The sequence below is a fragment of the Shewanella japonica genome, assembly GCF_002075795.1.
Lineage (GTDB): Bacteria > Pseudomonadota > Gammaproteobacteria > Enterobacterales > Shewanellaceae > Shewanella > Shewanella japonica.
Genome location: NZ_CP020472.1, coordinates 4,423,872 through 4,654,557 on the forward strand (window position 1 = coordinate 4,423,872; position 230,686 = coordinate 4,654,557).

Annotated in this window: 155 protein-coding genes, 4 tRNA genes and 5 pseudogenes (2 of these 164 only partly in view); 79 read left to right on the forward strand and 85 right to left on the reverse strand. The window is 42.2% G+C overall.

Features of this window, described 5'->3' with window-relative positions:
- The 7 genes from SJ2017_RS18975 to SJ2017_RS19000 form a co-directional block, all read left to right on the forward strand.
- Positions 1–3,355, forward strand: partial view of a T1SS-143 repeat domain-containing protein gene (locus tag SJ2017_RS18975; protein WP_167692945.1) — the 3' portion only. The gene continues 9,224 nt to the left of window position 1, outside the view; only the last 3,355 of its 12,579 coding nucleotides appear in the window; the start codon falls outside the window, past its left edge; it ends in the stop codon at positions 3,353–3,355.
- Between the two features lie 40 nt (positions 3,356–3,395).
- The gene (locus tag SJ2017_RS21775) at positions 3,396–4,346 is read left to right on the forward strand and encodes a type I secretion system permease/ATPase (RefSeq protein ID WP_244899729.1); all 951 of its coding nucleotides are present in this window, start codon (positions 3,396–3,398) and stop codon (positions 4,344–4,346) included.
- A 12-nt stretch (positions 4,347–4,358) separates the two neighbouring features.
- On the forward strand, positions 4,359–5,558 hold the full coding sequence (locus tag SJ2017_RS21780) for an ATP-binding cassette domain-containing protein (RefSeq protein ID WP_244899730.1): 1,200 nt from the start codon (positions 4,359–4,361) through the stop codon (positions 5,556–5,558).
- Positions 5,555–6,868 (forward strand): HlyD family type I secretion periplasmic adaptor subunit, encoded by a 1,314-nt coding sequence (locus tag SJ2017_RS18985; RefSeq protein WP_080916950.1) that lies wholly within the window; start codon positions 5,555–5,557, stop codon positions 6,866–6,868. Before SJ2017_RS21780 ends, SJ2017_RS18985 begins: the two co-directional genes overlap by 4 nt.
- A gap of 23 nt (positions 6,869–6,891) precedes the next feature.
- Positions 6,892–8,187, forward strand: a complete 1,296-nt coding sequence (locus tag SJ2017_RS18990) for a TolC family outer membrane protein (RefSeq protein ID WP_055023572.1) — start codon at positions 6,892–6,894, stop codon at positions 8,185–8,187.
- Position 8,188: 1 nt separating this feature from the next.
- The gene (locus SJ2017_RS18995; protein WP_167692946.1) at positions 8,189–8,809 is read left to right on the forward strand and encodes an OmpA family protein; all 621 of its coding nucleotides are present in this window, start codon (positions 8,189–8,191) and stop codon (positions 8,807–8,809) included.
- 177 nt (positions 8,810–8,986) lie between these two features.
- The gene (locus tag SJ2017_RS19000; protein WP_055023574.1) at positions 8,987–9,538 is read left to right on the forward strand and encodes a thioredoxin family protein; all 552 of its coding nucleotides are present in this window, start codon (positions 8,987–8,989) and stop codon (positions 9,536–9,538) included.
- A gap of 75 nt (positions 9,539–9,613) precedes the next feature.
- Here the strand turns inward: SJ2017_RS19000 and SJ2017_RS19005 are convergent, their stop codons facing one another.
- Together SJ2017_RS19005 and rhlB are read right to left on the reverse strand one after the other, a co-directional pair.
- Positions 9,614–10,546, reverse strand: coding sequence for a Ppx/GppA phosphatase family protein (locus tag SJ2017_RS19005; protein ID WP_080916953.1), 933 nt, complete (start codon positions 10,544–10,546; stop codon positions 9,614–9,616).
- Entirely contained in the window at positions 10,547–11,845 is a 1,299-nt protein-coding gene (gene rhlB / locus SJ2017_RS19010) for an ATP-dependent RNA helicase RhlB (RefSeq protein WP_055023576.1), read from the reverse strand. It abuts the gene before it with no gap.
- Between the two features lie 144 nt (positions 11,846–11,989).
- Between rhlB and trxA the strand changes: the two genes are divergently transcribed.
- Complete coding sequence (trxA, locus tag SJ2017_RS19015) at positions 11,990–12,316, forward strand: thioredoxin TrxA (RefSeq protein ID WP_080916954.1); 327 nt, start codon at positions 11,990–11,992, stop codon at positions 12,314–12,316.
- A 357-nt stretch (positions 12,317–12,673) separates the two neighbouring features.
- Positions 12,674–13,939, forward strand: a complete 1,266-nt coding sequence (gene rho, locus SJ2017_RS19020; RefSeq protein WP_080916957.1) for a transcription termination factor Rho — start codon at positions 12,674–12,676, stop codon at positions 13,937–13,939.
- A gap of 149 nt (positions 13,940–14,088) precedes the next feature.
- On the opposite strand, the gene rhlP is transcribed toward rho, so the two are convergent.
- From rhlP to SJ2017_RS19045, 5 genes are all read right to left on the reverse strand, one after another.
- Entirely contained in the window at positions 14,089–14,967 is an 879-nt protein-coding gene (gene rhlP / locus SJ2017_RS19025) for a rhombotarget lipoprotein (protein WP_080916958.1), read from the reverse strand.
- A gap of 390 nt (positions 14,968–15,357) precedes the next feature.
- A complete protein-coding gene (gene nrfD / locus SJ2017_RS19030; protein ID WP_055023580.1) occupies positions 15,358–16,305 on the reverse strand; it encodes an NrfD/PsrC family molybdoenzyme membrane anchor subunit in 948 nt (315 codons plus the stop codon).
- Entirely contained in the window at positions 16,302–16,874 is a 573-nt protein-coding gene (locus tag SJ2017_RS19035; RefSeq protein WP_080916960.1) for a 4Fe-4S dicluster domain-containing protein, read from the reverse strand. The genes nrfD and SJ2017_RS19035 overlap by 4 nt, the downstream gene beginning before the upstream one ends.
- Positions 16,875–16,886: 12 nt before the next feature.
- Positions 16,887–19,163: a thiosulfate reductase PhsA gene (gene phsA, locus SJ2017_RS19040; protein ID WP_080916961.1), complete on the reverse strand. Its 2,277-nt coding sequence runs from the start codon at positions 19,161–19,163 to the stop codon at positions 16,887–16,889.
- Between the two features lie 339 nt (positions 19,164–19,502).
- Positions 19,503–21,305: a sensor histidine kinase gene (locus tag SJ2017_RS19045; RefSeq protein ID WP_244899731.1), complete on the reverse strand. Its 1,803-nt coding sequence runs from the start codon at positions 21,303–21,305 to the stop codon at positions 19,503–19,505.
- 139 nt (positions 21,306–21,444) lie between these two features.
- On the opposite strand from SJ2017_RS19045, the gene SJ2017_RS19050 reads away from it, so the two are divergent.
- Positions 21,445–22,041 carry a response regulator transcription factor gene (locus tag SJ2017_RS19050; RefSeq protein ID WP_080916963.1) on the forward strand — a complete coding sequence of 199 codons (597 nt, stop codon included), beginning with the start codon at positions 21,445–21,447 and terminating at the stop codon, positions 22,039–22,041.
- A gap of 56 nt (positions 22,042–22,097) precedes the next feature.
- On the opposite strand, the gene SJ2017_RS19055 is transcribed toward SJ2017_RS19050, so the two are convergent.
- Together SJ2017_RS19055 and SJ2017_RS19060 are read right to left on the reverse strand one after the other, a co-directional pair.
- Entirely contained in the window at positions 22,098–22,595 is a 498-nt protein-coding gene (locus tag SJ2017_RS19055) for a hypothetical protein (RefSeq protein WP_080916964.1), read from the reverse strand.
- On the reverse strand, positions 22,592–22,999 hold the full coding sequence (locus SJ2017_RS19060; protein ID WP_080916966.1) for a hypothetical protein: 408 nt from the start codon (positions 22,997–22,999) through the stop codon (positions 22,592–22,594). The genes SJ2017_RS19055 and SJ2017_RS19060 overlap by 4 nt, the downstream gene beginning before the upstream one ends.
- Positions 23,000–23,566: 567 nt before the next feature.
- On the opposite strand from SJ2017_RS19060, the gene SJ2017_RS21785 reads away from it, so the two are divergent.
- Positions 23,567–23,770 (forward strand): response regulator transcription factor, encoded by a 204-nt coding sequence (locus SJ2017_RS21785; protein WP_244899732.1) that lies wholly within the window; start codon positions 23,567–23,569, stop codon positions 23,768–23,770.
- Positions 23,771–23,907: 137 nt separating this feature from the next.
- On the opposite strand, the gene SJ2017_RS19070 is transcribed toward SJ2017_RS21785, so the two are convergent.
- The 4 genes from SJ2017_RS19070 to SJ2017_RS19085 form a co-directional block, all read right to left on the reverse strand.
- On the reverse strand, positions 23,908–24,444 hold the full coding sequence (locus tag SJ2017_RS19070; RefSeq protein ID WP_080916967.1) for a hypothetical protein: 537 nt from the start codon (positions 24,442–24,444) through the stop codon (positions 23,908–23,910).
- 957 nt (positions 24,445–25,401) lie between these two features.
- Positions 25,402–26,139 (reverse strand): fumarate reductase iron-sulfur subunit, encoded by a 738-nt coding sequence (locus SJ2017_RS19075; RefSeq protein ID WP_080916969.1) that lies wholly within the window; start codon positions 26,137–26,139, stop codon positions 25,402–25,404.
- A complete protein-coding gene (locus SJ2017_RS19080) occupies positions 26,139–28,127 on the reverse strand; it encodes a fumarate reductase flavoprotein subunit (protein ID WP_080916971.1) in 1,989 nt (662 codons plus the stop codon). Before SJ2017_RS19080 ends, SJ2017_RS19075 begins: the two co-directional genes overlap by 1 nt.
- Positions 28,128–28,195: 68 nt before the next feature.
- The gene (locus SJ2017_RS19085; protein WP_055023588.1) at positions 28,196–28,936 is read right to left on the reverse strand and encodes a fumarate reductase cytochrome b subunit; all 741 of its coding nucleotides are present in this window, start codon (positions 28,934–28,936) and stop codon (positions 28,196–28,198) included.
- A 381-nt stretch (positions 28,937–29,317) separates the two neighbouring features.
- Here SJ2017_RS19085 and prmA point away from each other — a divergent pair, with 381 nt between their 5' ends.
- From prmA to fis, 3 genes are all read left to right on the forward strand, one after another.
- Positions 29,318–30,199: a 50S ribosomal protein L11 methyltransferase gene (gene prmA, locus SJ2017_RS19090; protein WP_080916972.1), complete on the forward strand. Its 882-nt coding sequence runs from the start codon at positions 29,318–29,320 to the stop codon at positions 30,197–30,199.
- A 173-nt stretch (positions 30,200–30,372) separates the two neighbouring features.
- Positions 30,373–31,341, forward strand: coding sequence for a tRNA dihydrouridine synthase DusB (gene dusB / locus SJ2017_RS19095; RefSeq protein WP_055023590.1), 969 nt, complete (start codon positions 30,373–30,375; stop codon positions 31,339–31,341).
- 18 nt (positions 31,342–31,359) lie between these two features.
- Entirely contained in the window at positions 31,360–31,668 is a 309-nt protein-coding gene (gene fis / locus SJ2017_RS19100; RefSeq protein WP_055023591.1) for a DNA-binding transcriptional regulator Fis, read from the forward strand.
- Positions 31,669–31,759: 91 nt separating this feature from the next.
- Here the strand turns inward: fis and SJ2017_RS19105 are convergent, their stop codons facing one another.
- Positions 31,760–32,503 (reverse strand): PepSY domain-containing protein, encoded by a 744-nt coding sequence (locus SJ2017_RS19105; RefSeq protein WP_080916974.1) that lies wholly within the window; start codon positions 32,501–32,503, stop codon positions 31,760–31,762.
- Positions 32,503–33,198, reverse strand: a complete 696-nt coding sequence (locus SJ2017_RS19110) for a peptidase (RefSeq protein WP_244899733.1) — start codon at positions 33,196–33,198, stop codon at positions 32,503–32,505. The genes SJ2017_RS19105 and SJ2017_RS19110 overlap by 1 nt, the downstream gene beginning before the upstream one ends.
- Positions 33,199–33,541: 343 nt before the next feature.
- Here SJ2017_RS19110 and SJ2017_RS19115 point away from each other — a divergent pair, with 343 nt between their 5' ends.
- The 3 genes and pseudogenes from SJ2017_RS19115 (at position 33,542) to SJ2017_RS19125 (ending at position 36,753) form a co-directional block, all read left to right on the forward strand.
- On the forward strand, positions 33,542–34,630 hold the full coding sequence (locus SJ2017_RS19115) for a Kelch repeat-containing protein (RefSeq protein ID WP_420876309.1): 1,089 nt from the start codon (positions 33,542–33,544) through the stop codon (positions 34,628–34,630).
- Positions 34,631–34,741: 111 nt separating this feature from the next.
- Positions 34,742–35,257: pseudogene (locus SJ2017_RS19120) on the forward strand (hemerythrin domain-containing protein); the annotation flags it as partial.
- Positions 35,258–35,565: 308 nt separating this feature from the next.
- The gene (locus SJ2017_RS19125) at positions 35,566–36,753 is read left to right on the forward strand and encodes an alkane 1-monooxygenase (RefSeq protein WP_080916977.1); all 1,188 of its coding nucleotides are present in this window, start codon (positions 35,566–35,568) and stop codon (positions 36,751–36,753) included.
- 121 nt (positions 36,754–36,874) lie between these two features.
- Here SJ2017_RS19125 and SJ2017_RS19130 read toward each other — a convergent pair whose 3' ends face one another.
- From SJ2017_RS19130 to lptM, 10 genes are all read right to left on the reverse strand, one after another.
- Positions 36,875–39,988: an efflux RND transporter permease subunit gene (locus SJ2017_RS19130; RefSeq protein ID WP_080916978.1), complete on the reverse strand. Its 3,114-nt coding sequence runs from the start codon at positions 39,986–39,988 to the stop codon at positions 36,875–36,877.
- Positions 39,989–40,000: 12 nt separating this feature from the next.
- A complete protein-coding gene (locus tag SJ2017_RS19135) occupies positions 40,001–41,068 on the reverse strand; it encodes an efflux RND transporter periplasmic adaptor subunit (protein WP_080916980.1) in 1,068 nt (355 codons plus the stop codon).
- Between the two features lie 2 nt (positions 41,069–41,070).
- Positions 41,071–42,402 carry a TolC family protein gene (locus tag SJ2017_RS19140; protein WP_080916981.1) on the reverse strand — a complete coding sequence of 444 codons (1,332 nt, stop codon included), beginning with the start codon at positions 42,400–42,402 and terminating at the stop codon, positions 41,071–41,073.
- Positions 42,403–42,533: 131 nt separating this feature from the next.
- The gene (locus SJ2017_RS19145; protein ID WP_244899734.1) at positions 42,534–42,935 is read right to left on the reverse strand and encodes a hypothetical protein; all 402 of its coding nucleotides are present in this window, start codon (positions 42,933–42,935) and stop codon (positions 42,534–42,536) included.
- A 284-nt stretch (positions 42,936–43,219) separates the two neighbouring features.
- Positions 43,220–43,930: an HAD-IA family hydrolase gene (locus SJ2017_RS19150; protein WP_065109277.1), complete on the reverse strand. Its 711-nt coding sequence runs from the start codon at positions 43,928–43,930 to the stop codon at positions 43,220–43,222.
- Positions 43,930–44,865, reverse strand: coding sequence for a tyrosine recombinase XerC (gene xerC / locus SJ2017_RS19155; protein ID WP_372037252.1), 936 nt, complete (start codon positions 44,863–44,865; stop codon positions 43,930–43,932). The genes SJ2017_RS19150 and xerC overlap by 1 nt, the downstream gene beginning before the upstream one ends.
- Positions 44,866–44,937: 72 nt before the next feature.
- On the reverse strand, positions 44,938–45,546 hold the full coding sequence (locus SJ2017_RS19160) for a DUF484 family protein (protein WP_080917531.1): 609 nt from the start codon (positions 45,544–45,546) through the stop codon (positions 44,938–44,940).
- Positions 45,547–45,629: 83 nt separating this feature from the next.
- Entirely contained in the window at positions 45,630–46,457 is an 828-nt protein-coding gene (gene dapF / locus SJ2017_RS19165; protein ID WP_080916984.1) for a diaminopimelate epimerase, read from the reverse strand.
- Between the two features lie 45 nt (positions 46,458–46,502).
- A complete protein-coding gene (gene lysA / locus SJ2017_RS19170; protein WP_080916986.1) occupies positions 46,503–47,747 on the reverse strand; it encodes a diaminopimelate decarboxylase in 1,245 nt (414 codons plus the stop codon).
- Positions 47,748–47,767: 20 nt separating this feature from the next.
- Complete coding sequence (lptM, locus tag SJ2017_RS19175; RefSeq protein WP_055023603.1) at positions 47,768–47,965, reverse strand: LPS translocon maturation chaperone LptM; 198 nt, start codon at positions 47,963–47,965, stop codon at positions 47,768–47,770.
- 68 nt (positions 47,966–48,033) lie between these two features.
- Between lptM and cyaY the strand changes: the two genes are divergently transcribed.
- Positions 48,034–48,363 carry an iron donor protein CyaY gene (cyaY, locus tag SJ2017_RS19180; protein ID WP_055023604.1) on the forward strand — a complete coding sequence of 110 codons (330 nt, stop codon included), beginning with the start codon at positions 48,034–48,036 and terminating at the stop codon, positions 48,361–48,363.
- Positions 48,364–48,393: 30 nt separating this feature from the next.
- On the opposite strand, the gene SJ2017_RS19185 is transcribed toward cyaY, so the two are convergent.
- The gene (locus SJ2017_RS19185; RefSeq protein WP_244899735.1) at positions 48,394–50,889 is read right to left on the reverse strand and encodes a class I adenylate cyclase; all 2,496 of its coding nucleotides are present in this window, start codon (positions 50,887–50,889) and stop codon (positions 48,394–48,396) included.
- Between the two features lie 188 nt (positions 50,890–51,077).
- Between SJ2017_RS19185 and hemC the strand changes: the two genes are divergently transcribed.
- The 21 genes and pseudogenes from hemC to SJ2017_RS19265 all read left to right on the forward strand — a co-directional run bounded on the left by hemC (position 51,078) and on the right by SJ2017_RS19265 (position 88,695).
- Positions 51,078–52,007: a hydroxymethylbilane synthase gene (gene hemC, locus SJ2017_RS19190; protein WP_055023625.1), complete on the forward strand. Its 930-nt coding sequence runs from the start codon at positions 51,078–51,080 to the stop codon at positions 52,005–52,007.
- A gap of 16 nt (positions 52,008–52,023) precedes the next feature.
- The gene (locus tag SJ2017_RS19195; RefSeq protein ID WP_080916987.1) at positions 52,024–52,740 is read left to right on the forward strand and encodes a uroporphyrinogen-III synthase; all 717 of its coding nucleotides are present in this window, start codon (positions 52,024–52,026) and stop codon (positions 52,738–52,740) included.
- Between the two features lie 133 nt (positions 52,741–52,873).
- Positions 52,874–54,097 carry a uroporphyrinogen-III C-methyltransferase gene (locus tag SJ2017_RS19200; RefSeq protein ID WP_055023607.1) on the forward strand — a complete coding sequence of 408 codons (1,224 nt, stop codon included), beginning with the start codon at positions 52,874–52,876 and terminating at the stop codon, positions 54,095–54,097.
- Positions 54,094–55,266, forward strand: a complete 1,173-nt coding sequence (locus tag SJ2017_RS19205; protein ID WP_080916989.1) for a heme biosynthesis HemY N-terminal domain-containing protein — start codon at positions 54,094–54,096, stop codon at positions 55,264–55,266. The genes SJ2017_RS19200 and SJ2017_RS19205 overlap by 4 nt, the downstream gene beginning before the upstream one ends.
- Before the next feature lie 391 nt (positions 55,267–55,657).
- Positions 55,658–69,457 carry an Ig-like domain-containing protein gene (locus tag SJ2017_RS19210; RefSeq protein WP_080916990.1) on the forward strand — a complete coding sequence of 4,600 codons (13,800 nt, stop codon included), beginning with the start codon at positions 55,658–55,660 and terminating at the stop codon, positions 69,455–69,457.
- 116 nt (positions 69,458–69,573) lie between these two features.
- A complete protein-coding gene (locus SJ2017_RS19215) occupies positions 69,574–70,032 on the forward strand; it encodes a hypothetical protein (RefSeq protein ID WP_080916992.1) in 459 nt (152 codons plus the stop codon).
- Positions 69,939–70,271, forward strand: a complete 333-nt coding sequence (locus SJ2017_RS21530) for a hypothetical protein (RefSeq protein WP_156003363.1) — start codon at positions 69,939–69,941, stop codon at positions 70,269–70,271. The genes SJ2017_RS19215 and SJ2017_RS21530 overlap by 94 nt, the downstream gene beginning before the upstream one ends.
- Before the next feature lie 161 nt (positions 70,272–70,432).
- Entirely contained in the window at positions 70,433–70,603 is a 171-nt protein-coding gene (locus SJ2017_RS21535; RefSeq protein WP_156003366.1) for a hypothetical protein, read from the forward strand.
- Positions 70,604–70,677: 74 nt separating this feature from the next.
- Complete coding sequence (locus SJ2017_RS19220) at positions 70,678–70,905, forward strand: hypothetical protein (RefSeq protein ID WP_080916993.1); 228 nt, start codon at positions 70,678–70,680, stop codon at positions 70,903–70,905.
- A gap of 100 nt (positions 70,906–71,005) precedes the next feature.
- On the forward strand, positions 71,006–71,188 hold the full coding sequence (locus tag SJ2017_RS21540; RefSeq protein ID WP_156003369.1) for a hypothetical protein: 183 nt from the start codon (positions 71,006–71,008) through the stop codon (positions 71,186–71,188).
- A gap of 340 nt (positions 71,189–71,528) precedes the next feature.
- Entirely contained in the window at positions 71,529–71,723 is a 195-nt protein-coding gene (locus tag SJ2017_RS19225; protein WP_080916995.1) for a hypothetical protein, read from the forward strand.
- 203 nt (positions 71,724–71,926) lie between these two features.
- Entirely contained in the window at positions 71,927–72,130 is a 204-nt protein-coding gene (locus tag SJ2017_RS21545) for a hypothetical protein (protein WP_156003372.1), read from the forward strand.
- Positions 72,123–72,257, forward strand: coding sequence for a hypothetical protein (locus SJ2017_RS21890; protein ID WP_276328884.1), 135 nt, complete (start codon positions 72,123–72,125; stop codon positions 72,255–72,257). The genes SJ2017_RS21545 and SJ2017_RS21890 overlap by 8 nt, the downstream gene beginning before the upstream one ends.
- A gap of 144 nt (positions 72,258–72,401) precedes the next feature.
- Positions 72,402–73,130 carry a hypothetical protein gene (locus SJ2017_RS21790; RefSeq protein ID WP_080916996.1) on the forward strand — a complete coding sequence of 243 codons (729 nt, stop codon included), beginning with the start codon at positions 72,402–72,404 and terminating at the stop codon, positions 73,128–73,130.
- Positions 73,131–75,268: 2,138 nt separating this feature from the next.
- Positions 75,269–80,341 (forward strand): Ig-like domain-containing protein, encoded by a 5,073-nt coding sequence (locus tag SJ2017_RS19235; protein WP_244899816.1) that lies wholly within the window; start codon positions 75,269–75,271, stop codon positions 80,339–80,341.
- 89 nt (positions 80,342–80,430) lie between these two features.
- Positions 80,431–82,607 (forward strand): annotated as a pseudogene (locus SJ2017_RS19240) (type I secretion system permease/ATPase).
- Positions 82,604–83,986 carry an HlyD family type I secretion periplasmic adaptor subunit gene (locus SJ2017_RS19245; RefSeq protein ID WP_055026137.1) on the forward strand — a complete coding sequence of 461 codons (1,383 nt, stop codon included), beginning with the start codon at positions 82,604–82,606 and terminating at the stop codon, positions 83,984–83,986. Before SJ2017_RS19240 ends, SJ2017_RS19245 begins: the two are co-directional and overlap by 4 nt.
- Before the next feature lie 25 nt (positions 83,987–84,011).
- Positions 84,012–85,433, forward strand: a complete 1,422-nt coding sequence (locus tag SJ2017_RS19250) for a TolC family outer membrane protein (protein WP_080916999.1) — start codon at positions 84,012–84,014, stop codon at positions 85,431–85,433.
- Positions 85,433–86,029, forward strand: a complete 597-nt coding sequence (locus SJ2017_RS19255; RefSeq protein WP_055026139.1) for an OmpA family protein — start codon at positions 85,433–85,435, stop codon at positions 86,027–86,029. Before SJ2017_RS19250 ends, SJ2017_RS19255 begins: the two co-directional genes overlap by 1 nt.
- Before the next feature lie 135 nt (positions 86,030–86,164).
- A complete protein-coding gene (locus SJ2017_RS19260) occupies positions 86,165–86,764 on the forward strand; it encodes a transglutaminase-like cysteine peptidase (protein WP_080917533.1) in 600 nt (199 codons plus the stop codon).
- 8 nt (positions 86,765–86,772) lie between these two features.
- Positions 86,773–88,695 (forward strand): bifunctional diguanylate cyclase/phosphodiesterase, encoded by a 1,923-nt coding sequence (locus SJ2017_RS19265; protein ID WP_055026141.1) that lies wholly within the window; start codon positions 86,773–86,775, stop codon positions 88,693–88,695.
- A 124-nt stretch (positions 88,696–88,819) separates the two neighbouring features.
- On the opposite strand, the gene SJ2017_RS19270 is transcribed toward SJ2017_RS19265, so the two are convergent.
- From SJ2017_RS19270 to SJ2017_RS19285, 4 genes are all read right to left on the reverse strand, one after another.
- A tRNA-Pro gene (locus SJ2017_RS19270) sits at positions 88,820–88,896 on the reverse strand.
- Positions 88,897–89,058: 162 nt separating this feature from the next.
- A tRNA-Pro gene (locus SJ2017_RS19275) sits at positions 89,059–89,135 on the reverse strand.
- A gap of 30 nt (positions 89,136–89,165) precedes the next feature.
- Positions 89,166–89,241 (reverse strand) — tRNA-His (locus tag SJ2017_RS19280).
- A gap of 38 nt (positions 89,242–89,279) precedes the next feature.
- Positions 89,280–89,356: transfer RNA gene (locus SJ2017_RS19285), tRNA-Arg, on the reverse strand.
- A gap of 261 nt (positions 89,357–89,617) precedes the next feature.
- Between SJ2017_RS19285 and SJ2017_RS19290 the strand changes: the two genes are divergently transcribed.
- Positions 89,618–92,251, forward strand: a complete 2,634-nt coding sequence (locus SJ2017_RS19290) for a sensor domain-containing diguanylate cyclase (protein WP_080917001.1) — start codon at positions 89,618–89,620, stop codon at positions 92,249–92,251.
- Positions 92,252–92,278: 27 nt separating this feature from the next.
- Here the strand turns inward: SJ2017_RS19290 and rep are convergent, their stop codons facing one another.
- On the reverse strand, positions 92,279–94,291 hold the full coding sequence (rep, locus tag SJ2017_RS19295; RefSeq protein WP_055026165.1) for a DNA helicase Rep: 2,013 nt from the start codon (positions 94,289–94,291) through the stop codon (positions 92,279–92,281).
- A gap of 229 nt (positions 94,292–94,520) precedes the next feature.
- Here rep and ubiK point away from each other — a divergent pair, with 229 nt between their 5' ends.
- On the forward strand, positions 94,521–94,775 hold the full coding sequence (ubiK, locus tag SJ2017_RS19300; RefSeq protein WP_055026143.1) for a ubiquinone biosynthesis accessory factor UbiK: 255 nt from the start codon (positions 94,521–94,523) through the stop codon (positions 94,773–94,775).
- A gap of 81 nt (positions 94,776–94,856) precedes the next feature.
- Here ubiK and SJ2017_RS19305 read toward each other — a convergent pair whose 3' ends face one another.
- From SJ2017_RS19305 to ilvC, 7 genes are all read right to left on the reverse strand, one after another.
- Positions 94,857–96,011: a pyridoxal-phosphate-dependent aminotransferase family protein gene (locus SJ2017_RS19305; RefSeq protein WP_080917002.1), complete on the reverse strand. Its 1,155-nt coding sequence runs from the start codon at positions 96,009–96,011 to the stop codon at positions 94,857–94,859.
- 232 nt (positions 96,012–96,243) lie between these two features.
- On the reverse strand, positions 96,244–97,779 hold the full coding sequence (gene ilvA, locus SJ2017_RS19310) for a threonine ammonia-lyase, biosynthetic (protein ID WP_244899736.1): 1,536 nt from the start codon (positions 97,777–97,779) through the stop codon (positions 96,244–96,246).
- A 42-nt stretch (positions 97,780–97,821) separates the two neighbouring features.
- Positions 97,822–99,678 carry a dihydroxy-acid dehydratase gene (gene ilvD, locus SJ2017_RS19315; protein ID WP_080917005.1) on the reverse strand — a complete coding sequence of 619 codons (1,857 nt, stop codon included), beginning with the start codon at positions 99,676–99,678 and terminating at the stop codon, positions 97,822–97,824.
- Between the two features lie 124 nt (positions 99,679–99,802).
- A complete protein-coding gene (locus SJ2017_RS19320; protein WP_055026147.1) occupies positions 99,803–100,738 on the reverse strand; it encodes a branched-chain amino acid transaminase in 936 nt (311 codons plus the stop codon).
- 35 nt (positions 100,739–100,773) lie between these two features.
- On the reverse strand, positions 100,774–101,040 hold the full coding sequence (gene ilvM / locus SJ2017_RS19325; protein ID WP_080917007.1) for an acetolactate synthase 2 small subunit: 267 nt from the start codon (positions 101,038–101,040) through the stop codon (positions 100,774–100,776).
- Complete coding sequence (gene ilvG, locus SJ2017_RS19330) at positions 101,037–102,725, reverse strand: acetolactate synthase 2 catalytic subunit (RefSeq protein ID WP_080917008.1); 1,689 nt, start codon at positions 102,723–102,725, stop codon at positions 101,037–101,039. The genes ilvM and ilvG overlap by 4 nt, the downstream gene beginning before the upstream one ends.
- A gap of 593 nt (positions 102,726–103,318) precedes the next feature.
- Positions 103,319–104,800, reverse strand: coding sequence for a ketol-acid reductoisomerase (gene ilvC / locus SJ2017_RS19335; RefSeq protein WP_055026150.1), 1,482 nt, complete (start codon positions 104,798–104,800; stop codon positions 103,319–103,321).
- Positions 104,801–105,001: 201 nt separating this feature from the next.
- On the opposite strand from ilvC, the pseudogene ilvY reads away from it, so the two are divergent.
- Positions 105,002–105,874: pseudogene (gene ilvY / locus SJ2017_RS19340) on the forward strand (HTH-type transcriptional activator IlvY).
- 37 nt (positions 105,875–105,911) lie between these two features.
- Here ilvY and SJ2017_RS19345 read toward each other — a convergent pair.
- Complete coding sequence (locus SJ2017_RS19345; RefSeq protein WP_080917010.1) at positions 105,912–106,922, reverse strand: substrate-binding domain-containing protein; 1,011 nt, start codon at positions 106,920–106,922, stop codon at positions 105,912–105,914.
- Positions 106,923–107,290: 368 nt separating this feature from the next.
- Between SJ2017_RS19345 and SJ2017_RS19350 the strand changes: the two genes are divergently transcribed.
- From SJ2017_RS19350 to SJ2017_RS19375, 6 genes are all read left to right on the forward strand, one after another.
- The gene (locus tag SJ2017_RS19350; protein ID WP_080917011.1) at positions 107,291–108,538 is read left to right on the forward strand and encodes a YjgN family protein; all 1,248 of its coding nucleotides are present in this window, start codon (positions 107,291–107,293) and stop codon (positions 108,536–108,538) included.
- Between the two features lie 28 nt (positions 108,539–108,566).
- Positions 108,567–109,592, forward strand: coding sequence for a M48 family metallopeptidase (locus SJ2017_RS19355; RefSeq protein ID WP_080917013.1), 1,026 nt, complete (start codon positions 108,567–108,569; stop codon positions 109,590–109,592).
- A gap of 139 nt (positions 109,593–109,731) precedes the next feature.
- Entirely contained in the window at positions 109,732–111,252 is a 1,521-nt protein-coding gene (locus tag SJ2017_RS19360) for a YifB family Mg chelatase-like AAA ATPase (RefSeq protein WP_080917014.1), read from the forward strand.
- Positions 111,253–111,394: 142 nt separating this feature from the next.
- A complete protein-coding gene (locus SJ2017_RS19365) occupies positions 111,395–112,291 on the forward strand; it encodes an acyltransferase (protein WP_055026156.1) in 897 nt (298 codons plus the stop codon).
- A gap of 4 nt (positions 112,292–112,295) precedes the next feature.
- Positions 112,296–113,228 carry an acyltransferase gene (locus SJ2017_RS19370; protein WP_055026157.1) on the forward strand — a complete coding sequence of 311 codons (933 nt, stop codon included), beginning with the start codon at positions 112,296–112,298 and terminating at the stop codon, positions 113,226–113,228.
- A gap of 319 nt (positions 113,229–113,547) precedes the next feature.
- Positions 113,548–118,065 (forward strand): EAL domain-containing protein, encoded by a 4,518-nt coding sequence (locus SJ2017_RS19375; protein WP_244899737.1) that lies wholly within the window; start codon positions 113,548–113,550, stop codon positions 118,063–118,065.
- 83 nt (positions 118,066–118,148) lie between these two features.
- On the opposite strand, the gene SJ2017_RS19380 is transcribed toward SJ2017_RS19375, so the two are convergent.
- Positions 118,149–119,234 carry a branched-chain amino acid aminotransferase gene (locus SJ2017_RS19380; RefSeq protein ID WP_080917016.1) on the reverse strand — a complete coding sequence of 362 codons (1,086 nt, stop codon included), beginning with the start codon at positions 119,232–119,234 and terminating at the stop codon, positions 118,149–118,151.
- A gap of 360 nt (positions 119,235–119,594) precedes the next feature.
- Here SJ2017_RS19380 and zapB point away from each other — a divergent pair, with 360 nt between their 5' ends.
- Positions 119,595–119,795 carry a cell division protein ZapB gene (gene zapB / locus SJ2017_RS19385; RefSeq protein ID WP_055026159.1) on the forward strand — a complete coding sequence of 67 codons (201 nt, stop codon included), beginning with the start codon at positions 119,595–119,597 and terminating at the stop codon, positions 119,793–119,795.
- On the opposite strand, the gene SJ2017_RS19390 is transcribed toward zapB, so the two are convergent.
- The 7 genes from SJ2017_RS19390 to SJ2017_RS21555 form a co-directional block, all read right to left on the reverse strand.
- Positions 119,792–120,004 carry a DUF1107 domain-containing protein gene (locus tag SJ2017_RS19390; RefSeq protein WP_055026160.1) on the reverse strand — a complete coding sequence of 71 codons (213 nt, stop codon included), beginning with the start codon at positions 120,002–120,004 and terminating at the stop codon, positions 119,792–119,794. The two genes, zapB and SJ2017_RS19390, sit on opposite strands and share 4 nt — an antisense overlap.
- Before the next feature lie 399 nt (positions 120,005–120,403).
- Positions 120,404–121,018 (reverse strand): thiol:disulfide interchange protein DsbA/DsbL, encoded by a 615-nt coding sequence (locus SJ2017_RS19395; RefSeq protein ID WP_055026161.1) that lies wholly within the window; start codon positions 121,016–121,018, stop codon positions 120,404–120,406.
- Positions 121,019–121,193: 175 nt separating this feature from the next.
- Positions 121,194–122,237, reverse strand: a complete 1,044-nt coding sequence (locus SJ2017_RS19400) for a serine/threonine protein kinase (protein ID WP_080917017.1) — start codon at positions 122,235–122,237, stop codon at positions 121,194–121,196.
- The gene (locus SJ2017_RS19405; RefSeq protein WP_055026162.1) at positions 122,230–122,565 is read right to left on the reverse strand and encodes a DUF3630 family protein; all 336 of its coding nucleotides are present in this window, start codon (positions 122,563–122,565) and stop codon (positions 122,230–122,232) included. The genes SJ2017_RS19400 and SJ2017_RS19405 overlap by 8 nt, the downstream gene beginning before the upstream one ends.
- 74 nt (positions 122,566–122,639) lie before the next feature.
- Positions 122,640–124,112, reverse strand: a complete 1,473-nt coding sequence (locus SJ2017_RS19410; protein ID WP_080917019.1) for a protein adenylyltransferase SelO — start codon at positions 124,110–124,112, stop codon at positions 122,640–122,642.
- A gap of 19 nt (positions 124,113–124,131) precedes the next feature.
- On the reverse strand, positions 124,132–124,470 hold the full coding sequence (locus SJ2017_RS19415) for a hypothetical protein (RefSeq protein WP_065108869.1): 339 nt from the start codon (positions 124,468–124,470) through the stop codon (positions 124,132–124,134).
- 219 nt (positions 124,471–124,689) lie between these two features.
- Positions 124,690–125,409 carry a hypothetical protein gene (locus tag SJ2017_RS21555; protein WP_156003378.1) on the reverse strand — a complete coding sequence of 240 codons (720 nt, stop codon included), beginning with the start codon at positions 125,407–125,409 and terminating at the stop codon, positions 124,690–124,692.
- Positions 125,410–125,718: 309 nt separating this feature from the next.
- Here SJ2017_RS21555 and SJ2017_RS19430 point away from each other — a divergent pair, with 309 nt between their 5' ends.
- From SJ2017_RS19430 to SJ2017_RS19455, 6 genes are all read left to right on the forward strand, one after another.
- Positions 125,719–126,111, forward strand: coding sequence for a nitrous oxide-stimulated promoter family protein (locus SJ2017_RS19430; protein ID WP_055025515.1), 393 nt, complete (start codon positions 125,719–125,721; stop codon positions 126,109–126,111).
- A 318-nt stretch (positions 126,112–126,429) separates the two neighbouring features.
- Positions 126,430–127,089 carry a hypothetical protein gene (locus SJ2017_RS19435; RefSeq protein WP_080917023.1) on the forward strand — a complete coding sequence of 220 codons (660 nt, stop codon included), beginning with the start codon at positions 126,430–126,432 and terminating at the stop codon, positions 127,087–127,089.
- A 29-nt stretch (positions 127,090–127,118) separates the two neighbouring features.
- Positions 127,119–129,182: an alpha/beta hydrolase family protein gene (locus tag SJ2017_RS19440; RefSeq protein WP_080917026.1), complete on the forward strand. Its 2,064-nt coding sequence runs from the start codon at positions 127,119–127,121 to the stop codon at positions 129,180–129,182.
- A 244-nt stretch (positions 129,183–129,426) separates the two neighbouring features.
- Positions 129,427–130,011 carry a lipid-binding SYLF domain-containing protein gene (locus SJ2017_RS19445; protein WP_080917028.1) on the forward strand — a complete coding sequence of 195 codons (585 nt, stop codon included), beginning with the start codon at positions 129,427–129,429 and terminating at the stop codon, positions 130,009–130,011.
- Between the two features lie 780 nt (positions 130,012–130,791).
- Positions 130,792–132,303: a catalase KatE1 gene (katE1, locus tag SJ2017_RS19450; RefSeq protein ID WP_080917030.1), complete on the forward strand. Its 1,512-nt coding sequence runs from the start codon at positions 130,792–130,794 to the stop codon at positions 132,301–132,303.
- A gap of 148 nt (positions 132,304–132,451) precedes the next feature.
- Positions 132,452–133,030 (forward strand): ankyrin repeat domain-containing protein, encoded by a 579-nt coding sequence (locus SJ2017_RS19455; RefSeq protein ID WP_225442120.1) that lies wholly within the window; start codon positions 132,452–132,454, stop codon positions 133,028–133,030.
- Between the two features lie 360 nt (positions 133,031–133,390).
- Here the strand turns inward: SJ2017_RS19455 and SJ2017_RS19460 are convergent, their stop codons facing one another.
- The 11 genes and pseudogenes from SJ2017_RS19460 to SJ2017_RS19515 all read right to left on the reverse strand — a co-directional run bounded on the left by SJ2017_RS19460 (position 133,391) and on the right by SJ2017_RS19515 (position 158,892).
- Positions 133,391–134,584, reverse strand: coding sequence for an IS4 family transposase (locus tag SJ2017_RS19460; RefSeq protein WP_080917359.1), 1,194 nt, complete (start codon positions 134,582–134,584; stop codon positions 133,391–133,393).
- A 638-nt stretch (positions 134,585–135,222) separates the two neighbouring features.
- A complete protein-coding gene (locus SJ2017_RS19465; protein ID WP_080917032.1) occupies positions 135,223–138,816 on the reverse strand; it encodes a VCBS domain-containing protein in 3,594 nt (1,197 codons plus the stop codon).
- A gap of 63 nt (positions 138,817–138,879) precedes the next feature.
- On the reverse strand, positions 138,880–141,918 hold the full coding sequence (locus tag SJ2017_RS19470; RefSeq protein ID WP_080917034.1) for a TonB-dependent receptor: 3,039 nt from the start codon (positions 141,916–141,918) through the stop codon (positions 138,880–138,882).
- Positions 141,919–142,300: 382 nt separating this feature from the next.
- Positions 142,301–143,290 carry a polysaccharide lyase family 7 protein gene (locus SJ2017_RS19475; RefSeq protein WP_080917036.1) on the reverse strand — a complete coding sequence of 330 codons (990 nt, stop codon included), beginning with the start codon at positions 143,288–143,290 and terminating at the stop codon, positions 142,301–142,303.
- Between the two features lie 1,095 nt (positions 143,291–144,385).
- Positions 144,386–144,580: pseudogene (locus SJ2017_RS19485) on the reverse strand (transposase); the annotation flags it as partial.
- Positions 144,581–144,863: 283 nt separating this feature from the next.
- Positions 144,864–145,385 (reverse strand): imm11 family protein, encoded by a 522-nt coding sequence (locus SJ2017_RS19490; protein ID WP_080917039.1) that lies wholly within the window; start codon positions 145,383–145,385, stop codon positions 144,864–144,866.
- A gap of 3 nt (positions 145,386–145,388) precedes the next feature.
- Positions 145,389–145,970, reverse strand: a complete 582-nt coding sequence (locus SJ2017_RS19495) for an AHH domain-containing protein (RefSeq protein ID WP_080917041.1) — start codon at positions 145,968–145,970, stop codon at positions 145,389–145,391.
- Positions 145,943–154,963: an RHS repeat-associated core domain-containing protein gene (locus tag SJ2017_RS19500; RefSeq protein ID WP_080917043.1), complete on the reverse strand. Its 9,021-nt coding sequence runs from the start codon at positions 154,961–154,963 to the stop codon at positions 145,943–145,945. The genes SJ2017_RS19495 and SJ2017_RS19500 overlap by 28 nt, the downstream gene beginning before the upstream one ends.
- Positions 154,964–155,213: 250 nt before the next feature.
- Positions 155,214–155,744 carry a hypothetical protein gene (locus tag SJ2017_RS19505; protein ID WP_420820593.1) on the reverse strand — a complete coding sequence of 177 codons (531 nt, stop codon included), beginning with the start codon at positions 155,742–155,744 and terminating at the stop codon, positions 155,214–155,216.
- A 197-nt stretch (positions 155,745–155,941) separates the two neighbouring features.
- A complete protein-coding gene (locus tag SJ2017_RS19510; RefSeq protein ID WP_080917048.1) occupies positions 155,942–158,281 on the reverse strand; it encodes a YgiQ family radical SAM protein in 2,340 nt (779 codons plus the stop codon).
- 215 nt (positions 158,282–158,496) lie between these two features.
- Positions 158,497–158,892 carry an MAPEG family protein gene (locus SJ2017_RS19515; protein WP_080917050.1) on the reverse strand — a complete coding sequence of 132 codons (396 nt, stop codon included), beginning with the start codon at positions 158,890–158,892 and terminating at the stop codon, positions 158,497–158,499.
- 207 nt (positions 158,893–159,099) lie between these two features.
- Between SJ2017_RS19515 and SJ2017_RS19520 the strand changes: the two genes are divergently transcribed.
- The 3 genes from SJ2017_RS19520 (at position 159,100) to SJ2017_RS19530 (ending at position 163,361) form a co-directional block, all read left to right on the forward strand.
- Entirely contained in the window at positions 159,100–160,323 is a 1,224-nt protein-coding gene (locus SJ2017_RS19520; protein ID WP_055025525.1) for a threonine/serine exporter family protein, read from the forward strand.
- A gap of 333 nt (positions 160,324–160,656) precedes the next feature.
- Positions 160,657–161,409, forward strand: a complete 753-nt coding sequence (locus tag SJ2017_RS19525; protein ID WP_080917052.1) for a putative porin — start codon at positions 160,657–160,659, stop codon at positions 161,407–161,409.
- A gap of 323 nt (positions 161,410–161,732) precedes the next feature.
- Positions 161,733–163,361 (forward strand): ShlB/FhaC/HecB family hemolysin secretion/activation protein, encoded by a 1,629-nt coding sequence (locus SJ2017_RS19530; protein ID WP_080917055.1) that lies wholly within the window; start codon positions 161,733–161,735, stop codon positions 163,359–163,361.
- Positions 163,362–163,439: 78 nt separating this feature from the next.
- On the opposite strand, the gene SJ2017_RS19535 is transcribed toward SJ2017_RS19530, so the two are convergent.
- The 4 genes from SJ2017_RS19535 to SJ2017_RS19550 all read right to left on the reverse strand — a co-directional run bounded on the left by SJ2017_RS19535 (position 163,440) and on the right by SJ2017_RS19550 (position 170,844).
- Positions 163,440–163,856: a DUF6491 family protein gene (locus tag SJ2017_RS19535; RefSeq protein WP_065110367.1), complete on the reverse strand. Its 417-nt coding sequence runs from the start codon at positions 163,854–163,856 to the stop codon at positions 163,440–163,442.
- A gap of 82 nt (positions 163,857–163,938) precedes the next feature.
- Positions 163,939–164,676 carry a substrate-binding periplasmic protein gene (locus tag SJ2017_RS19540; RefSeq protein ID WP_080917057.1) on the reverse strand — a complete coding sequence of 246 codons (738 nt, stop codon included), beginning with the start codon at positions 164,674–164,676 and terminating at the stop codon, positions 163,939–163,941.
- A gap of 144 nt (positions 164,677–164,820) precedes the next feature.
- A complete protein-coding gene (locus SJ2017_RS19545; RefSeq protein WP_080917058.1) occupies positions 164,821–166,794 on the reverse strand; it encodes a methyl-accepting chemotaxis protein in 1,974 nt (657 codons plus the stop codon).
- A gap of 216 nt (positions 166,795–167,010) precedes the next feature.
- A complete protein-coding gene (locus SJ2017_RS19550; RefSeq protein WP_080917060.1) occupies positions 167,011–170,844 on the reverse strand; it encodes a S8 family serine peptidase in 3,834 nt (1,277 codons plus the stop codon).
- A 563-nt stretch (positions 170,845–171,407) separates the two neighbouring features.
- Here SJ2017_RS19550 and SJ2017_RS19555 point away from each other — a divergent pair.
- From SJ2017_RS19555 to SJ2017_RS19565, 3 genes are all read left to right on the forward strand, one after another.
- Positions 171,408–175,055 (forward strand): S8 family serine peptidase, encoded by a 3,648-nt coding sequence (locus SJ2017_RS19555; protein ID WP_080917061.1) that lies wholly within the window; start codon positions 171,408–171,410, stop codon positions 175,053–175,055.
- A 342-nt stretch (positions 175,056–175,397) separates the two neighbouring features.
- Positions 175,398–177,512, forward strand: coding sequence for a winged helix-turn-helix domain-containing protein (locus SJ2017_RS19560; RefSeq protein WP_080917062.1), 2,115 nt, complete (start codon positions 175,398–175,400; stop codon positions 177,510–177,512).
- Between the two features lie 154 nt (positions 177,513–177,666).
- On the forward strand, positions 177,667–180,126 hold the full coding sequence (locus SJ2017_RS19565; RefSeq protein ID WP_080917064.1) for an alpha/beta hydrolase family protein: 2,460 nt from the start codon (positions 177,667–177,669) through the stop codon (positions 180,124–180,126).
- Between the two features lie 76 nt (positions 180,127–180,202).
- On the opposite strand, the gene SJ2017_RS19570 is transcribed toward SJ2017_RS19565, so the two are convergent.
- Complete coding sequence (locus tag SJ2017_RS19570; RefSeq protein WP_055025534.1) at positions 180,203–181,150, reverse strand: LysR family transcriptional regulator; 948 nt, start codon at positions 181,148–181,150, stop codon at positions 180,203–180,205.
- Positions 181,151–181,347: 197 nt separating this feature from the next.
- On the opposite strand from SJ2017_RS19570, the gene SJ2017_RS19575 reads away from it, so the two are divergent.
- The gene (locus SJ2017_RS19575) at positions 181,348–181,770 is read left to right on the forward strand and encodes a hypothetical protein (RefSeq protein ID WP_080917065.1); all 423 of its coding nucleotides are present in this window, start codon (positions 181,348–181,350) and stop codon (positions 181,768–181,770) included.
- 6 nt (positions 181,771–181,776) lie between these two features.
- Here SJ2017_RS19575 and SJ2017_RS19580 read toward each other — a convergent pair whose 3' ends face one another.
- Positions 181,777–182,136: an HMA2 domain-containing protein gene (locus tag SJ2017_RS19580; RefSeq protein ID WP_065110374.1), complete on the reverse strand. Its 360-nt coding sequence runs from the start codon at positions 182,134–182,136 to the stop codon at positions 181,777–181,779.
- A 357-nt stretch (positions 182,137–182,493) separates the two neighbouring features.
- Here SJ2017_RS19580 and SJ2017_RS19585 point away from each other — a divergent pair, with 357 nt between their 5' ends.
- From SJ2017_RS19585 to SJ2017_RS19605, 5 genes are read left to right on the forward strand one after another with little or no spacing between them, the layout of a single operon-like run.
- The gene (locus SJ2017_RS19585) at positions 182,494–182,826 is read left to right on the forward strand and encodes an HMA2 domain-containing protein (protein WP_055025537.1); all 333 of its coding nucleotides are present in this window, start codon (positions 182,494–182,496) and stop codon (positions 182,824–182,826) included.
- Positions 182,823–183,737 (forward strand): YtxH domain-containing protein, encoded by a 915-nt coding sequence (locus SJ2017_RS21640; RefSeq protein ID WP_218919238.1) that lies wholly within the window; start codon positions 182,823–182,825, stop codon positions 183,735–183,737. The genes SJ2017_RS19585 and SJ2017_RS21640 overlap by 4 nt, the downstream gene beginning before the upstream one ends.
- Positions 183,734–184,039 (forward strand): magnetosome protein MamC family protein, encoded by a 306-nt coding sequence (locus SJ2017_RS19595; RefSeq protein ID WP_055025538.1) that lies wholly within the window; start codon positions 183,734–183,736, stop codon positions 184,037–184,039. The genes SJ2017_RS21640 and SJ2017_RS19595 overlap by 4 nt, the downstream gene beginning before the upstream one ends.
- The gene (locus SJ2017_RS19600) at positions 184,032–184,346 is read left to right on the forward strand and encodes a YtxH domain-containing protein (protein WP_055025539.1); all 315 of its coding nucleotides are present in this window, start codon (positions 184,032–184,034) and stop codon (positions 184,344–184,346) included. Before SJ2017_RS19595 ends, SJ2017_RS19600 begins: the two co-directional genes overlap by 8 nt.
- Complete coding sequence (locus SJ2017_RS19605; RefSeq protein ID WP_080917067.1) at positions 184,346–186,427, forward strand: heavy metal translocating P-type ATPase; 2,082 nt, start codon at positions 184,346–184,348, stop codon at positions 186,425–186,427. Before SJ2017_RS19600 ends, SJ2017_RS19605 begins: the two co-directional genes overlap by 1 nt.
- Before the next feature lie 117 nt (positions 186,428–186,544).
- Here SJ2017_RS19605 and fhuB read toward each other — a convergent pair whose 3' ends face one another.
- From fhuB to SJ2017_RS19635, 6 genes are all read right to left on the reverse strand, one after another.
- Positions 186,545–188,572: a Fe(3+)-hydroxamate ABC transporter permease FhuB gene (fhuB, locus tag SJ2017_RS19610; protein ID WP_080917068.1), complete on the reverse strand. Its 2,028-nt coding sequence runs from the start codon at positions 188,570–188,572 to the stop codon at positions 186,545–186,547.
- Positions 188,565–189,551 (reverse strand): ABC transporter substrate-binding protein, encoded by a 987-nt coding sequence (locus SJ2017_RS19615; protein WP_218919239.1) that lies wholly within the window; start codon positions 189,549–189,551, stop codon positions 188,565–188,567. Before SJ2017_RS19615 ends, fhuB begins: the two co-directional genes overlap by 8 nt.
- Positions 189,545–190,342 carry an ABC transporter ATP-binding protein gene (locus SJ2017_RS19620; protein ID WP_225442122.1) on the reverse strand — a complete coding sequence of 266 codons (798 nt, stop codon included), beginning with the start codon at positions 190,340–190,342 and terminating at the stop codon, positions 189,545–189,547. Before SJ2017_RS19620 ends, SJ2017_RS19615 begins: the two co-directional genes overlap by 7 nt.
- Entirely contained in the window at positions 190,312–191,034 is a 723-nt protein-coding gene (locus SJ2017_RS19625) for a siderophore ferric iron reductase (protein WP_080917070.1), read from the reverse strand. The genes SJ2017_RS19620 and SJ2017_RS19625 overlap by 31 nt, the downstream gene beginning before the upstream one ends.
- 72 nt (positions 191,035–191,106) lie before the next feature.
- Positions 191,107–193,281, reverse strand: a complete 2,175-nt coding sequence (locus SJ2017_RS19630) for a TonB-dependent siderophore receptor (protein WP_080917071.1) — start codon at positions 193,279–193,281, stop codon at positions 191,107–191,109.
- A gap of 184 nt (positions 193,282–193,465) precedes the next feature.
- On the reverse strand, positions 193,466–194,368 hold the full coding sequence (locus tag SJ2017_RS19635; protein ID WP_080917073.1) for a helix-turn-helix domain-containing protein: 903 nt from the start codon (positions 194,366–194,368) through the stop codon (positions 193,466–193,468).
- Positions 194,369–194,749: 381 nt separating this feature from the next.
- Between SJ2017_RS19635 and SJ2017_RS19640 the strand changes: the two genes are divergently transcribed.
- The 3 genes from SJ2017_RS19640 to SJ2017_RS19650 all read left to right on the forward strand — a co-directional run bounded on the left by SJ2017_RS19640 (position 194,750) and on the right by SJ2017_RS19650 (position 197,247).
- Entirely contained in the window at positions 194,750–195,304 is a 555-nt protein-coding gene (locus SJ2017_RS19640; protein WP_080917074.1) for a carboxymuconolactone decarboxylase family protein, read from the forward strand.
- 72 nt (positions 195,305–195,376) lie between these two features.
- Positions 195,377–196,030 carry a DsbA family oxidoreductase gene (locus tag SJ2017_RS19645; RefSeq protein ID WP_080917076.1) on the forward strand — a complete coding sequence of 218 codons (654 nt, stop codon included), beginning with the start codon at positions 195,377–195,379 and terminating at the stop codon, positions 196,028–196,030.
- A gap of 239 nt (positions 196,031–196,269) precedes the next feature.
- Positions 196,270–197,247 (forward strand): sensor domain-containing diguanylate cyclase, encoded by a 978-nt coding sequence (locus SJ2017_RS19650; protein WP_080917078.1) that lies wholly within the window; start codon positions 196,270–196,272, stop codon positions 197,245–197,247.
- A 163-nt stretch (positions 197,248–197,410) separates the two neighbouring features.
- Here SJ2017_RS19650 and SJ2017_RS19655 read toward each other — a convergent pair whose 3' ends face one another.
- The 4 genes and pseudogenes from SJ2017_RS19655 to SJ2017_RS19670 all read right to left on the reverse strand — a co-directional run bounded on the left by SJ2017_RS19655 (position 197,411) and on the right by SJ2017_RS19670 (position 203,158).
- Positions 197,411–198,112, reverse strand: coding sequence for a haloacid dehalogenase type II (locus SJ2017_RS19655; RefSeq protein ID WP_244899738.1), 702 nt, complete (start codon positions 198,110–198,112; stop codon positions 197,411–197,413).
- Between the two features lie 106 nt (positions 198,113–198,218).
- Complete coding sequence (locus tag SJ2017_RS19660; RefSeq protein WP_080917079.1) at positions 198,219–198,809, reverse strand: TetR/AcrR family transcriptional regulator; 591 nt, start codon at positions 198,807–198,809, stop codon at positions 198,219–198,221.
- Positions 198,810–198,986: 177 nt separating this feature from the next.
- Positions 198,987–202,073, reverse strand: coding sequence for an efflux RND transporter permease subunit (locus tag SJ2017_RS19665; protein WP_080917081.1), 3,087 nt, complete (start codon positions 202,071–202,073; stop codon positions 198,987–198,989).
- Positions 202,074–202,076: 3 nt separating this feature from the next.
- A pseudogene (locus tag SJ2017_RS19670) lies at positions 202,077–203,158 on the reverse strand (efflux RND transporter periplasmic adaptor subunit).
- A gap of 229 nt (positions 203,159–203,387) precedes the next feature.
- Between SJ2017_RS19670 and SJ2017_RS19675 the strand changes: the two are divergent.
- A complete protein-coding gene (locus tag SJ2017_RS19675; RefSeq protein WP_080917082.1) occupies positions 203,388–204,332 on the forward strand; it encodes a LysR family transcriptional regulator in 945 nt (314 codons plus the stop codon).
- A gap of 70 nt (positions 204,333–204,402) precedes the next feature.
- Here SJ2017_RS19675 and SJ2017_RS19680 read toward each other — a convergent pair whose 3' ends face one another.
- The 5 genes from SJ2017_RS19680 to SJ2017_RS19695 are packed head-to-tail and all read right to left on the reverse strand — an operon-like array spanning position 204,403 to position 208,616.
- Positions 204,403–204,708 carry a hypothetical protein gene (locus SJ2017_RS19680; protein WP_055025552.1) on the reverse strand — a complete coding sequence of 102 codons (306 nt, stop codon included), beginning with the start codon at positions 204,706–204,708 and terminating at the stop codon, positions 204,403–204,405.
- A gap of 4 nt (positions 204,709–204,712) precedes the next feature.
- Entirely contained in the window at positions 204,713–204,904 is a 192-nt protein-coding gene (locus SJ2017_RS19685; RefSeq protein WP_055025553.1) for a hypothetical protein, read from the reverse strand.
- A complete protein-coding gene (locus SJ2017_RS21895; RefSeq protein ID WP_276328885.1) occupies positions 204,897–205,025 on the reverse strand; it encodes a hypothetical protein in 129 nt (42 codons plus the stop codon). Before SJ2017_RS21895 ends, SJ2017_RS19685 begins: the two co-directional genes overlap by 8 nt.
- Entirely contained in the window at positions 205,022–207,583 is a 2,562-nt protein-coding gene (locus SJ2017_RS19690; protein WP_080917084.1) for a hypothetical protein, read from the reverse strand. Before SJ2017_RS19690 ends, SJ2017_RS21895 begins: the two co-directional genes overlap by 4 nt.
- The gene (locus tag SJ2017_RS19695) at positions 207,573–208,616 is read right to left on the reverse strand and encodes a hypothetical protein (RefSeq protein WP_080917085.1); all 1,044 of its coding nucleotides are present in this window, start codon (positions 208,614–208,616) and stop codon (positions 207,573–207,575) included. Before SJ2017_RS19695 ends, SJ2017_RS19690 begins: the two co-directional genes overlap by 11 nt.
- Before the next feature lie 685 nt (positions 208,617–209,301).
- Here SJ2017_RS19695 and SJ2017_RS19705 point away from each other — a divergent pair.
- The 3 genes from SJ2017_RS19705 to SJ2017_RS19715 all read left to right on the forward strand — a co-directional run bounded on the left by SJ2017_RS19705 (position 209,302) and on the right by SJ2017_RS19715 (position 215,354).
- A complete protein-coding gene (locus SJ2017_RS19705) occupies positions 209,302–210,525 on the forward strand; it encodes a family 16 glycosylhydrolase (RefSeq protein WP_055025557.1) in 1,224 nt (407 codons plus the stop codon).
- A gap of 156 nt (positions 210,526–210,681) precedes the next feature.
- Positions 210,682–211,815 carry a hypothetical protein gene (locus SJ2017_RS19710; protein WP_080917087.1) on the forward strand — a complete coding sequence of 378 codons (1,134 nt, stop codon included), beginning with the start codon at positions 210,682–210,684 and terminating at the stop codon, positions 211,813–211,815.
- A gap of 392 nt (positions 211,816–212,207) precedes the next feature.
- Positions 212,208–215,354, forward strand: a complete 3,147-nt coding sequence (locus SJ2017_RS19715; protein WP_080917088.1) for a DUF3857 domain-containing protein — start codon at positions 212,208–212,210, stop codon at positions 215,352–215,354.
- Between the two features lie 57 nt (positions 215,355–215,411).
- On the opposite strand, the gene SJ2017_RS19720 is transcribed toward SJ2017_RS19715, so the two are convergent.
- The 3 genes from SJ2017_RS19720 to SJ2017_RS19730 form a co-directional block, all read right to left on the reverse strand.
- Positions 215,412–215,711, reverse strand: a complete 300-nt coding sequence (locus SJ2017_RS19720) for a DUF3144 domain-containing protein (RefSeq protein ID WP_055025560.1) — start codon at positions 215,709–215,711, stop codon at positions 215,412–215,414.
- Positions 215,712–215,966: 255 nt separating this feature from the next.
- Positions 215,967–218,117, reverse strand: a complete 2,151-nt coding sequence (locus SJ2017_RS19725; RefSeq protein ID WP_080917090.1) for a bifunctional 2',3'-cyclic-nucleotide 2'-phosphodiesterase/3'-nucleotidase — start codon at positions 218,115–218,117, stop codon at positions 215,967–215,969.
- Positions 218,118–219,187: 1,070 nt separating this feature from the next.
- Positions 219,188–220,357 carry a BamA/TamA family outer membrane protein gene (locus SJ2017_RS19730; protein WP_080917091.1) on the reverse strand — a complete coding sequence of 390 codons (1,170 nt, stop codon included), beginning with the start codon at positions 220,355–220,357 and terminating at the stop codon, positions 219,188–219,190.
- A gap of 374 nt (positions 220,358–220,731) precedes the next feature.
- Here SJ2017_RS19730 and SJ2017_RS19735 point away from each other — a divergent pair, with 374 nt between their 5' ends.
- Complete coding sequence (locus tag SJ2017_RS19735) at positions 220,732–222,021, forward strand: hypothetical protein (protein ID WP_080917093.1); 1,290 nt, start codon at positions 220,732–220,734, stop codon at positions 222,019–222,021.
- A 228-nt stretch (positions 222,022–222,249) separates the two neighbouring features.
- On the opposite strand, the gene SJ2017_RS19740 is transcribed toward SJ2017_RS19735, so the two are convergent.
- The 3 genes from SJ2017_RS19740 to SJ2017_RS19750 all read right to left on the reverse strand — a co-directional run bounded on the left by SJ2017_RS19740 (position 222,250) and on the right by SJ2017_RS19750 (position 225,640).
- Positions 222,250–223,497: an OprD family outer membrane porin gene (locus tag SJ2017_RS19740; RefSeq protein ID WP_080917094.1), complete on the reverse strand. Its 1,248-nt coding sequence runs from the start codon at positions 223,495–223,497 to the stop codon at positions 222,250–222,252.
- A 52-nt stretch (positions 223,498–223,549) separates the two neighbouring features.
- Positions 223,550–223,900, reverse strand: coding sequence for a cytochrome c3 family protein (locus SJ2017_RS19745; RefSeq protein WP_080917096.1), 351 nt, complete (start codon positions 223,898–223,900; stop codon positions 223,550–223,552).
- A 78-nt stretch (positions 223,901–223,978) separates the two neighbouring features.
- Entirely contained in the window at positions 223,979–225,640 is a 1,662-nt protein-coding gene (locus SJ2017_RS19750; RefSeq protein WP_080917097.1) for an FAD-binding protein, read from the reverse strand.
- Positions 225,641–226,325: 685 nt separating this feature from the next.
- On the opposite strand from SJ2017_RS19750, the gene SJ2017_RS19755 reads away from it, so the two are divergent.
- The 4 genes from SJ2017_RS19755 to SJ2017_RS19770 all read left to right on the forward strand — a co-directional run.
- Positions 226,326–227,036, forward strand: a complete 711-nt coding sequence (locus tag SJ2017_RS19755; protein ID WP_055025566.1) for a FadR/GntR family transcriptional regulator — start codon at positions 226,326–226,328, stop codon at positions 227,034–227,036.
- Between the two features lie 282 nt (positions 227,037–227,318).
- Entirely contained in the window at positions 227,319–227,999 is a 681-nt protein-coding gene (locus SJ2017_RS19760) for a response regulator transcription factor (protein WP_055025567.1), read from the forward strand.
- On the forward strand, positions 227,996–229,387 hold the full coding sequence (locus tag SJ2017_RS19765) for a sensor histidine kinase (protein WP_080917099.1): 1,392 nt from the start codon (positions 227,996–227,998) through the stop codon (positions 229,385–229,387). Before SJ2017_RS19760 ends, SJ2017_RS19765 begins: the two co-directional genes overlap by 4 nt.
- Positions 229,388–229,507: 120 nt before the next feature.
- A protein-coding gene (locus SJ2017_RS19770; protein WP_167692947.1) for an Lcl domain-containing protein crosses the window boundary here: on the forward strand, positions 229,508–230,686 show its start. Its footprint extends 1,800 nt past the window's final position; 1,179 of the gene's 2,979 nt are visible here — the first part of the coding sequence; it begins with the start codon at positions 229,508–229,510; its stop codon lies off the right edge, out of view.

The window sequence follows — 230,686 nt, forward strand, 5'->3', positions numbered from 1 at the left end:
TGGCCAACCTATTACCATTGGCGATGATATTGTGTTTTTTGATGGTGACATTGATGGCTCTGAAGTACTCGACTATATCGTTATTACTATGCCAAGTGCTGACGGCTGGTATATCACCCATCCAAATGGCGCAATTAACGACGGTGATGGCAGATGGATAATTCCTAGCAATAATATGACCAGTGACTCAGTTCAAGAACAATCACTGGCGATTTTAGAAGGAATGACCATATCAAGTGACCACATCACACTCTTTCAAGCTATCCATGTAGAAGCCAGAGTGCTAGATAGAGATGACCCAGAAGTTATTTCAGCCAATATCTTTGTCACCTTTGATCAACCCACTTCAACCTCAACAGCTTCAACTGTGACGGCACTGCAATCGACGACCGTAGATGCCACCGAAGATAACGCCATCAGTTTTGCTGGCCACTTAAACCTATCCATCACGAGCGATAATAATGATGTGATTAGCTTTAGAGTACTTGCTAGCGATCTCCCACAAGGGGGCTATTTCAGTGGCAGTGATGTCATTGCACTTTATGATACCAGCGGTGAAAACGTGATTGAATATGTCTTTACTACAGCATCATTAAGTAACCTCACACTGCACAATGTTGCCGACGACTTTGCCGGAGACATGGTCATCCCTATTCGCATTATTGCAACGGACTCACTCAGTGGTGACACCCTAGTTGATGATAGCCAGAGTCTGGATATTAATATCTCCCCTATCGTTGATGGCCTGTCGCTAGATGTATTAGTTGATACTATGGATGAGGACGATCCGACACCACTTGGCTTGTTCCTTACTTATGAGGATCTAGATCCAACTGCTGATAATGGTGGTGTTGAAAAAGTGGTGCTTGATGATCCCGCCCAATCATTCACCATACAACTGCTCGACGGTGGTCAGCTAATTGATAACTCAGGATTATTCCAATTAAAGTCTGGCACCACAGATACATGGGAATTCACAGGTTCTAGCAATGCTGCATTAAATTCAGCACTGGCCTTATTACAATTTTCGCCTCCCGAGCATTTAAGTGGGGACTTTAGGTTACAGATATCTGGTGCAGTCAGTGACACCGCTGATATTGATTCAGCAGATGTCATCGATACTACAAATTTCAGTAACACAATTACGATTCATGTAAACCCTGTAACCGACGCTGCAGAGATCCCAGCAGGCCTAATCACTATCAACGGTTTAGAAGATACCGATATTTTGCTTAGTGGCATTAATAGCTCAGTTATCGGCTTGATTGACCGAGATGGTTCGGAGGTGCAATACATCACTCTTAATGGCGTGCCAGAAGGGGCGACTGTCTATTACCAAGATGCAGGTGGTGATTTACACATTCTGCCAAACAATGACGCAGATGGCGGTCAACTCAATGGTACTCCGACAACCTATTGGACAGTCACACCCGATCAACTAGATAGCATAGTCGTTAAGCCTCCACACAACTTTAACGGTGATATGCCACTGTCTTTATCCATCATCACCCAAGAGTTAGGCACAGATGATTTTGTGACTACCTCAATGGACTTTATTGTTGGCGTCAGCCCTATCGCAGATGGCGTACAAATCATTTCTGCTCCAGACGATTATACGGGTAATGAGGGCGATGACATCAAAGTAGAAATTGCCGCAGAACTACTTAATCTCGATGGGAGTGAATTCTTTGTTGTTGATTTTCTAATCTCCTCAAGTGACACCAGTGCCCTTGTCGACCTTGAAGGGGTAGAAATTGATGGGCAATTTGTCGCTTTAACCGCTAATGGTTCAGGTGGATATATCGCCAGCTTAATTGTTGAAGCAGTCAGCTTAGCAGAAGTCAAAATATTACCTGGTGAACTTGCCTTTGGTACGCTCAATGTTGAAATGGCAATTTCCAGTATTGATACTGCGGAAGTCCTCGGCTCGGAAGAGCTCGACAGAAGCCAAAGTCAAACCGTGTCTTTTGATATTGAATTAACCCCAGAGGTCGATCCGCCTATTTGGACTCAATTTGCCGACTTCACGACCAATCAAACAGACAATATCGCTTTAAACTTGGGCTTAGAGCTGCAAAACCCTGCACCAAATGAAACCGCAACATTAACGATTCTTGGCCTATCAGATGGCATGACGCTTTCGAAAGGTGAAAAACAAGGCAATAAATGGATTGTTAATATCGAAGATGTCGCAGGGCTTACATTAAGCGGTGCGACAGACGGGGAAACAATTACTTTATCACTCGATCCGATTGCGACATTAGGTTCTGATGTGGCCGATGGTGAGCTTGAAACCATCACAATTACCGTTGATAGCAACGCCGTTGTGGCTAATGCATTTGCAGCCAATACATTTGCAGCGAATGCCGCCTACGCTTCAGCTTTCAATATGGCAATGGCGATGACGGTTACCCAGCCAACGGAACTCGACAATCCGATAGTCCATCCATTTTATGATGAAGCAGCGCTAGAGATGATGCAGCTCGATATCATGCAAGAAATGCATGAAAGAGCACAATTTGAGCAAGTGCGGCATTATGAACATGGCTATCGAAACCTGACTCCAACTGCCACAGCTGTATTTGCTGAAATCGAGTTAATGGAACAAACCGTCGCTCGTTATCAACATGAGCAGTCGCGTAACCCATTATCAAGCCAACCTATAGACGCCATTTTACCTATTGATGAACCGGTCATATCAGATGACATACCGATTCATCAAGATACGATGCCCCCTGTTGCGTCTAATGACTACAGTAAATTGACCTTAGATTCAGAGCCCGACTTTGAACCAGGGACTGAACCAAACTTTGAACCAGAATCTGAACCAGAGTTTCAACCAGAGTTTCAACCAGAACCTGAACCATTGCTCAGCGGTAAACCTGAATACGGATATCAAGATCCGCAGCCTATTACCGACGCTGAAGCTCAAACTGTAGAGCCAATTTTTAGTCATCTCGATAATAACTTAGCCCTACTCAGTGAAATGAGCCCAGTAGCGCAAGAGTTGTTGGAACCAGCTCTGCCCAATGAAGGTTTATCAACAATAACGATTGAGCCAACCAGTCAATTATCAATCGATATGCAACAAACTCATTCATATGACAAGCTTATTCAGCAGCCAGGTTTTGATGAGATACAGCCAATTCCAGACGACACCCAAATGAATGCAACATCAGAGAATCAAACAGAGGCTGAAAACCTATTAGCGCTCACTGATGCGATAAAACAGTCCATAGCACATCAGCAAGATACTTCATTATTCGATGTGCAAACAGATGTCCATTTAAGCCAAACTGAATTGGATGAAATAAACCAATTAGCCGCCCATCAGGCCTTATTAAATCAAAGCTAGAATCAAAAACTAAAAACGCATAAGGATACGCAATATTACAATGTCAGTTACAGATAGCAGTCATGCCGATATAGCTCAACATGAAGCCTTAGTTAATATTCTAGTATTAGCCAAAGCTCACTTTGGCTTAAGCATTAGCACTGAACAAGTGCAGCAGGCACTGCCTGTACAAAAGGACATCGCCATCCAACTCACCACGGCGATGGCCAAAATAAGCTTGGACGCTGCTTCGCAAAAAATTGATAGCCAGCATTTAGCGCTACCTGCACTCCTGACCGATGCTAATCAACAGGTTTTTCTCATTACCCAAAAACAAGCTGCAGGTTTTACCTTACTCAATGCTGCTGGTGAACAATCAACAATCTCACCCAAACAATTAAGCCAACAGTTTCCTCAAAAAAACAGCCTGTGTTGGTATCTCAAGCCACTCGAACAACTCGACGAGCGAGGTACTGAGCACCACAAAGAGACCAAAAGACATTGGCTTTTAGCCGCATTTGATGAAGTAAAACCGTTTTACGGCAGCTTTCTGATTGGTTCTCTGGCCATTAATTTACTCGCCTTAGTCACACCATTATTTACCATGAATGTGTATGACCGCGTTGTGCCCAACCAAGCCATTGATACCTTATGGGTCCTCGCTAGCGGTGCATCCATTGCGATTGTTTTTGACTGGTTACTGCGCCAAGCTCGTACCCGTCTTGCAGACGTCGCTGGCAAGCAAGTTGATATTAAACTTTCAAGCACATTATTTGAAAAAGTCGTCGGAATGCGGCTTGAAAACCGCCCTGCATCATCAGGGGCTTTCGCTAAACAATTACAAGAATTTGATAGCATTCGTGACTTCATCACATCAGTTACCCTTGTCACGGCAGTGGATTTACCTTTTACCCTATTATTTTTACTCTTAATTGCATGGTTAGGTGGCGTCATGGTGTTTGTGCCATTAACCTGCATGCTCGTACTCATTTTACTGAGTGTTTTTATGTAAAAGCGCTTATCAGTGACCATAGAAGAATCATCAAAACTGTCTACTCAGCGCCAAGCACATCTAGTCGAAAGCCTAAATATGCTAGCCGAAATTAAACAAAATAACGGTCAAGCTAAAGCCTCACGTATTTGGCATGAAACCGTCAGTAGTCTTGCAGATTGGCAAAATGAGTCCCGTATTAGCTCAAATACCCTAAGCCATAGTGTGATGAATTGTCAGCAGCTAGTGTCCATTGGCCTAATTATTACTGGCGTTTATCAAATTCATCAGGGTAACTTGAGTATGGGCGGGCTTATCGCCATCGTCATGCTCAGCGGACGCGCCTCAAGTGCTATCAACCAAATAGCCATGCTATTACTAAAATACCAACAGACTCGCTCAGCAATTACTTCGGTTGAATCTATCTTGTCTTTACCCCAAGAAAACCAGCAGCAATCAATGAGTGTGTCGCAATTTCCATTTAATGGCAGCCTACATCTACGACACGCAAGTTTCAGTTACCCAGAGCAGCCACTAACTGCATTTAATGACATATCCCTTGATATTAAAGCAGGAGAAAAAGTCGGTTTTTATGGCCCTGCAGGTGCGGGGAAATCAACATTACTGGCACTCATTGCAGGGCAGTATCAATTAAATGAAGGTCAACTTTTTTACAATCAACTCGAAGCGCAACAATGGTCAGTTAATCGGCTTCGTGACCATATCGGTTATATGAGTCAGCAACCCTGTTTAGTTTATGGCACCGTCCTAGACAACTTACTTTACGGACTCCAGCACGTGGATGAAGCATTACTGGCTAAAACCATGATGAATACGGGTATCGATAAGTTAATGGATAGACTCGGCAGTGGTTTAAACAGCCAAGTGGGTGAATTTGGCCGCCAATTATCGGGCGGACAACGTCAAGCTATTGCCCTTTGCCGTACTTTACTCAGGCAACCAAAACTACTGATATTAGATGAGCCAACAAGTGCCATGGATGAGCGCAGTGAAACACAAATTATCAGTAGCCTGAAAATGAATACCGCTGATTGCACCCTGTTAATCTCATCCCATAACCCCAAAGTATTGAGTCTTTGTGATCGCATCATAGTAATGGATAAAGGGGCGATAATCGGCGAGAAATCTGCCAGTGAATTTATTGAGCCCAGTAAGCGCCGAATTAAAGCGGTCAATGTGCGCCAGCACACAAGCAATGAGGTGAAATCATGAGTGCCAACATGCACATCAAACACCTTGAAGGGGCAAAACGTGCCAACACTGTCATCATGCTGACTGTTGCCTTGCTTTTGGCCACGATTACTTGGGCTGCCTTCGCCACCTTAGAAGAGGTGGTGGTTGGCGAAGGCAAAGTGGTACCAGCCACAGCCGTTCAGCAAATAGAAAGTTTAGATGGCGGCAGCTTAAAAGAAATTTTAGTCAAAGAAGGCGATACCGTTAATGCGGGACAAACTTTATTAGTGATAGATGAGTTACGATTTGCCTCAGCATTCCATGAGGCAAGACTCAATAGCGTTGCCTTAAAAAACCAACTCACACGATTAGAAGCATTACTTGAAAGTGTGCAAATCAATGAAAATGAACCGTTATGGTTTTCACAAGTGCAAGTCAGTCCGCAACAGTTTGAGATTGCAGACCCTTCAGCCAATCGTCGTGCTCAAGCAATATACTCATCGCAACTCTCACAACTAATATCGCAATTAGATCAAACAGCGCAAATCGTCGAGCAAAAACGCCAAGCCAAAGAAGAAGTGAATATTAATATTGAGGCTCAACGCAGTGGTCTTAGCATGGCGAAACAAGAAATCCGTATGACCCGTGAAGCGGTTAGTGAAGGCGCCGTTGCCGAACTTGAGCTATTAAAACTTGAGCGAGACGCGGTTCGTTTACAGGGAGAATTATCTGCCTCGCAAGCCAGTGAAAGACAGCTTCAGGCCGCGATCAGTCAAGCAGTTGCAGAACGTCGCAATGTGGCACTCGATTTTATTAATCGCATGACCGATGAGCGCAATAAAACCAGTAACGAACTCTCAGCGTTAACCGAAAACATGAAAGCGCTAGCCGATAGGCTCGAACGCACCCAAATCACTACGCCAGTCACTGGTAGCGTGTCGAATATTCTGGTGCGCTCCGCTGGTCAAGTTGTTGAACCGGGGCAAGTTATCATGGAAATAGTGCCGCAAGATGATCAACTGATTATTGAAAGCCAAATAGCGCCCAAGGACATCGCATTTGTCCATACTGGACTGCAAGCCATGGTGAAATTTACCGCTTATGATTTTGTCATTTATGGTGGCATTAAAGGTGAGGTGATTTATGTCAGTCCAGATGCCCAGCAACTAGAAGATGGCACCACCTATTATGAGGCGCACATAAAAACAGATGAAACTCAGCTCAATGGCTGGCCAATTATCCCCGGAATGCAAGCTTCTACAGATGTTTTGACCGGTCAAAAAACAGTTTTAAATTACTGGCTTAAACCATTATTACGAGCCAAAGCAAATGCACTAAGAGAACCGTAAAGGTACCAGAAGGTAAGGATACTATGCAAAAACTGCTATTCATTTCTGCTTTAGTGATGTCCACTCAAGTTCAAGCAATGACGCTAGAACAATCGGTGGCTGAAGCGATAAATCATCACCCTAGGCTGCAGCAAAAATACGCTAGCTTTGAAGCTGCTGTTCGCTATAAGAAAGCCGCAGTAGGAGACTATTTACCCCAAGTGAAGTTGTATGGTGGTGTAGGCTATGAAGAGGTGCGCTATAACAGCGGCCAACGCGTCGATACTGATTTAAATCGCACCGAGTTAGGCGTGAAAGTGTCGCAGCTATTATTTGATGGTTTTAGAACCACTTCAGAAATTGACCGCCTCGAATTTGAACAAGAGGCTGAACGCTTTGGGCTGATTTCTGAAGCTGAAAACCTCAGCTTAGATGTCGCAACAGTGTATCTCAATTTAATGCTGTCTAACCGTGTAGTGGGGCTTGCTGAACGTAATATTGTCGAACACGAAGACATCTTAAAAGACATTATTTTGCGTCAAGCAAAAGGCCTGAGTAGTGAATCAGACGTCGCGCAAGTCAAAGCCCGTGTAGCAACAAGTCAATCGGGATACCTTGCTGCGCGCAATGAGCAAATGGATTTACAAGCTCGTTATTACGACCTAGTTGGCCAACTTCCCACAGAGCTGCATGATGCCAAACCCGATTTTAATTATGTACCTACATCACTCAAGCTGGCACTAGAGCAAGCCGTTAAGAACCATCCAGAAATTGATGCGGCCATAAACGATACTCAAGCTGCTTCGTCACAGTATGAGCGAGAAAAAAGTGACTACTGGCCTAAGTTATCAATCGAGTTACAAGCCAATAAAAATGACAACATTGGTGGGATTGAAGGGCCTGATGAAGATGCACGAGCCATGCTAATGCTCAGTTATGACCTCTATAATGGCGGTTCAACCAATGACCGAGCAGAAGCCGCGGCCTGGCAAGTACAACAAGCAAAATCAATTCGTCAGCAAACTGAAAAACAAGTAATTGAAGGCACTCGACTTGCTTGGAACGCCTATGAATTTGTTGGCCAGCAACGTAAGTTTTATCAAGTGAATGTGGACCAAGCCGTGCAAGCAGAGCAAGGCTATCAACGTCAATTTGAGCTAGGAAGACGTTCACTTCTTGATGTGTTAGATGCCAAAGTAGAAGTCTATTTAGCCAGAAAAAACTACCTTAGCGCCTATTACAATTATCATATTGCATCGTATCGATTAATTAATGCCACAGGTCAACTCATTGAATCATTTAGAGTCGACACCCCAACACAATGGCAAGAGGAGAAGTAATATGAAACACCTTAACATGCTTCCGCTTTGCCTCGTGGCATTGATGCTATCAGCCTGTATTGAAACACCTAAACCAGCCATGGTTGAACAGCAAAGTCGTGATTTAACCGATGTCGATGCCGATGGTGTTATCACAGCTCGAGATCTGTGCTTAACGACTCCTGACGGTTCAGTTATCAATAACGATGGCTGCGAGAATGCCGTCACCGTGGAGAAAAAAGCCAGCCGTGTGGTGATGTTTGAATTTGATAAACACACACTGACTGAGTATGAATCGAATCGTTTGGCTAAAATGGTAAACGCAGTCAAACACCACCCAGACGCGAAGATTTATTTGATTGGTGATACAAGCCCCGAGGGTAGCGATACCTATAACCATGAACTCGCTAAAAAGCGCACCGAAGAAATTACCCGCTTGATTGTGGCGCAAGGGATCAACAAGCAAAACATTACTTCGCAAGTGTATTTTGAAGATAATATGATCCCAGCAGCCATCAAGGGACGTGAACACAGATTAGTTGCTGTGGCTAAGTGGCAAGAATCAGGAATTGAAAAGTCTTGGCATATTTTCTCGACAGAAAAACAGCCCCAAAAGGACAAAAAACGCGCATCAGGAATATGATATGCAATAAGATTCTTATATCTGTAACAGTATTTATCGCACTTATGGGCAAGTTCAAAGTTCTCTTTGAATTATTGCCCTTGTGAGTGATCTAGCTAACAGGTCGCTCATATTCAACTTCCCTAACTTACGTCAAAATGATTGAATTATTGCATTCTTCTTTCATGAGACTTTATCATGCATAAAACTGTTAAAACATTATTAGCCACAACCGCCCTTTTCTTTAGCAGCCAATTGGTTGTAGGTTCAGCCTTAGCTAGCAGCGGCTGTGCGTTTGATGAAGAGCAATCAGGCTTCATGGCAACATGTAGCGAGGAGAAACAAGAAGTGATTATCACAGGTATTGTTGAAATTTCAGCATTAGAAAAAGATTTACCAGGCTATGCAGAAGAGTTTGAAAACTATCAAACAGATGCCGCGACTATCTCAGCATTAAAAGCCATTACCACGCCAACAAATGTGGTTGTGATTATTGGAACTTGGTGCCCTGATTGTCATCGTGAAACACCACGTTTCATGAAGCTAATCGAAGAAGTTGCTAACCCGAATATCACCGTTACCTACATTGGTGTTGATCGCAGCAAGCTTGATCCTGAAGGTTTAGCCGCTAACTATGACTTTACACGTATCCCAACCTTTATCGTTGAACAAGACAATAAAGAGATTGGCCGTATCGTAGAAAGCCCTGAAGTGACACTAGAGCAAGATTTATTGAATATCGTTAAATAAATCAAATACGCCACAATAAAAAAGGACCTATTTAGGTCCTTTTTTGATCGCTCATAACAAGCACTTTTTCAAATCTTAGCCCAGCTCAACTCTGTCAGCCAACATTTTCAGCACCCCTTCTCGAAGTGCGCCGCCAGATAAATTTAGCGACTCAATATCAAGCAATTCAAATAAGGCGATTAATATGGCGATGCCTGAAGCAAAAGTCGGTGCTTTTTCTTCAGATAAGCCTTGAATATGATGCAAAGATTCATTCTTTTGCGCCAACACTTCATCACGAAATCGATATAAGACTTTCAGTGTAATGATTTCAGATAGCTCACGATGATTCAGTACCGAAACCACGGACTGAACCGCGCCTGAGGCACCAACCACGCCTTGCCAACCTAGCTCTCTAAGTAATTCACTATGAGGAAGCAACGCATCAGACACCGCTGCTTTAGCTTGTTCAAAGTGCTGAAGTTGATGAGGGACTTGATTGAAAAACTGTTGATTAAAGCGCACACAACCAAAATCTAAGCTGGTTTTAAATAGCACTTCGTTGCCATTACCAATAATAAACTCGGTACTTGCGCCGCCAATATCAATCACTAAACGCTGGCCATCACCTTCTGTTGTCGCTGCCATGCCTTGATAAATAAGCTCAGCTTCACGTAAACCACTAATCACTTCGATAGGGTGACCTAATATCGGTAACGCACGTTGATGGAATTCAGCCGCATTAGAAATAACACGGAGTGTTGCTGTGGCAAAAACAGCAACATGTTGCTGAGCGACTTGATGTTTTTCAAGCATATCAGCAAACATTTGCAAGCAATCAAGACCACGCTGTAACACATGTTCAGCTAAGCGATTATCCTCGCCAATACCTTCAGCCAAGCGCACCTTTTGCTTATATTTAGCAATAATCGTTGGTTGGCCATCCAATGTTTGGGCAACCAACATATTAAAGCTATTTGAGCCAAGCGTTATCGCGGCGTAACAGGGTAATGTAGCTGAAACAGTCATTTACGAGTGTCTGCGATTCCTTTGAGGTGGACGACCACCACTGCGGTGAGCACCATTACGGTTAGCACCATCACGACCACGAGTCGTTGGGTGTTTACGATGAATACGCACTGGTGGCGGTAAATCATCAAGTAACGCTTCACGATCGTAATTTGTCACTGGAATTGAGTGCTTAATGTAAGTCTCAATTGCAGGTAAGTTTAATGCATATTCTTCACAGGCAAAACTCACTGACACGCCTTTTTGACCTGCACGGCCAGTACGGCCAATACGGTGAACATAATCTTCACAGTCATCCGGTAAGTCATAGTTATATACATGAGATACATCAGAAATATGTAAGCCACGCGCAGCAACATCAGTTGCCACTAACACATCAAGCGAACCATTAGTAAATTGCTCAAGAATACGAATTCGTTTCTTTTGCGGCACGTCACCTGTCAGTAATCCAACACGATGACCATCACCTTCTAACCATGACCATACTTTTTCGCAGCTGTGCTTGGTATTAGAAAATACAATGGCTTTTTCTGGCCAGTCTTCTTCTAATAATGTTAGCAACAAGCGCATTTTGTCATCTGTTGAAGGGTAAAAAATTTCTTCTTTGATGTTTTTTGACGTTTTTTGCTCAGGCGCAATTTCGACTTTCTCAGGATCATTCATATGATCATAAGCTAGCTCTTGTACCTTCATTGATAATGTCGCTGAATAAAGCATATTCAAGCGAGATTTCGCATCAGGCATACGTCTAAACAAGAAACGGATATCTTTAATAAAGCCTAAGTCGAACATACGGTCAGCTTCATCTAATACGACAGCTTGAATCGAGTTCAAACTAATCACACCTTGGCGAACGTAATCAATAATACGACCCGTTGTGCCAATAAGGATATCAACACCAGCATCAAGCACTTGGCGTTGAACATCATAGCTTTCACCGCCATAAACAATACCCACTTTTAAGCCGGTATGTTTTTCTAATAATTTGGCATCTTTTGCAATCTGAATCGCTAATTCGCGAGTCGGCGCCATGATAATTGAACGTGGCTGATTGACTTGTCGCCCTTCTGGCACGGCAACGGATAAAAGATGGTTAAAGGTTGCAACCAAAAAAGCCATTGTCTTGCCAGTACCTGTTTGTGCCTGACCTGCAATATCTTTTTGTTGTAATAAAATGGGGAGAGATAACGCCTGTATCGGCGTACAAAATTCAAAGCCATTTTCGTTTAAAGCCTGAACAACCTCTGGTTTCAGAGGGAAGTCGGCGAATCTTTGGGTAGATAAATGTGTTTCGCTCATAGCACAAGCATACTCGTTAGTGTTGCAAAAAAAGACTTAATCGTTTGAAATAGCCCACACGTTTACTTGAAAACTATTTAACCGCCCCAATATACATGGTAAGCCATTAATAAACTAGCAATGGTGCCAAATCTGGAGATTTACATGAGCGATAAAATTGTATACCTAAGCGATGACAGCTTCGAAAATGACGTTATTAACTCAGAATTACCTGTATTGGTAGACTTCTGGGCTGAGTGGTGTGGTCCTTGTAAAATGATTGCCCCAATCTTAGATGACGTAGCTGAAGAGTACGCAGGTAAGCTAACAGTAGCTAAACTTAACGTTGACCAAAATAATGTTTCACCTGCTAAGTACGGTGTACGTGGCATCCCGACATTATTAATGTTCAAAGGCAGCGAGTTAGTAGCGACTAAAGTTGGCGCACTATCTAAGACTCAATTAAAAGAGTTCATCGACGCACAAGCTTAATCAAGCCTCAAATCAGAATCACAGCCTATCTGATTGAATGTTGAATATTATTCATAACGAGTGCTGTTGTTAGACTCGTTATTGGCTTAGAGACTCTCATATATGAGAGTCAATAACGCTAATCAATCATGACGATGCTGCGCATTTTGAGCTTGAATAGTGATTATCGGCACAATATGTGAACAATTTGTGCCGATAATTAGCTAAAATTCTGGACGCACACTCCATATAGTGCTAATTTATTCAGCAGATTTTTTCAACTAAACTCCTACTCGCTTATCAATCACACTTTATTTACACCGTTATACCCTATGATTGATTGCGGTAAGCATCGTCGCGTAATACAAGACCCCCAACATGAATTTAACTGAATTAAAAGACACGTCTATATCGGACCTAGTTTCACTCGCTGAAAGCATGAAATTAGACAATATGGCCCGTGCTCGCAAGCAGGACATCATTTTCTCAATTCTGAAAGCCCACGCCAAAAGCGGTGAAGATATCTTTGGTGGCGGTGTATTAGAAATCCTTCAAGATGGTTTCGGATTTTTAAGAAGTTCAGATGGTTCTTACTTAGCAGGCCCTGATGACATTTATGTCTCTCCAAGCCAAATTCGACGCTTCAATATGCGTACCGGTGATACCATCTTTGGTAAAATCCGCCCACCAAAAGACGGTGAACGCTATTTTGCCCTGCTAAAAGTCAACGAAGTAAACTTCGACAAGCCTGAAAATTCTCGTTCTAAAATCTTATTCGAAAACTTAACCCCGCTACATGCAGAAGATCGCCTACGCATGGAACGCGGTAATGGTTCGACTGAAGATATTACCTCGCGTATTCTTGATTTATACTCTCCTATCGGTAAAGGTCAACGTGGCTTGATTGTCGCACCGCCAAAAGCGGGTAAAACCTTATTACTTCAAAACATGGCGCAAAGCATTACCTACAACAACCCAGAAGTGGTGTTAATGGTATTACTGATTGACGAACGTCCTGAAGAAGTAACCGAAATGCAACGCATGGCAAAAGGTGAAGTGATTGCTTCAACCTTTGATGAGCCAGCTTCACGTCACGTTCAAGTGGCAGAAATGGTTATCGAAAAAGCCAAACGTTTAGTTGAACACAAAAAAGACGTGGTGATTTTATTAGACTCAATCACGCGTCTAGCACGTGCATACAACACCGTGATTCCATCATCAGGTAAAGTTCTGACCGGTGGTGTTGACGCTAACGCCCTGCACCGTCCAAAGCGTTTCTTTGGTGCTGCACGTAACATCGAGCACGGTGGTAGCTTAACCATTATTGCAACAGCGCTTGTCGATACTGGTTCTAAGATGGATGAAGTCATTTACGAAGAATTTAAAGGTACTGGTAACCAAGAGTTACACCTTTCTCGTAAAGCAGCTGAAAAACGTGTTTTCCCAGCGATTGATTTCAACCGCTCAGGTACACGTCGTGAAGAAAAACTTACCACCCCAGATGAACTTCAGAAGATGTGGATTTTACGTAAAATCCTTAATCCAATGGATGAAGTTTCAGGCATGGAATTCCTTATCGATAAATTGGCCATGACCAAGACAAACGATGAGTTCTTCACTGCGATGAAACGCGCTAAAACCTAACGTTTATTCTGCATTAAAAAACCACCTATATTGGTGGTTTTTTTGTGCCTGTACTTTCAACAAGCGGACATGTCAGCATGCAATACTTCAGTAAAAGCACTGAGAAAAGCTAATTATTTAACACTTTAGGGTTTAGGTACTGTTTTTGATTATGTTCTACTTACTCGGTTTCTAAATCCAAATACCATCATTATGAAAAACAGTGTTATATCTAACAAACCTAGTGCGCCACCTTTAGAACTATAACCTTCACTATGCGTTATTTTTACTTGATCAGGGTTTTCTTTAACTCTCTTTTTAAAGCTATCCAATTGAGTGTTTAAATTCATAACCATACTATCCGCTGCTTGCTCAAAGCCTTGAATACTATCTGCTCTTAACTCTTCACTTAAATTAATAGGTGTTGAGCTGCCTGATATCTGACTGGTTCCTGGCGCCCTAAATAGCATCATTTTACTGTCGATATCGTAGACAACTGTATCCATCAAGGTATTCGTATCATTCTTCTCGCCTGATACCACGTAAGCACCGACAATTGTCCAATAGCTTAGCGATAATATGCCCTCATCGGTAAACTGTACTTGGTCATAAGAAACCAATGCGATCACATCAATACCATACATAGTTTGTATTTGAGACAAATTAGCAAAACTACCACCAGCAGTTAAATACGCAGAGGGGATCACTTCTATGCTGCTAACAAAATCCAACATCCGAAAGTTACTAGCAACACTTTCTAAAATTTCGGTTTTCTTAGATTCCGATAACCCTGCAGAATAACTATTTCCGGTCCAAGAGTTATGAGATGAGCTATCACTTTTACTTGCAGGAACAAACGCAACACCAACCCGTAACGGGAGAGTTAACTGAGGGATTGCAGGGGTAATAACTGCTTCGCTGGACTTTGGATAAAGGTAATCCATCACACTACTTTTGGTATTCACTTGCTGCGAAGCGCATCCAGATAACAACAGCATAGCCAGTATGCTGACCAACCTAATGTTCTTATTTAACGGCCAATAAATCATAAATCCCTCTATGTTATTTTGGTGCTTATCTATTGCGAGTCCTTGATCCGCAACTGCCACAAACACTCATGATCAATACTCTTCAAACATCTGAATCAAATGATTAAATAAAAATGACTATATCATTACTGCACATGATTGCATCGGATAAATTTAAACCTAAATAAACATGCTCGATTAACATGTGATGCTCTTGGAATGTAAAACTGATAGTAGTACTGGTAGTAGTATTGATATTAATAATGGAATAAGTGATTTTCGCCGGGAGTCAATTTCCACAGCTAATGTGAGAAATAATCTAACGCTATAAATATTGTGAGTACGATAAAGCCGCTAAACAGTATATGTTAAGCGGCTTTTTTGAGGGTTAAACTCCAAGTTTTAAACTGACTAACTGATATAACTTTGCCCTGCATACACCACGAAGTGACGTAAGGCTAATACCCCAAGAATGGTGCTACAAGAAACCGTGATTAAAAACCCTTTTGTATGACGCCATGACTTAGGTGCAATCGTGCTAGCAAGCACTGGCACAACTAAACCTAAACCAACAACCCCTAACCAGAATACACTCGCCCACGTTCCTGTAGTGATGGCTGACGTTGCCGCTTGCGCTGCAGGGCCTGAAAAGTTAAGCCCAACAAACAATAACACTAGACATAAGGCTTCGTTAAAGGCCACAGGATATTCGATACGATGCACTTGCTCGATACAGTCAGATTCTTTTTTGCTAAAGAATAAGGTCGCAACCAAAATGTTACCTGCCGAACCTACCGACAAAGCTGATGCTAAAAATAGTGCAGGTAACACAGCAGTATTTAATATCGGGTAGCTAATCAACGCTGATAATAAAAAGCCTGTGTAAACCCCAACCCCTATCGCCAATATAAAGATCAACTTGTTAAGGCTATTCTCAAGTTGGCGACATACTTTAGCCACGCCAGCTAACCAGGGTGCATATTTAAGTAGCTGCTTTTCAAACACTAAACCAGCAAATATAAACACCAGCGGGATATAAAATAATAATGCTAATACCCCCCAAGCCATCACCGAAGTAAAGTTGTAGTTAAGCAGAATATGGTAAAACTCAAATGGCTTGGTTAAATCAAGCACTAATAGCGCCATGCCTAGACAAATAGAGACAGGGCCAACTACCGCTGCGGCTTTGATCACCGGTAACCCTTCTGTCGGTAAACCTCGGCTTTGCTTGTACCATTTGAGCCCTATTGCCACCAGCATTGAACCTGCTGATAACCCTGCCATAAATAAATACACTGCGATTATCCAGTTCCAGACGACTGGATCGTATTGCTCCATTGAGCCCCAGATATTATTCATGCTTTGATCCCTCCTTTACGGCTAGGAATACGATAAACCCTTGGCTCGGTGCCTAGATTCACTTTTTGTTGGTAATGATTTTTGGTGTCTAGCAACTGACTCACTTCAGAAGTTAAATCATTGGCATCACCAAAGGTCAGCGCTTGGGTTGGACACACTGCCACACAAGCAGGATCTTCACCTCGAGCTAAACGGGTTTCTTTACAGAAGTCACACTTGTCCGGCACGCGGGTTTCAGGATTAATAAAGCGCACTTTGTAAGGACACGCCGCCACGCAATACAAGCAACCAACACACTTACCTTCATTGATGGATACAATGCCATCATCGTTGACATAAGCCGCTCCAGTTGGACAGACTTTCACGCAAGGTGCGTTTTCACATTGCTCACATGACACGCGGTTGTATTTAAAATGCAGGTGAGGGAAATTACCGTAAGGCCCCTCAACTCTTACCTGAATACGGGTCACCGACTCAGGGACATTATTTTCACTGCGACAAGCGACATTACACGCTTGGCAGCCAATGCACTTATTTTCATCGTGCACAAGGACATAACGTTTAGTCATAATGAACTCCGATTAAATCTTGGCTATTTTGACGCCGGTAGTATGTAGGTTCATACCTGTTACCGGAGCCGTGACATGAGGAAGTAAGTTACCGCAATGAATACCCTTGCCTGTGGCACGCGCAAGCTCTTTGTTTTTAGAGCCACAACCCATATAAGCAAATACGGTATCAGGACGAATACCTGGCGTGACTAAGGCATAACCCTCTTCGCTGCCTGTATCATTGAAGATACGAATTTTATCGCCGCTCGAAATCCCCATATGTCCCGCTGTTATCGGGTGGATCCACAAGGCATTATCAGACATCAAGTTAGCCAGCATAGGGACATTTTGCGTTGCGCCATTGGTATGTACGGCGACCTTACCTTGGATGAAAAATAGCTCATCAGCTTTTTTCATGGTGACTTCGCGGTATTTAATCACGCCGCGCCCAGGTGCCATTTTTTCCACTTTATCTGAGCTTAATTCAATCTTGCCTGACGGTGTTTTAAAGCTCAGATGGCTGGCATAAGTGCTATCTTCATCTGGCGCTTTTGCATTAGCGTATTCAGTTACAAACGCATTCACCATGCTCGGTTCACGTAACATTAATGGTTTGCCGTAGCTTACCCAGCCATCACGCTTAATTTTATCCAGCAAGCTAATATCTTTATTCACTTGGAACATCTGCAAGGTCTGCATATTTTCCCAAGGGAAGTACTCACCTAGGCCTAATTTATCTGCCACCTCTTTCCAAATCTGCCAGCTTGGCTTAGTGTCACCAATGGTATCGACCACCCGCTGGCGCACGTAATAAGCTGGGTTCTTGCCTGACTTATCCTTAATTTCTTCATCACGTTCAAGGTAGGTAGATTCAGGTAGGAACACATCGGCATAAGCTGCGCTTTCGGTGATGTATAAGTCGCATGCGACAACAAAGTCGAGCTTTTTCATCGACTCTACAATCCGTGCTCTGTCGGTCATGGTTTGCATTGGGTTGGTGCGGCTCATAACCCAGCCGTGTAATTGATAAGGCACTGCTTCAAGGGTGGCATCTAAAATGCTTTGATACACCCCGCCTGATGACCACAATAATGCGTATTGCTCATCGACCATATCAATACGTTTAGCATCAATTTTAGGAAGGTTTTTCACCCCTGGCTTTGACAAGGTTGGCGCTACGGTTTCGCCAGCATATTTATTGTAGCTAGACGCTTTTTTACCGAAATATAAGCCACCTTTACGCTCAATATTGCCCACTAACACGTTGGCGGCATATAGCGCACGGCGCATTTCAAACTCTTCAGTTGTAAATGAGGCTCGGTGACCAAAATCCACTAATGCATGAGGCGCTGCAGCAGCGTATTCATGGGTAATACGGCGAATATCTTCAGCGGGGACATCACTTATCGCTTCAGCCCATTCAGGTGTGTAGTTTTTAACTTCTTTGGCAAACTCATCAAAGCCTTCAACGTACTGTGCGACGAAGTCTTTATCGTATAAATCATCATTAATCAGGGTATGACAAATCGCCAAGGCAACCGCTACATCTGTACCTGGTTTAATGGCGTACCACTCATCAGCTTTATCAGCCACGATAGAAAAGCGTGGTTCAAATACCACTAGCTTGGCGCCCTTTTCCATTTGTGCATTCATCATCCCGCGCGTTTCAGACATATTAATGCCTTCATACAAGTTATGACCGAAGTTGATGATGTACTTGGAATTACTTAAATCACGTTTAATTTTGCCACCAAAGATGGCTTTAGCTGCAACCACATAACCAGCTGGACAAGTCGATGCGTGAGTAAAGGTATTTGGGCTGCCAAAGGTTTTGGCGAGATGAAAAAGGTGGCTTTCAAGCGAGCCAGACTTAGAAGAAAATGCAACAGACTCTGCGCCGTGTTTGGCTTTAATTTTATTGAGGTTTTCAGCTATCAGGCTGTAGGCTTCATCCCACTCGATTTCAGCCCATTTGCCTTCGCCACGTTCCCCCACTCGCTTAAGCGGCTTAACAATACGCTGCTTATCGTAAAGTAAACTATGACCAGCGCCACCACGGGCACACACAGCCCCGCCAAATGACTTCGCTTTTTTATTCCCTAAAATAGAAACGTTTTTGCCGTTTACTACTCGAGCAGAAATAGGACAACGTGTTGAACACATCTCGCAGCTACTTGCGACTAGCTCTTCACTCCCTTGCACAGTGACGCTACCCAACGCAGCAATCGAGCCTGGCAGCGCAGCGAGTGCACAACCTGCTGTGCCTGCTCCTGCGCCTTTGATAAAGGTTCGCCGATCTAGTTTCATGGTACTTCTCCCAATTGACAACGATGCCCAAGAACCTTAATCAGCTTGCTTTAATATCCAATCAACTGGATGGCATAACGGTTAAGTAGTTCTAAGGTTTTCATCATTCTCAAACAGAAGAAGCGAATTGAATATTGTGGTAAACCACATATCTTCGGCGGGTATTTCTGCTTTGTGACTGTGTTCACGGTTTAAAAAACCACCAACACATGTCTATTTTTTTCGCTATTGTGGTAAACCACATTTCGAACAGATAATAAAAAAGACTGCCTAAAAGGAAGTCTTTTTGTTATTAAATCAAACTACTAAATTTATATCTGCAGATAAAGTCAGCTTACTTTATCCAATCACTTTTTGCTCAGAGCCTCTTTTCTTCAAACTGATTTTGGCAATGCAACCAGATTGAATATCTTGTCGATTGTTAAGGCTAAAGGCGCCTTCATGCTCCTTGATGACTTCATTACAAATCGCAAGTCCAAGGCCTAAACCATTTTCTTTGGTGGTATAAAAGGTTGCCATTAACGCATCTGATGTTTCAGGTAAGCCTGGGCCATTATCGATTATAGAAACATCCACCTGATGCTCTTTAAAATCCATTGCGATGACAATTTTGGCTCGTTTTACAGCCTCAGCACTATCACTTATCGCATCAATACTGTTTTTAATTAGATTAATCAGCACCTGCAACAGGCCAACTCTATCGGCGGTAATAAAAAATGGCTCACCTTTGATATTGTTTTCAACACTGATATCGTGTCTAGCCAATTCAATTTTGAGTAATGACACACTCTCATCGACCAAACTCAAAATGTTGACATCCACCATGACCGCTTCTTTGCGCTTTAATAAGCCACGAATACGGTGCACCACTTCGCCAGCTCGGGTGGATTGTTGATGGATTTTAGTCAGCAATGCTTTGGCTGATTGTTCATCAAAAGGCTGATTATTTTCCAGCCTCATAATAGCGCCTTCACTGTAACTGGTAATCGCCGCAATGGGCTGATTAATCTCATGTGCGAGCCCTGCGCCAATCTCACCAATAATGGCAGCACTTTGCAGTTTTTCTAACGCCAATTCTTGTTGTTTTAATTGCCGCTCAGACTCAATTAACGATTCACTTTTTTGATGAAATCGATACTCAATCCATAAGTGGTAAACCGTCGCGACGATAAATAACAGCACTGCCAAACCACCCCAATGACGATTATCATTAAGCCATTTTAGTAAAGTGTCCCAGCGGTTTACTTCTGACGCTTCAACATGAAGCTCACTGAATAACTGAATCACTGCCAGCTGGCTAATAGGTGACGTCCACCCTTTTAGTTTTGCTTGTATTGCAGCAGGGTGATCTGAAGGTAAATCCATTAGCGCTTGAGTGATATGTTTACTGAGTTCAATATCCACGCTCTCATTCGCAGCAAACGACCAGTTAGGATAAAGATTAGTACTGCACTGACAGTCGAACCCTTTCGGGCGACTCGGGTTTAATATACGAAACTCATCCGCTTTAATCAGCCCTCGCTCGACCATATCTTCAAAGGTACATAATGGCGTTATCGCCGCATCCACGTTGCCGTCACGCACTTGATACAATAATGGATCGAGTGGGAACCCAAGAAACTTAATCTCTTTAAAGTAATTTTTAGTGTCCATGCCCAATTTATGCATCAGGCCAATGGTAGCTTGATAGCCTCCCAACGCATGAGGATCACTAGCCGCAATGGTTTTTTGCTTTAAGTCGTACAAGGTGCGGTAATCACTGTCAGCCCTAACAATAATGGCAGAGCCAATAGCAGAGGTAGCGCCGTTATGACGCCTTGAACGCATCGTGGCAAGCCAAGATAAAGGGAACTGATTGGATAAATAAAGATATTGCCCAGGGTTGGTAATAATAAACTGGATTTTTCCTGATTCCATTGCCGCATTCAAGGCTTCGAAATTACCTGGATAAACATGAAATCGGGTATCAGGTACCTGTTCATTCAAGTAATCCATCATCGGCGTCCAACGAGCAATCGCCTGTTGATCGCCCCAATTGGCAAGCACACCGACATAAAGCTCTTGCGGTTTAGCCCAAACTGGTGACAAAAAGCTAATAGCGATAAAACAAAGCAATATCCGCAGCACAATAAAACCTTTCATTAGAAAACTATAATAAGCTTACGATGAGCGGCAATCACGCAACGTGATGGATTTCATGGTTTGTATAAAATTAGTTCGCATATCGATTCAAACTGAGATATTTATCAATGATGCATTCAAAACGTTGCAAGGAATACACATGCAAACTGACATTCATTGCCCAGTCTATTTAGTCGATGATGATGAAGCCATTATCGATTCAATATGCTTTTTAATGGAAGGCTTCGGTTATCAGCTAACCTGCTTTAACTCTGGAGACGCCTTTCTCGCTCAGGTTGATTTGTCATTAGCAGGTTGCGTTATTTTAGATGCCAGAATGCCTGGACTTAGCGGCCCAGAAGTACAGCAATTATTGAATGAAGCGAAAAGCCCGTTGTCGATTATCTTCTTAACAGGACATGGCGATGTGCCCATGGCAGTGGATGCCTTCAAACAAGGCGCTTTTGATTTTTTCCAAAAACCAGTACAAGGCAAAGTGCTAGCGCAATCCATAGAAAAAGGGCTGCAATACAGCGTTAAGCAACATTGGAAAATGCACAATTTGGCTTTGATTGATGCCCTATCTGAGCGTGAACATCAAATATTCAAACTGGTCATTGCAGGCAACACCAACAAACAAATGTCTAACGAGTTATGTGTGGCTGTCAGAACTATCGAGGTTCATCGCTCAAAGTTAATGGAAAAACTCGGCGTGCAAAATATTGCCGAGTTAATGAAGCTAGCACCCTTAGTTTAATTAACTTGATATCAAGTTAATTAAACCAGACAGTCAACAAGAAATTGATTAATAGCTTATCGCGGCCAAGCTCGATCGTAGGCATCAAAAGCATTAAATGGTTCTGTTATAGCTGAAATACCTTGTAATTTTTTGATTATTGTATCTGGTAAGTCAGAAAAAGATTTCTCCATTTCAATACTATTCACACTGAATAACAAAGTTTTGTAAGTATTGATCTGATCTTCGACGGCTTGATGAGGATTTTTTCTATTTAAAAGCTCTAGGGATAATAACGTTGTTAGCAGTGCCATATACTCAACACGGGCACACTCTTCTATAGCTTTATAGCGATAAAACCCTAAACCAATACCAGCTTGAGGTGAGAGCATTTTCAACTCATCAATAACTTCATTTGAAAGATAATTATTGTCAGCCTCTTGCATACATGTGTCATGCATCTTTGTATAAGAATTAAATTTTTCTTGTAACGTTAAAGCCCCAAAAGCAACAGTATCATCAGCTAAAGAATGACAAGAAAATACCAACAGAATTATCGTTACATAGATTTTCATTTAACTTTACACCCATTATGAATTGCTCGCCAAAAAGACTGCTGCTTAGGATCATTCCAAGTTCGATAAGCTTCTATACCAGCAATTGTTTCTATTTGCCTTCTAGCATAAACTTCTAAACTTCCAAACGAGGCAAAAAAATATTCCCAATTAGTTTGGGTAATTGCCCACCCAGTTTGCGACGAATCTGATGATACCGTTTTCCAAACTAATGAATCTTCGATTAACCTAATACCGCTTCCACTCGTTCTCACGGTGTTCCCTGCAAAAATAGTTAATAGTTGACCAATTAAAATCGTAATTTTTCCCAGTTTTGTTACATCATGGATGTCATTGATATTATCTATAGCAGCTAGACTTTTTTCATCCAGCTGTAATCCAACTATGGCAGGGCAGTATTTCATTATTCAATCCTTGAATAGTGTGAGTCCAGTAAGGTGTCAATTATTAATCAACATTTTTTTTTTGCAAATATCTCATATAAAACAATAGAATAATTACCAAGATGCAATACTAAAGAGTCATCACCAGTAATCTTTAACTTTAAATAATTAGTTAGTATTAGTTTGAACTTATTAGTAATTAAATCTTTAGAGTTTAAGAACTGACAACATCAATTGATTTCGCCTACGAAAAAACCACTTCACTTTAGGTATGTGGCTTTTAATGTTTAGGTATTAATTAACAGCTAACCAGCTTTAACTCTGGAGACGCCTTTCTCACTCAGGTTGATTTGTCATTAGCAGGTTGCGTTATTTTAGATGCCAGAATGCCAGGCCTTAGCGGCCCAGAAGTACAGCAATTATTGAATGAAGCGAAAACCCGTTGTCGATTATCTTCTTACCAGGACATGGCGATGTGCCCATGGCAGTAGATGCCTTCAAACAAGGCGCTTTTGATTTTTTCCAGAAACCAGTACAAGGCAAAGTGCTAGCGCAATCCATAAATACAGCGTTAAGCAACATTGGAAAATGCACAATTTGGCTTTGATTGATGCCTTATCTGAGCGTGAACATCAAATATTCAAACTGGTCATTGCAGGCAAAACCAACAAACAGATGTCTAACGAGTTATGTGTGGCTGTCAGAACCATCGAAGTTCACCGCTCAAAGTTAATGGAAAAGCTGGGCGTGCAAAATATTGCCGAGTTAATGAAGCTTGCGCCTTTGGTTTAGCTTTATCTGCTAATGTCTTTAATGGGTAAAGTTTGAAACTTATTTTGGACATAGATGTGTTACAACTGACTTGCTTTTGGGAATCTGAAAATTAGCTAATTCTACATAATAAGCGAGGCGAAGCGCCTTACTTTTTATTACTTCCAACACTCAGGACCAAACTGACTGCTAAATGTTGTATCGAAAACACCGTTAAACATGGTTACTTTCTTTCCTTCTATAGTCGTTATCACCCTGATGGGCATTCCATTGAAAGCTGGCATATATTGAGCTGAAGCATCAAGAGGCGATACTGCATATTCCCTAAAACCAATTTTGTGCTGTATAACTTCACCAGCCTCCATTGGATACCAGTCACCTTGACCACCGACATATGCCTTACTAGTCATTTTCGGGTAACTATCAGAAATAGTGAGATTGACTAAATCAATTCCAAATCGATGAGCATCATATTTATCTACTTCCATAAAAGCTGGATCTACCAGCAACTTTTGACCGGAAACATTAGTAATTTGAAAAATCGTTTGTCCCTCACTTGTACATAAAGGCAGAAACTCTAATTTCAAATATTGTTCATCTGTAACTTTTTCATAAAGAGAAGCCGCAGAAAGCATACTTGATACAACACAAAATATTAAAATATTGATTAATATTATTTTTTTACTCATAAACATCCATGATGCCTTCTGGAATTAGTCGTGCCAAAATTAGTCTAGTCAGAGTAAACTTTATATGGGAGTTGTTTAATACATCATTATTAAATGAGCTTTCTTCCCTAGATGCTCCGCTTGGTGATTATCTTCGAGACTACTTAACTCTACCCTTAAGTGGTTTTACTTTAATACAGCCTATGTGCTTAATTCAATGTTTTTACTTCGTTTTTATTGGCTAGGTTATCTTAAATTATCACTTCAACTTAATCCATTGCCTACCGCAGGTGCTGTATAGGATATACGAATGTCGCGATCACATGGATGTGAAAGAGAGACCTTTTATGCAGATACATCCAAGACACGCCGTTAACACATCCATGTGGGCTCTACGAAAACAAATAACATCCATGTTAAGCGGCCAGTTCGGCATCCATGCCTCTCGCTCAGAGTGTTTCACACTGTGAAACTTCGCCTTGTTTTCGAAGGTCTTGAACGCATCTACACTGGAATTATTGTCTCTTCGATTTGACTGTATTCATGACAATTTAAAGAGCTAAAAGGCTCAATTTGAATTGAGGACGTTGAAGAAAATAGCGTGATGCTCACATGGATGTGAGCATAGCTTTCGCGGTGCATGGATGCACCATCGGAAGCGTTAGAATTTTCGAATAAGTCTGAAGTTAGCAACAAACGAATTTAAAATCTGGATCAATCCCCCCGTTGGAAATCTTTCGCTTCCCAGAAAATTTCGTCGGGCTGCTGGGGAGATGCAAGAGGGGTGAGCAGTTTCACCCTTCTTGCTCTGGTGTGGGCGAAGCGCCACGACGTTAACCCAAACGGAGTTTGGAAATAAAAGAAAGAAACCTGCAACCTGGATCTGGTGTGAACTAAGTTCCATGACCTTGATTTGTTCAAAATGGCAGACAAAAAAGCCGCTTACCTCTGCAGATATGCGGCTTTTAAATGTTTAGCGATTAATTAACAGCTCACAATCGTTTGCGCCATCTTACGTCTTAGGTAAGCGATTTGCTGCATATGCGGTAAATCTTTTGGACAAGCGTCTTGGCAACCCAATAAGGTCATACAACCAAATACACCATCTTGATTACCAATCACATGATAGAAATCTTCCGCAGTGCGGGTATCACGGCTGTCCATTTCAAAGCGAGCGATTTTCATCATACCCACAGCGCCAACAAAAGTGTCTTTCATTTGTTTGGTCGCACACGCAGAAACACACACACCACATTCAACGCAGCGCTCTAATTCATATAACTTAGCCGCTTCAGCTGGATCCATTGGGTTTTCTAAGCGGTGAATGTCGATGTCATTACTGTCTGGTTGCAGCCACAGCTGTAAACGCTCTGCCAGCTCACGCATAAACTTGCCCGTATTCACCGATAAATCGCCAATTAGCTCGAATCCTGGTAATGGCATAAGTTTAATTTTTCCATCAGGGAAATTCGCCGTCAGTGTGCGACACGCTAGTGTTGGTTTGCCATTAATCACCATGGCACAGCTGCCACAAATGCCTGCACGACAAACAAAGTCGAACTGCAATGAAGGATCTTGTTGTTCACGTAGCAAGTTTAATGCAATAAACACCGTCATTCCTGGCGCTTCGGTGATCTCGTATGTCACCATTTTTGGCTTATCGTTAGGATCTTGTGGATCATAACGAAAAATATCAAAACTGATAGTACGTGGGCTACTCATTACTTCTCTCCCGACACAAGGCTTGTGTCACTTAATCTTTCATTACGAGGACGTAATGTTTCGGGTAATTCAAAAGGCATGATGGCTGCTTGTTTGTCAAATCGGTCGGCATCATCACCTAATTTGGCAAGAATATCGGCAATTTGGGCTTCACGCGCTGCAGTATCAGGATGCGCCACGGCATTATCATTACCATAGCCACGATATCCTGGTGGCAACTCCATCTTCATCACATCAAGTTGCTCGTAATGTAGTTCTGGCTCAAGTGCATTTTCATCTGGCCACGTTGATAATGTGCGGTTTAGCCACTCTTTATCGTTACGTTGCGGGTAATCTTCACGGGCATGGGCACCACGGCTTTCTGTACGGGCATTAGCACCACATGCAACCGTTAGCGCAACTCGCAGCATACGCGGGACTCTTAATGCTTCGACAAGCTCTGGATTAGCGTGACGTTTTTTACATTTAAGGCCAATATTTTTACTGCGTTTAAGCAAGTCTTTTAACTCGCTGACGGCTTTTTCAAGCTCAGGGCCATTACGGAAAATACCCACGTAATCCATCATAATGCGCTGCATAGCGAGTTTGATATCAAATACGTTTTCAGTACCTTCACCGACTAATAACTCATCAATTTCGCCTTGTAATTTTGACATGGTGTCATCGATGACTTGTGTATTAATCTCTAGGGTATTCTTCTCACAAAAATCAGCCACATACTTACCGATAATCATGCCGCCAACCACGGTTTCTGCTAGTGAGTTACCGCCTAAACGGTTAAAGCCATGCATATCCCAACAGGCTGCCTCACCGACACTGAATAAACCTGCAAGCTGCGGACTTTCACCGGTAGCATTAATACGAATACCGCCCATTGAGTAATGCTGAGTCGGTCTGACTGGGATCCAATCTTTCGCAGGGTCGATACCAAGGAAGTTTTCACAAATCTCTTTGACTTCACGTAAGTTGGTTTCAACGTGTTTACGGCCAAGCAGAGTAATATCGAGCCATAAGTGTGGGCCATAAGGGCTATCAACCCCTTTACCTTTACGCATATGCTCGGTCATGCGCCGTGATACCACATCACGTGATGCGAGCTCTTTCTTTTCAGGCTCATAGTCAGGCATAAAGCGATGACCATCTTTATCACGTAATAAGCCGCCATCACCACGACACCCTTCTGTGGTTAAAATCCCTACTGGCACAATGGCTGTTGGGTGGAACTGCACCGCTTCCATGTTGCCTAAGGCGGCAACGCCCGTATCTAATGCCAATGCTTGGCCTATACCTTCACAGATGATTGCATTGGTAGACACTTCGTAAATACGACCATAGCCGCCAGTAGCAATAGTGGTTGCCTTGCCAATATAGGCACGTAATTCACCTGTAATTAAACAGCGTGCAATCACACCATGACAGCGTTTGCCATCATGGATAAGTGATAAAGCTTCAATACGTTCATGAACAGGAATGTCCATTTCAATGGCTTTATTATCTACTGCATATAACAATGAATGACCTGTACCGTCAGCGGTATAGCAAGTACGCCATTTTTTAGTCCCGCCAAAATCACGGGCATTAATTAAGCCATGGGCTTTTTCAGCTTCAGTAATCGTGACCTTTTCAGCATTCACTACCACTTGGCGATCGCCAGCAGTAATACGTGACCAAGGTACCCCCCAGTTAGCCAGTTCACGCACCGCTTTTGGCGCGCAATGGGCAAACATTCTTGCTACGTCTTGATCGCAGCCCCAATCAGACCCTTTTACAGTATCTTGGAAATGGACATCTTCATCATCACCCATTCCTTTTACAGTGTTACCAAGGCTCGCTTGCATGCCACCTTGAGCCGCTGCAGAGTGAGAGCGCTTAGCAGGGATAAGCGATAACACCACGGTATCTAAACCGCGTTCTTTTGAAGCAATAGCAACGCGCAAACCAGCAAGGCCTGCGCCAACGACTAATGAGTCTGTATAAATTATTTTCACGGGTATTCCTTAAATTCGATACGAGGTTAATGGCATATGTGACTCATTAACCTAAAACTCTTAAGCTTCTAGCTCGGCACAAAAGGAGTCACTGGTAACTCCAACGATTGACCAATCACGATGTAAGTCATCAAACTTGCGATACCAATAATCATCAAGTAAATCACCATAAACTTGGCAAGTTTTAACGCTGCCATACGTTTAGTGGTAATGCCCCACTTAACGGCAACACGGTATAAGCCGAACATGGCATGAATAACTACGGCAGGAAGCAGTAATACATACAGCATCCACACATCTTGGTGGTAAACACGTTCTGCTGATAAATGCGGACCAATTGCAGGGTTAGTGATCATATCGTAGAGATGAACTGGCGCGAGGAAGAATAATAAGAAGCCTGTGATCAGCTGCCAGAACCAAATTTTTGTATCTTGATGAGGCATGATTGTCATTTGACTGCGAAGCGCTCGCCATTGCTGAATCTGGGCAGGAAAACGGCGCAAGGCAAATGCAGCATGAATAATCACCACAATTAACATGAAGGCAGAGATAAATTTGGTTAGTACTGGGAAGCCATGTCCAGTTTCACTGAATATTCCCCCCTCTAAAAAGTGACCGACATGATAAAACGCCTCTTTACTGATTAGGATGCTCGACTCAAAATGCAAATGCATAATGATAAAGAAGCCCAATAGTAATCCAGTGGCACTTTGTAATTTATCCGCTCTGGCAGCCCAAATGGGGTTCAAGTACCCTTTTGACGATACGTCATGTATTTTTTGATTTTGTGTTTGTGATGAAGCTGTCATAGTTCTCATGCCTGTTAATGACATATTGCTGGTGATTTCAGCTTATCAGTTATCACTATTTCTCCTTGTGCTAGAAAATTAAATCGTGATCAAGCTCACCCTGCATTCACCGTCTTTTAGAAGTTGATCACAGTCACAGATTGTTCAAATTTAAGAACTCAAAATTTACCTTATGTTTCATAAATTTATCGTGACATTCAAACAAACGGATAAATATGATGATTTCATCATGGATATTAATAGCTTAAAGATTAACCAGTAGCAAAAGGTGTGAAAATGGCCCTTTCAATGCAATTGAGCAATATTTCACTATCAAATGCTGCTGTTTTACCCGCCAAGCAGGTACAATAGGCCATTAAATTATTCTCATAGGAAAACTCCATGCCTTGGATTCAACTTCGCATTAGTACTCACAGCAACCATGCCGACGCGCTTGGCGACCTCTTAATGGAGCAAGGTTCTGTATCAATTACCTATGAAGATGGTAAAGACACACCGATATTCGAACCCAAATTAGGTGAAACACCACTTTGGCAAGACACTATCGTGATTGCCCTGTTTGATGCTGGCACCGACTTAGCTCCGACAGTGAGCTTTTTAGAAACCCTGCCTTATCTAGGCAAAGGGTTTACACATAAAATCGAACAGATTGAAGATAAAGATTGGGTTCGTGAATGGATGGACAGCTTTCACCCGATTAAATTTGGTAACCGCTTATGGATCTGCCCAAGCTGGCGTGATATTCCTGAGCCTGATGCTGTTAACGTTATTCTTGATCCAGGTCTTGCCTTCGGAACAGGTACCCACCCAACCACAGCATTATGTTTAGAGTGGTTAGATAGCTTAGATTTATCTGATAAAGAAGTGATCGATTTTGGTTGTGGCTCAGGTATTTTAGCCATTGCAGCACTAAAACTTGGCGCTAAAACAGTTACTGGTGTCGATATTGATTATCAAGCGATTGATGCATCAACTGCCAATGCAGAACGTAACGGCGTTGCAGATAAATTAGCGCTATATTTACCAGAGAACCAACCTGACAATCTGCAAGCTGATATCTTGGTTGCTAACATTCTTGCGGGTCCTTTACGTGAATTAGCGCCTTTAATTGCAGAAAAGGTTAAAACAGGCGGTAAATTAGCCCTATCTGGCCTCCTACAAGAGCAAGCAGAAGAAATATCACAATTTTACAGTCAATGGTTCATCATGGATGAAGCGGCTCACAAAGAAGACTGGAGCCGCTTGACAGGTACACGTAAATAACGGTAAAGGCAGTACACCCCTTATGGCAGCTAGATCTCTGCCAAAAGGGGCTATTACGACTCCCCAACTAAAAGTCAAGAAAAAAAGTTACATTTAGTTCATTTATTGACCTTTTCAGCAGCGCAAAAAAGGGCTAATATAGCGCCCCTTTGACGAGCAAGGTGATTAACTCAATGCAAATTGGCCCTTATCAACTGAGCAATCAGCTGATCGTGGCACCAATGGCAGGTGTCACCGATCGCGCTTTTAGAAACCTCTGTTTACGCTATGGCGCAGGCCTAGCAGTATCAGAAATGCTTTCATCGAATCCTGATGTTTGGGATACAGATAAAAGCCGCCAGCGCATGATGCATTCTGGTGAAGAAGGTATTCGCTCAGTACAAATTGCAGGTGCAGATCCTGATTTAATGGCAAATGCCGCCCAGTTCAACGTTGAACAAGGTGCGCATATCATTGATATCAATATGGGCTGTCCGGCAAAAAAAGTGAATAAGAAGCTTGCAGGCTCGGCATTAATGCAAGATCCCCAGCTAGTGAAAGAGATTTTACAGGCTGTTGTTAGTGCAGTTGATGTCCCTGTAACACTTAAGATCCGCACAGGTTGGCAACCTGAACATCGTAATGGTGTTGAAATTGCCCACATTGCTGAAGATTGTGGTATTGCATCGCTCGCCGTTCACGGTAGAACGAGACAATGCATGTATAAAGGCTTTGCCGAGTACGACACGATTAAAGCAATAAAACAAAATGTCTCAATCCCTGTTGTTGCTAACGGAGATATCGACAGTCCTGAAAAGGCTAAGTTTGTCTTAGATTACACAGGCGCCGATGCTTTGATGGTAGGACGAGGAGCCCAAGGCAGACCGTGGATTTTTAGAGAAATTCACCACTACTTGGAAACAGGTAAAAAATTACCGCCAGTTGAGGCGAGCGAGCAACGAGAAATCATGCTCGAACACCTGAACAAATTGTACGAATTGTACGGCGAATACAAAGGTGTCCGATTTGCGAGAAAGCATATGGGATGGTACCTAAACCAAGAAGAACAGCGACAATTCCGTGCTGACTTCAATAGGCTTGAAACCGCTGAACAGCAATATTCCCTTGTGGAATGTTACTTTGATGAATTAGTAAATTTTTAATATAAAGAGCAGAATAGAATGTTTGATCAGACAACTACTAACACAGAAGTTCACCAGCTAACCGTAGGTAAGATTGAAACCGCTAACGGTACAATCAAGCCACAACTATTACGTGACGCAGTAAAGCGTGCAGTAACAAACTTCTTCTCTCAGTTAGACGGTCAAGAAGCGTCTGAAGTATATGAAATGGTTTTAAGCGAAGTTGAAGCACCATTACTAGACATCATCATGCAACACACTCGTGGTAACCAAACACGTGCTGCGAACATGTTAGGTATCAACCGTGGTACTTTACGTAAGAAATTAAAAAAATACGGCATGAACTAAGAAGCGATTCTTAAGTTTGCTGCATTTAAAAAGGCTAATCAGAGATGATTAGCCTTTTTTGTTTTCCATGTTTTACCTACTGCTCGACGAATTAAGTAATCTTAAATCGATACCGCTTCATCACCATATTTTCAATCACCCAATACAAACCTGTAAGCGATAAAGTCAGCATCATTAACCCAAATAGCCAACTAAAAGGATTATTAAAACTGCCTTGGTGCAAGTAGTCCATAAAGTGCAGTTTAAACATTAAGTCAGCGAGTTCAGTCTGATCATTTTTATGACCAACAACTCGGCCATTAATCGCGTTAACATAAATTCGTGTACTCACATCGTCATCAATACTGACTTGCCATAATGGATTACATTCTTTGGGCCATTCATCAAAAGGCGCAGTCATTTTTTGCGTTTGTATAACCTTACCGCGACCTGTGTAGGTATGCTTGGCTAACTGCTCAGCAAGATGCGCGTCAATCATCATTTTTTCGCCGCTCAACGCATCGATGAGAGTTTGCTGTTGGCAGTCATGTGGATAACGCTGCACTTGTTCATCTAACACATATACGGCTCGCTGATTCAAAGTAATCAGACTTACCTGCTCTACAGATTTTACTCTTGCCAATATTGAGGCTAACGGCAAGAGTTCGTTAACGCTAAATGACTGCTTTTCTAATTGTGGTGCCGTTTTAAAATACAACTTACCTTTAAGCGATTCATGGGGCGTGATGTTGAAATAAATACCTGTACCCAACCAAATGAGCAATTGCACACCGACGATCACCCCTAACCAATAATGACCGACTCGTAACCAACGTTTGAGCGCTTTCCCTTTCATTAGCAATACCTCTTTCGGCGTTGCCAAAGTAAAACACACCCTGCAAAAACGGCGATAAATGAGCCTATTGCACTGTAAAACAATAATGCATTATCAATCGCTTCCCCTTCGTCATAATCCATAATGTGCCATTTCCAAAACAGGTCAAACCAACGCCAATATTCATGACGTTTTGTCACCACATCGCCTGTCTGTGCTGATATATACAATGTCGTTTTGGCCATATCATCAAACACCACCTGCCAAACAGGCAAATGCCTTGAAGCTAACTCAGCTGGAGCTTGCTCTACTAATAACTTAGCCGCAACAATGCTGGCTGAAGGTGAAATAGCATTATTATGCTGAAAAGACTGAGCTATCTTTGTTGCCTGCTCATGGGTTATTGCATCGAGTTGCGTACCCGATTGGGCACTAACCAGTATGGTTTTTTCAGTTAGCGTCACGTGATAAACAGCTTGTTGAAGCAATGATTTCACGTTGATGCTTTTAGCGTCAGGGAAGTCTTGATAGAGCTTGGAAATAGGGTAAGACACTGATAGTGGGTTAATTTTATCTGATTTTTCCACGGCAATATGATCGCTTCGGATAAAGCCAATATCCATCAACACGAAATAGCTGCCCGTAAAACCCCAAATCACAATTGGGATAGCCAATATTAACATTAACCAGCGATGGATAAATTGAGCCGAGGTCACTTTACTTACGACACCTCGATAATTTTTTTTATGATTCAAAATAACAATTTGCCTGTGTTCTGCGGTGTTTTATATGATTTTTATATTGGCCGTAAACACTAGTTATATTTACATCGGCACTGATATTAGTAAAAACTAACTTACCGTAAAAACGTCACTATCGCAGCATTTAAATCGCTCAAGATAAACATAATAAATCATGTCATTAACGCTACATTTACTGCAGTTTGGTTACCCCATGAGTGAGCAAATATGATTAAATATCAACAATAAAAAATCAAAAGGATTGATAATGAGCCGATTAACTCAACTCGGTGCGATAGCAATGACGACAATTTCAGCCATGTGCGCTGCGCCATTTGCCTATGCGAGTTACCCACAATTACCTGAAGGCGTGTCTAATAATGCCGTGGCTAAGGTCTCCACCACTAAAGGGGATTACCTTATTAGCTTTACTGGGTTAGCAGCAGAAAAAGACTACCAAGCGGTTCATAATAAAGTGTGGGGCGTTAATCTTTCGACTTCAGACTCACAATGGCAAGCATTAAAACCTGTGCCATTTGTTGCGCCATTAGCAGGTCGCCTCGCATCAATTGCTGTCGGTATTGATGAAAAAGCTTATATATTTGGTGGCTACACAGTTGCTAAAAACCATGAAGAGATCAGCACTGTCGATAATTATCAGTTCGATATATTAACCAATCACTACCAGCGAATTGCTGACATGCCAGTAGCTGTTGATGACACTGCTGCCAGCGTTTATCAACAGCGTTATATCTACTTATTTGGTGGCTGGCATAACGACGGCAATGTTAATTTGGTCCAAGTTTACGACACTAAAACAGATACGTGGGAGCAAGCAAGCCCTATCCCTGCTCCTGCCGTATTTGGTCAAGCTGTCGCCATGAGTGGCAATAAAATCGTATTGTGTGATGGTGTAAAAGTGCAGGCAAATATCGGTAAACGCCGCAACTATCAGTCATCGCCAGTGTGCTTGTTTGGTAAAGTGAATCCCAAAAATCATTTAAGAATAAGCTGGCAATTATTGCCGCATTATTCGATCAGTGAACAGGCTGCCAAGCTTAATAAAGCACCAACAGCCACTGCACATTACCGTATGGCTGCCACAGGAGTCAGTGATTCATCTGAAGGGCAAGCAATCTTTATGGCTGGCAGTAACAACCCATACAATTACAGCGGCATCGGCTATAACGGCGACCCGAGCGCCCCTCATAATGTTCAATACACATTTGATTTTAAATCTATGCAATGGTTAACGCCTGTAACGCTTGATGTACCCAGCATGGATCATCGTGGCTTAATTTGTCACCATGATCAGTTGCTTCGCATCGGTGGCATGCTTGAGCAGCAACAAGTCAGTAAACAGGTGTTAGTGAGTCCACTAATAAATGGGCAAAAGTGTACTCAGTAAGAGATACTCGCCTTAAAATTATGTGATCCAACTAACAATTACTCATCAATATGATTGCTCAACCAAAAGATGCATTTAAAATACAGGTATTAACTTATTGCATCTTTTGGAGCAACCATGCCTTCCACTCGCTTTGAGCAATTACAAGCTTTGCCTATTCCTGCTTTAATTGACCATTTAGAAGCAACGCATCACCAATACGTGCGTGAAACAGCGCCGCTGCTAGTTGAATACTCGCAAAAAATGGTGCAAGCCCATGGCGAAGATTATGCAGAGATTAAACCATTAGCCATGCTAATTGGTGCGCTGATTGCTGATTTGATGCCGCATTTAATGAAAGAAGAACAGATTTTATTCCCTGCGATGAGAAGACTCGCTGCTGGCGAAGAAGTGAATGGTTGCTTTGGCCATATTGGTAATCCAATTAATGCCATGGAGCATGAACATGATCATGCTGGCAGTGTTTTACAACAGTTACGCGAACTCACCAATAACTACCAAGTTCCTGAAGGAGCATGTAGCACTTGGCAAAAATGCTACCAAACCTTGGCTGAATTTGATGCTGATTTACAAGTACATATTCATACTGAAAATGAATTACTGTTTCCAAAAGCACTCGCAATCTAAACCTTAACCCGATTGGTTAAGTAAAAAGTTTCATCAGGTCCTTGGCTCTCGCTCCCCCAGCAGAGCCATTTTTTTGCTTTTATACTAATGCCATTCAACAGCTCCAGCGTAATTTCATTTCTCAAGGCGTTATAACAGCTTTGACTAACGCGCTATAACCGCAAAATATGCCTGTCACCACTGCGAAATCCTCACGGTTTATCTTCAAAGCAATGTGTGCTTAACTAATAAGCAGTATGGTTAACAGTTAAACAGCTTGTTTAAGCGATAAGCCATGCTTATTGTAATAATGGTTCTGGAGAGTCAGCATGGAAAAAGCTGGGGTATTTATTGCCACAGACGGCACAACATACGTAGACAAAAAACGTCACTTTTGGTGGCTGTCATTATTGATCCCCACTATTGCTGTCGCAGGGCCTTTGCTATATCAAACCTATCAGCAAGAAATTTTTCTATGGTTGTTTTTTGCGGTGGTCTATATGTTGTTTCCCTTAATTGATTATGTCATGGGAGAAGACACCAGCAATCCACCTGAATCGGTTATTCCTGCACTCGAATCCGACCCATTTTACGCTCGAATTACACGGTTAAATGTGTTTGTCGTACTGGCAACATTCATCTATTGTGCTTGGTTTGTTGCCAATTATTCCCTTAGTTATTCCGGATACTTAGCCGTTGCCTTGTTGGCAGGCAGCATTGGTGGCCATGGGTTAAATATTGGCCATGAACTCGGACATAAACGTAAAAATATAGACAAATGGTTGGCCAAGATTGTATTGGCTCCTGCAGCTTACGGTCATTTTTTTATTGAGCATAATCGTGGTCATCATAAACATGTGGCCACACCAGAAGATCCCGCTTCAGCTCAAATGGGAGAAAACATCTATCGATTTGCACTGCGAGAGCTCCCTGGAGCCATCATGCGTGCTCACCAAATCGAAAAGTTACGGCTCAACAAGGCAGGAAAATCCTCATTGAGTTTACACAATGAATTTTGGCAGGCCATGCTATTAACATCTTCGCTATTTATTGGTTTGGTGATCTGGTTAGGTGTATCAGTCATTCCCTATCTGCTCATTTGCGCTTTTTGGTCTATGTGGCAGTTAACCTCGGCAAATTATATTGAGCATTATGGCCTATTAAGACGTACGCTACCCAATGGTCGTTATGAGCCTCCGCAGCCTTATCATAGTTGGAACAGTAATCATATTTTCTCCAACTGGGCACTGTTTCATTTACAACGTCATTCTGACCACCACGCCAATGCAACACGCAGTTACCAATCATTACGACATTTCGATGACTTACCGACACTGCCAAGCGGCTACTTTGGTATGTATGGTCTGGCTTATATTCCTTGGTTGTGGTTTAAAGTGATGGATATACGACTATTAGCAACCACTGGTGGCGATGCAAGTAAAATCAATATGCTTGCCAGTAAACGGCAACATCTCATTGAAAAATATAAGATGGTGATACAACATCCTACTGATTAACCGTCAACGCATTGAATTAAAGCAGCTGGCAATGTGGGCAAAGCTAAACCGTTAATATAAAGACTAATCGTAAAGCCCAGCAATCACTGGGCTTTGTCATGTGTAAATACACTTAATCACTTCACGCTTTAGCTCGGCCATGTATCCATTGATACAAAGCAGGTAAAACAAACAAGGTAAGAATAGTCGATGAAATAATACCGCCAATAACCACTGTCGCAAGCGGACGTTGCACTTCCGCACCGGTACCAATATTCAGCGCCATCGGCACAAAGCCCAGTCCGGCAACCAATGCTGTCATTAACACAGGCCTTAGTCTTATCAAAGCACCATCAACAATTGCATTTAATAGTTCGCCTTTTTCTTGGTGAAGTTGACGGATAAAACTCAGTAATACCAATCCATTAAGTACAGCCACACCCGATAAAGCAATAAAGCCTACACCAGCAGAAACAGACAATGGCATGTCTCTTATCCACAATGAAATGACCCCACCAGTTAATGCCAGCGGAATACCGGTAAAAATAATCAACGCATCTTTGACAGAGCTAAACGCCATAACTAATAAACCTAAGATAATAGCTAAGGTCAAAGGCACCACAATTGATAATCGTTGACTGGCTGATTCAAGCTGTTCAAACGTTCCACCATATTCAAGCCAATAACCTGCTGGAATATCCACTTGTGCGGCAATGTCTTTCTTGGCTTCAGCAACAAAAGATCCCAGATCGCGCCCACGTACATTTGCAGTAACCACAATGCGGCGTTTACCATTTTCGCGACTGATCTGATTTGGCGATGGCGCAATAGATAAACTTGCGACTTCCGATAAAGGAACATACTCACCAGAAGGCATCACTATTGGTAAATTGTGTAAGTGCTCGACATCTTTACGGATATTTTCAGGCAATCGAGTCACTATTTTGAAACGGCGATCGCCTTCAAAAATCAATCCGATCTCATCTCCGCCAATCGCTGTCGCCACAAAATTTTGCAATGCTTGTACTGATAAACCATATTGAGCAAGCGCCATTCGGTCAGGTTGAATCGACAACATTGGCAAGCCTGTCACTTGCTCGACTTGTAAATCCGTCACACCGTCTATCTTCTCTAACACTTCATGAATGTCATTAGCTGAAGTTAATAACTGCTGTAAGTCATCACCCACCACTTTAATCCCCAAATCGGCACGCACGCCTGATATGAGCTCATTAAATCGCATCTCAATGGGTTGAGTTAGCTCAAAATTATTACCTGGTTGCCCCGAAACAGACTCCACAATATCAGCCGCTAACATTTCATGGCTCATTTTAGGATCAGGCCATTCATTACGAGGTTTTAGCATGATGAAAGTGTCGGCAATATTGGGCGGCATAGGATCATTCGCCACCTCAGGCGTTCCTATTTTAGAGAACACGTTTAAGACTTCTGGAAAGTGCTTAATACGATCTTCCAATAGTAATTGCATCTCAACAGATTGCTCTAAACCAGTACCTGGAATACGAATAGCCTGCAGCAATATATCCTCTTCATTAAGCTGTGGAATAAACTCTGAGCCTAACGTCGTCGCCAGCCAAATAGAGAAGGCCACAAGGGTTAGTGCTGCACTTAATACCAACCAACGTAATTTCATCGCAAGCAAAAGGAGTGGCTTATAAACCGATTTACTTAATGCCATTACTCGGCTTTCTTTTTCGTTGATTTTACCCGTCATGAACAACGCAACAGCCGCTGGCACTAGGGTTAACGATAAAACCAATGCCGCCAATAACGCCATAACAACCGTAGCAGCCATAGGATGGAACATTTTTCCTTCCACGCCCGTTAAACTAAATAGCGGGATATACACCACAGTGATAATCAATACACCAAATAAGCTTGGACGAATCACTTCGTTAGTGGCTTCGTATACCAGTTGCAACCTTTGTTTACGTGCTAAAACCTGCCCGCCATTTTGCGCCTGAGCTTGACCTAAACGGCGTGTGGCATTTTCTACAATAATCACTGCACCATCGACAATAAGGCCAAAATCTAACGCCCCTAAACTCATTAAGTTTGCCGAAACACCTGCTTGTACCATGCCAGTCATCGTTGCCAGCATTGCCAATGGAATAACTGCAGCAGTGATTAATGCAGCCCTAGCGTTACCAAGTAGGATGAATAGCACCACAATGACCAGCAATGCGCCTTCAACGAGGTTTTTCTGCACTGTATGGACTGCTTTATCAACTAAGGTCGTGCGGTCATAGACCGCTTCTACTTTAATCCCTTCAGGTAATGACGCCTTGATATCCTCAAGCTTACTTGCCACCGCCAAAGACACTTGACGGGAGTTTTCCCCCACCAGCATCATGGCACTACCTAGTACTGTTTCTTTACCATCACGTGTTGCAGCGCCCGTTCTCAGCGCTTTACCGATACCAACATCGGCAACATCACTAATAAACACTGGCGCATTATCAATATGCTTAACAACAACTTGTTCAATATCATTAATCGAAGCAAGTTGCGCCGCTGAACGTACAGTCAGCTGCTGCCCTTCTCGCTCAATAAAACCTGCACCACGGTTACTGTTATTGGTTTCAATGGCTAATTTAATATCAGCAAAAGCGATGCCATAAGACAGCATCTTCATTGGATGCGGTGTAATATGATATTCCTTGTCAAAACCACCGATGGTATTAATTTCTGTCACACCAGAAACTTGGGCTAATTGCGGTTTGATGATCCAATCTTGGATCTCTCGTAGCGCAGTCGCATCATATTCACGGCCATTGGCTTGCTGTGCGTCAGGTAAGGCTTCAATGGTATACATGAAAATCTCGCCAAGGCCGGTAGAAATTGGCCCCATTTCTGGCTCGATATCACTAGGCAATTTTCCTTTAATTGCATTTAATCGTTCACTAATAAGGTTACGGGCAAAATATAGATCCGCGCCCTCATCAAATACCACTGTCACTTGTGATAAACCATATCTCGACAGTGAGCGGGTATAGGCAAGATTCGGTATGCCCATTAAGGCATTTTCAATCGGGTAAGTGATTCTTTGCTCGGTTTCTTGCGGTGAATAACCTTCTGCTCGGGTACTGATTTGCACCTGCACATTGGTAATATCAGGCACCGCGTCAATCGGCAATTTTTGATAACTCCAAAGCCCCACTGCAACTAGTAGCAGCGCTAAAAACATCATCATCCAGCGTCGGCTAATAGCAAGACGCAAAACAGATTCAATCATTTGCATCTCCTTTTAGTGAACGTGGCCAGCACTAGACTTTTCAAGATCGGCTTTTAATAAAAAACTTTTTTCGACCGCATACTCTTCACCTTCTGCTAGACCAGATAACAGCTCTGTCTTCTGACTGTCTTTTTTACCTAATGTTACGATGCGTTTTTCAAAGCCTTCTTCATTTCTGACAAAAACAACCTGCTGACCTTCCATAATTTGTATGGCGCGATTATCAATGGCTAACGCAACGTTGTGCTTACTCAGGGTCACTTCACCCGATAATAAGGCACCAACAGTCCAGTGCCCTTCAGTGTTATCGAGTGGCACACGCGCACGTAAATACGCCTCATTACCCATTGGGTTTAACAAGTATTGAATGGTTGAAGTCGTCAGTAATTGCTCAAAGTTCACGCTGAGTTTTTGTCCAACAGCAACTCGGTTTTTTTGACCATGAAAGACTTGGAACTCTCCCCATAGTTGGCTGCTATCGACAATGCTCACTAATGCTTTATCACTTACCATTTCGCCGACATTGCCGTGACGACTTACTACGACACCACTAATTGGCGCAGTAATCCCATAGCGTTTCAAACTCGCATTAGACTCAATTTCAGCAATCTTTTGCCCTGCTTGTACTTTATCGCCCACCTCGACAGTTAACTTGGTGATTAAGCCCGCAAATCGTGCACTGACATGACTCACATTTTGCTCTGGTAATACAGTGCTGCCATATAAAGTAAGTACTTTTTTGATTTCACCCGCCTGAGCTGAATCAGTCATAATCCCAGAAATGGCCATTTGCTCAGCACTTATGTGCACTTGCCCTTCTTCATGCTCATCATGGCCGTGCTCATCCTCGTGACCATGCTCATCCTCGTGACCATGTTCATCTTTGTGGCCATGGCTGTCTTTATGTCCTTCTTGATGATCATGTTCATCTTGATGTAACTCGTTATGGCCATGATTGGATTCTGAATGTTGTTCTTCATGCTGATGCTCAGTAGACGCCTGGACTGATACTGACAATACTAACGCCATCAATACCGCTAGACTGCGAGCGAATAAGTGTTTAGAAATACTGTGGTTCATGGTTAAAATCCTTGGAAATCACGGAAAAAGGAATGCTGAGATGCGGGTAAGGGTTCGGCAATTAATTGCTCAATATCAACACCAAACCGTAAAGCTGATGCCGCAGCGTCTATCATTGCTCGTCGTGAGAACAATAATTCCTCTCTTGCAGTTAAATAATCAAGGTAACTGTAGAGCCCCTGCTCGTAAGCGACTTGCGTATCTTCTAAGGCCAAAGTTAAGGTAGGGATAATACGGGTTTGTAAGCGGTTAACCGTCATAATAGCTTGCTTGCGGCTGGCATAAGCGCGATACAGCTGTGCATACAATTCTCGCAAAGCGATATCTCGATTAATCAGTACCTCATCTTTTGCGGCTTGCGCTACTATTACAGCTCCGGTATTTCGATCGCCACTGAATAAAGGCACACTAAACCCTGCTGATAGAGCCGTATCATTGGTTTGTTGCATTTGTTTAACGCCAACAGACCAACTGACATCCGTGCTAGATTGCGACTGAGCAAAACGCAACTCAGCTTGTTTCAATTGCGCCTGAGTTAAATACGCCTCAATCGCAGGGCTGTATTTCACTTTTTCAAATAACGGCGTTAATGCCACGTCATCGGTAAACTCAAATAAACTGCCTTCGAGGCTGGCATAATTCACCTGAGATTCACCCCACATCATACTGAGTGCTAACTTAGCGTACTCAAGTTGATGCAACTGTGTTTCAGCAACTAATTGGTTATTAAACACAGCGGCTTGCGCTCGTTTCACTTCAGCATCTGGCGTCAAACCTGTTTGAGCTCTAAGCTCAACAACGGTTAATGTTTCTTCTGCCAGTGCAAGTGCATCGTCAGCAAGTTGTAATCTTGATTGCGCAGCTAACACATCAATGTAGCGACGCGTTGCTTCAGCAAGAATACCTAAGCCTGCAATTTTCTGTTCGGCATCCAGTAAGGCACGTTTTTTAGTCACTATGCCTGAACGCGCATCCAGTTTATCGCCTAGCTCGATGACAGACGATAAGGACACTGTCATTTCAGCACTATCGACACCTTGGAATTCGCCTGTTCCAGCGACATTCTCAAGTTCGAAACCTAACTCGAACCCTGGTGCTAACGCCTGAGTTTGCGCTTCACCATCTAATGCTTGTTGTCTAAATTGAAAAACCTTCAGCGAAGGATGCTGTAATTGAACTCGCTCTATTACGGTTTGTAACGTCAACTTTTCAGGCGCTGCACTCGGTTCAGCATAGACTGTTACGGGTAATAACACCGACAAGCCAAGTAAGCTGCAACACAAAATAGGAAACAGCACAGCACGCTGTTTAAAGCTACTTGTATTATAAAACATCAAAGATAAGCCTCGATTTAATACAAAAAATAACCCTAACTGAGTGTTCCTAAGTCATAGGAAAACGCAGTTGGCTTGAGCAAATTTAAGGGTTACATTTGCTCACTAGAATAATATTTTTGATTAAAAGCTCAGGCTTGAGGAGGTCGTAAAAAGCTAAAGTATGGGGATTCAGCGGCAGTAGAAGTAAACGTAAATGCCACATAATCAGAATGGACTAGCTCATTTGCTATTGTGTTTGTAGGTTGCATCAAGGTCATGCAACAAGAGCAGCAATTATCAGTACACTCGGCACAATCATCATCAACATGAATAACAACAGTGCCATCATCACACAACTCTGTATCGCTGTAGCCAAGAGGATTATCTATATCAAGAGCATCATGATTAATAACTGCTAATTCAGTTACTTGACCCTTACTGTTATCGTCTGAACTATTGCCACAATCCTGATGCTCTAGCGCACAGTTGTCTGACATCGCTGCCACGGATTGCATCGCAAAAATCATGATCAACAAAACACGCGCCAGCATAGCTGGAGACCTAGTGATGATGGTTTTTAGCTTACGATAAAAACTTAACATGAGCGCTTAGGCGATAACCTGTATGAAGTTATTAACAATTAGGTGAATTGGTAACACCTGTAACGTGCAAGTGTAAGCGAAACAATGATAAAACACTATGAGGTTTACCCACACAATGTCAGATTTGGAATAAAAAGAGTCAGAAACCTCGTTGACCGCACAATATTGATTATGATTTATCCATAAACATATTAGTTAACTTAAGCGATAATATAGGTAACTAATTAAAATTATTAAATTAATTTTCTTATTTCTTGTAACTGCTCAATTTCAATATGAGGTAATATGTGTCGAGCCTGACCTTGCTCATTTGGATTCAGGTTTAACCACAAGCTTTGACAACCAGCTGCACGAGCGCCCAAAACATCGCTAATTGGATGATCGCCAATATGCAATAAATCCCCATGTAGTATCTCAAGATGTTGGCAACTCAAATCGAATAAATCACTGTATGGCTTCATCTTCACACCGTGTCCGGGATGCACAACAAACTTGAGCACGTCATCTAACCCAACGCGACTTGCATCGACATTACCATTGGTGATCCCAATCAGCGGATAATGGTTCCCTAACTCTGCCAGTAGAGTGATAACACTGTCGTCTACTTTAAAATCACTACGATGGAAACGAAAACATTCCAAACCTTGTTGCGCACCTTGGCTGGCTTCTAGCTCAGTGTAATCCCATTGAATGAGCGCCTGACGAAGCACTTCATACCTTGCAGCGGTCGTATCATGGGCTAGCTCTTCATGGCCAGCTATCACTTGCGATTTCAGTTCTCGCCACTGAGTAATCCCCCAACCTTCAGGGACGTTAAAGTGCTCTTGCATGAACAATGATAATGCGGATTCTGCTTTAATAATGTGGGGCGCGTTATGGTACAAGGTGTCATCTAAGTCAAAACTGATTGCCTTAAAAGGCCTAAGTCGCAAATATTGTTTCATTATTTCTCCTTAGCTTTTTTTGCCCTAGGGTGAGCTCCATCATAAACCTTCGCTAAATGCTGAAAATCAAGGCTGGTATAGATTTGGGTAGTGGATAAGTTAGCGTGCCCTAATAGTTCTTGCACGGCTCGTAAATCTGCACTTGATTCAAGCATATGCGTTGCAAAGGAATGTCGCAATTTATGAGGGTGAACTTTTGCCGATAAAGATTGTGTTTGGCCCCATTTTTTCATTCTGAGTTGGATGCTGCGATGGGACAATCGCTTGCCTTGCTGACTAACAAACAAAGCATCACCAGTATCAGCTTTGACCAAATCATGACGACACTCGCACCAAACATTGATTGCAGCTAGCGCCATTTTTCCTATCGGTACCACGCGCTGCTTACTGCCTTTACCCATCACTTTGACTTCGTTTTGGCTTAAATCGATATCTGCCACATTTAAACTTGCAAGTTCAGCTAAACGTAAGCCACTGGAATAAAACAATTCCATAATGGCTTTATCTCGTTTACTTAACGGGTCATCAGCATCAATATCCAATAAATGGCTGACGGCGTCTAAATCCATGTTCTTAGGTAAGGGCTTAGCCTGTTTAGGAGCATGCAATGTTTTAGCTGGATTGGTTTTTATCACTTGTTCACGAACAAGAAACTCAAAAAATTGTTTAAGTGATGATAAACACAATGATAGAGAGCGTGGGCTTAATCCTTTGCGATGCAAAGATGATATTACTCGTTGAAGCTCGTCTCTGGAGACAGTTAACCAGCCGTCATCAAATGCCTCTAATGACGTCCCTTGAGGCTGTTTAAAAAGAATCTCACCTGCTCGCACAAGTTCGTAACGGTAATTTCTAATGGTATGAGGAGACAACTGTCTTTCAGAATGAAGGTAACGTTCAAAACTGGCTAACCAACTCGGTTGTTGTGCCATTATGCTACCTCCATTCTTTTTATAGCGTTTATCCAAACAAACACGGGGGTGCCCCTATAATCATAAGGGACTGATTTAAAACTTTGGCAGCATATGATCAAGCAAATCTCTGATTTGTTTAAAAAACAAATGATCCATTTCAGGATGAAAATGAGCAGCATCAGCTGACGCTACGCCAAAAATCACCTGACCATTTTCATCAGACAGTTTAGTTAATGCAACGGAGCCCACTTCACTGCCAAACAAACGTTTTGATTCAGATTGAGTCAGCCGGCCAAAATAAAAACCTTGTTGGATACGTTGACGCCAAATATTTGCTAATTCACTGTCGATATCGTGAACCGTAATTAAACGAACATGAGTGAATCCAAACTGGCCTTTTAGCTGCTCAGACAATACTTGCCTTAACTCACCTAGATCTTCGCACTTTAAAATACTCAGCGATAACGCACTGTTGAACCTGAAAATCTTTTCGTTTTCAGTGGCGACTTTCATTAATGACGTAATTTCTTCTTCTAATTGCGTGACTCGAGAACGCAATAAATCTTGGCGCTTCTCGACTAAAGAAACCGTACCACGCTCGTGGTGAGAGACACGCATTGCCAGTAATAATTCTGGGTAACGATTGAAAAACTCTGGATTATCAAGCAAGTATTCGCGGATCATCAATTCATCAATTGGCATAGCTTCTAATGGTAATTCTGTGCCAAGTAATGCGGCAGATTCAGCATTGTCTTCGAGAAGTTTTTTAGTACGGGTTACATCGTTCATAACTGAATTTGTCCATCAAATACATGTTCAGCAGGTCCAGTCATCCACAATGGTTTCCCTTCTCCTTCCCAATTAATGGTAAGGCGACCTCCAGGCAGGTCAACTTTGACCTGTCTATCTAACTTATTCTGTAAAATACCGATAGCCACGGCAGCGCATGCGCCAGTGCCGCAAGCTAATGTTTCTGCTGCGCCACGTTCATAAACTCTTAATTTTATGTGGCCACGATCAACCACTTGCATAAAGCCAACATTCACGCCTTTCGGGAAACGTTCATGCTTTGTCAGCATTTGGCCAATCTCTTCTACATCGGCGGTGTCAACATTATCGACTTCGAGTACGCAATGAGGGTTGCCCATCGAGATTGCGCCACATAAAAATGTTTGCTTAGGGGTTTGCAGTAAATAGGTTTTCTCAGGACGTTTAGCTCTAAATGGGATTTTCCCTGGTTCAGTCACCGGAACACCCATATTAACCGTCACATTTCCATCACGTTCAAGCCGCAGTGTCATTTTACCAGAGCTGGTACTGACACGAATTTTATACTTATTAATTAGCCCTTTATTACGTACAAAGCGGGCAAAACAGCGTGCACCATTGCCACACTGTTCCACTTCACCGCCATCAGCGTTAAAGATTTGATAATGAAAATCTAAATCAGGATCATACGGAGGCTCAACTAATAAAAGTTGATCAAAGCCAATACCGAAATTTCGGTCGGCTAAACGGCGAATTTGATCAGGCGAAAAAAACACATTCTGTGTTACGCCATCAACCACCATAAAATCATTACCCAGCCCATGCATCTTGGTGAATTGGATCAAAAGAATTTCCTTTATCGAACTAAAAAATTAACTGATTTCACTAGTTTAAGGTAGTAAGTGCTCACCTTGCCACAATTGCTCTAATTTTTCACGCTCGCGTATGACTTGATGCAGGTCTTGGTCAACCATGACTTCAGCAACTCTAGGGCGAGAATTGTAATTTGATGCCATGACAAACCCATATGCACCACTTGAGCGAACGGCGAGTAAATCTCCAGCCTGAACATTAAGCTGGCGGTTTTTCCCCAAAAAGTCACCAGTTTCACATACAGGACCTACGACATCATACTCATAGCTTGGTGCAGAAGTGAGTTGAACAGGAATAATATTTTGCCAAGCGCTATAAAGTGATGGGCGAATAAGATCGTTCATCGCGCCATCAACAATGGCAAAGCGCTTATCGCTATTTTCTTTCAAAGAAAGTACTTCAGTGACAAATATACCTGCATTAGCCGCAATCGCACGCCCAGGTTCAAAAATTAATTTAAGTGGTCTATCACCTAGACGTTCAAGTAATGCGGCAGCATATACGTCAGGATGTGGCGGTGTTTCATCATCATAAGGCACGCCTAAGCCGCCGCCAACATCAAAATGTTTAATTTCGATGCCATTAACTGCAAGACGGTCAATTAACGCCAACATTCTATCCATCGCATCTAAGAATGGCTGCATTTCTGTAAGCTGAGAGCCAATATGACAATCGACCCCTTTGATCGCTAAATGAGGGAGTGCTTGCGCACGTGCGAACACTTGCTCAGCTTCATCCATTGCAATACCAAACTTGTTTTCTTTAAGCCCAGTCGAAATGTATGGATGAGTCCCGGCATCGACATCGGGATTAACTCGCAACGATATCGGCGCGACTTTACCTAATTTACCAGCCACGTCATTGAGCAACTCAAGCTCTGCGCTTGATTCTACATTGAAACAATAAATACCAATGTTTAAAGCTTGTTCCATTTCAGCAATGGTTTTACCCACACCCGAGAAAACAACTTTTTTCGGGTCGCCGCCAGCAGCGATAACACGAGCTAATTCACCACCAGAGACAATATCAAAACCACTGCCAAGCCTAGCAAGTACATTTAACACCGCCAGATTAGAGTTGGCTTTTACCGCATAACAAATAAGATGGGGATGATTAGCCACGGCATTGTTAAATGCATTCCAATGACGCTCTAACGTCGCTCTAGAGTAGATATATAGTGGTGTGCCGTGAGTTTTAGCAAGTTCAGCAACAGAACAACCTTCAGCAAATAAACTATCCTGTTGATATGTAAAATGGTCCAAAATGCGTTTCCTTGTAAATCTTATTTATTTTGTGTCGGCTCTTGAGTTTGCTCGAGAGACTGTTGTTGGGTTGATTCAGTAGTAGGCTCTTGCGGTTTTCGCTCTTGCTGATTCGTTTCCACTTCAGAAGATTTATATAAAGGGCCTTTTTGTCCGCAACCTATAGTGAATAGGCTAACAAGCATTACTAATAAAAACAGTCTCATTTTTCTCAACATCTATGCATCTGGGGAGTTATAGCCTTATAATCGCATTCATAACCTAGAAAGCACAAGGATTGAAATACATGGCTATGACAGATACTGAATTTCATCAGTTGGCAGATGAAATGTTTAGCAAGATAGAAAACGCCATAGAAACAGCAATTGATGAGCAAGATGCTGATGTGGATATCAATGCGAGTGGCAACGTGTTGCAACTAGAGTTTGAAGACGGTTCGCAAATTGTCATCAATAAACAAGAGCCTTTACATGAGTTATGGATTGCGACGCGATTTGGTGGCTACCACTTTGCGCTTGTTGATGGTAAATGGTTTGATGAACGTAACGATAATGTATTTATGCCATTTGTTATTGAGTCAATTAAAAAACAAAGCGGCATTGCTTTGTCAATTTAAGCGCTAATTTATCAATGAGGTGAACTGAGCTTAAATATCTGAGCTCAGTTCATTCATTTCTACGCCAAATGGCACCACACTCAACTCGCCATCAATTCGTTCTAATTTAAAAAACTGTGGCACATTGAAATAATGCAATGAAGAGGCATCTCGCTCAAAAGCAAAACTATGGCTTTCTTTCTCAACTAATTCTTTCATCGACACATCTTCATATTCACGCTTTGTGAGCCGATTGGTTTCATCAATAATAAACACATCAAGAACATCGGGTCGCTGCCTTAAAAAGTACTGTTTTGCCCCTTTTGAGATATACAGCTTAATAATGCTGGGAATACTGCGAAAAGGATCAGACTTAATAACAGCTACAGGGGCATTCAACTGCGCTTTTTTATAACGTTCAACTTTGACTGGAGCAACTTTAACCTCATCGCCCGTCAACACCTTATAGACGAGACCCATAGAGTTAAAATACAAACCGTAGCGCTTATTGGATAATTTTATTGGGTGCATCATTGCCGACGATGATCTTGCTTCATGGCAATATTTAACGCACTGATTAAAAATATTAAACAGTGCATCATGAATTTGCTTCTTTAATCGCTCGGCACACACCAACACTTCGATATCGACTTGTTCAGGCGTTGCTTTTAGCCCCAGCGCCACAAAAGACAGCGCTTCTAATAAGCCTTGCTCACCTTTAAAGCGATGACATTGCCACTCTCCCCAACTATTCAGTGAAATCACATCCAGAGTCGACAACATGTTTTGCTGCTTTTTCCCTAAAGAAAACACATTGCCATTCATGTAATCCACCATGATTTCCTGACCTTGCCATTTTAGCGTAGGGTCACCATCAACGTTAGCCACCACAATCAGTTTCTTATAGAAAAAAGGTTGGCATAATTCAGCTTTTGAGACTTTATTATTATGGTTTAGTAGTGGCACTAAATGAGCCGATAGTTGTGTTAGCAACGCTGAACGGTGTTTCTTGCGGCCATACTCTTGCCAACGAGTGGTGGTTCTGGACACATCATTCATCACCGCCCAAGCAATAAGGGCCGTTGGAGTATCCGCTTTAATGATTGAGGTTTCGCCTAACAGTTGACCCGACTTCAGTGGTTTACGGTAAAGGTAATAACGGGATTCTTTAATGCTGTGAATGATGGTCATGTTCGGCTCGAATACCGAGTGACTCCACAACTTATTTAATGGCAGCAGTTGATGTTCATCATCACTAAAATAGGTATGTAACTTACGAGCTAACATCCCTAACTCTTCAACTCTAAAGCGATCGCTTAACGCTTGCTTAGAGGCAAATTCAAGTAGTGTTTTATAACTTTTCAATAAGAGTTCATTTAATTGTTTATTGAACCACTTTAGCTGGCCTGAATGCCAGTTTTGACTATTATCTAGGGTTTCTAATAAGCTTGATGGCCAATGCCATTGCTCAACAAGTTGCTGCATCTTATCTCGGCGCCAATCTTGTCCTACACACGCATTGGTTAAATTAACCCCGCATTTTAGGTAAAAACAACGTCTAACAATCTCTAATCGACGAATGTCTTTTTGTTTTAATAAATAGCTTTCGATACGTTGATACAGAATCAAATAGGCGTCATTCGAATCAGAAAAATCATCACGTAGACACTGCTCCCAAATTTGTTCAGTTATAAAATAAGATTTGGGATAGTCCGCCGCATAAGTTTCAAGTAGCAGTACTTTAAGTAGCGCTTTGTGAGGTTTATTCAACCCCTTATACAGTTGCCACAATGAAGCGCCAAAGTACTCAGTCGCAGGCATTGACCTTACGTCACCTAAATGCAACACCGATGGTTCTTTTAAAGCTTCAGGCCACCACCCCACTGGTTTACCCGCTAGGCGAATGTGCGAACGATAAAACTCTTCTAGTAATAACCAGTGCTGCGTACTACCACTGTGCTCTTCACCGAGTGAACTAAAACAGTTATCAAATGCACTGCACTCTCGAAACTGCAACGGATGGACTAAGTAAAAATTCACTTCAAAATCAAATGAAGCAAACCACTCCGTTAATGCCGCCGTTTTGTCTGCGATAAGGGCTAAGTCAGCATTGCCAAGGCTCGACTTATAGACCAACCATACATCAACATCACTTTTGGGGTTCTGGCCAAAACTGGCAGTACTCCCCATAGAGTAAACACCTTCGAAGGCACTTGGTTGGTTATTGTTGGTTTCAATAAAGGGTAAATCAAATACTTCACACGCGAGCACGACTTCTGGAAGGGTTGCAAAGTCACTCACGCCAAATGGGGTTAATGCAGAGGTGCCACCGGGTAATTGGGGATGGTGATGGTGTATGAGGTAAGGAATCAAATCGAATAAGCGTTGCTGTTTTGGTGACAATAACGATTTGACTCGTTCGTAACGAACAAGGTTTAATCGATTAGCTATTTTGACTGGCCGACAACTGTTTTCAATCAAGGCTTCCATCCCTGTGCAACCATCTACTATCGTTTTGATACCAATTTGACAAGCAATTGCTTGCAATATTAGCGCTCAATTAATTAGCAACAACATGATCATATTATCACTTTTGGATAATTACGCCAGTAAATGAGATCTGCGTCACAAAAATTTTATGTGCATAGGTCAAACAATCACTATCAGTTTGTTACATAAGCTCGATGGCAATGTTAGCATTGACGCAATTAAGTCTATTGATGGAACTCTCTGGCATGTCTCAAAATGTTATTCGTATCGCTACTCGTAAAAGTCCACTGGCTATGTGGCAAGCTGAATTCGTAAAAGCAGAGCTTGAACGCATTCATTCTGATTTAACGGTTGAGTTATTACCAATGAGCACTAAAGGAGACGTTATTTTAGATACGCCTCTGGCTAAAGTGGGTGGTAAAGGGTTATTTGTAAAAGAGCTGGAAGTTGCCATGCTTGAAGACCGTGCAGACATCGCTGTTCATTCAATGAAAGATGTACCGGTAGATTTTCCTGAAGGCTTAGGTTTGCAAGTGATTTGTGAGCGTGAAGATCCTCGTGATGCATTTGTATCTAATACATACAAAACCATTGCTGAATTACCTCAAGGCGCTGTAGTGGGTACATCAAGCCTACGTCGTCAATGTCAGATCCGTGCAGCTCGTCCTGATCTAGTGATTAAAGACTTACGTGGTAATGTCGGAACACGTCTAGCTAAGTTAGATAGCGGTGATTACGATGCCATTATTCTTGCTGCTGCGGGCTTAATTCGCCTTAAACTGGATGAACGTATTGCAAGCTTTATCTCAGCAGAAGATTCACTTCCAGCAAATGGTCAAGGCGCTGTAGGAATTGAATGTCGTACTGATGATGAGCGTGTTAAAGCATTACTCGCTCCACTAGAACACCTTGAGACGCGTTACCGTGTATTTGCCGAGCGTGCTATGAATACCCGCCTTGAAGGTGGTTGTCAGGTACCTATTGGTGCTTACGCTGAAATCGAAGGTGATACATTAAGTTTACGTGGTTTAGTGGGTAACCCTGATGGCAGCCAAGTCATTGAAGGTGCTGTATCTGGTCCTAAAACGGATGCAGTCGCTTTAGGTGAAGCACTGGCTGATGACTTACTTAGCCGTGGCGCTAAAACTATTTTAGATGCTGTTTACAACAAGTAATTAGGCGAAAGCTTACATGAAAGTCTTGTTAACGCGCCCTGAGGGGCGCAATCAAGCAATGATAGAACAGCTCAATGCAAAAGGAGTGGACTATATTGTCACTCCTTTGTTAGCTGTTGCTCCAACTCAACACCCTTTCTCTCTTCAGCAACTTTCTGATGCTGATGCCATCATTTTTATCAGTACCAATGCGGTAAAGTACGCTGCAGAAATGCTTAATAACCATTTTCCTGCAAGTCGATATTACGCTGTTGGAAAAGCGACAGCTGCGGCACTGGCCGAGCTCGGTGTATTTGCAGAAACCGCACCAGAAGAAAGCCAAGATAGTGAAGGATTATTATCGCTAACCTCGTTAAGCGATATCGCTCAACAACAAGTCGTCATCATTAGAGGCGTTGGCGGTAGAGAAACCATCGCCGAACAACTTAGCTTAAGACAGGCAAGTGTCAGCTATTGGGAAGTTTACCAGCGAGTCACGCCACAACTCGATTCACAATACATTTGCAACTATTGGGCAAGCGCTCAAATAGACACTATCGTCGTGACCAGTGGCGAAGTCCTAGATAATCTAATTAAACTTGTTCCAAAAGAGTTATTTGCATGGTTGCAATCATGTCATATCATAGTACCTAGTCATCGAGTGGAACAAAGGGCTAAAACGGCAGGTATTCATCACGTCACCAATGCTAACGGCGCGAACACTGAAGCTGTTTTACGAGCGTTATCTATTTAAACAATAAAGTAAACTTGCTTATTTGCCATATTGTATAATGCTGCCAAACTTGTACCCTATCACTCTACATTTTTGTCGCGCAGTAAATGGTCGCACTAATTGTTAACCGCAATTAGTTACTCAAGGACAGCTCATGGAACACAAAAAGCAAGCTTCAACGTCTACTCCAGAAAGTAATGAAGCACCTTCAGAATCTGTAAATGAAGTCAATTCTGTTACTGAAAATCAAACTAGTTCTCACACTGATGCTGACTCAACAGACTTGCCTACGAACAAAGTGCCATCTTCAATACATTCTGATGCGCCAAGCGATAAACCTAAACACAATAAGAGTTCATGGTGGGTAAGATTAAGTATTTTACTCTGCCTGATTATCGCTCTTGCAGGCATTGGCATTAGCTATTTATTGTTAATTGAACTCGAAAGTCAAAAAATTGAGTTACAAACTCAGTATCAACAAACACAAGCTATCAGTAATGAAGTGACTGAAGCGTTAATTGAACCTAAGCGTCGTATTGCAGAATTAGAAGTACAGCAACAAAACGATACCTTGGCCTACCAACAACAAAATCAGTTGGCAAAATCACACCAACAACTTCAAGAGCGAGTTGCAACCTTAGCTCAACGAAATCCAAACCATTGGATGGCATCTGAAGCTGAATACTTGGTGAGAATGGCAGGACGTAAATTATGGTTAGAGAATGACCCTAAAACTGCAGCCGGATTGCTAAAGTCTGCCGATGATCGTATTGAAGCAATGAAAGACCCTGCTTTGTTACCTATTCGACGTGCATTAGCCCACGATTTAGCTCAAACGAATGCCATTAAAACAACAGATGTTGCCGGTACCATCTATACGATTGATGGTATTTTAAATCAGTTAGATAGCTTGCCGTTAAACCGTGCCAAAGCGCAATCAGCTGAAGACTTAGCAGAACAACACGTCATTACAGACTCGTTAGATGACTGGCAAAGTAATCTTGCTAAAACATGGCATTCAGTTACTGACGGCTTTATTACCATCCGTAAACGTACAACAGATATAGAGCCGTTATTAGCACCAGATCAACAATGGTATTTAATTGAAAATATTAGAAATAAATTACTACAGGCTCAGTTGGCTCTGTATCAACATGATGAAGTAAATTATCGTCAATCGATCGGCTTTGCTCGCACATGGATTCAACAGTATTTCGATTTAGATGAAGACTTAACTCAAGACACCATGACAGCACTTGATGCGTTAATTACAGTTAAAATTGACCAAGTGAAGCACACCAACTTTGAATCGACCCGGTTACTACAGCAATTAATCACTTATGGTTCATTGGTTCCAGCAGAGGAACCACAGCTATGATTAAAATTCTTGCTTATGTCATCATCATTTTAATCGGTTTCTGCATTAGCCCATTCATTATTGGCAATACTGGCTATATCTATATTGCGGCGGGCGAGTATCAAATAGAAACCAGCTTAGTCTTTGGTTTATTAGGGTTAGTGCTCTTTTATTGCGCGCTCCAATTAACTGAATGGCTCATCATATTTTTGCTTAATATTGTTATCAATAGCCGTTACTTACCAGAACGTTGGCGTAAAGAAGCTGCGAAGAAGCACACGCTTCAAGGCGCGTTAGCATTAGCAGAAGAAGATTGGCCTAGTGCAGAAAAAGCCATGGCAAAAGGTGCAGCTAAAGGGGAGCTGCCTGCGCTCAATTTATTTGCAGCGGCAAGAGCTGCGCATCATCAAAAAAACACTGATAGCCGAGATAAATACTTAGCAGAGGCTGCAAAAGACCCTTTGGCTAAAACCGCCGTTAAAACCTCAAAAACAAGGTATCTAATTCAGCAAGGAAAGCTGACTGAAGCAAGAGCTGAGCTTGATGCATTAAATCCAACCAGTAAAAGTAAATCACCTGTATTAAAACTAGCCCTTGACCTTTATCAACTTCAAGATGATTGGCAAGCACTTAAAATCTTATTACCTGCGATTAAAAAACGTCAGATTATTAGTGAAAAGCAGTATGCAGAGGTTGAACACACAACCAATACGGCATTATTAACGGCAGCGTCTCAACATGGCGAACAAGAGCTAGAAAAGTGCTGGCATTGGCTAAGTAAAACGGAACGTAATCAGCCACACCTTATTAGTATCTACGCTCGCGGCCTGTGCCAATATGATCGTAAAAAAGACGCCATAAAAATCATCAATAAAAGCTTAAAGACTGATCTTCATCCAGCACTTTTAGCTGACATCCCCAAAATAATCGATGCGGATGATGAAGATATTAGAAAATTATTAGCTCGATTTGAGCAAAGTCATGAACATGATGTTGATTATCAAATTTGTTTAGCAAAGTTAGCTCAACAAAAACGTGATATTAAAGTGGTTAAAAATCATTGGTATAGTGTTTGCCAGATATCACCTAAGCGTGAGTACTTTTTAGCATTAGCTCAAGCGCAGGAGCAATTAGGCGAAAATGCTGCTGCATTACAAAGCTACCGTAAAGCAGCTAATTGTTCTGACTAATATTCATTAAATCGAATAATTAACTATTTAAAAACCTGCCAATTGGCAGGTTTTTTTATCTATTTTGTAAACTAAACGCCAGTTTGAATCGTATAAAAAATGAACTACACTTGTAGATTCCAGTTTTTAGCACTTTGTTATTAAAAAATTCACATTTCCGCATAATGACTTAGTTGCATTGATTTACTAAGTAAATCTTAATTTTAAAACATTTTCATTATCTTAAAGGCATTTAAGGCCACGCCAAAAAATTGACCAAGCATACTTATAACGCTAAAATTGTTATATTGCGGTTAATCTTTCTCGCTAATTAAATAACGACAAATATAGCAATGTGATTTTTTATGCATCGAATGTAAATACATTGCTAAAATAGGGTTTGGAGCTAAATATGAGTTCTGTTGTAACGACTAAAAATGGTGTCTTAAGTTCAGCCAACGGCGAGATCACTCTCACGTTAAATGGGCAATCCAAAAATATTCTTCCAGGGGAACAAATTCCTGCTGGTGCAGAACTCCAATTTGCGAGCGATTTAGCATTTGTTGTTACTTTTGATGACGGCACAGTGCTAAACGGTGATGAGCTTATTGCTGAACAAGCTGACCCTAGCGTCACTGATGATGCAGTGGCTCAATTTTCAACAGATATGAGCCCAGAAGAATTAGCTGAGATTGAAGCGCTACAAGCATTAATTCTTTCGGGTGAAGACCCTACCGAAGAATTACCAGAGACCGCTGCGGGTGAAGCATCTGGTAACGAAGGTGGCAGTGACTTTGCTTCTCTTGCCCGTGATGGCGCCGAAACTATTGCCATTGCTGGTTTTGATACTTCTTTCGATGCTCCTGAAACATTAACAGCCAACCTGTCGTTAGGTGATGAAGGCGTTAACGCATTAAACAACAATAATTTCAATGTTGCTCAATTCACCGATAACTTTGTCAATGGTGTGTCATTTACTACCTCTTCTGGTTTATCGGGCTTTACGGGAGACTTCGGTGCTCCTGGCTCGTTTGCTTACTTGCCTGGTGATACCATCACCTTCATGGTGGGTGACGTAACAATTGCGACCTTTAGTGCAGATGTAATTCAGGGCGACATTCTATTCTTACAAGATATTGCTGGCACGTTATTGTCTGATACCAACATGGATTATGTTGAGAACATGGCTATTTTTCTTCAAGCCTTAGACAATGATTTATCCGATGGTGTTGATGATGGTGTGTTAAATACCAACAGCTTAGTTAATATTGAAGATAGCTATGCTACCAATATCAATATTCTTCTTTCTGTTCATGAAGCCTTAGCAAACTACATCGACCAAACAACAGGCCAGCCTTTAAATATCGCGACTGCTGGTAAAGAAATGATTTCTCAAGTTTTGGCTGAACTTGGCATCATCTTTACCCGTGATACCGAACGCCAAGAAAACGAACAAAACCTATTTGAAACCATCGCAATGGAGCATGTTGCAGGTACTATTGATGAGCTTGCAGGTGACAGAGCACCTGATGAGCATGATGCTCGTACTGTTGATGTGCTCGATGTGCCAGGTGGCTTAGTAACCTATAACTACAACGAGCTAGATGGCCAAATAACTTTTTCTGTCAATGATTTGCTTGAAGGTGCTGTTGGGCAACAAGTTGTCGATCAAAACTTACTCGTCACTAATGTTAGATTGAGCGCCGCTTTTGAAAATATCGGAACATTGCAGGATTTAGGTGATGGTAACTACGCGATTATCTTGAATGAAGGCATTGATCAATATGATCTTGAGGGACTCAGTATTGATTACCGCGTTGAAGATTGGACGGTATTTAAAGACGTTACCTCGTCTACGCAAGATCAGTACAAATCACACTTATCAGCTGATATTCCCGATGTATTAGAGGATGTAGGTTTTAACCAATTCACCTTAAACAGTGAATTGACCTTTGAAGATGATCAAGCCTTATCGATTACATTTACCAGTGAGCTATTAAGCGAACAGCTTGGTTATCCTATCGCTGAGTATGCTGATGATTATTTAGTCCCTCTGGAGTATTCCAATGATGGTGGCTTAACCTGGCAGACAATGACTGTAACAGGAATCGATACGAGTGGTGACTTAGCACGCCCTATCTTTGGGTTCACACTCGCAGCGGGTAGTGACAGTGTCATGATCCGCGTGCCGATTTTTGATGACGCAATAATCGAACCCACTGAGTATTTCAACGCCATTGTTAGTGGCGAGAATGTTTATGATGAAGAATTAGTATTTGCCATTATTGATAATGATGGAGAAGGCTCTGACTTACCTGTCGTCGATATTGATTACGCTGTAGTTGTTGAGGGCATGGAATTTGCCGTGTTCACATTAACGTTAAGTGAACCTAGCACTGAAACCATTACCTTGGATTATAGCTCTGAAGAACTGACAGCATTGTTCGGTGAAGATTTTACTAACGTAAGTGGAACTGTCACTTTCCTTCCTGGTGAAACGACTGCCTATATTACAGTACCTATTACCGATGATTTAATTGTTGAAGATAGTCCTGAATTTGCATTAATAAATCTATCTAATGTGACTAATGCCGTACTGGGTGATACCCAAGCCACCCTGCGTATTTATGATAACGATTCGCCTGATAATACAGCGATAACTTTGGATATCGATCCTGTTACTGGTGATAACGTATTAACGCCAGATGAATCTACAGGTACAGTGACAATTACTGGTACTGTTACAGCCGATGCATCGATCACAACGGGTATTATCATGCTGACCATTAATGGTCAGGAATACCAAGCCATTATGCAATCTGATGGCACCTTCTCTGTGGAAGTGGATGCCCAAGATTTATTAAACGATCCTGATACTGTTATTGACGGAATTGTATATGGCTATGGTGATAATGGCGCCAAAGGCACAGCAACATCAACCGAAGATTACGACATTCCAACTGAAGTGGTAAATGACAGTATCATTATCGCTGAAGACGCTGTTGCAGAAGGTAATGTTCTTGATAATGATAGTGACACCGATGATGTATTAACTGTCGTTAGTTTTGAAGTTAATGGCCAAACCTACTCTGCGGGCGATTCTGTCACGCTAGATGAAGGTGTATTAACGCTTAATGAAGATGGTAGTTATACCTTTACTCCTAATACTGATTGGAATGGTCAGGTTCCAGTTATCACCTATACGACTAACACTAACGTCACCGCAACTCTAACCATTGAGGTTACGCCTGTTGCAGATGGTGCACCTGGCGTCATTATCAACACTGATGCCAATAATGACGGTATTATCAGTGAAGATGAATTAGCAGGTAACACTGAAGTTTCGGTCACGATAGATTTAACAACTACTGGTGCTCAACCTGGTGACACCTTGGTTGTTAATGGTCAAGAGATCATCTTAACTCAAGAAGATATTGATAATGGATCAGTAGATTTAACATTACCAGCACCGCAAGAAGGCGGCACAATTGAAGTTGTGGCAACCGTTATCGACTCTGTTGGAAACATTAGCCCCGAAGGATCTGATAGTGCAACCCTAGATACTACAGCTCCTGTTATTTCAGTTGTTGCACCAGATAACAGTAACGATGACACACCACTTATTTCAGGCACTACGGATGCTGAACCTGGTAGCACTGTTACTTTGGTCGTTACAGACAGTGAAGGTAATGAGCAAATTTTAGAAGCCATTGTCAGTGAAGATGGTAGCTTTGAAGTTGAGGTCAATGATCCTTTAGCCGAAGGCGATTATACCGTTGTTGCTGAAGTCACAGATCCTGCTGGGAATACTGCTACAGACAATGATAATGGTTCTGTGGATACCACAGCTCCAACTATCACTGTTAGTGCACCCGATAGTAATCTTGATTCAACCCCTACAATTACCGGCACAACAGATGCTGCACCAGGCAGTACTGTGATCATTACAGTCGTCGATGCTGAAGGAAATGAGCAAACTCTCGAAGCTATAGTCAATCCTGATGGAAGTTATGAAGTTGATGTAGTTGAGCCATTAGTTGAAGGTGATTATACCGTCAATGCTGCTGTAACTGATCCTTCAGGTAATACAGCAACGGCAAATGATGAAGGTGCAATTGATACCGTAGCGCCTGAAATTACAGTTAACGCACCTGACAACTCATCTGATAGCACGCCAATTATCACTGGTACTACGGATGTAGAGCCTGGGACTACAGTGACAATTATAGTGACTGATAGTGAAGGTACCGAACAAATTATAGAAGCTGTTGTTTCTCCTGATGGAACCTATGAAGTTGAAGTACCAGAACCTTTAGCTGAGGGAGATTACACTGCAGTTGCTGGGGTATCTGATCCAGCAGGTAATGGCGCTATGGCTGAAGATACGGGTGACGTTGATACAACAGCACCAACCATCACAGTCGCAGCACCAGAAGGAACCGGTGATAATACCCCATTAATCATAGGCTCAACTGATGCAGCTCCTGGCAGCACTGTGACCCTTACCGTCACGGATAGTGAAGGTAATGAACAAATTCTAGAAGCTGAAGTAAACCCAGATGGTACATATCAACTAGAAGTCCCTTCTCCACTTTCTGAAGGCGATTATACCGTTACAGCTTCTGTTACTGACGCCGCTGGTAATACAGCGACAGCAAATGATAATGGTGAAATTGATGCTGTAGCAGGTCAATTGACCGTCGATTTAGTCATCGATGGCGATAATAACGGTGACATCACTGGTACTAGTCAGGATATTCCAGCTGGCGGTACGGTCACTCTGGTTATTACCGATATTGCGGGCACTGCAATTACCATCACAGATGTGACAGTAAATGCAGATGGCACTTACTCTGTCGATAATGTTGACCTCTCTACACTTGTGGATGGCGACATCACAGTTGTTGCAACCGCGACTGATTCAAACGGCAATGACCTGTCTGCCAACGACACTGAAAACCTCGATGCTGTTGATGCTGAGCTAACTGTAGACTTAGTGATTGATGCATCGAACCAAGGTGATATCACTGGTACTAGTCAGGATATTCCAGCAGGTGGCACGGTCACTCTGGTTATTACCGATATTGCGGGCACTGCAATTACCATCACAGATGTGGCAGTAAACGCGGACGGCACTTACTCTGTTGATAACGTTGACCTATCTACACTTGTGGATGGCGACATCACAGTGGTTGCAACCGCAACTGACAGCAACGGTAACGACCTGTCTGCCAATGACACTGAAAACCTCGATGCTGTTGATGCACAATTGACCGTAGATTTAGTTATCGATGGCGATAATAACGGTGACATCACTGGTACATCACAAGATATTCCAGCAGGTGGCACGGTCACTCTGGTTATTACCGATATTGCGGGCACAGCAATTACCATCACAGATGTGGCAGTCAATGCAGATGGCACTTACTCTGTTGATAACGTCGACCTATCAACGCTTGTGGATGGCGACATCACAGTTGTGGCGACCGCAACCGACAGCAACGGTAACGACCTGTCTGCCAACGACACTGAAAACCTCGATGCTGTTGATGCTGAGCTAACAGTAGACTTAGTGATTGATGCATCTAACCAAGGTGACATCACTGGTACTAGTCAGGATATTCCAGCAGGTGGCACGGTCACTCTGGTTATCACCGATATTGCGGGCACTGCAATTACCATCACCGATGTGGCAGTCAATGCAGATGGCACTTACTCTGTTGATAATGTTGACCTATCTACACTTGTGGATGGCGACATCACAGTTGTGGCGACCGCAACCGACAGCAACGGTAACGACCTGTCTGCCAACGACACTGAAAACCTCGATGCTGTTGATGCTGAGCTAACAGTAGACTTAGTGATTGATGCATCTAACCAAGGTGACATCACTGGTACTAGTCAGGATATTCCAGCAGGTGGCACGGTCACTCTGGTTATCACCGATATTGCGGGCACTGCAATTACCATCACAGATGTGGCAGTCAATGCAGATGGCACTTACTCTGTTGATAACGTCGACCTATCAACGCTTGTGGATGGCGACATCACAGTTGTGGCGACCGCAACCGACAGCAACGGTAACGACCTGTCTGCCAACGACACTGAAAACCTCGATGCTGTTGATGCTGAGCTAACAGTAGACTTAGTGATTGATGCATCTAACCAAGGTGACATCACTGGTACTAGTCAGGATATTCCAGCAGGTGGCACGGTCACTCTGGTTATCACCGATATTGCGGGCACTGCAATTACCATCACCGATGTGGCAGTCAATGCAGATGGCACTTACTCTGTTGATAATGTTGACCTATCTACACTTGTGGATGGCGACATCACAGTGGTGGCAACTGCAACCGACAGCAACGGCAATGACCTATCTGCCAATGACACTGAAAACCTTGATGCCCTTTCAAGTAACATCACCGTTGATTTAGTTATCGATGGCGATAATAACGGTGACATCACTGGTACTAGTCAGGATATTCAAGCAGGTGGCACGGTCACTCTGGTGATCACCGATATTGCGGGCACTGCAATTACCATCACAGATGTGGCTGTTAATGCAGATGGCACTTACTCTGTTGATAACGTCGACCTATCAACGCTTGTGGATGGCGACATCACAGTTGTTGCAACCGCGACTGATTCAAACGGCAATGACCTGTCTGCCAACGACACTGAAAACCTTGATGCCCTTTCAAGCAACATCACCGTTGATTTAGTTATCGATGGCGATAATAACGGTGACATCACTGGTACTAGTCAGGATATTCCAGCTGGCGGTACGGTCACTCTGGTTATTACTGATATTGCGGGCACTGCAATTACCATCACAGATGTGGCTGTTAATGCAGATGGCACTTATTCTGTTGATAACGTCGACCTATCAACGCTTGTGGATGGCGACATCACAGTTGTGGCGACCGCAACCGACAGCAACGGTAACGACCTGTCTGCCAACGACACTGAAAACCTCGATGCTGTTGATGCTGAGCTAACAGTAGACTTAGTGATTGATGCATCTAACCAAGGTGACATCACTGGTACTAGTCAGGATATTCCAGCAGGTGGCACGGTCACTCTGGTTATCACCGATATTGCGGGCACTGCAATTACCATCACAGATGTGGCTGTTAATGCAGATGGCACTTACTCTGTTGATAATGTTGACCTATCTACACTTGTGGATGGCGACATCACAGTGGTTGCAACCGCGACTGATTCAAACGGCAATGACCTGTCTGCCAACGACACTGAAAACCTTGATGCCCTTTCAAGTAACATCACTGTCGATTTAGTCATCGATGGCGATAATAACGGTGACATCACTGGTACATCACAAGATATTCCAGCAGATGGCACGGTCACTCTGGTTATTACTGATATTGCGGGCGCTGCAATTACCATCACAGATGTGGCTGTTAATGCAGATGGCACTTATTCCGTCGATAACGTCGACCTATCTACACTTGTGGATGGCGACATCACAGTGGTGGCAACCGCAACTGATTCAAACGGCAATGACCTGTCGGCCAACGACACTGAAAACCTTGATGCTGTTGATGCTCAATTGACCGTCGATTTAGTTATCGATGGCGATAATAACGGTGACATCACTGGTACATCACAAGACATTCCAGCAGGCGGCACGGTCACTCTGGTTATTACCGATATTGCGGGCACTGCAATTACCATCACCGATGTGGCAGTCAATGCAGATGGCACTTACTCTATTGATAATGTTGACCTATCTACACTTGTGGATGGCGACATCACAGTTGTGGCAACCGCAACTGACAGCAACGGTAACGATTTATCGGCCAACGACACTGAAAACCTTGATGCTGTTGATGCACAATTGACCGTTGATTTAGTCATCGATGGCGATAATAACGGTGACATCACTGGTACTAGCCAGGATATTCCAGCAGGTGGCACGGTCACTCTGGTTATCACCGATATTGCGGGCACTGCAATTACCATCGCAGATGTGGCTGTTAATGCAGATGGCACTTACTCTGTTGATAATGTTGACCTATCTACACTTGTGGATGGCGACATCACTGTTGTTGCAACCGCGACTGATTCAAACGGCAATGACCTGTCTGCCAACGACACTGAAAACCTTGATGCCCTTTCAAGCAACATCACCGTTGATTTAGTTATCGATGGCGATAATAACGGTGACATCACTGGTACTAGCCAGGATATTCCAGCAGGTGGCACGGTCACTCTGGTTATCACCGATATTGCGGGCACTGCAATTACCATCGCAGATGTGGCTGTTAATGCAGATGGCACTTACTCTGTTGATAATGTTGACCTATCTACACTTGTGGATGGCGACATCACTGTTGTTGCAACCGCGACTGATTCAAACGGCAATGACCTGTCTGCCAACGACACTGAAAACCTTGATGCCCTTTCAAGCAACATCACCGTTGATTTAGTTATCGATGGCGATAATAACGGTGACATCACTGGTACTAGTCAGGATATTCCAGCTGGCGGTACGGTCACTCTGGTTATTACTGATATTGCGGGCACTGCAATTACCATCACAGATGTGGCTGTTAATGCAGATGGCACTTATTCCGTCGATAACGTCGACCTATCTACACTTGTGGATGGCGACATCACAGTTGTGGCAACTGCAACCGACAGCAACGGTAACGATTTATCGGCCAACGACACTGAAAACCTTGATGCTGTTGATGCTGAGCTAACAGTAGACTTAGTGATTGATGCATCTAACCAAGGCGATATCACTGGTACATCACAAGATATTCCAGCAGGTGGCACGGTCACTCTGGTTATTACTGATATTGCGGGCACTGCAATTACCATCACTGATGTAGCAGTAAACGCGGACGGCACTTACTCTGTTGATAATGTTGACCTATCTACGCTTGTGGATGGCGACATCACAGTGGTGGCAACCGCAACTGACAGCAACGGTAACGACCTGTCTGCCAATGACACTGAAAACCTCGATGCTGTTGATGCTGAGCTAACAGTAGACTTAGTGATTGATGCATCAAACCAAGGCGATATCACTGGTACATCACAAGATATTCCAGCAGGTGGCACGGTCACTCTGGTGATCACCGATATTGCTGGCACTGCAATTACCATCACTGATGTGGCAGTAAACGCGGACGGTACTTACTCTGTCGATAATGTTGACCTATCTACACTTGTGGATGGCGACATCACAGTGGTGGCAACCGCGACTGATTCAAACGGCAATGACCTGTCTGCCAACGACACCGAAAGCCTTGATGCTGTTGATGCACAATTGACCGTCGATTTAGTCATCGATGGCGATAATAACGGTGACATCACTGGTACATCACAAGATATTCCAACTGGCGGCACGGTCACTCTGGTTATTACCGATATTGCGGGCACTGCAATTACCATCACCGATGTGGCTGTTAATGCAGATGGCACTTACTCTGTCGATAATGTTGACCTCTCTACACTTGTGGATGGCGACATCACAGTTGTTGCAACTGCGACTGATTCAAACGGTAACGACCTGTCTGCCAACGACACTGAAAACCTTGATGCTGTTGATGCTGAGCTAACAGTAGACTTAGTGATTGATGCATCTAACCAAGGCGACATCACTGGTACATCACAAGATATTCCAGCAGGCGGCACGGTCACTCTGGTTATTACCGATATTGCGGGCACTGCAATTACCATCACCGATGTGGCTGTTAATGCAGATGGCACTTACTCTGTCGATAATGTTGACCTCTCTACACTTGTGGATGGCGACATCACAGTTGTTGCAACTGCGACTGATTCAAACGGTAACGACCTGTCTGCCAATGACACTGAAAACCTCGATGCTGTTGATGCTGAGCTAACAGTAGACTTAGTGATTGATGCATCGAACCAAGGTGATATCACTGGTACTAGTCAGGACATTCCAGCAGGTGGCACGGTCACTCTGGTTTTCACCGATATTGCGGGTACAACAATTACCATTACCGATGTGGCTGTAAACGCTGACGGCACTTACTCTGTTGATAATGTTGACCTATCAACGCTTGTGGATGGCGACATCACAGTGGTGGCAACTGCGACTGATAGCAACGGTAACGATTTATCGGCCAATGACACTGAAAACCTCGATGCTGTTGATGCTGAGCTAACAGTAGACTTAGTGATTGATGCATCGAACCAAGGCGATATCACTGGTACATCACAAGATATTCCAGCAGGCGGTACGGTCACTCTGGTGATCACCGATATTGCGGGCACAACAATTACCATCACCGATGTGGCCGTTAATGCAGATGGCACTTACTCTGTCGATAATGTTGACCTATCAACACTTGTGGATGGCGACATCACAGTGGTGGCAACCGCGACTGATTCAAACGATAACGACCTGTCTGCCAATGACACTGAAAACCTCGATGCTGTTGATGCTGAGCTAACAGTAGACTTAGTGATTGATGCATCTAACCAAGGCGATATCACTGGTACATCACAAGATATTCCAGCAGGTGGTACGGTCACTCTGGTAATTACCGATATTGCGGGCACTGCAATTACCATCACAGATGTGGCTGTTAATGCAGATGGCACTTACTCTGTCGATAACGTTGACCTATCTACACTTGTGGATGGCGACATCACAGTGGTTGCAACCGCAACCGACAGCAACGGTAACGACCTGTCTGCCAACGACACTGAAAACCTTGATGCCCTTTCAAGCAACATCACCGTCGATTTAGTTATCGATGGCGATAATAACGGTGACATCACAGGTACTAGTCAGGATATTCCAGCAGGTGGCACAGTCACCTTGGTGATCACCGATATTGCGGGTACAACAATTACCATCACCGATGTAGCCGTTAATGCAGATGGCACTTACTCTGTTGATAATGTTGACCTATCAACGCTTGTGGATGGCGACATCACAGTTGTTGCAACCGCAACTGACAGCAACGGCAATGACCTGTCTGCCAATGACACTGAAAACCTTGATGCTGTTGATGCTGAGCTAACAGTAGACTTAGTGATTGATGCATCTAACCAAGGTGATATCACTGGTACATCACAAGATATTCCAGCAGGTGGCACGGTCACTCTGGTGATCACCGATATTGCGGGCACTGCAATTACCATCACAGATGTGGCTGTTAATGCAGATGGCACTTACTCTGTTGATAATGTTGACCTATCTACACTTGTGGATGGCGACATCACTGTTGTTGCAACCGCGACTGATTCAAACGGCAATGACCTGTCTGCCAACGACACTGAAAACCTTGATGCCCTTTCAAGCAACATCACCGTTGATTTAGTTATCGATGGCGATAATAACGGTGACATCACTGGTACTAGTCAGGATATTCCAGCTGGCGGTACGGTCACTCTGGTTATTACCGATATTGCGGGCACAGCAATTACCATCACAGATGTGGCAGTCAATGCAGATGGCACTTACTCTGTTGATAACGTCGACCTATCAACGCTTGTGGATGGCGACATCACAGTTGTGGCGACCGCAACCGACAGCAACGGTAACGACCTGTCTGCCAACGACACTGAAAACCTCGATGCTGTTGATGCTGAGCTAACAGTAGACTTAGTGATTGATGCATCTAACCAAGGCGATATCACTGGTACATCACAAGATATTCCAGCAGGTGGCACGGTCACTCTGGTTATTACTGATATTGCGGGCACTGCAATTACCATCACTGATGTAGCAGTAAACGCGGACGGCACTTACTCTGTTGATAATGTTGACCTATCTACGCTTGTGGATGGCGACATCACAGTGGTGGCAACCGCAACTGACAGCAACGGTAACGACCTGTCTGCCAATGACACTGAAAACCTCGATGCTGTTGATGCTGAGCTAACAGTAGACTTAGTGATTGATGCATCAAACCAAGGCGATATCACTGGTACATCACAAGATATTCCAGCAGGTGGCACGGTCACTCTGGTGATCACCGATATTGCTGGCACTGCAATTACCATCACTGATGTGGCAGTAAACGCGGACGGTACTTACTCTGTCGATAATGTTGACCTATCTACACTTGTGGATGGCGACATCACAGTGGTGGCAACCGCGACTGATTCAAACGGCAATGACCTGTCTGCCAACGACACCGAAAGCCTTGATGCTGTTGATGCACAATTGACCGTCGATTTAGTCATCGATGGCGATAATAACGGTGACATCACTGGTACATCACAAGATATTCCAACTGGCGGCACGGTCACTCTGGTTATTACCGATATTGCGGGCACTGCAATTACCATCACCGATGTGGCTGTTAATGCAGATGGCACTTACTCTGTCGATAATGTTGACCTCTCTACACTTGTGGATGGCGACATCACAGTTGTTGCAACTGCGACTGATTCAAACGGTAACGACCTGTCTGCCAACGACACTGAAAACCTTGATGCTGTTGATGCTGAGCTAACAGTAGACTTAGTGATTGATGCATCTAACCAAGGCGACATCACTGGTACATCACAAGATATTCCAGCAGGCGGCACGGTCACTCTGGTTATTACCGATATTGCGGGCACTGCAATTACCATCACCGATGTGGCTGTTAATGCAGATGGCACTTACTCTGTCGATAATGTTGACCTCTCTACACTTGTGGATGGCGACATCACAGTTGTTGCAACTGCGACTGATTCAAACGGTAACGACCTGTCTGCCAATGACACTGAAAACCTCGATGCTGTTGATGCTGAGCTAACAGTAGACTTAGTGATTGATGCATCGAACCAAGGTGATATCACTGGTACTAGTCAGGACATTCCAGCAGGTGGCACGGTCACTCTGGTTTTCACCGATATTGCGGGTACAACAATTACCATTACCGATGTGGCTGTAAACGCTGACGGCACTTACTCTGTTGATAATGTTGACCTATCTACACTTGTGGATGGCGACATCACTGTTGTTGCAACCGCGACTGATTCAAACGGCAATGACCTGTCTGCCAACGACACTGAAAACCTTGATGCCCTTTCAAGCAACATCACCGTTGATTTAGTTATCGATGGCGATAATAACGGTGACATCACTGGTACTAGTCAGGATATTCCAGCTGGCGGTACGGTCACTCTGGTTATTACCGATATTGCGGGCACAGCAATTACCATCACAGATGTGGCAGTCAATGCAGATGGCACTTACTCTGTTGATAACGTCGACCTATCAACGCTTGTGGATGGCGACATCACAGTTGTGGCGACCGCAACCGACAGCAACGGTAACGACCTGTCTGCCAACGACACTGAAAACCTCGATGCTGTTGATGCTGAGCTAACAGTAGACTTAGTGATTGATGCATCTAACCAAGGTGACATCACTGGTACTAGTCAGGATATTCCAGCAGGTGGCACGGTCACTCTGGTTATCACCGATATTGCTGGCACTGCAATTACCATCACCGATGTGGCAGTCAATGCAGATGGCACTTACTCTGTTGATAATGTTGACCTATCTACACTTGTGGATGGCGACATCACAGTTGTGGCAACCGCAACTGACAGCAACGGTAACGACCTGTCTGCCAATGACACTGAAAACCTCGATGCTGTTGATGCACAATTGACCGTAGATTTAGTTATCGATGGCGATAATAACGGTGACATCACTGGTACATCACAAGATATTCCAGCAGGTGGCACGGTCACTCTGGTTATTACCGATATTGCGGGCACAGCAATTACCATCACAGATGTGGCAGTCAATGCAGATGGCACTTACTCTGTTGATAACGTCGACCTATCAACGCTTGTGGATGGCGACATCACAGTTGTGGCGACCGCAACCGACAGCAACGGTAACGACCTGTCTGCCAACGACACTGAAAACCTCGATGCTGTTGATGCTGAGCTAACAGTAGACTTAGTGATTGATGCATCTAACCAAGGTGACATCACTGGTACTAGTCAGGATATTCCAGCAGGTGGCACGGTCACTCTGGTTATCACCGATATTGCGGGCACTGCAATTACCATCACCGATGTGGCAGTCAATGCAGATGGCACTTACTCTGTTGATAATGTTGACCTATCTACACTTGTGGATGGCGACATCACAGTTGTGGCAACCGCGACTGATTCAAACGGCAATGACCTGTCTGCCAACGACACTGAAAACCTTGATGCCTTTCAAGTAACATCACCGTCGATTTAGTCATCGATGGCGATAATAACGGTGACATCACTGGTACATCACAAGACATTCCAGCAGGCGGCACGGTCACTCTGGTTATTACCGATATTGCTGGCACTGCAATTACCATCACCGATGTGGCAGTCAATGCAGATGGCACTTACTCTGTTGATAATGTTGACCTATCTACACTTGTGGATGGCGACATCACAGTTGTGGCAACCGCAACTGACAGCAACGGTAACGATTTATCGGCCAACGACACTGAAAACCTTGATGCTGTTGATGCACAATTGACCGTTGATTTAGTCATCGATGGCGATAATAACGGTGACATCACTGGTACTAGCCAGGATATTCCAGCAGGTGGCACGGTCACTCTGGTTATTACCGATATTGCGGGCACTGCAATTACCATCACAGATGTGGCTGTTAATGCAGATGGCACTTACTCTGTTGATAATGTTGACCTATCACGCTTGTGGATGGCGACATCACAGTTGTGGCAACCGCAACTGACAGCAACGGCAATGACCTGTCTGCCAACGACACTGAAAACCTTGATGCCCTTTCAAGTAACATCACTGTCGATTTAGTCATCGATGGCGATAATAACGGTGACATCACTGGTACTAGTCAGGATATTCCAGCAGGTGGCACGGTCACTCTGGTTATCACCGATATTGCGGGCACATCAATTACCATCACAGATGTGGCTGTTAATGCAGATGGCACTTACTCTGTCGATAATGTTGACCTATCAACCTTGGTGATGGCGACATCACAGTGGTTGCAACCGCAACTGATAGCAACGGTAACGATTATCGGCCAATGACACTGAAAACCTTGATGCCTTTCAAGCAACATCACCGTCGATTTAGTTATCGATGGCGATAATAACGGTGACATCACAGGTACTAGTCAGGATATTCCAGCAGGTGGCACGGTCACTCTGGTTATTACGATATTGCGGGCACATCAATTACCATCACAGATGTGGCTGTTAATGCAGATGGCACTTACTCTGTTGATAATGTTGACCTCTCTACACTTGTGGATGGCGACATCACAGTCGTTGCAACCGCGACTGATTCAAACGGTAACGATTTATCGGCCAATGACACTGAAAACCTTGATGCCTTTCAAGCAACATCACCGTCGATTTAGTTATCGATGGCGATAATAACGGTGACATCACAGGTACATCACAAGACATTCCAGCTGGCGGCACGGTCACTCTGGTGATCACCGATATTGCGGGCACATCAATTACCATCGCAGATGTGGCTGTTAATGCAGATGGCACTTACTCTGTCGATAATGTTGACCTATCAACCTTGGTTGATGGCGACATCACAGTGGTTGCAACCGCAACTGATAGCAACGGTAACGATTTATCGCCAATGACACTGAAAACCTTGATGCCTTTCAAGCAACATCACCGTCGATTTAGTTATCGATGGCGATAATAACGGTGACATCACAGGTACTAGTCAGGATATTCCAGCAGGTGGCACGGTCACTCTGGTTATTACTGATATTGCGGGCACATCAATTACCATCACAGATGTGGCTGTTAATGCAGATGGCACTTACTCTGTTGATAATGTTGACCTCTCTACACTTGTGGATGGCGACATCACAGTCGTTGCAACCGCGACTGATCAAACGGTAACGATTTATCGGCCAATGACACTGAAAACCTTGATGCCTTTCAGCAACTACCGTCGATTTAGTTATCGATGGCGATAATAACGGTGACATCACAGGTACATCACAAGACATTCCACAGGCGGCACGGTCACTCTGGTGATCACCGATATTGCGGGCACTGCAATTACCATCACAGATGTGGCAGTAACGCAGAGGCACTTACTCTGTTGATAATGTTGACCTATCTACACTTGTGGATGGCGACATCACAGTGTTGCAACGCAACTGACAGCAACGGCAATGACCTGTCTGCCAACGACACTGAAAACCTTGATGCCCTTTCAAGTAACATCACCGTCGATTTAGTATCGATGGCGATAATAACGGTGACATCACTGGTACTAGTCAGGATATTCCAGCTGGCGGTACGGTCACTCTGGTGATCACCGATATTGCGGGCACTGCAATTACCATCACAGATGTGGCTGTTAATGCAGATGGCACTTACTCTGTTGATAATGTTGACCTATCAACGCTTGTGGATGGCGACATCACAGTGGTTGCAACTGCAACTGACAGCAACGGCAATGACCTGTCTGCCAACGACACTGAAAACCTTGATGCCTTTCAGTAACATACCGTGATTTAGTATCGATGGCGATAATAACGGTGACATCACAGGTACATCACAAGAATTCCAGCTGGCGGCACGGTCACTCTGGTTATCACCGATATTGCTGGCACCAATTACCATCACAGATGTAGCGTTAATGCAGATGGCACTTACTCTGTTGATAACGTTGACCTATCACACTTGTGGATGGCGACATCACAGTTGTGGCAACCGCGACTGACAAACGGAAGACCTGTCTGCCAACGACACTGAAAACCTCGATGCTTTCAGTACATCACCGTGATTTAGTATCGATGGCGATAATAACGGTGACATCACTGGTACATCAGGATATTCCAGCTGGCGGCACGGTCACTCTGGTTATCACCGATATTGCTGGCACACAATTACCATCACGATGTGCGTAATGCAGATGGCACTTACTCTGTTGATAATGTTGACCTATCAACGCTTGTGGATGGCGACATCACAGTTGTGGCACCGCAACTGACAGCAACGGCAATGACCTGTCTGCCAACGACACTGAAAACCTGATGCTGTTGATGCTGAGCTAACAGTAGACTTAGTGATTGATGCATCTAACCAAGGTGACATCACTGGTACATCAAGATATTCCAGCAGGTGGCACGGTCACTCTGGTATCACCGATATTGCGGGCACTGCAATTACCATCACGATGTGGCAGTCAATGCAGATGGCACTTACTCTGTTGATAATGTTGACCTATCTACACTTGTGGATGGCGACATCACAGTTGTGGCAACCGCGACTGATTCAAACGGAACGACCTGTCTGCCAACGACACTGAAAACCTTGATGCTGTTGATGCTAGCTAACAGTAGACTTAGTGATGATGCATCTAACAAGGTGACATCACTGGTACATCAAGATATTCCAGCAGGCGGCACGGTCACTCTGGTTATTACCGATATTGCGGGCACTGCAATTACCATCACCGATGTGGCAGTCAATGCAGATGGCACTTACTCTGTTGATAATGTTGACCTATCTACACTTGTGGATGGCGACATCACAGTTGTGGCAACCGCAACTGACAGCAACGGTAACGATTTATCGGCCAACGACACTGAAAACCTTGATGCTGTTGATGCACAATTGACCGTTGATTTAGTCATCGATGGCGATAATAACGGTGACATCACTGGTACTAGCCAGGATATTCCAGCAGGTGGCACGGTCACTCTGGTTATCACCGATATTGCGGGCACTGCAATTACCATCCAGATGTGGCTGTTAATGCAGATGGCACTTACTCTGTTGATAATGTTGACCTATCTACACTTGTGGATGGCGACATCACAGTGGTGGCAACTGCGACTGATAGCAACGGTAACGATTTATCGGCCAATGACACTGAAAACCTCGATGCTGTTGATGCTGAGCTAACAGTAGACTTAGTGATTGATGCATCGAACCAAGGCGATATCACTGGTACATCACAAGATATTCCAGCAGGCGGTACGGTCACTCTGGTGATCACCGATATTGCGGGCACAACAATTACCATCACCGATGTGGCCGTTAATGCAGATGGCACTTACTCTGTCGATAATGTTGACCTATCAACACTTGTGGATGGCGACATCACAGTGGTGGCAACCGCGACTGATTCAAACGATAACGACCTGTCTGCCAATGACACTGAAAACCTCGATGCTGTTGATGCTGAGCTAACAGTAGACTTAGTGATTGATGCATCTAACCAAGGCGATATCACTGGTACATCACAAGATATTCCAGCAGGTGGTACGGTCACTCTGGTAATTACCGATATTGCGGGCACTGCAATTACCATCACAGATGTGGCTGTTAATGCAGATGGCACTTACTCTGTCGATAACGTTGACCTATCTACACTTGTGGATGGCGACATCACAGTGGTTGCAACCGCAACCGACAGCAACGGTAACGACCTGTCTGCCAACGACACTGAAAACCTTGATGCCCTTTCAAGCAACATCACCGTCGATTTAGTTATCGATGGCGATAATAACGGTGACATCACAGGTACTAGTCAGGATATTCCAGCAGGTGGCACAGTCACCTTGGTGATCACCGATATTGCTGGCACAACAATTACCATCACCGATGTAGCCGTTAATGCAGATGGCACTTACTCTGTTGATAATGTTGACCTATCAACGCTTGTGGATGGCGACATCACAGTTGTTGCAACCGCAACTGACAGCAACGGCAATGACCTGTCTGCCAATGACACTGAAAACCTTGATGCTGTTGATGCTGAGCTAACAGTAGACTTAGTGATTGATGCATCTAACCAAGGTGATATCACTGGTACATCACAAGATATTCCAGCAGGTGGCACGGTCACTCTGGTGATCACCGATATTGCTGGCACTGCAATTACCATCGCAGATGTGGCAGTCAATGCAGATGGCACTTACTCTGTTGATAATGTTGACCTATCTACACTTGTGGATGGCGACATCACTGTTGTTGCAACCGCGACTGATTCAAACGGCAATGACCTGTCTGCCAACGACACTGAAAACCTTGATGCCCTTTCAAGCAACATCACCGTTGATTTAGTTATCGATGGCGATAATAACGGTGACATCACTGGTACTAGTCAGGATATTCCAGCTGGCGGTACGGTCACTCTGGTTATTACCGATATTGCGGGCACAGCAATTACCATCACAGATGTGGCAGTCAATGCAGATGGCACTTACTCTGTTGATAACGTCGACCTATCAACGCTTGTGGATGGCGACATCACAGTTGTGGCGACCGCAACCGACAGCAACGGTAACGACCTGTCTGCCAACGACACTGAAAACCTCGATGCTGTTGATGCTGAGCTAACAGTAGACTTAGTGATTGATGCATCTAACCAAGGTGACATCACTGGTACATCACAAGATATTCCAGCAGGTGGCACGGTCACTCTGGTGATCACCGATATTGCGGGCACTGCAATTACCATCACCGATGTGGCAGTCAATGCAGATGGCACTTACTCTGTTGATAATGTTGACCTATCTACACTTGTGGATGGCGACATCACAGTTGTGGCAACCGCAACTGACAGCAACGGTAACGATTTATCGGCCAACGACACTGAAAACCTCGATGCTGTTGATGCTGAGCTAACAGTAGACTTAGTGATTGATGCATCTAACCAATGTGACATCACTGGTACTAGTCAGGATATTCCAGCAGGTGGCACGGTCACTCTGGTTATCACCGATATTGCGGGCACTGCAATTACCATCACAGATGTGGCTGTTAATGCAGATGGCACTTACTCTGTTGATAATGTTGACCTATCTACACTTGTGGATGGCGACATCACAGTGGTTGCAACCGCAACCGACAGCAACGGCAATGACCTGTCTGCCAATGACACTGAAAACCTCGATGTCACTGACGGCTCTATCACTGTCGCCTTAACGGTTAATGATGGAACTGAAACAGCAAATATTTCTGGCAGCACTGTCGATGTTGCCCCTGGAAGCACTGTAACGCTGACTCTCACAGATATCACTGGCGCAGTGCAAGTAGTGACTGGTGTAACTGTTAACAATGACGGTAACTATACAATTTCAGGTGTAGATATCTCTGGTTTAGCAGATGGTGATATCACCGTCGATGCTTCTGCTGAAGATCGTAATGGCAATACTGTTAGTGCAGATGATACTGACGAATTAGATTCGACCGCACCAACATTAGACATCACTGTCGCAGACGCCACTCTTGAGTTTGGTGTTTCAACCCTGGTTACATTTACATTTAGTGAGGCAGTCACTAACTTTAACTTAGTTGATGATGTCGTTGTTTCGGGTGGTACACTTACTAATCTCGTTACAAATGATGGCGGTGAAACTTGGACAGCCACATTCACTCCAACTGATGGCTACAGCGGCCCTGCTAGCATCACAGTGAATGACGATACCTACACAGATTTATCAGGTAACTTAGGTTCCGGTGATAGTGAAAACCTCACCATTGCAGACAACACGGTTGATGCCGTTGATGATGCTGTTGGCACCATATTCATAACGTCAGCAGATTCAGACAATAACTGGGTAAGCCCAGTAAATGCAGATGGAGAAGCTGACTTTACTATCAGCGCAAGAAATGCTGATGGCAGCGTTGGCGCAATCTCAGTCAATGCCGCTGATAACCACATAGGCGTTGCTGGCTCGCCACGATCTGCTGGTCAAATTTCAGGACAAATTGAATATGACTCTGAAACAGGCACATCTGAAGCCATAATCATTGATTTCAATGGTCTTGTTAATCAAGCAGAATTTAGCGTTTCACGTATGTTCGCTGATGAAAATAGTGGTGAACAAGGCACATGGTACGCTTACTATAATGGCCAATTAGTGGCTTCTGAAACCTTCACAACCTCAACCGGTACAACAGGTAGTTTTACCATCAATACCGGTAACCTGGTATTTGACCAATTAGTCTTTGAGGCAGCGCCAACAATTAGCGAAGCCAACGGCGGCGCAGCACTCGCAGACTCATCTGATTACTACTTAGATTCTGTTACTGTTACAGGCCCTGCATTAGTCGATGCGTACGTTGTGCAAGAAGATTCAACCTTGGTCATTAGCGATGTTTCTGAAGGGTTATTTGCTAATGATAGTGATGCGCAAAACCATGACTTTGACATCAGTCATGTCAACGGTAACGCATACGTCTACGGGCAAGAGATTACGCTTACTAGCGGTGCTAAACTCATTATTAATGCTGACGGGACATACACCTATGATGTTAATGGTGCATTCGACAGTCTAACTGCAGGTGAATTAGATACTGATACATTTACATATACGCTAACTGATGAATATGGCGCTGTCGACACCGCCACAGTTACCATCAACATTGTTGGTGTTAACTTAGTGCCAGAAACAGTTGCAGATCAATTAGCAGTACTTGAAGGTGAATCGCTATTATTTAGTGCATCAGATCTACTCATCAATGACACAGATCCTGAAGGTGACAGCTTATCAGTAACTCGATTTGCTCCTGGCAACTCTGACGTCGATAGCATTGATGCGACACAAGCAGGACAAAGCTTCACCACCACACTGGGTGGCACCATCACAATTAATAGCGATGGAAGCTATACGTATGAAGCACCACAAAACCTCGACCATACAAGTAGCGATACACTAGTTGATAGTTTCTATTACCAAGCTACCGATGGAACTGGTGCCTCCTCTTGGACCCAAGTATCAATTGATGTAAATGATACAGCTCCTGTAGCTGAAGATGATACAGACCATGTTGGCTTTGGTGGTTTAGCATTTGGTGATGTCATAACGGCAGCAGGAACCGATGGCTCCGGAATTGATAACCTTGGCGCTGATAGTGCACAGATAACAAGTGTGACGTTTGGTGACGTGACTTATAACGGTTTTGATGCTGATGGAAACCTGACTATCACCACAGATAAAGGTGTACTCACCATCAACCAAGATGGTAGTTATCAATACCAGTCAACTCAAACTGATACGATTATTGATAGCTTATCATTCAATGACTTGGTCAATAATAATGGGGTTTCATTATATGGCTTTGGTAGTGGAGCATCGTTTAACTTCGATAGCTTAGGAGTGCCTGGTAATAACGTCGGAGATAATGGCTCTAGAATTGGGGTCAGCAACTCTACCATTAGCAATGGCGAACAACTTGTTATTGACCTTGGCTCTGAAGCTCCTTTCAATGCGTTAGACATTAGCTTAACCAATGTCGGTAACTCTGAAAGCGTCATTTGGACCGTTTATGATGCAGATGGCAATCTAGTAGAGACAGGTACAACGAATAGTAATAGCCTTAATATCTCTACCAGCTCGCCGTTCCAATATTTGGTACTTTCAGCAAATTCAGGTACAACATATGGCCTTAATGCAATCACAGCTTCTTCCATTGGTGATGGTGTAATTTCTAGTGAGGAGTTTACTTACCAGCTCACAGATATTGATGGTGATTCAAGTACAGCGATATTAACTGTAAACCAAGATTCGACCCCACTTGCTGAAAATAATGCCGCTATTGTATCCGAAGCAGGTTTGGCAGGCGGTACTGAAGAAGGAACCAATTCGCACATTGCAACCGGAAACTTACTTGATAATGACTCTGGTGTTAGTAGTAGCACAGTCATTACGAGTATTGAAGGTGTCGTACCTGTCAATGGCATTATCTCAATAACGACGGCAGATGGTGTATTAACCGTTTACACCGATGATAGCAACGGCTTTAGAGCGGGTGACTATCAGTATGAATTAACGTCTACAAATACAACCAGTAACGATGTTTTAGAGAACTTCAATTACGTCATCGAAAACGGTGTTGGTGACACGAGCAGTGCCACTTTAACGGTATCAATTACTGATGATAAGCCGATGGTGAATGATATTGAGCAGAACTTGCAAGCAAGTGCTGCACCTATCACAACAAACTTGACCTTAGTATTAGATGTGTCAGGCAGTATGGACAACAGTGCAGGTAATGGTAAAACTTACCTAGAAACAGCAATAGAATCATTAACAGCACTTATCAATGAAGTCGACTCAACGGGTAATGTGAATGTTCAAATTGTTGCTTACTCAGATTCTGTTAGTAATTCTAGCTGGCTAATTGATGATATCGATGGCGCCATTAATTACTTAAATGCATTACAAGCTGGCGGTGGTACATATTACGATAGCGCCTTGAATGAAGTGATGTCGAATGTTGTCTTACCACCAGCAGACCAAAGCTTTGTTTACTTTATCTCTGACGGTGTGCCTTCAAGTGGACACAATATTGATGGAACTTTACAGAGTAACTGGGAAAGCTACCTTGATACTTATTATGATATTTCATTCGGTATCGGTATTGGCAATGCAGATTTAGATGAAATTTACCCAATTTCTTACCCTCAAACGACTGAAATAACAGAAGAAGAGCATGCGATCAAAGTTAACGATGCTGACGATTTAACGAATACAATTCTTGATTATTTCGAGTCCAATGCCGTTAGTGGCAGTTTAGGTATTCTCGGTACTAGCTCTACGGGTGTATTAGTTGGTGCCGATGGCGGTTATGTTAACCAAATCGTTGTCGATAACACGACTTACTCGATTAATATGGCAGATCCGATCCAAGTTATCACCACTGCGCTTGGCGCGACATTCACCATTGATTTCTCAACTGGTGAATATAGTTACTTTATTGATTCGACAGAAAACATTCTTAATGAGCAAGAAAATATCGAAGTCACAATTATCGATAATGATGGTGACTCAGATACATTGAACCTAGCTATCAATATCGATTACTACGCTTCACTCGATGCCAATGTAAATAATGTCATTACTAACCAAGCTCAAGGCAGTAATATCACGATTGCAACTGAGTATTTAACCCATGGAGATGCAACGCCAAGCGATGCTCAGGTAACAAGTGTCAACGGAACCAATGCTTCATTAGCAAACGACGCTGTCACTGTTACTGCCGCAAATGATGAAGATTCTTTTGAATATACTTTAACAGGCAATGGTGCCAGTGACACAGCTGAAGTGTCCATTGATTATCAAAATTCCAATGTCCTCACAGGTACAGCAGAAAACGATATTATCATTGCGACGTCAACTGCTGTTAATCCGGCATCTTCTTTGATTAAAGCAACAGTGAAATCAGGAGATACCTATAATGCTTCCAACCAGTTCGGTTTTGAAGCAGCATTGCTCGCTGCAGGAATATCTATCACCCAAATAGAAATTAATCTCAGAGGTGGAGGTGATACCAATGCGATAGTAGACGTCAGTCAGTCTAATTTAGTAAAAGGAACTGACTCCGTTGGCATTAATGACAGTAATTCAAATATCTTTGCCAATATGACGCAAGATAGCGGAACACTGACCGCAGTATTTACGGCAGGAGACTTCACGAACGGAGATGAATTCTGGTTTGCGTTTGATACCGATAATTTAGGTAGTGACACTGGCGCAAGTTTAGTTGGTGCGACATTCACGATTACCTTAAGTGACGGAACCATCCAAACTGGTACGTATATTTCCGATGGAAACTCAGGAGCAACAGGCAGCTTGTACTTTGCTGACGCGATTCTTGAGGGCGGAGCCGGTGATGATGTACTCATTGGCGGTGAAGGTAACGATATGCTTATCGGTGGTTTAGGTGATGATTTACTTATCGGTGGCTTAGGTGATGATGTCTTAAGTGGCGGTGAAGGAAGTAACACCTTCGCATGGAATGCCAATGACACCGGCAGTGACACAATCACTGACTTCGACACCAGTAAAGATAGCTTAGATTTACGCGATTTATTGGTGAATGAAGATCTATCTAACTTAGAAGACATGCTGAGCTTCAGTTACGACGGTAACAATACCACTATTGATGTCGACGTTAATCTAGATGGCACTGCTGATCAAAAAATCGTGCTAAACGGTGTTGATTTAACTGACATCTACGGTAGTTCAGCTAATGGCGAAATCATTAACGGACTGCTAGATGACGGCGCTTTAATCGTCGATACATCAGATAACGCATCCGCACAAAATGCTGCAGCAATCGATCCATTGGAAAATAACCTGGATGGTAATATTATTCCTTAAATACAACAATTTGTTGACGCTACGTAGTAATATGTTAGCGTCTGCACATTGTGCTTAACAAAACTATAATTACAAAGGATAAGTTATAAGTGCCAGCAACTGCGTCTGACCAACAAGAACAGTGGACGATTTCGGCTTCACAGCGAACAACTGTCGATCCTCTGCTTGATTGTCTTGTGTTAATGACTGAACATTTTGGTTCGCCTTGCTCAAGTGATTCACTTGCGGCAGGCTTACCATTGACTAGTGCTGTCATTACTCCAGAGTTACTGCCACAAGCCGCTTCTCGTGGCGGTTTATCCGCAAAATTGACCCGTAAAGATTTAAATCAAATCTCGGATATTTTGCTACCTTGTATTTTATTATTGAAAGATAAAAAAGCCTGTATTTTACGAAAAATTGATATTGATGCGGATCAAGTCACTATTCAATTGCCAGAAACAGGCGGACAAGAAACCCTCACAGTAGAAGAACTCGAAACCCTTTATGTGGGTTATTTATTTCTTGTGAAGCAGGAGTTTCGTGGAGATAACAGCTTTGATGTTCATATCCATGACAATAGCACTCACTGGCTAATTCAAAGTATTAAAGACTCTGCTCCCATTTATCGAGACGCATTAATCGCTTCAGTATTAGTCAACCTGTTTGCACTGGTATCCCCTCTATTTATCATGAATGTCTATGATAAAGTGGTACCCAACCTAGCATTTGAGTCTTTATGGGTATTAGCGATTGGGGCAGGAATCGCCTATTTGTTTGATTTAATTCTACGTCAGCTTCGTAGTTACTTGATTGATATAGCTGGTAAAAAAGTCGACATTATTGTGTCTTCAAAGTTATTTGCCAAAGCCATTGGGATCCCACTATCAAAACGCTCTCCCAGTGTCGGCGGCATGGCTCGACAGCTCAGTGAGTTCGATAGTATTCGTGAAATTTTAACCTCAGCAACCATTACCACATTGGTTGATTTACCTTTTGCACTCTTGTTCGTGACCATTATATATATTGTGGCGGGAGACCTAGCCGTCATTCCAGTAATAGGCGGTATTATCATTATTGGTTTTACGCTCTTTATTCAGCCCAAACTCAAAGCTGCTATTGAAGAAAGTAACCGTTTCTCAAGCCTCAAACATGGTCATTTAATTGAAAGTCTTACAGCTCTTGAATCGATTAAAGCCAATGGTGCTGAAGGGCTTGTTCAAAAAAGCTGGCAGCAGATGATAGGCCATACAGCTAACTGGCAATTAAAATCAAAAAAACTAACAAACTCAGTCAGTAATGTTGCTAATTTTGTTGTACAGCTCACCGTAGTTTGCGTCGTTATATTAGGGGTTTACCGCGTCGCTGATAATGCAATTTCAATGGGGGCATCATTGCAGCGGTGATGCTTTCAAGCAGAGCGATTTCACCCATGGCACAGTTAGCAGGCCTGATTACGCGAGGCAATCAAACAGCCAGCTCATTGCGACAACTTGATGAAGTGATGAATCAAGAAGAAGAATTTGAAAACAAAGGCCATCTCGTTAGCAAACAGCGTTTACAAGGTAAAATTGACGCGGATAATGTCGCATTTACTTTCCCAGAAGCTGAAAAACCGGTTTTACATCCACTTTCTGTGCATATTAAGCCAGGTGAGAGAATTGCCATCATTGGCCGCAATGGTTCAGGTAAAAGTACCTTAGCAAAACTGCTGGTTGGTCTGTATAAACCAACACAGGGTAGCCTTCGATATGACGGATTAGATTCAGGTCAAATTCACCCAAGTGACTTACGCAGTAACTTTGGCTACTTACCGCAAGATGTCACCTTATTTCATGGTTCAATTAAAGACAATATCTTGTTTGGAACCCGTCAAGTCACCGAACATCAACTGATCCGAGCGGTGCAACTATCTGGGGTCAGTATGTTTACCAACCTTGAATCAGAAGGCTTAGATCAACAAGTTGGTGAAGGTGGCTTATCGCTCAGTCGTGGCCAACGACAAACTGTGGCTCTTGCTCGAGCGACACTCAATGACCCGCCAGTATTATTAATGGACGAACCTACTGCAAGCCTAGATGCACGAGCAGAAAAACAATTTATTCGTTCAATGGAACATGTCAGTAAAGACCGTACACTATTACTGATTACCCATAAAATGCATTTATTGCGTTTAGTGGATCGCATTATTGTCTTAGACAAAGGCCATGTAATAGCTGATGGGCCAAAAGACAGCATTTTAGAAAAGCTCAATAATGGATTACTTGCAGGAGGTCGTGCCTCATGAGTAATAAATTATCGAATCACGACTTAGAGATGGTTGATGATGTCTATGGCGCCATGATGACAGACTCCCCTCGTGGCCATAGTCTTATCATATGGTCACTGGCAGCCATGACCTTATGTTTCTTTATTTGGTCTTATTTTTCTGAGTTAGATCAAGTGACATCTGGAATGGGAAAAGTGATCCCCTCCTCTCAAATTCAACTTATTGATAGTCTCGATGGCGGTGTACTGCAAGAGATATATGTTCAAGAAGGAATGATCGTCACTAAAGGGCAACCGCTAGTTAAAATTGATGATATTCGTTTTCGTTCAGACTTTGCCCAACAAGAACAAGAAGTGTATAGCTTACAAACCAATGTTATACGTATGCGCACTGAACTTGATAGCATCGTTATTTCTGATATGTCGTCTAACTGGCGAGAACAAGTCAAAATCACCAAACAACCTTTAGTATTCTCTGATGAAATTATTGAACAAGAACCTGACTTAGTTAAAAACCAGCAAGCAGAATACTCAGGCCGTCTTGACAACCTTACCAATCAACTGGAAATTTTGGTGCGTCAAATACAACAGCGCCAACAAGAAACAGAAGAGCTGACGTCTAAAATCTCTACACTAACTAAAAGTTACCAGCTTATTTCTCGTGAGCTTGAATTAACGAAACCATTAGCCCAAAAAGGGATTGTACCCGAAGTTGAGTTACTTAAACTCGAACGCACGGTCAACGACATCCAAGGTGAATTAAAAACAATGCGCTTATTGCGCCCTAAGCTAAAAGCATCGATGGATGAGGCAATTTTAAAACGACGTGAAGCTGTATTCGTTTATGCTGCTGATTTACGTGCCAGTTTAAACGAGATGCAAACTAAGCTTTCTCGTATGAACCAAGCCCAAATTGGTGCTTTTGACAAAATTAATAAAGCTGTGATTACTTCGCCGGTAAACGGAACCATTAAAACATTACATATCAATACTCTAGGTGGCGTAGTTCAACCAGGAGAAGAGATTATTGAAATCGTACCTTCAGAAGATCAGCTATTAATCGAAACTAAAATTACACCACAAGATATTGCATTTTTGCACCCAGGCTTACCCGCTGTCGTCAAAGTCACTGCTTATGATTTTACCCGTTACGGCGGCCTTAAAGGCACTGTTGAACATATCAGTGCAGACACCAGTCAAGATGAAGAAGGCAATAGCTTCTATACTATACGTGTCAGAACTGAAGAATCGAATTTAACAAAAAGCGATGGCACAAAGATGCCAATTATTCCCGGCATGCTCACATCAGTGGACGTCATTACCGGGCAAAGAACTATCCTTGAGTACATTTTGAACCCGATATTACGGGCAAAAGAAACAGCACTTAGAGAGAATTAGCCAAAAAACCGGGAGGGTTTTTTACATGAAAATTAACATTAACCAATGCAGTAAATTGAGTATCTTCGCATTGGCAATGTCAGCAATTTTTGCAACGCCTTTGCTTAACGCACAATCGTTAGAGCAGGCTGTTGCACACACTCTGGATACCAATCCTGAGCTTCGTATTGCGTTTAACCGTTTTAAAGCACGCGAAGAACAAGTTAACCAAGCCATTGCTGGGTATATGCCAACTGTAGATTTAACAGGGGCCTATGGATGGGAACAAACTGACAGTCCTTCAACTCGTGGTAAAAGACAGCCAGGAAATGACAATCTGGATGAAGGCGTCATGGAACTTGAACGAGGTGAAGCAGGATTTAGTATCAAACAAATGCTGTTTGATGGTTTTTATACAAGTAGTGAAGTTGACCGTTTTTCTTTCGAAGCGAGTTCTGAGCAATGGGCGTTATTCGCCGCTGCAGAAGATATCGCACTCGAAGTTAGTAAAGTGTACATGAATTACATTAAAGCTGAGCAACTGTTGGTGCTTTCAGAGAAAAACTTAAATAGTCATAAAGAAATTTATGAGCAAATTAAGGAACGTACTGATTCAGGTTTAGGCTCGATTGCTGATTTATCGCAAATCTCTGGTCGACTGGCTCGTGCAAATGCCAACCTGATGTCAGCTAAAAACAACCTTTCTGATGCAAGAGCCCAATATATTCGCATCGTTGAAGTTGCACCTGAAAACCTAGTTGTTCCTGTGCCTGATATAGACTTACTCCCTGCTAACATCGCAGAGAGTGTCATCATGGCCCAAGACAACCACCCAATATTAAAATCGGCAAGTAGTGATATCAAAGCCGCCGATAGTGAGCGCAGTTCAGCACAATCTAATTACTATCCAAAATTCTCATTAGAATTAAACGGTAACTGGAATAATAACCTTGATGGTGAAGATGGTTATGGCACAGGAACCACACTTGACCCTTATGTGAATGGTTACAGTAATGATCTGGTTGGTATGGTTCGAGTGAAGTACAACTTATTCTCTGGCGGTAAAGATCTCGCACGAGAAAAGGAAGCCGCCTACAAAATTAACGAAGCGAAAGAAATCCGCCAACGTGCTCATCGTCAAGTCGTTGAAGGTGTGCACCTTTCATGGAATGCTTATGAAATGTTAGCGCCGCAAAAGCGATATATTCGTGATCATGTTATTGCCTCAAAAGATACTCAAGTTGCTTATGCTCAGCAATTTAACCTAGGGCAACGTAGCTTGTTAGATTTACTTGATACTGAAAACGAACTTTATCAAGCCCGTCAGGACTATCTACAAACAGAATATGATGAAACGATTGCAAAATATCGCTTATTGAATGCAACTGGACAGTTACTAGATTCATTACGTGTTACTCGACCAGATATTTGGCAAGGTGAACGTGACTACGAAGGAGGAGTAAAATAATGAAATACCTCATTTTACTACTCAGCATGACACTAACGGTGGGCTGTTCAATGCGTGATATCGTCACCGCAGACAGCCCAACTGAGCAGCAATTCGATTTAAACGATAACGATAAAGACGGCGTTATTGTGGCACGTGAGCGCTGTTTAGATACCGTCATTGGCGCAGGCATAGATAATTATGGCTGCCCGACAATTAGCGAAATCAACGAACGCCAAGAGTTAGAGATTTTATTTGAAAATGACTCAGATCATATCAACACACGCTTTTACCAACAAATAGAAGAAGTGGCTGACTTGATGAAGTTATACCCTAATACGGTTGTGACTATAGAGGGACATTGCAGTAAAACTGGAACATATGAGCACAATTTAACGCTTTCACAAGCACGTGCTGATAATGTTGTGAATGTCTTAGTTGATACCTTCAATATCGATAGATCACGTTTAACGGCAATTGGCTACAGCTATGATCAGCCAATTGATTTAAGTGGTACGCCTGAAGCAAATGAAGCAAACAGACGTGTTATTGCTGAAGTTACAGGCGATGATCAAAGAACAGATATGAAGTGGCACATATACACGGTTGATCAATAAGCTTTTAATGTAAGGAACTGATTTTTGCCAAAGCAGGGTTATTCGCAATTACAAAGTGTTACGCGAGCTTGCCGTTACCCATTATTGGCATCTATTTTCATTGTGTCGGGGCTTTACGCAGCAGCTCCGGCAACAATGGATGCACAGAAAACGATCAGCGCCTTATCAGATCAATACGGTGAACGCGCCGGAAAGCGTGCTAAAGCTTGGTTTAAAATCGTCAATGACGCGCAAAACCTTGACGATATAGCCAAGCTTGAAAAAGTGAATAGCTTTTTTAATTTATTTAAATTTGTCGATGATAATAAAGTCTGGGGGGAGTCGAATTATTGGGCCTCCCCTATGGAGTTTATCGGCGTCAATGCAGGCGACTGTGAAGACTTTTCCATCGCCAAATATTTTACGCTCCTTCAGGTCGGTATTGCTGAAGATAAGTTACGCATTACTATGGTTAAAGCAACATCTGTAAACCAATACCATATGGTCTTAGCTTATTATGAAACCCCTGGGGCAATCCCATTGGTGCTAGATAATTTAGACCCAGTGATTAAGCCTGCTACCAAAAGAAATGATTTGCTGCCTGTTTACAGCTTCAATGGTAAGCAACTATGGCTTAATAAAGAGAAAGGACGAGGTGTGCTTGCGGGCTCTTCCTCGCGTCTTGAAAAATGGAATGATTTAAAATTAAGGTTGGGCATAGACCGGTTACGGCAGCCTAAACAAAAAATGGAGTAGTGGCCAAGATGACCCTTTTTCGTCAAATCTATGCGTTACTGTTTGGTTTATTTTTATTGGTTATAACCAGTCTAGGTTATGTTCAATTTACAGAAACCCAAAGCTTTCTCGTTAAGCAAATGGATTCAGATCTCAACAATGCCAGTCACTCGCTTGGTATTATGCTGGTGCCTGCTTTAGAAAGTGGCGATGACGTTGCGGCTGAAACTTTAGTGAATGTCATTTTTGAAGGCGGTTATTATCAGCAAATCAAATTGACTTGGCTGGTTGACGGTAAACAACAAGTTTGGAATAACGCCATTCGTATCGAAGGCGTGCCTCAATGGTTTATCGACTTAGATTTGTTTACGACCATCACTAAAGAAAGTGTTATCACTTCTGGCTGGTTACAACTCGCTAAAATTGAAATTACCGCCCATCCAGGCTTTGGTTACCATGAGCTTTGGCGCATTATTTCTAATACAATTATCATTTTTTCAATTCTATTTTTACTTGCCATCGTTTGCGCACGTTTTGGCTTAAGCTACATTCTCAAGCCATTACACGCACTATCAGAACATGCTAAAAAGGTCGCAAACCGTCAGTTTGGCCCTGATATGCCAGCGCCAAAAACTAAAGAACTACAAGAGTTAGTCGGCGCATTTAATAGTATGTCTGCACAGCTAAAACAAGTCTTTAGCTCATTAGATGAAGAAGTATCAGCCCTACGTAAAAAGAATTTAGTTGACCAAGTTTCTGGCTTACCGAATCGACAATACATGGTCAGTCGAATAAATGGCTGGTTAGGTGAGCCGAGTAGTGGTGCCATATTTTTAGCTAAGTTTGATTGGCTAGAAGAAGTACACAGTAAGTATGGCTATCAAGTTCGTGATGAAACCATCAAGTTATTATCACAAAAACTTGAGCATCACTTAAACGAGGTATCCCCATCCGTCATTGCCCGAATTGCTGCGTATGAATTTGCTTTTCTAGTAACGGATGTAGAACACGATCAACTCACTAAGTACTTACAGACCTTACTAAGAACCTTGAATAAAGAAATTTCTAAAGCAGGCTGTAAGCCTAATGAAGGTTTCGCAATTGGTGTGGCTGAACGTACAGGGCACATGACGGTCAGTGATATTTTGGCTCAGGCTGATAATGCACTGCAAAAATCATTAAAAGACAACAAGGTATTCCATTGGTTTGAGACCAATGAGCATCAACTATTTAGCCGCGAACAATGGCGAGATAACCTCACTGATGCCATTAAAAACAAAAAATTCCAATTTAGATGGCAGCCCGTTTTACTAACTGAAAACGAAGAAGTCTGTCAGCGTGAGGTATATTGTCAGTTGATGGTTAACGATAAACTTCAACATGCCGGTCAATTTATGCCTTATGTGGAGTTACTGTCTTTAGGTACCTTAATGGATCAATGCCTCATTGAAACCGTGATCGATAACCGCCTGCTTGAGCGAAACTATGAGCCGTTAGCGATTAACCTCACATTCCAGAGTATCAGTGACCCGCATTTCCATTCATGGTTACAAGGTTTACTGCGTAATACCGCATTCCCTGAAAGGATCTGCTTTGAAATCCCTGAGGCCAGTGTGTATAGCGACTTAGATAATTGCGAAAATCTGTGTAACATTATCAGAGATAATGGCGCCAAGTTTGGTATTGACCATTTTGGTCGCCAGTTTGGCTCAATGAGCTACTTACAAAGCCTACGTCCAAGCTATGTAAAACTCGATCAATCTTTTGCTTACATGGAAGATGACCAACATAATACTGAGCTATGTCGCGCCTTAGCAAATGTCGCCAAAGGTTTAGATATCCAAGTTATCGTGACAGGTATACAACAGCAAGAGCAGCTCGAGCGATTTACTTCAATGCGCTTAGATGCTTACCAAGGGTTTATTGCTCCGCCTATCGCAATTACCTTTTAAGCTGTTTACTGCTATTAAAGCCACTCACTGAGTGGTTTTTTTATGACTTTAGCCCGCATGAGATTTAAGCTGACAGAATATCAGACACAAAAAAGCCACTCAAAGAGTGGCTTTTTTGTTTATTTGGTCGGTGATAGAGGATTCGAACCTCTGACCCTCTGCTCCCAAAGCAGATGCGCTACCGGGCTGCGCTAATCACCGGAAATCGTATTGATATGTTGAGTCTAACAAGGCAAGCCTTAGCTCCACTCTAATAGAGTGAGTGATACGTAATCAATAAACGCTAATCACTAAGTTGTAAATTAATACGGTAGGCCAATTTGAAAGGATCAAAAATAAATCACTAATTGGAATACAAAAATTTGGTCGGTGATAGAGGATTCGAACCTCTGACCCTCTGCTCCCAAAGCAGATGCGCTACCGGGCTGCGCTAATCACCGAGATATTCTATAAATAGAATGTAGATTGAATGGGGTGACTGATGGGGCTCGAACCCACGACAACCGGAATCACAATCCGGGGCTCTACCAACTGAGCTACAATCACCACTGATTTCAATCTTGCTAACAAACGACCTTACCGAATGGTGCGCCCAGAAGGATTCGAACCTTCGGCCTTACCCTCCGGAGGGGTACGCTCTATCCAGCTGAGCTATGGGCGCTCGTCTTGGTTAGCGACGCACATAATAGGGATAAATCACCTTCACGTCCACCTTTGTTTAAAACTTTTTTGTTCGTTTGCTCAAGTTTTGAGTAAATTGTGAGGTTTTTAAGCAATTTTCAAAATAAACGTCTAATACTTAGCTGCTAAAAAGAGATATTTTCATATTTCAGCCTAAAGGACTAACTAATAGTTCCCTTTGTTGCTCAAGCTTCATATACTCAAGTGTGGGTAGTTAGCATAAAAGGATTGAAGGAGTCATATGGAAAAGGGAGCCTTCCCTAATCACTCTAATAATATCGAACATCTACAAAGAAGGGTGTCGAGGCTTAGACGTTTAGCGACAAAATATAAGCGCGCAGAAATCATTCAAAATGCGCTATTAGAAATTTCCAATATTGCTACCCAAGCGATCTCACTTGACGCTTTCTATAAAGGTGTCCACAGTCATCTGCAAAGCTTGATCCATGCCGATAACTTTTTCATTGCCTTTTTCGATAATCAAACTGGCACCATATCCTTACCTTTTTTTGCTGATGAGAAAGATCCCCACCCATCAGAGCTATATCCAGATGAAGAAATATCATCATTATTAGAGCGTGGCATTACAGGTTATGTGCTAAAAACCGGTGAACCACTTTTTTGTAATGAGCGACGTTTTAATGAATTGGTCGAAGAAGGAAAAATTGATGGCTTAGGTTCACCTTGCCTTCAATGGCTCGGCGTTCCCATCAAACACAATAACCATGTCTCAGGAGTATTGGTCGTTCAAAGCTACAGCGACGATATTATCTATGGTGAGCTCGAACTCGAATTAATGGGCTTTATTTGCCACCATATTTCAGGTGTTATGGAGCGACTGCGTCACAATGAAGAGCTTGAAATAGCAATTATTGAACGTACTAAAGAACTCAGCGAAGCGTATGACAAAGTAAAACTTGAAGTTACTGAGCGTGTTAAAGCAGAGAAACTGCAAAAGTCATTATTTCAAATCGCTGATTTATCCGCATCTGATGTGACTCAAGCCGAGTTTTACCCACAAATCCATCAAGTCATCAGCCAATTACTGCCTGCTGACAACTGTTTTATCGCATTAGTACACAAGCCATCACAAACCTTATCTTTTCCTTTTTATGTCTCGCAGATGAACGCCGAAGCGCCTAAACCAAGGGCGTTAAAGGATGGCTTAACAGAGTATATTTTAAAGCACCAGCAACCACTATTGTTAAATCAGCAAGACATTAAAAGGATGATTACTGCGGGTGAGATTTATGGCAGTAATCCCGATTTAAACCACACTCAAACTATGAAGCAATGGATTGGTATTCCGTTATTCATTCACGGGGAAATAGCCGGTGGATTAACGATTTACAGTCTGACCGACAAAAACTCCTTTGCCACTAAAGATTTAGAGCTACTCACCTTTGTCTCGCAGCATATTGCCAATGCAATTGAGCGTAAACTTGCCGCTGAGCAGTTAAAGCGAAGCTATGAGCAACTTGAGGATAAGGTCGAAAAACGCACCAAAGCGATTGCTGAGATCAATGACAACTTACAACGTCAAATCATGCAACGTAAAAAAATCGAAGCTCAATTGGTTTACGATGCTAAACATGACAATTTAACCGGTTTACCTAACCGTAGCTTTTTCATGGAGCGCTTATCACAAGCCATTAAGCATGTTCGACGTCATCAAAACGAGCAGTTTTCTCTGTTATTTATTGATTTAGATGGCTTCAAGCAAATCAATGACACCTTAGGTCACCTTGAAGGTGATCGTTTTTTGATTGAAACATCAACTCGGCTAAAAATGTGTATTCGAGACAATGACACTTTAGCTCGCTTGGGCGGTGATGAATTTGTCATTTTACTCGACTCCATCCACCAGCACCGAGATGCCGAAGATGTATGTGAGCGCATCTTGCAAGCTATTGCAGAGCCATACACATTAGCTCAACAGCAAGTGATTTCTGGTGCCAGTATTGGCGTGGCTTACAGTTCTGTTAACACTTCAGATAACAGTGAGTCAGTATTGCGTAATGCCGATACTGCAATGTATCAAGCAAAGTCAAAAGGCAAAGGCTGTTATGTTGTTTTTGACCAGAAAACCGAATACAGCTTCAATCAACGTATCGCGCTGGAGCAAGACTTTTTACACGCCCTAGAGCGCAATGAAATCATAGTAGAGCTAACGCCCATCGTCACTTTCGATCAAAGCCATATTTTAGCCTATGAGCCAATTAGCTACTGGCACCATCCTAATGAAGGGAAGATTGATAACCATCAGTTAAAAGCGCTTGCCGAGCAAACGCAAAGCATGATGATGTTAGAAGATTATATTTTTCAATATATTGATCAACACTACCAAGCTTTAGCAAATGGATTAGGTGACAACATTCACTTTCATATTCCACTATCAAGTCAGCACATTAAGCATAAGTACGGCCTTCGCAGCTTAAAGAACACCATTAAGCGCAGTCGTATCTGTGCCACAAAGCTATGGGTATTCTTTCACGAGAAGTCATTTGTGCAAGACAGCACTAACCATATCAGTGCCTTTGAGTCTTTAACCGAAATGGGTGTCAATATTGGAATAAATGGTTATGGAACAGGTTATAGTTCACTGAGTAGCTTAAGCTTTTTACCGATTAAAGCGTTAAAACTCGATGCCGATGTTAGCCAACACTTACTCAATGAAAAACAACTGCAACTGGCTAAAGCCTATCAGCTTATCGCTCAAACATTGGGGTTTGATATGTATGCAGAAGGTATAAATACTTCAGAGCAGAAGCAAAGTTTATCAAAACTGGGCTATAGCCAAGGGCAAGGTAACGTTTTTTCTATCGTTAATATTGTCCTAACAGATCATAATGACGTTAAAGAAGCCGTAAGCTAACCTCGCACTCAACCTTGGCATTACCGTTTACTTTTTAAACATATCTCTTAGGTTAGCAATATTCGCTTTAGCAGATTGCACCTTCTCTTGTTCAGTTTGTTTAGGCTTGCGGTTTTCCCAAATCAAATCGTCTTGAGGTAACTCCATTAAGAAGCGACTCGGCTCACAACGCATAGTCTCACCAAACTGACGACGTTCACGGCACATAGTAAACCACAACTCTTTTTGCGCACGTGTAATTCCTACATAGGCGAGACGACGTTCTTCATCGACATTATCTTCATCAATACTCGATTGATGAGGCAAAATTCGTTCTTCAGTACCTACCATAAAGACATAGGGATATTCCAACCCCTTTGAAGCGTGTAACGTCATCAACTGAACTTGGTCACCGCCTTCATCTTCTTGGTTTCGTTCCATCATGTCTCGCAACGTAAGACGTGTTACCACCTCAGGTAGCGTCATCGGTTCATCAAGCTCATCACCTTCCAGCATTTCCGTCACCCAACGATAAAGCTCAGAAATATTCTTCATCCGCATTTCTGCAGCTTTGGCGCTGGTACTGGTTTCGTACAAGTAATCTTCGTAATTAATTTTACGAATTAACTGCTTGATCGCATCTACCGGCTCACCACGAGTTGCTATCTCTCCAGTATCGACAATAAATTTTCCGAATTGATACAAAGATGACATCGCCGCTGGCGCTAAATGGTGATTAAGCTCAGCTTGAAAAATCGCTTCAAACATCGAAATATGTTTTTGGTTCGCATAGTTGCCTAAGCGCTCTAAGGTAGCTGGGCCGATTCCACGCTTAGGCAAGTTCACTACACGTAAAAACGCATTATCATCATCTGGATTAACGACCAGACGCAAATATGCCATGATATCTTTAATTTCAGCCCGAGCGAAAAATGATGTGCCACCAGATAATTTATAAGGGATACGGTTGGTCATCAATGCCCGTTCGAGTAAACGAGACTGGTGATTTCCTCGATATAATATGGCGTAATCACCAAATTTAGTTTTGCCGACAAACTTATGACGAACAATTTCAGCAACGACTCGCTCAGCTTCTTGCTCTTCATTCGCGGCAAACAACACACGCAGTGGCTCACCATAAGCAAGTTCACTGAACAGCGTTTTATCGTACACATGGGGGTTGTTAGCAATGAGAATGTTGGCTGCTCTTAAAATCCGCTGACTTGAGCGGTAATTTTGCTCCAACTTAATCAGTTTAAGTTTAGGGAAATCTTTACCCAGTAAGACTAAGTTCTGCGGTTTTGCTCCCCGCCATGAATAGATGGATTGATCATCATCCCCTACCACGGTAAAGCGAGCACGTTCACCCACTAACAGCTTCACTAGCTCATATTGACTGGTATTTGTGTCTTGGTATTCATCGACTAGCAAGTATTGAATACGGGTTTGCCAGCGTGTTCTGACTTCTTCGTTATGACGCAATAAAAGCGTTGGCAATAAAATCAAATCATCAAAATCAAGCGCATTATAGGCTTTCATATGTTGGGCATAACGTTGATAAAGCTTGGCAAACAATTGTGTTTGCTCATCTCCACCTCGTTTAATTGCCACATCAGGCACGACTAAGTCGCCTTTCCAATTTGAAATAGCACCGGCTAGCGCTTTAATTAAATCTTTGTCTTCTTCAAGTTCATCTTCAGTCAGCTCTTTTAACAGCGCAAAGGTATCTTGATCATCAAATAATGAAAAGCCAGCCTTTAGACCAACCACTTTATGTTCACGCTTAATGATCTCAAGCCCTAATGTATGGAACGTCGAGATCCATAATCCTCTGGCTTCTTTGCGTCCCATGGACTGAGCCACACGCTCTTTCATCTCTCGTGCCGCTTTATTAGTAAAAGTCACCGCAGCAATATTGCGTGCTTTATAGCCGCACTTTTCAACTAAGTATGCAATTTTGTTAATAATTACCCGAGTTTTACCACTGCCTGCACCCGCTAATACTAAACAAGGTCCAGAAACATAGTGAACGGCATCATTTTGCCCAGGATTTAACTTCATGCTGACGACTTTACCAATAACCAAAATAAACGGAGTGCGATCATACCAGAAAGCCACGATCGACAATCAATAAATTTAAATGTCTGCTGTGATCAAAAAACCAATGACGATCGTATCACTCGACTAAGGTGAACCCACCCACAGGCTTAATCGATAACTTTGGACATGGCCGGTTGCTGAGGTACAATTACCCCATAGACTAGAAACCTAATTTAATATGGAATTGATGATGATTAATCCAAAAAAACTTGAAGAAGTGGCTAAGCAGTTAAGTGAAAACCTTCCTAGCGGCGTTAAGCAATTCGCTGGCGAATTTGAAGAGCGTTCTAAGCAGGTGCTTCAAAGCCAACTGATGAAGTTAGACGTGGTTTCTCGAGAAGAATTTGAAGTACAACAGCACGTGTTATTAAAAACTCGTGAAAAGCTCGAAGCACTGCAAGCACAAGTGGACGAATTAGAAAAAAAATTGTCTGCTGACGCTTAATACATAATGATCTAACAAAAATGGCATCCTTTGGGATGCCATTCTTTTAACCTTATTTTATCTCAACTGACTGCATTAAGATTAGTTAAGCACTTCATCTAGCGCTCGTAGACATAAGGCTACGTTTTCGCGGCGAGCCCCAAAACCCATCAAGCCGATACGCCATGCTTTACCAGCTAATGCACCGAGTCCAGCACCAATCTCTAAATTATAAGTATTGAGTAACTGCTGACGCACTGCAGCATCATCAACCCCTTCAGGAATATAAACCGCATTTAATTGCGGTAAACGGCACGTTTCATCCACGACGAAAGTCAGCCCTAACTGCTCAAGTCCATCACGTAATATTTGATGCATATCCTGATGACGTTTCCACGCATTTTCCAAGCCTTCATTAGCCAGTAAACGCAGTGATTCATGTAATGCATATAAGGCATTCACTGGTGCAGTATGATGATAACTGCGTTTAGCGCCGGTATCTTTATTACCCCAATAACCCATCACTAAGGTTTGATCTAAAAACCAGCTTTGGACAGGGGTCTTGCGACTTTTAATCTTTTCTACTGCTTTGGCTGAAAATGACACTGGAGAAATACCAGGAACACATGAAAGACATTTCTGACTGCCCGAATAAATCGCATCAATGCCCCATTCATCCACACGCAGCTCTACCCCACCTAGTGATGTCACAGCGTCAACAATGGAAATACAATCATGTTGTTGAGCCAAGGCACATAAGCTTTTGGCATCTGATAAAGCACCGGTTGAGGTTTCAGCATGAACAAAAGCTAAAAACTTAGCGTCAGGATTTGCATTTAACGCAGCTTCTACTGCTGAAACAGATACAGGTTCGCCCCATTCATTATCAACAACAACCGCTGTAGCACCTACACGCTCAACATTTTGGCGCATGCGCTCACCGAACACACCATTACGGCAAACAATGACTTTTTCACCCGGCTCGACCAAATTAACAAAACACGTTTCCATTCCCGCACTCCCTGGTGCAGAAACAGCTAAAGTCATTTCATTATTGGTTTGAAAAGCATATTGAATTAAGGATTTCAGCTCATCCATCATCGCAACAAACAATGGATCTAAGTGGCCTATTGTTGGCCTAGCTTGGGCGGCTAACACTTCAGGATACACATCCGAAGGGCCTGGTCCCATAAGGGTACGGCGAGGTGGCATAAAGGCATTTATGCCAGATACAGAATTAGTGGGTACAGATAACATCAAAGTCTCCTTGGCTCGAGGTCAGTTGTAATAGCTCAATGAAACCTACATTTTTTATTTTACTTAACGCCACCGAATATCATTTCGTTTGTGGCTATCTCGCCTCTTTGGGCAGAAATGACAATAACACAGACTATGTATTGAATCTGTATCCTATTGAAATTTATTAGCTTGAAATCGCCTTGTTATCTAAAAGGCTCCCTATGTAGGAAGCCTTTATTCGCGATTTAATTTAGTGACCAGAGTTCAAAAACAATTGATAAGCAGGGCTATCAGTTTCCTCTTGGTAAACAAAACCGAGCTCTGTTAAAAAACGAGCAAACGCCGCTTCGTCAGAAGATGGGACTTCAAACCCAGCTAGCACACGCCCAAATGCAGCGCCGTGGTTGCGATAATGGAATAAACTGATATTCCATTGGCTTTGTAAGGTGGTCAAAAACTTCAACAGTGCACCAGGGTGCTCAGGAAACTCAAAGCTAAATAGACGCTCATCTAATGGCTCTGGTGGTCTGCCACCAACCATATAACGCACATGCAGTTTGGCCGTTTCATCTTCTGATAAATCTTGCACCTGAAAGTCTTCCGACTCTAGGTTAGCAATAATCTCATCTAATTCAGCTTGACCTTGGCTTATACGAATGCCGGCAAATACCACCGCACTGTCACGACTGCTAAAGCGATAATTAAACTCGGTCATTGCACGTTTATTTAAAATTTGGCAAAAACGTAAAAAGCTCCCTGGTTTCTCAGGCACTTTAACCGCTAAAACAGCCTCTTTTTGCTCGCCTAATTCACAGCGTTCAGACACATAACGTAAGCTATGAAAGTTCACATTCGCACCACTTAAAATGGCGGCTACCCGCTCACCTTTACCAGCCTCTTTAGGGTGTAGTTGCAAGTATTTCTTTAATCCTGCAATAGACAATGCTCCAGCCGGTTCTGAAATTGCACGGGTATCTTCAAAAATATCTTTAACTGCGGCGCAGATTTCATCAGAGGTGACAGTAACAACATCATCAACATAATGTTTTGCGATTCTAAATGGCTCTTCACCGATACGTTTAACTGCAACTCCATCTGCAAATAGTCCAACTTGAGATAGAGACACTGGCTCGCCTGCATCTAACGCCGCTTTTAAGCAAGCGGCATCTTCTGGCTCAACACCAATAATCTTAACTTGTGGCATCACAGCTTTATAATAAGCAGCGATGCCAGCAATCAGTCCACCACCACCGACAGGAACAAACACGGTATCGATATCACGTTGCTGTTGTAGCATTTCTTGTGCAACAGTGCCTTGACCTGCAATGACATGTTCATCATCAAATGGGGCAATGTAAGTGCGCATTTCACGCTCAGCAAGTTGCTTTGCATGTTCGTTTGCTTGATCAAAACCTTCACCAAACAACACCACATTGCCACCAAGGCGCTTTACCGCATCAATTTTAATATCAGGCGTGGTACCTGGCATAACAATCACGGCATCAATACCACGGCTTGCCGCCGACATAGCCACACCTTGCGCATGATTACCAGCTGACGCACAAACCACCCCATTCTTACATTGCTCAGGAGTCAGTTGCGCCATACAGTTATACGCGCCACGTAGTTTAAAAGAGTGTACCGGCTGCATGCCTTCACGCTTTAAGTAAACTTGACACCCCAATCTGGCTGACAGTTTATTTAAGCTCGATAACGGCGTTACTTTGGCCACATCATAAACTGATGATAACAGCGTTTTTTGCAAATATTCTTGTGCTAAAGACATAGGCCTCATTCCATCAGTTTTAGGTTAACGCTCATGTTTACACTAGCCTTCTAGCTTACTGCGATCTCTTACCGCACCTTTATCAGCACTGGTTGCCAATAATGCATAAGCTTTGAGTGCTAATGACACATAACGCTCACGAGCTAGTGGTTTCCAAGCTTGTAGCCCTTTGGCTTCCATCGCTGCTTTACGCTGCGCTAATACATCATCAGATACCGCAAGTTTGATCGAGCGTGAAGGAATATCAATTTCTATTTGGTCGCCATTCTCAACCAAGGCAATGGTGCCACCCGCAGCAGCTTCAGGAGAAATATGACCAATAGACAATCCTGACGTCCCACCAGAGAATCGGCCATCAGTAATCAATGCACAGGCTTTACCTAAACCTCGAGATTTAAGGTATGTGGTTGGATACAGCATTTCTTGCATGCCTGGGCCACCTTTAGGACCTTCATAGCGGATAACAACCACATCACCAGCAACCACTTCGCCACCTAAAATGCCGTCAACAGCATCATCTTGGCTTTCATAAATACGTGCCGTCCCGACAAAAGTCAGGTTTTCTTCATCCACACCGGCCGTTTTAACAATACAGCCATTCTCAGCAACGTTGCCTGACAACACCGCTAAACCACCTTCTTGGCTAAAGGCATTTTCACGAGTACGAATACACCCTTCTTGACGGTCATCATCCACACTATCCCAATAACAGTCTTGGCTAAATGCAGTTTGTGTTGGAATGCCTGCTGGACCTGCACTATAAAAGCGGCGAATCGTTTCATCTTGAGTTTGGGCAATATCATACTTTGCTAGAACAGACTTTAAATCGCCATTATCAGCAGCAACATGTGGCACATCCGTATGCAGTAAGCCAGCTCTATCTAGCTCACCTAGAATGCCCATGACACCACCCGCACGATGCACATCTTCCATATGATATTTTGGTGTAGAAGGCGCAACCTTACATAAATGAGGCACAAGGCGTGACATTCTATCGATGTCGGCCATCGTAAAGTCCACTTCACCTTCTTGAGCCGCTGCAATCAAATGTAAAACGGTATTAGATGAACCGCCCATCGCAATATCGAGTGCCATAGCATTTTCAAATGATTTAAAAGACGCAATATTACGAGGTAATACGCTGTCATCATCGTCACGGTAATAACGTGTCGCAAGATCCATGATACGGCGACCCGCTTCTAAAAATAAATTACGACGAGCTGCATGCGTTGCTAAAAGAGAACCATTACCCGGTAAAGATAAGCCGAGGGCTTCGGTTAAACAATTCATCGAGTTAGCAGTAAACATACCTGAACATGAACCACATGTAGGACAAGCACTACGCTCAATTTGCTTACTGTCTTCATCACTGACATTGGTATCAGCACCTGCAACCATAGCATCAACTAAATCAAGCTTGATGATTTGATCTGAAAGCTTAGTTTTACCCGCTTCCATCGGGCCACCTGATACAAATATCACCGGGATATTCAATCTTAATGCCGCCATCAACATGCCAGGAGTGATTTTGTCACAGTTAGAAATACACACTAAGGCATCGGCGCAATGGGCATTCACCATGTATTCAACGCTGTCGGCAATCAACTCTCGGGACGGCAAACTATACAACATGCCGCCGTGACCCATTGCGATACCATCATCAACAGCAATAGTGTTAAATTCTTTAGCAATACCACCAGCCTCTTCAATCGCGCCAGCAACTAATTGCCCCATGTCTTTTAAATGCACATGACCTGGAACAAATTGGGTAAATGAATTCGAGATCGCAATAATCGGCTTACCGAAGTCTTTCTCTTTTACACCCGTCGCTCGCCAAAGTGCACGTGCGCCAGCCATGTTACGACCTTCGGTACTGGTTGCTGAACGTAGTTTAGGCATTGTCTTTTCCTTCCTGTGTCGCTTTACTGGGATGAAGCCATCAGTAAAACCTTAAAAATATTCATTATGAGTTATTGTTGTGTATATCAGTCTTATATTGACTGCTTAACGATGCTTAAATCGCTTAGTCTGATGCGACTAATGGCTCTAACCAGCCCCATTTATCTTCAGTTTCTCCGTTAAACAAACCAAAGAAAGACTGTTGAACTTGCTGGGTAACGGCACCACGCTTTCCTGAGCCAACTTCAATTCTATCGACACTTCTGACTGGAACAATTTCAGCCGCTGTTCCTGTCATGAAAATTTCATCTGCTACGTATAAAAACTCTCGTGCCATGGCTTCTTCAATAACCTCGTAGCCTAAGTCTCTTGCCAACACCATGATGGTGTCGCGGGTAATGCCTTTCAAAATAGCAGCGGTAGCCGGCGGGGTATAAATCTTATTATTTTTAACAACAAAAAGATTAGCCCCTGCACCTTCACTCACTAAGCCATTGGTATCGAGTGCGATACCTTCATCAAAGCCATTACGTTTAGCTTCTGTCGAAATTTGTAATGATGATAGGTAATTACCACCAGCTTTAGCGCCAGTCGGAATCGTATTTGGTGCTAAACGTTGCCATGAGGTAACGGCTACATCAACACCAGCATCCATACTATCAGCTCCTAGGTACGCTCCCCACTCAAATGCTGCTACCACTAATTCACATTGTGCATCGCTAGGCGGTGTTATCCCCATTCCGACATTTCCCATAAAGATAAGCGGACGAATGTAGGCACTTTGCAGATTATTCTTAAGGACTGAGTCACTGCACGCTTGCATGACTTGCTCAAAATCATATGGCACATTCATGCGATAAATTTTGGCTGAATCAAATAAACGCTGTACATGATCGGTTAACCGGAATCCTGCTGGGCCAAGGTGCGTATCGTAAATACGAATGCCTTCAAAGACAGACGTGCCGTAATGCATTGCGTGTGTCATCACGTGTACCGTAGCATTTTGCCAAGGCATGATTTCACCATTAAACCATATCAGTTCTGATTGAGTCGCAGCCATTTTCTTTCCCTTCTATCGAATATTGATGAAATGCATTAAGCAGTTGCGCAAGTAGAAGCCGTTTGAGGCTTAGATGGCATAACCACTTGGCAATTAATCACATCAAATAATTTACCTAATTGATGCGTTAATAATTCAATGACTCTGTCACTATTAACGGTAAAGTTAACCTTAAACTCACCCGATTCTGTGACTGTCATGTTCAGTTCACTGATTGTAAAACCACGATGACGAGTTACTCGTAATACTCGTTCTAACACTTCAGGTTGCGGCGATAGCAACAGCTCTATTGAATGCATCATGTTTGCTTCTCCATTTGGTCCATCATGTCACTATTGCACGCTCCTGGCGGCACTAAAGGCCAGACGTTAAATGCATCATCAATGGCTACGTGCAGCATAAAAGGTCCAGGTGCAGCAAGCATTTCATCGAGTGCAGCTTCTACTTCTTCTGCACGATGTATGGTGCGGCCCGGAATATCAAATGCCGATGCCATTAACACAAAATCAGGATTGTCAGATAAATCGGTTTCGCTGTATCGCTGTTCAAAAAACAATTGCTGCCATTGCTTCACCATGCCTAACTTTTGGTTATCGATAAGCAAAATTTTCACAGGTAACTTGCGGCGCTTAATGGTTGTCAGCTCTTGCACATTCATCATGAATGAGCCATCACCCGATACCGTCACGACTGTTGCATCTGGGCGAGCAACTTGTGCACCAATTGCTGCAGGCAAGCCAAATCCCATTGTGCCAAGACCAGCACTAGACAAGTGATCTTCTGGACGGCGGAACCACATATGCTGAGCTACCCACATTTGATGCTGACCGACATCACAGCTCACAACACTGTCTTCAGGTAATTTATTCGCTAAGCGGCGTAACATTGCTGGCGCATAGATTAAATCGCCAGGATGTTGATAATCCCATTGATGCTCACGATAAAGCTCTTCCACCTCTTGTTGCCACAGTGCTAACTCATGTGATTTAAGTTCAAGTGAGTTAGACAATGCGGGTAATACTTGACGAAAGTCAGCTGAAATAGCCACATCCGCTTGGCGTAATTTATTGATTTCAGCGATATCAATATCTAGATGCAACACCTTGGCGTTGCCTGCAAACGTAGCTAAACGTCCGGTAACACGGTCATCAAAGCGCGCACCGACCACTATCAATAAATCACAGTTTTGCACAGCGAGGTTAGCGGCTTTGCCGCCGTGCATACCTAACATACCCAAATAGCCTTTGGTGCCATGCTCAATCGCCCCCAAGCCCTTTAAGGTTGCAACCGAAGGTATGCCTGTTTCATTGATAAATTGACGCAAATGATCAACTGCGCCAGCCATACCTACACCACCACCAACATAAAGGATAGGTTTACTCGCTTGTTGTAATAGTGCTCGTGCTGCCTCGATATCGGTTAATGCCGGAGCTGGCTCTTCAACCACTGAAAGTAGAGGTGTTTTATATTCAAGCTCAGCGATTTGAATATCTTTTGGGATATCAACCAATACAGGGCCTGGACGACCAGATGCAGCGATTTCAAACGCTTTATAAAGTGTAGGAATTAATTCATTAATGTCTGTCACCATAAAGCTGTGTTTGGTGCATGACAGCGACATCCCGAGTACATCTATTTCTTGAAAAGCATCGGTACCAATTACAGCGGTAGAGACTTGCCCCGTTATCGCAACCACTGGGACCGAATCGAGTAAGGCGTCCGATAATGACGTTATCAAGTTCGTCGCACCAGGCCCTGATGTTGCAAAGCACACGCCTGTTTTGCCACTGGCTCTGGCATAGCCTACAGCCGCAAAGGCCGCGCCTTGTTCATGACGACTCAGTAAGTGCTCAACAGGATGACCATATAGCGCATCATAAATCGGCATGATTGCCCCACCAGGGTAACCAAAAATCGTCGTCACACCATGTGCCGCTAATACTTTGATAACGGCATCGGCGCCGCGCATTGTCTGTCCTGATTCCATATTGATAGTCTCGTATTTCATCTGCATTTACTGAGCTAAGGTCAGTGCGTCTGATAAATCGTTATTGCCACTTATTGGCTCTCATTTAACCTTGCTTATGTGAAACAAAATAAACCCTAGAAAACAAAAAACCCCCGGTCCTTTCGGAGCGGGGGTTTTGCAAATTCTGACGATTAACTCTGTCTCTTTGCCAAACGCCACCCCCGCGGTGACTTAATAATCACGACGGTAATAATCACAATAATGAGCTGGGCAGCTTGGTTAAACATGGTTAACTGATTCCTAAAAAATAATTGTTTATTTTTGTTGAGTCAGGCTCCATGCCGGACTTGTTTATAATTTATCCTCTATAGGAGTACCATAAAGTGATTTATAAACACAACAAAAAATCATGTGTTGTAAAAAAAATTCAGCTTCCCTGCCGAGACAATGCAAACAACAACAAAATCTAAAGCTATGATGATTAGGACATAATCCGTCTTTATCATCCTAATTTTCTATAGATTGTTTCTTCTACGCATTTAGCAAATGGTAGATAGATGCCTGCTCGATAGCTTAGCTGAACAGGTATTTCACAACACAATCAACAAATATTAGCTAGCTTCAACAATACCTTTCATGTCAGTCATGTAACCGCGTAACTCTGCACCAATGAACTCAACATCGGTATGACGAATCGCTTCATTTACTTCAATCAAACGCTTGTTATCAACACTGTTTGAGCCTTCTTTTAGACCAGCTCCTAACAATTCTGAAGACATGCCAGCTACATAGTCACGTAATAATGGCACTGCAGCATGGTTAAATAGGTAACAACCGTATTCAGCAGTATCAGAAATAACCACGTTCATTTCATATAAACGTTTACGTGCAATGGTGTTGGCAATAAGAGGCGTCTCATGGAGTGACTCATAGTAAGCCGACTCTTCGATAATGCCCGCAGCAACCATAGTATCGAACGCTAATTCAACACCTGCTTTGATCATAGCAACTAAGAAAATGCCTTTATCAAAGTAAGTTTGCTCGTCGATATACTCATCAGATGCCGGTGCATTTTCAAATGCTGTTTCGTTGGTTTCAGATCTCCAACGCAGTAAATTTGCATCGTCATTAGCCCAGTCTTCCATCATGGTGCGAGAAAACTCACCACTGATAATGTCATCCATGTGCTTTTCAAATAACGGCTTAAGAATCACTTTTAGTTCTTCGGCAACTTCAAACGCTTTCACTTTGGCAGGATTCGATAAACGATCCATCATGTTCGTGATGCCGCCATGTTTCAGCGCTTCAGTTACTGTTTCCCAACCTTGTTGGATTAACTTACCCGCGTAACCTGGCTCAACACCATCAGCAACCATTTTCTCGTAACCAAGGATTGCACCAGTCTGCAACATGCCACAAAGGATGGTTTGCTCGCCCATTAAGTCAGACTTAACTTCGGCAACAAATGAAGATAACAACACACCAGCTCTGTCGCCGCCTGTTGCACTTGCATATGCTTTAGCAATGGCAAGGCCATCACCTTTAGGATCATTCTCAGGGTGGACAGCAATCAATGTCGGTACACCAAAACCACGTTTGTATTCTTCACGAACTTCAGTACCAGGACACTTAGGCGCTACCATCACAACGGTGATATCAGAGCGAACCTGCATACCTTCTTCAACGATGTTAAAACCATGGGAATATGACAAGGTTGAACCTTGCTTCATTAATGGCATAACTGCGTTAACAACATTTGAATGCTGTTTATCTGGAGTTAGATTTAATACCAAATCAGCATCAGGAATAAGCTCTTCAAATGTACCGACTTTAAAGCCGTTATCAGTGGCTTGTTTCCAAGAAGCACGCTTTTCAGCAATCGCTTGTGGGCGAAGTGCAAATGAAATATTCAGTCCTGAGTCACGCATATTGAGACCTTGGTTCAGGCCCTGTGCCCCACAACCTAAAATCACAATGTTCCAATCTTTAATAAAATTACAACCGTCACTAAACTCATTACGGTCCATAAAGCGGCATTGAGCTAATTGAGCTAATTGTTGACGTAAATTCAGAGAGTTAAAATAGTTAGCCATCTGAGATACCACCTTTAATTCAGAAATTTGAGACACAACATTTTGGCAATCTCACGGCACAAAAGTTGTGATTGGGATCACTATAGCGTAAGCTGATCATTGCTTAAAATGATATATTCGGGATGCTATATTGCATTTTATGCAATACTAAAAATGATCCATTTCATACTGTTTTTTTACTCATTTATTTAAGGTTGATTCATGGATATTCGTGCGTTAAAACTATACGTACACCTATGTGATAGTCTGCATTTTGGTAAAACTGCAGAACAAACCCATGTGAGTCCATCTACGCTCAGTCGAGCGATGCAGCGATTAGAAGAAGAGGTGGGCTGCAAATTATTTGAACGAGATAACCGCAGTGTCAGTATGACCCATGCGGGAACTGAATTTAGGCGTTTTGCAGAACAAACCTTATCCGAATAGCTCAACCTGAAAGGTCGAATTGACCCGGACCAACCTCTACTGCACGGGCGGATCAATTTATATTGTTCAGTTACAGCAGCATACAGCCACCTTCCAGCCTTGTTAGATCGATTTAGACGTGAACATCCTATGGTAGAAATCACCCTTAATACAGGTGATGCAGCTAATGCTGTAGATGAAATTCAGCATAACCGCGCTGATATTGCCATCATCGCCTTACCTGATTCATTGCCGAGTAGTCTCCACTTTGCAGAAATTGATCAAGTGCCTTTGCATGTTTACGCTCCGACAATTAATTGCCAAGTACAGCAAATGGTTAATACCGTTCCCATTGATTGGGCAAAATTACCCTTCATTGTGCCGGATCATGGCCCTGGGCGACGCCGAGCTGACAACTGGTTTAAAGCAATGGGATTCAAACCTAATATTTATGCTCAAGTATCAGGTCAAGAAGCGATAACTTCTATGGTCGCGTTAGGGTGTGGTGTCAGTATCAGCCCAGAAGCTGTGGTTGAAAATAGTCCAGTAAGAGAACGACTGGTTAAATTAGATACACAGCAAAATATTGCCCCATTTCAGCTTGGCTGTTGTTGTAAACAAAAACGCACCCACGAACCCATTTTACATGCCTTTTTAGAGGTCATTTAATCACTCAGATTATTGATTTAGAGTTGAAGAAGCTGCGCTAATTGACACTGCATACCGCTTTGACTTCTTGCTCAAGAATTTGGTGCCATTGATTGTTAACAATCATACGAAATAAAGGGCATTCAAGTGTTAAGTGACGATAAAAATTATGTTCAAGGCATAGGTCAAATGTTTGTTTTTGCTGATGACGAGCAATATTTAGCCCCACCACACCTGCTAATAAAAATGAGCCTCCTCCTATCGCATTGACGTCACCATTTTTAAGTAACTCATATGACAAGACCGAAGGGTTAATCGCCAATACTTTAATATCTTCACCCGGTTTTCGGTGGGTTTCTTTTAAGGCTTTAACGACCCCAACTGCCATTTCATCATTGCCAATCCATAAGCCGTCTACCCCAGGAAAACGATTCAGCAATATATGCGTTTGTTCGTAGGCTTTATTGGCTTGCCAATCTGCATAAACGACCAGCTCCAATACGGTATTCAAATGCAGGTTAAAATACCCCTCCATTCCTTGTGTGCGTAGTAGCGATGTTTCCCTTACATCATCTCCCGCTACAGCCACCACATGTGCGGGGGTAGTCGTAAATAATTGAGTTAATGCTGCAGCAGACTCACGACCAATATGATAATTGTCTTCAATAACTGCAGGTAATAAGTACTTTTTCCAGTGGGGATCGTTCATTAACTGCAACCTAAGTGGCTGCTCAATATCATTAATCATAAAAATAATGTGAACGGGTTTTTGGTAAAAAGTATCAAGCACTTTTTTAGCAACATCTTTATCGTTAACCATGACAAGATAGTCCGGTAAAGATGCATGATTAGAAATTTCAACCGCCTGATTTAACATCAAATTACGGTCACGGTTTGAATGTAAAACCGTTAAATTAAAATCTTGATCTTGCGCTGTAACTTGCATGACATTATCAATATGGCGCCAAAATGAATCATCGGCTGCACCGGGATTTAAAAACACGACATTAGTACTCGCCAGCACTGAATTTGAAAGCATTAGTAACATAAAAATGAGCAAAGCTCGCATTGTGACATGTCCTTTTTCAACCAATACCTATCGCAGTTATCTGAATAAAGCATAGTCTAACGGCATACAACACAGCCTAACTGTATACAACATAGTCTATTTGAGTAGTGATTCGCCTCCGCAGACTGGAGCTTGAATGTCATTTAACTAAATTATGTCTGTAAAAATCACACCTTGCATGATTATGTGCTGTGAGAAAGCTTACTCACCGTTCAATATGCTACTGATAAAAACCAACCCGCCAAAACCGCTTATTGTGACTCAGTGTAATGCACAAAATAAAGCGACAAAAATATGATTAAAAATATTGATTTATATCACTTTTAACGTTTTAATAACCAGCTCAATTCCAACGGAAGGAAATCTAAATGAGTACCATAGACTCATCACAAGGCAGTACCGCCTCTACAGCTTCGACATCAACAATATCTTCAGACACATCAACAACCAGTACTCCATTTAAATTTCACGGTATTGGCGGTGAATTTTTTGGTATTTGGATAGTCAACGTTTTACTCACCATGGTGACATTCGGCATTTACTCAGCCTGGGCCAAAGTGAGAACCAATAATTACTTTTACGGAAATACTGAATTAGGCGGTGACAGATTCGAGTACCTTGCCAAGCCAATGCAAATCTTAATTGGCCGAATTATTGCCGTATTCTTATTGATTACATGGTCAGTGCTCAGTAGCACTATGCCTCCTGTCGCTGTCGCATTAGCCATCATATTCATGTTAGCAGTACCATTTCTAGCCGTTAGAAATGCCCGTTTTGATGCTCGTATGACACGTTTTCGCAATGTTAGATTTGATTTTGCTGGCTCTTATGGCGGTGCATATATCAATCTACTGCTAAAACCCATTGCGGCATATATTATTGTTGTCGCGGGTGGATTTGGTATTGGTGTTGTTACAAGATTAATGACAGATAACCCCATTGCTATCGGCATTGCAATTACCGCAGGCGTGGTATTTTTCTTTGTTGCTGCTATTTATTCTTACGCTTGGGTTAGCGCTGGAATGGCGCAATACTTAATCAATGGTTATCGCTATGGTGATAAGGCATTTAATGCCAAACTTGAAATCAATCAGTATGCCAAAATTGCCGTCACCGCCATTGGGTTATTCTTCGGTGCAGGCTTACTTTTTTCAGTTTTTGCATTTGCTTTTGGCATGATGGGGTCGATTGTTGAGCTAATTCAAAGTGGCGCCTCTGAAGAAGCATTTAAAAATAATGCTTCGTTGATAGGCATGGTGTTCTTCGGATACTTCTTCATGTTTATTCTATCAATGCTCATCGCAGCCTATGTTCAAGTCTGTGTTCGCAATTATGTCTTTAGCCAAACATCTATTAATGATGACTTACAAATGACATCGACAATGAAAACCTCAAGTTTCTTATTCTTAGTTGTCACTAATCTACTGCTTGTTATGTTCACCTTTGGCATGGGTAAAGCTTGGGCTGATGTCCGTTTTGCTAAGTACATGGCAGAAGTCACTGCAGTTGAAGGAAACTTAGATGCTTTCACAGCTCATGACCATAATGAGCAAAGTAGCACCGCTGTGGCAGATGAAGTGGCAGATGCCTTTGATATTAATATTGGCATAGTTTAGCAATGCCAAGGTTTGCTGGAATGAAGCTGTGATAGAACAAGTTAATGGGCATATTCTTGCCCCTAAACAAGCCACAAAATACCCAGCCACATTAGTGCTGGGTAAAAATGGAATGCTGACATTGTCCTCTGACGTTCACCGAGGGCAATTTCAACTAGACCAAACCACTGTTACAGATCCTATAGGTAATATGGCTCGTCATATCACGTTTTCCAGCGGACATGTTTTTGTTTCAACAGATCCTCAACAGCTTAATCAATGGCTCAACATTCATGCTAAAAAAAGCTGGATAGCCCAGCTAGAAAAAAACCTTGGACTGATTATTATTGCAACCTTGGTTTCACTAGCTGCGCTGTATTTTATTGTTGCGCATGGCATACCTGCAGCTTCTAAAACCATCGCCCACTTATTACCGGATGCCGTAGTGGAAGAAGTCGGTGAGCAAACGTTCAGCTTAGTGGAGTCCATGGGATTCACCGAAAGCCAAATCAAGCCACAAAGACAAATTGAACTGCAGCAGTTATTTCAGCAGACATTAGATAAACTGCATCAAGAGCAGATAGTATTTTCAATCCAACCTTCTTTGTTAATCTATAACAGCAAAGATGGTGCTAATGCTTTTGCACTCGCAGACGGTCAAATTATATTAACGGATGACATGATTAACCTCGCGAAAAACGACCAACAACTTGAAGCGGTTATTTTGCATGAGCTGGGTCATGTTCATCACAGGCATGTACTCACAACGTTAATACAATCATCAATCCTCTCTGTTGGAGCAGCGCTAATTGTCGGTGATGCCAGCGGGATCTCAGATATGCTTGTCAGTGTCACGGTATTAGGGACCAGCTTAACCTATTCTCGAAATCATGAACGAGAAGCCGACCAGTTTGCAGCATTGCAACTTCAAACTTGGTACAAAAATACCGACTCTATCGTCGAGCTATACCAGTTATTGCAAGCTGAGCATAATCTCGACATACCAGACTGGGCCAGTACTCACCCCGACATTGATGAACGCATCAAAACCTTACGCTCTGATTCTATTAAATAAATACTCATCCTAACCCACTTATTTTTGTTATAGGTGGGGTTTGGCTACAGCGATTTATTTACCTGCTACACTTAATGGGCTTAATAACCTCATTAAGTGTCATTAAATATCTGTAAACGAAAAACAAAAGGATTTGTTTATGGCGATTGCCTGCGTTGTCACACGTGCTTGCTGCGGCGTTGAAGCCCCTAAAGTCACAGTCGAAGTTCACCTAAGTAATGGATTACCTGCTTTTAATTTAGTCGGATTACCAGAAACCTCAGTAAAAGAAGCCCGTGAACGGGTTAGAAGTGCATTAATCAACGCCGGCTTTGAGTTTCCCATGCAGCGCATTACCGTTAATCTCGCTCCAGCCGACCTCCCCAAACAAGGAGGTCGATATGACTTGCCCATTGCAATCGGTATTTTAGCGGCTTCAGGCCAAGTGCCGTCGGATAAATTGGCTCACAGTGAATTTATTGGAGAGCTGGCGTTATCGGGAGAGGTTCGTCCATGTATTGGCATACTGCCAGCAATCATTGCAGCCAAAAACCAACAACATCAATTATTTATCCCTTTAGAAAACAGACGAGAAGCAGAGTTAGTCGGCTTTGAGCAAACTCACTTTGTTGCCCATTTACAGCACCTTGCCGCCTTTATGCATGGTCAAGCTCAACTACCACTTGTTGACCAGCAACCGCAATGGTTTGAAGATGAAGCAACAGGCCCGCAGTTATGCTTAAGCGAAGTCATAGGCCAATATCAGGCCAAGCAAGGGTTAGAAATCGCTGCAGCAGGTGGGCACAATACTTTATTTTTAGGCCCTCCCGGCACCGGCAAAAGTATGCTCGCTAACCGAATCATTCCGCTATTGCCCAAGCTCAGCTATGAAGAAGCTATTGATGTTGCCGCTATTCATTCTGTCGCAGGGTTAAACATCAAACCAAACGCTTTTCTTGAACGTCCCTTTAGAGCACCACACCACACATGCTCATCAATTTCATTAGTTGGCGGTGGCAGCATCCCAAAGCCAGGTGAGATATCACTAGCCCATAGAGGAATATTGTTTTTAGATGAAATAGCCGAGTTTCCACGTAAAGTATTAGATTGCCTACGTGAACCTATGGAGTCTGGCGAAGTCGTCATTTCTCGCGCAGCAGCAAAAGTAAAATTCTCGAGTCGTTTTCAACTGATTGCAGCCATGAACCCAAGCCCTTGTGGCGATGTAGATAATGCCCGCTCAACCCCCGACCAAATTCAGCGTTATCTATCTAAACTTTCAGGTCCATTTTTAGACCGTTTTGATTTAACAATCGAAGTCCCTAAACTGCCAGCAGGCACTCTCACCCAACCCCAGCAAACTGCTGAAAGCAGTGAAAGTATTGCCAAAAGGGTCAATCAAGCAAGACAGATACAGTTATCGCGCGCAGGTTTGCTTAACAGTGAACTGTCCCCTTCACTGTTAAAACAGCATTTAAACATGAACCAAGCTGACTTAGAGTTTTTAGACGCAAGTGTACAGCAGCTCGGTTTATCTGTGAGAAGCTTTCATCGGATCCAGCGGGTTGCTCGAACCATCGCAGACCTACAACAATCCAAAACAACTGAAAGACGCCATATTGCTCAAGCATTAGGATATCGAGCCATGGATAGGTTGATGCATCGATTGAGTCAGCAGTGAGTACGGACAATCATCATAGTAAGTCAATGATACAGACTGAACAGCGTGTAATTTTTGCGTAAAAATTGCGATATTATTGTCCTTCGGATTGAGCCAAATCATTTCACGGAGTAACATAAGCCTCCATTCACAGGAGAGCTAGATGCCGCTGTTTGCAAAAATTAAAGGATCGATAGCATTTATTTGCTATGTAATAAATACCGTATTCTGGGTAATACCTATACTTATATTTAGTATATTCAAAGTGTTACCAATAAACATCATTCGTAAAATATGCAGTTATATTTTAGATAACTGTGCCAGTGCGTGGATCACTGTTAACGGTGTGATTGAGTCAATATTGCACCCAACGAAGATAAGGTTAACTGGCGATAGTCAGTTTTCAGAAAAAGAATGGTATATGGTCATTGCCAACCACCAATCTTGGGTCGACATCTTAATTTTACAGCGAGTATTTAACCGCAAAATTCCTTTTTTGAAATTTTTCTTAAAGCAGCAACTCATTTATGTTCCAGTATTAGGGCTAGCTTGGTGGGCGTTAGATTTCCCTTTTATGCGCCGTTATTCCACAGCACAACTTAAAAAGAACCCTAAACTTAAAGGGAAAGATATTGAGATAACTCGCAAGTCATGTGAAAAATTCAAGCATAAGCCTGTGAGTGTAATGAACTTTGTCGAGGGAACTCGCTTTCATCCTGGCAAACATACAAAACAAGCCTCACCGTATCGTCATTTATTAAAACCTAAAGCAGGTGGAATGGCATTTGCCCTTGACGCAATGGGCAGCCAGATTAATAAATTAGTCAATGTCACCATTTATTATCCTGATAAAATACCTTCCTACTGGGAATATATTTGTAATGGCCTCGATGAAGTCCATGTTGATATTCAAGTGACGACGATTCCTGACGCAATGCGTGGTGACTACAGTAAAGATCGTGAGTTTAAAATTGAGTTCCAAAATCAACTCAATCAACTATGGCTCGAAAAAGATAACAAAATCAGCGAAATGGCTGACAAAATAACTAGAGGTATTTAGCTCCATGCTAAGTTTTTTACCAGGTCCGATACTGTTCTTTATCAGTTCATTACTTTTAATTATTAACACTGTCGTATGGGCAGGATTAATCAGTATTGGCGGCATCATTAAATTATTCGTGCCAGTGGCTCTAGGTCGTAACCATATTTCACGATTAATGAATCGCTTTATGTGGGCTTGGGCATCATGTAATGGCGGCATTTTAAATTTAATCGCCAAAATTGAATGGGACATTGAGGGACTAGAAGGACTGGATGAAAATGGCTGGTATTTAATTATCAGTAATCATGTCAGTGGATTTGATATTGCTGCACAAACGTATATTTTGCGCAACAACGTACCAATGATGAAGTTCTTTTTAAAACGAGAGCTCATATTTGTCCCATTTTTAGGATTAGGCTGTTGGGCATTGGATATGCCATTTATGAACCGAACCAGCCCAGCCAAACTAAAAAAGAATCCTAAACTCAAAGGCAAAGATTTAGAAACGACTCGCAAAGCATGTGAGAAGTTTATCCATATCCCAACGTCAATCATCAATTATGTTGAAGGTAGCCGTTTCACTGAAGATAAACATCGTCGCCAACAATCACCTTATCGTCATTTATTGCGTCCTAAAGCAGGTGGAATCGCGTTTACTCTTTCAGCTATGGGTGAGCAGTTTACTGGCTTATTGAACATGACATTGGCCTATCCTGATGCTGATGCTAAAGCAAAAGAAGGCATTTTGTACGAAGTCATGTCAGGGCGGGTGAAAAAGATTGTCGTACGTATTGAGCAAATGCCTGTGCCAGAAGTCGATTCTGAAGTGTATTTCTCGCAAGCTGAAACCCGGGTTGAATTTCAACGTTGGTTAAATCAAGTTTGGTTCGATAAAGACCAGCAGCTTGAGGAAATTTTCCAGCAACATGCCCCTGATCAAAAACAAGATAATTAATAGCATTATCGAACATGACTAAAAACACGCTATTCAGCGTGTTTTTTACTTTATAGCGTTAACTTTTAAGTAAATTGTTAACTCTATTAAGCTTTTGCAACATCCACCCTACGTAAAACTGAAATGTAATTTGAAATAAAGCATATAGCTACGTAATATGGTTGCTTATGACGATTTAAATGCTTTTTTTTGTGTATTTAACAAACGGATAGTGTGTTATTTCTCTCCGCTATGACTATTCTTGTTAAGCATTTACATCCTAACTAACAATATGCAACCAACATCACTAGGTGTTTATTCTAATTACTATAGGTGCAGATTGAATTTACGTTTAGCCACATTATTTAGCACGTCTTTTATCATTGCGATGTTTATCATCTCAATGACAATTCAAGCTATCGCAATCACACCTAAAAATGATAATCATTTATTATCGTTTGATCAGTTCGAAGGCTCTAATGAGCTGAACCAAAACTCAGTCACCAAACTGTTTATGGATAAGGCTGGTATGCTATGGGTCGGAACCCAAGATGGACTGCATAGCTATAACGGAATCGAGTTTGATATTTTTCTCAATGACAGTAACGACCCGTCTAGCATTGTCGGTAATTACATTATTGATATCTTGCAATCACCTGACGATAGCTTGTGGGTTGCGACCTTCTCTCAAGGCCTCAGCAAACTAGATTTAGCCACTGGCAAGTTCACCAATTATGGCTTAGAAAGCGGTCTAAATGACTTACGCTTAACCAGCTTAAGTTTAATTGGTGACTCATTATGGATTGGCACCAAAACAGGCCTTTATACCCTCTCGCTAAAAACCAATAAAATCACCAAGATTAGTATCAGTAATAGCATTGACCCCAGCATCAGCTATGTCGCTAATGTCGATGATAAATATATCTTTGTTGGCACTGAGCAAAGCGGCACATTTGCCATTGATAGCAATACCATCATTCGCTTAGATATCCCTGCAGATTTAAGAGTCAATAGCATTCATACTAACGCTCAAGATGACTCTGTTTGGTTCGCGATAGGTAACGAGCTAGTTCGCTATGATCTCATCACCCACGAAAAAACACTCGTATGGACTAATCAGCAGCCAACCATCTTTAACGAAATTCATGATTTTGTCATCAGCAATAGCCAACAAGTATGGGCTATTGGTGCTAATGCAGGATTAATACAACTTGATTTAATCGACGGTCAGTGGCGCAGTAAAATCCATAAATATGACCCTAATAGCCGTCATTCAATCAGCGAAAATAACTTACAAACCATCATGCTCGCGCCCGATGGTACATTGTGGTTAGGCACTCGTTATTCTGGTATTAACAAGCTTAATCTTAACCAAGTCTATTTTAATCATATTTATGAAATGCACCCATCTAAGCCCAAAATGGCTAATATGATCAGAGCTATATTTCGTGATAGCCAAGACAGACTATGGATTGGAACCGAAAGCGCAGGAGTTAAAACCTTTGATGAAAAACAAGGCCAATTTTATTATTACAATGACTTGTTTGCCACAGCATTAAACCTTAATGAATCTGAATTAAACATCACGGTACATGCAATAACTGAAACGCCCGATGGCAACTTATGGTTCGGAACTGATCATGGTTTAGCCAGACTGACACCGGATCAACAGCTCAGTTTTTTACCGGCATTTGACCACCTTATTCCCAACACTTTGCATATACGCTCGCTCGCGTTAGACGACAAACAGCGCTTATGGGTGGGGAGCAGTAATGGACTGTATTTTGTCTTACCTGGCGAAGGGGTACTACATCAATATCAATTTAATTACCAAGAGACATACTCACCTCAAGAGCGCTCAATTCTTTCTCTAAAATATCATCAAAATAACCTTTGGATTGGGACAATGGCAGGCCTAGTAAGGCTAAAGCCAGATGATAAAAAACTCACGTTAAAAGTTCGCCAACCCGCGGACGAATCAACACTGAGTGATAATCGTATCCGTGATTTTATTGCTACCAGCACGGGTGACTTTTTAATGGCAACCCATAGCGGTGTCGACAAAATTATTGAACTGGCAGACGGTAGCATTCACTTTGAAGCCTTAAATAAATCATTAAAGCAACACACGGTCTATGCCATTCTCGAAGATAACCAGCAAAACCTCTGGTTAAGCACGAACTCAGGCATCATTCGTGTCACTCCTGATAATCAACTCGTGGCATTTAATGTCTTTGATGGTGTGCAAGCCAACGAGTTTAATGGTGGCGTCAAGTTTAGGGATGCAGATGGTGACTTATGGTTTGGCGGGATTAATGGCATTAACCAATTTACCCCAAATGAAGTGCCCGCAGAAAGGCCTGATGTCAAATTAGCGCTTACGAGCTATACCATTGGAAATGAGCATCATCAATTGCATGACTTATCTCATCCTCCTGAGCTGACCATGCCATTTGCAAATAATGTCATTCGTTTTGAAGTCAGTGCGCTTGAATACAATTACCCAGGATTTCACCAATTAAGTTATAAATTAGTCGGGCACAATAACGATTGGGTTGAACTTAACAATACCAACAATATTACTTTTACAGGTCTCGCACCTAAAGAGTATGAGTTACTGGTGCGCTTCACGTTAACAGACAACAGTTTTAACCAAGCTCCGTTTAGTATCAAATTTACAATCGTCCCACCGTTTTATTTAAGTAAAGCAGCTTACGTCATTTATGGTATTGCCATCATGCTGGCGATTACTTTCCTGATTTATCTTAAACAGCTAAAGCGTGAACAACAGCGTGAATTTGAGATCAGTATCCGCGCCTCTGAAGAGCGCCTGAAACTGGCGCTATGGGCGTCTGGTGATGGCATGTGGGACTGGAACATACGTGAAAATAAAGTCTACCGAACAGACATGGTGCCACCGCTGCGCCTTGGTAATGAAGATCAAGCTTTGATTAATAATATTCACCCAGAAGATAAACCTAGGGTGTCGAAAATTCTTAATCAACATCTTGAAGGTAAACTTGAGTTCTTTGAAGCTGAATATCGTGTTGAAAAACAAGCGGGAAAATGGATCTGGTTAATCGATCGAGGCAAGGTTGTTGAATGGGATCAACAAGACAGACCGGTCAGAATGGCAGGAACCCATAAAGACATCACTGTCAGAAAAGAAACTGAAAACGAGCTGAAACTCTCCACTCAGGTACTGCACAGTATGAATGAGGCCGTAGTGGTGGGAGAACTAGATTACCGTGTTCGCTCAGTAAACCCTGCTTTCAGTCGAATAACAGGTTTTGAGCCTGATGCCATCGCGGGCAAGCATTTCTTATTCCTCGCCCATGGAAAGCGTTCTCGAGATTTCTACCATAATGTCGAATTACAGCTACTGCGTAAAAAGCATTGGGCCGGTGAAATCAACATTCGAACTAAAGATAAAAAAGGTATTTTGGCTTGGCTAGAAATCAACCAAGTCATTGATACTAAGGGTGAGACCAGCCACTTTGTTGCGGTATTTACTGACATCACGAGCCGTAAAAAAGCGGAAGAAGATTTGCGAATTTTAGCAAACTTTGACCCATTGACAGGCCTGCCGAACCGAACCTTATTCCAAGATAGACTTAATCAAGCTATCACTAAGGCCCATCGTTCGAGATCAATTGTTGCCTTGTTATTCCTTGATTTAGACCGCTTTAAACACATCAATGACTCCATGGGACACCATGTGGGTGATTTACTGCTAAAAGCCGTTGCGAGTCGATTGCAAAATGCTATTCGTGAAGGCGATACCGTTGCCCGTCTAGGCGGGGATGAGTTCACCATTATTTTGGAAGAGGTCGCCAAGTTAAAAGCGGCTACCATCATTGCTGAAAAAGTGCTTAAAGCGTTTAAAGCGCCTTTCTTACTTGAAGATAAAAATATTACTGTCTCGCCTTCTATCGGTATCAGTTTATTCCCTAATGACGCTGACGACAGTACCTCACTGATCAAGTATGCAGATACCGCTATGTATCATGCAAAATCTTTAGGTCGCAATAACTTCCAGTTTTACACCGAAGAGCTAAACCAATATGCCACCCGTCATGTTGAGCTTGAAGCGGGGCTAAAAGAAGCGATTCAAAGTAACGAGCTCTATCTGGTTTATCAGCCTAAATACGATATTAAAACCAAGCAAATTTTAGGCGTTGAAGCGCTACTGCGTTGGGAAAGTAAAACGCTTGGCTTTATTTCACCCGTTGAATTTATTCCATTGGCAGAAGAAACTGGGATGATCAACGCCATTGGGCACTGGGCCATTGATGAAGCGTGTAATCAACTTGCTGAATGGCATAAACAAGGTTTTGAAGATATCTCAGTTGCCGTCAATCTCTCAGCAAGACAATTAAAAGCGGATATCATTTCAACAATTGAAGTCGCATTGGCCGTCTCAGGATTACCTGCTGGAGCATTAGAGCTTGAGTTAACCGAATCTATGATCATGGGTAATCCAAAGGATTCAGTGGAAGTGCTGTCGCAACTTAAAGCCTTAGGACTCACCATTGCTATTGATGACTTTGGGACTGGGTATTCGAGCTTGAGTTACTTAAAACGTTTCCCTATTGATACGTTAAAAGTCGACCGAGAGTTCGTGCGCGATATCATTGAAGATCCTGATGACGCAGCAATAACCAGTGCAATTATTACCTTAGCCCATAGTTTAGAGCTGAATGTCGTTGCCGAAGGGGTAGAAACCCAAGAACAGCTCGACTTCTTGCAGTCAGAAGGCTGTGATCAAGTCCAAGGCTTCTTACTGAGTAAACCTCTGCCAGCCGATGAATGTTTGGCCGTATTACAGCAAGACAAACTTGAAAAAACTAACAGTTAACAGGCATGCGGTAGATACACAAAAGGCTCCCTTAGGAGCCTTTTTAATGGTCAAAACACCTGCACTAGGTATTCTACTAGGTATTAAGGAGCCACTCGCTCAACACGTTTAACCCAGCCTTCAGGGCCTTCAAGTTGACCATTTTGTAGTTCAGTAAAGATTTGGTAGATTCGCTTAATACACGGGCCGACCTCACCATCACCAACGGTTACCACTCGTCCATCTTCAAAAATGTACGATCCCACAGGTGACACAACTGCTGCGGTGCCAAAGCCATCCGCCTCAACAATTTCACCCGCCTCGATATCAGCAATGAACTTATCTAGCATGATCGTCTCTTGACGCACTTCACAGCCTAATAGGTGCCCTAGCTCCAGCATTGATTGCGAGGTGATTGATTTTAAAATCGTATCAGTAAATGTTGGGATCACCACAGTGCCATCTTTTAGCACATGGAAGTGGTTCATTGCGCCCACTTCTTCAATCTGTTGATTATTAGCATCAAGATATAACACTTGAGCAGCGCCATATTCAGCAGCAGCTTGGCCCGCTCGCAGTGACGCAGCGTAGTTACCCGCCGCTTTCGATGCGCCAGTGCCACCCGATACTGCACGGTGGAACTTCTTACTAATAAGCAAACGAATCGCTTTGCTTACCCCATCAGCATAATAAGCGCCACTTGGGCTTAAAATGACGCAAAAGGTAAAATTCAGGCTAGGACTCACCGATAGACGATCTTCGGTGGCAAAAATGAAAGGACGAATATACAAACAAGCGCCATCTTGCATCGGGAACCACAAACGATCCACATCAATAAGCGCATTAATGGCTTCAAGTTGAATCTCTTCATCAAGGTTAGGAATACATAAGATATCTGCAGAGTTGTTTAAACGTTCCGCATTCTTATTCAATCTAAAGGTATAGATTTCACCGTCGTCATGCATAAAGGCCTTTGCGCCTTCAAAAATAGACTGACCGTAATGCAATGAAATTGCACCTGGCGCAATCTCAAAAGGAGCATAAGGTTCGATACGTGGATCGCACCATTGGCCATCTCGATAATCCATTAAAAACATATGATCAGTTCTGAGATTACCAAATCCAACATTACCTTCTGGATGAAATTGCTCAGTACGGCGTGACGATTTTAAATTATATTTGATGTCCATTTGCTACCACCTTGAAAACAGAGCTAGCAGACTATGAATCATCAGTTGTAATGTCAAGCAAATGGACAATGTGGATGACATTTAACCGTCAATCGTTCTGCACAAGATGACAATTCCCAAAAAAGGCCGTTTTAAAACGAGGTTTATCTAATGAGTAAGACTTTCATGGGACACTGAACATCAGGGATTGCTGCTAGATATCAGTAAAAAATTACCTAAATACAGCTCAAGGTGATTAAAGCTTAGAAAATAGTAGTAAAACTGGTACTTTTTTTAACCACTTAACAGATTTGTCTATTCCTTAAACCCCAGTCACTGCTAGAATCAGCATTCCATCCAGAAACTATTAGGACTCCCGATATGAGCCTTGAATTATTGTCCCAACTGGAAGCCAAAATCCAGGCTACTCTTGAAAATGCTGAGCTACTTAAAATGGAGCTTGAAGAAGAGAAGCAAAAGAACGCTCAGTTGACTGAGACTAATCAACAACTACAACAAGACCTCAACTCTTGGAATGACAAAGTTAACGGTCTTGTTGGATTACTTAATAGCGAAAGCTAAATAGCATTAGCTTCATTATGCTGAGCAGCTAATAGCTCATTAAGTTCTGAAACAGCCTGCTTTACTTTTGGCAGGCTTTTTTTTGGCATTAAAAAACGTCCCTTCTTAAACTCTAAGCAACCTAGATCTTTAACCCAAATAACCCCTGTAAGAAAAATACGTGCATGTTTGACAATAAGCTTAGGTGCGTAAACGGGGAACCTTCTCATGAGAACTCCTCAAGCATGTTGTTATTGGTTTTTGATGACTTCACTTTGACAATATAAATCCCCAAAGAGTTTCGTAAAGTTAAACATTTTTCACCTTAAATTCAGCGATTAAGTTCAAATAATGAAATAACACAAAAATGACACTTGCCATTTTTTTGACGCTTTGATAGAGTATTTAACGTTACTCAGGGTAAATAACGAGCCAATTGGCTCAACACCGTATCGTTTTAAAATGAATAATTTTGAAACCTACGGTTTTTTTTTGCTTTTTTTCAGGAGGTTGGACAATTAACCGTACAAAATACAGACATAAAAAAAGAGCCACTGCGGGCTCTATTTTTTTATCAAATTATCGAACAAATACTGCGTCAATAATTCGTCTTAGTTAATCTTAATCGATTACTTATCTTTAGACGTTAAGTAGTAAGCGATATCTAAAAGCTCGTCATAAGACTTAATTGAACCTGTCTCAACACGATATTTACCGTTAACCACTAATGCAGGTACACCTGATAGTTTTGCGTTTTCAGTATCACGCTTCATTTTAGACATTTGTGCATTCACCATGAATGAGTTTGCTGCCGCATCAAAGTCTTTACCATCAACACCGTTAGCAATAAACAGCATACGGATATCATCTTGGCTAGTGAAACGTTGCTTAGTATCGTGAATAGCAACGAAAATTGCATGTTCGATTTTCTTTTCAACATTTAATTGGTGAGCAATCGCAAAAGCACGAGACATTTCAGTGCCCATTTCACGGCCAATAAACTCTACGTGTGCTTGGTTAAACGCAACACCTTCTGGCAATGTTTTCTCAATTTTTGGTACAACTGTTTTTGAAAAGTTATAACAGTGGCCACAGAAGAATGAGAAAAACTCTGTAATTTCAGGCTTAGACGTTGCTGGGCCTTCATTAATCACAGTGTAATGTACACCTTCTTTATAATCTGCAGCAGTTGCCGCCAATGGGGCTAAAAGTAGTGCTGCTGCCATTAATAGTGCTTTTTTCATTTTGCTTCCTTTAGTGTGCAATCTTAAATTATTTTTTAATTTTAAAATTTGCCATCTATTGCCTGCTTTACGCAGAGCTAATGTATGTATTACCTAAACCGTATCATAATTTAGGTTATTGCAATATCTCAAGACCTTATCAAGAACATTTGTAACAATCTACGTTAGTTAACACCTAGTATCCCATCAAGCTTAATGGTGCTTCATCTAACGCTGCAAGTTGTTCTTTAAACGCTAAGGTTTGTTGTTCCCAGTATTTGATATCACCAAACCATGGAAAGTTCATTGGAAATGCGGGATCTTGCCATCTTTTACTTAACCAAGCGTTATAGTGAAGCATGCGCAAGGCCCTTAGAGGCTCAACTAAAGCGAGCTGACCTTGGTCAAAATCGTAAAACTCTTGGTAACCTTCTAGCAAGACGTCTAATTGTAACAGCCGTTGAGATCGATCACCCGTTAGCATCATCCATATGTCTTGTACTGCCGGGCCTTGCCTTGCATCATCTAAATCCACAAAGCCTGGGCCATCGGGCGTCCATAAAATATTACTGGGATGCAGATCTCCATGTAGACGAATCGTTGGAAATTGATGCCCTGACATAGCACTTTTAGCTTTATCTAACACTTGCTCTGCCACGGTAAAAAACTGCTGACTAATGCCATCAGCCACTTGACCAGATTGCTGTAAATACGCCAACGCATCATCACCCAAAATCTTTGATGAAACTGGCTCTCTATATTGGAATGCTTGTTTACTAGCATATTGATGAATACGGCCAATAAAGCGACCAACAGACTCTAATTGGTCGAGATTGTCGACCTCAAAAGCACGCCCACCAATAGAAGGAAATAGCGTAAATTTATAGCCTTGATAGTGGTGTAAAGTCTTACCATCGATAATCGCTGGAACAGCAATAGGAATATCTTCTGCAGCCAATGCCAGCGCATAATCATGTTCTTCTTGAATTTGTTCTTCGGACCAACGATGCGGCCTGTAAAACTTAACCACATATCGATTCCCACGATCACACCGAAATTGGTAAACACGGTTTTCATAGCTATTTAAAGCTAATAAACCGGTTTCTGGGTATACCGCTAAGCTCTCGATAGCATCTAAAATTAAGTCAGGCGTTAAAGCTTGAAAGTCAAATGATGCATCTTGGCTTTTATTCGAATTGGCTTGCTCTGTCGAATCGTTATCTATTTGACGATTACTCATTTGCGCCCTTCACTGTGACTAATGGTGTTAATAACGTCATTAAATACGTTAACACTTCAATATCCGAGGCGACATCGGTCGATATCCAACAAATATCGCCATAAAACTCGTAATGTAACCAAAGCTGGCTGCCTTCGAAATTCAATAGCCATTGATGTCTATCTGCGCCCCATTGTTGCTCACGGATTTCGCAATCTATCGCCGCGGCCAATGGCTCAGCAAATTGTTCAAACTGCTCAAAATCAATATCTGCACGGATTAAAATACTGAGCGACTCTTTATCTAATGCGATTGAATGCAAGCCAATCACGGGCTTTTCGCTATTCATATTGTTAGGTAAACCTGCGTTATTGATAAGCCTACATGTTTACTGTTCGGCTTATCGTATGCTTAAAATAAAAATTAACTGCTACAAGACATAATTAATCCCTGTCCCCACTGCGGCGGACGCTGAGCATAATGTGACATATGTTCTTGCTCGGCATAGGGCTGTGTTAATAACCGGTGTAATTCAACCAATTTACCATTATCTCCATCTTCTGCGGCGACAATGGCTTCCTGTGCAAGATAATTACGCAGAATGTATTTCGGATTGACACTGTTTCTTGCACCTTGCCAAGCCTCAATATCTGTCACTTGTCCCACTCGTTGCTGATAGTCCTTATACCAAGCATCAAATGTTGGCCTATCGATGATTTCATCTGCAATATTGGATTTAGCGCTATTGACATCCAAGTTACCAAAAGCCCTAAAGGTATTGGTATAGTCCAACATATTATGCTGCATCACCCCACAAAATCGGCCTATTAGGTCTAAATCTTGTTTGTCTTGTTCTGCCGAATTGGCGATCTGCTCTGTTATTGATAAGCCCATTTTAGCCCGCATCAATAACAAGTATTGCTTCACTAATTCTGCTTGGTAGGTATTCAGTGCAGCGACCAAATCATCAGATTCGATCACAGGCGTTAATGCTTGCGCTAAACGTTGCAAGTTCCATAACCCAATACCAGGCTGCTGACCGAACGCATAACGCCCTTCTGGATCAGAATGATTGCAGATGAAGTCTTCTTTAAACGTGTCTAAAAAAGCAAAAGGGCCAAAATCAAAGCTGTCGCCCAAAACAGACATATTATCTGTGTTCAACACCCCATGAGCAAAACCAACGGCTTGCCAATGACCAATCAGCACAGCGGTATCTTTAACCACTTGTGTGAACCAGGCTTTGTAACCGTGATAATCTTGCGATAAATGCGGGTAATGTTGGGCAATAGTAAAATTAAGTAACTGAATAAGCTTATCTTTACTTCCTTGTTCGCTATGACAAAAATATTCAAAATGGCCAAAACGAATATGACTTTTTGCCAGCCTTACGGTAATAGCAGCGGTTTCTTGGGATTCACGCCAAACGGGCAAATCAGAACCTATAACGGCTAAAGCACGTGTAGTAGGAACAGATAAAGCTGCGAGCGCTTCCGATGCCAAAAACTCTCTTACTGCAGAGCGCATTACTGCTCGGCCATCGCCATGTCGGGAATACGGGGTTGGGCCTGCACCTTTTAAGGCAATATCCCAAGCTTGTGGATGCGCATCTTGCCCATTAAATGCTTCACCTAGAATAATTGAACGACCATCACCCAATCGTGGTGAATAACCACCAAACTGATGACCGCTATACACTTGCGCATAATAACTCGCACCAGGCATCTGGTGATTTCCTGACATCTGCATCAGTAACTCATCGGTGGGCTTAGTTAGGCCAATTAATGCCGCGGCGTCATCACTCCAAACAAGCCAATGAGGTTGACTAATAGGCAGCGGGTAAACCTGCGAATAAAATCCTTCAAGTTGTTCAAAAAAATCTTGTTTTAGCTGCATTCATCTTCCCTAAAGCAGGCTATTGGCAATGAATCACATTTTCATCATCGACCTGACATAGCTGCTCACATTGATATCCTTTTTCGATAGCTACAGGTATTGCTGTAGCATTTTCCAGAGCCTGCTTGTCTATTTCAACAAGGCTTTTTCCACTAAGGCGTAACATACCATCGCCTTTTAACTGACACTGCTCAAGCGTGTCATAATAACCCGCAATATAATCCGCTTGTATCGGATTAGCCGGCTTTTTAGCTTGATCTGCGTAATAAAAAAGAGTCCATTCAGGTGTACGAATACAGCCTGACAAGCTGAATATTCCTAAGCATAAAACCAACAAAGTCAGTACTTTGGTATTCATAAAAAACCTCTTAATTTCCTCAAAAGTGAAGGGAAGCATTAACTCGCCGAGCAAAAAGTAGCGCGATATTGCAACTCCGTTGGCTCAAACGCGCCCTATAATGGCAAGATCCATCAATATGTCTATAACTAACAAAGATATTAGCAATAAAAAAGCGAACCTAAGTCCGCTTTAATTGAATCTAGGTGAAATAGTATTCACCAACAGGTTAAATAGCCCTTAGCCTGCAGCTTTAGATTTTGCTTTCTCGATACGTTTAATTCGACCTTCAAAACCAGTAACAGTTCCATCGCTTAGCTGATATTGCAGCGCTTGCTCACATAGCATAATGGCTTTATCAAACTGCTTAGTATCATTAAGCATGGTTGATAACTGCATAAAGCCTGGACCTTTTTCATCAGCAGCAACCTTATTCTGTTGCTGGTACTTGGCATAAACAGCTAAATAGTTATCGGCCAATTGCGCACCATATTGGCAATAATCTGCCTGTTTACGCAATTTATAACTATGACCAATAATATTCAGTAACGTTTGATGCTGCGCTGTGACATCTGCACTGGCATCAAAACTGCTAACGAGATTAGCAAACACATCACCCGCCCATGCACCTGTAGCAGGCAAGTTTACATCCGTTTCTTCGTTTTCTTTTTCTTTTACAACTTCTGGCTCTGGCTCTGGCTCTGGCTCTGGCTCTGGCTCTGGCTCTGGCTCTGGCACGACAGTGTTAGCGCCAACGACAACCTCATCAACAGCCTTTTCAGCTGTTTCTTCCACGACTTCTGCTTCTACGTCAATCACATCTTCTGACACTGTCGTTTCTTGCGGTTTTTCTTGTTGAGCAGATGTTTTCTCATCTAATTCGTTCTGAGCAACCTTCTGCGTTCGACGGTACAAATAAACGCCCAACAAGACTAATAAAATAATGACAATATATTTCATTGATAACACCATACCTGTGTCATGTTTGTGTGTATTTAAATAGCTAAGCAGTCAAGCTCAAAGTCTATTCAAGAGAGATTAATTTTCACGCTGCTTTTTTGAGCAGGTTATCTAGTATTAATAAGCTATTGTGCAGCAATAAATCAAGTATTTATCCTGCTTTTGTGCCATTAAATATGATAAGTGGGGATAAATTCAAATTTTGAGATTTTTGTGCTTTAGCTCAAGCTTATAATCACCTAAATTGAACTGAATCATTGAAGCTAGTTACACTACTCATACCCGAGTAAATTACTAAGGTATTTATTGATGTCTGAATCTTCTATTCTCTCAGGAAAATTACTGTTTGAGCTCAACACAATGACAGCCATGGCTGGCATATATTGTCGTGCTCATCATCAACAGACACAAGGTAAAGAGTTGTGTGAGGAATGCCGTTCATTACTTGAATATGCCGAAACTCGATTAGATCGCTGCCCTTACGGTCAAGACAAACCAACATGCAATAAATGCCCAGTTCATTGCTATAAACCCCACATGAAACAAAAAGTCCGAGAGATAATGATCTACTCAGGACCACGAATGCTGATCCCCCATCCCATTATGTCGATTAAGCATTTATTATCAGAAAGAAAACCCGCACCAGGTAAGCCACCTGAAGGCGTTTCAAATCGTCACATAAGAAAGCAAAAAAAAGCTTAGGATACTGGTCGAAATAGTCGCTTAGAGGTATTATCACTTAGAATGAAATAAGGGGTAACTGATCGAACTCGGACCGTTTTTCTCGCAAGCTTATATTTGGTTATCTTTACTCGGCGGTATTCATTGCTTCGGGGTAGGCTTGTATGTGCGCTACATATACGCCAACAGCGATCCTAGCACGACACAAAGTAATCGTTTATTAGGCTCGTTATTTTTGCTCATTGCACTTTTTTTGCCACTGGGGCAATCACCCGTGAAAATGCACCGATTCAAATTCATTTCATTTTGACCTTAATGGTGCCCTTTTACTTTTTATTGATGCCTTTACTTTATTCATACTGTAAAGCTTGCCTGCAAATTCCGGTATCAGATAGTAATATTCTCAAACACCTATCACCGACGTTAATCACTATGATTGCCATTATGTTTGCAGTGTTTTTCAACATTGGGCTGGATCCCACCGCTTCAACACAAGTGGTCAATTCAGTTAGCGAACTCCGTCATATCAACACGATTGCATTAGTCATGCCTGGGTTCATCATTTTACAAAGTGCCATCTACTTTGGGCTGATATTCAATACCATCAATAAACATAAAAAACGCTTTAAATTAACCAACCAACAAAGCTTAAAAGATATTAGATTGCGCTGGTTACTGATACTTACTGCCGGAATATTGCTTAATTGGGTACTGCGCATAGTGATGGTATTAATCCCATTTTATTTCGGTGATACTATTTCAGTTTTAGCTCATACCATTGCACGATTGTCACTGCTGATAACGGTTTATGGTTTTGCCTTATATGGTTTGCATCAAATTACTCGTGCAGCCTACCTCAGAGGTAACAACAATAGCGCCAATCAGAATCAATCACACAAGCCACAAAAAGCCAGTGAGCAGTTATTAAATTCTGAAGAATTGAATTATTTACAAACCATCATCAATGAAGATACGGCCTCAGAAAAGCGACTCCATTAACACACATCAAGAATAAGGAAAGGAGCTCCATGTCAACGTTATTAACCCGCCTTCGCCCAATTGGGCTTATTTCTCTACTCAGTATTTCTTTTCAAGCAACAGCCGAATCTGCACTAGAAAAAATCACTATTGATGACTTTTTTGACATCGCCATGATGAAACAAGTGAGTTTTAGCCCTAATGGTAAAGAAGCGATTTGGGTAGAAAGTCGTTGGGATGAAACGCTCGATAAAGCCCAATCTGACTTATGGAAAGTCAACACTAAAACCCGTCAAACTCAACGCCTCACATTCAGTAATGAAAATGAAGCAAGTCCAGTTTGGAGTCCAGACGGGCAATATATTTACTTTCTCTCAAAACGTACTGACAGCCATGAAAAAGCGCCACTGAATGGCAAAAACCAAGTATTTAGAATGACTAATAGTGGTACGGACTTACAGCCATTGACCAAAGAAACTGAAGGGGTAAATGCGTTTCAGTTAAGCCGTGATGGTAAAAACTTGTACTTTACTGGCAATAAAACCACCGAAGAAACCGATGTCTGGAGTGAGATGCGTAGCCGTCATGATGCGCCTCAATATGGTCATGGTGAACACCAGTCAAATCCACTCTATGTGCTTGATTTAGAACACTACAAACAACAAACTTTAATTGATGACGATAAGGTAGTCTGGCAATTCAGTGTTAATAATGCCCAAACTAAAATTGCCCGAATTACGACCGAAGATAATGAATTAGTAAAACTTGAAGGTTGGTCTGACATTGATATTTATGATGTGAAGCAACAACGTCATCAGGTATTGGCTGATCAACAATGGCGTCAACAAGCTCCATCACCTTACGGTTGGTTATTAGGGTTAGCTTGGCATGATAATAATCAGCAACTGGCCTTTCGCATCGACTTTGACGGTCACCCAGGCAAGTTATTTATCGCTGACACCGCCAAAGGCAACAACAGCATAACCGAGCTCTCTCGCCCGAGTAAGGTCACCTTAAATGGACAAGATATTCAGTGGCGTCCAAACAGTGATGAAATTTGTTATCGAGGTGCAGAGTCTGCTCGAGTAAAAATTTATTGCACAGAATTTATCAAGAACAAGCAAGGTGATAGCCGTAAAGTCATAGATGCTGACATCGTAGTCGGCAGCTATGACTTTAATTCATCAGGTAAACAGCTCGTGCTGAGCCATAATGGCTTAACTCATTTTAGCGACCTTTTTATTGCTGATGCTGATAATCGCCGCGCTAAAATTAAACGTATCACTGACATCAACTCGCAAGTAAAACATTGGCAATTACCACAGATTTCCATCGTGAAATGGCAAGCACCCGATGGCGCTACCGTTGAGGGTATATTAGAACTTCCACATGGCTATAAAGCGTCGCAAGGGAGATTACCACTGATAGTACAAATCCATGGTGGTCCTACATCTGCGACACCTTATGCACTACAACATCGCTCATACGGACGTAGCACATTTTCGGCGGATGGCTGGGCGATCTTATCGCCAAACTATCGTGGTTCAACGGGATTCGGTGATAAGTTTCTCACTGACTTAGTGGGTCAAGAACACGATATTGAAGTCAGCGATATTCTTGCAGGTGTTGATCATTTAATCGCTGAAGGGATCGCTGATGAAGATAAAATGGCAGTGATGGGCTGGAGTAATGGCGGCTACTTAACGAATGCCCTCATCAGCACCACTAATCGCTTTAAAGCAGCAAGTTCTGGTGCAGGCGTTTTCGATCAACGCTTACAGTGGATGTTAGAAGATACCCCAGGTCATGTAGTGAACTTTATGCAGGGATTACCATGGGAACAGCCAGAAGCTTATAAAAAAGCGTCATCACTGACCTATGCCAATAACATTAACACGCCCACATTAATTCATATCGGCGAACACGACCAACGTGTGCCTTTAGGCCATGCTCAAGGGTTATATCGTGCTTTAAAGCACTACCTTAATGTGCCCGTTGAATTAGTTGTGTACCCAGATGAAGGTCATGGATTAAGTCGATATCAGCATCGAAAAGCCAAAATGGAATGGGACAAGAAATGGTTTGATTATTATGTACTAGGTATACAAGACTAGAAAACAGCCTTTCATATCAAGACTGTACCTAAGCGCTTCGCGTCAGTAGGCTGAACCTTAGCTGACAATAAGGGCGTTATTTTTGCCCTTTGACTCACGGCTTTGATATGCTGCTTGCAAACTTGCATCAATTCAGCACATTTTTATTGTGAGTACGAACATGATTTGCCATTAACATTAATGAGCAAGTAGTGAGCCTACATAACAGCTGAAGCCAATCCGATATCGATTAACAGGAGTTAGCATGAAAAATATTTTATCCGTCTTAGCACTGAGCGTTGCGCTGTTAGGGCTTACTTTTTCTACCACTGCCCATGCAGATAAATATGCTGACAAATACGCAAAGACCATTGCTGACTTTAAAAAAGCCCCCGAAGTGCAGAGCTTTTTCAAAGATGCTTATGGATATGCCGTTTATCCAACGGTGGGTAAAGGTGGTGTAGGTATCGGCGCCGCCTATGGTTCAGGTCGAGTCTATCGTGGTGGCAGCCACACTGGTGACTCAACCCTATCTCAGCTGTCTATTGGTTTTCAATTGGGCGGACAAGCATACAGCGAGCTTATCTTCTTCAAAAATAAAGCTGCGTACGACGACTTTACCAGTGGCACATTCGAATTTAGCGCCCAAGCCTCAGCCGTCGCCATTACTGTTGGTGCAAACGCTCAAGTTGGCTCGACTGGTAATTCTGCCGCTGCAGGTAATGCTGGAAATCGCACAGCAGCCAAAGCAAGTTATATGAATGGCATGGCAATTTTTACAGCGGCTAAAGGTGGTTTTATGTATGAAGCGGCCATTGCCGGTCAAGCTTTCAGCTTTGATGCGAAATAAGCTTATTTAAACAATAAAACTGTCACCCATTAAAAAGGCTGCAATAGCAGCCTTTTTACTCTCTAAAATAAGAGCCAAACTCTTTTGAGCTTATTTGTCGCTAAAAGCATAAGTCGACATAAAATATCACTATAAGCTGACAAATTCTAAAAACTAATAAAACTACATGAATCTAACAGGTAGTTTTTTACAAATAAGGGTTAGGTTTATTTCCAAATCATCAAAGCAAATTGAGCAAGAGGACTAGACTTCACCTCTAACTAAGTGACCAATTCACTATGCCACTACAAGACGAACCACGCGGCTAAAGCAATGATAATAAGGTTTTCTCGTTCGCAAGAGTTCAAGACTAATTTGGCTTCTACGAGAGTGCGGCATCATAACCGCCTTGTTTAATGCTCAAATCAAGCTAAGTAGGACGTCGCAATTGATGCCATTAACTATAGGTATCTAAATATATTTTACCTCTATTACCTTTATCACCTTTATATTAGAGGGCAAAAATCCTATGTCAGTAAAGCTCGCTTTAAATAGAGCTCGGCTAGCACTAAAACGCTCTCAAAAAGCTTACGAATAACGAGATGACAGTTATTCCCATTTGATTTCTAACAGGTACTCAGTTCCATTTCCTCGATGCCTCAAACACATTCAACAGCGCTAATTTAACTTAATAGCATTTAACGATTCAACTAATCGATTAATACCGCTGCAAACAATCACTTTTTACGGTTACATTATTAACAGGCAGAAAGAGCGTGAGTTGTTAATTGAGAGAATCCCATGGATATAACAAAAAAAAGCTGTTTAATCTTATCAATGAGTTTGGTATTTAGTGTTCAAGCAGAAACATTAACCCGTGACAATGGTGCTCCTGTAGGAGATAACCAAAACTCAATCACTGCGGGCAGTAATGGCAGCGTACTTCTGCAAGATGTCCATCTGATTCAAAAGTTACAACGTTTCGCTCGCGAAAGAATTCCAGAGCGTGTCGTACACGCAAGAGGAACTGGTGCCCATGGTGAGTTCGTCGCCAGTACTGATTTAAGCAAGCTAACGCAAGCTGCACCTTTTGCAGAGAAAGGTAAAACTACACCTGTTTTTGTACGTTTCTCTACTGTTGTCCATTCTAAAGGCTCGCCAGAAACCTTACGTGACCCACGTGGTTTCGCGACTCGTTTCTATTCAGATCAAGGAAACTGGGATCTTGTAGGTAACAACCTGCCTGTATTTTTCATCCGTGATGCGATTAAATTTCCTGACATGGTTCATTCACTAAAACCATCTCCTGTCACTAATCTTCAAGATCCTAATCGTTTCTTCGATTTTTTCAGCCATGAAGGAACGGCAACTAACATGCTAACGTGGGTTTACACCAACTTAGGTACACCATCTAGCTACCGTAAAATGGATGGTTGGGGTGTTCATGCATACAAATTTATTAATGATGAAAATCAAGTTAACTACGTTAAATTCCATTGGGTAAGCCAACAAGGTGTTGAAGGATTAAGACCTGACGAAGTCACCGCAATGCAAGGGAAAAACTTTAACCACTTAACTGATGACCTTTACAGCGAGATTAGCAAAGGCAACTACCCTAAATGGGATTTAAAAGTAAAAATATTGAATCCGAGTGAGCTCAATAATTTCGATTACAACCCACTTGACGCAACCAAGATGTGGCTTGATGTGCCAGAAACCACTGTTGGCACAATGACCCTAAACCGCGTGCCAGATAACTTTTTCCAAGAAACGGAACAAGTGGCAATGGCACCATCTAACTTAATTCCAGGTATTGAGCCATCAGAAGATAAATTACTTCAAGGGCGTATTTTCTCTTATGCAGATACACAGCTTTACCGTTTAGGCGCTAATTTATCTCAGTTACCGATTAACCAAGCAAAAGTGACTGTGACCAATCACAATCAAGAAGGCGCAGCTAATTACGCTAATACTCAGTCTGATATTAACTATCAACCAAGTAGAAACCTGCCTTTGAGTGACGACGCTAGCTTTAAAGCTGTGAACACGCCTTTATCAGGCACTGTGCAACAAGCCGTGATTGCAAAACAAGATAACTTCACTCAAGCAGGTGTGTTGTATAGAAGTTTAAGCAAACAAGATAAAAGTGATCTTATCACCAACTTGTCAGGCGATTTAGGCAAAGTGGCAGACACAAATGTTAAACATCAAATGCTCAGTTACTTCTATCAAGCAGATAAAGACTTTGGCGAACGTTTAACCAAAGCTGTTGACGGTAACCTTAAAGAGGTGAAAAAAAGAGCCAATATTTAAATTCTCATTGGACTGAATTAACGCTATCGGGCTAGCGTTAAATAACAGAGTAAGTCCTGCAAGACGTAATTGTGCTCTTTTCTGCCCGTTTAGAGTGCGTCTTGCAGGCCATCCCCATTATCCATTTTTATTCGTACCGGTACTTAATATGTCAACCTCATTAAAATCTATCCCGAACTTATTAAAAATCGGCTTTTCAGCCAGTTTTGTTATGGCTTATTTATTATTGTCTTACTCAACAGCTCAACCTGTAGAGACAAGCAATATTGATGATTTGAGCAAGAATGATGCGGCTCAATCTATTACGCCCAGTCAAGATATTGATAAAGAAACACAGCTATTAATGGATTACTTTTTTGCAGCGGCCAGAACGGGCGATGTTGAAGTATTAACCCACTTTATTGAAGCAGGCTTCCCTATAGATCAACGTAATAACCAAAGTTACACCGCCTTAATGGTGTCAGCGTACAACGGCCATCCATCAGCAACATCAGCATTACTTGAAATGGGCGCCAATGCTTGCTTACAGGATAAGCGAGGAAACACTGCAATAATGGGCGCTGTAATTAAGGCAGAATTTACAATAATTAAGCAGCTATATAACCATGAATGCGACGCAAACCTGACGAATAAATCAGGTATGACACTGGAGGATTTTGCAGAATATTGGGGACAAAGTGATAAATTAAGCAGTGCTATTTTGGTTAACAGCCCGATTAAACAATGATGATGTCAGATGGTGCAAGAGTTATCTAATACAGAAACTTGCCGATTGAATTAATATGAACTTAACTTATTGTCGCTGCGAAAATAAGCTGACATAACCCTTATCAGACTTTCAAGCTCTTAGCTTAAATATATAACCATATCCTGATATAAAATATAACCATAAGCTGACAAATTGTAATATTCACTAATAAACGAGAATAGTGTCATGTTCTTTTATTACGATTAAGACATTAGCTCTTTCTAGCTCACTTTTGTACAAAAGTAAGTTAATACAGAAATTATAAAAGTGGGCTGTGAGATTAGAAAATGTATGGTAATAAATTAAAGTTTACACTGACCCTGAGGGATCCCCACGAATTTAATAACATGCTTGTGGTTCCCGAATTAAGCCCTTTAGTGTCTTGATAGCTATCTGCCAATGCGATTTCAACAGCTTTAAGTGCCTATCTTTGTATGCTCTCAAGCCTATAAATTGGTTTGAGAGGACATTGCGGTGCTTTATTGAATTAGCTTGATACTGCCAGTGTTTGTCTGCAGATTTCACCGCTAACCCTAAGAGGTACAGTGTAAATTGAGACAAGGAGGCAATCATTAGTAATACGCTAAGTCTAGTTATTATTCGAGTACCACTATCATTCAATTTTAGGCCTGTTTTAACATCTCTAAAGCTTTCCTCTATCTGCATTCTGGTCGCATAAATTTGAACAACACGCTTAGCGGCAGCCTTCGACTGAGAAAGAGATGTTGCCAATAACCAAGGCTCTTTTTCTCGCTCAGCATTGGCTCGAGAACGCTTGCTACTTCTAGCTTTATCGCCAACAGCATTTTTATCTTTTCGTCCTCTTACTGCTCGCTTAAAAAGCACCAATCGAGATTGAAATGGCGAGTTCTCACCTAATAGAAATTCCCCAAGCCATTTGGCTCTAGAGCTTGCTTGAACATACAGTTTCTTAACTGGATACCAATGCTGCTCTGAGAGTTTTTTGCAGTGTGTTCTATTCCTAAAGCGCCCAACGTAATCCCAGTTAAGCGATAGTATCTGCCTAAACCAAGGTATGCGAAAGCCTGCATCGGTGACGATGATAGGCTTGCAATCACTGGGCAGCATGGTCTTTAATTTTGTCAGAAATAATTGGTGAGTCTTTGGCTTCTCTTTCTTATTAAGAGGATGTATTTCTTCGTAGAGCGTGAGTGAGCGTCCTTGAGCTGCAAGGGATGCGCGGATGAGGAAATTCTGTTTACGATCATCCAAATCAGACCAATCAATATGAATAATTGGCTGTTTAATATTCCCCACTAGCAGATAGGCCATACGGCTATAGATAAACTCAATATCACGATGTAAATGAGTGTTACTACAAAGCCTGTCTACACGCTTAATCTTGTGCTTTTCCATGGCTTTACTATCAATGTCTCGACCAAGACCAGTAACAGAAATAGAGCCCCCATTCATCGAACTTTTGATGGCAGTAAATAGGCTCAGGCGACGAGTTTTGTGCATCATTGGGGTGACAAGTGATAGGCATTTTGATAAAACTTGCTTTGCATTCATGGCATTTGCTCGTGGTAATTTTTGTTTGGCGATAAATTTGATCACCAAATGCCGTGAATGTTCCTCATGTTTTTGCCTATCTCATTATTTCTATTTGTCTTTTTGTGGGGATTCGTCAGACACTGACCCAACATATTCTTGATTTATATGGGAACGACAATCAATAATATTATTGAGATGTTTAAGCATAATGAGATGTTTAAGCATAATGAGTGTAAAAGTAAAGCAAAGCAAATGGGTGGCTATTTAATTACAGTGACGAGATCAATCAAGTTATTACCTAATACTGATCAGTTAACAATTTTGGCCGTTATTTCAGGTACGGCATAAAGGACTCTTTATTGTATAGTTGCCTTTCATTGAATTATCTCAAGCGCTCTAAAAGCTTTATCTAAAATCTGTTATTTCATTCACCTATTTATTAAAATGCTTATAGCTGGATATTTAAAAAACTCGCTAAAGACGAAAAAGATAAAGAGGAAAAATAGATATACTTTGCTATTTATCACTTTTAAAAGAGCGAAAGTCGCATTCAAATAGCACAGTTTGGTCTACAAAATAAGTACAAAAAATGCCGCTATCAATAAGCGGCATTTTTAACACATTATTTAAAACATTAATTTACAACTGCAAGTTAATTAGTCTTCTTGCACTGTTGCTTCGGCAGAACTAGAGTAAGTCGTACTTAGATCGTCACCCACAGCATAACTTTCGAAGTCCTCAGATAGCATTGCAGTATCGTTTGCATCAGCGATAACAATGTCATCAGCGAGTAACTCTTTGGCTGACTCTTTAGAAGAGCTACCTATACGGATTTGGTACGTTTCTGTCGCTGTACCTGTATTGATTGCTTCATAAGGGCCGTAGAAGGTTGTGCCACCATCAATTGAAAGTGAATAACCTGTTGCAGTCCATTCAAGCACTACATCAATATCGGTATCATTTGCATGCGTTAAGCCATCAATGATTTGCTGCGATTTTGCTGCATCACGATATTTAACACTACCATCATTACTAAAGATAATTTCGCCTGTTAGGTTACTTGAAGAGGCTGAGCCACCATAAATACTAATATAAGCGGTATTATCTTCGCTAACCTCTGGTGTTGCAGTAAAGCCAGCAATCGCCTGTAACTTAACGGTTGTTGAAATAGAGCCTTCAGCAAGTGGAGTCGTGGTTAAGCGTAACTCAGCGTCAGCGTCTAGTGATGTGTCGGCCATTCGGGCAACTTTATTTACACTACTTCCCGCTATGGTCTTAACGGTTGCTTCAGCAGAACTTGAATACATTGCACTTAAATCTTCACCTTCAGCATAAGTTTCGAAGTCTTCAGATAGCACTGCCATATCGCTCTCATCAGCAATGACGATATCATCAGCGAGTAATTCTTTTGCTGACTCTTTCGAAGAGCTACCAATACGAATTTGATACGTTTCGGTCGCTGTACCAGTATTGATTGCTTCATAAGGACCGTAGAACGTAGTACCACCATCAATTGAAAGTGAATAACCTGTTGCTGTCCAAGCAAGAACTACATCAATATCTGTATCATCAAAATAAGTTAAGCCATCAATGGTTTGTTGATCTTTATTTGCATCACGATACTTAACAGCACCGTCTTTAGCAAAGACAATTTCACCCGTTAAGTTACTTGAAGAAGCAGAGCCACCATAGATACTGATGTAAGCGGTATTATCTTCAGAAACTTCTGGTGTAGCAGTGAAGCCAGAAATTGCTTGTAGCTTAATGGTTGTAGAAATAGAACCTTCAGCAAGTGGCTCCGTTGTTAAACGTAACTCAGCGTCAGCAGTTAATGATGTATCAGCCATTCTGGCAACATTGTTTGCTCCAGTATCAACAACAATTGTGCCTGTAATTGTGATTGCTAATTCAGCGGTAGTGCCATCAAAAGATTCAATAGTAAAGGTATCGATTTCACTTTCACCCACAACAAGTGCTGCAATAGTGGCATTAGCAGTATCAAGTGTATACGTCCAAGAGCCATCTTCTAAAATTGCTAATGTACCGTATGTACCCATTAAGGTTGTCTGAACAATAAAAGCTTCGCCATCATCTGGGTCAAGTACACTTACAGCACCTGCTGCCGTTGCCTCATCACTTGCAATTCTTCCAGTTAAATCAAAGAATGCTGCTGGCGTAGCTTCTTCTGTGCCATCGCCTGCATCAAATACAGACACTTCAGCGTAAATAGCTAGGCTATATTTGCTGTCTGTACCATCTAAAGTTTCACCTGCATCATAGCCTTCAAAGTCATCTGAAAATATACTTGTAGTGCCAGCGGTATCAGAAAATACTTCAATGTTATCAGCATAGAAAGAACCGAAAGGAATCGTTCTATCATTATCACCGAATCTAAATTGGATAGCTTTAACACCATCAGCGAACCACTGGTCTAAGCCTGTATAATCAGAGTCAACAACTGCTGCAGTAGAGAATGAACCTCCACCAATCACTTCACCATCAATAGTCACGGTGATTTGATCTGCCTGATCTAAGTCCCATGTGATTTCTACATCATAAAACTGCTCTTCAACAAATGGGGCAGTGATTATATTGCCAGGGTAAGCGTCACTGTCAGTATTTCGAACAAAGAAACGAGGGTCAATTACAGTGCCGTCGGCTTGAGTTTGAGTTCCTTGAATACGCAAATCTATAAGCGATTCACTAGAACTACCAGATGAGCCATAAAGCGTAATGTAGGCATCTTTAATATTTCCATCACTACCAAGCGCAACCTCTTTAGATATAGATGCAGTCAGCTTACCTTGACGAAGGTTATCAACGCTAAATCTAATCTCACCCGTATCGCCGCCTGTATCGCTTATTTTTACAACTTGAGTAAGTGAAGCAACACGAATATTAATTTCAGCAGTGGTACCATCAATAGAAGCGATAGTGATTGAATCACTTACAGACTCACCTAGTTCAAGGTTCGCTAAAGTATCATTTGCAGTGTTAACCGTGTAAGACCAGCTACCGTTGGCACTGATACTAAATGTACCATAATCAAGTGCCACATCAGTTTGAGCAACAAAAGCATCTTCTTCGAAGTTTGGATCGATAATGGTTAGTGAACCAGTTAATGGATCCGTAGCTGTATGTTGAACAGTACCGCCAAATTCACCTTCGATGATTGCTGCAACAGGGTCATTGTTATAACCAACAGCGGCTCCAATTCCGTCAAGTAACGCCTCATCAACAGAACTAGCAACTTGTGAAGTCGTTTGCAAATTAATTTGTGCTGTCTCAAGTGTCACTAAAGACTCTTCAGAAAAAGAACCATCAGCGACGTCACTAGCAAGATCTTCCATAACGGTAGATAAATCTGCGTCTGCGTTGTCTGCATCAACTTGTGATAGTAGCGCTAGCACAGAACCATATCTATCAGCATCTTCAGCACCATCAGCACCAAGTTCAACAGTACCAACTAAAGTAGGAAGCACTTCTGTTGTATCAAAACGAATACCAAAACGAGCATTAATTATTTCAGCTGCGTCAGCAAACTGGTTTAAATCACTACCCGCGTTTTGAACAGCCATTTCGGTTAAAGGAGAAACAACATAGGTAGGTGGTGGTAGTATGGTTTCCACACCCTCATCATCAGTCTCAATAATATTTTCAACTACATTCACTACAGATCTTAGTTGAGGAGCATCTAAGGTTAAACCTGTTGATTCGTCCGTATAAGTACCGCCAGTACACGCAATTAAACCCGCACCTTCGAAGTGTATGTCGATAAAAGTAACGCCACCTGAAGTGTCAGAGGTTGCAGTGCCTTGCTCAGGAAGAACCGCAGCACCACTATCATCAACTTCAAATATGTCACAAGTTGCACCATCAATAGGTCCCTTAATAATGCTAGCAGAAACATCTAAGGTCGGGTTGATAGTGGGTGTAGATGCACCTACGCCTTCGGTAAAGCCTGCATCATCGGTATAATTAGCAGAAACAGAAATGACAGTGCCTTCGTCAGCTTCAGTAATTGTGTAAGATGTGCCGATTGTACCTGTTGACCAAACATAGGTAATGGTGTCTGCTTGAATTCCGTCAGCATCAGTAGCTGCTGCAGAGATTGTTTCGCCAGCGATAAAATTGCTTCCGGTTATTGCTATACTACCGCGAGTATTTCCATCTAGTTCAGCACCGTCATCACCGCCACAACCTAATAGGCCTGTCGCAATGATGAGCGATAAAAGAGATTTATTATTCATTTTTATGACTCCAAAAAGATTCTTTTCCAAATTTAGCTTGTTTTATTTAAGTACTAGACTTGGCTAGTACTTAAAGCTGACACCTGCGAACAGGCGAGGACCGTAATCACTTACTTGACCCAAGTTACCTTGGGTATAGAAGTCATCACTGCGAGGCTCACTGAACAAGTTAATTGCTGAAACTTTAATACGAAGGTGTTGATTGATTTTGTAAGCAGCACGAGCTTCCCAAATACCTGCCTCATCAACATAACGCAGTCTTGTGCCGTTAGAAGTGTATGGTTGGAAGTATTCACTACGATACTTGTAGATAAGAGCAGTATCAAAACCGCCTATTTGGTAGTAAACCTGTCCATTGAATACATGCTCAGAAAATCCAGGTACTGAAGCAGGAGGAACAATACCTACGGTTTCCTGAGTAACAACACCATCTAAACCAGTCGTATAGGTATTACCGTAGTTACTGTCTTCAAACTCATAGGTTGTATCGGCGTAGTTATAACCAAGCTTCACACCAATGCCTAAATCCCAACGATACGAGAATGTCGCTTCGAAACCATAAAGGTCACTGTTTTCGTCAGTAGTGACTGAATTAGTAATAGGTAAAGAAACTTCCACACCGTCAACGATAAAATTCTCTAACTGTGTTTGCTGTTGGTAACCGCCATTGAATTGCTTATAGTAAACACCTAGCGCTACCATAGAGTCATCGCTTGGATACCATTCAAAAGCAGCGTCATAGTTCCATGACATTAATGGTTGAAGATCAGGGTTACCTGAACCATTAACACCAACCAACAAGTCTTCAACTGATTCAGGGTCATCCGAGTCATCGGTTACGAATGTGCGGCTATAACTTAGATCAGATGGATCTGCACGTGACATACCTCGGTAAATACCGGCCCTTAGGAGAATATTGTCATCATAATCAACGACTAAGTTAAAGCTTGGTAGTACTTCAGTGTAATCACCACCACTTTCAATCTTTTCAATACTTCCGTTTGGTACTAATTCGACGATACCTGTCGCCGGATCAGTGACAACGTCGAAACCTTCTCGAAAGCCAATAGAGGTAACGTCAGTATCCACTACACGAACACCAAAGTTACCACGAATATATTTACCAAACATTTCAGTGTCGTAATTAAGCATGGCGTAAGCAGAGGTAGTTTGTTCTGTTACGTCAATAGTACCCGCATTCTCGTATGTAACATCTGGGTATGCGAATTCGCCGCCTTGTGATGCTGCTACTGCTTGAGAGAAACACTCGTTATTGTAAGTTGCCCACGAAGCGCCTGTACCGCTTTCTACAACATTACCTGAACTGTCAACATGGGTGATAATATCACCGTCAGAAACACTGGATAAAAAATCAGTCTCAGGGAAGGCTATTTGGCAACCTTCAAGTACATCGATGGCCGATGTTGCAGATTCATCTAAATTATATGTCGTTCTTGAGCCATTACCGTTCGTGCCACCAAATTGAACAAATGTTAACTCAGAAACGCGAACGCCAGCTTGAACGCTACTAAAAAAATCACTGTCTAGAATATAATCAATATCAAGGCGTGCACCCATAATTTCGTTGTCGCGGACATTTTCTCTGTCGATACGAGTACGAAGGCTATCAGTAAAATTGGAAATATCAGTCACATCAAAATCAGTCACTGTGAAATGAGGAATATATTCACCTAAATCCCAAGATAAGAAAGGACGAGAGCTCGTTCTTCCTCGGTTTGTTATTTGTAGTTCTTCACGGCTGGTTTTAGAATAGCCAAGGTCAAGACTAATCTTTAGATCATCAGAGAAAAAATGTTCAACGTTCAAGCCATATCCACGATATTTTTCTTCACGCGAAAATTGCTCGCCCGCAGACTCGATGCGTTCTTCACCTTCCCAATGTAGAATACCGCCAACATCGTTTGTGATCAGATTTTGTCCCGTTACACCCGGTGTAACGCGCTTTTGTAAGAAAATTAAATCATGACGCGCTTCTGCTTGGGTACGATCTGAAATTTGCGCGTCAAAATTGATATCCCATTTATTTGAGGGTTGGTATTGTAGAGCAAAGAATAAAGCGTCTCTTTCATCAGAGGTTTCATTTTGACGGAAGCTTCGGCTTGAGCCAGTCCATGCGTATTCTCTACCATCATCTACTGCAAGACCTGTGTCTGGATCAATATCATTATTATAACCTTGGTTATTTGAGCCAACAATTTCATCTTCACAATCGCCCGCTGAGCTACGGAAAAAACCGGTATTGGTATCGGTTGGATCATTCAAACATGCCCACAAAGATGAACCCGTTGGGCTTGAGCTTCTATATTCAGCTTCTGGCTGGCTAATATCTTGACGCTGCAAACCTACACTCAAACCAAATGCTTGACCGTTATCAAACTCAAATTGATCAACATAACTTAGTGTTCCACGGTAGCCCAAATCACCTTGAAGTGAATTGTCAACGTTTGCTTGGTCTGGGTTGTAGTTACCTTTTACTTCAGCCTGAAAACGTTGCTTACCAAAATCTAAAGGCTTAAGTGTCTCCAGAGTAATAACACCGGCAACCCCACCTTCAATCATGGAAGCGTCTTGTGTTTTATAAATAGCGACTTTCTGCATCAACTCTGATGGGAACTGAGAAAAGTTAACTGAACGGTCACCACTACCGTTGGTCGCTTCACGGCCATTGATGTTAGTGGCACTTAAGAATGGACCTAAACCACGAATACTGATTTCAGTAGCACCACCATTTTCACGGTGAGATGATGCCCCCGTTAATGTTTCTAGCGCCTCACCAATTGAAAGTGCAGGTAAATCACCAATATCTGAAGCAGATAAACCGTCAACAACCGTGGTAGATTCACGCTTTATTGAAATTTGGTCTTGAATTGTTTTACGTGTACCAGTAACGACAACAACTTCTATATCATTATCAACTTTATCTAGATTTTCAGTTTCGGCTTCTTGTGCTATTGCCGAAAATGCAAAAGAACTGGTTACAGAAGTAAATGCAGCAAGCTTCATCCATTTTGCTATAGGTGAAAGCTTGAACTTCCCTATTTTATGGATGGGTTTTGTTTTTTTACTTAACTTCGTCGACATACCGTACTTCCCCTTAGTATTTTAATAAGCATGTTAATGCCATTTATTGGTATATTTATTTTTGCAAGCAGGTTACTGCCATTTACTTCTTATATTTATTATTGCAAGCAGGTAACTGCCTTAAATTCTTATATTTATTATTGCAAGCAGGTTACTGCCATTAAATTCTTATATTTATTATTGCAAGCAGGTTACTGCCATTAAATTCTTATATTTATTATTGCAAGCAGGTGGCTGCCTTAAATTCTTATATTTAAATTAGCGCTATATTAATTTCAACAGACGAAACCCAAACAAAATTTCTAACCTATTAATTTAAATAAAAATATAACCAATAGTTGTAGTTACGAGTTACGAGTTTTAAATTGATGTATTAACTGCGCTAAAATTTATACCCTTTATGCGTGTTATGGATATGATAGAAAGTAGCTTGAACATAATCACCATCAGCGCCGCCATTGTTTTGGTTATAAACACCCGCTTTAAAATACATATACTGGTTACTAGCACTGTAACCACTATCTTTCATATCAAAGTACTTAGTAATATTAGGCTTACCTTCCCTGATTATAGTGACGAACAACACTTCATCTTCGACGGAAATTTTATAAGAGAACTTTTCGTTTAAGGCGATGCCGTCATCAGGATCTGACAAAGTATGTGAACGTGAGCCAATCATATTTATCCAAATATCATCACCATCATTTATTTCATGGGCAAAATAAATAGACCCTTTCGAATTGCCAGGTAATTTTCGGTAATATAAACGGATGGGTTCGTCATCCGTCGCGTGAATTTGGCCGATGATCACGCGTCCGACCTTTTTTTCATCACCAGTGGTAGATACTCGGTTTATTGCCAAAGTCCCTTCCAAACTGCCTTCAACTCCCCCAGACTTAGCTTTCGCCGAACCATGCGCATTGCTGAAAACCCAGTTATTTTTAGTCAGGCCACGCGTTTTTATTCGACTATTACCTCTACGTAGCATTTCGCGTAGTTCGGTTCTCGCATATTTTGTATTTTTTGAGGTCTTGGCACCTACGTTTGGGCAAGCGAATACCAAGCCACCATCATCTGCTGTATAAAAAAATGGCTTTAAGTTAAAGCCTTTACTTAATGATTTCTCATAGACGGTATCAGCTTTTTTATCTTCGTTGAGATCGGTTGGCAACGTTAATGACCAATCGAGTAAGTCAAAATTTTCACCTGGCTTTTTAAGCGGATCGAGTTTTGACAAATCCCCCAGTAAAACACCTTCAGCAAGGCTAGTGTGTGACTTAGGAATAAGCGTATTCCCCTCAATTTCCTGAGCATTGAGTGATGCGCTAAAAACAGCTAAAGCAAAAACTAGCGCAGCAAAAACGTCACACATTTTCCTTTGAAAATGTCGGTAAGATTTATATGTGTTGATATTGGAATCCTTGATAATTTACGATCTCTTTGTTGAATATGTTCGTGTATTGTTCGGCTTAATATTTTCAACGCTTTCTTAGAATACCTATATGCGCAGCATATAGTGGCGCACCTACACATGAACTTAACTAACCCCGAAAAACGTAATAAAAATAGGTAAGACTTTGCTTCTAATTAACACCAAAAATTATCTAATTTCGTTGTAAAAAGAAGCAGAACTCTTTGTTGTATATGATCAAAGAGCTATGATTAATTGCAATGCATAGAATCATAGACAACTTACCTAACACAGTTACACTCTTAACAACTTATTCACACCTATAACTTTGTGTTAAACAAAATATAACCACCACAACATATCGTTGTCAACCAAAATAGTGACCCAAGCATTACCAAAAAACTAAATTGGTAGTAACTAGAGCATAAAAAAAGACTAACGCATTGGCTTGACACATTTTCTATTTGATAAAAATAAATCATATAAACAGCACCTTATATAAAAACCGAGCTGTTGTTGTAGAATAGTTTTTATATTCACTACCAATGGATATGACAACATGACCAAATAACATAACAAACTTAACCAGCGGTCAGGCTGCATTACCAACCCACAAGGGATGATATTACCAATTTACAGGAAGTGTTATTACCAGTTTTGATACAAGAATAACCAATAGATGATGTGATGAGATTACAGTTCAGAACTAATAAGCAGATAATAAGCTGTACGATAATTCGTATGGATTGTGATTTATCATTAATGATCTTGTTGAACGAAGCTACGCTGTCAGGCGCATTAGAGCTTATTTCGATGCATGTCCTGATAACCTTTCAACCGAAGATTTGAAGCGCTACTTTGCCAGTTTGATTGCCTTAAATTCGTGGAGCACCGTGAAACTCGACCGTAATGGGTTGCACATTCACTTGTAAATAGGTCTATCGACATGTCCTTGCCAACAATGGCAGTGGCTTAATATTATTCTGCTGCCAGAAGTCAATAGACTGTCTGATATGCTTACGCCCGCAGAAGTCTCTATCGTTATTAGTCTTACTCATAAGCTGCGATATCAATGGCAAACACATCCGTCAGTTCAAGAATGAGTGATTCAATCCATCCACGTCTGTGGTCATAGTTGTTACCTGTGTATTTATCATCACCACATAAGAAGGCGCGGCGAACCACGCGGCTACAGCAATGATAGTAAGGGGTGTCTTCAAGACTAATTTGGTTTCTACGAGGGCGCGGCATCATAACCTCCTTGTTTAATGCTCAAATCAAGCTTAGTAGGAAGTCACGATTGATGCCATTAACTATGGGTGTCTATTTATTTTTTAACCTCCTTGTTTAATGCTCAAATCAAGCTTAGTAGGAAGTCACGATTGATGCCATTAACTATGGGTGTCTATTTATTTTTGCCTCAAAATGGGAATGTTTTCAGCCGGGTAAATTGCTAGTAATGCTGAAGTTGTGATGATGGATAAAGCGGGTTCCCACCGATCGGAGATCGGTGGGCAATTATTTGAGAGTAAGGTTAGTGATGTTGAGGTGGTGTTGTGGATACCGCTTCAAAATGCCCTGTATTAATCCCGCTCTTTCTTAAAGCATGGTTTACATCGTGCGATATTATTATTCTTGAATCGGAGCCGGGGATGGGGAATATCCCTATGCCATAAGCTTTAGCTGGTTCAATACATGCTTTAACAACAAAACCTCCCTCAGCAAATATAGAGTTCGAAGTGTCAAGAATATCATGTGTTTTTAAAAACTGTGGCACATAACATTCATTTCTGCTACATGGTGATGCAACAATTACTTTATGCCAAATGTAGTGTGACTTATCAGTTACAACTGAGTCTATAACATCCTTTACCCTCTTTGAAACCAATGGCCAGCCAAGGTCATTAGCGAGAATGTCATAGTTTGCATCAGAGTTTATATTAAATAAAATATCATTAGCACTTGTTTGCAATTCATCGATAAAGTCAATGTCGCATTCATCTGAAATAGTTGCTACCACCGAATCGTCAGGTGGCAGCAAATAATAAAAATTCATCAATTATTTCCAACCGCTTTTTCTTAACAGTTCCGGGTTATTAAGTACGGGTTGCTTAATGTACTTATCGAAACCTGATAAAAATGTATCTACATTGCCCCTTGCTTCTTTATGGGAGCGCCTCATGCCGTCTAGTACAAATTGATGATATGCGTTGGGGTGTCGACCTAGGTGTGGTAATGATTGTTTATTCCACATATCATCAAGTTTGAGACCATACTTATCTGCAATCTTTTCCATTGCAGGAGTAAAGGTTTTGCTTTTATTGGTCGCAAAGTGATGAAGTTGCATAGGTAAACTTCGAAGAGTTTTTGTTGCTGTGGCAGCGGCATTACCCGGAAGTATTGCCGTTGCGTACTGCTCCATTCCCGCTTGCTCTTTATAAGCTTCTATGTCTGCACTGTCTATTGGGTCTGCATTCAAGGCTGGGATGGAGCTAATGTCTCCATAAACTATCCCAATGGTTAAGCCATTAACAAGTGACTTCAGGTAGCCTTTGGTCGGGCTACCAATAATAGGTTCAATAGTACCTGTAATCTCAATTGAATAGTTTTGACTTACATTGGTACCACTATCTCCCCCCATTGTTGCGCAATACTCTCCTGCCCACCTATATTACTCACTTTTGCATCAGATTTCGCAGTTTTTTGAGATTTTTTCGCACCAGAGTTTGCTTTCTTTTTACCCATTTCAATTCTGGCACCAAAAGCTGCACCATGCGCACCTGTATCAACACCTTTAATTCTAGAACCGGTCATGGTTTCACTTGCATACCCCGTCGGATCCGTCCCACTTAGCGGATTATTCATAATATACGAATACGGATTCACACTCTGGGTTGATGTCGGTGATTGAATAAACGGGTCCACCGACATAAAGCGACCCATGTTGTAATCGTACACCCGACCGTTCATATGAATTAGCTGCTGTTCATTCAAATGTTCGTGGTCGGTAAAGCCGCGGCGATTACCATTGGCCTCAATCAGATCGCCTAAGCTGCCGGCCACACTCGCCGTGGCAGTTCGGCCAAACGGGTCAAAGTAGCGCTGCGAGATAATATTACCTTGGTGATCGACCATGGTTGTTGCACTACCCAGTCTATCACGCAAGGTGTACAGCAACTGATGACTGCGCTCTGGGGTGTAACTCAATAACGCAATATCACCAATGTAAGCGCGCCAACTACCATCGTTATCAGCTTCAAATAGCTTATCGACATAATGGGTTTTAGTAGTCGTGCCGCTGACGGTACGGGTTTGTAGCGCACGCATATTATCGCTGCCATACACAAAACCAGTGCTGGTGTTGTTCGGCCCACGCCCTACCACAGTTAATGGTTTATCCAGCGCATTGTAGGTCATGGTAAGCCCATCACCACTGATTAAATTACCGCGGCTATCGTAGCTAAATTGCACTCGCGAGCCATTTAACTTAGTAATAGCACATACCGCATTCGGCCCAGCATTACTGCCTGAAGCACAGCTGCTATTGTATTCATAAGCGTTAGCCGTATTGCGACTGTAATCTGTCTTTTTAAGCAAGTTACCCACTGTATCGTAGCCATAATTTACAGTAGCAGCAAACGGAGTTGTATTATCATAAATGGCAAAACCTGCGTTACTATAAGTATATTTTTCGAGACGATTTAGCTCATCGTATTCATAACTTTTAGTTAAGCCTGTAGCACCGTTTCGTTCCTCCATTAAATTCATGAAACTATCATATTGATCATAGTAATGGCTGTGTAACAAGCCCAATGAGCTTGAAACTTCAGTACTTGCCATAGTGCCTTCACTGTTATAATCACTCGTTTGTTCTAACAACGAATTGGCCATTTGGCTTCCAGTAATATGTCCTGCGGCGTCCATTTGAGTAATGTCTCGATATACATACTGTGAAGCAGCATTACGAGTTTGTGCAAGGTACCCTGCATCGTTATATCGATATTCTAGAGTTAAACCATTGGGGTAAGTAAGTCCTTTAGGACGACCATAAAATCCGTCATATTGATGGCTTATGATGCGGGTAACATTATCCCCGCCTACACTGCTCGCTACCTTAACTGAGCTACTGGCTAATTGTAGTACATTGGTGTAGGTATAATTTCGGGTTATTCCATTTTGGGTTTCACTGGTAAGCATACCTTGTTTAAGGGTATCCCATGTGTAACTTGCGCTGCCATCGGCATTACTGCCCGTAATGTTTTTTGCAGTGATACGGCCTAAGGTATCGTGCGAGAATGTTTGCATAACCTCATTGGCATCTGTTTGCTTATCTAGTTCACCTAAAGTGTTATAACCAAAAATGGTGGTACCTTGGTTGGGATCAACAACCTGCGTTTTATGGCCAAAGCCGTTATAACTGGCAACAATTTGACTACCATTAGCATCTTCAATGATAAGCGGTCTGCCTGCACCGTCATAAGTAAACCGGTTACTGCCGCTAGCCGCATCGACAGTCTCATAAAGCTGACCCTGCATGCCGTAAGTGCGCGACATGGTGCGCCCCTCAACGGTGATATCAGTAGTTAAGCCATAATAAGTATACGTTGATACTAAGCCGCCTGATTGACCGTTAGGTAAGCTGCGAGTACTTGGTCTATCAAAGGCATCAAAACCACTGAACACCGTATAATCGGCTTGACTCCCATCATAATAAGGCAAGGATTCATGGGTGAGGCGGCCAAGGCTGTCATAGCGTTTATCCACATATTGATAACTGCTACCATCAAATGCTTGGGTGGCGCTGCGCAACTGACGTCCTAAACTATCAGAGTACACCTCTTGAGTCGGTATCCCCGCTGAAATCATACGCATTAGTAGTTTGGCATGACTTGGGGCGTGACTGCCTTTTTGCGCTAACAAATAACGCAGGTATTGGGTCGGTTTACCCGTTTGTTCAACCTGCACGGGGCGACCAATAGCATCATACTGCGTTTCGGTAATCATGTTGTTTGGCGCAGTAACTTTCGTCGGCACGCCTAACCCCATATCATACTTAGTTGTAGTCGCATGACCCTTTGCGTTAGTCACGGTATAGGGCAAGTAGCCATCGCTCGAAGATGAGCTACCGTCTTTAGTATAAGTAAAGCCAGTTGTTCGCGCGGCCATGGCGCCACAATCACTTGTACTACCGTTAATGGTTACCGAAGTTGGCAAGCCGTAGTCATTCAGCACCGTGGTCTCTTCCCGATCACAGGTGCTGCCGCTGGCAGTATGGATAACCTTAATAGGCTTATGGTGCAATGGATGCCATTCATCAACCGTCATGGTTTGTGACTGCTCAGCATCTGCCCCACTATAAGGGTCACTTGCCCAGTCACGTGAAGTCACTCTATTCTTGGTGGTTTTATCTGCAAACTTACCTAAGAACCAACTATCAATATCAGGTGTGTAATTGGTTTCGACAATCGTTCGATAGCTGTTTGCACCGCCATCGATATAGTCGGTCACGGTTTGGGTGCGCTTTTTAATATTACCGTTTTCAGTAACATCTGTCGCATCCACTGTTTGCAAGGTGCTAGAGCGCTGCTCACTACTACCACTAAGTCCATAATGCTCAATGAGTGACTGAGTATTCACGTTGTGATACACGCCGTTAATACTGTGCTGTGGATTATCAGCCCAAATATTAGTGGTTTGAGCAACGGTCGTGCCACCTACTTTCACCGTTTGCGACTCTAGCAGGCTGACTTCAGGAAACTTTTGCTTAAAGACAGATTGCACAGTTTTATTTCTTGCTATATCTTTTTCAATAATCTCTCTAAAGCCGGTAAAACCACGGCCTTGCAGGTTATACATAGCGCCTTTGTAGCCGTATTCAGTTTTATTGCTGCCGCCGATACCGTTGCTTTGTTCGAAGGACTGTACCACATACATACTAGAACCAAAGTGGATGTAACCATCACCGACATATTCGTGGTCGGTCTGGTACATCTTGGTTTGACCTGCGCTGGCTTCGCCTGTTGAGAGCGGACGATAACGCCACGAGCTTTGATTGCCTATGCCATCGGTAACGGATGCTAAGAAATCTGTAGGCTGATAGCTTGAATCTTGTATCGTTTCTTCAACTGCGCCTCTATTTCTTGAAATATAAGCACCATATTTCGTACCAAACCTAGAGTCTATATCTTCATACCAAAAGGCTGCATTTGGCTTTTGGTAAACAAATAACGAATCAAGTAGTCCATCACCAAAAGCATCTATAAAATTAGTTTGTTGAACTCCGCCAAAAAACTGAGTGCTTTTTCTCGTTGCATTAACATCGTTTAGCTCTGTAACATCAAAAAATATCGCATCGTACTGGTAAATCGATCTGTCAGCTTTATTGGCTTGAATAAGTGATGTCGTATTATCAGGACCTTCTATTGAGCCATATATACTCGCCCCACAAATTGTTCGTAATTTTTGTGTTGGATAACCGTCGTAGATTTCTGTACAAGCTTTAACAACTCGCTCACCAGGCACTAAAAGTTCATTTATCCCATCACCATCTACATCACCAATTCGTAATGCATCATAATACCTTGGATAGGAAATTGTTCTATTGTCTGGCTCTCCATTTGTACTTTTATTCACATCAATATCGTAACTTCTGGTATTGAAAAAAGCCCCTAAGTTAATGACATCTAAGAATTCACCGCGACCATTATTAATATGTGCACCAAGATATCCAGTATCCCAACTCAAAAAATCTTGTCTTCCGTCACCATTTATATCAATCAAATAATGGAAAATTGATTTCTCAAACTTATCTTCATTTATTGGTCTACTCAATCCTAAACGAACAGATTCATTGATTGCTTTCTCTTCAAAAATAATTGACGTTGGAGTACTTTTATTTAATAAAAAGTGAGAGGGTTCACCATTGGGATGACTATGTTTATTTCTTCTATTATCATAAAAAGTCGATTTAGATACGAGAATATCACTCAACCCATTGCCATCTATATCTCCAACAAATGTGGAATAAAAGTCATTTGTTCTATCAAATTGATATAAATTTTGATGTACATGATTAAATGGTTGATTCGGTTCTCCAGTATGAAGATATACAACAGGACTTTCCCAGCCTTTATTATTAAACCTCAGTATAGCTAGATCTACCCAACCGTCCCCATTAAAGTCTTGTGCGGCTAAAATCCTTTCCGATTTTACCCCAACGCTCCCCATCTCCTCTAATTGGATATTAGTATTGACAAGGCCTCTATTATCTTTTGATAAATTAATATATAAATAATCATTTTTTATCTTATAAAGATCTGTAATACCATCATTATCTGCATCGAAAGATATACATGTATACTGTGCAATATCATTTTTATACTTACATGTATTATCAAAACTCAAATTATTTTGATTAACAATCTCTGTCTCGGCATTAGTATTAAAACCTTTCCAATCGAGAACACCGTCACCATTTGTATCACCAATTGGCTCAAACTCATTTAACTCCATCACATTTTCAAACTGTATTTCCTCGCCAAACGTAATAGCTGTTGGCTCTGAGATATACTGATGGTCTTGCCAATTGATGTTATTTGCAGGCAAACACTGTGTTAAACCATCTTTCTTAGCACAATGAATTACCGTATTTAATAATGAACGATTGCTACTTTGACTAGATTTGTAAGCGAGATCATATTGCGAAATCCAGTCATTTGAGTTTTGATAAACTTCTATTGAACTAAGTCGATTTAAAGCACTAATTTTACCGCCACCTAAATAGCTAATTCGGATGTCACCACGCTCCTCATAATTAAACTTTATGCTCCGTGAACCTAATTGCGATTCTGTTCCAGTGTAGTAAATTCTTTCAAGTAAATGCTCCCCATTAGAAGAGTCAGAATACTGATAATCTATTGTATTCAGCCCCTCAGACCAAGATTCTTTAGATAATTTCCAGTTCAATGTTGTACTCAACCCTTGGGGGACAGAGCGACTATTAGCAGTACCACCATAAGTTGCTACAGAACCATCTGGGCGATGTACACTAAAACTGGTTGATGCTGAATTTATCTCTCCTGATTGCACTACTTTAACGAAGGTGTCCATCTCTGTGCGATATTCTGCTCCACTGGTACCATAGTCGTCAGAAGTTATAAGTCGCTGACCATTCAAGCAAAGCCTATCAGTTTCTGAATTAAAGGTAACCGCTCGCGTTAACCCATCTTGCGCATAGGTTGCACCACAACGACTAATAGCAGAGCCAGCGTTAAGTGACCAACCAACACCAGCAATACCATTGCCAGTTTGGGAGTTATAGCTCAGTGATACTTTAGGCTGTATACCATTTCGACCTGGTGGTAAATCAATAGGGATTTGATAACTGGCTTGACCACCAGAAACGCCTGATTTTCCTTTCAACACGGCAGCTGTTAAATCGATAATTTCAGATGGCGCGCGATCACTCCCACCGGCATCAGCTACTGTAGCAGCCTCTGTAGTTCTCCATGCAGGAGGAAGTATGACTGTTATATTCGCCGAAACTCTCCAACCACTACAACCAGATTCATTACAAGCATTAACTTTATACTTATATTCGCCATCAGCTTCTACCTGCTGCTCAAAACTATTCGTTGATTGTGTTGCTATATTTAACCATGCGCCATTATTAATACTTTGCTGTAAGTTATAACTAGTTGCAGAAGTTACATCGCTCCACTGAATACCAATATTCCGATTTGTCACTATAGTTGTAGGTACTGAAATAGTGATTGGAGTAACCGGAGGCAACAACACTGACATCACCGAAGACGTTTTATATAACCCACTCACCGAACCGTATTTGGCTTTGACTCGGTACTGATATTGATTCGAACCTAGACCTGATACTCCCTTACTAAGACCGCTGCCTGTGTAGATACTCGTCCAACTGCCGCCACCAATTTTTTGCTCTAATTGATAACTTGTGGCACCTGAAACCGCAGCCCAACTGACAGAATATGCGCCATCAACATCATTTGCTGGCACTGAAATCGAGCTAGGTGTTTTGACGACATAAGTTGCTGCTGAGGTACGATAACTACCACTCACTGAACCATATTTGGCTTTGACTCGGTACTGATATTGATTCGAACCTAGACCTGATACTCCCTTACTAAGACCGCTGCCTGTGTAGATACTCGTCCAACTGCCGCCACCAATTTTTTGCTCTAATTGATAACTTGTGGCACCTGAAACCGCTGCCCAACTGACAGTATATGCGCCATCAACATCATTTGCTGGCACTGAAATCGAGCTAGGTGTTTTGACGACATAAGTTGCTGCTGAGGTGCGATAACTACCACTAACTGAACCATATTTGGCTTTGACTCGGTACTGATATTGATTCGAACCTAGACCTGATACTCCCTTACTAAGACCGCTGCCTGTGTAGATACTTGTCCAACTACCGCTGCCAATTTTTTGCTCTAATTGATAACTTGTGGCACCTGAAACCGCTGCCCAACTAACGGTATATGCGCCATCAACATCATTTGCTGGCACTGAAATCGAGCTAGGTGTTTTGACGACATAAGTTGCTGCTGAGGTACGATAACCACCACTCAATGAACCATATTTGGCTTTAACTCGGTACTGATACTGATTTGTTCCAAGACCTGAAACGGCTTTACTAAGGCTGGTGCCACTGTAGATACTCGTCCAACTGCCGCTGCCAACTTTTTGCTCTAGTTGATAACTTGTGGCACCTGAAACCGCTGCCCAACTGACAGTATATGCGCCATCAACATCATTTGCTGGCACTGAAATCGAGCTAGGTGTTTTGACGACATAAGTTGCTGAAGATGTTTTATACCCACTACAGCCTGATGAATTACAGGCTTTTACACGATAATTGTACTTGCCAGTAGTTCTAGCTGTTCGGTTATATGAAGTTGTAGTTGATGGAATAGAAGAACTTACAGTAGTCCAGCTCCCCCCACTCTTTAACTCTTGCAATGTATATTTAGTGGTCGTGCTGGAAGCATTCCATCCAATTAATATGCTGCCATTAAAGCTAGTTGAAGATGGTACCGTCACTTGTGAGGGGGCTGCTGGAGGTAAGAAAACAGTTACGTTTCCTGACGTTTTGTAACCACCACAACTACCAGCATTACAACCTCTCACTCGGTACTTATAATTACCATTTCCCCTACCAGTACGAGTATAACTAGTCGCGGTAATTGAGTTACTGACCGTTGCCCAGCTACTGTTATTTTTACTTTCTTGCAAAGTGTACTGTGATGCCTCAGCAACGGCAGTCCAATTAATCACAATGGAACCATTCTTTACTGTTGTAGTAGGAACATTGATGTTAGTTGGGGTACTCGGAGTATGCATAACCGTGACATTTCTTGTATCACTCCATGCACTACAGCCAGAGCTATTACAAGCTCTAACTCTATAACCATTGGTACCTGATTCCCTGCCAGAAATGCGATAAGTCAAACCTGAGTGATTTGTGCCAATACTCCTCCAACTTTGATTACCAAGCTTCTCTTGTAAATTAAAAAATGTCGCTGTAGAAGGCCGCTTCCAACTGACGTCATAAGTACCAGTCGTAATGATATTAGTAGGAACAATGACAGGTGTTGTCTGTGGAGGAAATAAGACTGTAACTGAACTCGATTCCTTCCCAGAACTGCAAATACCTGACTTACAAGCACGAATTAAGTACTTATAAGTACCATTTGTTCGACCTGAAACACTAAATGATAATGCGGTGGTGCTAGACTTGATTAATGACCATGAGCCATTGTTCTTTTTTTCATATAAGTTATACGTTGTTCCAGATACAGATGACCAACTGATGGAGTAAGCTCCATTATTGTCAGATGGAGGAACAGTTATGCTAGTGGGATTAGAAGGGGGCAGGATTACGGTCACAGTTGAAGAAGTTCTCCAACCACTACAAATAGCACTTGAGCAAGCCTTCACTCTATACTTATAGCTTCCTGAATTGGATGGCGTTACCCCGACAGCAATATTATTACCACTATATATATTTACCCAGCCACCATTATTGAATTGCTGCTGCACCTCATATTTAAGGGCTCCAGTGACCTTGCTCAATTTAATTAAAAATTCACCATTAACTGTACCTGTTGGAACAGTTATACTAGCTGGAGTTGGAAATGATAAAGGTGCACCAAGCTGAAGAGGAGAGCTATATTGACTGCATGCGCCCAACAAACAAGCTCGAATTCTGTAATAATATACAGGGCCACTTCTTCCAGAGAGGTATGTTGTACGTGCAATATTACCGGTACCTACACAACCGCCACCTATAAAAGTACTGCTTGATGTTAGGTTTGATGCATTTGATGAACTTGCACTGAAAGCTACGCCATCGGATTTACCTGTACCATTAAAAACTTTTACCCAAGTTGAGTTATTTATAGATTCTTCTATCTCAAAATTAAAAGAACTACAATTATCTGCAGCATTCCAATTTAAACTAATCCCTGAAGATAACTTCGTACCACTAAGCAGAGGCGTAGCTGGCGCCTCCCAGCCTCCAGGTGCAGCAATCACCCCAAACGAAATAAAGTAGAATACAGTAACTAACAGCTTCATCATCCATGATGTATTTTTCATAACAGTTTAACACTTGATATTAAATAAAATTTTGCAACAATATACATTCATTTAACATACTGTCAACAATTAGTTGTAGATATAGGTAATACTTAAAAAGAAAACTTATCAAAATTATTAAGATAACTTTAACTATTGATTTACTGATAATTTATGTACATTAAGCAATGTAAAAAACATAAAAAAACCTTTTCTCATATTATGAAAAAAGGTTTTAACTCTCATCTCTAAACTTGAACCTAATTAGCTCTTATTCGTGTCCCCAAGGCGTTGGCGGTAATGCCACAGGCTTGGTTAAATCAAAGTCGACTCTAAAGTCGCGGTTTTCACGCGTTAAACGATAGGTGAATGTGGTTGGCTCAATATACATGTGCCACACGTTAGTTACTGACGCCGTTAAACCGTTTTCATTAAAGTTATCAATCGACTCTTGGTCAACTGGGAATGACTGCTGAGTCGCACTGCCCATATCAGCAGTATCGCCGCCATACATAGTGACTTTATCTTCAGTACCATCTTCATGACGATGATCATGCTTGAGACGCAAGCCTGTTTCAGTTTTGGTAATCACCCAAGTACGTGAATGGTCATCACCTACATGGAAAGGAATTTTAAGTTCAGTATCGCTGCACTCACGTACGTGCATGATTAACGCTTTATTACTAAAAGCAGAGTCAGCTTCATTACCAGCTGTCACTTCACCGGCAAACGCTTTACCGCAGTATGCGGCGATTGCATCAAAATATTGATGTTGTGGGTTGTCTTTAGGGGCATGTGCCATTGCAATAGCAGGCGCCATGCTGCTGATTACACCAGCGATCAATATTTTTTTCATTATTATTCCTTTTAGTATCGATCTCATTATTTTTATTCACACTAACAGTGATTGTTTAATTAAACCTGAAAAAAAACCGTCTATAAAGACGGTTTTAATGTAACAAGGTTAAGTCATAGAGCTAACAATAGCCATGCCTTATATTATTTCGCTCTCGCAGGGCGTTTTCCTTGTTTTTGGCCTGCACCACCAGTGCCTTTAGCGCTAAACGGCTTTTTCTTTTGTGACCAGCCAGTTTTGCCTTTGCCTGCATTGTTACCCTTATCCGATGACTTCCCGCTCCCACTGGTGCCGCCTTCTGCCTTAGCTTTATTCGCAGGTGTGGGTTTCTTGCCTGATGACTTTCTATCATCAAACTGATTACCAGAAAAACGGGTGAATGCTTTTTTACTGCCGTCACTCTTACTGCCACGGTTTTTAGCACCAAAGCCTTGGCGCTCATTACGCGCTTCTGGCGGAACAATATGTTGGACGCCGTGGCCAATCAAATGCTCTTTACCCATAGCAACAAGTGCTTCACGAATAAGAGGCCAGCCAGCGGGATCATGATAACGTAGCAATGCTTTATGTAAGCGACGTTGACGACCTTTTTTCGGTACGGTCACTTCTTCACTGCTGTGTTTCACATTTTTAAGTGAGTTAAGCTCAGTGTGATAAATGGTAGTCGCATTAGCCATTGGCGATGGATAAAAATTCTGAACTTGGTCTAGCTTAAACTTTTCTGATTTAAGCCATAACGCCAGGTTCAGCATGTCCTCATCTGTAGTCCCTGGATGCGCAGAAATAAAGTACGGGATCAAGTACTGCTTCTTACCCGCTTCTTTAGAGTAAAAATCAAATAACTCTTTAAACTTATGATAACTGCCCATACCCGGCTTCATCATCTTACTGAGTGGGCCATCTTCGGTATGCTCTGGGGCAATTTTTAAATAGCCACCAACATGGTGTTTAGCCAGCTCTTTAACATAGCGTGGATCTTCAGTGGCTAAGTCATAACGTACACCAGAGGCAATCAGTACCTTTTTAATTCCTGGGACGTCACGTGCTGCTCGGTATAAATCAATGGTGTGTTTATGATCTGTCCCTAAATGGCCACAGATACTTGGATAAACACAGGATAAACGACGACACGTTGTTTCCGCTTTTACGCTGGTGCAGCCAAGACGATACATGTTCGCCGTTGGCCCACCAAGATCTGAAATCACCCCAGTAAACCCAGGTACTTTTTCTTGAATATCTTTGATTTCTTTGATGATTGATTCTTGTGAACGACTTTGAATAATGCGCCCTTCGTGTTCTGTAATCGAACAGAACGAACAACCACCAAAACACCCTCGCATAATGTTAATCGAGGTTTTAATCATGTCATATGCAGGAATTTTCGCCTTGCCGTAACTTGGGTGCGGCACTCGTTGATACGGCAAATCAAATACTGCGTCCATTTCGTCAGTATTCAATGGCCAAGCTGGCGGATTGACCCAAACAGAGCGATTTCCTTGGGCTTGAAATAACGCACGCGCACAGCCTGGGTTTTGCTCTTGATGCAAAATACGTGATGCATGAGCGTATAAATATTTATCATCAGCGACTTTTTCATAGGCTGGCAATAGTACGTAAGTTTTTTCCCATGGCTTGGGTCTTGGCGGCTGGACACTGATAGCTTTTGGCGCATCATTATCAAAAATTTTCTTATCAGTTGGCCCTGACAGTTTTTCACAGCCAACATCATCTGCACCATATGGGTTTGGGATCGGGTCAATCTTATGCAATTGATCCAATTTACGTGAGTCCATGCCTTTCCAGCCCGGCAATGGTTCATGACGAATAACTGCGGTACCACGAATATCGTGCAAGTCAGCCATTTTCTCACCGTTAGCAATACGGTGAGCGACTTCCACCAGCGGACGCTCGGCATTACCATAAATTAGGATATCGGCTTTGGCATCAAAAATAACACTACGGCGTACTTTGTCTGACCAATAATCATAATGGGCGATACGGCGTAAGCTTGCCTCAATACCCCCAATAACGACGGGCACTTCTTTAAAGGCTTCTTTACAGCGCTGGGTGTAAACAGTAACCGCGCGATCGGGGCGTTTGCCGCCTTCATCATTAGGCGTATAAGCATCATCACTACGAATACGACGATCTGCGGTGTAGCGGTTAATCATCGAATCCATGTTGCCCGCAGTAACACCAAAGAATAAATTCGGGCGACCTAGCTTCATGAAGTCATTTTTATTCGACCAATCTGGCTGGCAAATAATCCCCACTCGAAACCCTTGCGCTTCGAGCATTCGGCCAATAACAGCCATACCAAAACTTGGATGATCGACATAAGCATCGCCACTGACAATAATAATATCGCAGCTATCCCAACCAAGCTGATCCATCTCTTTACGAGACATAGGAAGAAACGGTGCCGTGCCATAGCATTCGGCCCAGTATCTTGGGTAATTAAATAGCGTGGATTCAACTTGCATGAGATTTGCCTACATTAAACATCATCGATCTGGTGAGTTGCACTTAACCAAGTTTAGTTCAACTCACCCAACTTTTTTCTGGAGGCGGAGTATAGCAGTTACATCACACTAAGTGTGACTAAAAAAGCAGCATAAATAAGGTTTTTAAGCTATTTATAGGTTTCTATAACCTTATTAAAAACAATGACTTTTGTCTTTAAGGCTAAAACTGATTGTTATAAACCAATAAAAAATCCAATATTTACAATCGCTAAGCCAACCATCACAACCCAAGTTAACAATACGCCCCAAACGCGGCCAAAGTGAACACCGCCTTTAGCAGCAGTTAACCCTATGGCATGTAATAATCTCGCCACAATCCACACGGTACCAAAACAATGCGATATTGCTGCAGGTAACCCATTAAACTCAGCCAGCATGAATAAAATCAGTGCAAGAGGAGCATTTTCTAGCAAGTTTTCATGGACACGCTTTGCCAACGCTAAATCAGCATTACCACCAGTGCCAATACCGACTTTATTGACCCTTCGCTGCTTAATCACTCTGATGGACAAACCTATTGCAAGTAGCACGGTTAAGCTGGCGTAGAACCCTGAAATCATCAATGACATGTGTGATATTTCCTTTTTATTATTTTTACGGCATTTAGCCAAATAGTGACTACAATTGAGTATTCATTCTATACACATTGAAACAAAATGGAATTATCAACTTTTTAACAATTTTTTGCTGCTTTTTAGGTATTCAGCCAACCTCATTTCGGTTACTATTCGCGCCATTGACCTACTACCCATGTTAACTAGAGTGACGCACGCCTAATGAACGATGACAACTTCATTGAAAAACGCAGATTTATCATAAAATTAGGCAAAGCCCTGCATAAATTCGGTACGCCCGCTTACCGTCTTGAATCCCACTTACAAACGGTGTCTTCGACCTTAGGAATTGAGGGATACTTTTTAATATCACCCACCTCAATGACCTTTGTCTTGCAGCACGATACCGAACAAGAATATAACCATGTTGCCAGGGTTAAACCCGGTGACTTGGATTTAGGCTCTTTGGCGCGCACCTTTGATTTGGTTGAAGAGCTTAGTACAGGGCAACGTACCCTGAGTGAAGCACTCGAGCGTTTAGAAGAAATTGCCAATAAACCTAACCCTTACGGCCATGGGCTAACGTTATTGTCCTTTGGGGTGAGTGCTGGCGCGTTTGCGATGCTAATGGATACCAGCTGGAACGATGTTTTTTGGTCTGGCATGCTGGGCTTACTAGTTTACGGATTAGTATTTTGGGCAGAAAAATCTAAACGTGTCGCTGAAATGCTTGAACCGTTAGCGGCTGTAGTCTGTGCGATTTTAACCTGTGGTATTGCAGCGGTGGTTGATCCCAGCATCAATATACCCGTGGTCATCTTGTCAGGGATCATTATTTTTATCCCTGGTTTAGCGCTCACACTTGGTTTAGCTGAGCTTGCCGCTCGAGATTTAATATCAGGCACAGCAAGGATCATGGATGCGATCATGCTGCTTTTTAAATTGTATTTTGGTGCTGTACTTGGCATGACTTTGGGTAAAGTGATGTTTGGCGAATCTGTGTATATTGAACCCGATTTACTCCCTCGCTATGCCTCATGGGCAGCCGTTCCATTACTGTCTATGGCGCTGGTTATCATCTTTAAAGCACGTATCAAAGACTCACCTTGGGGAATTTGCGCAGGTATTGTGGCGTATTTCTCGGCTATGTTAGGCGGTCTTTACCTAGGGGAGTCGATTGGTATATTTGTTGGCGCACTGGCTGTTGGCATTTATTCAAACCTTTATGCTCGTTGGATGAAAGCACCCGTATCAATTGCACTGCTTCAAGGTATTGTTATTTTGGTTCCAGGTAGTAAAACTTATATTGGTTTAAATGCAATGATCTCAGGTGAGACCATGCTAAACCAGGCTCATTTAGGCACACAGGTATTTTTAATTTTTATGTCACTTATTGCAGGTTTAATTTTTGCAAACGTGATTGTGCCTCCTAAACGTAGCCTTTAATCTCAGCGTTAAGGTCAAAGCATGTCATCCCTATTAATATAGGAGCACACGGTTTGACCTTCCCTTACCTCAAAGTATGTCTTAATCAGTCAAATACATTACTTATTACGTAATAACATCATGATAAATAATTAATTTTATGTTATTTCGTATTTTTTATTTTCTTTTTATTCTGATTTGTATTACCTTCTGCGCCGCTAGGAAAGCATGCGGCACCGACTATGATGTTAGGCCGTAATTCAGGTTCAATGGATGAATCAACCGACCTTGATATCTCCATGTCCTTATTTGCTTGAATCACCTAGCGATAATAATCAAATAAAGGAATGATTGATGAAAAACGTTACCGCTTTAGCACTACTATCTGGTCTATTCGCACTTCCTGCAATCGCAGCACAAGATGCTCCGTTTCAACACGAAGCAGGTCTTGAATATTCAGCTAATACTGAAGAATTCGGCGATGGTATTTGGGATCTAAACTACCGCTACTACATCAAGCCAGTATCACAAGATAATGGCCCATATGCATTGAATGGTTTTTTAGCGCAAACCACTAATATTGGTGCTGGTTACTCAATGTTTGATGATGCAGATACTGACACTGTTCGTATTGATGGAACTTATGTATTTGACTCAAAATGGTTTGTTGGTGCTGAATACAATCGCTTTGAAATCGGCGATTTCAGTGGCAACCTTTACCAATTCGAAGCGGGTTACTACTTCAATGACAGCTCGAAAGTCGCGGCATTCTATGTCGATGGCAGTGATGATTTTGAGTCATTCTACGGTGCTGAAATTCGCAGCTTTCTAGCCTTTGAAACCACAACAGGCATCGATTTAGGCGCTATGTGGACTCACACTGACAATGACGACATCTTCAATTTGAATGCTGACTGGTATGTGACTAAAGCTTGGTCTGTTGGGCTTGGATATGTTGACGACGGTTCAGATAATGATTTTGCAGCTAAGACAGCGTACTGGTTGCGTATGTCTGACGCTTTCTCTGCAACTTTTGAAGTATCTAAAGTACTTGATTCTGATGTAGATGGCTTTGGCGCAAGTATCGGTATTGTCGGTCGCTTCTAAACCTTGCTTACTATCTCCCCTGATATCAAAAAGGAGCCATGATGAGGCTCCTTTTTTTATTGACTCTCTCAGTCAAACCAATAATTTTTGTAAATAATCTGCGAAATTTCAAATACCCGCCATACTTAATCTTAGCCACTAAACCTTTGCACTAAAAATGATCGTGCAATAATTAATTGCTATTAGGTCAATAACTTAATTAGCTAATTCAATTATACATAGCACTCAAGACTTCTCATTTGTGGCCATTAAAATAAGTATAGGTAACCATAATAAAAACAACGAACGCATCAATAAAGCTTACCCATTGCGCTTGGAGCTTTATGTTAGTCATCATGATGTCTCCCGTGCTTGTATTAGCCTCACAAGCACCGCTAACTGTACCCAATCAAAGCGATAAAGACCGTGAGACAGCAAATCAAAATAACACCATTACTGTTGATAACATTATCGTGCAGAGTAATGCTATTTTTGACGAAAGTGACCCTGATGCCTTTTTTATCCATCATTGGGCGAATTGGCTACACATTAATACCACTGAACCCACTATTCTCGACAAGCTCACTTTTAAAGAGGGTGAACAAGTCACTCAAAAAACGTTTGCTGAAGCACAACGGTTATTACGTGCTGAACCTTACTTACGTGATGCAAAAATATATGTTGCCCAGAAAGCGCCCGATGCGGACTCCGATGAGCAAACCGTGGTGGTTGAAACCTGGGATAACTGGTCGCTACTCCCCACATTTAGTCTAAGTTCAAGTGGCGGTGAAACCAAATATTCAGTCGGGATTAAAGAAGATAACTTAATGGGACTTGGGATTAAAACTCGCCTTAAGTATCAATCTAATGCTGATAGAACGGGTTATAAATTTGGCGTTACCGCCCCACTCAAAATTATTCAACATGCCACTGTATCTGCCAATATTTATGACAACAGTGATGGCCAAGCAACCCACTTGTACTTTACTAAGCCTTTTTACTCATTGGACACAAAGGATCAGTATTTTGCAGAGTACTTAACAGATCAACGTATTGATACTTTGAGACAAAATGGTGAAGACGTTAATGAATTCGAACATAACGTTGATTATGCCGCCTTGTCTTTTGGTTGGTTATTAAATAAAACAGACGCAGATCTTTCAAGAGTAACACTCGGTATTACCCAGGATAAACATCAATTTGCAGCCAGTGACACGTTCCCCGATGGTCCTTTACCTCAAAATAGAGATTTTATTTACCCTTGGATAGGTTATGAATACCTGCAAGATGACTATCAGGTTTTTACCAATATTCACTTGATCAACAATAATGAGGATTTTAATTTAGGCTGGCGCCATTATGCTCGAGTTGGTTTTGAAACCAATGATGTTAGTGAGGGGAATAATATCGGCTACCATTTTAATGTTAGCTCTAGCCGAGGTTATCAACTAGAAAAAGACTTACTGTTACTCAATTTCAGTGGCCAAGCTAGCATCAATACCAGCCAAAAAGACTTTTATAATGTTAGCGCTCAAGCTGAGTACTTTTATAAAATTCATCCTAAATGGACTGCCTACGCTAAAACTCGGCTGGCAACCTCGAAAAACAATTACCTTGATAAACCTTTTGCTTTAGGTGATGACACTGGAGTTAGGGGGTATCCCAATGATTACCAATATGGTGATAATCAATGGTTACTCACAGGTGAAGTTAGGTATTATCCCAACATCAACCTTTACCAATTAGCTGAATTAGGTTGGGCAACCTTTGTTGATATAGGCCAAGCCTTTGGCGGACCTGATGAAAACAACGAGGTCAGCTCCCCTATAGGCAGTGTCGGCATTGGTGCGCGAGTTTTCTCCTCAAAATCAAGCTATGGTAGCGTAGGTCATATTGATTTAGCCGTGCCTTTTACCAGTGGGGAAAAAGTCGATGACTGGGAATGGCGTTTTCAAGTAAAAAACCGTTTTTAATAAGATCTTCACTATTTAACCTCAGCGACTCAACTTGAGTAAACCAGTTCCCTTGTTGAACATTAACAGCTGAAAGGCTTATTTGATGTTTTCAAATCCAGCAATCTTGTCACGAATTTGCTGTTCTTGTTCCTTGCTATCGATTTGATAAATTTTCTTAATTTGACTTTTAAATTGCGGAGCGTCGCCAGTTGATACGGTATCAAACCCAACTGTCACCTTACCCATGCGAGATGTAATAACCAAGGCCTTTGCAAACGTTAAATTCGTATTTACCCCACTTAACACAATGAGATAAGTTTGTTTTGGTCGACTATCAACAAACACTGTGCGATTGTCCATAGTTCGCCAACCGTCCATCCTAAAGTTATCAATACTGGTGACTTCAGTCAGCTCATCAAATTGATAAAGTGCAGCTTTTTGTTTGCTTGCCTCTGACGCACTGCATCCCAATAACATTAACGATACCAACGCAATTATCATTTTATTCAACATAAGCTATCACCCCGTAATATGTTCAGTTAGTTCACGTTTTTAACGGTATAACGTCAGCATAACCAATGAATGAGTGAAAAAGCTAATGAATTTTTGATATCACGGATTGTTCAGCGACTACCTGCCATTGCTCCATTAATCCAGCGTTAATGCTTTCGTTAATGGCGCTATCCAATATAGGAGCCAAATGGGCATATTCGCTGTTCAGATACACATATAAGGGGTAAGTTTGTAGCTCTACAGGCAATATCATCACATTGTCGATATTCATCTTATTCAATGTACTTGCACCATCTAAACGACTGGTCACCGCCACATCAATACGACCTTTAACTAAAAGCTGCATGAGTTGCTCAGTAGACGCCACTTTTAATAACTTATCTGGGTTTACGTCAATTTGTTCGGTATGTTTAACACCACGGATCACTCCCACATTGACATCGACGATATCTTTTAGCGAGTATATATTGAGGCGATTATCACTGCGAACCAGTAATGCCGTTTTTAAGTGGTAATAAGGAGTGGGAACACGAATGAGATCGGGATTATCAATGCCATATTCCCATATGCGCATGATTTCACCGGCACTTTTAGCTTCGCACACATTAAGCTCAGCTCGGCTTGCAGGCAACATTTCAATTTCACAATTTAATTGGTACTTTTTGCAAAATCCATCAAATAATCTGGCCCCGACTTCCTGCTCTGCTAGCCCTTGGATACCAACAAAAGAATAGGGTTTTGCCATCGCACCAGCGACAGGTATTAGCCAAATGAACATACAAAGAAACTGAAATAAGAAAACATTAAGAAACACTTTCATGGCAATAAGTCCTTTTGCCGCGACCGATATACACCGGGATATGATTGTTGCTTTACCTGTACCTATGCCAATTTAACGAGCACTTTCATAGAGGTAGTTGTAGCCAGCCACAACCACATCACCTGAGTTATATCGATAACTCCATTAGTGAGTTTCTATTATAGTAAATTTATCACTCGCAGCTTTTAAATTGGTACTTAAGTGCGACAGTCCTTGAGACTGTTCAGAGACTTCATTAGCAATCATACCCACTTGTTGGCCAACTTCATCTATTTGCGCCAAGCCTTCTGTTAATTCCGACGTTGCTAACGCCTGCTCCTTACTTGCCTGAGCGATAAAATCTTGCTGCTCTGCTGAATAACTCATGTGAGCCACAATATCGTTGAATGCGAGGCCAGTTTGCTCTGCAACGAGATTACCTTCATCCATTTTAGTTAACGACACTTGCACTAATTTCACCGTTTTATCAGCCGCTTCAGCGCTGCGACTTGCTAAGTTTCTTACTTCATCTGCCACCACAGAAAACCCTCGGCCAAACTCTCCTGCCCGTGCCGCTTCAATGGCTGCATTAAGTGCAATTAAGTTAGTTTGTTCAGCAATCTGGGTAATTTCTCGCATGATAGTGGCAATTTGTTCACCTGAAACATGAATATCTTGTAAAGCGACCCTCAAGGCTTGCATTCGATCATTACCAGCTTTAGCAGCTAAATAAGCGGATTGACCTTTTTGGTTCATTTCTTCTGTTGCGTTAGCTGTTAAATGGATCTGGCTGTCTATTTCTTGCAACGCTGCACTGATCGAGCCTACTGACGTTAGCTGCTCAGTGGCACTTTGTGCCAGACTGTTGCTGTGATGATTCAGATCTTCTGTCGCACTGATAATTTGCTGGGTATTTTGCTTTACCGATACCGTCAACAAGGTGAGGTTATGCACCATTTCAACCAACGCATGCCCTAACAGATCTCGCTCACCGGCTACCGACGGCTGACAAGTTAAGTCACCAGATGCGATAATTTCAGCCGCAGCAACTTGGCGCTTTTGCATCTCAATTAATTGCTTCATTGACTGGCTCATATGGCCTAGCTCATCAGTGCGTTGTAATAGTGCTTGCCACTTTTTGGCATCAAGGTGGGTCAGATTGCTATCTCCTACCGATAAATCATCGACTGCGGTGACCATTGTCCCTAACCCTTTGGTTATTGCATTCACTAACCCTAAAATAAGCCCTGTGATCAATAATGATGAAACTAAGGCCACAATGCTGCTCAGCAGTATTAATTGAGACTGGCTTGCGGCCATAACTTTTTTATCGGTAGCACTGACAATGATCCACCCCGTACTGGCTTGTTGCCTGATTGAGCCAAGATACGCGACCCCATTCTCTTCAAAATCAACGATGCCACCTTGTTGTTTGCACAATGCTTGGTGTGACGCAAACGCTCGCTGGCTGTCTATTAATGGGTGAGCAATAAGCTCACATTGCGCTGATAAAATAAACGCATAGCTATGCTCATCATGTTGGCTAATATCAACAAAGTCATGGTAAAAATTATCCAGTGGGATACTGGCAAATAACACCCCTTCACCTTGAACCCGTTTCGCAAAAGTGACCAATAACTTACCGTCTACTCGGCTTTTTCTCGGGTTAGAGATAACAATATCTGCTTGGTTAAATGCAGCGTTAACATAAGGAAGCTGCTGATAGCTTTGGCCAATACGCTGCTGATTACTTGCTGCGATGGCGACACCTTGTTTATTGAGTAAAGCGAGGTTTCTAAATTGAAATTCAGAAGCTAAGGCCGCAAAGTGCTTAGAGAGTTGCTCAGCAACCTCCGAGACGTTATTGCCTGTCGAGATGCGATTGTCTATGTAAGCATTATTAGCTTGTAACGTTTCACGTATATATGGGCTGCGAATGAGTGCGCTAATAATACCTTGGTTATGCTGATACCAACTATCAATGTTCTTTTGCAGCAATGCACTATTACCACTTACTGTATTTTCAGCTGTTTGTTTCATGGTGGCCAAACTAAAGTAAATAGTCAGTGTTGCCAATAGCATAAAACCACACACAACCGCTGGCACAATAATGAGATTAAACTTATGTTTTAGCTTCATATTATTTTTCTTATTTATTCAGAACACGTTAAAACCAATAAGACATACAATATGATAAAAACCAGCTAAAAAAGATGATTAAGCTCAATTAATCCAGACTTAATCTGACAGTTCTTATAGATAAAATCACATAAAGCGTACACAAATAAAAAGCCGCTTCACCATTGAAGCGGCTTAAATATAAAGTTTAGAATTTAGATTAAAGTTGCGCTGAGATTAACTTCTGCGTCTAAGGCCTAACAAGCCCAGCACAAAAAACCATAACCCCATTGCACCACCGCTTGAATCAGACTTAGGTTCAGGCTCTGGTGCTATCACTTCAGCAGTCACAGCAATGGTTGCTGTTGCAGCTACCGCTGTTTTAACACCATTACTGACCGTTAGCTCAATCACGGCACTGGCATCAGCATCAACCGCTGGTAGCGTTACATCGGTATCCATGACCATTGCATCTGCGAAGGTCACCACAGGGCCTGACACTTGGCTCCAAGCATAAGTTAACTCATCATCACTATTAGGCGCGGTACTATCACTTGCTGATAAGCTCACTGTCGTGCCTTCATCAGCTGTCAGCGAAATGGATTGTTCACCATTGATTTTGGCAACAGGTACACCACTTAACATTACAGGCGCTAGCATTTCAGTATGACTCACTTCATTAAGAGTATGCGAGACACTGAATACCAAGTCTTGGCTCATCACCAATGCTTGTGTATCAAGTTCCACGACAATCTCTTGTCCAGCTTCATTGGCCGCTTGCACCACTTCCCAAGAAACCATTTCACCATCAACATTCCCTTGATGACTGTCGCTTTCGATAACCAAACCGACTGGCAACTGCGCAGTGACTAATAAGGTGCGTTCCTCATCAGTGTCATTGTCTGCAAGCGCAATAGATAATGTGATCATATCGCCAGTATCTGCTGATTCGACATCCAGCTGACTTTGGGCATAGGTTGCTTTTCGGTATAACTCAATTGGCATTAATCCCACGTTATCTGCAGCATCTACACCGGTACCAATTTCAAGTACAGTCGTATAAAGCGTGTCAGATTTAAGTGTTTTATCCCAGTTAAGGACTAACCCAATATCCTCATCGGCTGCCACAGCAGATTTAAAGTCAACAGTTACACTTTCATCATCTTTGCCAATGACAGCGAGTTCAATCACCACATCATCTTCGACATCTGACGGCGCAGACGTATCACCATAGTTGTGCACTGTGACATAGTAAGAACCTGGATCTGGGTCATTGATTTCACATGACTCATAAGCCGTTTCTGTTGCGCTCATACACGTTAAAGGATCCATTTCCCGTGCATTATCAGGCTTACCGTTATAGTTACTATCACGGCCAATATATAAGTCTAAATCCGGTGAACTGGTATGTTTAACACGTGCAATAAGACGCTTAGTGTTCGGCGTAATGTTCACTAATTGCGAATAATACTTACTGCTATCGTTATACACATTCGTTGGCCAGTTCGATGTATCGCTGTCGTCTCGAGGTATGGTTGTTTCAATCACTTCAACTTCAGCTAACTCAAAGACCCCAACCTGAATATCACTTGAGCCGACGGTCTTAATGCCAGAAATCGCAGCACTACCTTTATTCTGCCCTGTGGTTAACTGCGCTATTTCAGGCATACTGCCAGCAACAAAGCTCCCCACTACCGGCATATTGGCGGGAGTTAGCGCTGTATTTTCTGGCGTTAATACTAAGTATCCCATGCCATATTCTGACGCATAGCCTTCACCAATGGCTGCAGTGATATCTAAGCTAATACTTTCGCCAGCAGCAAGGGTAAAACTTGAAGGGGTTGCAGAGATAGACAAACCAGGGGTTTGAGATAACTCGCCCACAGTCCATGTTGACGATGCTGTTGCTGTGAATGTTCTTGTCCACGAACACGCCATCATACAGTTACTCATTAATGCTGAAGGTAGGTTCAATGACTCGGGTGTGCCGTCTAAACTAGGATCTGCTAACGTATAGTCTTCATGCGATACATCCATCACCAAGCCAGCGTTTAATGCATCTGCGACACGTGCGCTGCCAGCTCCACCTGTAAATAAACTGGATGGCGTCACACCGTCTTCCATCCATGTGTTTGTTTCAGCACTGAGCATTAAAGCAGATTGAGCTTGAGCCGGTGTCCACTCCGGTTTTAAAGCAGCAATTAAGGTATACACACCTGCAATATGCGGACTCGCCATAGAAGTACCGCTCATAAAGGTCGTCGGAGATTCTGTTTTATCTCCAGTATCTCGCCACGGTTGGTACTCTGTATTCGCCCCGTAAATTTCAACGCCAGGAGCAGAAATATGCGGTGTAAGCCAACGGTTCATTATTGACTCAGGGCCTCGTGAGGTAAATTCCGCTGCAATATCTGCTTTAGCAGGATCGCTTTCAAGTACTGACGCATTAAAACTCACAGTATGATCAGAACCAGACGATAGCCAATCCGTCAGTAGTGCACCTTGATCAGCATCTAAATGTACTGCGGGTAAGACGTGTAAATCAGCATCGACTGTCTCAGCGCCACCCTCTAAGTTAATCAAGACTAAACCAGCAGCGCCACCAGCACGAACATTAGTCCCCTTAGCTACCCTTGCTATATCTCCTCGCTCGCATACAACAATTTTTCCGGTTACTGTGTCAGCGTCAAAAGGCTCAAGACAGCCTGCCATGCCTAAATCTTCAGCACTAATGATTTCGCCAGAGATACCGCTTGTTGCGCCTTTACCTGTTAATGGCTCAAGATCGTAATCTCCGCCTGTAAAGGTGACTTCCTTGTCTGTGAAGCTACGATCATGTGTATAAGCGGCGACGGTGGTAAGCCAAGGCGCATTACCCGGTGAACCAACGGTCTCAGCGCCTGGGCCGTCATTACCTGCTGCGACCGCAACATGGATACCCGCTTCTCGCGCAGCAAGAAATGCTAATGCATCTGTGTCATTCCATGGGTCACTTGCTCCACCACCGACTGAATAGTTGATAACTTGAACGCCATGTTCAATTGCGTGCTCAACCGCTAATGCAGTGACATCAGGCCAACATCCTGCATCGGCGGCGCACACTTGATAAGACACAATATTGGCATGAGGGGCAACACCACTAATTTGACCAAAGCTAAATTCAGCTTCTTCGCCAACCGCGTTATAAACCGTCACATCTTTAACGATGTTACCTGCTGTGGTTGAAGCCACATGAGAGCCATGACCATTATGGTCAATACCAATTCGGTCGTCCCCTTCTGGGGTATAGTCGTCTAAAAGAGCTTCATGCGCCCAAATACCAATCAATTTGTCATTACAATAATGCGCTAAATCAGAATCACTACAATGACCTAAGTAGGTACCTTCTCCGAGTGGGTTTGTGTGGTCATAACCATCACCACCAATATCAGCAAAAGAAGCACTTGTATGGTTAATCCCAGTATCCATGATTGCGACGATGACGCCTTCACCCATACTAGAAACGCCTGTTGCTGAGCCATCCCAAGCACTTGGCGCTTGGATATGCTTTGGCCCAGAGTCAGTATTCAAATGACGTAGTTCGACTTTTTGAACGCTTTTTACACCCGCAACAGAAGCCAGCATTTGCGCTTCTTTTTCTGATAACTCAGTACTGAAACCGTTTAAGGCAATTTGATAATCGTCATGCACAGCCAATTGGCGGTTCAATGTTGATTTCGCCAGAGACAATGTTTTACTACGCTGGGTATTAAGGTATTGAATATATTGCTGACTCACTGCACTGTTAACATTCAGCACGCCTGTTTTAGCTCGGGAATTTGATGGGTTAGCTAAAATGCTTGTGGCCTTAAGATCCCCTTTATCACCGTGATAAGTCGCTAGGGGCTGGTCATCTAATAACACTATATAAAGGTTATCAATTTGACGTGGATTCTTGGTCGTTGGTTGGTATCCTCGCTGACCACTATCGGTATCAAGACCTCGGGTATCAATCACTTTCGCTTGCAAGTTAGGGCTAAATGCCAGCGTTAGCGCTGCTACAATTAAGCTTTTCTTATATATCGATGTCACAATATCTTCCTCGTTCTAATTATTATCTATCGCGTCTTTATCTGTTTTCGTTAGCCATTGCTTGGCAATAAATCATGCTGTTAACGACAACATTTCGCAGCAATAACGATGTCTGTAACCTTGATACTCGAAGATAATAATCTGAGGCAAATATACAGCGACTATTCCATTTCATTTAAGCTTCACTTTTATTTCAATTCCTTTTTAATCATAAACTTACAAAAACAAACTGTATCTAAATGTATCCAATTTTAGCGATATATTCTCTTTTAACTCCATAACAGGGCTTCATGACATTTTTATGGTGCACTCACCAAATTCAACAATAAAAAACAGATGCTATCTTATTGTTTATTAAGTAAATGAAAAATTATTGAAAGATAAAAGAAACAAAATCAACGCCCATTTGCTTGAGCTTTGTGGTGGTTTCAATGAAAACCTATGTACGAGTATTGAGCAGAGGACTTCTGACTCAATGAGCCTAAGAGTGCGGCAACTCTATTTGAAATAAAAAGAAATGAAGTTAAGCAAAAATATAAAACAATAATTTGAAGGGAAACCCTATGTCATTTACTAAGTCAAAACTAGCGACGTGCATTGCAATCGCCTCAATGATGCCAGCAGCTAGCGTCGTTGCCAGTCAGTCTGATGTGTTGTCACCTTACTCAGCCTCAGCTCAACAAACCGAAAATGCGACCTTATATGTTTACTTATCTGATAAAGGGTCGTTAACTAAAGCAACTATCAACAACAAAAGTAAATTTGCCCAGCGCCTACAACAAATAGAAGCAAGCCAGCAGCAAGTGATTAATAACATCATGGCACTTGATGGCAATATCAAGACGCTTCCTGGTTCTAAACTCGTAGGTAACTTTATTCGAGTACAAGCCGACAGCAGCTATATTGAAAAAATTAAACAACTTGATGGTGTACAAGCCGTGGTTGTGGCTGCAGCACCTATTAGCGTGCCAACAAATGCACTTCGTACAGCAACAAGTCCTTCGATTAACTCTATCACTCCAGCTTCTGCGCCAGCATTTTCTGACGACATGACAGCGGGTGAAGGCGTTAAAGTTGCCATCATTGGTAGTGGTGTTGATTATACCCATACAGGACTTGGCGGCGATGGCAGCGATGAATCCTATGCAACAGCAATGGAGAATGCCGTTAATGCATTTGATGGTTTTCCAACAGATGTGGTTGTTGAAGGGATGGACTTAGCCAGTGATGCAGGCTGGGGATTAGATCCAAACCCAATCGACCAAAATGTGTATTTTACCCGTGATTACGACGGCGCGACACACAATACAGGTCACGGTACTCGACTTGCCAGCGTTGTTCACGCTTTAGCGCCTGCAGCCAAAATTGCAGCGTATAAAACCTCAAATGTGTCTGATCCATATGGCTACGGCTATAGCTTGTCATCAGAAACTTCAAGCACATTTATGTTGGCTCTAGAATACGCTCTTGACCCAAATCAAGATGGTAGTTTTGACGATCGAGCAGACATCATTGTCGTCGATGCATTAGGTGGTAATGCATTTTATGCTGAGCATGATGATGGCGTATCAGGTGCAGTGATTGAAGCTTATGCAATTGAAATGGCTTCGGCATTAGGTAGCTTAGTGGTAGTTAACGCTGGTAATGGCGGAGAGTGGTACGACAATAGTTTTAATATGACATGGCGCGGCGCCGCGCCGAGTGCATTAACAGTTGGTGGCATGGTTGCTGACGAAGAAGACAATATGATGGTCACAGAAAAGACCCCATATGGCCCAGTTCGTGGTGCATCAACATTCAGTAAACCTGATATGGTCAGCTACGCTGAAGATATCGAAGTCGCCGTTGTCGGTGGTGGCGATGAAATGGACACCCAATCTGACACTGTCATGGCTGCTGCCCGCATGGCTGCGGCCGCTGCGGTATTAAAATCAAAACGCCCTTCATTGTCGATGACTGAAATCAAAGCATTGCTTATGAATACAGCCAACAACAAAGTCATGGATCTAAACAACAAGCAAGGTGAATTAACGCTTATTGGTAGCGGTGCTGAAAACCTTGAAGACGCATTAGCTTCTGCAGCGGTTGTGTGGGAAAAAGGCTCATATCAGCCTAACCTCAGTTTTGGCTTTTCAGAAGGCACTGGCACGCAGCGTTATACCAAACAAGTGCAGCTTAAAAACCTTTCAGAAGAAACCGTCACATACGATGTTGCCCTAACAAGCATGGGCAAAGATGGCGACATGGCGCTGACTTGGGAGCACCCAGCCAATATCAGTGTCCCTGCAGGACAAACGGTCGTTTTCCCAGTCACTATGGTTGTTGATTACACCAAGCTGGCTAATTGGCCGATGAAAATGGGCAGTGATTTAACTATTGAAAATTGGCAAAAAATCGAGCTTTCAGGCCAGCTGCAATTAATGGCTGAAGAACGACCAACACTGAGTGTGAATTGGCTTGCCAAACCACGTGCGAAAACTTCTATCACCCGTCACTTTGATACGTATGAAGAAATATATGGTACTGAGTTTACTCAAAAATTTAGCGAAACAGCTGGTGCATATGCACAGCAATTTACCAATGACAGTGAAACAGAAACAACATTTGCCGTGTTTCCTGCCATGAAACACCAACCCAACATCAATGTCGGCAAAGAGCATACCAAAGGTAACATGCTCAACACGGTTGCTGGTGGTATTTATGATGAAGCGATGTGTTCGTCAGGTAAAAAAATGGTTGTTGCTGGCCGCTTCTTTGAACCGAATGATGTCGGGATGGCGAACCATTTTGATAAAGCGGGTGCTGCACTTGTCTATTGGAGTACTTACCAAGAGCAGTTTGTTATCGACAACGAACTCGATAAAGCAGTTAATGGCGATCCTTATGCATGGGATGAAGCGACTCAAATGGTCATGAGTGGTTTTATTGAAGCTGATGAAAATGGTCAGCCACATTCCTACTACATTGATTTTAACAAAGAGTACGACTGGACCGATCATTATGGCCGCTACACAAAATCTAGCTTACCCACGTATGTCACAGGTCATGGCCAAAACTTTGTCGCACAATACTGTCTCGATGACTTATATCATGGCGAAAACATGGCGAGCTTAGAGGACTTTGACCAAAACCAAGGCTGGCTTTTTGGCACCGACCGCGACGCTTTAGCAAACCTTGGTGAACCCATTATTCTGTTTAATCCGGTCAAATATGGTAAGACAACCACAACTGAGTATTTCGACTGGTTTACCGGCGAAATGGTCGAAACACAAAGTAAAGATGGTGGACTACCATTAATCTCTCGCTTAGTGGAAGAAGGTGAAGCCAAACATTACAGCCCGATGGTCACTCTAGCCGCTGGCGAAACAGCCGAACTTGCGATGGCAAGTGAGTGTAACTTTTCTTTCGGGTTTGGTGGCGGTGGCTGTCAAAATGACGGGATGTTAATCATGAGCCTGGAAAATAACTGGGCAATGGCGACGCCTATGGGCCAAGGTGATTATGCCTTTATTCCACATCCCAAAGACGGCCAAAGTCACAGCATTAATGAAGATGCTGAAATGGGAGAAATGGTTGCCCATGTTGAACTGGATGCAGAAACCTTCTTTGCTAATGGTCAATATGAAGCAGAATGGTCTCCATACACACTGGCATTAGCCAAAGCAATTCCTGGCGATCCTTTCTCGGTTGCAAACAACGGAGAAATCACCGTCAACAACCCTGATGCTATCGATTATGATGCAGGCCACATGAGCTATGACTTAGAAGTCATTGGCTATCAAGGTAACGCATACACTGCGGTATCGACAGTGACGATTAACATTAATAACGTTAATGATATTGCACCAGCAATTATCGCTGAAATGCCAGCTGTCACCATGGATGCTCAACAAGCGGCTGAAATTGATGCCTCAATGTATTTCAGCGACGCTGAAGGTGATGCACTGACATTTAGCGCGACGGGTCTACCTGAAGGCATCAGTATCGACAGTAAAACAGGTATGATTACTGGTACTGCAGCTGCTGGGACTTATGAGGTGGTAGTAACAGCTGATGACATGGTCAATAAAACCGAAACTAGCTTTACCATGACCATTAATGCACCTGTGGCTGAAGCGGCGCCAGAACCTAAAAGTGACGATGGTGGTAGCTTTGGCTGGTTAAGCTTAAGCTTGCTCGCTTTACTCGGGTTACGCCGCAGACAACACTAACCTTAGATAACATCTAAAATGAATAAAAAGCGCCTTAGGGCGCTTTTTTATTTCCCGAGATACAAATTGAAACATTAATTTAACATTTAAGCAATATAACTTAAGGCGCTGTAATTGTTATAAAAACACTCCTATCAGTAAACATTATCCAAGATCCCAAAATTCTTGGCGTATTTCAAAAAATAATAAATCAGTTATGTTACTCAAAGCTATTTGGTCATGCCTAAAACGCATTAATAAAATATACCAGCACCGTTAAATAATATTTTTAGGCACCATAACCAAATATTACTCTGAACATAATAACGAATAGAAACACGCTCAGGAGTTTATGCTGTTAATATGATTTCCCTTCCTTATCAGCGCTACCAGATTGGTCAATGCATTATCAACTGTTACGACATGACCATCACCTCAGAAAACAATACGGTTGCCTTACCTGCAAAAGTATTCGAATTTTTGAAATTATTGCTGCTTCATCCTCAACAAACAGTCACTAAAGAACAAGCAATTGAAAAAGTATGGCAAGGTAATATTGAAGTAGGAAAGCGTGGAACAGGGAATGCCATTTGGCAGTTACGAAAATCATTTTCTGAGCTTGGACAACAGCCTGAAGATTACTTCAAAACCGTCACAAAAGTGGGTTACCAGCTATTAATTGATCCGGTCCCCATTACTAAGGTAGTCACTCATCAACAGCAAAAATCTGATAATAAAAAGCCCATATTTATAGGGTTTTCTTTGGCGTTAATTGCATGTATTGCATTTTTTGTCAGCCAAACAGCAACCAAGTTAACCCAGCCTCCGATTAATGCTCAGGTTAAACCAGAGCGAATCACACATTTTGAAGGTGTAGAAGAGCGACCATCCATTTCACCTGATGGACGGTTTATGGCGTTTCAATGGCGTAAAAGTGGGACAAAAGGTCAGTTATACATTAAGAATTTACAAGACGAAGATGCCCCACTAAGACAAATTTCAATGAGTCACGATACCGAAGCAACGCCAAGCTGGTCGCCTGACGGACAATCATTGGCCTACCTAAGAACCACAGTCGATAATCAGTGTTTTGTACATGTTCGTGATCTCATCACAAACCAAGATAAGCAACTGGATAATGCCTGCGTTAGTAAGGGGTATTTACACAGTCTTGAATGGTCGCCAAACGGTAAAGCGCTTGCGTATGTCAAAGCGACCACTGATGCATCAGCTATTTTTAGCTATCAATTCGATACTCAGGAAGTGACTCAGTTAACCACACCATTAGCTGGTGAGCATGACCTAATGATGAGCTGGTCAGCAGACTCAACTCAGCTTGCAGTCATGCGAAGCCAAGATAACATGCAAGCAAAGATCATGCTGTATTCACTCGATAGCAACACCACAACCAACCTCATTTCAGATGAAACCCTTATCATTGGAATGGACTGGGAACATACACAAAATCAATTGTATTTTACCGCGCTAAGGGAAGCGGACTTTGTCATACAACGATACGACTTCGACACCCAAACATTAAGCGCTTTTCACCAAGATGAAACCATCAGCAGCATTACAATCAATGAAGCTAACCAGAGCCTGTATTATGCAAGGCATATTTCACAAGAACACATCACACATCGCTCGTTAAAAGATGGGCAAATCATCAAACAGCTTATCTCTTCATCTCGCGATTTATATGGACAATACTTTACCGCAACCAACGAATTAATCTTTTTATCTAATCGCTCAGGGAACTGGGAATTATGGCTTAAGCGTCAAAATGAAAATATGATGCTAACCAATGATATCGGTATGATTTCAATCCCTTCCCCTTCTCCAACAAGTTCTCTGTATGCTGCGCCTATTCGCACCCATGGGATTGACTACAATGAACTGTACTTAGGTGATACTCAAAACCAAACCTTAGCAAAGATTGAACAAGTGAAAGGCAATGTGCGCTACGCATCTTTTTCTAATGATGGTAGCGCTATTTATTACTCGGCATTTGTTAACGAACATTGGGGATTTTATCACTTCGACCTTGCCACAAAAAAAGTCAGCCTACTCCTTGATAAAAATATAAAATTTGCCATCGAAGACGATAAAAATGGTATTTACTACACGTTAGATAATGAGCCTGGAATTTATTATTGGGCCATCAACGATGGGGCAGTTATTCAAGCCGCTAATGATGAAGGCCAAAGCACTCACACCAAAGTGAATGACTCACTGAGAGCCAAAGATTGGGGCAGTTTTTTCTATCAACAAAATGCCTTGTATTACCTTGAGCGAAGCGATGAGAATGACCTCATTCAAAAACGTGATGCCAATGGCCAAATCAGTACAGCGTTTACCTTACCAGCAATGAGTATTCGCAATGAGCGCAGCCTTGCCAGTAGCACTGACGGTCACTTAATTGTCAGTATGCAGGGTATCAATGATGCTGATATTTATCGTATTCCACTATCAGACTAGCCATGAGTTCTAAAAAATTGTGACATATTCTTTTACAAGCCAACTAAGTTTAACGAATTAAAACATGGTGCATAAGCGCACAATTTTTGACACACTGTAGCGCTAATTTTGGGTTTAAATTCAAGCAAAGAATTAATAACAACAAGGATGCCCCATGAAAGCACTTTCACTGGTTTGTGCCAGTATCGCTTTGGCGTTTTCAGGATTCAGCCACAGCGCAGAAATCGACCATAGTCATATTCAACAATTTGGCCCTGTCGCCATTCCCACTTCACAATCTTTATCGGCTGGCAGTCACAGTGATGCTCTAAGAGCCAACCTTGCATCAAGCTTGTCAGCTAATAGTGATATCGATATTTTTGGTAAAAGCTACCAATGGCAAGCTGTTGATACTAAAACAGCAGCCGGTTGGGTTGACTATAAAGTCCAGCTTAGTGCAGAGCGATTTACCCAAGGTACATTAACGGTTTCAGGCCTTAATGAGCCGCAGATATACCTTAACGGTGTGCTATTTGAAGCATCTGCTAAAGCTGAAATTGCACTGCAAAGTGGCGATTACCAATTCATGATTTTAGCCGATGGCAGTGATGATGAATCGGAGTTCAGTATTGACTGGCAAGGTAAGTCAGATATTGATAATCCGAGTTTTACAGCAACTAAAACCCATCGCGTGTCTCCTGAGCAGTTGTTTGACTCTGAAGTCGTCACGAGTCTGAACCTATCGCCAAATGGCAAATATTTACTCCAAAGCAAAAGCCATTATCCGGCCAATAATGACAATAAGCCTGTCAGTGTCACCGAGTTAATCAGTACCTCAAGTAAAGATGTGCTTTATCGTTGGCAGCACAGTGCTCCAGCAAGCGCCGCTTGGACAAATAACAGCAAACAATTGGCTTTTGTTGCCGACAATCAAATACAACTGCTCACTGTAGATGGCATTAACCTTAATATCCTCGCTAATGACATGGAAAACGTCTCGGGCCTTCAATGGTACGGAGATAACTTACTATTTAGCTGGGAAAAGCCCTATAAAGCAGACGAAAAAGCAACCAATAAACGCTTCCAAGCCCTGCAAGATAGATGGAGTTACTGGCGAAACAACAGCCAAATTTATCAATTAGATGTTAAATCAGGCTTCATTCGCCAGTTAACCAATGACAAACTCAGCAGCTACTTGCTCGACAGTCATGCCGACAAAGAAACACTACTGCTGACTCGTTCACCTGTTGATTATAAAGAACCTGCTCATAGCTTAACTCAACTGGTTGAGTTCAATGTAAAAGACCTATCTGAAAAGCTCATTGGTGAATACCGTACCTTCAATTCAGCCACTTATACTGATGATGGAATGTACATCATGGCCGGGCCTGATTTTATGAACGGTCTAGGTGTTCAAGACACTAGCGTGGTTGTCAATAACTATGATGGCCAGCTTTACTGGCGTAGTAACGAAGGTAAAGTCACCGCTCTCAGCAAAGACTTTGATCCTGCTATTGGCGGCGCAGCAAAACTGAGTAATGACGACTTAGTATTGCGCGTTGGCGAAGGCGACCGTGGCCAATTATATTTGTTCGATATTAGCAAAAAGCGCTTTAATAAAATTAATGCAGGCATGGATATGGTTAATCGCTTCAGCGTAGCCAGCGACTTATCAAAACCTGTTATTGCTTACGCTGGCACCTCTGCCACCGTGCCACAAAAAGCTTACTTGATGAAGTCGGGTAAAAAGTCACTGCTATTTGATAGCCAAGCAGCCAGTTATGCTGATACGCGCTTAGGTGATATTCAAGACTTTGATTTTACCAACAAACATGGCCACAACATTGATGGCCGTGTCTATCTGCCTGTTGATTTTGACGCCAATAAACAATACCCAGCACTTGTTTATTACTATGGCGGTACATCGCCAGTAACCCGTAACTTTACTGGTCGTTGGCCATTTAACCTATGGGCTGCGAAAGGTTATGTCGTGTATGTACTACAACCCAATGGTGCAACAGGTTATGGTCAAGCGTTTAGTGGTCGTCACGTTAACGCTTGGGGCGACTACAGCGCTGATGATATTATCGAAGGTACACAAGCCTTCTTGAAGGCACATAACTTTGTCGACCCTAAACGTGTTGGTAACATGGGCGCCTCTTACGGCGGCTTTATGACCATGTATTTAGCCACTAAAACCGATATTTTTGCCGCTTCAATGGCACATGCTGGGATCAGTAATTTATCAGCTTACTGGGGTCATGGTTGGTGGGGTTACGGCTACTCAGGAATTGCGAGTAAAGGCAGTTTCCCATGGAATAACCGTGATTTGTATGTTGAACACAGCCCGCTTTATAACGCCGACAAGATTAACACCCCAATGTTATTGCTGCACGGTAATGCTGATACCAATGTACCTGTAGGTGAAAGCCACTACATGTACACCGCATTAAAGATGCTAGATAAACCAGTTGAACTCATTGAGTTTAACGGCCAAGACCATCATATAAATGGTCGCCAAGCTCGCTTTGATTGGTGGGATGCAACCTTGGCATGGTTCGACTTACATTTGAAAGACGAGCCACAATGGTGGAACACGCTTTATCCTGAAACTAAAGCAGCTGAGTCTGAGTAAGCTTTTATGACAGGACAAACCTAACCAATAAAAAGCCCTGATGATTCAGGGCTTTTTAATTATTCAGACACAAGGATTACTGATATAGCTGTTTGTAGTTGGGGATATGTTCGAGCCAAAATGGCGGTGTACCGATATATTCTTGCACCGCCTTAATGAACTCACTGACTAATAAAGTCTGTTTTCGATGTGGGTATACCGCATATATGCCTGTATCCATCGTTGATAAACCATAGTTAGTCAGTAATGGTACTAACTTAGATTGCGCGATAGGCTCTTCTAAATTAAACAAATCAATCAAGCTGTAACCGAGTCCAGACTTAACTGCATCGATTAACGTTCGCACATCACTGACTTTATAATTACCACGCATTTTATACATTTTATACAAATCGCCATGGGGAGTTTCAGTTAAGCACATCTGATCTAAATTCACATTACCATTGCCGTAGACCACTGCGGGCAGTTGAATCAGCTCTTCAGGTGTCATAGGCATACCATGTTCTTGAATAAAGCATTCTGACGCCACAATGGCAAAGTGAGTTTTAGCAATTTTCCGTGCAATTAAATTCGACTCGGTGAGTTTGCCAACTCGAAATGCCACATCAAAATGGTCTGTAATAATGTCAGTGCGCTTATCATCTAAGTTTAGGGTGACTTTTACCTCAGGGTATTGCTTCATAAAACGGGTGATCACTGGCTGCAAATATAATTGGCCAAAATACACCCCAGACGTAATGCGAATAATCCCCTTAGGCTTTGACTGGTATGAATCTGCAATATTTTGAACTTGGGATAAGGTATCAGTCAGCTGTAACGCTTGAGCTAAAATCTCTTCTCCAGCTGAGGTTAATGAAAACGAACGTGTTGAACGATTCAATAACTGCACACCAAGTTCCGTTTCTAATTTTTTAATCTGTTTAGACAGCAACGAATTGTCCATGTCATGCAAAGTTGCAGCCTTGGTAAACGAGCCTTGCTGAACGACATCAACAAATAGCGCCAATTGTTTGGTTAAAGACATGAAATTACCGTTAATTTAATTCGATGTGTGACTAATAATGACCTAATTAGTCCAACTTAGGGAGTCAATTTATAAATTGTTCTGGGATGAATAACCTTAGCAAGTATAAAAAAACCACAACCAAATGAGAATAATATTTATTTACGTTGTAAATTTTGCTATTTTATCATCAAGTCCATGACGTAGTAGGCATTACAGTGAGTTCAAAAAGCGCGCTAAAAAAGCTAAAGAAGAAGTCAAAAAAATTGACCAATAAGTCATTAAAGCAATTGAATGCGTTAACGGCAAACACCAGTAAAGTCACCTTGCTTAATCCACAACTAAAGCAAGAGCTTAACCAGTTGTCAGGACAAGTTGTTGGTAATGTTGTATCGGAACTTATTCAGCCACTCAATCCAGTTTTATCATGGTTTAATGACAGTGGTCAGCCATCTCATATTGCGCCTGTTAGCCGCGTAAAAATGCCTATCTCTACAGCAAAACCTGCAGCGACAAACGCCGTCCAAATTCAGCCACGTTCGATTGCGCAACTGCCGCTAAAAACGCCACCTTGTAAACGCTGTCCTGCACTCGCTGGGGGGAATTGTAAATGTGCGATGAAAAAATTTAATCTGAATTAATAACCATTAAACGCTTAGAATAACGCGGCTGATTGATGGCCCAACGAGGCGAGATAATGCAATACCTGCCATTCCTTTTACTAGCGTTTTAGTACCCGCAATAACAGCACTCTCAACGAATGATGACTTACCGCTTTCAACTAACCAATCATGACTTTCTAGAATTTCTAACAAGCTTTCACAATCAAGCTCATTATCATCAAAGGTAATTGCGACTGAACCTGCATGGCATTGGTGTTTAATATGTTTGATAGCATCAATTTCATTTAGCTGCTCAATAAGCTCAACAACTTGATCTTTATTGTGGCGAATATATTCAGATCTCACTCTTAATCTTTGCTTTGTTTTATGAACATAAACACTCATCGAACACCTCTATAATTGATAATCATTATCATTACACCAATATTATCACTGACAGCAATTGTACGTAAAGCACTCGATCACATTTTTGACCTTCAAACATTATTTCTTTATCCCTGTTCTGCTCACTTCAATAACATATCCCCTTCCCGCACAATCTTTACAAAACTTACAAAACCAAGTTTGTTTCAGCATAAATTGATTAAAGCATTCAATATCATCAACTTAATACCACTCCCTACAGCACTTTTTCGCTCAACTTCAAATTTAAACGGATGATTAACGATCCCTGCCATAAAAATTCACTCAAACGTGATCTTAAACAAATAACTCAAGATTTTCGGTTCGTATAATGCTCGAATGGACAAATATCTAAACAAAGTTATCAAAATGAGACGCTGGGTCATGATAGCTCATCATATTCCCGGCCGAATTCGTCTCAAATACAAGCTTGGGATCATGTCACACCTGATGCAGTTTAATTTGCAAAATGTTGACGATGTGATTGCTCAAGTGCCCGCTTTTGTCAGTTATAAGATCAATAAATCGACTGGTAGCATCGTCATTGAATACAACGCCAATCTCGTCAAACCTGAGCTGGTTGATGATCTTTTCGCAGGAACAGATGAGCAGGCAGAACACGCTTATTTCGCCCTTGCTCAGTACTTAAATGCCGAAGGAATTAGAACATGAGCCATAAATACACATCCGAGGGTTATGCCCCACAGTATGCTCAACAAGGCGACAATCAAAGCGTCCCTCAACAAGAGCAAAATCCGCAAGCTCAGCCACAGCAGGCTCAAGTACCACCAGAAATGAATCCTTACCAATCACATATGCCTCCAGGTTATGATTACGGTATGCCGCCTAATTCAGGCTACCCTCACATGCAACACCCTCATGCTCATATGCAACACCCTCATGCTCATATGCATCCGGGCATGCATCAAGGCATGCATCAAGGCATGCAGCATAACCATCCGCATATGCACCCAGGATTTAATGGCCCACACGGGCATCCACACTATCACTCACCCTATGCGCAACATCATCCAATGTGGTCACAACCGCACATGATGCACCCCGCATATTATCCTCACCCTAACATGCCACCTCAGTCAGAACCTGACGCAAATGCAGAGCAAAGCGATCCATTTATGGAACAGGCGCAAGCCATGCTCGAACAAGCATTAGGTGAAGACGCAGGCATGTTTAAAGACATATTAGGAAGCTTAGGTATGAACGATAAAGAATTTTGGAAAGGCGCAATGATTGGCGCTGCAGCCGCATTATTACTTAGCAATGATAAAGTCCGTGGCAAGTTAATGGACGTAGTATCTGGCGCAGGTGACATGCTCAAAACGGGTGGCGGTAAAGTAAAAGAAACCGCAAGCCAAACAGCGAGTAGCGTTAAAGAAAACGTGACTAACAGCAGTGAAATCTTTAAAGACACCTACAGTGCGGGTAAAGAAGGTTTTCAAGCATCGGTAGAGCGTCATTATCAAGCACCAGCTGAAGAAGCGACTGCTGAAACAGAGCCTGCTCTAACTGAAGAAGCACCAGTGCTAGCAACGCAATCATCAGATGAAATGAAACCAGCATGAGTAATACATACAGCCAACTAAGCCCTGCCAGCCGTGCTTTGCTTGTCGGTGCCATGGTAGGCGGTGGCGCATCGGTCGCTACCCAGTGGAAATCTTACAAACAAGGTGAGATAGAAGCAGAAATGATGGTGTCTAAGGCGACTAAATCAGCTATTCAAGCGGCGGCAATCAGTGGGCTCACCACTTATGCTGCTGGTAAAATGGCTGGCCGTCCAGTCTTGTCATTAATGACGATTTTGGCTGCAGGCGCAGCGGGACTTTACCTCGTCGATCAATTTTCAGGAAAAAATCACCATGAATAATTATCCTCCTTATGGCTATGGTTACGGTTATGGCCCAGCAGGTCAGGCTCAACAGGCACAGTCTGCTCCGACTGAAAACGCTGCACCATATAAAGCACAAAACACCAAAACCCACTTTATGATGGGATTAGCCGCAGGCGCTGCCGTGGCGTATTTGATCAGCAATAAAAAGGTGCAACAAAGTGTGGCATCAACCGGCGAAAAAGCCTGGTCTACAGTACGTGGTGAAGTAGAAGAGCTCAAAGAGCGCCTCGAAGACACACAAGCTGAGTTAGATTATTACCGTAATTTGCATAAAGGTGAATAATGATCCCGTTGCGAATTAAGCACCATATTCCGGGTCGTATACGCTTCAAGCTCAATCGAGCAACCGAGCTTGAAGATACTGGCGAGTGGATCAAAAAAAGCCTCATGGTGATCCAAGGCGTCAGTGCTGTGCGGGTCAATGAAACCGCTCACTCGATTGTGATTGATTACGATGACAACTTGCTTGAGCCTCACACTATCGAGGCTAGGCTAACCCAGATTGATCTTAGCGAAGCTGAGCTTGAAGAGTCTGAACACCAATTTACCCGTGGCGATATCGCCATGAATGTCATTGGTACTTTATCAGCGGCTTTGCTGCCTAATAAATGGGGTGCTTTGACCACTGCCACTCTGATAACACCGACCCTTGCTGAAGGCATTTCAGAGCTGAAACAAAAACGTGTATCGGTTGAAGTGCTTGACGCTATCGCCGTAGGTTTATCAGCCTATCGCGGAGATTATCGCACTGCGATGATGACCCAAACGCTGATTAGTCTTGGCGAATTCATGGAGCAAGAAACCTGTCGTAAAAGTGACAAGCTGCTCGCTGATTTGATGATCCCACAAGAGTCTATTGTTTGGCAGATCATGCCTGATGGCACTCGCTTGCAGGTGAGCTCAACTGAGCTTGCGGTGAACGACATTATCGAATTAGTTCCAGGTGACCCTGTTCCGATTGATGGCGTTGTCATTGATGGCGCTGCGCTAATTAATCAGTCAGCGTTGACGGGTGAAAGTGTTCCTATTCGACGAGAACTCGATGCCGTTGTGTATTCAGGTTCTAGCGTGCATGAAGGCACGATTAAGGTCAGAGTTGATAAGGTCGGTAGTGAAGCGACTACCGCTAAAATTGCCCAACTGATTTACGACTCTCTGAGCGAAAAAAGCGAGATCCAGCAAGTCACCCAAGACATGGCGAATCGCCGCGTAAAAATTACCTTAGGGATCGGTGCTGCAGTATTTGCACTGACTCAAGATATTAATCGTGTCGCATCTGTCTTTTTGGTCGATTACTCCTGTGCGCTAAAACTCAGTACACCAGTGACGTTCAAGTCCATTATGTACCGCGCCGCTCAGCAAGGCATCTTACTCAAAGGCGGTAGCGCCATTGAAAAGCTAGCCGAAGTCGATGTGTGTGTATTCGATAAAACTGGCACCTTAACCCATGGCGATATGGAGGTCACCGACGTGGTGCCATTCAATTGCCAAGGTGAACACTGCGCTCGAGATTTATTGGCCATTGCAGCCTCAGTTGAAGAACACAGCAACCATCCGCTTTCACAAGCGGTAGTGAACGCTGCTAAACATCATAAACTGCCACACATTGATCATGGTGAAGTGGAATACGTCATTGCTCATGGGCTCAAAAGCACCGTCAATGACCATTGCCTTGTTATGGGTAGTCGTCACTTCCTTGAGTCACACGAATCTGTCGACTTTAGTGCCTATGAAGAGCAAATTCGTCAATATGAAGCCAAAGGGCGTCATCTGATTTTTATCTCTCATCAAGGCGAACTGATGGGCATGATTGGCCTTAGAGATCACCTACGTGAAGATGTCTATCAAACCCTAGAAGATCTAAAACAGTTGGGCATTAGCCAATTGATGATGATCTCTGGCGATAGTGTCTACAAAGCCAACATGCTTGGAGAAGATCTCAAACTCGATAGAGTGTTTGCAGAGGCGACACCAGAAACCAAATCAACCATCATTGAGTCATTGCAGCAGCAAGGCCATAAAGTGATGTTTGTGGGTGATGGCGTAAATGATGCACCTGCATTAACCAAAGCTAACGTTGGTGTAGCCATGTGCAAAGGCACAGAGCTTGCCAGACAAGCTGCCGATGTCGTGTTACTGCAAGATAGGTTATACGGTGTTGCTGAAACCTATCAGCTGTCTCAAATCGCAATGAAGATGATCAACAGCAACATTAAAGTCGCTGAATACGTCAACAGTGGCATTATGCTTGCTGCTGCACTTGGCTGGCTTAATCCAACCATGAGTGCTTTATTGCATAACGGGACAACGTTAGGGATTCTGGCCCGTTCGGTCGCCATCAAGAATGGCCCGCGGATCGGCTAGTTCTCGCCAACCTGCGACCTAAAACATCTTGTTTTAACCACAAAAAAGCCCAGTGTAACTGGGCTTTTTTATTGGCACCTGTTGTCCAATACCAGTTAGTTTTTAACTGATATAAGACTAATTCATCGACCGCCGGCCTTGTAATAGCAGCAAGATAAAGTAAATTCCGCCAACGACAGATACGATAGTCCCAGCGGCAATTTGCGACGGATAAACTAGGTTTTGCCCTAACCAATCAGAAAACACCATCAAGCCTGCACCTAATACCGCAGCTGTTGGTAATTGCATTTCAACTTTTTTGGCACCTAAAATCACTGCCATATGCGGTGCAAGTAAACCAATAAATGCGACAGGTCCCATGGTGGCAGTGACAGCAGCGCAAAGTAATGCCACGCAGCTTAGCAACAAGACAAATGCTTTGGGCACGTTCAAGCCTCTGGCTTTAGCAAACTCTCGCCCCGTTGAAATCAATGTTAACCAGCGACATGTCACCAATGCAAAACCAATTAAACCAGTCACCATGGCAACTAAGGTTAATGCCGAAGCTGGTGTCACTCGATAGGTTGAGCCAGCCAACCAACTCAAAATGATATAAGACGTTTCATCGCCTTTGGCTAACGCAAATTGCACTATGGCTTCAATCAATGCAGTCAGTGCGATACCAATTAAAATAAGCATTGAAGGCGCATACTGATGCCGTTTGCCTAAGACCGATAAGATAGCTAATACCGACATGCTACCTAAAAAGGCAATGGCAGGCGCAGTGCTAAAAATATTTAACCCAACAAAAATCGCACCGCCCACTAAGGCTAATGTCGCCCCGGCAGAAATACCTAAAATATCAGGACTTGCCAACGGGTTATAAATCAAACGTTGAAGTAGCACGCCTGCGACCGCAAGCCCAGCTCCAGCAGAGGCTGCAGTCAGCAACCTTGGCCACTGAATTTGCCAGCCAAAGGCGTCAGGTATTGCCCAAGTCCAGATGATGTCTTGCGCACTCGATACATCTTGAGCAACAGTGACTTGATTAAATACCGTCGTAAATAAGCCGAGTAACACTAAACCAGCAACTAACACCATTAATTTAGCTTGGCTCATCACATAATGACTTTTCGGCATTGAAAAAGACAACTGATCTTGAGCTGATAGTTTACGGCGAGTAAACCAAATCAATGCGGGCGCACCGATAAAGGCAGCAGCGGTACCCGATGGCACTAAATCAAAGGTTAATACACTTAACCCCACAGCAAGTGCATCGGTTAACACTAGAATAAGACCGCCCAACAACATGCTGTAAAACAGTTCATCTTTTGGGGTTCTTGCTCCCAGCTGCCGAGCAATATTTGGCGCTAACAAGCCAATAAAACTTATCACACCAACGCTGGTAATACTGGCTGCAATAAGCCACAGGCCAATGGCAAATAAGCCTAAAATGGCAGGAATGATATTCAGCCCACGGGCAGATGCACTTGCTTGTCCCATGCGCAACAAGGCTAATATCCGTGGTGCGAATATGAAGATAAGTACTGCTACAGACAACTTAGGCAGTAGCCACTGTATTTGCGCCCAACCATTTTGTGCTAGATCCCCTGCTCCCCATATAAACAGGTTTTTAGCATATTGGTCATTAAGTAGAATAATCGCCGTTGCAATAGCACCCAGTAAGATATTAACCGCCATACCTGCCAACACCACAGGTAAACCAGCAAGGTTGCGAACTCCCGCAATTAGAATCACTAATCCCAATGTCAGCATGGCGCCAATTAATGCCGCTATCGGTGCATAGTCACCCACATACGACGGAAACCACACATTCATCACCACCAGTGCAAGCCAAGCCCCTGAAGCAGTACCCAGCGTCATGGGCGACACTAATGGGTTTTGTGTTAACTGCTGCATTAAACTGCCGACCAGGCCTAACATGGCGCCAACCATGATTGCCATAACAATCCGTGGCAGTTGAGACTCGACAAACATGATGGCATCAAAACTATCTGCCAACGTGAGTCTGTCAGAAAAGTTCATCAACAATGACAACTGCTCGGAAACAAGGATTTGGGTATCAATCTGCGCCGACATCAATACCGCTAATACCAGTGCAACAAAGGTAAATACGTAGCGCTGCGACATCGCAAGGTTACTCATGCATCGCCCCCTTATGAATCTCAGAGGTTGGCGCAATCGCTAATAAGCTGCGAGTAAGAGCTTGAGCCATGTATTCAATTGAAATGGCCCCGCCATAATTCCATGCAGGTTCAATACTGTTCATCTTGTTGTGACGCACAAAAGGCATGGCATTCCACATGACACTTTCTTCAAGTTCAGCTTCTTGGGCAAAAGGCTCAAAATACAGTGCGACGCCATCACCCACATGTCGAAGTGATTTTAACCTCTGCTGCTTCACGCCCCATTGAGTGGCTTCCACTTCGATAGCAGGTTTGATACCAAGTAACGATAAAGCATATTGAGCGGTAGAATTGTCACCATACAAATAAACCGAGGTCATACTGGCAAACCTAAAAGTGCTTACATTAGGCAGTTTGCCTTGGTATGCCGTGAGTAATTGTTGTTTCTGCTCATCAATCACTGCATGCATTTTGTCAATTCTGGCTTGAGCTTGTGAGGTTTTGTCTAATACTTTTGCGATACTAAAAAAGTTATCTAACGCCGCCTTAGCATTGTCATGATGCTCGCTGTAGGTTTGAAAAAATAATACTGGCGCAATTTGCTCAAGTCGGGGTAATAAATCTAACTGTGGTGATGCAATGATTATCACATCAGGTTTGAATGCTGCTAAACGTTGAAAGTTAGGCTCCACACGAGTGCCAACATCCATCACCTCATCGGGTACTAACGGGTTCATCACCCACTCTTTGTACCCTGCAACATCTGGCATAGCAATAGGTGTAACGCCCAGCTCTAATACTTGCTCTGCAATATCCCAATTGAGCGCTGCAACACGCTTAGGAGTACGAGGTAAAACCTGAATACCACGACTATCCTCAATGGTAATTTGGGTGTTTGTTTTGCCAGTATCGACAGCGACACTAGGCTCTGCAAACGCTGGCATAATCACAATAAATGCCAATAAATACGACCATAACAAGGCAGATGGTTTTAACATACAATCGCCACCTTATGTGGCTTGTTTGGATGATCAACTAAGGTTACTGGCGTTGCATATAAATCACTTAGCAAGGCTTCATCAAGTAAAATATCAGTATCCCCCTGAAACGCTATCTGGCCTTTCTTTAATGCCACTATTTGCGTGGCAAAACGCAGCGCTAAATTAAGGTCATGCAAAATGACAATCACCCCTACACCGGTTTCTTTATTCAAGCGACTGAGTAGCTCCATCAATTGATATTGGTGCTGAATATCTAAAGCGGATGTGGGCTCATCAAGGATCATCATTTTGGCCTGTTGAGCTAATAACATTGCCACCCAAGTACGTTGTCGCTCACCACCTGATAGTTGATCCGCTAACGCATCTTTAAACTCTGTAACCCCAGTTTCAGCCATCGCTTTTTCGATAATTTGTTGGTCTTCATCACGCCAGCGCCCTAGCGTGCCACGCCAAGGGAAACGCCCCAAGCGAACAAGCTCTGACACATTTAACCCTGCCACCTCAGGTAGCTTTTGCGGCAAATAAGCAACGGTTCTAGCAAGCTCTTTGGCAGAATATTTTTTCAGCGGTTGGTTATCTAAGGTAATGTCACCGGCTTCTGGCTGAAACTGGTTAGCCAAAAGATTAACGAGTGTCGACTTACCAGAACCATTATGACCCAGCACGACGGTTAAGGCGTGGGGATCTATGTTCAGTTGTTCAATATCAAGAATGGTGCGCTCATCGCGGATAACTTTAACGTGACTCAGTTGGTACATTAAACACTCTTCTGTTTTAACTTGGGGCAATTAGCGCACTTTTGGCCAGTAACGGTTTTATACACGGAGCAACAGCTAGAACGTGTAAACACTAATTGGTTTGTTATAGGTGAAAGCTGAATCTTCGTGATGTGCTCATCAGATAATGACAAAGCATCGAGCCACAACACGGCCTGTTGACGAATAAAAGTAGCAGAGAATTCAGGATTAGTCTGTTGCAATAAGAGTAAGCGAGACAATAATGCATCTGCAATTAAGTGCTCAACAAATCGAGGGCGACAGCGAACAGATTGATCTAGCTCTTGGCGAAAATGCTCGAAAATAGTCAAAAGTTGCTGACCTGCAACGCTGACTAACTGATGATACTCACCGGTATCGCAGTCAGTACATGAAAAACAAAAACCTGCCACGACACCATCTTGATGACGCTGAGACATATTGCATAAATCAGGCAAGACTTGGCAGTGATAAATCGCAGTAATGGCAACATACAATGGCTGCCATGTCAGTAAATCCCAGCTACGAGTGAGCCAATAAGCTTGACCAGCCTCAGGCGATTGCAGCTTGATACTTTGATACAGTGAGCGGATATTCGCTAGGTTAGAACCATGGTATGAAATCAAAGAAGAATCTGGACGGTCAGAAACCAAAATCTCCCCTTTAAGATAAGGAGAGATTTGTTCACATTGCTGATATATATCGTTAAAAACAGCTAAACTCATGGCCTGACCAATCGATAAATTAGGGCCATAAAGCGAAACGGTTCCGCTTTATGGCAAACACTTCACACTAGATTAGAAGTTATATTTGAAATTTAATTCAATGTTTCGCTCAGCACCGTACCAACAATTCACTGAGTCATAACAGGTGTAGTATTCTTCGTTGAATAGGTTATTAGCCACTAAGTTAACACTGGCACCTAGCAAGCTAGTACTGAACTCACCTAAGTCATAACCCACTGATAAATCAACTAAGGTGTAAGAATCAACTTGGTCTGTGTTCATGGCATCCATTTGCATTTCGCCCACGTAACGCACACCACCACCAATACGCATACCTGCTAACGCACCATCATCAATATGGTAGTTAGTCCATAACGATGCAGCATGTTTTGGCACATAGATAGGCTGTGTACCTTGTAAGCCATTACCACTGTCTTTGGTAATTTCCATGTCGATGTAAGTGTAGTTAACGGCAACATCAAAACTGTCAGTCACATACCATTGACCTTCAAACTCTGCACCACGAGATTCGATTTCACCGATTTGCAGCTTATCGCCCCATGGGTCATCTGGGTTAGCCATTAGCGCGTCACTTTTCACGATGTTAAAGAATGACAATGCCGCTGTTTTACTTTGATCAGCCGAGCCATATTTTAAACCAAACTCAAACTGCTCACCCATTTCAGGCTTGTAGGTTGAACCATCCGTTTTAGTCCCTGCAACTGGCTCAAAGCTCGTTGCGTAGCTAACAAATGGCGAAATACCATTGTCGAACTCATACATAGCACCAACACGGTAAGAGAACTCTTGATGATCAGCTGCTGATTTACTATCGCCGTAGTCATCTGAATATTCACTTGATGAACTGTAATCATCATAGCGACCACCTAAAATCATGATCAGGTTGTTGTAGCGCATTTGGTTTTGGAAATACAAACCCGTTTGCTCAACCATCACATCATCTTTTGCATCATAGGTTGATGACAACTGCGATGGGTCAATCATGTCATTATTTGGGTTGAAGATATTGAACGTACCAAACTGGGTCGTCGTGCCGTACTCTGAGTACGCTGACACACCATCAAGTTTTTGGTAATCCAAACCAAACAATAGGTTGTGCTCTAAGTTACCCGTATAGACTAAACCAGATAACTGGTTATCTATGGTGTAGCCCGTTGAGCTCTCTTCAGTGCTGTAGATGTTACGATCTAAGTCACCTGTCATAGGGTCAAAGTTGTCGCCTAAGTGGTAAGTGTTCTTTTGCGATAACGTCGCATCCATATAGCGGAAGTTTTGTAAGAACGACCAGTTATCGTTGAAATCGTGATTGATTTTATAACCAGCTAACACAAATTCACGCTCAAACTCAGACCAATTCTTATCACCCGCAAATGTCGATGGGCTCGTGCTGCCATTTGGGTTGTCGTAAATCATGCCCGATGCAGGTAATGATGAATTCATCCCCATTGACGGGTCATTTTGATAGTACAAGTTAAAGTTAATGTAAGTGCTATCTGACACATTCCAATCGATCGAAGGCGCGAATACAAAACGCTCTTCTTCAGTATGGTCTACTTGACCATCTTTACTGCGTGCTAAAGCAATCACACGGTATGAGAAATCACTATCGCCAATTTGGCCAGTAGTATCAATCGATGCTTCGGTCAGGTTGTCAGAACCCACTGCAACATTCACATCAGTGCTGCGCATTTCTTGTGGCGTTTTGGCAATCATATTGACCATGCCACCAGGTGGCATTGAGCCATAAAGTACTGATGTCGGGCCTTTAAACACTTCAACTTGCTCAAGTGCAATAGGGTCAATTTGTGGTTGTAAGTTCCAGCCTGTTAATGATTGCAGCACCAAGCCGTCATAGTAGCTTTGGTTTACATCAAAACCACGGATATTGAAGGTGTCATACATGGTGACTGCGCCACCTTTTTGCTCGGTAGTGACACCAGGAACATAACGAAGCGCTTGGTTTAACGACTTAACACCTCGCTGATCTAACAACTCACTGTCAATAACCGTCACACCTTGTGGCGTCTCTAGTGGCGTTAAAGACGTTTTGGTTGCTGTGTTTCTGTAGGCTTGGCCGAGAACAGTAATTGTCTCAAACTTTGGCACTTCAATACTTAAGTCATTGCTTTCTTCAGCCAATACTTGCTGGCTATATGCCATTGAAGTAGTGATTGCTGCTGCAACCATGGTGATGTTAAATGACTTCTTATTCTTAGATGAGACCATACCGCCCTCTGCCTTATATCGTTCAATTTCATGTCAACAAACATGAATAGTAATGAGAATGATTATCAAGCGCGAATAATATAGTGTTTCATCCTATTACATTTAACAATTTGGTGCATGAAACGAGGAAATTTGAAATAAAGTATGATTTCGAGAGTAAAATCACAATTCCTAATTAACTGTATTAAGGCAAGGTTCGAATAGGTAACCAATATTCCATATCGGTGGGTGTATCAATATGGGACGTGAGTGGTCCATAATGTTCAAGTTCAAAACCATTCACGCTGTCAAAGCCTGATTGAGGTAACCAATCGCATATTAACCACTCAACCAATTGGCTAAAGCCACTCGCTAAACCATGGTAAGACACCACAGCATAATCTTGGGTAGGGATAACCAAACTGGATAACTTAGCTTGTGTAACATAGGACTGTAATGTTTCAGCAGAAGGTGCATCGATTTGCAATGCCGCCCAATAATGTAAATTGGCATGCTCTGGTGTTTGCTGTTGGGTATCTACAACCCCAACCAATTGCGCTTTACATTCCGTGCTCTCACCGAGTTGACTAAATAAGGTCTCCCATAAATTAGGCACAATTGTTGCCACGTTTGGCGAGGCTTCCAACAAACCGTTTAACGGACTTGAAATACCATAAACAGTAAACTCTGGTCGATGCTCAATACGGGTCTGCAAAGAAGTACTATCAATAAAATGCTCAGCTCGTTGAGTGATAGGGTTTCTTAGACCAACTTTGGTACCCCGTCTGCGATATTGACTAGGGCTAAGACCAAACAGTTGTTTAAATGAACGACTAAAGCTGACCTCAGAAGTAAAACCAAATTGATACGCTATATCTAGCATACGATCATGGGTCGTCAGTACTTTTTCGGCTGCTAAACTTAACTTTAACTCCCTGACATATTGGGCCACATTTAAACCAGTTTGCTGCTGAAAAATACGCTGCAATTGCCATCTTGAAATGCCAAACACCTCCACTAAATCATCCAAACCTAAGGTTTGATCGATATGGCGATGGATATATTCAAGGATTCGCTCAACGCGAGAATAAGGCGACTGGCCTCTCATAGATGTCTTTCCAAATAATGATCAAAACTAACGATAAACGGCAAAAATTCTCGAAAATAAAGCAGCTATAGCTACAACTAGTTATAGCAAGCGAATAGCAAAACATAAAGCCCCTCGCCCAACAGCTCCATCAACCAATTCAGATAACGACTAATGTAACACTTTTTATCAGCACAATTATTTTGCTGATAGTTTTCATCACCTTAGATAGATAATCAAACCATTTTGAACAATTGTTCAAAATAAAACTTGAACGATCGTTCAATTCATTCTATATTTTAACCACGCCAAGCAAATGTACGCCAACAACATGGTGTATTACTGCTAATAATATTTGAATTAATTAAACACATTTGAATGATATAAATTCTGGAGTACACCATGAGCAAATTTACTATTCACACCTTAGAGACTGCGCCTGAAGCAAGTAAAGATTTATTAGCGCAATCTAAAAAAGCTAACGGCATGATCCCCAACCTACATGGTGTGCTGGCTGAGTCTCCTGCGACATTTGAGGCATATCAAGACCTACATAAACTATTTACTAACTCATCATTTAACGCCGAAGAGCTTACCGTAGTATGGCAAACCATTAATGTTGAGCATGGCTGCACATATTGTGTCCCAGCACATACCGCTATTGCAGGAATGATGAAGGTTGATAGTGAATTAACCGAAGCACTAAGAAACCGCACTGCTATGCCAACTGACAAGTTACAAGCGCTGCACGACACCACATTACTCATGGTTCGTAAACGTGGTTTATTATCCGATGCAGAAATGGACGCCTTCTTTGCGGCAGGTTATGGTCAACAGCAGTTACTGGAAATTATTTTAGGTTTGTCGCAAAAAGTGATCAGCAACTACGTTAATCACATTGCACATACTCCAGTAGATGCGCCATTTCAGCCATTTACATGGCAAGATAACAAGTAAAACATAGCACTAGCGAAAGCATTATCTGCTTTCGCTAGTTTGCGTTTCATCACAACAAAAACAAGGCTAAGCATGTCAGATAAAATTAAACTCGATATCGTGTCAGATGTTGTTTGTCCATGGTGCATTGTTGGTTATCAAAGCTTACAACAAGCGATTCGCGAGCTGGATATTGCAGATAAAGTCGATATTGAGTGGCAACCGTTTGAACTTAACCCAAACATGCCACCAGAAGGTGAAGAGTTACGTGCTCACGTGGCACGCAAATATGGTTCGAGCCGCGAAGAGAGTGACCAAGCCCGCGCCAATATTACCGCTCGTGGCGCCGAGTTAGGTTTTGAATTTAACTTTGGCGATAACATGCACATAGTGAATACCTTCGATGCGCACATATTGTTAGATTATGCCAAACAATTCGATAAGCAAACCCAGCTCAAGCTAAGATTATTTTCTGCCTACTTCACTGAACATAAAGATATCTCAGACAGAGCAGTGTTAGCTGAAGAGTTAGCCGCAGTCGGTTTACAAGTTGATAAAGCAATGGCGTTACTGGATAACCCTGAGGTGCGAACGCGCATCAATATGGTAAAAAGCCAATGGACAGCGGCGGGTATTTCATCAGTGCCAACAGTAGTGTTTAATCGCACCAGCGCGCTAAACGGTGCCCACCCTGTTGGGACTTATAAACAAGTGCTTAGTGATTTACTTGGCGAATTAGCTAAGTAGCTTTGCTTAAGTACGGGCACTGGTATGAATATGAATATGAATCAATCTATTCGCTTCACCCGAAGCGTAATAGGTTTACCAGACTCATTAACCCTTCAATAATCTCGCGCGTAAATCACTCAGCAGTCCTCTATCAACTCTTTGTTATTGCTCTTCCCTGCGACTGTTTAGAGGTAAAATCTCATCATTCCATTCTTGAACTATAATTGATTAACCGAAAGTGTATGACGGACTGGTCAATGAATAAAAAAACAATATTTGATCCCAAAACATTTCTTCTTGATAATCCTAATGAGCTCATATCATTAGATAAATGGCAGAAAACGGTTAACTTACTTGCTAAAGTATTTCATGCTCCTGCCGGTTTTTTAGTTCAATTTACCCCCGATGATGGATTTCAAGTCACTATCTCAAGTCAGCAAGACACTAATCCCTATGCAGCAGGCATTGTCATAGAACCCGAAGCCAATATTTTCTGTCGCCGTATCGTTGAAACTGGCAATCCGCTATATGTGCCCAATGCCCCGATAGACCCTTGTTGGGATACCAACCCAGAAGTCCACAACGATGACTTTACGTCTTATTTGGGCGTCCCCGTTTTTTGGCCTGACGGGCACCCTTTCGGAACATTCTGTGTCATGGATTATAAGCAAACAGAATATGAGGACAGTTACTTAGAGCTTATTGAACAATTAAAAGACATTCTTGAATCTGATCTCGCCTTAATCGATTTATACGGCCAAATGCAGCAACTGGCGATTACAGATCCTTTATCAGGCATTAATAATCGTCGTGGCTTTGAAACCCTGAGTCAGCAACGTATTGCGCTAGCCAAACGTAACCAAGCTAAGCTGGGACTTTGCTACTTAGATGTCGATAACTTTAAGCTTATTAATGACCAATATGGCCATAAAACGGGTGACGATATGATTAAGCACATTGGCACAGTATTGCAGAATACCGTGCGCCAAAGTGATGTCATTGGTCGTATTGGTGGGGATGAATTTGTCGCACTGGTTATGTTAGAACATGAGTCCGATCTCGTTGCCTTTAAGCAACGTCTAGAGGTTGGTTTTTGCTGCGCGAAACGCGCGAAACATTTACCTGAGTATTCCGTCTCTATTGGTAGTATCGAAGTCGATTTACATGCTAATTTTACTGATTTACTCGATAAAGCCGATCAAGAAATGCTTAAAAATAAAAAGCGAGTTGCTTAATTCTACTAAGGCTTCAATTACTATCTGTTATTTACTACCAGTTACTTATTATCAGCTAATTATTATCAGCTACTTACTATCAGCTAGTTATTATCAGTGACTATCGGATATTACACGTTAATAACAACCTAGTTATCAGCTCGCTTACGAGTGAGCTTAGCACCTATTCAACACACTCGTTAAGTGCAGAATCAAGCAGATGTAAATCAGCAACAATCACGTTAGGCTGCATTTCCCACGGATCAAATACAGCGCCTTCAGTTCGCTTAACCCATGCCGCTTTAAGCCCCGTCGCTATTGCACCAATCACATCAAACGGATTACTTGATATCAGCCAAGTATCACTTTCCTTTGACTCAGTTGCCTGTAAAAAGTGTTGGTAAATATCTGGGTTAGGCTTAAACGTTTTTATCTCGTCAGCGCTGACGACCCCTTCAAACAATGCATCTATTCCCGCAGCATGCAGTAATGTTTCAACGGCACGCTTAGTGCCATTTGAAAAAGCAAACATACGATAACCCTGGGCTTTCAATGTTATCAAGGCAGGCTTAACATCTTCAAAGCTGGGTAAGGTTTTATAACACTCCATCAGCGCATGTTTTTGTTCAGCAGATAAGGAAATTTGATAATAATCGCAGGTATATTCAAGTGCTTGGCGAGTACAGTCACTAAAAGGAACATAGTTTTTCATCAACCCGCGACGAAAGGAATACTCTAATTGCTTTTCACGCCAACGATTGGAAAAGGCTTTAGCCTTGTCGCCTATCATTGTCTCGAGCAGGATTAACACGCCATGAGTATTAATTAAGGTGCCATACACATCAAAAGCCAAGGTGATGTTTGGTCGCTTTAGATTTTCTTTCACCTTGTTCACTCCTTACCCTTTAATGATATGTACTCAGTAAATAGCAGAGCTTTTAATAACAGCACCTTCAATAACATCACTTCAACGATGAAAAGTCTTATTAACTCTACTTGGCTAAAGGCGGATTACTGAAAATTGCGTCGATAAAATCCTGAATCGTATTATCGTCGCTATTGGCATGGGCATAAGTACGAATACCGATAATCTGTACTTGTAAAAAACGTGCCAATGCTTGAGGTGTCTGCTGAGTGTCTACTTCACCTTGTGCTTGCGCTTGCGCCAATAACTCGGCAAATGCTGTCTCAACCATCACTAATGACCGCTTTGCTTGTTCAAGTAAATCTGCATTTTCGTCAGTCAATTCCGCCACCGTTTTAACAAGCATACACATGCCACTCGGGGCACAATTACGATTAGCCAGCACAGCCGTTTCAACAAATTGTTTAAGCGCTGCAATAGGAGAATCATTATCGGCGATACACTGGTTTAACTGAACAATACCTGATGTTGCATAGTGCTGTAGTGCTTCTTTAAATAGCCCTTCTTTGCTACCAAAGCTTGCATAGATACTGCCAGGACGCATATCAATCACTTCTTGAAGGTTACGCATCGATGTAGCGTGAAAGCCTTTTTCCCAATATAAATTGGCCGCTTTTTGAATGGTCTCTTCACGGTTAAATTTGGCAGGTTTACTCATAGCGGTCTCGATATATTAACTGAACAAAATAATACTCAAATTATATTGAGCACTCGTTCAATTATAGGGTTTACTACCCAAATCGTCCAGTGTAATTGCACATAAAAAAGCCTAACTTGCTCGACAAGTTAGGCTTTATTTCATCATCTCATGTGCAAGGTGCCCCTTGCTGAATCATTAGATTGCGACGGTTTTTCCTTGATAAGGGATCCGAAATGCGATGGTGTATGCCACAGGTAAAACAATCAATGTCAAAATCGACGCAAAGCCCAAACCAAAGATAATAGTAATCGCCATTGAGCCAAAAAAGGCATCACTTAACAGCGGCACCATACCTAACATGGTGGTAATTGCCGCCATAAGCACTGGCCTAACACGGCTCACTGATGAATCAACAACCGCTTGATAAGGGACTTTGCCTTGAGCTAATTCAACGTTGATTTGGTCCACCAGCACGATGCCATTTTTAATGATCATCCCAGTTAAACTGAGTAACCCAAGTAGCGCCATAAAGCTAAAGGGCGCATCAAATAACAATAAGCCGGACACCACACCAATTAATGCTAGCGGCACGGTAAACCAAATCACTAACGGTTGTCTGACAGAGTTAAACAATAAGACCGTAATTAAAAACATGGCTAAGTAACCTAATGGCAAAGAGCTAAATACCGACTCTTGTGCTTCAACAGAGACTTCATGCTCACCGCCCCACTCTAGCTCATAGCCTGCTGGTAATTCGATAGCTTCAATTGCTGGGCGAACTTTACGAAATACTGAATCAGCGGTTTCGTCTGTACCGTTAACAGGATCGGCCAAAACAGATAATACTCGTTTGCGATCACGGCGCATCACCAAAGGGTTTTCCCATTCAGTATCAAACCCTGAGACCACCTGTGTTGCTGGCACGAATGTGTTATTTTCAGAGCTCCACACTTGCAGCTTCCAAATGCTTTCAGCATCTAAACGTTCACTCGCTGGTGCGCGTGCCACTATAGGTAATAAGTGACTGTTTTCGCGGTAAACGCCCACTTGCTTACCACTGAAGTTAGTCAATAACGCATCATCTAAATCTGTCTTGCTAATGCCTGTTTCACGGGCCTGCGCTAATGCTAATTGAGGGCGGATCATCGGCACTTGATTGCGCCAATTATGGCGAACGCCCACTGCCGTTGGTTCTGCTTTTAAAATCGCTTCGGCTTGCACTGCCAATTCACGCAATATTTTAGGGTCTTCACCATAAAAGCGGGCTTCAATTTTAGCGGCTGGACTCGGGCCATTTTCCATATATTTAAAACGGTATTCAGCTTCAGGAAAGCGCTGACTTAACTCTTTCTCAAGCGTACGCATATAGCTGTTTACTGTGGTTAAATCAGTCATTTCGATCAAGAGCTGACCGTATGCGCTGTAGCCCTTTTCCGGTACGTAAGGTAAAACAAAACGCTGTGCACCTTGGCCTAATACTGTGGTTAAGTTAACCATCCCGACATCTTTTTCTGCTTGCTCGGCTAACAGATTGGCCTCTATTTTATGTAAGAAGGCTTCAGTCGCTTTAACATCTGTGCCTTCTGGCATCCACACATCCACAAAGAATATCGGTGTATTCGATGCAGGGAAAAACACGTTCTTTACATAGCCAAAGCCATATAACGAGCTCAGCAATGCAGCGATAATCAATACGATTGTCACACTACGAAAACGCATAGCGAGATTTAAGCTGCTTCGATAGCTTTGAAATAACCAACCTTTATAAGGATCATCTTGGCTTTCGTCTGCACTGATTTCACCATCTTTAAACATCATATTGCAAAAGAACGGCGTCAAGGTCATTGCGGTAATCCAACTGATAAATAGTGAGATTAATAGCACTTGGAATAGCGACACACAAAACTCACCTGTCGCAGTATCCGACAAACCAATTGGCGCAAAAGCAATGATGGCAATAATCGTGGCGCCCAGTAGCGGCCATTGGGTTTGTGTGACGACTTCTTTGGCAGTTTCTAAACGGGTTTTACCACGTTTAATGCCAATTAATATCCCCTCAGTAACTACAATGGCGTTATCCACCAGCATCCCCAATGCAATAATCAGCGCACCCAGTGATATCAGCTGCAATTCAATGTTAAGCACTTTCATCACGATAAAGGTGCCCAAGATTGTCAGCAGGAGTACTAAACCAATTAATACGCCAGAGCGTACGCCCATAAATATCAGCAATACACCAATCACAATGGCGATGGACTCAGCTAAGTTAATCAAAAAACCATTGACGGTTTGATCCACCATTTTGCTTTGGTCATAAACGGTTTCTAGCTGCATACCTATGGGTAATTCGCCATTAAGCTCAACCATTCTCGCATTAACAGCTTCACCCACTTTAACCACGTTAACACCGCTCGAAAACGAGATACCAATTGATAGCGCATTCTTGCCATTAGCGTGGTACACATTGCTTGGTGTTTCTTCGACATCCTTATATACATCGGCAATATCGCCTAAATAGACTAATTTAGAGCTGCCTGGGGCACTGACCATTAAGCGTTTCATTTCACTGACGTTATCAAACTCACCAGTGGGATGAATACGAATACGGTTATCACCAACACGAATACTGCCGGCATTGGATACCACATTTTGGCTGTTAATTAGCCCATAAATATAATCTTGATCTAATCCAAGGGCATTTAGCTTCTGCTGTGAAATTTCCACGACGACTTGTTCGCTAATTTGACCTGCAATGGTAACTTTTTTAATCCCATCTACCAGTACCAATTCACGACGTAAAAAGTCAGCATAATTTTGCAGTTCACGGTTGCTATAACCTTCACCACTGACATTGAGTAAAATGCCGTAAACATCGCCAAAATCATCAATAACACTTGGGGTATAAGCACCAGGTGGCAGCTCGCCAATTTTGTCATTCACTTTACGGCGCACTTCATCCCACACTTGTGGCAAAGCGTCTTTGTCGTATTGCTCTTTAATCTCGATTTCGATTTGAGACAGGCCAGCACTATTTATCGAAACAATATGCTTAATTCCATCAAGCTGCTGTAAAGCATCTTCCAGCGGTAAAGTGACTTCTTCTTCCACTTGCTCAGGCGATGCGCCTGGGTATGCGGTCACCACTAAGGCATTTTTAATGGTGAACTCAGGAAACTCCAACTGCCCTAAACTAAAAAATGAAAAACTACCGCCAACCAACAACAGTAACGCGAACATCCAGCTGATCACCTTACGGGTGATTGATAACTCTGCAAAATTCATCGCTTATACACCTCGTTGCCAGCGCAACGGCTTCACTACTTGATCTTCAGATAAGTACTGCACACCAGCAACCACAACTTGATCGCCAATATTAATACCATCAATAATTTCAATACCATGAGTCGTTACATTACCGATAGTCACTATATGCTGATTCACCGTACCCGTTTCGTCACTGTATAACCAAACAACATCTTGACCATCTGCATCACGCTTAAACACTGCATTAGCAGGAACAATTGCAGTGATAGAACTTGGCTCTGTCCCAGTCACATCCATACTCACCTCAGCGCTCATACCAGGTAAAACAGTGATAGATTGTGGCCGTGGCAAGGTAAATACCACTTCATAGGTTTGAGTGCCTTGAGTAATTTGCGTTGCATGTTCTTTCAATTTTACTGGGTATGCTTTTTGAGGATTATTAGCAAAGCGCACCTGAGGGACAAAACTAGAATTAGGATTAAATCGCGTTACCGTGCTCGCTAATGATTCAGGTACTTGAATCACCACATCAATGTTGCTGTCTTTTGCAGCACTAAAATGGCTTGGTTCGCTTGTACCATCTGATAGTTGTCCATATCAATCTTGGCAATTGTGCCTGTATATGGCGCTTTCAAAACGGTATAACTTAATTGATCTTTTGCATTCGCAAGATTCGCTTCAGCTGATTTAAGCTGGGCCTTTGCTAAGTCATACTCTGCGGCAGAAATAAGCTCACGTCTTAATAGCTCACCTTTGCGCTTGAAGTCAGCTGCAGCAAGCTCATGATCGGCTTCGCGGTTTAATAACGTGTTACGCGCATCTCGATCATCAAGACGTGCAAGCACAGTACCCTTTCGCACTTGCTGCCCTTCAAATAACGACAACTCAACTAAATGACCTGAGACTCGAAAAGCAAGGTTAGCTTGTTTAGTCGCAGCGACTTTTGCTGGAAAAGCGCGAATGGAGCCTGCATTAACATCTGTCACTGTTAGCAATTTCACTGGCCGAGTTGTCGGTGGAGGCGTTTCAATAGACTCAGCAGTACAACCCGATGTCATCAGAATGAACAATAAAAGTGAAAATGGTAGTAGGAGGTGTTTCATTTTCGAATTCCCAATAGCGAAACAAAGTCATGTAACCTTGATGTAAACAAGGCGCAAAGATACCAGTGATTATGGTTGAATAAAATGGAATGATCTGGAACCATAGGTTCCATTAAATGAAACTATATTTGCTTGCTATATACAGAATTGTGTGTGCAAACTGATAATAGATAGTCAGGACTTTGTTAACGCTATGGATAAGTTAAATACAATTTAAAGAGTCATCTAGATGAAAACTGAAGATATTTCGCTGTTCCATAGAATCGTTGAAACCGGCAGCCTTGTTGAGGCTGCAGACATTTTGAACTTACCAAAATCAACCTTGAGTCGACGCTTACAAGCATTAGAAGATGAATTATCGGTAAAGCTTTTTCACCGCCAAAGCCGCTCAATGACATTAACAGCATCGGGCAGTCACTTTTACGATAAAACCACTTCAATGATGTCTTCATTAGAAGAAACCTTGTCAGAACTGACTAATGAGAAAACCGATGTCGGTGGTCATTTACGAATTCTTGTCTTCCCTATTCCTGAGTTATTGCAAATAACCCAAGGCATTTTACATTTTATGGATCTGCATCCTTCCATCACAGTTGAAATTATTGTCAGTGCCGAACCTCAAGATATGATCCGCAACAATATTGATTTGGCGTTTATATTGGAAGATTCATTTAATGAAAATGAAATGGTTGCTAGGCACATCATGAGCGAGACAGTGCATTTTTTTGCAAGCCCTGAATACCTTGCCCGAGCTGGAACGCCGCAAACCCCTGAAGAAATCAGCGATCACAATTCAATTTTATTTCGATACCCAAATGGACGAATATTTAATGAAGTCCCATTCGGCCAAGACATGGTTTTATCAGTAAAAGGGAATTTATGTGTCAACAACCTATCTGTTTGTTTAGAAGCCACTTTAGCTGGAGCTGGTATCGCCATGATGCCATTACCTTTTTGCCAAGATTATGTCAAAACAGGTCAACTAGAAATGCTGTTCAAAGACTCAGCCCCTTATGAAGGAAAGTGCTATTTAGTCTACCCATCGAGACGATATATTAGCCTTGCCAGCCAACGCTTTATTGATCATATGCTCATCGAACTAGAAAACTGTTCACAAACGGGAACCTGTAACCAAATAGCTAAGATTCGTGGTGCGATTAAACCACTGATTTAGGCCAATTCAACACCTATAATATTGAAATATTTAATAAAAAAGGATGTCCTTTCTGACATCCTTATTTCATTTATAGCGGCTTTTTATTGTCGATTTCGAGTAAAGCCAACAATAATTTTTTCTCTTTAGGTGACAACGACGCCACCGCTTTTTTTACATTTTTCTGATATTGGGCAAGCGTCACCTTGTCGCCAGCGATTGCTGCATCTAGGGTTTGTTCATACTTAACCAATAAATTATTCATTTTATCGGCATTATCCATGTTCTTTTTGTGCGCGGTATAAGCGAAAAACAACACAATTAACAAGGTAAGCAAGCTAAAAAAATTGAAGTCTAAGGTGAAAGTAACCTTGGATTTTTTGGCAGTTTCAGTCATAGGGTTACTCCGTTATCATTGAAATTTTAAGTTTTATTAATTCAGCCTGTTTACCAAGCTCTGCAATGGCGGCTTGTTCTTGTAGATTAAAGTAATAAATACACCCCACTACAATTAAGGCTACAAGTAAGGTTGATATGTTTTCAGCTAGCCATCCGACAACTAGCTCTACAATCCATGAGAGTGCGTTAGTCATTATTTTTCATCTCGTATACTTTCCTTGCCCTGTCTTTCATTCGATAAAAACAAAGCGTTTCAACACCAACAACTTGCTGTCTACTGGCATCGTTAACAGTGATAATTATTACTTGCCTCATATTGTCGCCTTACATTTTGGCAGCTCTTGGTAATCAAAGGTATTCAGGCTGATTGATTGACTAATGGCCGCAGCATCAAGGCTTTTTAACATAAAGCAGCGGTAGCGCTTACTGTTCTCAAGCTCTAACAAAATAAGGTTATTATGGCCTTTACTCTTTAAGCTATTAAGTAAAGCTAAGGTTTCTTCATTATTATTTAAATAGCTGACCATATTGGTTTCAAGCTTATCAATAACTGACTTCTTCCCAACCGAGCCTTGGCTTAAATTAAACCAATAAATCGGGTCGTCATAATTAGAAATAAAGTTAGTGGCTAACTCGCTAACCTTAGGTTTATAGAAGTACTTTTGCTCTGCAAGCACACCGATATTCGTATGCTCTAAAAAGTTTGGCATGCTGACTGATTTCACTTTATTGTCCGCTAACCTGACACCCATATAAGCCCCCACATTGAGGTCTTGTTTTAGTACAGTAATATTCGTGTCAAATGGCGAGACAACCTCTTGAAACCCCAGTAACTTAGGGATAAATTGCAGTTGTTTATGAGCAAAATCATCGTAAATTCTAAATGGATTTTCCCTTGAAATAATCTCACCAGTAGCTGCATCCTGAGTGTCTGTATTGGCATATAGCAGCTCAGCAACAACACCAATAACAGCTAAACGGCGATAGGTACTGTGGATACCATTCTCAATATCCATCACGTAACCAAAGCCCATAGTAAAGCCTTGGTCAAGCAATGACTCTGTACTGTATGTATCAGCAAAATTAGCCATCATTTGGTTGTAAGCACTTTTGCTGTTCAGGCTAGCACCAACCGGCAACGCAAAGGCCAAGACACCGCCTACAATCGCGACAGATAAATACCCTTTATGGCGTGGATATAGGTAAAGGCCAATTTTTAAAAATAACCCGCCAATCGCAAACAAGCTGGCGACAATACTAAAGGGAGGAATAACCGCTAAGGTGACCGCATCTTTACCCAGTTTATGCATACTACCGCCAGGCGAAAATGCGGCTGTGGCTGCCGTCGATGTGACCATTTTAATGAACGAAATATTGTCTTGTTGATCCAGCCATTTTTTCTTGTAATTTTGTTCAGAAATGCCTGGTGTAAAGCTCGACAAATAAAATGGCCCTAGGCTATCACTTGCAAACTGCTTAACAACATCAGAACGAGCAAATGCCACTCGGTCAAGCCTTGGCTTTGGTAGCTTAAATTGAGATGACGCAAGATATTCATTCCAAATGGCTTTGGCTCGGCCTTTATATTTAGCTTCAATCGCATTTCGCAGTTGTTGATGATCATCAAATGTCCAATCATTACTGACGTTAACGATCCCACTTTTAAATGTGCTAATCGCTATTTGGGTCGCGATTGTTGAGCTAAGGTACTGCTCATACTCCATGTCTTCTGGAATGCCATAATGGCGGTGTAAGTAGTTCACTCGCCCTCTATCAAACATTCCCAGTAAATTATATTTAGACTTAAACACTTTAGAAGCGTTGATCTCATCAGGTGCTAAGTAAATACCGAACGGTTCTCCATCTTCAAATTTGAGGTTGTTGATGTAATCTGCAAAGAGTTGTCTATTTCTATCTCGGCAATCTCTTTTACAATCTGAGTCCCAGTATCTTCTTTTAAATTCACTAAATTCTTTACGAAGCACACTTTCATCATCAGTGGCATAGCTTTCTCTAAACTCACCTGCAGTAAGCAAGGCTTCAGAGTATTCTTTCCAGTGGTCACTGATATTAGTATTAGCTTGCTTTAGTAACGCAACACGCTCAGCTTCAATCAATGCATAATTATTTTCTCTTTTAAATGCAGTGACATACTCTTTACTGGCTTGCTTATATTGCGAAAACTCTTGCTCATAAACGCGATCAAACTGACGAATTCGCGGTAACGCTTCTGCTATAAACACATCTTCTTGGCGGCTTAACAAAAACTGATTGGCCATGCTTTCTAAATTACTGCCAATCAGGCTATTAAAGCCCGTTGATAAGTAAGCTAAAGACGGGATCATTGCGACCATCAATTGCTTTCGATTTGGGTCACTGGCAATGTTATCTAACTCTGGAAATCCTTCAATACTGACCACTTCAGCCAAGTAAGCTTCTTTATAAACAATAGCTCTTACGGCACCTAGCTTACCTTCATTACTGGTAATGTTAACCGCGGTATCGACTGCCACGCGAAGCGAAGGAATGATAAGCGCCCAAGCAACCAGTAATACTAGCGGCCTAATTTTCCAATTTAGCTGCTTATTAACATATTTATCGTCTTTATCAGCCAATGAAGGCAAGAGCGTTTTAACTCGTTTACTGTTAACGAAAAACGTTGTGATACATAAAGCCAAACCAAAACCAGACAAGACTCGACCAAAAAGTTCGAGCCGCTCGGCGTTTAGACTAAATTCACCAAAAACCTGTTGAATAGGCTGAGCATATAAGTCAATCAATAGCACATTGAGCGATAACTCTAAACAAACATACACACTGAACAAAGCCAGTATGAACACAATAATGAAGTGCTCAAAAAGTTTACTTTTCATTATTTACGCGCCTTAAAATTGCTCTGCCATTTACGGTTTTAGTGTTACCGTCGCCAATTCTGCTACTGCATTCAGCAAGTAAATGACTTTCTGGCTTAATGCATCGATCGGCAATTAACTTGTTGTTATCGCCATAAGGCTTTTTATCACCCCATATGTTGAGATAAACCCCTTCGCTAAATAGCGCTTCTTGCTCAGCTAACTGATTAAAGTCAGCATCTTTAGGCAATGTAGCTACCAGTAGTTGTTGGTCGATTTTTAATGGTGGTTTTAGCTCATCGTTTACTGGATCATTAACCAAACTAGTATTGGTTTTCATGCACGCAGTTAATGGATCCGACTCGAAAATAATGGCTAAGGTTTCACTATCACCAAAGCTATCGTTTACTTGTATTTGGGTGACCCCGTGAGATGACGAACGAATAAATCTTTGCTGGCTATTTGCTTTGGTGGTGATGGCCTGAAACCCTGCGATCTTAACCGACGCAGCCTGACTCGCAGACACAATAAATGAATTGGCATGTTGTTCAAACACCTGACTCACAACTTGCATAAGCTGCTTCAATTGGGCGTTTGTTGTGTTAGCAGATGGCTGAAATATTAACTGGTCTTGTGCTGAGAATGTAGCAGAAAAGTCTTCATAAAAATCGTTAAGTGGCATCAATTCACGCTCGGGATTAACGACTTTCCACTGTTCATCGCTATAAATGACTTTTAAAACAAAGCCACTAAGTAAATCTTGATGCTGACCAATATAACTCGGCAACGGTCTATCGCTAATTTGATAATAAAGCGCAGATTGACACACATTTTGATTTAACGGCAATACTTCACCAGTGCGACTGATGACCAGATTACGACGTTCTAATGCATGTTGTAAGGCTTGATCTTTTGAAAGTAAACTTGCGTGGGCTGCGATAGATGGGCTGATATTGATAGCAGGTTTATAGCTATCTGGTCTTTTATCCACTGCACATCCGGTAAACATAAGCGCTACCAGTAAACCAATACAGACATTTCTCAATAACGACACAAAAATCCCTCTTCTTTATCATTGCGAACTGAAAGTAAAGCAGAAAATTAACAAATGCAACGAAAGTGGAGCCTTATTCGTTCAATAAGTGATCTAAAGTCGCTTTTTATAACGTTTACTGTCATTTCTGCCTATTTTTCAAACAGTAATATTGAAGCGCTCCAACTGACTTTATCCTTTATCACTCAGGTCACCTTTAAGGTATTTCTGCAATTCCGCCACCCAAGCTGTGATATCTCCAGTGGTGTCATTCACAATAAACTTAAATTTTTAAGATCGACTCTCCAACTAATGGCTTCTGTTTATCTTGCATCATGCGGTTTGGTTTTTAATCGATAATTCAAAACCTTAATTCACAAGTTGCTAATGTTAATGACCATCAAAATATGTACTCATCCCCCCAGCTATGATCGCTTTGTACGAAAATAGCTCAATGCACTATTGCGATCGCATACATCATATGTTTACACTAATTATATCAATTTGCTTGTATATCTGTTTGTAAACATAGGTCGCCAAATCGATGACCCATTTATTTGCACTGTTGTCAGTTAGCCCTGCCTCAATTGATACAGAGAAGAAAGCAGCCTGACGTTGACTGTTTCCTCTTATAAAAAATAAGCCCTTATAGCCCGAAAATGTAAGAGCTGACATTATTTTCCCCTAGTAAATAAATGGACTATTTATGAACAAACTTAGAAAGTTAACGGTACTCACATGCAGTATTGCCAGTCTTTTCTCTCTACATAGCTTTGCCGCAGCGCCTAGCGCACCACCTATTGCTAAACCTGGTGAAACTTGGGTATTACAAGCCAAGCGTTCTGATGAATTTAATAATAAAGACTCTGCTAAATGGAACTTTCAGCCTGAAAACTTTGGCGTTTGGTCTTGGCGCGACAGTAATGCTGTTGTTTCTGGCGGCAAGCTGACTCTAACCACTCGACGTGAAAATCACACTCGTACTTTCTGGGATGGTTGTAATAAAAAACAAGTGCCAAACTACCCTTTGTACTACACCTCAGGCATAGCTAAATCACGTGCAACGGGTAATTACGGTTATTACGAAGCAAGAATTAAAGGCGCAAGTACTTACCCTGGAGTATCACCTGCATTTTGGATGTATAGTACGATTGATCGCACCCTGACTGAAGACGGCGATGTGCAATACAGCGAAATTGATGTGGTTGAGTTAACGCAAAAAAATGAAGTTAGAAAATCAGATCATGACCTACACAACATTGTAGTCATTAATGGTGAGCCCACTTGGCAACGCCCGTTAAAAGTGCCATTTAATCACAATCAAATAATTCTGCCTTATGATCCTCGCAACGACTTTCATACCTATGGTGTAAACGTCACTAAAGACAGTATCACTTGGTATGTCGATGGTAAAGAAATCGCCACTAAGGAAAATAAATATTGGCATCGTCAGATGAACTTAACGCTGTCACAGGGATTACGTGCCCCATTAACTGAATTTAGATGTAACCAGTTCTATCCATCAGATCAACGACCATCTGCCGGTTACCCAACCTCAATGGAAGTTGACTACGTTAGAACATGGTTTAAAACCAACGGTGGCACTGGGCCAACCGATCCTACTGACCCAACCGATCCGACCGATCCTGGTAATGGTAATGATTGCCCTACTACTTGGGTTCCGGTAACAGGGGTGACAGTCACACCAGCTTCTAAGGTGCTTGCTAAAAACCAAACTGTTAGCCTGAATACTACGGTATTGCCGCAATGCGCCACCAATAAAAAAGTCACATATTCATCAAGTAATGCCACTGTTGCCGTGGTTAACTCAAATGGCGTTGTTACCGCGCGTAAACGGGGTAATGCTGTCATTACAGTAAAAACCAAAAATAAAGGTAAGGTAGATACGGTCAATATTACGGTTAATTAATCGACTTAATATTGCATTAAACTCACCTATCCAAACCGTTACAAGCTTATTGTTACATAAACTCGATCAGTTTATGTATGCAGCCAATAAGCTTGTTAACTGGCGCTCCTTCAATAACGATGAAGGTTTTATGGTGTAACTAAAAAAGGTGACAAAGTGACGATAAACATAACCACTCACAACATCATCATCTTGGCTCTAATGACCACTGCTCTGAGCTTGTTCGGTCGCCTTTTACTACAACAGCAGCTGCCAAAAGGCTTCCATGAATTGCGACTAGATGAGCCAAAAACAGGCGTATTACAACCCTATAAACCTGTAGCGACTGCTAATAACCGCTTATTGGCACAAGCTGAACGAGCAAGTGAACAAGCCAGCAAAAACCAACATACAAGCAATTTTATTGCTAGGCTTGAGCAAGCAAACCAAATTACCTCATTTGAACAACGCGCACCGATTATCAAAAATCTACTGCAACAGTGGAGTAATCACGATATTCACGCCGTTTTACACTGGCTGCAACAGCAACCAATAACCAACGAACTCGGTGAATACTACTCTCCGGTGTTGCAGCGTTATATGCAAGAAGATGAGCTAGGCGCAGGCGAAATGATCCTCAGCTTGTCCGCTTTTGATGTGATGCCAAGTATTATTGCTCATTATATTAATCACCTTACCCATAAAGATGTTGAAGCTGCACTACTTTGGGTTGATAGCATCCATGACGACTTATCAAAACAACAGGCAACTCAGTCATTACTCAATGCTTGGTCACAACAGGCTCCCCTTGAGGTAATGCAATACCTCTCCGATAACAGCCAAATATCTGAAGCCGTTAGCCAAAATGCCATGATATCGATTGCCAATCAGCTGAGTAAACAGCAGCACCAAGCGAGCATAGACGCCATTCATCAATATCCAGAAGTGCTGCAAACCAAGTTGGTTTATAGCTTAATGACACATTGGCCCATTTCTGATGCAGCCAATGCTATTGAGTGGATTAATACCTTGGACGGTGGATTAAAAAATGAGGCTATCCGCAGTTATATTGACTACTTTGGTGTGAGCCAACAGCCTGAAGTCAGTTTTGAACTTGCCACAAATATGGTCAATCACCCATTAAAGTCAGCTTTACTGCTTAGGGTGTTAACCCACTGGTATCGAATCGATCCGAGTTATGCAAGCCAACGTGTGCGAACGACAATGAAGCTAACTGAAATTGAAAAACAGCAACTTATTGCACAGGTTAATCAGGCTATTGAACGCTCAAACCATCAACCAACTCGCTGACAAGGACTTAGTGACAGGCAAAGCACATTAGCAAATGCACTTAGGTTATAACCGGCGATAAAAAACCACGCTCAATAACATTGAGCGTGGTTAATGACTAAACTACGAATGGCGTTAATCACTACTTTTGAGTTTTACGGTACTCGTCAAAGTTATAACTATCTACTCCAGTGTTATTTCACTTAAGCTAAAGAATGTAAGCTGTTTTCATTATTGTTGATGTCACTTTAAAATTTAAAGAAAGGCTAAAGACCTTATTTCTATTTAACAATTACACAAAACTGTATTAACATCATCTTGTTTCAAAAATGAAGCGCCCACAATAAATCTAAATTTCTCATTGATTTAAATATCGCTTAACACTCTATTTTATAAGCAAAAGGATTAGCTTAATGTCTTGGTGTTCGACACAATTTATATTTGTACTCTTAATTCAGAAACTGTTTGCTTTTATTTTTGTTATTACGACCATTACTCTTCCAACATTCTCTATTAATGCCCAAGAACAAGAAATAAAGGCAAATTTAACACGGCATAATTTAGATAAAACTTGGTACAAAAATAGTTTTGCTGAAAAAGGAGTTGTGCTTACAACTCAACCTAAATGGGTTCAAACCATTGATAATGACTCCCCTCCTGAACCAGATTCAACAGAATTATCCGATGGGGTATATCACGTCATTCTCGACAATCAGATCAAGGTTTCAGATAGCGATACGTTAAAATTTAGCCGGTATGTCACCAAAGCTGTTACAGCCAAAGGGCTAGAGTATGTATCTCAAATCTCTATCGACTTTGATCCAACTTATGAAAAAATTGCTTTTCATGGCATAACACTCCATCGAGATGGCGAGCGCATTAATAAAAACCTTGAGAGCCAATTTTCATTAGATAAAAGAGATTCAGCAACCGACTTAATCTATGATGGAACCTTAACCGCATTTTGGTTAATAAACGACGTCCGGGTAGGAGATACTATAGAGTATAGTTATACGCGCGAAGGTGCTAATCCAGTCTATAACAATCACTTTTCCTATAATCGTTCGCTGCAATGGAGCGTGCCTATACACATGCAATTCCTTCGAGTTATATGGGGAAGGTCTACACCACTCAATGTCAAATTTCATAATAGCGAACGTCAGTTCAAAACCACTAAACTAGGGAAAGAAACTGACTATCAATTGTTACTTCAAGATAACGCCCCACTCAGTATTAGCTCAGATGCTGCAATCTGGTACAGCCCTTACGAATACGTAGAAGTTAGTAGTTTGCCAAGCTGGGCATCAGTTATTAACTGGGCACTACCATTATTTGAGAAACAAGTTGATGACAGTGATTTAATTACTCGCCAAGTGCAGCAAATTAAAAAGCAGTCTAGTGTCCCTAAAGAACAGCTAGTTTTGGCACTCAATTTTGTACAGCAGGATATCCGTTATATGGGATTAGAGATGGGTAGTAATAGCCATTTCCCTGCAAAAGCGAGCGAGACCTTGCTAAAAAGATACGGAGATTGCAAAGATAAAACAGTCTTACTTTTAGCGCTGTTAAGAAAACTCAATATTACAGCTTCAGCAACACTAGTAAATTCTGAAAATGGTAAAATATTAAATAAATATTTACCTTCACCACAAACTTTTAACCATGCGATTGTCAAAGCTGAGTTAGATGAAAAAACTTATTGGCTTGACCCAACGTTACTTTATCAAGACGTCAATCTCGACGAACTTTATCAGCCAGATTATGGATTTGGATTAGTAATAAAAGATGGCAACAAAGCATTAGAATCACTAGCTAATAGCAATAGTGGTAGCAAAATTGACTTTAAAGAGCACTACGACTTAAGTGAGGGGGTGAAAGGTAATTCTACTTTTAATTCTGTTGTTACTTTAACGGGTCAAAAAGCACGTCAACTCCGTGCTAGGATTGAAAATAATAGTGTTACAGAATTATCTGAAACCTATGCAAGTTACTACAATTCAATCTTCAATGGCATTGAAATTGCTGAACCTTTAAAAGTTGACTTTAACCCTCAACAAGGCAATCTCTCCATTGAGGAGAACTATCGTTTAACCTCTGCTTGGACTCAGGACGATGATGAAGGATATAAAATCTATTTTTACGAAAGCCAGATCGCTCCTTACCTTAGTATGCCTGAAGGCTTTGGTGTACGTGAAATAGCTTTAGCCCACCCTCTAACAATACAAGGCGTTATTACTGCCAAACTTCGTCCTCAAAATTGGGATTTTGATCCAGAACTCATCAAAGAAGATAACCGTTTTTTTAGTACCATTTTCAAGCTAACTTTTGATAAAGAAAGCAACTTACTCACACTAAACTATTCTTATCAATCAAAAGTTGATCACGTTAAACCCTCAGATATTCAAGAGTATTCCAATGCTTTAGCTAATGTTACTGGCATTGACTCGTATGGGATTGTTGACTTTGATAACCCATCAACTCCTACAGTTATTAATGAACCTTCAACTCTACAAGTATTCATTGACGAGCTTGGAGGGTTAACATATTGGATTGTAGCGATAATTTGTTTCGGTATTGGTGTGCTTTTTACTATCGTCAGCCTATTAGATGAAACGAAACATCAAACCACTGCTACTTTTTATCCAATTTCATTCAAAAAATTCATTCTGTTAGGTCTTTTTTCTTTTTCTTTATACTTACCATATTGGAGCTACAAAAACTGGCAATTCATTAAAGCAACACATCGATCTGATATTTGGCCTATTGCGAGAGCGTTTTTCAATCCCTTATGGTTCTATGCTTTATTTATGTGGATGGAAGTAGACAGCGAACAACGAAACAAGCGTAATTGGCTGATACCCACTTGGGCTGCAGGGTTAAGTTTCATTGCTTTAATCAGCTACAACATAGTAAATAACAATATAAGTGTAAGTGTTGTAAGTTACATTATCCCTATTGCGCTTTTTTTACCCTTAGTTCTATATGCAAACAAAGTAAACGGACGTGACTCTGAAGCGTACATTGCAAATTCAACACTCTATATTCGAAATTGGGTATTCATGATTTGCGCGATTCCATTGCTCGCTTTGATACTAGCTCAGGAGGCCAATTTAATTGCTAAAAACGACGTTATCAACGGTAAAAACCTCTGGCAACATGATATTAGTTTTATGCAAGATAATGAGATGATTCAAGCAGGATCCAGCCCAATTTATTTTTACAGTGAATCCTTTTTTAGCCTGCAAGAAGCAGGCAATGGCTTCACTCAAGACAACGTATTTTCGTACTGGACAGAAAATGATGAATTACACAAAGTTTCTGCAGCATTTACCTCAGTTGAAAACATAACTGTTGAATATAGCGACTCAGAAACTGAAGAAACACAAATAAACATTTTCTTAGAGAATAAAGATGAATTTTTCTTACTTGTCACAGCTTCTTCAGCCCAAGATAAAGTTTTTGTAGACAAGTTATTGCAACAATGGAATGCAAATAAAACGCCTAAAAAAACTGATTCAGTTGCCGAACACACCAAAATAAAAGCTGAGTCCGTTTTATAGAGATACACAAAAAGCCACTGAGAAGTGGCTTTTTTATGCTGTTATACATTTTGAAGCTTACTTCTGAGTTTTACGGTACTCGTCAAAGTTAGTGATGTAATCTTCCATATTACCTTCTAGCAGCTTGCGATATTCTTCAACATAGTATGCAACCATTTCTGCTTTTTTCTGCTTCATTTGCTCTGCATTATCAAAGCTTGTTGATGCAAACCAAGCGTTATAACGAGCAAGTGAGTACATAAAAGAGGCACTGATTTCTCCCGTTTTCACCTGAGGATCTTGATTATTCTCGTTAGCAACATTAATGAATTGATTAGCACGCTCGAAAAACGCTTTATCTGGATTTGTTTCAAACATTATAAGACCCTTGAAATAAAAGCAGCCAAACGGACATGGCTGAATAGTAATACCTATTAACGTACGTGCTTTTAAGGCGATAAACCGTAAGATTGTTCACATTCTAGGTGACTGATATGTCATATCTGTGAGCCGTGTCAGCTTAGTCAATCCGCACGTTCAAACAGGCATAAAAAAGCCCTACTTATGACTTGATTACAAGTATTAAGTAGGGCGACATATTACTTAAAATATGTGGTCTATCTATCAAGCATCTTACTTAGCTTTACAGTTGAACTCGCCGCTGTAGTCAAAGTTGAAGTTGTAGATAGTGAAGCCTTCAGTGCCTTCTTTAGTGCCATCTTCACCTTCAGTAGACAGGCCTGTGATTTCATTTGTTGCACAGCGTAAGCCTTCGTCAAGCTTAGCCGAAGCAAATGAAACGCTAGTTGTGTTTGGCGCTTCAAGTTGGAACACTTTAGCATTCGGGAATTCAAGTGTTGTGCCTTCCTGCATCTCTAAACGATCTGCTAAGTAGAACTGAACTAATTCACGGTTGTTAAATGCGAACTCTTCTTTAACCATCACAGCGTTATCAACACCAGGCATACTTGAGTTAGACGCACGGTAGTTGTTGGTAATCACATAGATTTCAGCATTGTCAGCAATTTCAACACCATTGTAAGTCAGGCTCGTTAGCTGCTCATTTTCAGTTTCAGTGTACTGGTGACCATTGATGTCAGTGAATCTTGATTCGTTTTCAACATTCACAGTGTACTTAAGTAGCCCTTCGCCATCAGCATTGAAGCCACCGTAGAACGCATCGAAGTTATAACCAGGGAACTCTTCTACTAAGAAAGTTTCACCCGCTGATAACGGTAAGCTGCGGTATGCATTTGAGTTAACCCACTCAATCCAACGCTTCATGTCGGTACCAGTCATTTTCAATACTGCTGGCGTGTTGTTATCAAATACATAGATATCAGCAACAGATGCGTTAGTTAACTCACCTTCTTGAATGTTGGTGTAATCAGTACCGCCATTACGACCAGACTTGAATGGCGCAGATACAGATAAGAAAATCGCATCTTCTGAAGCATCAGCGAACTCGCCTTCTGCTTTCCATTTATTTAACTGGTGAAGTTGCGCTTCATTAACGACTTGAATAGATAAATCAGGTACCACTTGCGGGAAGAAGCTGTTCATGTTGACGTCGATATCAGCAATTGAGTCAGCCATGTATTCCACTGTGCCTTCATGCTCAGTTTCAACTAAATCTTCGATAGCACCGTCAGAGCCTTCAACTAATGAGCGAAGTTCTGCAGTCGAGAAACTATGGTCAACCGCCCAAGTTTCACCTTTATCTTTAGAGAAAAGTCGTAAATCAATCACACCTAACTTAGCACCCCAGTAACCAGGCATCACTGCTGGAATACCGTTGATTAGCCCTTTCTCTGCATCAACATTTGGAATGTCACCATACTCGCCAGTCGAGTTAGGGAAGTCACGGTGATCGTGGCCAAACATGATGGCATCAATGCCTTCAACGTAACCTAAATGCAGTGATGCATTTTCAGCAAATTCGTCATCATTATTGTTTAAGCCTGAATGCGGGATAGCAACAATCACGTCTGCGCCTTCAGCTTTCATGATTGGTACGTAATGTTCAGCCGTTTTCTTGATGTCTGAAACCACAACGTTACACACTAAGTGAGCAGCATCCCAACCCATGATGTCTGGTGGAGTAAGACCAATCACACCCACTTTTACCGTGTATGTCTCACCATCTGCAGCAGTAAATTCACGATCTAAAATCACATATGGGTCATACATGTGCTCAGCAGTTTCGTAGAAATCTTCAGTAATGCGAACTTCACATTCATCAGCAGCTGCGCTCACTTTTTCTAGTGAATCATCAGCTTTCCACACGTTTGCACCAACGTAAGGGAAATCTGAACCTTTAAGTGCTTCATCTAAGTACTCTAGACCATAGTTGAATTCATGGTTACCTAAGTTAGCAGCATCATATTCTAAATGATTCATCGCTTTGTAAACTGGGTGCTTCTCACCTTTTAAGTGCTCTGCGCCAAGTGCTGCCATGTAGTCGCCCATTGGACTACCTTGAATCAAGTCACCATTGTCAAACAACATGCTATTAGCGACTTCTTTACGAGTTTCTGCAATCACTAAAGAAGTACGTGCTAAGCCCCACTCTGGTAGGTTAGCTTCATTGTGTTCAGCACTTTCAAAGTAGTTGTATGGCATAACGTTAGTATGGATATCTGTTGTCTCCATAAGACGGATATCCATTGAAACGATCGTATTTTCAGGCGGGGTTTCTGGTTTATCGTTATCAGATGAATTACAACCCGCTAGTGCAGCTGCAACACTTGAAACAAGAAGCAGTTTCTTAGCATTAAATTTCATGTTCACTCCAAAGGAATTAAAGTATTTCTTTCATTTGAACCATTACCGCCATGTTTCTATTAATCACATTAACTGAACATAAGCCGTAAAGTATTTATTAGTCACGGTCATTAAAGACGGCGACAAATTAAATAAAATTAACATCTAAGTAAAGTGAAGAATAAATGATACACCGAAACAAATTAACAACTCGGAATACACCACAATAGAAAAACAGAAAGTAAGTTAAATAATAAAATTACAGTTTTAATGGAAAAACAAGATAATCAGCACGGAAGGTTTATGACATGGGTATTAAAGTTGAAAAACAAATGCGTTTTTAGATGGAAGAACTCATACATCGCGCACAAAGACCCCAATGGCTTATCAAACTGGATAAAAATATTAATCACTGCCGATTAACAATAATATAGCTCACCAATAATCCGCCAGTCTGAACAATAAAATTATAATTAAGATCTATATATTACCATTCAACCACTTAGAGCAAAACGAGCCGCAAGAGCAAAAATACAAAATATCACAAATAACAACAAAACCAGCATAAAACACTTCAAAAATAAAAGTGCACAAACAAAACAACCCAAGATTAAAGCCAAAACAAAATATGATCTAAAAATTACAAACCTGATAGAAACATAAATAACATTGATCAAAAAACCAACAGTAAATACAACTAAACACTACAAAAACAAAATTTATCTTTGAATAACAGTAATCAATCCGCAAACAAACAAGCTCAAATGCTGACGCAATAATTAAACAGTTACAAAACAAGCATAACAAGTTAACCACAAAACTTATTGGTAGGCTGTATTGTTTGCTCTTTATTATCAACTCAGAAATTAAGTTCATATAAAACTAAGTAGTAATATCAGCAATAAATAAATTACACTCAACTAAAGAGACAAAAATACAATAGCAAAGTATAACCAATAAATATAATTTTAACGCCAACCAAATTTCAAATAAATATTACAACAACAAGACATACATATTAATTATTTAATATACCGTTATGGCGGCTCGCATATTTAACCGACTAGAGGATTAAATTATCTATTAATCAGTTAAAAACCGGATCCCACTTTAAAATAAAGCGCATTTTCTTCATCACTGGCTGCAATATCTATCCCCATGTGAATACCATAGCGGCGTGCGATTTGGTAGCGAAAGCCAACACCGTAAGCATTAACGCTTTCAAGACCATCTTTGAATGATTCATTTTGCGTGACGCCATAGCCGTAAAAACTTGAGACTGTCCAGCGGTGATCAATGTGATACATCAATTGCGCCTGTAACGTTCCTACCTGCTCCCCTTGATAGCGAAACGCCGATACGCCTCGCATATCAACATATGGTTTAGCGGTGGGCGATAATTCAGTGTCTTTCTCATAAATTTCGTCATAGCTGCCCGCCACCGCAAATGTCCACTTATCAGCGATAGGAAAGTAAGCTTCAGCACTGGCATTCAAGGTCGCATAATGACTATCCGATCCAAAAGCTTCATCAAAAGCCATATATTCAGCTGACAAAATATAGCCGTTTTTAGGAAAGAACATATTGTCACGGGTATCAAACTCTGCCACGAGCCCTAAGCCAGATGTCGTATGCTTATCACCTAATGCTTTTTGCAGTAACCAATCAATAATTTGATTTGACGATGATACGCTCGACTCTGACCATATCTGTTTAACGCCAAGCATTAATGGCGTATCTGCAACTCTAAATTGTAATTTTTGCAGTGCAAAAAAAGCCTCTGTCGATGTATCAAACTTAATACTTTGATTCGGAGGCAATATCCCACCCAAATCGGTATAAATGTTTAAATTCGCTTTGGCTGCACCAGCACCGCCTGTGTAGCGGATCCGATCATTAAGCCAAGAGTGGCGATGACCAGCCAGTGCAAACCAAGTACCATTTTCTGTACCACCTGCGCCCACTAGAGTCATTGCAGCAGGAATAAGTTGCGCTCCACCGTCTACAGACTCAAGTGCCTTTTGTTTCCTTAATGCTTTCTCTTCTTCTGTTTCATGTAAGAACAGTCCCATTAATCCGCCACCAAAGCCCACTGCGGGTTCAGTAATAATCACTGGGACGGGTAAAAAACCGTAGGCATTTTCCGCCAAATGATGCCCTAAATCGAGCTGACCATCTTGCTCATCAAAAAAGTATGATGACTCTGCCATTGCATGTGATGAAGCCACCAACATGGCAAATAGTGAAAGATTTTTGAACATGGAAATGCCTATTTAACAATGCAATAAATACAACTGGAACGCGCTTCTGAATATTCCGTTGTCAAAGAGGAGCCAACAAGAATTAAGGTCTATTTTGAAGGAAACATAAAAGGTCAACGAATCGCTGATGAAGGATCGCATCATACCAATGCAGGCAGCATTGCGTTCATCAGCCCCAAACTGATACGGCTAACACTGCGGTAAAATTAAGATAAAAACGATAATAAAAACATAAGCAGACCTTATATTAGCAATTAAGCGTTAATATTCAGGCCTTTTACCCGCCACCTCACACTTTACGCATTTCATCAACAGCAAGATAACGTTAATAACATATACTAAACACTCCTTCACTTTATCCCATAGGAAAAATGATGACTCGTTATTCACTTGCCGCTACCTGCATTGCTTTAGCGTTATCCACGACTGCCAATGCAAGCTCGATTGAAGAAGAGCTAAAAGCGTTAAAAGAACGAATTGAACAGCTAGAAGCACAACAAGAGGCTGCCAATAAAACGCAGCAACCCGTACAACAGGATGTTGTCGTCATCAATGAAGTTGAAGTCGTCGAAGCTTTGGAAACGGTTGAGAAAACCGAAGCCAAGGTCAACTTTGGTGGCGCAGTACGAGTCAATTACTCCTATGAAGACTTTAATGATGCTAATGCCGATCGTGGTGGTGATTTTGACTTCGACCTATTTAGAATCGACGTTTCGGGCAGTTACGGCGACTTAATCTATTCAGCACAATACCGTTGGTTTGAGTACATGAATGTGGTGCAACATGCATGGATTGGCTATAACTTTGACGAGCATCAACAAGGTAAAATCGGGGTCACTCAGGTGCCGTTCGGCATGCTCACCTACGCATCGAATAACTACTTTTTCAGTTCTAACTTTTATCTTGGTCTAGAAGATGACCATGATATGGGCCTAAATTACACATACAAAAGCGACGTAAACCGTTTTGATGTCGCCTTTTATAAGAATGATGAACAAGGTGGAATTGATGGGTTTGTGTCAGATCGTACTGACCGCTATGCCTACGATGTCGTGGGAATTCGCTTAGATGGCGAGGATGCTTATGATGCACCAACAGCAGGTTATGAAGCCGGTGAAGTCAACACCTTTAATCTGCGTTACGCCCACAATTTTACTTTTGACAAACTGGGCGTTGAATTAGGCGGCTCAGTACAAGCTGGCCAATTAGAAATTGCTAACGGCACTGATGGTGACAATTTTGCGGCAGCGATTCACGGTATTCTCGATTATGATCGCTGGAACGTGAAATTACAGGTCACTGATTATGAGTACAATGTCGATGGTATGGACGTTGACCGTATAGTGGTTGCAGCTTATCACTTCTATGACTCCATCCCAGCCGAAGCGACCACTTACATCGCAAATGTCGCATACAGCTTGCCGATTGATTTTGGCCCAGTATCTAACTTAACTTTTTATAACGATTATTCATTGGTTACAGGTAAGTCTGCATCACTTGAAGACACCTTTATGAATGTTACGGGTATGGCAGTGTCAGCAGGAGGTCTTTACACCTACTTCGATTATGTTGTTGCCGAAAACCAACCTTTTATTGGCGGCACTATGGTCGGTAATGGCGATACTAACAAGCGCTTTAACATTAACTTTGGCTACTATTTCTAATCGCTTATTGCGTTATTAAAGAAGACAATATGCCCGATTATCACTCGATAAACGGGCATATTTTTATCATGTTGCGCGCTCTGGCCTTTCTTTGATTTCTTCACTTTTACTTCATCTTTGCAGCTTTTTTCCCACTTGATGCAAGCTAATTACTGACAAAAAAAAGCCCATCAATCAAAGAGAGATGGGCAAAAAAGGTAAATGATGAAATATGAAAAAAAGCGCTAATTACACCTCGAATTTGTAATAAATGTAGAATCGAGTATCCGTTAGGTCGTCGCCTGTCGCGTAATTAACAATGGCATGGCGAGCTCGAACACTTAAGCCTTCCACGTATTCAGTTAAGTCATAACGGACTGACAAATCGGTTTCGTCGATATCTTGGCTTGAATCACCATCAACTTGATAATTTGCATAATTCAAATAAGCACTCACCCCATTCAAGGCAGAGCTAGGGGCAAATCGATAAGCTAACTGTGCACCATAGGCATCTTCATTCGCTCGACTCGATTGAACAACTTGCTGAATGATTACTTTTTCATCACCAAATGGCGCAATGATATTCCCGTCACCAGTAGTGACGTATTTCACTGTTGCATCAAAGCCATTCCACTTCATACCGAGGTGGAAACCTGCTTGATAAGTGTCAAACTGCGCTGCGGTGTTATCTAAATTACCAATTGAATCTTGCTTCAAATACGACGGTTTGAAGTACCAATTAGTCGCCCCTAACTCACCGCTCAAATCAAACTTGATGTGATATTGGTCGTACACATCTTGCATTGAGTAGTACCAAACACTCGTTTTAGCCTTAATAGCATCGATTGGTAAAGTGTAATTTGCGCCTAATGCCAACATAGGATTGTCATCAACATCAACGATAATACCGCTGCGTGCTAACTCTCCTTGAATCCCCTCTGACACACTTACAAAAGACTCTTCAGTCCATCCCATGTAGTCAGTGATATACAAAGCCGAAATGGCTAAGTTATCGATAGAGGTATTTTTAACACTCGCACCACGGTAGGTGAATGGAATCGCACGCAATGGGAACGGATTCATCATAGGTGTACGCAGTTCTTGTGCACCGACGGTAATTTTAGTGTCAAACCAATTACCCGACACAAAGTACTCTTGTAAACGATTAACCGATTCACGTTCAGCGATACTACCTGGTGCTCCACCACCAACAAGGCCATAAATACCTTCACTGTTCGCATCCCAAATGGGGTTAGCAGAAGCAAAAGAACCGCCGAAGCTCACACCATTTGCCTCGCCTGAACGTAAGTAAAATAATCCGCCTAACGATGTATCACGACGATCAGTCGTCTCGCCATCAAAATCACGTTGAAAATCGAATAATTGAAATTGACCTTTAAAGCTACCTTCATCAAACAAGTTTGAGATGGGATCGGCAGCGAACGCTGGGCTTGCGGTCATGCACGCCACCACTAAAGGGAGTAGTTTTGTTTTCATTTTGTCATCCTTGTAAATCAAAAATTAGTTAATTGCTGGACTCGCTCATTGGCTAAGGCACAACAAAATCAAATCGAAGATGACAACTACCACAGTAGTTTTCAGATGCTTTATGCTGATTGTGGCAGTAAGTACAGTCAGTCTCAGTGCTAAAGTGACGGTTTTCATGTGGGTTTGTTGGCATGACATTTTTAGTCGTTTCCGCCAAATCTTTAGTGTCATGACACTCTAAACACTTAAACATTGGCACCGCTTGAGGAGGCTTAGTTTCATGACAATCGCTACATTCAACACCAGCAGCTTTATGGGTGTTACCTAACGACTTATCAGCAGCGATTGCGCCATTAGCAAACACAGTCAATGCCATTGCAAGCAAGATATTTTGTAAGATAAATTTGTTCATTGTTTTATTCCATTTCCATCAAGTCATTTGGAATGGATGCCTGATGCTCAGGCTTCCATATCAGATATTCTTTGCAACTTATAAGTTAGCGACGTGCTTACCTGCTAAGTAACCGAAGGTGTAACAACGCCCTAGCGATAGACCGAATGCCGTTAGTGGGTAATCAACGCCGCCATAGAATCCGCCGCCAAGATTACCGATAACAAATAGGCCGCCAATCGGCTTACCATCGGCATCCAAAGCTTGATGGTTTTTATTCACCAACATGCCAGAACAAATAGTAGAGATACGCATACGACGATGAATACCGTAGAAAGGCGCTTTTACAACTGGCAGCATTTTGCTTGAAGGCTTGCCAAAATCATCATCCATGCCTTTTGCGCAAAGCTCGTTATAACGCTTCACATTCGCAGCTAAAGTCTTAGGGTCACACTCTAATTTCTCAGCTAACTCTTCGATTGTGTTAGCCACATAGGTGTTGGTTTGCGAAGCATAAACACCCGTTTTAGGTGTTGGATCTTCAGGCATATACTTTTTCAACTGCTCAGGAGAGTAAAGCTTGCCTGGCCAGTCTGCTGCTTCTGTCATGTAATTTGAGTCGAAGATTTGGCTGTAATGACCTGCATTTTCTTCGTCACGGAGATAGTTATTCATTAATGACATCGCAACGGTTTCGTTAACGAAGCGATTACCTTTGCGATTAACAGCAAGAAATGGCATATCACACATAGAAGCAGGGCCAGCATCAAAATCGTGCAACATCTTAGTGTGGCCAACAGGTTCAATGACACCACCCGCCCAATAAGCCATGCTGAAACCGTCACCTGTACGTTCCATTTGCTTACGTTCGAAGTTCTTCAAATCAGGGATGAAGAAATTACACATCGCTTCATTATTTTGGTAATCACCAGACGATAAAATGACGCCTTTTTTGGCCATGTATTTGTGGTATTTACCATCACGGCTTTTTGCGATAACACCAATCACTTTGCCTGATGCATCTTGAATAAGTTGTTGCGCTGGCGTATTGAAGAAGAATTTCACACCCGCTTTTTCTGCTGTTTTAGCCAAGTCGCGCATACCGTCACCAGCGGTATAAGGCTTTGGTCCGAAATATGACGTCACAAAGTTAAGCTTATGCTCGGTGACGCCATGAATACCATGTTGAGGACCAGTACCTTGGTCAACCACTGACGCGCCACCTTTTTTAGCACGGTCAATCACCCAAGAAATGGCTTCACCAGAGTTGTATGCCCACTCTCGGACAAGCTCAGGATGACAACGGTGAGCACTGTCGCTCATTAAACGTGACACCATGGCTTCAACACCTGCTTTGTCACAGTTTTTTAAGTCTAAACCTGAACCGGTATTACCTTGTGAAACCACAATGGCTTGCTTTTGCAATACAGCAACTTTGGCACCGTTTTCAGCAGCAGAAAGTGCAGCTGGGACGCCCGCAGCACCAGCACCCACTACTACCACGTCAAATGTTTGCGTCGAAGCAATGTCTTTATCAGCGATTGGTTTTGGTTTCGGCATGAAATCTAATGTCGCACCACCGACAGACGCATGAGCTGCTTCAGCTCCTGACTCTGCAGCAGTTGCACTTGCCATCCCCCCTAATCCAGCAAAAGCCACGGCGCCAGTACCTTGTACTGCACGTGTCATAAAACTACGACGAGAAATACCATTTTGAAGCACATTCGCAGTGTACTGATCGATAACGTTGTCTTTACTCATTTTAAAACTCCATTTGCATTCGCCGTAAATGAGAAGCTCCACGCTGCCACCAGCAACAATGAACTCTGTCAAAACAGCAAAGGCTACTTACTTATCAAAGTAGGGTTAGTGTGTTTGCGTCAGAAAAGGAGTAAGCCGCACTTTGATAGAAACGAAATTTGCTATGTCCTACCCCTTTAGGGCTAATGTATGACATATAACATTTAACCAAAAGGATCTAAGGTGACATTTATGCGGTCGATCTCAAAAAAAAGTTATTTTGTGATCCATTAAGTAACAAGGTTGTAAAAGGCTAATATACGTATTAGGCAAGATGATGGGGGCAGTGAGAAAGGAGCATTACAACAAGTGTTTTACCTATTAAAAACAGGGTCATACTTACTATTTATCAAAGGCTTAAAAATAAAAGGTGTATTTTTATATCGCATTATCCTTAACTAAAATGGAGCAAAAAATTCGCTTCTAGCAACCTGGTCAAGTATCCGAAATTATCCTTTTCGTAACAAAGCAAGAAGAAAAAAAAGCCAAAAGATCTCCCATGTTTATAGAAGAAACATAGACTTAAAAACACCAAGCAGATCAGTTTTTTTGCCAATTTACCCCAAAACCAACACGATATCCTGAGGCGATGGCCTATCGCCCATGCTATGATAATTGCCATAGTAAACTTCAGGAAAAATGTGTGATGGATTTTAAGCCAGTCAAACAACTTAAAGCGTCAAATGAAATAAGTAATCAGCTTAAAGATGCCATATTTCAAGGAAAATATATCGCTGGTGACAAGTTACCCTCTGAACGAGAGCTTGTAGAATCTTTTCAAGTCAGTCGCACCGTTGTTCGTGAAGCTATCAGAGGATTAGAAGCAAGCGGGCTTGTTGAAATCAAACAAGGCGCTATGGGCGGCGCATTTGTTAAAAGCATCACCTTCGAGCGTTTAATCAATGTGTGCCAAGAACTTTTTCTGATGGATCAAATGTCTTTTTCAGAAGTGTGTAATGCCAGACAAATGATTGAGCCAATGGTGGCGGGTTTAGCGGCCAAAAATTGTACCCCTGAAATGGCTGAAAAACTGCTTGAAGCCTGTGCTAATGAAACCCAAATACTTAGTTATGAAGAAACAGTCAAATTACGCCAAAATGTGCACTACCTGCTAGCTGACATGTCCAACAACCGCTTCTTAGCGGCTATTGTGAAATCCTTACTCAAAGTGATCAGTAATACCGCACAAGAGTTCGAACCAGACCATGATGAAATGCACCCTGCTGGTTTACATGATCCTATTGTTAAAGCTGTCATCGCAAATGATGAAGAATTAGCAAAAGCAGAAATGCATAAACATTTATTAGATTTCACCTTTAGACTTGATCAAGTTGAAACTAATTTCAGAAATAAATAATTTCAGTTAGCACTCACTTCAACAAACCTTACACATCACCTAACACTGCAGTGATGGTAAGGTTGCCGAGCAAATCCCTTCTTCAACAACAGTGAGGGCTCTCACAACCTAAATAGGCTAAGGATATAGAGTAATTTAAGTAAGATTATTCCGTGTTCACCTTCTGCTCATGTTACCTTTAGTATATTGATTATAATCACCCCTGCTCGAACATTGTGGTAACGGTAAAGACCTAAGTGATTGACTTCATTAATGTCACTATCATCAATAAGAGAATGTAATATGAAATTATTATTGGTCGAGGACTCAGAAGCCTTACGTCGACCTGTGATCAAAGCGCTTAAAGCATCGGGTTTTGCCGTTGATGCCACAGGTGATGGCCAAGAAGGTTTATGGATGGCGCTTGAGCACGATTATGATGTCATTATTCTCGATATTATGCTGCCAAGTTTAGATGGCCGAGACGTATTAAAGCAGTTACGCGAAGCCAATAATGAATCTCCGGTTTTATTCCTTACCGCTAAAGACGCCATTGAAGATCGTGTTGCAGGTTTGCGCTTGGGCGCCGATGATTACTTAGTCAAATCCTTTGCCATTGAAGAGCTCATCGCACGTGTCGAGGCCCTAGCAAGGCGTAAATACCAAAACCGCTCGCCAAAACTTGTTGTCGCCGATTTGGAATTGGATCGCTCAGCGAAAACCGTAATGCGAGCACAACAATCGATATCATTACCATCGCAGTTATTTGCTTTATTGGAATATTTGATGCTGAACACCAATAAGGTTATTTCTCGAACTCAAATAGAACAACATATCTATGACGAACAAGTCTCACCTAGCAGCAATGTGGTCGATACCGCTGTCTGCGCCTTACGAAAAGCGATTAGTGTATCAAGCAACAGCGCCCCGCTTATCCACACTCGTCGAGGAATGGGCTACATGATCAGTGCAGAAAAACCATGACCAGCATTCGCGCCAAGTTACTATTTTGGCTAGTTCCCTGCTTTGTGAACATCGCCATATTAGCGATATCTGCTCTGTACCTTTCTGAGCAGCGTCGATTGAATGCCAGCCTCACTAATGAGTTGAATGAATTTGCTCGCATCATAAAACTCACGCTTAAAAGACCGCCTAACCGGTTCACTCCACCTGCGGCGTTAAATCAAGATTTTAGCGCTAATATCATGTCAAAACTCGACAATGAAAATAGCAATTACTATCTACAATCTTGGGACAAACAAGGTCAAACACTGCGTAAGTCCATCAGTCTTGGTGATAATCACCTACCTGCCCCCAGCAGTTTACAACAAACAGTTCACTCAAATGATGTCGAATATAACAGTCAGTTAAGTAACGGCGATGCTATTCGTGTTTATTCATTTGCCGTTCAAGGTGGCCCAAGAAAACCAGCAGTAGTCATATCAGTGGCCATAAATCGAGAAGAGATAAATCAACAGTTGTCCACATATGCACTGCAATTGATTGCTGGCGGGTTATTTTTTTGCACCTTATTATCAGTCATGTTGGTGTTTGCTATTCGTAAAGCATTAACGCCAATACAGAACTTGTCTGAACAGGTTGCAAAAGTCGAAGCTGGCTCGTTGCATAACCGATTAATTGCAACCAATGTCCCTTCTGAGATCAGCCCATTAGTCGACAGGCTCAATCAACTGCTCGCAAGGTTAGAACAAAGCTTTGCCAGAGAGCGTCAATTTAATAATGACTTAGCCCACGAGCTACGCACCCCATTGGCCGCAATGCGAACCACCAGCGAAGTTGCTTTGAAATGGCCAGAGCAATCTTCATCTGAAGATTTTCAGTATATTGCAGAGTCATCAGCTCAATTACAGCAAACCATTGATAGCTTGCTGTCGTTAGCACGAATCGAAAACTCAAGCGCTGAAACAATACTGGAACAAGTCAATATAACCACGCTCATTGAAGAGTGTTTATCATTACAAACCGCTCAAATACAGCAGCGAAATATCACCATCAGTCAATTAGTCACTCAAGATCAATACATAGTGAGTGATCCTCGCTTACTGCGCGTTATTTTCTCAAATCTAATCAGCAACGCCATCGCCTATGCCCCGGTAAATAGTCGCGTCATTATTGACAGTGAAAGCCAACAATCAATCATTCGAATCAGCAACCATGCACCTCATCTCGCTGAAGATGACTTAACAACCATGTTTGATCGCCTCTGGCGAAAAGACAAAGCAAGAACAGATAACCAACATGTAGGATTAGGCCTATCTATTGCCCATAGTGCTGCCCAGGCCTTATCTCTTAAGTTGCACGCCAGGCTTAGTGAACAGCAGTTACACATGTCACTTAACTACAGTAAATAACACTCGCTCATCTTCTGCTCATCTTTGATTAATTATGCTACCCCTGTATGAACAACTCATAAGGGAAGCACAGTGATAATTAAACTAAAAACAAACCACACGCTGCGTATACTTTGCTCAATGTTACTCAGTCTCATGTTATTGGGTTGCGGCGGCGATAGCACGGATAGCCATCAAGACGAAACAGACATTGGCGAAACCCCCATCGATTCTGGCGGCGATGATGATAGTGATGATAATGGTGATGATGATGGAGACGACGGCGACTCAGGCACCGGTGAAGATGATGACGGTAGCGGCGAAGACGGTGAAACACCACCAGTGAGTTTCAATCTCGGTACGGCAGCCCTTAACGATACCGGCATTACCTTTGGCGCAGACTACAACCGAAATGGTTTTGATTGCAGTACGACACTCTCTGCAAGTGATAACACAACGCTCGCTCAAGATTGCAATCAAGGCCGAAGTGCTAGTACGAGTCAAAGCGGTTTTGATTTTACCCGTATCAATGCAGATGGCACTGAATATAACGGCAGTGGTGACTATCAAACCGCACCTTGGGCATGTGTTAGGGATAATCGCACAGGCTTAATGTGGGAGGTAAAAACTCAGGATGGCGGCATTCACGATGCCAATAAAACCTACCGCTGGGGAGGATTAACTGCGCTCGAAAGAGAGCACCCCGAACGTCAAGGAGATTACTATGATGATTGGAACAGCTTAATAATTGGCACCAATGAAGCTAACCTTTGTGGCTACAGTGACTGGCGAGTACCGAGTAATCATCAGTTAATGTCAATTGCCCATTTCGGTTCCACCTTTACCAATAGCAATGGCAATCTTGCGTCTAAAATTGACGGGCAATATTTTCCCAATACGGTTAGCGAGTTTTACTGGAGCTCAATGCCTTATTACGGCGAACATCAAGCGTTTTATGCATGGGCGTTTCAATTCGTATTCGGTAATAACAAAAATATTCAGCGTTACCAGCCAGCAGCATTGCGCTTAGTGCGAGTGATTGACCCTATCGCCACCACCAATAGTGCGCAGCAAACCCCAGATGAACGTTACACCGTACATGATGACGGTACCGTTACCGATTTAGCCACTGGCCTAATGTGGGCACAATGTGTTGCTGGCCTTAATGGGCTTAACTGCGATAATGGCTCAGCAGAAGCGATGGACTGGGGCCTAGCACTTGAATACGCACAAAATACTCAACTGGCAGGCTACAGCGATTGGCGTTTACCTAATAATAAAGAGCTATTTTCACTGATAGATTTTAGCACTGCCTCCCCT

Bases quoted from the DNA above. Each gene is read 5' to 3' on its own strand.
- SJ2017_RS18995 (WP_167692946.1), top strand. From the start codon at position 8,189: ATGAAACACCTTAACATGCTTCCGCTTTGCCTCGTGGCATTGATGCTA.
- SJ2017_RS19665 (WP_080917081.1), bottom strand. From the start codon at position 202,073: ATGAATTTTGCAGAGTTATCAATCACCCGTAAGGTGATCAGCTGGATG.
- SJ2017_RS19195 (WP_080916987.1), top strand. From the start codon at position 52,024: ATGAAAGTCTTGTTAACGCGCCCTGAGGGGCGCAATCAAGCAATGATA.
- SJ2017_RS19360 (WP_080917014.1), top strand. From the start codon at position 109,732: ATGGCGATTGCCTGCGTTGTCACACGTGCTTGCTGCGGCGTTGAAGCC.
- fhuB (WP_080917068.1), bottom strand. From the start codon at position 188,572: ATGAGTAACCTTGCGATGTCGCAGCGCTACGTATTTACCTTTGTTGCA.
- SJ2017_RS19470 (WP_080917034.1), bottom strand. From the start codon at position 141,918: ATGTCGACGAAGTTAAGTAAAAAAACAAAACCCATCCATAAAATAGGG.
- SJ2017_RS19395 (WP_055026161.1), bottom strand. From the start codon at position 121,018: ATGAAAAAAGCACTATTAATGGCAGCAGCACTACTTTTAGCCCCATTG.
- SJ2017_RS19105 (WP_080916974.1), bottom strand. From the start codon at position 32,503: ATGAAAGGGAAAGCGCTCAAACGTTGGTTACGAGTCGGTCATTATTGG.
- rep (WP_055026165.1), bottom strand. From the start codon at position 94,291: ATGAAGTTAAATCCTGGGCAAAATGATGCCGTTCACTATGTTTCTGGA.
- SJ2017_RS19460 (WP_080917359.1), bottom strand. From the start codon at position 134,584: ATGAATGCAAAGCAAGTTTTATCAAAATGCCTATCACTTGTCACCCCA.
- SJ2017_RS19490 (WP_080917039.1), bottom strand. From the start codon at position 145,385: ATGAATTTTTATTATTTGCTGCCACCTGACGATTCGGTGGTAGCAACT.
- SJ2017_RS19500 (WP_080917043.1), bottom strand. From the start codon at position 154,963: ATGAAAAATACATCATGGATGATGAAGCTGTTAGTTACTGTATTCTAC.
- SJ2017_RS19205 (WP_080916989.1), top strand. From the start codon at position 54,094: ATGATTAAAATTCTTGCTTATGTCATCATCATTTTAATCGGTTTCTGC.
- rho (WP_080916957.1), top strand. From the start codon at position 12,674: ATGAATTTAACTGAATTAAAAGACACGTCTATATCGGACCTAGTTTCA.
- SJ2017_RS21775 (WP_244899729.1), top strand. From the start codon at position 3,396: ATGTCAGTTACAGATAGCAGTCATGCCGATATAGCTCAACATGAAGCC.
- rhlB (WP_055023576.1), bottom strand. From the start codon at position 11,845: ATGAGCGAAACACATTTATCTACCCAAAGATTCGCCGACTTCCCTCTG.
- SJ2017_RS19505 (WP_420820593.1), bottom strand. From the start codon at position 155,744: ATGGCACATGCCCCTAAAGACAACCCACAACATCAATATTTTGATGCA.
- SJ2017_RS19640 (WP_080917074.1), top strand. From the start codon at position 194,750: ATGAGCAAATTTACTATTCACACCTTAGAGACTGCGCCTGAAGCAAGT.
- ilvM (WP_080917007.1), bottom strand. From the start codon at position 101,040: ATGATGCATTCAATAGAGCTGTTGCTATCGCCGCAACCTGAAGTGTTA.
- SJ2017_RS19145 (WP_244899734.1), bottom strand. From the start codon at position 42,935: ATGCTGGCGCGTGTTTTGTTGATCATGATTTTTGCGATGCAATCCGTG.
- SJ2017_RS19570 (WP_055025534.1), bottom strand. From the start codon at position 181,150: ATGTCTTTAACCAAACAATTGGCGCTATTTGTTGATGTCGTTCAGCAA.
- SJ2017_RS19515 (WP_080917050.1), bottom strand. From the start codon at position 158,892: ATGTCATTGATGATTTCAGGGTTCTACGCCAGCTTAACCGTGCTACTT.
- SJ2017_RS19465 (WP_080917032.1), bottom strand. From the start codon at position 138,816: ATGAATAATAAATCTCTTTTATCGCTCATCATTGCGACAGGCCTATTA.
- SJ2017_RS19365 (WP_055026156.1), top strand. From the start codon at position 111,395: ATGCCGCTGTTTGCAAAAATTAAAGGATCGATAGCATTTATTTGCTAT.
- dusB (WP_055023590.1), top strand. From the start codon at position 30,373: ATGCAAATTGGCCCTTATCAACTGAGCAATCAGCTGATCGTGGCACCA.
- SJ2017_RS19245 (WP_055026137.1), top strand. From the start codon at position 82,604: ATGAGTAATAAATTATCGAATCACGACTTAGAGATGGTTGATGATGTC.
- ubiK (WP_055026143.1), top strand. From the start codon at position 94,521: ATGATTAATCCAAAAAAACTTGAAGAAGTGGCTAAGCAGTTAAGTGAA.
- SJ2017_RS19725 (WP_080917090.1), bottom strand. From the start codon at position 218,117: ATGAAATTTAATGCTAAGAAACTGCTTCTTGTTTCAAGTGTTGCAGCT.
- SJ2017_RS19750 (WP_080917097.1), bottom strand. From the start codon at position 225,640: ATGAGTAAAGACAACGTTATCGATCAGTACACTGCGAATGTGCTTCAA.
- SJ2017_RS19720 (WP_055025560.1), bottom strand. From the start codon at position 215,711: ATGTTTGAAACAAATCCAGATAAAGCGTTTTTCGAGCGTGCTAATCAA.
- SJ2017_RS19715 (WP_080917088.1), top strand. From the start codon at position 212,208: ATGTCTTGGTGTTCGACACAATTTATATTTGTACTCTTAATTCAGAAA.
- SJ2017_RS21640 (WP_218919238.1), top strand. From the start codon at position 182,823: ATGAGCCATAAATACACATCCGAGGGTTATGCCCCACAGTATGCTCAA.
- SJ2017_RS19005 (WP_080916953.1), bottom strand. From the start codon at position 10,546: ATGACTGTTTCAGCTACATTACCCTGTTACGCCGCGATAACGCTTGGC.
- SJ2017_RS19045 (WP_244899731.1), bottom strand. From the start codon at position 21,305: ATGAAAGGTTTTATTGTGCTGCGGATATTGCTTTGTTTTATCGCTATT.
- SJ2017_RS19660 (WP_080917079.1), bottom strand. From the start codon at position 198,809: ATGAGTAAACCTGCCAAATTTAACCGTGAAGAGACCATTCAAAAAGCG.
- SJ2017_RS19740 (WP_080917094.1), bottom strand. From the start codon at position 223,497: ATGAAAACAAAACTACTCCCTTTAGTGGTGGCGTGCATGACCGCAAGC.
- SJ2017_RS19055 (WP_080916964.1), bottom strand. From the start codon at position 22,595: ATGAAAATCTATGTAACGATAATTCTGTTGGTATTTTCTTGTCATTCT.
- ilvD (WP_080917005.1), bottom strand. From the start codon at position 99,678: ATGCCTAAACTACGTTCAGCAACCAGTACCGAAGGTCGTAACATGGCT.
- SJ2017_RS19530 (WP_080917055.1), top strand. From the start codon at position 161,733: ATGTTAGTCATCATGATGTCTCCCGTGCTTGTATTAGCCTCACAAGCA.
- SJ2017_RS19440 (WP_080917026.1), top strand. From the start codon at position 127,119: ATGTCAACGTTATTAACCCGCCTTCGCCCAATTGGGCTTATTTCTCTA.
- SJ2017_RS19135 (WP_080916980.1), bottom strand. From the start codon at position 41,068: ATGAACCACAGTATTTCTAAACACTTATTCGCTCGCAGTCTAGCGGTA.
- SJ2017_RS19745 (WP_080917096.1), bottom strand. From the start codon at position 223,900: ATGAACAAATTTATCTTACAAAATATCTTGCTTGCAATGGCATTGACT.
- SJ2017_RS19555 (WP_080917061.1), top strand. From the start codon at position 171,408: ATGTCATTTACTAAGTCAAAACTAGCGACGTGCATTGCAATCGCCTCA.
- SJ2017_RS19390 (WP_055026160.1), bottom strand. From the start codon at position 120,004: ATGAGAAGGTTCCCCGTTTACGCACCTAAGCTTATTGTCAAACATGCA.
- SJ2017_RS19130 (WP_080916978.1), bottom strand. From the start codon at position 39,988: ATGATTGAATCTGTTTTGCGTCTTGCTATTAGCCGACGCTGGATGATG.
- SJ2017_RS19545 (WP_080917058.1), bottom strand. From the start codon at position 166,794: ATGAAGCTAAAACATAAGTTTAATCTCATTATTGTGCCAGCGGTTGTG.
- SJ2017_RS19265 (WP_055026141.1), top strand. From the start codon at position 86,773: ATGACCCTTTTTCGTCAAATCTATGCGTTACTGTTTGGTTTATTTTTA.
- SJ2017_RS19540 (WP_080917057.1), bottom strand. From the start codon at position 164,676: ATGAAAGTGTTTCTTAATGTTTTCTTATTTCAGTTTCTTTGTATGTTC.
- SJ2017_RS19125 (WP_080916977.1), top strand. From the start codon at position 35,566: ATGGAAAAAGCTGGGGTATTTATTGCCACAGACGGCACAACATACGTA.
- SJ2017_RS19290 (WP_080917001.1), top strand. From the start codon at position 89,618: ATGGAAAAGGGAGCCTTCCCTAATCACTCTAATAATATCGAACATCTA.
- SJ2017_RS19345 (WP_080917010.1), bottom strand. From the start codon at position 106,922: ATGCGAGCTTTGCTCATTTTTATGTTACTAATGCTTTCAAATTCAGTG.
- SJ2017_RS19035 (WP_080916960.1), bottom strand. From the start codon at position 16,874: ATGACTAAACGTTATGTCCTTGTGCACGATGAAAATAAGTGCATTGGC.
- SJ2017_RS19525 (WP_080917052.1), top strand. From the start codon at position 160,657: ATGAAAAACGTTACCGCTTTAGCACTACTATCTGGTCTATTCGCACTT.
- SJ2017_RS19435 (WP_080917023.1), top strand. From the start codon at position 126,430: ATGCCTTTACTTTATTCATACTGTAAAGCTTGCCTGCAAATTCCGGTA.
- SJ2017_RS19765 (WP_080917099.1), top strand. From the start codon at position 227,996: ATGACCAGCATTCGCGCCAAGTTACTATTTTGGCTAGTTCCCTGCTTT.
- SJ2017_RS19615 (WP_218919239.1), bottom strand. From the start codon at position 189,551: ATGTTAAAACCATCTGCCTTGTTATGGTCGTATTTATTGGCATTTATT.
- SJ2017_RS19260 (WP_080917533.1), top strand. From the start codon at position 86,165: ATGGATGCACAGAAAACGATCAGCGCCTTATCAGATCAATACGGTGAA.
- ilvA (WP_244899736.1), bottom strand. From the start codon at position 97,779: ATGTCTTTAGCACAAGAATATTTGCAAAAAACGCTGTTATCATCAGTT.
- hemC (WP_055023625.1), top strand. From the start codon at position 51,078: ATGTCTCAAAATGTTATTCGTATCGCTACTCGTAAAAGTCCACTGGCT.
- SJ2017_RS19255 (WP_055026139.1), top strand. From the start codon at position 85,433: ATGAAATACCTCATTTTACTACTCAGCATGACACTAACGGTGGGCTGT.
- SJ2017_RS19380 (WP_080917016.1), bottom strand. From the start codon at position 119,234: ATGGACATCAAATATAATTTAAAATCGTCACGCCGTACTGAGCAATTT.
- SJ2017_RS19735 (WP_080917093.1), top strand. From the start codon at position 220,732: ATGACTCGTTATTCACTTGCCGCTACCTGCATTGCTTTAGCGTTATCC.
- SJ2017_RS19350 (WP_080917011.1), top strand. From the start codon at position 107,291: ATGAGTACCATAGACTCATCACAAGGCAGTACCGCCTCTACAGCTTCG.
- SJ2017_RS19475 (WP_080917036.1), bottom strand. From the start codon at position 143,290: ATGTGTGACGTTTTTGCTGCGCTAGTTTTTGCTTTAGCTGTTTTTAGC.
- SJ2017_RS19405 (WP_055026162.1), bottom strand. From the start codon at position 122,565: ATGAATAGCGAAAAGCCCGTGATTGGCTTGCATTCAATCGCATTAGAT.
- SJ2017_RS19645 (WP_080917076.1), top strand. From the start codon at position 195,377: ATGTCAGATAAAATTAAACTCGATATCGTGTCAGATGTTGTTTGTCCA.
- SJ2017_RS19600 (WP_055025539.1), top strand. From the start codon at position 184,032: ATGAATAATTATCCTCCTTATGGCTATGGTTACGGTTATGGCCCAGCA.
- SJ2017_RS19520 (WP_055025525.1), top strand. From the start codon at position 159,100: ATGAACGATGACAACTTCATTGAAAAACGCAGATTTATCATAAAATTA.
- SJ2017_RS19160 (WP_080917531.1), bottom strand. From the start codon at position 45,546: ATGCCAATTGATGAATTGATGATCCGCGAATACTTGCTTGATAATCCA.
- SJ2017_RS19060 (WP_080916966.1), bottom strand. From the start codon at position 22,999: ATGAAATACTGCCCTGCCATAGTTGGATTACAGCTGGATGAAAAAAGT.
- SJ2017_RS19140 (WP_080916981.1), bottom strand. From the start codon at position 42,402: ATGTTTTATAATACAAGTAGCTTTAAACAGCGTGCTGTGCTGTTTCCT.
- SJ2017_RS19690 (WP_080917084.1), bottom strand. From the start codon at position 207,583: ATGAAAAGTAAACTTTTTGAGCACTTCATTATTGTGTTCATACTGGCT.
- SJ2017_RS19680 (WP_055025552.1), bottom strand. From the start codon at position 204,708: ATGACTGAAACTGCCAAAAAATCCAAGGTTACTTTCACCTTAGACTTC.
- nrfD (WP_055023580.1), bottom strand. From the start codon at position 16,305: ATGAATAATATCTGGGGCTCAATGGAGCAATACGATCCAGTCGTCTGG.
- SJ2017_RS19535 (WP_065110367.1), bottom strand. From the start codon at position 163,856: ATGTTGAATAAAATGATAATTGCGTTGGTATCGTTAATGTTATTGGGA.
- SJ2017_RS19760 (WP_055025567.1), top strand. From the start codon at position 227,319: ATGAAATTATTATTGGTCGAGGACTCAGAAGCCTTACGTCGACCTGTG.
- SJ2017_RS19585 (WP_055025537.1), top strand. From the start codon at position 182,494: ATGGACAAATATCTAAACAAAGTTATCAAAATGAGACGCTGGGTCATG.
- SJ2017_RS19560 (WP_080917062.1), top strand. From the start codon at position 175,398: ATGATTTCCCTTCCTTATCAGCGCTACCAGATTGGTCAATGCATTATC.
- SJ2017_RS19730 (WP_080917091.1), bottom strand. From the start codon at position 220,357: ATGTTCAAAAATCTTTCACTATTTGCCATGTTGGTGGCTTCATCACAT.
- SJ2017_RS19070 (WP_080916967.1), bottom strand. From the start codon at position 24,444: ATGTTTATGAGTAAAAAAATAATATTAATCAATATTTTAATATTTTGT.
- zapB (WP_055026159.1), top strand. From the start codon at position 119,595: ATGAGCCTTGAATTATTGTCCCAACTGGAAGCCAAAATCCAGGCTACT.
- SJ2017_RS19200 (WP_055023607.1), top strand. From the start codon at position 52,874: ATGGAACACAAAAAGCAAGCTTCAACGTCTACTCCAGAAAGTAATGAA.
- SJ2017_RS19625 (WP_080917070.1), bottom strand. From the start codon at position 191,034: ATGAGTTTAGCTGTTTTTAACGATATATATCAGCAATGTGAACAAATC.
- prmA (WP_080916972.1), top strand. From the start codon at position 29,318: ATGCCTTGGATTCAACTTCGCATTAGTACTCACAGCAACCATGCCGAC.
- SJ2017_RS21555 (WP_156003378.1), bottom strand. From the start codon at position 125,409: ATGAAATATATTGTCATTATTTTATTAGTCTTGTTGGGCGTTTATTTG.
- fis (WP_055023591.1), top strand. From the start codon at position 31,360: ATGTTTGATCAGACAACTACTAACACAGAAGTTCACCAGCTAACCGTA.
- SJ2017_RS19495 (WP_080917041.1), bottom strand. From the start codon at position 145,970: ATGGGGGGAGATAGTGGTACCAATGTAAGTCAAAACTATTCAATTGAG.
- SJ2017_RS19430 (WP_055025515.1), top strand. From the start codon at position 125,719: ATGTCTGAATCTTCTATTCTCTCAGGAAAATTACTGTTTGAGCTCAAC.
- trxA (WP_080916954.1), top strand. From the start codon at position 11,990: ATGAGCGATAAAATTGTATACCTAAGCGATGACAGCTTCGAAAATGAC.
- ilvC (WP_055026150.1), bottom strand. From the start codon at position 104,800: ATGGCTAACTATTTTAACTCTCTGAATTTACGTCAACAATTAGCTCAA.
- SJ2017_RS19250 (WP_080916999.1), top strand. From the start codon at position 84,012: ATGAAAATTAACATTAACCAATGCAGTAAATTGAGTATCTTCGCATTG.
- SJ2017_RS19595 (WP_055025538.1), top strand. From the start codon at position 183,734: ATGAGTAATACATACAGCCAACTAAGCCCTGCCAGCCGTGCTTTGCTT.
- SJ2017_RS19580 (WP_065110374.1), bottom strand. From the start codon at position 182,136: ATGAGTGTTTATGTTCATAAAACAAAGCAAAGATTAAGAGTGAGATCT.
- SJ2017_RS19675 (WP_080917082.1), top strand. From the start codon at position 203,388: ATGAAAACTGAAGATATTTCGCTGTTCCATAGAATCGTTGAAACCGGC.
- ilvG (WP_080917008.1), bottom strand. From the start codon at position 102,725: ATGGAATCAGGACAGACAATGCGCGGCGCCGATGCCGTTATCAAAGTA.
- SJ2017_RS19400 (WP_080917017.1), bottom strand. From the start codon at position 122,237: ATGAGTAATCGTCAAATAGATAACGATTCGACAGAGCAAGCCAATTCG.
- SJ2017_RS19445 (WP_080917028.1), top strand. From the start codon at position 129,427: ATGAAAAATATTTTATCCGTCTTAGCACTGAGCGTTGCGCTGTTAGGG.
- SJ2017_RS18985 (WP_080916950.1), top strand. From the start codon at position 5,555: ATGAGTGCCAACATGCACATCAAACACCTTGAAGGGGCAAAACGTGCC.
- SJ2017_RS19320 (WP_055026147.1), bottom strand. From the start codon at position 100,738: ATGGCTGCGACTCAATCAGAACTGATATGGTTTAATGGTGAAATCATG.
- SJ2017_RS19075 (WP_080916969.1), bottom strand. From the start codon at position 26,139: ATGAGTAGCCCACGTACTATCAGTTTTGATATTTTTCGTTATGATCCA.
- SJ2017_RS19000 (WP_055023574.1), top strand. From the start codon at position 8,987: ATGCATAAAACTGTTAAAACATTATTAGCCACAACCGCCCTTTTCTTT.
- SJ2017_RS19210 (WP_080916990.1), top strand. From the start codon at position 55,658: ATGAGTTCTGTTGTAACGACTAAAAATGGTGTCTTAAGTTCAGCCAAC.
- SJ2017_RS19755 (WP_055025566.1), top strand. From the start codon at position 226,326: ATGGATTTTAAGCCAGTCAAACAACTTAAAGCGTCAAATGAAATAAGT.
- SJ2017_RS19685 (WP_055025553.1), bottom strand. From the start codon at position 204,904: ATGACTAACGCACTCTCATGGATTGTAGAGCTAGTTGTCGGATGGCTA.
- SJ2017_RS19705 (WP_055025557.1), top strand. From the start codon at position 209,302: ATGAACAAACTTAGAAAGTTAACGGTACTCACATGCAGTATTGCCAGT.
- SJ2017_RS19635 (WP_080917073.1), bottom strand. From the start codon at position 194,368: ATGAGAGGCCAGTCGCCTTATTCTCGCGTTGAGCGAATCCTTGAATAT.
- cyaY (WP_055023604.1), top strand. From the start codon at position 48,034: ATGGCTATGACAGATACTGAATTTCATCAGTTGGCAGATGAAATGTTT.
- SJ2017_RS19565 (WP_080917064.1), top strand. From the start codon at position 177,667: ATGAAAGCACTTTCACTGGTTTGTGCCAGTATCGCTTTGGCGTTTTCA.
- SJ2017_RS19630 (WP_080917071.1), bottom strand. From the start codon at position 193,281: ATGGTCTCATCTAAGAATAAGAAGTCATTTAACATCACCATGGTTGCA.
- SJ2017_RS19650 (WP_080917078.1), top strand. From the start codon at position 196,270: ATGAATAAAAAAACAATATTTGATCCCAAAACATTTCTTCTTGATAAT.
- SJ2017_RS21785 (WP_244899732.1), top strand. From the start codon at position 23,567: ATGCACAATTTGGCTTTGATTGATGCCTTATCTGAGCGTGAACATCAA.
- SJ2017_RS21895 (WP_276328885.1), bottom strand. From the start codon at position 205,025: ATGAGGCAAGTAATAATTATCACTGTTAACGATGCCAGTAGACAGCAA.
- SJ2017_RS18990 (WP_055023572.1), top strand. From the start codon at position 6,892: ATGCAAAAACTGCTATTCATTTCTGCTTTAGTGATGTCCACTCAAGTT.
- SJ2017_RS19085 (WP_055023588.1), bottom strand. From the start codon at position 28,936: ATGACAGCTTCATCACAAACACAAAATCAAAAAATACATGACGTATCG.
- SJ2017_RS19605 (WP_080917067.1), top strand. From the start codon at position 184,346: ATGATCCCGTTGCGAATTAAGCACCATATTCCGGGTCGTATACGCTTC.
- rhlP (WP_080916958.1), bottom strand. From the start codon at position 14,967: ATGATTTATTGGCCGTTAAATAAGAACATTAGGTTGGTCAGCATACTG.
- SJ2017_RS19415 (WP_065108869.1), bottom strand. From the start codon at position 124,470: ATGAATACCAAAGTACTGACTTTGTTGGTTTTATGCTTAGGAATATTC.
- phsA (WP_080916961.1), bottom strand. From the start codon at position 19,163: ATGAAACTAGATCGGCGAACCTTTATCAAAGGCGCAGGAGCAGGCACA.
- SJ2017_RS19410 (WP_080917019.1), bottom strand. From the start codon at position 124,112: ATGCAGCTAAAACAAGATTTTTTTGAACAACTTGAAGGATTTTATTCG.
- SJ2017_RS19370 (WP_055026157.1), top strand. From the start codon at position 112,296: ATGCTAAGTTTTTTACCAGGTCCGATACTGTTCTTTATCAGTTCATTA.
- lptM (WP_055023603.1), bottom strand. From the start codon at position 47,965: ATGTTGAGAAAAATGAGACTGTTTTTATTAGTAATGCTTGTTAGCCTA.
- SJ2017_RS19115 (WP_420876309.1), top strand. From the start codon at position 33,542: ATGTGCGCTGCGCCATTTGCCTATGCGAGTTACCCACAATTACCTGAA.
- SJ2017_RS19305 (WP_080917002.1), bottom strand. From the start codon at position 96,011: ATGTTATCTGTACCCACTAATTCTGTATCTGGCATAAATGCCTTTATG.
- SJ2017_RS19455 (WP_225442120.1), top strand. From the start codon at position 132,452: ATGTCAACCTCATTAAAATCTATCCCGAACTTATTAAAAATCGGCTTT.
- SJ2017_RS19150 (WP_065109277.1), bottom strand. From the start codon at position 43,930: ATGAAACAATATTTGCGACTTAGGCCTTTTAAGGCAATCAGTTTTGAC.
- SJ2017_RS19050 (WP_080916963.1), top strand. From the start codon at position 21,445: ATGCAAACTGACATTCATTGCCCAGTCTATTTAGTCGATGATGATGAA.
- katE1 (WP_080917030.1), top strand. From the start codon at position 130,792: ATGGATATAACAAAAAAAAGCTGTTTAATCTTATCAATGAGTTTGGTA.
- SJ2017_RS19510 (WP_080917048.1), bottom strand. From the start codon at position 158,281: ATGCAAGTTGAATCCACGCTATTTAATTACCCAAGATACTGGGCCGAA.